This window comes from Psychromonas saccharinae (genome assembly GCF_051201515.1).
Classification (GTDB): Bacteria; Pseudomonadota; Gammaproteobacteria; order Enterobacterales; family Psychromonadaceae; genus Psychromonas.
In genome coordinates, this window is record NZ_CP195153.1 from 1672471 (window position 1) to 1903156 (window position 230686).

Genomic DNA, 230686 nt, shown 5'->3' on the forward strand with positions numbered 1-230686 from the left:
TATGCCGCAATTGATGCACGAATGGGCGAAGTTTATTTTGCTCATTATTGTTTGGTTGACGACTTAATGACGGTTGTCGATCAAGAAGTGGTTATCAAACCTGACGATTTATTGGCGTTAGGTTTACATGTGGAGCCTGACTCTGTTTTAGTGGGGACTGGGTGGAAGGCCTATCCCGCATTGGTTGAGTATTTCAATGCCGCCAAGCAATTAGATATTGAGTTTCCAAATGCAAAATACATGCTTGTTCAGGCTATGCATAGCGTTGTTAATAAGGAAACCGTCGCACCAGAATTAGCGACACCCGTTTATTTACGTGATAAAGTAACATGGAAAAAATTACCTGGAAGAGAGTAAGTGACGTTGATTTTTGATCCGCTGGAGTATTAATGGCAATACAAAATAATACTAATGTAATGACGGCTCCGATTAATACCGGCAAAGTGGCGATTCTGAAAAAAACGCCACAGGCCAGTGTTAGCGAAATTGTGCCCGTTACAAAAAAAGCCAAAGCCGCTGATTTCTCGATGGTATTATCCGAAAAGCAAAAGGATGCGTTGGATAACGGTTTGGGATACGATCAACCAAATTTCAAGCAACGTGGTGCGTTGGAAGCCTATCAAAAAGTATCTGTGCAGGAAAAACGTGATGCAATTATAGAGAGCATGAGTTTTCATTTTGTTGTTTAAATACCGTTGGCTATCTATGTTTCGTGTTGTGTTATTTTTTACATTTCTGTTCACCAGTTTATTCGTAAACAGTCTCCCTTATAAAATCGATCTTACCGATCAACAATTATCTGAACTAGGTTTGTTGATTTGGAAAAATGAAGGTCAAAATAAATTAGACCACTTAACCGTTTGGAATCGAGGGGAAGACTTTCCTTCGCTGGGGTTAGGGCATTTTATTTGGTATCCTGAAAATAAAAAGGGGCCTTTTAAAGAGCAGTTTCCAGCGTTATTGGATTTTTTTAAAGCAAATAATGTGACGTTACCCTATTGGATTGATAAAGCATCATTTGCACCTTGGCATTCCCGTGAACAATTTTATCAAGTCTTCGAACAACCACAATTAAAAGGTTTACGGATATTTTTAAGCGAACATCTTGATATCCAAGTTAAATTTATTATTTTACGCCTAGAGAATGCAATTCCTGAAATAATTGAATCGAGTGAACAATGGCAACAGCAAAAAATTAAAGCGAATATTCAACAACTAACAGCAACAACTGCGGGTCTGTTTACCCTGTTAGATTATATTAACTTTAAAGGCGAAGGTATTTCTTCAAAAGAGCGCTATCAGGGGCAAGGTTGGGGGTTAAAACAAGTGCTTTTAACCATGCCTGAGCAATATGAAAACCCATTACGTGCTTTTGGTTTGTCTGCTGATGAAGTGTTAACTCGCCGAGTCAAAAATGCGCCTCGAGATGAAACTCGTTGGCTAAAGGGCTGGCGAAATCGTGTTCATGCTTATCAAAACATGGTTGTTAATTAAAGGTTGAAGATTAATGAAAGGATCCGTTCTCATTAAATAATACCTCCTCTTTTTAGTTCAATTTCCTCCTATAAACAGATATAATCGCCGCAATTTATATTCACGTTACTAATAGGGATTTTATTATGTTTTATCGCATTATGCGTAGTTGTCTTTTCAAGTTACATCCAGAAAAAGCACATGATTTAACCATTAAAATGCTGAAGTTAACCTCGGGTACTTTTCTAGAATTATTCTATCGACAAAAAGTACAACACAGACCAATTAAGGTAATGGGATTGACCTTTCCAAATGCCATTGGTTTAGCAGCCGGATTAGATAAAAATGGTGAATGTATTGATGGCTTTGGTGCGATGGGATTTGGCCATATTGAAATTGGTACCGTTACCCCTGTCGCACAGCCTGGTAATCCAGAGCCTCGTTTGTTTCGTGTTTTAGAGTCGGAAGGCATTATTAACCGAATGGGGTTTAATAATAACGGTGTTGATGAATTAATCGCGAATGTAAGAGATAGCCATTATAAAGGCGTTATTGGGATTAATATTGGTAAAAACTTTTCTACTCCTGTTGAAGAGGGGAAAAATGATTATCTTAAATGCATGAATAAAGTCTATCAACATGCAGGATATATTGCGGTTAATATTTCTTCGCCAAACACGCCTGGACTAAGAACGTTGCAATATGGTGAGGCGCTCGAAGAGTTGCTTGCAGCATTAAAAGAACGCCAAGGTGAGCTAAAAATAAAATACAACAAATATGTTCCCCTTGCGTTGAAAGTGGCCCCCGATTTGAGCGATGAAGAAATTGAATCTATTGCGAATGCATTATTAAAATATAAAATTGATGGTTTAATCGCAACGAATACCACATTAGACAGAGAAATAATTAAAGGCATGTCTCATGCCTCTGAAGCTGGCGGTTTAAGTGGTCGTCCTGTTCAAAGCAAAAGTACAGTGGTTATTGGTAAATTCGCAGCACATTTAAAAGGTGAAATTCCAATTATTGGTGTGGGTGGTATTGATAGTGTGATTGCAGCAAAAGAGAAAATTGATGCTGGTGCAAGTCTAGTCCAAATTTATTCTGGCTTTATTTATAATGGACCTGAATTGGTTAAAAAAATTGCAAATTATATTTAATATCTAATATAAAATTAAAAGGCAGCTTATTTAGCTGCCTTTGTCGTTTTACTGGATCACATTTAGTATTCTTTTACAGCACGTAAAATAACAAACTTTTTATTTTCAGTGACTAATTCGCAGTTTCCAAAAATACGTTCTAGCTTATCTTTGTAATCTAAATGACGATTACCTACAATCACCAACTCCCCACCTTCAACTAAGCAGAAGCGAGCGTCATTAAACATACTCCAAGCAATTTGGTCTGTAATAGCTTGTTGTTGGTGAAAAGGCGGGTTACATAAAATTAGATCATAACAGCCAGCTTTAAAGCCAACTAACCCATTGTTCACCACAAAGCGTGCATGTTCTGTTTGTTCTTCAGGTAAGTTTTTTAACATATTGATGCGTGCGGAATCGATTGCCATATAGGATTCATCGATAAAGGTAATTTGTGCCTTTGGGTAAGCTTCAGATGCCGCCATGCCGACAACACCGTTACCGCACCCAAGGTCAACAACTTTTGAAAAGTCACCCTCTGGTAAATTATCCATTAAAAAACGACCACCGATATCAAGGTGATTACGCGAAAATACATTTGCATGGTTATGAATTTTCCAACCCTGCTTTTCAATTTCCCAAGTTAATGGAATTTCTTTTTCCGGAATATCGACTTGATCAACGAGACTAAAAATTAATCGAGATTTTTTCTTTGCAAGTGATGTTTTAGTCGAGCCAATATAGGTTTCAAATAATTGCAGCGTCGAAGAATGGATCATATTGACCTTGCCCGCTGCAACAATAATGGTTTCCTTGGAAATAACTTTACTAAGTTGTTGTAATGTATATTCTAAATGAGAAAGTGTTTTGGGGACCTTAATCAATACAACTTGCACATTTCTTGGGAATTCTTGCAGACTATCCTGTAGTAGAATATTATCTTCAGGGCAATTATTACGCTGCATATTGAGTTTGATTGAGTTGAGCGATAAATATGAATCAGAAATAACGGTACGATTAAATGTTTGAAAATAACAACTTAATGCACCGAAACCATCATTAATTAACAATAATTGCCCATCGTCATTAAGATGTTTGGCAAGTTGGTTTTCGTTGAAGTAGTTGATTAGATATTCATCCGCAGAATCCCATGCTTGTAGTGTCTCATTTTTAATTCTCGGATGACGATGCAAAACCAGCGTTTCTTCTGCAATCGTAAGTATTTCATTCATAAATTATACCTAATGGGTGAGTGAGTGTTTAAGTCGGTATCTTAACGTGCTTAGAGACTTATGGTAAGTGATATTATTAATAAGGATGAAGGGTTTGCTTAATATAAAAAATACTTTCCTAGGAAAGATAAGAATAGTCGTTGGCTTGCTCTTGATTTTTAGTCTGTCGGCCTGTGATGGCATTTTTTCAGATGACTATTGGGATACGGATTCAAGTTGTGATGAAGATACAACCGATGTTGATTTTAAGCAAGTTGCGTATTGGATTGAATCAGATATTAATGATTTAGAAGATATTGCAGATAGCGATAACGACATAGATTACATACAAATGACACATCTTATTTTTGGTTATATCTACGTTAATTCAGATGGCTCTTTTGATGTTAATTCTAATGGTACGCTTTCGGATGTTGATGATAGTGACGATTTAAAAGATATTATTGGTGATCTGCAAGATGATGGTGTTGAGGTTTTCTTTTCAATCGGTGGCACAAGCAATAGTAGTAATTTAGAAACCATTGCGGGGGATGACGACCTTACCGATGATTTTATCGATAATATTATTGATCTTGCTGAAGAATATGATTTAGACGGTATCGATTTAAGTTGGCAATATCCAGAAGATGACGATGAAGGTGAACTCTTTGAAGATTTAGTTGAAGCGTTATCGGATGAATTAGACGATGAAGGGCTTACTTTTACTATCGAAGTGTTATCTGGGCTCAACGAAGAAGAAGATTACGCCGATGTGATTGATAGCGATGTATTTGACTATGTTGATTTTGTTAATGTCAAAGGTTTCAATACTAATAATGACGATGGTGAAGACGATGACGATGGCCTCTATCTGACAACGGATGACTTTTTAGATGTCATTGATTATTGGACTGATCGTTGTTTAATTCAGAATAAACTGGTGGTGAGTATTCCTGTTTTCGGTACAAGTGAAGATGCTGATACTGAAGATTATTTCGATATTGTTGATGAAAAAAGTGATAAATCAACCTTTGCTTGCGATGATGATGACAAAGCATCAATTGACGGTATTACCTATTATTTTAATGCGATTCCAACCGTTGTTGAAAAAACGGCCTATGCGGAAACCTATGCTGGGGGAGTCATGCTGAAATCTTTGGATCAAGATTACAATGACGATTCAGATTACTCATTGTTAAATGCGATTTATCTCGAAACTGAGGGAGAAGATAGTATTTGTGATTAAGCACAATGCGTAATAACCACGCTCCTTAAGCACTGGGATTCCCCGGTGCTTTTTTTTATTATAAAAAAAGTGCATAATAGCGCGGATTTTTATCCCCCAATTTTTAAGGTGTTAATACATGCCAATCAAAAAAGCGTTATTAGAAAGAAGCAATTCATCCTGTGAATTATGTGGTGCAACTGACAATTTATCTGTATTCGAGGTGCCACCTGTCAAAGAGCCTAATTCAGATAAGTCTGTTTTGGTATGTGAAACCTGTCTGTCTCAAATTGAAAAACAAACAGAGATGGATAATAACCACTGGCGTTGTTTAAATGACAGTATGTGGAGTCAAGTTCCCGCTGTTCAGGTAACGGCGTTTAGATTATTGACTCGTCTTGCGACTACCGAAGGCTGGGCGCAGGATCTTCTTGATATGATGTATATGGAAGATGAAACGAAAGCATGGGCTGACTATGGTGTTGCTGCTGATAATATTGAAGAAACACCTCCAACACGTGATTCAAATGGTACGATTTTAGAAGCCGGTGATAACGTAACATTAATTAAAGATCTTGATGTGAAGGGCGGTAATTTTACGGCTAAACGCGGCACACCCGTTCGTAATATTGGATTAACTGATAATCCTGAACATATTGAAGGTCGTGTTAATGGGATGCGTATCGTATTGCTAACACAATATATTAAGAAAATGCCATTATTTGAAGATTAACTTCTGCTTTAACATTTGAGGGGCGCAATGCTCCTCAATGCTTTGAGTAACAATCATGTTAATATTTTAATCTTCTATACCGTGTTAATGTGATTGCTCATTTAAATTTCGACGTTTTTGGTTCTGATGACGATCTCGGTGACTCTGATGTTTTTTCTTTGCATGAATCATATCTTCTTGATCATACCAATCCGCATCTTCTTGATGCTCAGCTGAATCACCTATTGATGAATGATATTGACCACGATGATTGTGATTATTTTTCATTTGTAAATTACCCTAATGGAATAAGCATTTTATATATCAGAATCAATTCAATATGTAAAAATCAGTTAATTGTAAGATCAGCAGATTTTAAGCATATGATAGAGATTTAATCGGTGTATGCTTTATGTATAGAAAAGCTATTCAAAAAAAGCAACCCAGATTTAACACCATTAATATACCCGTTACCATTCAAGATGCAGAAATCAGCAAGACGAGAGGTGAGCAGATTCTAGGCATAAAGGTGAAGATCTAACGGGTTAAATCGAGACTTTATAACAACGAAGATGTTTGCCTCTCGTCTTGCCCTGTGGGTCACTAGCTCGTTTCTTATAAACCATGGCAATACTGCGTTATAACATTCGATAAGGACTAGCCATTAAAGATGTAAAGTCTTGTTTTTACATCTACCGATAGAGGATTAACGCAGTTAATCGCTCGAAAGGTCATCATGTTACGCCTTGCCTTGGTATCCGAGCTAGTGACTGATAAACGCATCTTGATTGGTAACGGGTATATGACCGTTTGATGTCAATGTTTTCATTTTGAGAGAGTAAAGTGGTAAGCACATCTATTTTGTATTCAATTAACCGAATATAAGTTGCCCTAAAACATTTGATCTATTATCTAAGTGGAAGTTAATTAACCAGGTTGTTTTGTTTTTAAGCAGTTAACCACTTTTAACCGATTATTTTAATATAAGTGCTTGTGCTTCAAGTAAACTTCTATACAATACGCGGCACTTACTTAGAAAGACTTAAGTAATCCGCCCGGGTGGTGGAATCGGTAGACACAAGGGATTTAAAATCCCTCGCTTTCTGAGCGTGACGGTTCAAGTCCGTCTCCGGGCACCAATTCCAGAAAAAAGCTTCAACTTATGTTGAAGCTTTTTTTTTGCCAGAATTTCCTTAAATTAAGTTCACTGTTTTTTACCTGAGATTAATTCATGCCTATTTATAAGGAATAAAAACTAAAATGGCTAAACAAAAACCAGTTATTAAATTACAAACCTACGGCATTTATGAACATTGGGATTCAAAATCTAAAGCACTGCCGACGATTAAAACATTTACGACTGATATACCTGCTGAAATAGATATTGAATTTGGTTTGACAGTTAATATCAAGCATGCACGTGGTAATAAAATTTTTTATTGCATTGACCATCCTAATATTTCGAATAAGGAAGGGCAGTTATGCGCCGCTTTTACTGGTGAAGTACAGATTAAAAACAATGATTGGGATTTTTATTTGGGTGATACTATTTGGGCTCCTATTGATGATAAATGTGGCCCGTGGCGTATGACCATTGAATTAAATAAAAAAATTGTTGTTGATAAAACCTTTCATGTTTTTACAGAAAATAAAAATGTAGACTTTAAAAAACGGTTTTCTTATATGTAAAAATCATCCTTCTATTTTTCTTCTTTTTTCGTATATTACTCTATTTACCGTGACTTGCGCTGAAGCTCGCATTTCCAAGTGGTTTGAGTATAATACGCGCTGTTTATTCCCCTTATTATTGCTGAGAGTCTTTATGTTAAGTTACTTTATTCCAACCGCCAAAGGTTTAGCCCCACTGCTTGAAGTTGAGCTAAAAGAAATGGGTATTGAAAATACCAAACAAATGAATGGTGGCGTGACTTTTGATGGCACTTTAGAGCAGGGGTACAAAGTTTGTTTGTGGTCTCGTTTTGCATCTCGCGTATTACTAAAATTAAATGAATTCAAAGTATTAGACTCGCTCGATCTTTATATGGGCTGTAGCACAATTCCTTGGGAAGAACATTTTGATGTCGATAAAACCTTTTCGATTGATTTTTCTGGTAGTAACGATGAGATCCGAAACACACAATTCGGTGCTTTAAAAATAAAAGATGCAATTGTTGATCGTTTTCGTAAAAAATTCGACCAACGTCCGAGTGTAGAAAAACGCGATGCAGATATTCGTTTTAATGGTCGATTATGGAAAGATAAGGCGACTATTTATTTAGACCTTTCTGGTTCTCCATTACACCTTCGTGGATATCGCACTATTGCCGGCGAAGCTCCATTACGTGAAACCTTAGCGGCTGGGATTGTTAAACGTAGTGGTTGGCAGGGAGAAGCGTTACTTGATCCGATGTGTGGTTCCGGTACGTTAATTATTGAAGCGGCTATGATGGCGTTGAATATTGCGCCTGGCTCTCTACGTCAGACTTTTGGTTTTGAAAGCTGGAAAAAACACGACGATGAATGCTGGAAGACCTTAAAAACATCGGCACAGGTCTATGGTAAAAGAGCAATTAATCAATGTGATACTCGCTTTTATGCATCGGATCTTAGTCGAGAAATGATCGAAATTGCCCGTAAAAACGCACAACGAGCAGGTGTCGCAGAATTGATTGAATTTTCTGTTACCGATGCTAAAAAAGTTATGCCGCCGGAAGAGTTAGAAACTGGGATGATTATCAGTAATCCACCCTACGGTGAACGTTTAGGTGGCTTTAGTGACACGATCACGCTTTATACTGAATTAGGCCATCATTTTAAGGATGCTTTTGCTGGATGGAATTTGGCTATGTTCGCAATGGATACTGAGCTATTAAGCTGTTTAGGTATGCGTGCAGCGAAAAGTTTTAAATTCTTTAATGGCCCCATTGAATGTGTATTAAAAAATTATCGTATATCGGCAAAGCGTAATGTTGAACAGAAACCGGTACTAGAAACTCCCACTAATGAGCCACTAAATCCATGGACAATGGGGCGTGGCGATGATCAATTTGAAATGGGACAAGAAAGCGAATCGGAAATTGTCTTTAAAGAAGCGAAACAGATTAAACCTGCTATCTATTCTGAAGCTTTTGCTAACCGTTTAACTAAAAATCTGAAGCGTTTAGAAAAGTGGGCAAAACGTGAAAATGTAGAATGCTATCGCATGTACGATGCGGATTTACCCGAATATAATGTTGCCATTGATCGTTACGGTGATTACATCATTATTCAAGAATATCGTGCGCCAAAGGAAATTGATGCGGGTAAGGTACGACGTCGTTTTCTTGATGTTGTTTCCACGGTGCGTTATATGTTGGATTTAAATGATGACAAGCTTGTGATTAAAGTACGTGAGCGTCAGAAAGGGCGTAAACAGTATGAAAAATTAGACAGTAAAAAGCAGTCTTTAGTCGTTCATGAAGGACAAGCAAAATTAATTGTTAATCTTCAGGATTATTTAGATACGGGGTTATTTTTAGATCATCGTCCAACCCGTTTACGCATCGCTAAAATGGCGAAAGACAAAGATTTTCTTAATCTATTTTGTTATACAGCAACGGCTTCCGTGCATGCTGCACTAGGGGGGGCGCGTTCAACGACCAGTGTTGATATGTCTAAAACCTATTTGGCATGGGGAGAAGATAATTTTGCGGAGAATGGTATTAAGGGAAATCATGAATTTATTCAACAGGATTGTATTAAATGGTTACAACATGCCCATGAAACATTTGATCTGATTTTTATTGATCCACCGACATTTTCTAACTCAAAACGTATGAAAGATGTTTTTGATGTGCAAGATGATCATGTTGAATTATTAACGTCGGCAAGTGAGCGTTTAAATTTAGAAGGGGAAATTATTTTTTCCAATAATAAACGTGGCTTTAAACTGGACGTCGAAGCAATTAAAGCCTTAGGTTTTTACATTAAAGATATTAGCCAGGCATCGATTCCTGAAGATTTCAAACGTAACAGTAAAATTCATCAGTGCTGGATCCTAACCAAGCATAATTAATCCTAATTTAAATTCACTGAATGCCGTTACCTAATAGGATAATGGCGTCAGATTTTAACAATAAAAAGAGTATTGACGTGGCATTATTAACTTTACATAACGCAGAGCTAGCTTTCGGTGATAGCGCATTATTAGATAAGTCCAACTTGGTCATTGAAGCAAATGAACGCGTTTGTTTAGTTGGGCGAAACGGTGCGGGTAAATCTACCCTATTAAAAGTATTAGATGGCCGAATTCAGTTAGATGACGGTAGTTTACTGATAAACAACGATGTCAAAGTCGCCCGCCTTGAGCAAGATCCTCCAACTGCAAATACCATGAGTGCCTATGACTTTGTTGCTTCAGGAATGGAGAATGCCGGCGAGGTCTTGAAAAATTATAACCATCAATTAGCGGTTATTGCTGAAGACTGCAGTGAAAAAGAATTAAATAAATTACAAAAATTACAAGAACAGATCGATCAATTAGATGCATGGCAGTTAGACAGTAAAATTAATCAAATTTTGGATCGCTTGGCAATTAGCCCTGAAACGAAATTGGATTCTCTTTCTGGTGGATGGCTGCGTAAAGTGGCACTAGCAAAAGCGCTGGTTAATGATCCGGATTTATTGTTGCTCGATGAACCAACCAATCACCTTGATGTCGGTACTATTGAATGGTTAGAGCAATTTTTAATGAGTTTTCAAGGTTCGATTGTTTTTATTAGCCATGACCGTGAATTTATTCGTCGTTTATCCACCCGTATTATTGATATTGATCGTGGTAATTTAAGTTCCTGGCCTGGTGGCTATGATGATTATTTAATTGCGAAAGAAGAAGCGTTGCGTGTTGAAGATGAACAAAATGCTGAATTCGATCGTAAGTTAGCGATTGAAGAAAAATGGATCCGTCAAGGGATTAAAGCGCGTCGCACCCGTAATGAAGGGCGTGTGCGTGCGTTAAAAGCATTACGTAATGAACGCTCCGAGCGTCTTAATGTGCAAGGTAAAGCAAAAATCAATATTGATGTTGCCAGTCGAAGCGGGAAAATCATTTTCGAAGCAGAAAATGTTGCTTACAGTTATGACGATTTATGTATTGTTAGAGACTTTTCTACCACGATTATGCGTGGTGATAAAATTGCGTTAGTTGGACGAAATGGTTGTGGTAAAAGTACAGTCTTAAAACTGTTTTTAGATCAATTACAACCAGATAAAGGCACTGTTAAATGTGGAACAAAATTGGAAGTGGCTTACTTCGATCAATACCGTGATACCTTAGATCCTGAAAAGTCGGTGATGGATAACCTTGCTGAAGGTAAGCAAGAAGTTGAGGTAAATGGCCTTAAACGTCATGTGTTAGGCTATTTGCAGGACTTCTTATTTCATCCTGTTCGTGCGCGAACTCCGGTTAAAGCACTTTCGGGTGGCGAAAAGAACCGATTGTTATTAGCCAAAATCTTCTTAAAACCCAATAATTTATTAATCCTCGATGAACCAACCAATGATCTTGATGTCGAAACCTTGGAATTATTAGAAGAGTTACTTGCTAACTATCAAGGCACGTTATTACTGGTGAGTCACGACCGTAGTTTTGTTGATAATACGGTAACCCATACTTGGTTTTTTGATGGTAATGGCAACATTGATCAATTTGTTGGTGGCTATAGTGATGCTGTTCGCCATAAAGCGCAGAGCGAAGAAGCAAGACAACCAGTTATTAGTGATGCTAAGGCGCAAGTAAAAAAAGATAAAACGCCGGCTAAAGCAACAGCTAAGAAAAAACTATCTTATAAATTACAACTTGAACTTGATGGTTTACCTCGATTATTAGAAGAATTAGAAACCAAGGTGGCTTCACTTCAAGAAACAATTAATACTGCTGAGTTTTTTAATAAATCTAAAAATGATGCAGATAAATTCTTAGCTGAGTTAGCTGATACAGAACAACAACTTGAAGATGCGTTTCTGCGTTGGGAAGAGTTGGAAGAGTTTAAAAACGGAGAAAGTGCTTAAATGAGATTTAGAATAGCTATTACAAGTCTTAGCTTAGTTATGGCAACAAGTAGTTGGGCCTCAACAGATCCTTATTTTAGTGTTGAAGAAATTAATGTTGAGGCGACCGATGCTAACTATGGTCCATATCCTTCAGCAATTTCCGATGATGGGTCATTAATCGGTACTTATTCAATGAAATCTCTGCTGTCTCGAGATATTGATATGGGATTGCCTTTTACTTTCAACCGTGGCTGTCAATATGCCGATGTGTTTTGTGATCTAGAGTTTTATGGTTCTGAAGACACCGATGCGTTGAGTTATGAAAATGCATATCAAGCGTGGCGAAATGCGCTTGCAGATGCCCCCGATGACGATTACAGCAGTTACATGATGGCGAATGTCATTAATACATCAGATACAGGTGACGTTGATAGTACAACAACTGATTCAGATACGGGTATTGATACAACAACCTACGATAATGATAATACGTCGATTTTACCCTATGACGAAGGTGATTATGATACCGACGTTAAAGTCACTGATGTGATGGGAGATAATGGCGATGATCAATTTGTAGTCGGTTTTTCTACAGATGCTTATTCATATTCTTCCGATGATAGTGAATATCAACGTGATTTCGTGCGTCGAGCATTTATTAAATATAGCGATAGTGATTATGTGACGTCTTTGTTGCCCGATTTTTATGAAGATACGGACGATGACGATGCAGATGATGCAAATGGTGGTTTGAGTAGTGCTTATAAAGTAAAGGAAGTCACTATTGATGATTACACAACAACGCTTGTTGTTGGTGCAAGTAGCATCTCCTATCCAGAAGATGACGATGATGACGATGTGCAAGATTATTATAATTATTGTTACGGTTTCGATGATTATGATGATGACGAAGAAGGTACATTGAATAATTTAGTTTATTGTTCGGGATTTGATACACAGGCTTGGGCTTGGGAAATTATTGATAGTTCATCAAACGTCAATGTTAGTTCAACAGCCGATGTTGAATTAACAGGATTTGAATTAGCTAGCGAATGGCTAGATGACAATGAAGATAACGATGATTCAAATATTACCTATAGTGCGAGTGCATTAGATATTAACGCATCGGGTATTGCAGTTGGTGTTTCGACATTTGAAAAAAGTTCCAGTGCAACGGGAGGACGTCAACGTGCAATTATTATGACGCCTTACTTTGATGATAACGGCGATGATTCCTACGATACGAGTGACAATGTTTATGCTGATGAAAGCGGAACTGTCTATAGTGGCGGTGATATTTACTACGGAGTACCCGTTGAATTAACCGATGCCGTTGATGATGTCGATGATGATGATGGCGATACTATTTATAATAGTTGGGCACTTGCTATAACTGATGGTGACGATGATGATGTAATGGTGATCGGTAATCGAGAATACAGTGCTGCTAAATCGGTGAATAAACCAACAGAATTTTTTGTTTATGATCTTGATACTGAAGAGATTGATTTTCCATTAAAAAATAAAAAAGTATTAACAACAGAACAAAAAAATGATGGTGACAGCAGTTCTAAAACCGGTGCCAATAGTCGCGCCTATGATATCAATGAAAGCGGATTTATTGTGGGTAAGGCTGATGATTATGATCAGACCCATCCGGTAACAGGTGGTATGCCTAGAACGCAATCTGCTTTCTTATATGATAATGGAACTGACAGTAGTGATAACGATGAAAGCTGGTTTATTAATGATTTGATTTGTACTGAAGACGATGATGGCGTAGTTACTTCGCCGTTATATAAAATTCGTAGTGCACGAGTCATCAGTGATGCTGATGCTGATGGTCAATATTATGTGCTTGCTGAAGGGTGGAAATATGATACGGATGATGATTATCAAGATGAAGTTAATGCAACTGAAGTCATGTTAAAATTAACTCGTAATACGTCTGTATCTTCTCCCGATGATAGTCCAAATTGTTGGGATTCAGATTTATTAAATACTGATGATGATGACGACAGTTATGAACGTTCTGGAGGAGCAAGTTTTTGGTTATGGATTTTTGCTTTACCTCTGTTACTGGTGAGACGTTTTAATAAGTAATTAAAATTATTATTTGTAAAAAGGCTTATTATGAAATTTCATAATAAGCCTTTTTTTATTTCAGTCTGTCATTAAAGTGTCATATAAATGGTGCATATTAGCTGCAGTCGCCAAGGAGGCGTAACTAAAATTTTATTAATACACTAATAAAATATACAAATTTAATTAATGATTATTATGGAGTTTTGAATGAAACTTAAAACGTTAGCTACAGCAGTTACACTAGGCGCAGCCACTTTATTTACTGTTGGTGCATCTGCAGCCGATACAACAATGCCAACTTACGAGAAAGTAAGTGGTATTTCAGGAAATTTATCTTCTGTTGGTTCAGATACTTTAGCAAACTTAATGACATTCTGGGCAGAGGATTTTAAAGATTTCTACCCTAACATTAACATCCAAATTCAAGCTGCAGGTTCTTCTACTGCTCCTCCAGCATTAACTGAAGGTACTTCTCAGTTCGGTCCGATGAGCCGTAAAATGAAGTCAAAAGAAATTGAAGCTTTTGAAAAACATTATGGTTACAAACCAACTCCAATTCGCGTTGCAATCGATGCACTTGCTGTATTTGTAAACAAAGATAACCCAATTGAAGGGTTAACAATTAGCCAAGTTGATGCGATTTTCTCTGCAACTCAAAAATGTGGTGCAGACAAAAATGCGACGCGTTGGGCGGATGTTGGTCTAACGGGAAGCTGGGCAAATAAAGATATTCAATTATTTGGTCGTAACTCAGTATCGGGTACATACGGTTACTTTAAAGACCATGCATTATGTAAAGGTGATTACAAAAATTCTGTTAATGAACAACCAGGTTCGGCTTCTGTTGTACAATCAGTTGCATCATCTTTGAATTCAATCGGTTATTCTGGTATTGGTTATAAAGTCGCTGGTGTTCGTGCAGTTCCTTTATCTAAGAAAGGTCCATTTGTTGAAGCGACTTTAGAAAATGCCGTAAGCGGTAAATACCCACTTTCTCGTTTCCTATGGGTTTACGTTAACAAAGCGCCAAATAAACCATTGACTCCATTACAAGGCGAGTTTGTTAAAATGATTCTTTCTACACAAGGACAAGCAATTGTTGAGAAAGATGGTTACATTCCTCTTCCTCCACAAGTTGTTGCAAAAGAGCTAGAGAAACTAGGTTTAAACTAATAAAAGAAAGAGAATACTTTTAATAAAAACAGCACTTCGGTGCTGTTTTTTTATACGTCATTAAAATGATGAGTTCCGTTAAGTAGGGGAAGTTTCTAATTGATACATTAAATTACGATAACATACCGACGATTATGTAGAAGGTATGTTAATTTGTATTCGTTTAATGTTCACTAATGCCAATTTTATTACGACCTGTATCTTTGGCTATATAGAGCCCTAAATCGGCCATTTTAATCCATGCTTTATAATCAGGAATATTACTCGTGATTTCTGCTATGCCTAAACTTACCGTCACCTTCACACGTTTATTTTGATATACAAAAGGGTGCTCTTCAATGGCAATTCGAAGTCGTTCTGCAACTAATTTTGCATTTTCCAAATTAGTATCGACTAGCAGAAGAGTGAATTCTTCTCCACCATAGCGACCAGCTAGGTCCGTTTCTCGCATATTATGACGTAAGCAGTCTGCCACACCAATAATAACTTCATCGCCGAAGGGGTGGCCATAGTTATCATTTACTTTTTTAAAGTGGTCAATATCAAACATAATAAGTGAAGCGGGTTGTTTGGTTCGAGTTTGGCGTTTAAATTCTTTGGCACAACATCCGCGCCAATGTTCATGATTATATAAATTAGTCAGCCTATCCATCTGGCTTAGTTTTTCCAACTTCCCATTTACTTCTTGAAAGGCTTGTTTGTTGAGCGCGACATCGGTGACGTCGTAAATTATCATACAGACTTGTGTCACTTTGCCTGCTATATCAGTTAACGGCAGGAATGTGACATTCTGATACATGAATTCAGCACTACTGGTGATTTGGCGATAACTTTTAAATTTGAATACAAATGGGCGCTGTTCCCAGGTGGTAAATGCTTTATTTTTTAATAAACAAACGCTATTAATTTTCTGTTTTAACCACGTGATGGGAAGTTCTTCAAATAAATCAGTTAAGTCTTTATCGACAACATGGGCTGCAATTAAGCCGGAATGATTTTCCATAAAACCATTCCATACTTTGACCTTGAGGTCGAGTTCGAGTACCACAAGGCCAACATCGATGTTTTGCACCATATCCACTAGCCAATGAATATCTTTCAGTTCAATACTATTACTCATTAGTCTAAGAGGTATCCTATTTTATTGGTTAGAGTTTCGATTGAGTCTTCTGTAAATAAGAGTAACAAATCACATTTTATATTGTAATTTTCAATGCGATAATTTACTTCAATCGTTAATGTTTTTCGCCAGTGGCTTTGTCTTTCTTTAATTAAATCATCAACCTGACAATGCTGTCCTAAAATATTTGGTTGCCCTTGGCTAAAGTGAATATCCAGCTGTTCAGCTAATCCATTTAAAAAAGCACCGATAAGGATATTTGAAACATCATTCATGACCTCTATTTGGATATGGTCATTGACTGCTTCTTGATAATTAAGCAATTTAGCCATATCGGTGAAGTTCGAATCGTGGAAGATAATAATCGCTTCACCACCGATACCAGAGGTTATAAATCCTTGCGATACCGCAGAAACACTCGAGTCATGAGCAATAGATTTTAATGCCATGTATAACTCGCTTGGTTCAAGTGTGTTTACATTGGGAATCGGTAATGAAACAAAAACATTTAATAATCGAGCGAGTAAATCGCCTGCTTTACCCATTGCGATATTAGCCACTTCCTGAAGTGCTTCACGCAGAGAAATAATGGATTGTTGGTTGTTATTATTGTTTAGTGAGCCATTAACATCAGCTTTGTAAATACCATAAGAGGCAAGTAGGTTAATTAAAACATCAGGTATAATGGGTTTCTGAATGAAATCAAGCGCACCCATTTCGCGTACTTTTTTATGTGCTTCGGGTTGGATATCTCCCGATACAACGATAACAAGTGCGGGGAGATCTTCCTTTAAAATAGCTTCTAGTACGCCATATCCATCCATTACTGGCATGTTGAGATCTAAAAAAACAACATCGCCTTTGCCTGCGCGAATGGCTTCTAAACCTAATTCACCATTCTCTGCAAAACTTACTGTGATATCCCAATCTTTGGGAAGAGAACGAGCCATCGATTTTCTGGCAAGTGCTGAATCGTCACAAATTAAAACGGGTAATGACATAAATTTCCTAAAAAATTATATATATAATAAATTTTAGCGGAAAATATAAAACAAGATACTATTTATTGTAATTTCTTTGCTAATGATGAGAGTTACACCCAATTAGTACTTTAATTGTTCAGCCTTGATAGCATTTAACATATCCGATGTTGTTTTGATTTTACGGACATGTTGTAAGAAAACACTCGCGTTAGGTTGCTGTATCTGCATAAATGTCAGCCATTGTTTTATGCGGTTAGGTAAGTATTTTTCTTTATCACCTTGGGTTTGAATATCGAGATATTGCAACATAAGCATTAATATTTGCGACCAATTATGAGGTTCTTCTGTACCTTTAATAACATTCGCTAAGTTAGGCGTTGCAAGTGCGCCTCGACCGATCATTAAACGATCACAACCGGATATTTCCATACAGCGTTGTGCATCTTGTAAATTAAAAATATCGCCATTAGCGGTCACTGGAATATTAATTTCATCTTTTATTTTCGCAATCCAATGCCAATGCGCAGGGGGCTTATAACCTTCTTCCTTAGTACGTGCATGCACTGCGAGTTCATCGGCACCAGCTTCGCAAATGGCAATGGCATTTTCGATGGCCAAAGATTTATCTTCATATCCAAGGCGTATTTTGACACTCAGAGTTTGATGATGAGGGACTGCTTGTCGTACGGCTTTCACAATGTCAGATAATTGTTCAGGCGACTTTAGTAAAATAGCACCACCTCGGCTTTTATTGACGGCCTTGGCTGGACAGCCAAAATTAAGATCAATACCATCGGATCCAACATGTAATGCCTTGTCTGCATTCTGAGCTAAGCATGTCGGATTTTGGCCTAGCAATTGCACTCTTACTGGCGTGCCTGATGGCGTACGACTGCCGTTATGTAATTCTGGGCTGAGGCGACGATATACCTTAGCGGGAAGACGTAAATCAACCACCCGTATAAATTCAGTAACACAGAGATCAATCCCGCCAATTGAGGTTAATAAATGGCGCATATGGTGATCCATTACCCCTTCCATAGGAGCAAGCGTTATTTTCATGTGGTCTACTTCTTGATTTCAAAAGGTGGTATTATACTGATTCTATTTTAAGATGCTAACGCATGTTTATTAATAGATTTTTAGTGTTTGTTATCATTGCCGAGTCGAGTAAAAATCCGATATTTTTATTTTTCTCTTTTAAGTTCTCATTAATGAGATAAGCACTTGCACATAGACTGGCAAATAATTACCCTTTATTGCTAAATTGGCTTCTGACATAGACTGACCAATATTCATTGAAATTTACAAAGAGCAAAAATAATGACATCAATAACACTGCAATTAATTAAAGACAGTATCAAAAGCATTCCTGATTATCCGCTCCCTGGCATTATATTTCGAGATATTACTAGCTTGATCGAAAATGGAGAGGCATTTTCAGCGACAATTGCATTATTTGTTGAGCGTTATAAAGATCAAAAAATTGATAAAGTGGTTGGTACTGAAGCACGTGGCTTTATTTTTGGAGCACCGTTAGCTGCAGCAATTGGCGCAGGATTTGTGCCGGTGCGCAAACCAGGTAAATTGCCACGTAATACCATTCAAGAAGGTTACTCACTTGAGTACGGGACGGACACATTACAAATTCATAAAGATGCTATCCACGAAGGTGAAAATATTTTATTGGTTGATGATCTTTTAGCGACTGGAGGCACCGCAGAAGCATCGGTTAAATTAATTCAACGTTCTGGTGGGAAAGTGATTGAATCGGTATTCGTGATAGAGTTACCTGCTTTAAAAGGCGCTGAAAAACTAGCGGCGTTAGGTGTTCCTCATTTCTCTCTAGTTGAATTTGAAGGCGAGTAGTTTTAGTGAGTTATCAAGTTCTAGCACGAAAATGGCGACCTCGTAACTTTCAAGAAGTGGTTGGTCAACAACATGTATTAACCGCTTTATCGAATGGTTTAGCGCAAAATAGGGTGCATCATGCCTATCTTTTTAGTGGTACTCGTGGGGTGGGTAAAACGACCATTGCACGTATATTGGCGAAAAGTTTAAATTGTGAACAAGGCGTAACAGCAACACCTTGTGGTAAGTGTATTCATTGTAAAGCTATCGACGAAGGGCGTTTTGTTGATCTACTCGAAATTGATGCCGCATCTCGAACCAAGGTCGATGATACCCGTGAATTACTTGATAACGTGCAATATAAGCCAGCACAGGGCCGATATAAAGTTTACCTTATCGATGAAGTGCATATGCTTTCTAAGCATAGTTTTAATGCGCTATTAAAAACCCTTGAAGAACCACCTGAATACGTTAAGTTTCTGTTGGCTACGACGGATCCTCAAAAATTACCAATTACGGTATTATCACGCTGTCTTCAGTTTCATTTAAAGGCGATATTACCGGAACAAATCGAGCAACAGCTTAATTTAATTCTTCAACACGAGAAAGCAACCTTTGAAAAAGCTGCACTAACGGTTATATCAAAGGCTGCTAATGGTAGTATGCGAGATGCATTAAGCTTAACGGATCAAGCTTTAGCGTTTGGCTCGGGTAATATTGAATACCAAGCCGTATTAAAAATGCTTGGAACAATCGATAATAGCCATCTTTATTATTTACTGCATTTTATTGCGTCAGGTAATGTTGAAAAGGTTTTTCAGAAAGTCGAAGAGTTCGTTCAACTCGGCGCTGATTTTGCTAAGCTCCACCAAGAACTTGCCGCGCTTTGCCATAAAATCGCTTTATTACAAATGCGTAATAAAATCAGTCATGCAGATAAAAGTCCTACGCAGTTATTGGGTGAACGTTTAACACCCGAAGAGGTGCAGCTTTACTATGAAATTGCTGTTCAGGGATATAAAGATTATGCCTTTGCACCCAATGGTAAAATTGCCTTTGAAATGACCGTTATGCGTTTGTTAGCTTTTAAACCCGCAAACTATATTGCACTAGAAGAAAAAGAATTAGGACCAACTCCGGTTGTTGAGCAAACACCTATTGTCGAACATTCTCTTTCACCTGTAGAACATGAACCATTAGCACCACGACCAACACCGGAGATGGAACCTAAAGTAGAGATGGAGCCTAAAGTAGAGATGCTACCTTCTGAATATCGAGAACCGATTCCAGAAGCATCTACTGCAGCTATAGCAACTAGCGCTCCTACTCAACCAGAAGATCTCACCGAGCCAAATGAACCTGAAGCTTATTCAGCTGAGCCTAGCAAGATTGTCAGTGAGCCTGTACAAGTTCCTTCTGAGCCAATGGAGCCCGAAGTGCAAGTTCAGTCAGTGACCAATTCACGCAATATGTTACGCAGTCATCGTTTGAAAATCGAACAAGCAAAAAAGTCCCAGGCGACAACGACTCAACAACCGACTGAAACGGTTGTCGCTGATTCACATATTAAACCGGTATCCGCCTTAATTAAAAAAGAAGCTGAGCAAGTCGTTTCTGCTTCGTCTTTATCACCATCATCAGAACCAGATGTTTTATCTAAAGCAACTAAGGTTGATGCTTATTCGCTCCCGTCTGATCCCGTTGAAGAACCCATTTCGTCGGAACAACATTATCTTGAAAATGAGTCTCATGATTCAGTGCCGCCGGATGATTTTTTACCGCCTATTGACAGTTACTTACAAGATGATTTTGGTGAGCAAAATATTGCGCAAGATGACGAACCAGACTTTCCAGCTCATCTTGAACAGCAAGTTGTTGTGACAACCACTGATAAAGAAGTGCAACCGGAACCAGCACCAGAGGTTTTATCAACCATACCGAGTGGGGAAAAACCGGCTTTTTTCAGTGATGAGGAACTGGATGTTCCAGCGGTTGATATTGCAGAATATGTGGCAGATAAATTAACCGATCCTTGGTCTTTAATTATCCAAAAAATGGATATTAAAGGGTTAGTTAAATTATTAGCAAAAAATTGTGTCATGCAACACACTGAAGATAATATTATTTTGACGTTGAAAGTAGAACAGCAGCATTTACTGAATAATGGGCAAATCTGCGAGCAACTGCAACAGAAACTGAAACAGCACTTTGGTGAACAAGTAAATATGTATATTGAAGTCGGAGAAGTTGAAGGGCAGTTAACCCCCGTGGAGTCAGAGCATGCTATTTATCAACAATATTTAAATAATGCTAAAGCGAATATTGAGAAAGATCCAAATATTAAATCCTGGGTTGAGGATTATGGTGCAAAAATCTATGAAAATACGATTATACCGTTATAATCAAACTAATATGTTAAGCAATACAATTCAAAAAGAGAGTAAATATGTTCAATAAAGCTGGAATGGGCGATTTAATGAAAAAAGCCCAAGAAATGCAAGAAAATATGCAAAAAGCACAGGCTGAAATTGCAAATACGGAAGTAACCGGTGAATCGGGTGCCGGCCTTGTTAAAATCACTTTATTGGGTAATCACAATGTCCGTAAAGTTGAAATTGATGACGGCTTAATGGAAGACGACAAAGAAATGTTAGAAGATCTTATTGCTGCTGCAATGAATGATGCAGTTCGTCGTGTTGAAGAAGTAAATAAAAGTAAAATGAGTGGTTTAACAGGCGGTATGGATTTACCACCTGGTTTCAAAATGCCTTTTTAGACACCCATTAAGACTAGATTACTATACTCACTTAATGGCAAACATTAAGTGAGTATAAACGTGCTTAGAGTGGCTATCCAGTGTAGGTTTATACATGACTATCCTAAGCTCTTTTCTTGTAAGATCATCTTCCTTAATTTCCTCTTATTTATACACTTTACTTATTATTCGATATTTACGTCCATTAAAAGGGTACTTTAATTATGTTATCGCCAATTTTAATCATACCGATTGCCGCTATTATTTATGTTTATTATAAATACACTGATTTTTATAAAAAACGGCTAGTACCTAATTTATCATGGGGCTGTGCATTGGTGCTTTCTACGGCTAAAGCGTGGGAGTTAGCTATTCAAATTATGATGCAAGGTGTGACTGAAGCAGCGCTTGTGGAAAAGTCTACAACATTGTTAGTCAATGTTGAGCCGATTATTAATGGGTGTATTGCGATAGCGGCAGTATTAATTGCTCTGATGTTTGTGCCAAAGCAATTTAAAAAAAATAAATAGCGTTATCTCTGTTATACCAATTGTAGTAATTAGCTGATCTATTTTACTGGTTGATATAAAAAATCCGCGATGTTAGTACAGCGCGGATTTTAATTTTTTATTTACTGTATGTATAAATAAACTACTGTTTAGGCCATGCCTTAGGGTCTATATCCAAATCTGAGAATTTAGCGGAATCAAAGATTGGATGTTCCTTTCCTTCTTTCAATTGATCACGATAATCTTTTAATAAGCGTGTTGCCGTTGGAAACATCATTAATAGTGCTAATAAGTTAACTAACGCTAATACGCCCATTAATGGATCCGAGAAAAAGAAAACCGACGTTGCCGCAGGTGCCGTTGCGCCGATAAATACAATTGCAATGACAGCAATACGTAAAATGTGAATAGCGGCTTTACTTTTTGACATAAAGGTTAATGCATTTTCACCTAGATAGTAGTTATAGATAACTGAGCTAAATGAGAACAGTAATATTGCGCCGGTTAAAAAATATTGTGACCAGATGCCAAAGTGTGAAACTAATGACTGTTGAGTTAAGACCACGCCATCAATATCCTGTGCGCCAGGAACATAAACATCACCCAATAGAATAATGAATGCAGTACAACTACACACAATAATAGTATCAATGAAAACAGATAGAGATTGTGTGATCCCTTGACTGATTGGATGAGTCACATCGGCAGTTGCAGCTACATTGGGCGCAGAACCTAATCCCGCTTCATTTGAGAAAAGCCCACGACGTAAACCCTGTGCTAACGCAGCACCCATACCACCACCAACAGCTTGTTCAAAACCAAATGCATTGGCAAAAATAGTATGAAGCACGGCTGGGATTTCAGTAATGTTGATTAAAATAACGAGTAAAGCCATACCGATATAACCTACGGCCATAATTGGAACAACGACATCGGCTGTTTTAGCAATACGTTTTATACCACCATAAATGATAAAGCCAACGACAATCGCAAGAAAAATACCTGTCCATAGACGATCAATACCGAGACTATCTTGAACAGCACCGGCAACAGTATTACCTTGGAATGCATTAAAACCAAACGCGAAAGAAGCAATTAAACAAAACGCATAAAGATATGCAAGCCATTTGTAATTTTCACCAAGACCATAAATCATGGCGCGTGCAGGACCACCACGGAAACCGTCTTTTTCTTTACGCTTAAAAAGCTGAGCAAGTGAACATTCAACTAAACTCGTTGCCATGCCAACAAGAGCAACCGCCCACATCCAGAAAACAGCACCCGGACCACCAAGTGTAATTGCTACGGCAACGCCGGCAATATTACCACCGCCCACACGACCGCCAATCGAAAGTAATAATGCTTCACGACCTGAAATTGCATTCTTTTCAGCGGTTTGATTTTTACGTAATAAAACGTGGAACATACGTCCAAAAAATCTAAATTGAACAAACCCCGTTGCTATTGTAAAAAATAAACCCAAAATAACGAGGAAGGGAATGAGTGCCCACCCCCAAGTGAGATCGCCGATCAGGCCAAAAAATGATTCTATTAATGACATTAACTTTCCTTAAGTTGTAATTTTTTAAATGGTATGGTGTCTCAATGTTTAGTATTACTGTCTGAATTGTAATTGATAAATAGCAGATTGTACTGTTTACTAGAAGGAGCTGTATGTTATAGATTTTTTTGAAGTTTGTCGATGATTAAGCGTTCGTATTATTGCTAATACGGTTGATAAAGTGTATTAAACGCATGTTTAATTTATCAACCTAAAAATTATTTCTGAAAAGGTGAAATGACTAATGCATCCTGCTGGATGCTAACACAACTTGGGCCATAGCTCTGTATGGTATTCAGTGTTTTATCTGCAATAGCAATGGATGTTTGACTGTATAACTTACTCGCGGCAATGACCTTGATGTTATTAAAATACTCTTCAAGTGCAACTTTGTTTTCTTCCTGTTGCTTTTCTAAGGTGAGTAAGGTTGTTTCTGTTTCTTTTTGCATTAAGGTAAGACGTTGATCAATTGCTTTTCTTTTTTTAGTTAAAGGTGCGGCTTCTATCATTTGACGTGTTTCAAAGACACTGTGCAGTTTTTCTTGCTGTGTTGGTATATCAAGTTCAATTTGTTTTTTTGTTTCGGTTAATTGCGAGTAAAGTCCGGTTAAATCAAGCTGTGTTTTAGTGCCTGCTGAAGAACCAATAATAATCGTATTAATTCCCTGTTGGGCAAATAATCGTCCACCTAAAATAACGCCCTTAGTCGCACTCTCATTCTGAACACAAATATTACCCTTGCTATGTACTAAACAATGTAATAATTGCGTTTTAATCAGCAGGTTTTTACCAATATGCATATGGGAATACTGACTAAAGGTTGCCGTCACTGAACCTTTACAATTTATTTGACAGGAATAAAGTGCATCCGAATCGGTTAATTTACGTCCCAAAATACCATGGCCAACAAACAAATCGCCATCACACTCGATATTTGCCGATTCAACAAAGCCTGCCACGGTAATATTCCCTGTTGCTTTGACTTTCATTCCATCGCTAATATTCCCTGCAACGATTACGTCGCCTTTATAATTAATATTACCTGAAGCAACATCAACATTATTAATAATTAAAGCATCATCTACCCGAATACCGTGATCCATTTTTTGGGGGATCCCAGCAGCAGTTGCTATTAAAAGGTTTTCATCATTGGGATCAATTTCGGTATTTGTGCCAACATTCAAAGTTATATCTTTACCGATAAACTGTTTAATTGGTTTACCCGTAATAGTTATACCCGGTGTGCCTTCTTGATGTGGCGTTTTTCGCATTAATGGCGTGTGAGGTTGAACGGTAACTAGCTCACCAAGCTCTCGCATATCAACTTGCCCATTTTCTTTTTCTTGCGGGCGCATAATCCGTTCACTTGGCGTTTCAACTAAACGTTCAAAACTAGCATTGACACCATCAATAGGTGGCTTTCCCTTGGCTACAACTGCTTGATAAACGGTACCTGGTGGTGATTTCTTAGATTTTTGGATTAAAAGATGAAGCATTTTTTTAGATATTCCATAACTAATTTTTAATGCTTTCATTTCTTCTGCAAGTAAATCCAAGGTGATAGGTTGTCCACCGTATGCACTGATTATTTCTGCTTTTGCTTCAAGCTTTAAATCATCGACGGTAAGGGTTAACTGTGCATCGAGACGATTCGCAATCACAATAACTTTTGGTTCCGATGATTTATTGGCGGGAATGTTGAGTGCTTCATAGGCTTTGACTGCTTGTTTAATACCTACAGCGTTAAGTTTAAAAGAAGCGTATTTCGATTGATTAATGGATTTTGTTAATCTGCTCTCAGAAACGATTTCATCGGTCGGCGAAACAGTGATCGCAAGTTCTTGTCCATTATTTAATAATAGAAATTGTTGGCTTAAATCTAGTACGTTACCTATCACATTAAAACCTTCTTAGAATTCACAATAATTGCATATTTCAATTACATGCATTTTTTTACCATTTCTTTTTATAATAATTATTTTCTGGCAGTAATATAACTCTATGTATTTAAATAAATATATACTGTAGTTTAGACAAAAAGCAATGAATAAATAAGTGGTAAAGTATGACTAAGTGTAATACCTATTGGTGGTATGACAATAACAGGTCTTTCAGAATGAGAGCTACTTTCTATTTTTATTATTTCAAAAGGGTATTATAGACAAATATTTTAAAAGTAATAAAATTTTATGCTTTCCGGTAAATAAATAATATCCATATCTACATCAATAATTTTGTTATTGATAATAAAACGGCTCTGACACCAAACGGTTGTTAGTCCGTAATTTCCAAGTGCGTATTACTACTGTAGCCGTGCTTATTACGTGATGGTGATTATTTATACGGAATGTTTTGTTTTATAGTTGTGTTGAATACTGCCCTGATATTAAGTTATGTAATAATTTTTACTAAAACATGTTGAATTAATTGAACAATTTTTAAATTTTATGGTCAAAGGCTCAATAACAGAAAAATACAATCATCCCTATAAAATCGTGAAATACTTGACTCATTTGGTTAAGTCACAGAATTAAGAGAATGTAAAATGTCAAACTCAATTTTAATTGTCGAAGATGAAATAAAACTAGCTAACTTGCTAATGGATTATTTTAAGTTGACCGAGTACGAACCCTTTCAGATTAACAATGGTAATGAAGTCGTTGATTGGGTAAAGGCTCATCAACCTAAAGCTATTTTGTTAGATATTATGTTGCCTGGAAAAGATGGTATCGAACTGTGCAAAGAGATCCGCCAGTTTTCAAATGTGCCTATCTTAATGGTAACAGCAAAGGCAGATGAAATTGATCGTCTATTGGGGCTAGAATTAGGTGCTGATGATTATATTTGTAAGCCATTTAGTCCAAGAGAAGTTGTTGCGCGTGTTAAAGCCGTATTGAGACGAACAACCACAAAAGTTGATAGCAGTACCTCATTAGTGCTTGATGAAGACCAATATATCGCAAGCTATTGTGGTAAAGATGTGTCATTAACATCAGTTGAATGCCAGTTATTAAAACCGTTAGTCGACAAACCTGGTCGTATTTTTACTCGCGAGCAGTTAATGGGCAATATGTACTCCGATCATCGTATTGTTAGTCATCGCACCATTGATAGTCATATTAAAAAGTTGCGTAAAAAATTAACCGCATTAAGCAGTGATGAAGATTTTATCCAGTCAGTATATGGGGCAGGGTATCGTCTTGTCCTGCAATAAATAAATGGCTAGTCCGCTTAATCAAGCGGACTAGCTGTTATACCAATCGTAATAATTAGCTGCTCTATTTTGCTGGTTAAAATAGTTTATTTCTTTGTTGAAAGTTTCGTTAAGGGAACAACCATTTACATCAACTTTCGCCTCAAACTAAACCATTTTTCCAGCGCAAAATTTAGATCACATATTTAATACAATTGGTATTATCTACTGTTATTTTCATTATTATTGTTTATTTTCTTCTCTCTGATAGTCCATAAAAGCGCATATTTAGTTCCTTCATTCTTACACAATATTTGCCACATGAATTGCTATTATTCTGTTGTAACTATCTATAATAACAGGAAATATATATGACTATCCGTTCTAATCTAATAATTGCAATGACACTTGGTTTCACTGTTTCTGGTCAAGCTTTTGCATCTAATGATCAACAACAAGGTGGCGAAGGTAATATGCCGCCACCACCACCAGAGTTTTCATCTGTCGATACAAATTCTGATAGTGAAATTAGCCTTGCTGAATTGTCTACGCAAAGATTGCCACCTAACCTTGATGCTGAAACTATTTTTGATGAAATGGATAGCAATGGTGACGGTAGTGTCAGTAAAGACGAATATCAAAACTTTAAGCCAGCTCCTCCACAAGGTAAATAATTTCTGCTTGTGACGTGAAAGCCTTTTAGTCATCGATGCAAAATTCGATGACTTATTATTCTATCTCTCTGCATTTATCTTTCTTATTATTAAATTTCTTATGTTTCATTGGAAAGATATTCTATTTAAAAACAATTGGTTATGTTTTTACCTTGTTAATCTGAAAATACCTCTGACTTTAAATATTATTGATTAATATCACATTTCAATTAACGCTATCTGTAACCGGTTGCAGAAACCGGTTACATCATTTATATTATTATCTAATAGTTAAAACAAAATAAAAATATCCGTTGGGCTATTACATGATTTTATTTTTTAGAAGGGTGATGATATGAAGTTTGCAAAGGATTTTCTGTTCGGGGCTGCTACAGCGTCTTATCAAGTCGAAGGTGCTTGGGATCAAGACGGTAAAGGAAAAACCAATTGGGATGAATTTACTAAAATACCAGGAAAAACATTTGAAGGGACAAATGGTGATGTTGCAATTGACCATTATAACCGTTACCAAGAGGACATCGCTTTAATGGCTGAAATGGGATTAGAATCGTATCGTTTCTCAATTTCATGGGCACGAATTTTCCCCGATGGAAGTGGCCGGATTAATCAAAAGGGGATCGACTTTTATAATAATTTAATAGATGAATGTATAAAGTATGGCATTGTTCCTTTCGTGACGCTTTATCATTGGGATTTACCACTACCACTGGAACAACAGGGGAGTTGGCTAAATAAAAACACTGTTGATGCTTATCTTGAATACGCTTTACTTTGTTTTAATGCGTTTGGTGATCGCGTTAAACATTTTATTACTTTTAATGAAACCGTGGTATTTGCTAATTTAGGGTATCTTGCTGGGGCTCATCCACCGGGTATTGAAAATGATCCAAAGAAATATTTTCAAGTTATTCATAATGTATTTTATGCTCATGCACAGGCGGTTATTGCCTATAAAAAATTAAATCAATTTGGTGAAATAGGATTGAGTAATGTATTTAGTCCTGCTTTTCCCGTTGATGAGAGTGCCGATAATATATTCGCTGCAATGCATGCGAATCAATTTCAAATGAATTGGTTTTTTGATCCGATTCTACTCGGTCATTATCCACAATATGTTATTGATAAATTATCCGAAAATAATTTATTACCCGATTGGACTGAGCAAGAACTTGCAACAATCAAGAAAGCTGCGCCTTTAAACGATTTTATGGGATTAAATTATTATCAGCCGATGCGTGTTGAGAAAATTAAAGGTGAGGTTGGTGCGCATATCAATACATTAGAAAATTCCACGGGTTCTCCAGGTAATCCAAGTTTTGACCACGTCTATAAAACCGTAAAAATGGATAATAAACGCTATACAAAATGGAATTGGGAAATCTCACCAACAGCTTTTATTGATGGACTGGAGATGCTTAAGTCACAATATGGGCAAATTAAGTTGTATATTACTGAAAATGGATTAGGTGATGAAGATCCTATCATTGAAGGTGAAGTTTGCGATATTTCTCGTATTCATTTTATAAATGATCATTTGCTGGCGGTGAAAGAGGCGATTGATCGGGGTGTACATATCAAAGGGTACTATGCATGGTCTGCCATTGATTTACTAAGCTGGTTAAACGGCTATAAGAAACAATATGGTTTTATTTATGTTGACCATAACGATAATCTTAAACGTAAGAAAAAAGCATCTTTTTATTGGTATAAAGATGTTATCGCATCACGCGGCGCTACGTTGAAATAGTGAAGGTTTATTCTCAATCATAAATATACCCGTTACCAATCAAGATGCTGATTTCTGCATCTTGAATGGTAACGGGGATATAGTTAACAGCTGCTTATGCAAAGTGCATTGAGCAGACTTGTTTTATTTAATTTCTGTTTTCTTGAGATGGCGGTTAAACTTTATTAAACATTGATGTTAGGTTCTTTGTATTTTGAAGTATCATAGACTTATTAATGTTAAATCAGACTTTATGCGTCAGCTCACTCGATATTTTCCCTTCGATAAAAACTCCCGATGAAGTCAAATGTGTATTATTGGTAAGGAACAATAGGATTTATGGCGACAATTAATGATGTTTGTAAATTAGCAGGCGTTTCTAAAGCGACCGTTTCTCGCGTGATGAATGGTACAGGACAAGTTAAAGAATCAACTGCAAAAGTAGTTCTTCAGGCAATGGCGCAACTTAACTTTAAACCTAACCGTCTTGCACAAGCATTAGCGAATAATAGTGCGAACAGCATTGGCTTAATACTTTCGGATTTCTCCGGTGATTATTTTGGTACGATTTTAAAACGTGCAGCTAAAAGTGCAGAAGCCGCTGGTAAGCAATTGATTGTGACCGATGGTCATGATGATCATTTGCGGGAAATTGAAGCCATTGATTCCTTAGTTGAGCATTGTTGCGATGCAATTGTGTTATATAGCCGTAGCTTATCACAACAAGATTTAAGTGAAATTAAAGCGCGAATTAATATTCCCTTGGTGATTATTAATCGTCAACTGGAAGATAAATCCATTGATGCTGTGTATTTTGACCAGCAATCCATTGCACAATTAGCGGTTAATCAATTACTCGATTTCAATCATCGTGATATTGCTTATATCACGTCACCATTAAATGCCAGCACAGGGCAATTGCGCTTGAAAGCCTATAAAGAGGCACTAATCGCACGTAATATTGTACCGAATGACGCATTAATTGCCGAAGGTGAGCACACGATGGAAAGTGGTTATAAAGCATGTCAGAAAATATTAGCTACGGGGCTCCCGTTTACGGCGTTATTTGCATCAAATGACGAAATGGCAATTGGTGCAATGAAAGCGTTGACTGAAGCGGGTAAAAGTATCCCTAATGATATTTCTATTATTGCTATTGATAATTCACCACTTGCGCAGTTTGTTATGCCGGCTTTATCATCCGTAGAATTACCAATTAAAGCGTTGACTGATACGGCAATGAAAATTGCTTTAGATCTTGCTGCTGGTAAAGAAGTACAGCAAGGAGTTCCAGGGTTTCAGGGTAAAGTGGTGTTACGAGATTCAACGGCTAAATACCTTGGCTAACGTTATTGGTTTTATTTTTCACTTGCTGATTAGCATATCTTCAGGTAGCTTGCTTGATAAATTGAAACTAATGACAAGAAGTTAACTATGAGCTCTAATTCCTTACTTGAAGATTTAATGCAAGCACTGCAATACCTACCGAGTGTGGGGCCGAAATCCGCACAACGAATGGTTTATCATTTACTCGATAAAAACCGTCAGGGCGCATTAAAGTTAAGTCATTTATTAGAACGTGCAGTGAATGAAATTGGTCATTGTCAGCAATGTAGAACCTTCACCGAAGATGACTTATGCTCAATTTGTCGTAATGAAAAGCGTAATGAAAATGGCATGATTTGTATTGTTGAAATGCCCGTCGATGTACTTGCCGTTGAACAAACCGCTTTATTTTCTGGAACCTATTTTGTGTTAATGGGGCACCTGTCGCCACTTGATGGCATTGGCCCAGATCAACTCGGGCTTAATTTACTCGAAAAACAACTTTCATCAGGTAAGATTACCGAAATAATATTAGCGACTAATCCGACCGTTGAAGGTGAAGCTACTGCTTATTATATTGCTGAAATGGCGAAAAGACAGGGTGTTAAAGTGAGTCGTATCGCACATGGCGTACCCGTGGGAGGAGAGTTGGAGTTTGTTGATAGTACGACTTTATCGCATTCCTTCGCCGGGCGTTCTGAGTTTTAATTGAGTATTTATCTACCTTGCTTTACAGGTTAAAGCAAGGTAGATTTTAATTGACTAATTTGAACGTATTAACCCAGTTTTATTTTACGGGTTGAGCCGACTTTATCTTTCGTCACTAAACGTTTTTTGGCCGTCGATTTCCCTTTCTTATGTGATTTAAACTGATCTAAACCAGTATGACGACTGAGTGCCGGTTTACCTGGTTTATTTGTTCCCTGTTTTGCTGCTGCTTTTAATTCATCTCGCGATTCTGCAGGTACTAAACAATTTGCAGAACGACCAATTAAATGCTCAAGTTTCAATTTCTTAAGTACTTCACGAATTTGTGGCCAATTTTCAGGGACATGGTACCGTAAAATAGCTTTATGCAAGCGTCGTTGACGTGCACCTTTGGTAATCAAAACCTTTTCACTGTTAGTGCCGACCTTATGTAATGGGTTTTTACCGGTATGATACATAGTCGTTGCATTGGCCATCGGAGAAGGATAAAAGTTTTGTACTTGATCAAGTTTAAAGTTATTTTCCTTCAACCAGCGTGCAAGGTTGATCATATCTTGATCCGTTGTACCAGGATGCGCAGAGATAAAATAAGGAATTAAAAATTGCTTTTTATTCGCCGCTTTTGAATACTTCTCAAACATCTGTTTGAATGCTTCATAGCTGGTCATAGTCGGCTTCATCATCTTATCAAGCGGACCTTTCTCCGTATGTTCAGGTGCAATTTTTAAATAACCACCGACATGATGTTCAACTAATTCTTTAACGTAACGAGGATCTTCCACTGCGATGTCATAGCGAACACCCGAAGCTATTAAAATCTTTTTAATGCCTGTTAGTTTGCGTGCGCGGCGGTATAAGCCAATTGTGTGCTGGTGATCTGTGCTCATATGGTGACAAATATCAGGATAAACACAACTTAATCGACGACAGGTTTGTTCTGCTTTCGGGCTCTTACATTTCAAACGATACATATTTGCCGTTGGCCCGCCAAGGTCCGAGATTACACCGGTAAACCCTGGTACTTTATCGCGAATGGTTTCAATTTCTTTAACGATAGAGTCTTCAGAGCGACTTTGAATCACACGACCTTCATGCTCGGTAATTGAACAGAACGTACAACCACCAAAACAACCACGCATAATATTGACCGAAAAACGGATCATATCGTAGGCTGGAATTTTTGCATCACCGTAACTTGGGTGAGGAACTCGTTGGTATTCAAAACCAAATACCGCGTCAATTTCTTCCGTTGTAAGGGGATAAGCAGGGGGATTAACCCATAGCAAACGTTGACCATGATATTGTGCTAATGCGCGTGCACAACCGGGATTCGTTTCTTGATGCAAAATACGCGATGTGTGCGCATAGAGCATTTTATCATCTCTTACTTTTTCAAAACTTGGCATTTGAATATAGGTATTTTCCCAAGGTTTCTTTTTATGGGACTTTGCCATTGGCGGTAAGACCGTAATCGGTTGACTTGTATCTTGTGATTGAGAACTTTGATCCGCAATTTTTTGTGTCGCACAGGCAACATTGATATCTGCATAGGGATTAATAATTGGATCTATTTTTCCTATTTGATCAACCTGTTGAGAATCTAAGCCATCCCAACCCGGTAAGGCTTGTTTGGTTAGCACAGCGGTGCCGCGAATGTCTAGCATCTCCTTGACCGGTTCGCCAAGCGATATACGGTGGGCAACTTCAAGTAAAGGGCGTTCAGCATTGCCGTATAATAAAATATCGGCTTTAGAATCTAATAGAACCGAGTGGCGTACTTTATCTGACCAATAATCATAATGAGCAATACGACGTAAGCTTGCTTCAATACCACCAATTACGACGGGGACATCTTTATAAGCTTCTTTACAACGTTGGGTATAGGCTAACACTGCACGATCAGGACGTTTACCACCTTCATTATTCGGTGTATAAGCATCATCGTGGCGCATACGACGTTCCGCTGTATAACGGTTAATCATCGAATCCATATTGCCGGCGGATACACCAAAAAACAAATTAGGTTTACCGAGTTTCATAAAGGCATCTTTAGAGTGCCAATCGGGTTGTGCAATAATACCTACGCGATAACCTTGCGCTTCTAAAGTTCGACCAATCACGGCCATCCCGAAGCTTGGGTGGTCGACATAGGCATCACCAACCACGATAATGACATCGCAACTATCCCAACCAAGTTGTTTCATTTCTTTTCGTGACATGGGTAAAAATGGCGCCGGTTTTTCAGCCCTTTGCTTAAATGTAGGATAAGAAAAAAGTGGCCTATCAGCCTGTAGTAGATCAACGCTCATGATAATATTTTGCCTAACTTGATGGGGACATAAAAAGTAAGCGCGCATGCTAACACACTTACTTAGTTTTCTTAACTGCGAAGTTTTTGTGGGTTTATTGTACAGTTTTTATTAAATTAATGCTGATAATTAACGGAGTTATTTAATGGATGGGAAAATGAAAGTAAGGTGTTGATTGGTTTAGCTAATCAGTCTATTTGCAAATCAATAACGAGACTAAAATATTGTTGGTCTCGTTATTGTGTATTTGAATTGATTATTCTGGGATCGATAATGGCTCTGCTAATTTACCAATTAATTGGTTTGTTTCCGGTTTGATATTATTTAGCATGACATCAATCACGTCACCAAGTTGCAGTTCTGTGTTCTCTCCCAGCAGTACTTTACCTAGGTCACGATTGCATTCAAACTTTTTCACATCGTCACTATTTTTGAACAGTAGACTACTTGGGATAAAGAATGTTGCACCATTTTCTTGTACACGAACGCGAATTCCTGCTTTGATAATATCAAAAATTTCCGCTTTATAGCGCCATTGCGATTGCTCTTGATCCTTCATAAATTGACTGTACAAGTAGTTATTGACGTCTCTTTCTGCAAGGCGTTGAGATTTACGCGCTTCATTTAATTGGATACCAATATCTGCATCAATATCATTGGTTGCTTTATCCAATAAAATCGCTTTGATTAAACGATGATTAATTAAATCTCCGTATTTACGAATAGGGGATGTCCAAGTTGCATAATGATCAACCCCTAAAGTAAAGTGCGCATCGGGTGTGCTTTTCGTATCCGCATAGGTTAACAATTTACGCAAACGATGCTCAAGGTAAGTATTATTGAGCGCTGCACTTTGATGACGAGCTTTAATATATCCAGGCAATGTTGCAAGTGATTCTACATCGGCTTCAATACCATATTCAGCTAACAACGTGACTGCTTTTTGAAGTCGGTCTGTCGCAAAGCCGGAATGGGTATTAAAGATACCTTGTTGCTTATGCTCCGCTAAATAATCCCCTGCACAAATATTTGCGGCAATCATTGACTCTTCAACTAAGCGATTAGCGCTACGTCTTGGTTCACAGAGAATTTCATAGACTTCACCTTTATTATTTAATTTTAATGTGTAGTCAGGCTGATTCTTAAATACAATATTATGATCTTGACGCCATTGTAAACGTTGTGTCGTTGCATCATTTAACGTGTGTAATTGTGTGGCTAAGGTTTGATCTGGTTGCCATGCATTTTCATTATTTTCAAGGTAATCAGATACATCTGCATAATTAAGACGATAATGAGAGGTAATCCACGCCGTGAAGAACTCGGCTGACCCCATTAACTCACCATCGGGGCTAATGTTTATAGTACAGCAGACCGTTGCTCTTTTTTCATTCTCTTTTAAAGAACAAAGGTTATCACTTAAATCGCGTGGCAACATCGGAACATTAAAATTAGGTAAATAAAGCGTAAAACCACGACGTTTTGCTTCATTATCGATATCGCTACCTTCAACAACATAGGCAGACGGGTCAGAAATCGCAATGGTGAGTTGCCAACCCTGCGAGCTCTTTTCAATATATAATGCATCATCCATATCCTGAGTATTAACGCCATCAATAGTAAAGAATGGCAGATCGGTTAAATCGCGACGTGCTAATTCAGGAGAAATAATGTCAGTTTCATGTTCGAATTCAGGTGCTTTATTTGGCAGGTTATAGGTTGCGACGGTCACTAGTCGGTAGGCGAAGGGATCGTTAGCATCGGTTATTTTTTCAATGACTTCAGTTAGAAAACCATTTGCTTCAAGGGCATGGTTTATTAATTTAACTTTTACCCAATCGCCATCTTGATAGCCCTGTTTTACAAGTGTTTGAGAACCTTTAATTTTAAAGAACCCTTTAAGCAGGGGATTATTAGGTTGAATCGACACGCGTTGTTGCTTGATAGATAAGCGCGCAACAAAAATATCGGTGTCTGTTTTTTTTAATTCATTTGGCTCAGCCGTTGCTTTATCGCCATTTTCACGGATCAACGCATTAATTCGATCGCCATGTAATACTTTTTTCATTTCATTGGGTGGAATAAAAAAACGTTTACCTTTATCTGTTTCTAAAAAACCATAACCACGGTCCGTTGCTTTCACTGTTCCTTGACGTTTGGGAATATTTTCTTGGATTTGTGCTTTTAATTGGCTAAGCAGAGGATTGTCTTGAAACATAAAATAAAACCTTTAATAAATGCCCGTACAAAGAAGGCCCGATGGCAAACTAACGAATATAAAGAGGTTTAACGGAGAATAAAAGCGATAAATACGATAATTCATTAAATTTACGATAAATATAAAAAAACACTTGGCTTTTTCGTTAAACATGTTTAATATGCGCGTCGTTCGGAGGGGTGGCAGAGCGGCTGAATGCACTGGTCTTGAAAACCAGCGAGGGTTAATAGCTCTCCGTCGGTTCAAATCCGACCTCCTCCGCCAAACAAGAAAAAAGGCTTCTCATTGAGAAGCCTTTTTTCGTTTCTAACTTCCGTAAAGTAAACCATTCTGATTAACTTCCTTATCGATAACATTTCTTCTTATTCTTTATTTTTGCCGTCAATATATTCGCTCGTAGTCTTTGTTTTTCATCATGTTACTTTTGCTTTTTGATATAAATAGGACGTATAGCAAAATAATGATATGTGGTTGTTTTGTTATATTAATTTTATTTTGTTTTTATGCGTAAAGATTGCCTGATGAACTATGTTTTATATCAATTGTATTAAATAGTCAGCAATAAGGTAATCACTTCGTTGAGTTAGAATGAGGGGAGGTTATTAAACAGCCAGCAATCAGAAAAGGAAACGCATAATGTTCAGTTCTATTCGGGCCAAGGCCTATTTAATTTTGGTTATTCTTTTTACTACTTTGACGGTTCAGTCCATTCTTCAGTTTATGCAATCTGGTGATATAAGGAAACAAATGGTTTTCCTTGCCAATACACAAACAAACATTATAACAGAGCTGCATTCACTGCAAATTGCAACTATCCAAATTCAACAATGGTTAACTGATATTAGTGCAACGAGAGGGATGGATGGTTTAAATGATGGTTTTGATGAAGCAGAGAAATCCGTGACTCAATTTCGTCAAGCTGTATCTCAGTTACAAGCGCTAGATAAACATTCTGGTATTAATTATGCTGAGCTTATTCCCACGATGGAGGTTTATCACCAAACGGGTGTTAAAATGGCCAATGCGTATATTAAAGGTGGTGCTTCCGCTGGTAATCAAATTATGGCGGAATTTGATGCAGCTGCTTCAACGATGTATGGCAATATTGATATTATTGCCAAACGTGTTGAATCCGGCCAAACTGATGCTTTTGCGGAAGAGGTGCATAAAACACAAATGGCGGAGATAAGTGTGATTATTTTCGGTGGAATATACCTTATTTTATTAATATTTGTCCTTGTTGGAATTCAACGATTTATTTTGAAACCGGTTAATAATATATTAAATATGACTGCAAACTTGAATCAAGGTGATGGTGACCTGACGCAACGTTTAACCATTAAAGGAAAGCATGAAATATCAGCATTAGCGCAAGGGTTTAATACGTTTATCGCGTCTACGGATGATATGGTTTCTCAAGTGACTAAGTCAGTATCTAGATTGATTCCGATGTCTCAAGAATTACTTTCAAGTAACACTGAAATTGAATCTGCATCGTTGAAACAAAGTGAACATAGTCGAGCCGTTGGGGAATCGATTGTGCAAACAAGAGAATCTGCGAATGAAGTATTAATTTTTATTCAGCAAATAATTAACTCCGTTAAAAACAATATTGCAGAGTTAGATGACGGCCAACAAGTCGCACGTGAAACGATTAAAGGTATGGATCAATTAGCTGGTGAGATAACGTTGGTCTCGGAAGCTGTAATGCGACTCAGTGAAGACAGTACTAAAATTGAATCAATTATTGATGTTATTAACGCTATTTCGGAGCAAACGAATCTACTTGCGTTAAATGCCGCCATTGAAGCTGCTCGGGCGGGGGAGGCGGGCCGAGGTTTTGCCGTTGTTGCAGATGAAGTTAGAACATTAGCAACAAGAACCAAGGATGCGACAAAAGAAGTTCAAGAGATGATTTCTTCTATTCAAAATGGTACTGTTAATGTGAGTGAAATCATGGAAAAAGGCATGAAATCAAGTCACTACAGTGTTACTCAGGTAAATCAAACTGCCGAGGCGATGCATAAACTAGCAGCCTCAATGGCTGAGATTGATACCCAAGCAGAAAAAATTGAAGACGAAACTAAGGTTCAAAATAATTATTTTCTTTCTGTCGCTAAAAATATTAATGAAATGGAATCTCAATTTAGTCAAACCTTGGAGCATCTTGAGAACAACACTTCTTTTGGTGAAGACTTAAATAAACTCAGTGCAAAACTACAAAGTTTAATCGGCAAGTTTAGCGTGACAGATTCCGATTTCAGTTATGCAATGCGTAGTAAAAAACGTAATCATGATTATGATAAAAAGTGAAAAATTTAATCGCTAATTTTTGAGGAAAGCATTAAATTTTTACTGAATCGTTATTGTGTTTGATATTTAAAGGATGATAAGTGGAAATAACACAAGAAAATAAACTTGAAGAACTACTTCGATTAGCGACAAACGAACCTGCTCATCGCCCACAATTTTGTGATGTTTTGATGGACTCAACTATTTTTCTTCTTGGGAGAACAGAGGAGTCAGGTACTGATGAAACCATTAATTTAAAGGCGGGAAGTCAAGTTCAAATTCAGCATTGGGAAAAGGCGGACGGTTCTCCTGCGATTCCCTTTTTCTCTTCGCTTGAGGTGTTGCAGAAATCCATCGACAATGAACAATCCTATCTATCGCTTCCATTACGTTCTTTATTTGAAATTACCCAGGGAGCGACATTGGTGCTTAATCCTAAATCTAATTATAGTAAGGAATTTGTTCCCGAAGAAGTCGTACAACTTTTATCTATTGGCGTAAGTAGAGCGCCATTAGAGAGAGTGATTGAAAAAAAGACTAATGTTCTACTTTCTCAACCAGCTAATTACCCGACAAAAATGGTTGATTCATTAACACAATTGTTTGCTAAACACCCTCATGTTAAAAAAGCTTATTTAGCTATGATGCTGGATGCTTCAGCAGGAGAAAAGCCACATCTAATCGTCGGTGTCGATATTGAAGGCGAGATGGATAAGGTAGTGCGTGATGCGATTAATGTTGCTGCTGATACATCAAAGGGAGAGGCGGTAGATTTTTATCGTGTTAAGGAAGATGAATCTGGCGTGAGTGCCTATTTTATTAATGATACTGAACCATTCTATGAACGTAAGTGGGGTACAAAAATTCGTTCTTGGTTTGGAGTAGGGCATGCTTAAAAATAAGGCTCTTTAGTTAAAGAGCCTTTTAAACTTACCTATGGATTTTAGCGCGCTTTAATTATTATTAAAACGACGCATTTTAGAGAGTACATCAATCAGTAGTGTCACATCGACATTATCTTCGTCTAATGAATCACCCTGCCAGTTAATACTATTAATCTCACCTCGATTCGAGAATTGTGTGATTTTATCATTCTGATAAATAATATAATTATCTAGGTCGCCCGACAATAAATACTGACGTTCATTCGGGTTAAATAAATCTTGCCCGATACTGTACTGATCTGCCGTTGTTGTGGTGCCAAGGACATTTTGCATTAGTGTTGGAACAATATCCACATGGCTGGTCATTCGGTTAATCACAGCAGGTTGTTTACCCGGCCAAAGCATGACTAATGGCACATGTGCATCGCTAATAGCACTCTCGATATTCGATGTTTTCTTGAACGAGGCGGCATGGGTGCCAGTAATAATAACGATGGTATTTGCAAGTTGCCCATTCTGTTGCAACGTCGCAATGACTTCTTTGATTTGTTGATCAACAGCCAATACCTGTTGTTGGTAGTGGGTCATATTATCACTTCTATCGGCTAAGGTTTGTCTGTCACTCTCTTTATAGATAGATTGTTCAAGTTGCCCATAGTATAAAAAGCTAAATAAATGGTGATCCTTCGACTGTTTTGATAGCCATGCTTGCCATTTCTGCGTGGTTAATTGGTCATTATTTTTAGCCGAAAAATGTTGCAGTTCTTCCGTTTCAATTTGACTAAAGCTACTTTGCAAAAACTCGGGATGTAGAAATCCAATACTAGAAAATAATCCGAATTGATATTGTTCTTGCACTAAACGATTTACTAAAACCGGAGGAATAAAGTTCAATGTCATATCAAACCAGTAGCGATTTGGTAAGCCATAAAATAAGCTAAATATTCCTTGTTCACGTGTACTTGCACCACTGAAATGGTTTTTAAAAGTAATACCTTGTTGGCTAAGTTGCGATAAAAATGGCATGTTATCAGTATTTAGCATATCAGCACGTAACGCATCAACGGTCAGTAATAGTATATTTTTATCCGTTGTAGATGAGTGAATCGTATTAAATGTTAATGGTTCTTTCGGATAATTAATGCCAGATACTTTATTGGGATTTTGTTTATTAATATGTTCAAAAAGTTGTACGTCATTTAGCCAACCTTGCTCTTTTAAGAAGGTGCGAGCTGTCATTGGGTAGGACAGTGGATATATCGATTTTTCTTGTGTAATCGGTCGATATTCCGTTGCATCGGCCCAAATAAAAACAAGATGAGTGAGTAAAAATGTACTTAATAAAAAAGTAACAATTGGCTTGCCAACTGATTTTGCTTGTAAAAATCGTTGTTTCTTCCATATATAAGCGGATATAAATAATTCGATAATAAATAGAATAGGAATCGAAATATAATGTAAACGAATTGAATAAATCTCTTCGACTTGTTCAGGCTGTTGTAAAAACTGCCAAAGTAAGGGATTAAGGTGAAAATTATAGAGTTTGAATATTTGCGTATCGAGAATCAAGAAAGAGATCAGTAACGCACTGATCAGGGAAACGGTTATTCTATATATACGTTGAGAGGGAATAGCAAAGGCGAGCGGGAACAGAATAATCCCGAAGAAAACCGCACTCACAAAGCTGAAATGTCCGATTAAACTGATAAATTGATAAGCGATGCCAAGCCCAGAATCGGAAAGACCAGAATATTTAATGTAACGAAGACTAATAAGGGAGACAATAATTAGGTTAAACAAAGTAAACCAGTGCCCCCAACCAATTAGGCGGGAGACTTTATCGTGGAATTTATTTCCGGTTTCAACCATGGGATTATTTTTCTGTTGTTTTAATTGAAGAAGTCAGTGCTTTAGTGAATTTTTCACTAATTTCAGCGCGTTTATTGAGAGGGACTTGGCTATTCATAATATGCGTAATGCTGTTGCCTAAAATCATTAAACTTAAATCGACTGATACATCATTTTTATGTAGTACATCCATCACGTCGTTAAGTATAGCTTCAATTTGTTGGCTCGAATATTTTGAAATAATAGGCATAGTAGGTTTATCAACTCTAATTAAAAAATAAAAGCATAATAACATACCAACCTCGGTCGGTTTAGTTTTTATTTTTATTACGCTAAAGGGGAGATATTCTCATTTCTAAGGGCTACCCTCACGCTATTCAATGTGTATAATCTCATGTCTGCTTTTATCGATATTTGGTAAAAATATTTAACTAATATAATAGCTTAAATTTTACCATAAGCAGTATTTCTCTCTTTTTATAACACGGTGCAACATATTATGAATATTTCTGCTAGTAATATTATTTTACATTCCCTCGATTACAACAGTGAAGGCGTATTACAGTGTAAAATGCGAGAGGGGGAATTACCAATTTCTCCTTCAATTGAACAATTTTTGTCAGATTTGCACCGCAATTATCAAAGTAAAACCAATAAAGCATTTGCCTACTTTACCAAAGAAGGTGAGAAATCGCCGATTTTCAAAAACGCGCTTAAGGAAGAAATGGCTGGTGATCTCGATTTTGTGAGCTTCTCGCAACAGGCTGCTAAATGCTTAGTCGATGAGTTGCAGAAACATGATTTTGCCGAGCAGGGCGTGTTGCTTGTCAGTAAATATACTTGGACAGCGAGTGACTACCTATTAATTGCTTTATTACAGAATAATCAATCACTAAGTGTCAACGATAACCTTGAGCTACAGGTGAGCCAGCATATTGAAACGAGTAAAATTCAATTAGTCGCACGTATTGATTTGTCTCGTTTTGACCGTGAACCAGAATCTAACCGTTACATCTCTTTTATTAAAGGCCGAGTTGGTCGTAAAGTTGCTGATTTCTTCCTTGACTTTATGGGGGCAGAAGAGGGGTTTGATGCGAAGGTCCAAAACCAAGTATTAATGAAAGCCGTTGATGAATTTTGTGAAGATCAGGCTTTACCGGTGGCTAAAAAACAAGAGGTCCGTGAAGTAGCCTTTGAGTATTGTAAAGACCAATTAAAACAAGGTGATGATATTGATCTTTCTACGTTGTCGGAGCAATTGCAAGATGCGCCAAAATTAGAAGGAAGCTTTTATGATTTTGTCAGCGAAGATTATCAATTAGAAAACAATTTTCCTGCGGATCGTAGTGTCGTCAGAAAATTAACCAAATATGTAGGTTCTGGTGGTGGTGTCAGTATCAGTTTTGACCAAAAACATCTCGGTGAGCGTATTCAATACGATCCCGATAGCGATACATTAACGATTCAAGGTATTCCACCGAATCTTCGCGAGCAATTAAAGCGTGATGAGAATATTGCATCGGTTGAGGTTGGGTCAGAGTCCGATAATGATGATTCACAGGCTGCACCATTTTAACGAACCTTATTTTTAACACTTACTCCTTAACAATCATAGATTGTTTAATAATGAGATTAGAATGAAATTATTTGTCCGAGACTTAACCGTTATTGATGCTTCTTTCCTTGATCCAAAACGCGGTTTTGTGGGTGAAAGTTATCAAGTCGATATTACCCTTGAGGGTACACTTAATGAGCAATCGATGATCCTTGATTTTTCAGCGGTAAAGAAAAAGATTAAAGCTATTATTGATATGGAAGTCGATCATAAATTATTAGTCCCCCATGCGGCTGAAAATTGTACCGTTAAGCTCGAAGAGGAACGTACTCAAATAAATTATAAATTGAATGATAACGCTGTGATTCAATTAAAATGTCCACATCAGGCTTTTTGTTTATTTGAAAGTGAATCTATTACAACAGCGTTATTAGAAACGTATTTAGAGCAGGTTATTTTATTACAATTACCGGATAATATTACGGGCTTAGAATTGACATTGCGTAATGAATCATTGGATACGCCTTATTACCACTATACTCATGGTCTGAAAAAGCATGATGGTAACTGTCAGCGTATTGCGCATGGGCATCGCTCTAAAATCGATATTTATATTAATAATATTTATAATAAAGAGTTAATTGCAGACTGGGCAGATCGTTGGCGAGATATTTATTTATTAAGCCGTGAAGATATTATTGAGCCATCGGCATTATCTTTTACAGCGGTGAAAAGTGACTATGATAAATATTGTAGTGCATATCAGGCCGCACAGGGGTATTTTGAAATGTCAGTACCTGCTCATTTAGTGGAGGTGTTACCAAAAGACACCACGGTGGAAGAGTTGGCTGATTATATTTGTGAGCAAATTAAAAAACGTTATGCAGATGATACGGTTACCGTGTATGCCTATGAAGGCATCGGTAAAGGCGCCATTGCTGAGTTATAAATGAGGAGAGAAATAATGGCTGAAGAAACCATTTTTAGAAAAATAATTAATAAAGAAATTCCTTCAGATATGCTTTATCAGGATGAATTTGTTACCGCTTTTCGCGACATTTCGCCACAGGCTCCTGTTCATATTTTAATTATTCCGAATAAGTTAATCGCAACGGCAAATGATATTGAAGTCGAAGATGAAGTCTTAATTGGTAAGCTTTATACGGTGGCTAAAAAACTCGCAAAGGAAGAAGGTATTGCAGAGTCGGGTTATCGATTAATTATGAATTGTAACCAAGATGGTGGCCAAGAGGTTTTTCATATTCATTTGCATTTAGTGGGTGGTCAGCCACTTGGAAAATTGATTTCTGTCGCTTAGGCGTTAGACTGATGATAAATCATGTACTTTGGAGCAAAAAATGAATAAAGCAAAGAATGTTTGGCTAATTATTGCAGCCGCGCTTGTGATTGGTGGTTGTACTTCGAGTGTTCAACGCATCGACGCGAGTGAACAAGTTGATTTAAGTGGTCAATGGAATGATACCGATTCACAATTAGTGGCGCAAAAAATGGTTACTGATTCATTAGCTCGCCCTTGGTTTTCAAAGTTTTTAAAGGAAAATGGGAGAGAGCCTGTTGTTATTGTTGGACAAATTAAAAATTTAAGCCATGAACATATCAACACGAATACATTTATTGCTGATATTGAACGTGAGCTCATTAATTCAGGTAATGTACAGTTTGTCGCATCGGCCGATGCTCGTGATGAAATTCGTTTAGAGCGTAATGATCAAGCTGCAAATTCAACCTTGGATACGATTAATGAAATGGGCCAAGAAATTGGTGCTGATTTCATGATGCAAGGACAAATTAATACCATTATTGATACTGAAAACGTAACTCAGGTACGTTTTTATCAGGTGAATTTAGAACTGATTAGTATTAAAGATAATCGTAAAGTTTGGATTGGCGAGCAGAAAATTAAAAAACTCGTTAAGAATGCTAACCTACGTAAATAGTAATAAGTAGATACAACCACAATACGTTGTGGTTGTATCTACTTTGAGAAACATCATACCGAATTTGTATCTTGTATTTTTAGCAGATGGAATAGTTAATGTATAAATTGTTCGCAGCTCTTGTTGTCATTTTACTTTCAGGCTGTGCTGCACAGCAATATGACAATAATCGTTTAGCGGAATCTCTACAATTTCAACCCCCAACCATTGTTCTTGAGCAACTACAGAAAACTAAACCCGCTTCTCGTGATAAAGTGCAATTTCAACTAAATATGGGGTACTTGCAGTTTATTACCGGTGATTTTGCTAGTGCTATTATTACATTAAATGATGCTAAGCAAGGCATGAAGGCGCTATCTGCTACTTCTATTTCAGAGAATATCGGTGCGGGTGCGGTCAGTGAAACATTACGACAATATAGTGGTTATCCAACCGATAGAGTGATGGTGCATAATATTTTGGCGCTGAGCTATTTATTTTCTGGTCAAATTTATGATGCCCGGGTAGAAATACTTCAATCTGAAGTTGCCATAAAAGCACTAATGGATAATGATCAAAATGGTCAACTTGCTAGCGCTCATTTGTTAGGCGGGATAATTTATGAATTGTTAGGTGAATATTCTAATGCCTTAATAAGTTATAAAGATGCCGCCGATACGATAAAAAAACGCAGCATGAATTTGCCCGTTGGACTAAAACAAGCGTTAGTACGTGTTACTTATCAACTGGGTGCTACTGAGCAATATCGCCAATATCAACAGCAATTTCCTGAAATAGGATCATCCAATACTAATGCTAACAACCAGGTCTTTGTGCTTTATTTTGATGGTGTTGTTAGCCATAAAGTGGAATCATCGGTGATTGTGCCCAGTACCAATGCACAGCAGATTATTCGTATTTCTATGCCAGCTTACCCGAACAATAATAAGCCCTTTAAATACATTCAAGTGAGTGATACGACACAGAGTTCGACTAGCCAGGTGATTGAAGACGTTGATCTACTCGTTAGGGAAGATTTAGCAAAGGATTATCCTTCTATTTTATTGCTAACGAGCACGCGAGCGATTGCTAAATACCAGCTTGTGCGAAATGCACAAAAGCAAGATCCACTGATCGGTTTATTAGCCAATTTGGTAACAGTTGTTTCTGAAAATGCTGATTTACGCAGTTGGAATATGTTACCTGCAACAATTCAATTTGCTTATTTAACCCCAAAAGAAAATAGCATCATGGTCAATAAAGGCCATGGTATACAAGAGAGCATTGATACTTCAGGTGGAAGGAAGCATGTGCTTCTTATTAATGGATTATCTAACGCTGTTTTTCATTATCAGCAATAGTGTTTTCACGTTCTTTAATTTGTTGATAAAGCGCTGCTATAGTCGGCGTATTAATATTATAGTCGCGCGCTTTTTCTAATAAATAACCATTTATATATTCATTTTCTGTGTTTCGTTGGTAAAAAATATCACGATTCATTGATGAAAAATTCTCAGCCGTTGCGTTAATTACGTCATTAATTAATTTAAATAATGTCTGTTGTTCAAACTTAATCCCTTCTGCTTGTGCAACCTTTATCGCTTCTTCACACATCTTTATTATTTGCTGCTGATATTGAGGCGCTTGTAACTTTCCATTGTTAATTTGATAAATTGCTGTTAGCGGATTAATGCAAATATTAATAATCAGTTTTAACCAGAGTTTCTGTTCTATATTCTCAACCCAGTAGGTATTGTCTAAGGCGTTATTTAGTCTTGAAGTAAGTGAATTTGCTATTGCTATGGGGCGATTATATGCGCCCAAATAGGTCATTCCCAATCCCGTTTGCTGAATATTTAAAGGCGCATTAACTAAACTAGCATTTGCTGTTGCAGTACAAATAATCGGATTATAAGGTAATAGTGCTTGTACTTGTTCTGCGCACCCCATGCCGTTGTGCATTAAAATAATCATTTGGTTTTCGCCAATGTAGGGGAGTTGGTTTAATATTGCTTGTTTTACCTGTGTAGCTTTTACGCACACTAAAATAGGATCTTTATTATTAAGTAATTGTTGCCCGCTCGAAATGTTAAAACGGTATTTATTTTGTTGTAAATCTTGATAATGTAAAACAGGATTAGCGATTGCTTTACGGGTAATTAAATGGACGTTTTGACCACTGCGTTTTAAATTTGCTGCCCATAAACAGCCAATTGCACCTGCACCTATAATTTGCCACATATTTTACTATTACCTTCTGATTTCATTGCAATGATAATACCCATTATTAATCAATATGTATTTATACTAATCGAAATAATTAGCGGGTCTATTTTTTTGTTGAAGCTTTAATAAAGGAAATAACTATTTGCATCAACGTTCACCTTGCACTAAAGCCAAGTAAAAGCATGATAAGTTAATGATCAAACCATAATGCATGTCACAATGCAGCCTAGGTATCATATCCTTGAAATTCAGATTAAGTTGAATAATACATTTCATGGAAGCCACTGAGTTGGTCTAGAAGAAACCCCTTAATTCTGATAAATTAATAGGTAGCTTGCCTGTTTTTTATTGAGATGGGCTTATTAGATAATCTACTATTTTGGAAAAAAGATGCCTTCATTTGATATAGTTTCAGAAGTCGATATGGTTGAAGTTAAAAATGCAGTACAAAATGCAAACCGAGAATTAGACACTAGATTTGATTTTCGTGGTGTTGAAGCTAGTTTTGAAATGACGAAAGACGCCGCAAAAATGCATGCTGAACATGAATTTCAACTACAGCAGTTATTAGATATATTGCGTAAAAATTTGGTAAAACGTGGTGTTGATACGGCATCAATGGAAGCGGAAGCTTGCGCACACAGTGGGAAAACTGTCTCTCAAATTGTAAAATTTCAAGAGGGCGTTGATCAACCTACTGCGAAAAAAGTAGTAAAACTTATTAAAGACAATAAATTGAAAGTGCAAGTTGCTATTCAAGGTGAGCAATTACGTGTAACAGGTAAAAAGCGTGATGATCTTCAAGCGGCAATGCAATTGATTAAAAATGCTGAATTAGGACTTCCTTTTCAGTTTAATAACTTTCGAGATTAACCTTAGATATATTATGCACGGTTAGGAATATAGGCGCTATATATGATAGCGCCTATACAAGAACGAATTAACTAGCTAGCCAATAATGATTGTAGTTCCGTTAAAGAGCGAACTTGGTAATTTGGCGTAATATTTTCTGGATTATCGAGACCGGCTATATTTAACCAACATGTATCGATACCAGCATTAAGTCCACCGAGTATATCGGAATGTGGATTATCACCTACCATCAGTATTTCGTGCTTTTCCGGTTGCCCCATTGTTGTAAAGGCATAGTTAAAAATTTCAGGATCTGGTTTTGCAACACCAACCTGTTCAGAAATTGTGAGCGACGAGAAGTAACCAGAAAATCCCGTACGCTGTAAACGAATTTCCTGCAAGGCAGTAAAACCATTGGTAACAATGCCCATTTTTACTTTTCCATGCAGCGAATCTAATAATTCCTTTGCACCCGGCAATGGGGTACAAATTTCTGCCATTGCACCAATAAATTCGCTGTTTAACGTCTGTGCGCTAACTTGTAGTTTTTCTGCCCACGCTTGGAAACGATTGTGCTGCAGTTGTTTAGCGGTGATTGAACCATTTTGATAGTCAACCCACAGCGGTGCGTTTACACTTTGATAGTGCGCAAAATCTTCCTGTGTAAAGTCAACATCATAGCGAGAGAACATCAATTGTAAGCCGCTAAATGCATCAAAATGAAACAAGGTGTCGTCGGCGTCAAATAGAATCCATTTATATTTCATTTATTACCTTTTCGTGTTTGTTCAATTGTATGTGATTACCACATAAGATCATCGGGAATAGCAAATTCAGCATACGGGTCTTCTTCTTCAATGTCAGATATTTCGACTTTGTCATGAAGAGAAACAAGAACAGAATCATCAATCTCACGTAATTTGCTGGCAGCTTCTTTATTAATAAGATAGAACTCTTCATTAAGTGCACATATAGCCAATCCGCCATTGATTAAACTTTGTTGGGTTTTTTCATTAATTGCAATACGTTTTACTTTATTTGCAAAGGTAAAGTGATAATCCACGTCACCATGATAATCTTTCTCGCAATGCTGAGCGATCATTTGTATAAGTTTACCGTGTTCTGCACGTGCTGCTAGTTGTGCTTGAATTTCTTTATTTTTTTCTAAATCTTGTTTTCTTTGTTGTTCTTTTTGTTCGTTAATTGCAAGTTGGGCTGCTGAAATTTCAACGGTTCCCTTTTTCTTTTTTTGTTTTGCATTACGACGTTTATCTGTTTGAACTTGTTTTGCTTTTTGTTTGTTAATAAGTCCAGACTTTAACAGTTGATCCTGTAAAGAGGCCATAGCACCACCTTTTATAAAATTAAATAATTCGAATATATTTTATAGTAAATCGAGTAATTATCTATTGATTTGTAAAGACACCAGATAATACGGTAATAAAAGATTATTGTTAATGATAACAAATGCTTAATCAGTTTGATAGGTAAAAGCATTTGGTTTTTATTTTGTGATAGGTGTAATATTTATTTAAGTTTGGTCGCTAGCGTTGATTTTAGCGATAAATTTATCTTTTTATATCATATTTAATCTACTATAAAGAGATTGATATAGTTTGATTATTTCAAATTAAGTTAAAGCATCAAGGAGCACAGATGGATAATTTACAAGTTTCACACTTTATGGCTGGAAAGTCGTTATTTTTTAAAAAAGACATGCCGGTAGCGAATGCTGTTAACAAATTATTAACCCATAAGTTTTTAGGTGGTCCAGTAGTTGATGATAGTGGTAAGGTCATCGGTTGGTTATCAGAGCAAGATTGCTTAAGTCGTGTATTAAATGCAAGTTACCACTGTGAGTTAATTGCGCTCGTTGAAGACATTATGTCTACGCCGGCGGTGACGATTAAAGCTGACTGTAGTATTGTCGATTTAGCACAGCTAATGCTTAAAACAAAACCTAAAATTTATCCTGTGGTTGACGATGATAATGTGTTTATTGGCCTTATTACCCGTAAAGAAGTATTAAAGGGAATTAGTAAACAGCTAGAGAGTTGTTAATACTATATTTTGAGGTGTCCAACAGTGTTCAGTTAATGATTGCTCTTTGGCTGTGTGTAAATACTGAATAAATTTTTCTCTTGTTATTTCTTTAACGCCTAGGCTGCTTAAATGTGATGTTTGCATTTGGCAGTCAATATAAGTATTTTCAAACTGGCTTAAATGCTGGTTTAATGCAATAAAAGCGATTTTGGAACTATTGTTCTCTATACTAAACATCGATTCGCCACAGAAAAATTTCCCAATGCTCATTCCATACAGTCCTCCTACTAATTGTTTTTCTTTCCATACCTCGATTGAGTGTGCATATCCGAGTTGATGGAGTTTATTATAGGCGGTTATCATTGCCGTGCAGATCCACGTTTCTGCTTGTGATTTTCGTGGTTGTGCGCAAGCATCAATAACGTCTGAAAATGCGTGATTGACGGTAACTATAAAAGTGTTTTTTCGAATTAGTCTTTTCATACTTTTACTGATGTGACAATCAGTAGGTTGGATAATGGCACGTTTGCTAGGACTCCACCACAGAATGGGATCACCATCGCTAAACCAAGGGAAAATTCCTTGTCTATAGGCACTAATAATACGTTCTGGGCTTAAATCTCCGCCTATTGCAAGCAATCCATCTGGATCCTTTAATGCAGAGTCTAGACTTGGAAAATACGATTTATCATTGGTCAATTCTGTTAGGTAGATAGTCATTTTTATTGTTCACAAAAAAAGCCAGTATAATACTGGCTTAGTTAATAAAAAAATAGTCTATTTTGCGTGGTTGTTATACCAATTAGCTACAGCGATCGTCTACTGGGTCAAAATGAAGATCAACTTCACCTGTGTATAATTGACGCGGACGCCCAATACGTTGTCCAGGTTGATCAAGCATCTCTTTCCAGTGCGAAATCCAACCTGCAGTACGAGAAACGGCAAAGATAACCGTAAACATTGATTTAGGAATACCCATCGCTTTAAGAATAATACCTGAGTAAAAATCGACATTCGGGTATAGTTTTTTCTCAATAAAGTAGGGGTCTTCTAGTGCGATACGTTCAAGTTCTCTAGCAACATCAAGTAGTGGATCATCAATTTTAAGATCATTTAACACTTCATGACAGGCATTGCGCATAACGGTGGCACGCGGATCATGGTTTTTATAAACACGGTGACCAAAGCCCATCAAACGGAAAGGGTCATTTTTATCTTTCGCTTTTCTGATGAATTCAGGAATATTCTCGACCGTTTCAATTTGCTCTAACATATTTAAACAAGCTTCATTTGCACCACCATGTGCAGGTCCCCATAAAGAGGCGATACCTGCTGCGATACAAGCAAATGGATTTGCTCCCGATGAACCGGCTAAACGAACCGTTGAGGTGGATGCGTTTTGTTCATGGTCAGCATGGAGAATGAATATTTTATCCATTGCTCTTTCTAATACTGGGTTAACTACATAATCTTCACAGGGCACAGCAAACATCATTTTTAAGAAATTGCCGGCGTAGGAAAGTTTATTATCAGGATAGATAAAAGGTTGCCCATTTGAATATTTGTAACTCATCGCAGCCAATGTTGGCATTTTAGAGATAAGACGATAAGCTGCAATTTCACGATGTTGTTCATTGGTGATATCAAGTGAATCATGGTAGAAGGCAGATAAGGCACCGACAACACCACACATAATAGCCATTGGATGAGAGTCTCGACGGAAACCTTGATATAATTTTGCTAATTGTTCATGGATCATGGTGTGATGTAAAACAACATGATGAAATTTATTAAAATCATCTTTATCGGGTAGATGACCATTTAATAATAAGAAACAAACCTCGAGGTAATCGGATTTTTCTGCTAATTGATCAATGGGATAACCACGATGTTGAAGGATACCTTTATCGCCGTCTATATAAGTAATTGCTGACTCACATGAAGCGGTCGCTAAGAATCCGGGGTCGTATGTAAAATAACCTGCTGCACCCAATTTACTAATATCAATCACATCATTACCTGCACTGCCTTTTATTATTGGTAGTTCAATGGCTTCTTGGCCGGGTAATTGAAGTGTTGCTGTTTGCTTCGTCATTTTATGCCCCTATATTTGTAAGACTAGAACTAAAATTGCACTATATATTTACAGGCTTACTTTGTTATTGTCAATTTTGACATCTCAACTTTGCTATTTTTAACTCAACAATAATAATTTTTTCATTTATAATCAGAAGGTTATTATTGTGTTTCTTGCGGCGATAGCAGTTTGTAAATACATATTTTAGAGTAAAAATAGATTTATCAACTATAATTTAGTGCTTAGTCTGTTTAAAATGTAAAAAGAGTAAGTATGACAATTAAGATTCAATAATTGTCGACCTACTTGCCTATTTATTGTCACAATTAGTTTAATATTTAATAAAAATAACAGAAAATTTATAGGACTATTGTTAATCAACGTGACTTAGTTATCAGTATGGTACAAATTGTTATCTATTTTTAAAAAATGAAGCCATATTTCGTTACAAATATGTAAAATAATAATTCATCAACACCGCAAGAAAACAGTAGAGCTATAAAGAATATCTAATTTCTCTATAAAATTTGAAAGAATCATAAGGAATTTTAATGGCTAATAATGCTATGGAAATATGGTTAGCTTCATCTCATTTATCTGGGGCAAATTCGACTTACATTGAAGCACTTTATGAGTCTTATTTGCAGGACCCACTAACAGTAGACACAAAATGGCGAACTCTATTTTCTCACTTACCTAAAGTAAATGAATCTCCCGAAGAAATACATTCAGTGATTCGAGAACAGATTAAAATATCAGCTAGAAAGTCAAAACATATTAGTAGTGCCCAATTTTCTATCCCTAACGATGCCAAGCAAGTAAAGGTTTTGCATTTAATTGAAGCGTATCGTATTCGTGGCCATGAAGCAGCCAAGCTTGATCCATTGCATTTGCAAACTGACGACGTTATTGAAGAATTAACACTTGCTTATCATGGTCTTGATAATGCTGACCTCGATGAAAAATTTAGTTTTGGTTCTTATGGTGAAAGCATTAATGTTATGCCGCTTCGAGATATCATTACAGCATTAGATAAATCCTACTGTGGTTCAATTGCGACGGAATATATGCACATCGGTAATGCGGAAGAGCGTAACTGGTTACAAAAGCGTATAGAGTTATGTCAAAGCACCCCATCTTTTACTGACGAAGACAAAAAAGTATTCCTAGAAGAGCTCACTGCTGCCGAAGGTCTTGAACGTTATTTAGGAGCTAAATTTCCTGGCGCTAAACGTTTTTCCCTTGAAGGGGGCGATTCGTTTATTCCAATGCTAAAAGAACTGGTGCGAAATGCTGGCGATAGTGGTGTTGAAGAAGTCGTACTTGGTATGGCGCATCGTGGACGATTAAATGTGCTTGTTAATGTACTTGGGAAAAAACCTAATGCATTATTTGATGAATTTGCAGGTAAATATGGTGAAATTCAAGGATCCAGTGATGTAAAATATCACCAAGGTTTCAGTAGCGATTTCAAAACGGCAAAAAGAAATGTCCATCTTTCCTTAGCTTTTAATCCATCACATCTAGAGATCGTAAATCCGGTTGTATTAGGATCGGTTCGAGCACGTCAAGAACGTTTAAATAGTCTTGGGCAAAGCGTCTTACCAATAACGGTTCATGGTGATTCCGCAATTGCTGGGCAAGGTATCGTCCAAGAAACCTTTAATATGTCACAAACACGTGCATTTAAAGTGGGCGGCACGGTGCGTATCGTTATCAATAACCAAATCGGTTTTACAACCTCTAATTTGGAAGATACTCGCTCAACGCGTTATTGTACTGATATTGCTAAAATGGTCGAAGCACCTATTTTTCATGTGAATGGTGATGATCCTGAAGCGGTTATTTTAGTTTCGCAAATTGCGCTTGATTTCCGCAATACCTTTAAGCGTGATGTTGTTATTGAACTCGTTTGTTATCGCCGTCATGGTCATAATGAAGCCGATGAGCCAAAAGCAACACAACCTCGAATGTACAAAAAAATTAAAACCCATCCGACCACGCGTGAAATTTATGCTAATCAGCTTGAAAAAGAAGCGGTTATAAAAGTCGGTGAAGGTAAACAATATGTGACTGATTATCGTGATGCATTAGATAGAGGTGAGTGCGTTGTAAAAGAAAGGCAGACGGTACAACGTGTGTCGGTTGATTGGACGCCATACTTAAAACACGATTGGGATACCCCCTATGAACCTCAGTTTTCGATTACGCGACTAGGTGAATTAGGGAAAGTCATTGGTCGTTATCCCGAAGATCATCAAGCTCATTCTCGGGTGCAAAAAATATATAAAGACAGAATGCTCATGGCACAGGGGGAAAAACTGTGTGATTGGGGATTTGCAGAAAATTTAGCTTATGCGACTTTGTTGGATCAAAAATATAATATTCGTTTAGTTGGTCAAGATTCAGGTCGAGGTACTTTCTTCCATCGTCATGCTGTTGTTTACGAGCAAGGTGAAGGTAAAGCATATGTTCCTCTTCAGAATATATCGGCGAATCAAGGACATTTCGATATTCATGATTCCGTTTTATCTGAAGCCGCTGTACTTGCATTCGAATATGGTTATTCAACCGCCGCACCGAAAGGTTTGTGCATTTGGGAAGCGCAGTTTGGTGACTTTGCCAATGGTGCACAGGTCGTTATCGATCAATTTTTATCATCTGGTGAACAAAAATGGGGACGCATGTGTGGTTTAACACTCTTGTTACCACATGGGTATGAAGGGCAGGGAGCTGAACATTCCTCAGCACGACTTGAACGTTATTTACAACTTTGTGCTGAACATAACATGCAAGTCTGTATTCCTTCGACACCTGCACAGGTTTATCACATGTTACGTCGACAAGTCGTTCGTTCCATGCGTAGACCGTTGATTGTGATGTCGCCTAAATCCTTATTACGTCATCCGCTTGCAGTTTCTCATTTGGAAGAGTTTTCTTCAGGTACATTCCTTAATGCGATTGCCGAAATAGATCCGCTAGATCTAAAAGCTGTTGACCGTGTCGTGATGTGTAGTGGCAAGGTGTTTTATGATCTGCTAGAAAAAAGACGTGATAATGAATTGAATAATGTGGCAATTATTCGTATTGAGCAGCTATATCCCTTCCCCGTTGAGGAAGTGAAAAAAATATTTGCTGATTATGCACATGTTAAAGATTTTATTTGGTGTCAAGAAGAGCCACAAAATCAAGGGGCTTGGTATTGTAGTCAGCATCATTTCAGGTCAGTTATTCCTGAAGGTGCAGGATTACAATATGCAGGTCGAGCAGCCTCTGCTTCCACAGCGGTTGGTTATATGTCCTTGCATTTAAAGCAACAGAAAGCGTTAGTAAATGAAGCACTTGGATTCAAAGAAACTGAATAATAAATACTAGGGAGTATTAATGATGATTGAAATATTAGTTCCGGAACTTCCCGAGTCAGTAGCAGATGCGACTGTTGCACAGTGGCACAAACAAGCGGGAGATTTTGTTGAACGTGATGAAGTACTTGTTGAGATAGAAACCGATAAAGTTATTTTAGAGGTATTAGCAACAGCTTCAGGAGTGCTAGAAACAATTATTGAAGAACAAGGTGCAACGGTACTGTCTAAGCAATTATTGGCCAAGTTGGAAGAAGGTGATATACCCGCGCCTGAAGTGCCAAAGGAAGAGCCAGCACAGGTCGCTGATGCCAGTCCTTCATTACGACGATTGATGAATGAACATGATATCGATTCAAGCCAAATTCAGGGATCTGGGAAAGGCGGTAGAATAACACGCGCTGACGTAGACAAAGTGCAGAATCCACCCGCTGAAATTGATAACGCAGAGCGTGAAAAACGTGTACCGATGACGCGTATCCGTAAGCGTGTCGCTGAACGATTATTAGAAGCACAAAGTTCAATGGCCATGTTGACGACTTTTAATGAAATCAATATGCAGCCGATTAAAGATTTGCGTAAAAAATATCAAAAACAATTTGAAGAGAAACATGGCATCCGTTTAGGCTTTATGTCGTTTTACATCAAAGCGGTTACTGAAGCACTGCAGCGTTACCCATTATTAAATTCTTCGATTGATGGCGATGATATTGTTTATCATAACTTCTTTGATGTCAGTATTGCCGTTGCGACACCACGAGGATTAGTAACACCGGTTATACATGATACCGATACATTAAGTTTTGCTGAAATTGAGCAAACAATTAAAGCGTTGGCAATCAAAGGTCAAGATGGAAAACTGACGACGGATGATCTTTCTGGTGGTAACTTTACTATCACTAATGGGGGGGTATTCGGATCACTATTATCAACGCCAATTATTAATCCGCCTCAAGCTGCTATTTTAGGCATGCATACCATTAAAGAAAGACCGATGGCAGTTGATGGTGAAGTGGTTATTTTACCAATGATGTACCTGGCGCTTTCATATGACCATCGTTTGATTGATGGCCAAGAAGCCGTTGGATTTTTAGTGACAATAAAAGAGTTACTAGAAGATCCTGCTCGTTTATTATTGAATGTATAAAACAGTATTTTTTAAATACGAGCAATGAGTTTTTAAAATATAGCGTCGAATCAATGAGTTTGGTAACTATGTTCTCTTGCTAAGACAATATCGACTATATAATATAGTCAGTAGTTAAAACTAAAAATGGAAATGAATCATGAATTTGCATGAATATCAGGCGAAGCAGTTATTTAAAGAGTATGGACTTCCCGTTCCACAGGGAATCGCATGTGATACAGCTGAAGATGCTGTAAACGCAGCATCTGAGTTAGGTGGTGAACGATGGGTTATTAAATGTCAAGTTCATGCGGGGGGCCGTGGTAAAGCTGGCGGTGTGCAATTAGTTGATTCTCATGAATCAATTCGTGCATTTGCAGATAAATGGTTAGGAAAGAACCTCGTTACTTACCAAACAGATGCAAATGGTCAGCCCGTTAATAAATTATTATTAGAAAGCTGCAGTGATATTGCAAATGAACTTTATTTAGGTGCGGTTATTGATCGCGCATCTCAACGCGTCACATTTATGGCATCAACAGAAGGTGGCGTTGAAATTGAAAAGGTAGCAGAAGAAACACCTGAACTTATTCATACGGTTACAATTGACCCATTGGTAGGTGCTCAAGCTTACCAAGGGCGTGAACTCGCATTTAAATTAGGCTTATCAGGCAAGCAAATAGGTCAATTTACTAAAATTTTCTTAGGCCTTGCGATTATTTTTGAGCAAAAAGATTTAGCACTATTAGAAATTAATCCATTAGTGGTTACCGGTGCTGATGACCTTATTTGTTTAGATGGAAAAATCTCTATTGATTCGAATGCGATGTATCGTCAAAAAGAGTTACACGCAATTAATGATACAACTCAAGATGATGCACGAGAAATTCATGCAGCACAGTGGGAGCTAAACTACGTTGCCCTTGATGGTAATATTGGCTGTATGGTTAATGGTGCGGGTTTGGCGATGGGGACAATGGATATTGTTCACTTGCACGGCGGTAACCCTGCAAACTTCTTGGATGTTGGTGGTGGTGCAACGAAAGAGCGTGTAACCGAAGCATTTAAAATTATCCTTTCAGACGATAAAGTTGAAGCGGTACTAGTCAATATTTTTGGTGGCATTGTACGTTGTGATTTAATTGCTGAAGGTGTTATTGGCGCAGTAGAAGAAGTTGGCGTTTCGGTACCTGTTATTGTTCGTTTAGAAGGAAACAATGCTGATTTAGGTCGTAAGATCTTAGCTGAGTCTGGTCTTAATATTATTGCAGCAACATCATTATCCGATGCAGCTGAGCAATCTGTGAAAGCGGTAGGTGGCAAATAATGAGTATTTTAATTAATAAAGACACAAAAGTAATTTGCCAGGGCTTTACTGGTGGTCAAGGAACATTTCATTCAGAACAAGCGATTGAATACGGTACAAAAATGGTTGGTGGGGTTTCTCCTGGTAAAGGTGGACAAGTACATTTAGGCTTACCTGTATATAATACCGTGCGTGATGCTGTTGAAGCTACGGGGGCTACTGCCTCTGTTATTTATGTGCCGGCACCATTTTGTAAAGATGCAATATTAGAAGCGATTGATGCAGGCATTAAATTAATTGTGACAATCACGGAAGGTATCCCAACACTTGACCTTGTATCCGTTAAAATTAAACTGGATCAAGCTGGTGTTGTGATGGTTGGTCCTAACTGTCCTGGCGTTATTACTCCCGATGAATGTAAAATTGGTATTATGCCAGGACATATTCACAAAAAAGGGAAAGTGGGTATTGTTTCACGTTCAGGTACATTAACTTATGAAGCTGTGAAACAAACAACCGACGAAGGTTTTGGTCAATCAACTTGTGTTGGTATTGGTGGCGATCCTATTCCAGGATCTAGTTTTATTGATATTTTAACTCTATTCCAAGCCGATCCTGAAACTGAAGCCATTGTTATGATTGGTGAAATTGGTGGTACTGCGGAAGAAGAAGCGGCTGCTTTTATTAAAGCAAATGTGACTAAACCTGTTGTTTCTTATATTGCTGGTGTGACTGCACCTGCTGGCAAACGTATGGGACATGCTGGTGCGATTATCGCTGGTGGTAAAGGTACGGCTGAAGATAAATTTAAAGCATTAGAAGATGCGGGCGTAAAAACGACTAAATCTCTTGCTGAAATCGGCAAAGCATTACGTGAAGTGACTGGTTGGTAAACTGACTTAAATAAGCGTTATTATGTAAGTTAAAATAAAAAGCCTCGTTCAATTTAACGAGGCTTTTTTTATGGGATTTTAATCTTCTTCTGATTCTTCAAGTTGTTTCTTTGCAAATGAAGCAACTTCAGCTGCGTGCTCTGCTGCTGCTTTAGCTGCTAGTTCATTTCGAAGTGCACGCTTTTCTGCTTTACGTTTATTACTTTCTTTTTGATGTGCAACGTAATCGATTAATTGCTCTTTCGCCCATTCTTCGGCCAATGCTTCTGTTTCAAAGCCTTTTTCACGTTTTGATACACTCGTTTTACGCGCTGTAATTCGACGTGTGATTTCCGCAATCCATGAGTCGCCTTCTTGTTTTATGCGGTAATCAAATTTGTTGTGGTGTGCCATTATTGTCTTTTCCTAATGCTAAATTAATTGTTATTCAAATTATTTCTTTGAAAAACAGTACAGTAATATTTTATCACGAAAACAAAATATCCTTTATTGTTATTATTTCGTTTAATGCTTAATTTTAGGCCAGCTAAAGCTTTCTGGCTGGTCATTTTTAATTGTTGGATTGTTTTGTTTTTGAGCCAGAATAGCACGAATTAATTTGCCAGTTTCCTTATGTTTACTACAAAACGTTTTGAGATACAAAATTTCAACTTTACTGCGTGCCCAAGGAGTTTGTCTGAGAAACTTTAAACTAGATTTAAGACGTGGATTATTAATAAAACAGCGGATATTTAATAGCGTCCCCATTTTTTCCCAGCCTAGCTCTTTTTCTAGCGCAATTAATATTTGTTCGAGCTTAACGCCATGGAGGGGATCGTTATTCATTTTATATCCAATTATTAAAAAAACGAGATTGTAACAGGAACGATCAGTAAACTGGAGTGTTGTTATAAATTAAAGCATGATATCGGTGTTTTCAGGTTGAACTTCTTCTGCTTCATTTTCTAGTAGATTGCCCATTTTATCACTACCTTTTTTTAATAGTGTTTGACCTTTTTCAACGACGGTGGCACTTTTTTCCTTCACATCATCCCAAACTTGCTCACTCATTTCTTTACTATCGGACCATATTTCTTGAGAGCTTTCTTTACTGGCTTCCCAAATAGCTGAACCGGCTTCTTTACTTTGTTGTAATGCTTTTTGGGTTGAATTCTTAGCATTATCCCATTTAGTCGATATATTGCTCTGAGATTCCGCAGCAAAAATAGGAAACCCAGTGACGAGTAAGGCAGTTGATAATAATATGCTAGCTATGATCCGCATTGTTATTCTCCAAGTGAAAAGATCCTATAACAATAATTATACCCTACAAAAACACAATTTAAATCATCGAATAGATTAATGCTTTTTAGTTTAGGATAGTTTTACCGCTCGAGTACCTTGACGATGCACTAACATGTTTATTTCGCCATTGTTCAGCTCTATCCTCGTGATTGTTCGGACTCGATAGGATAGTGTGTTTTTGAGGAGACAATGTTTTTATTTTTTCGGCAAAATGATTGTCTTGAAAAAATTCGGGTTTAGCTTGCGAGAATAAATAACCTTGAACAAGATCTGCTCCTGAATCCACTGCAATTTTATACTGTTCGATAGTTTCAATACCTTCGAAAATGAGTTCACTGTGTGTTTTTTTAGCAAAGCTGGCAATCACTTTAATTAGGTCTAACGTGTAATTACTGATAAGTGAACGTTGGAATAAACTCATATCTAATTTAATAATATCGGGTTCAATTTCGATTAATCTATCGATTTGAGAAAATCCCGTGCCAAAATCATCAATCGCAATCTTAGCGCCCATTTTTCGGTAAGCGTTGACAAAATGTTGGATTAGGGCTTTATCACCCGCATATTCAGTTAACTCAATAACAATTCGCTGGGGATCGATGCCACAGTCATTCAGCATGCTTAATGTTGGAATTTCATGTTCTGCTAATTTAAGAAAAGGCGCATGTTCATTAAACCAGTTCGGCGATATGTTGATGGATAGATGAGCGTCACCATCATAGGTTTTATATTTTTCAAATGCTTTAAATCTTACTTGTTTATCAAATCGTAAAATTTGATTCAATGATAGTGCAGGGGAAGAAAAAATAGCACCTGCAGAAACATATCGACCAGTATCTTGTCTTTTTTTCCGAGCAAGCACTTCATTATAAGCAATCAACCCATTATTAACATCAATAATTGGCTGGAAAAAAGGTTCTAACTCAACGGCCATTATGTATCCTTACATTTTTTATTTTAGTTATAAGTGGGTCGTATATGATAAATAGTTAATTCAATAGAAAGCCTATTTATCAAAATAATCGTGTTAATAAACTATTGTAATAACACCTTGATTTAGATGAGTTACATTTATTCTGTAATAGTATTATCGCCTTATTTGAAAATATATTGAGTGAAACTTTTGTTTTTTTTATATCTAATCCTTCTGTGGCAATTAGCAATTTTAGGTAAACAAAGAAGCATTGGAGCAGACTTTTTAGTGATTAACTTGAATTTGATTAAAAACTCAATATACTGTTTATAAAAACAGTTGGTGTTTATGAAACTTTATATTGCTGAAAAGCCAAGCCTTGCGCGTGCCGTTGTCGATGCATTACCTAAACCACATCGTAAAGCAGAAGGGTGTATCTATGTTGGTAATGGGGATGTGGTAAGTTGGTGTATCGGGCATTTACTTACTCAAGTTGATCCTGAAGCTTATGATCCAGCTTATAAAAAATGGCAGTTTGAACACCTTCCCATTATTCCTCAAGAATGGAAATTAAAATCCAATCCAAAAACCAGTAAACAATTAACCATTCTTAAGAAATTAATTAAACAAGCAGACCATCTTGTTCATGTAGGTGATCCAGATCGCGAAGGGCAATTATTAGTCGATGAGGTGATCCATTTTAGTGGCGTTAAAGGAGCGAAATTAAAACAAGTTGAACGTTGTTTAATTAGTGATTTAACGACCAATGCGGTAAAACGTTCATTGCAAGCATTACGGTCGAATCAAGAATTTATTGCACTATCAACATCGGCTTTGGCGAGAACACGAGCTGATTGGCTTTACGGCTTAAATCTTACTCGCGTATATACATTACAAGCACAAAAGTCCGGTTATCGCGGAGTTATTTCCGTCGGTAGAGTGCAAACTCCGTTATTAGGACTAGTCGCAAGGCGTGATCTTCAGATTGAAGAATTTGTAAGTAAGCCTTTTTATGAAGTGTTGGCGCATCTACAAACGAATAACTCGCCTAATAATGAATTATTTACTGCAAAGTGGAAACCCAGCGAAGCGTGTGAAAAATATCAAGATGAAGAGGGGCGTGTTGTCGTTAAAGGCTTAGCCGAAAATGTTGCGACGCGAATAACAAATCAACCTGCTTTAGTGACGGCGTATACGGCTAAAAATAAAAAGCAAATTGCACCATTACCTTATAATTTATCTGCATTACAGATTGCGGCGGCAAAACGTTATCACTATAGCGCACAACAGGTATTGGATATTTGTCAAAATTTATATGAAAAAGAGAAGTTAATAACTTATCCTCGTTCAGATTCTCGATATTTACCGCGCAATCATCATAGTCAGGCTAGCTCTGTGTTCAAGGCTATTCACAATAACCAAAAGTCACTACAACAAGTTGTGGATAACGCAAATTTATCCATTAAAGGACGGGCTTGGAACGATAGTAAAGTTGATGCCCATCACGCGATTATTCCAACGGATAAACATAAGTCATTGAGTAATCTAGATAAAACTGCACAAAATATATACGATTTAATTGCTAAACAATATTTGTGTCAATTTTACCCAGATTATGAGTATGCAGAATGCATTGCAGAGATTGAAATAAATAAAGGCGTTTTTATTGCGAAAGCGAAGTCGAAATTACGAGATGGTTGGAAGGTCATTTTTGATCTAAATGAAAAAGATACTTTTTTACCTGTGTTGAAAGTAGGGCAAGCATTATTTTGTAATCAAGGCGAAGTCATCGAAAAAAATACACAACCTCCTGCTTATTTTACCGATGCGACCTTACTTGCGGCGATGAGTAATATTGCCCGCTATGTCAAAGATAGTGAGTTAAAATCCATTCTAAAAGAGACCGATGGGCTGGGGACTGAAGCAACACGTGCCGGTATTATTGAGTTATTATTTAAACGTAGTTTTCTGCAGCGTGAGGGGAAAGTGATCAAGGCAACTGAAACCGGCCGAAAATTGATTGCGAGTCTCCCTGAGATGCTAACGTTACCTGATATGACTGCACAATGGGAAATGCAATTAAATGGTATCTGTGAAAAAACACAAAGTTACCAACATTTCATGCAGCCATTACAAACACAATTGCAGGGTATTATTGATAAAGCGATTGCCGATGGCCCGCAAGCGTTAACAAATTTACCGAGCAGTGCTAATCCCTTTAAAAAAACTAGACGTAAACGCACAACCGCAAAGCGTGCCTATAAGAAAAAAGCCAGTTAGATCATTTTAGTAAACTTGCCGAGAGAATTTAATTCTCTTTAGTTAAGATTAACGACGTTTATTGTATTTACGTTTTCTGGCTTTCTTTTTCTCAACTTTATTTTCAGCTTGTATTGCCATTAATTCCGCAACTTCAACCTTTTCGACAACTGCCATTGCAGGGGTTTCAATGCTGATTGGGCCAAGTGCACCTGAGCGCAATTCATTTAGCAAAATAGTTGATACTTTATAGATATCGAAATGTCCTCCAGCCCGTAAGGCGCCGCGACGTTTAGCAATCAGTTCCATTAATTCATGGTCAGACTGTGGTGTTTCTTCAAACTCGTAGCGTTTTTGTAAGCGCGGTAGATAATGTTCGATTAAGTATTCTGCTGCATAATACGCAATATCTTCATACTCAATAGCAGTATCTTTAATTGCGCCTGTTACCGCTAAACGATAACCCGAATTCGCATTTTCAATTTTTGGCCATAAAAACCCAGGTGTGTCCGATAACATAATGCCGCTTGGTAAACGTATGCGTTGTTGATTTTTTGTGACGGCGGGTTCATTACCTGTTTTAGCAATAATTCTATCGGCAAGAATATTGATAATGGTCGATTTACCTACGTTTGGGATCCCCATGATCATTGCTCTGATTTGTTTATCTTGCCCAAGACGATTTGGCAACATTTGCTCACAAAGCTTTGTAATTTGATGTACCTGTTCAGGTTTGCTGGTGGTAATCGCAATTGCTTTAATATCTTGGTCTTGTTCTAAATATTCAATCCATTGCTGTGTGATTTCAGGATCCGCAAGATCAGATTTGTTTAATACTTTAATGCATGGCGTTTTTTCACGAATAGCGCCAATTAATGGATTTTCACTACTATAGGGGATACGGGCATCAACGACTTCGATAATAATATCAACCTGAGGCAAGACTTCTTTAATTTGTTTGTGTGCTTTATGCATGTGCCCTGGGAACCACTGGATATTTGCTTTACTCATTTGATTTTTATGCCTTTTTTATTCTAACTTTGTCTCATGGGGTACTATATTGGGTACTAAATGAGTTTGCTTAAATTATTTTATTGGCAATAGTGTAACTGATGGCTAATGAGATAGACATTTAATTACGGATACTTATACAGATTTTAAAACATAGTAAATCTAATTTTATTGTTTTACTCGGTGTTTTTAGAGTCGATTATGCATTAAAGCTAGCAATTTGTTATTGATAAATATAATGGACGTTATGCACTTTTAATGTGACTGATTGTTAATGGCATGTTATTTTTATAATTAAATTTTATGGATGTTCAACTATTAGTTAAATCTATTAATAACGCTTGAATCGGGAATAAAGTTAGCTAATCATTTCCACTTAACGGGTACGATGCTAGAAGTATATAACTCTCTAATAGAACGGAGGGGATACAAAGTTTTAACATATATCCTAACAAAAACCTTGGTATAAATAATGATGACAAATCAACAATCGAAGAAAACTTCCAGCAGTCAATCGACGCCTGTTATATCCACATTAGGTGAACTTGCTAAGTTGGCAAATTATTCCCTTATGGATACACTCAATTGTGATCCGGATGCGACAGTAAATGGTGCTGACCATGCACCACGACAAGTTTTTTCTGGTCATTATGTGCCTGTCAATCCAACCCCTATTAAAGATCCAGAATATGTTGTGCATAGTCACTCTTTTTTTTCTGAGCTAGGTTTCGACGACAAGATGGCTGAATCCGTTGAGTTTATGCGAGTGTTCTCTGGCGATATATCTCAAGTTCCAGTGCCAATGCGTAAAGTGGGGTGGGCGACTGGGTATGCACTGTCTATTTATGGTGTTGAATTTACGCATCAATGCCTCTTTCAAACAGATAATGGGTATGGAGATGGCCGTGCAATTTCGATACTTGAGGCGGTTATCAATGGTCAACGTTGGGAGATGCAGTTAAAAGGAGGAGGACGCACACCCTATTGTCGAGGTGCCGATGGTCGTGCCGTATTACGTTCGAGTGTTCGCGAGTTTTTGGCTCAAGAGCACATGCATGCGCTTGGTATTGCTTCATCTCGGTCGTTAAGTTTGTACGTTTCAAAAAGCGAAACGGTAAAGCGTGGGTGGTATGCGGAAGGCTCGCGGTCGGAAAATCCTGATATGTATATCTCTGAAGCTGCTGCCATTTCGACACGTGTAGCGCCATCATTTATTCGTGTCGGCCAACTTGAACTGTTCGCTCGCCGTATGCGTGAAGATGACAACTTAAACGCGATAGAAGAACTTGAAAAAATAGTGCTGCACTTGATTGAACGAGAGTACGCTGATGTTATCGATAGCCAACTTAGCATGCCTGAAAAAATTCTGTTATTGGCGAGCGAGTTTCGTGGTCGTCTCGCATCATTGATAGCGAATTGGATCCGCGTTGGTTTCTGTCAGGGAAACTTTAATAGTGATAACTGTGCTGCTGGTGGTTTTACACTCGATTATGGTCCCTTCGGCTTTTGCGATCTGTTTAATCCACAATATCAACCTTGGACTGGAGGCGGCAATCACTTTTCATTTATGAATCAACCTAAGGCAGCACAAAGCAATTTCGATATGTTTTGTTCAGCGTTACGACCTTTACTGGCAGGAGAGCAGGAGCATTTACATGCTCTCGATGAGATTCAAAGTGAATTTCCGAGTATTATAAACACAGAAATGGACGCGATGTGGGCTGCTAAACTGGGTCTTAGCACGTTGAAGGTTGCTTCTCATAGAGCTCTACTTAATGAGTTACAAACACTGATGATACAAACTCATGTCGACTATACTATTTTCTTCCGAGAGCTATCGTCGATACCTAGCGATATTCGCCCACTCAAAAAAAGCTTTTATAACCCAGTCAATACGGCTTTAAATAATAATGTTGCACATGACCCAGACACCAATCAAATAGATACACGTTGGATGGAGTGGTTTGTAAAATGGAAAGCGCTTCTTAATACCGATTGTGATGCAAATGGTATGACGCCCAGAACGATGGAAGCTGTTTCTAAGCAAATGAAGTGTGTTAATCCAAAATACATTTTACGGGAATGGTTAGTCGTGCCAGCTTATCAGCAAGCCGCAGTTGGGAATTATGCGTTAATCCGAGAGTTGCAGGATGTGATGACACAACCCTATGCAGAGCAGTCACAGGATATAGAAGATAAATATTATCGGTTGAAGCCACTGGAGTTCTTTAATATTGGTGGCGTATCTCACCTTAGTTGTTCATCATGATTTAAAGCGGGTATGTGTTTATAACACAAGTCATAACAGTGGTAATGTGATTCGCAATATAAGAGTGAGATATATTGCAGCGCAATACCGTTAAAAAATATGCTGGTTTTTTATTTTAAATAAGGGACTAATGTAACAATCATTTATATTCAAATTATTACCTTAAATATCTATCGATAAGCTTGAAGATAATATTTAAGTTGCTATATTAGCCCTATGAAAATTTCTATATCAGTACGTTACATTATTAATTTTTTTAGGAATTTTGTCCTTAAATTCCCCTCTTAAACGGGCATTTTTTTTGCCCGCCTGTATTTACAGATAACTTTTTAATTATCAGTATTTGTTGTATTCAAACAGACCCATTGATTAAGTTATTATTTTTTATCGCATTATTTCATACTATTTTTAAAAGGATTATTTCATTATGTGGATTGTCTATGCCTTACTGGCGACATTGTTTTTTGGTGTAAGAGGGATATTGTATCAATGGACATCACAAAAAAGATTAGATCGTAATTTATTACTATTTGGCGTCTTTTTTGTCGGTTTTCTGATTAGTCTATCCAGTGTCCTACTGTTCAATCAGCAATGGTATGGATGGGCAGATATTAGTGTTGGACTCGCATTAGGTTTTGGCTCTTTTGCGGCAAATGCATTTTTACATAAAGGTTTCTCTGTTGGTAAAGCTTCTCTGATTAGTATTTTATCCGGGCTGACTCCTTTATTTGTGCTTATTTTTGCTTTTTTATTATGGCAAGAAACCTTGACCACACTTCAACTTATCGGATTTTTTATTATTTTTTCTGGTCTTTATATTATCCGTTATTCTAATGATATATCGATAAGTAATTTACAAGGAGCACAATGGGGACTGTTGGCGGCATTATTCTTTTCGTTTAATGATTTATTAGGGAAACAGTCGACGCTTCTGGCCGCAGATACCTTTGCAACTTTAACCTCAATGTTTGGGTTTGGTAGTTTTCTTTTTGCTATGAGTTGGATAAGCAAGCGTAAAAATATTATTCATGATAACAATGATCATCGACCTAGTTGGTCAGTTATCAAGACCTTTTGTTGTGGGCTATTGATTGGATTAACCAATGTTGCCGGCATGGCTGCAATAATATCTGCCTTTGCAATTGGTAATACAGGCCTAGTCTCTGCTATTTCTGGAATGAATATTTTAATTATTCTGTTGTACTCTCGGATTATTTTAAAAGATTCTTTTACCCGCCAAGAACTTATTGGGTTAGCGACTGCTTTTATAGGCGTTATTGTATTAAGGCTGAGCTTTTAATTTTTTCATTGATAGTCGTAAATAAAAACAAGGCTTACCTTCGTGTGAAATGGCTAGGGTATATATCCTATCTTAGGCTAATGTTTTACTTAAAATATCGGGGTCATGTATTTGCTTAATTTTACTATGAAGTGATGAGTAGAAAAATTGATTATAATTCCGAAGTGAATTGTTTAATAAATGACGTAAAGATGAGTGTGGAAGGGGATAGTGGTTTACATCTAACGCTAGATGCAAACCATGTTGTAATGTTGACTGATCGCGCTATTTTAAGTATTCAGTTTTAGCGACCGATAAGTCTTCGTTAAGGTGATAAACCAAAGGCACACCCGTTGGAATATTTAACTCAAGAATATCTTTTTCAGAAATCCCTTCAAGATACATCGCGAGTGCACGTAGGGTATTACCGTGTGCTGCAATAATAATACTTTCACCTGACATTATTTTAGGTTTTATTTCGCTTTCGAAATAGGGAATAACCCGTGCAATGGTGTCTTTTAAACTTTCAGACAAAGGTAAGTCACTCGGATCGACTTTTTGGTACATTTTTAATTTAGTTGCATTTCTTTCATCATCTGCCGTTAATGCCGGTGGACGAATATCAAAGGAACGACGCCAAATTTTTACTTGATCATCACCGAATTTTTCAGCGACTTCTGCTTTATTCTTGCCTTGAAGATCACCGTAATGACGCTCATTTAATTTCCACGTTTTAATGACGGGTAACCAGCTTTGATCCATTTCTTCTAATGCTAAGTCTAAGGTACGAATCGCTCTTTTTAAGTAAGAGGTGTAACACATATCAAATTCGAAGCCGGCTTCAGCAAGTAATTGACCTGCCTTTTTTGCTTCCGATTTACCTTGTTCAGTGAGACCAACATCGGTCCAACCTGTAAATAAATTCTGTTCGTTCCAAACACTTTGGCCATGACGTAATAACACTAATTTAAAGCCCATTGATACCTCCCAGTATACAGTGAGAATGTACCGTATTTATTTACAAGTACATTATATTGTCAATTGATTGGGTCGTTATATAGCCCAAATTTGTTGAGGATTATTTACTAAAATAGCTAGATAATCAGTGAATAAAATTGATAGCGACATGTTTTAATCGCTCATCAAGCGGGTATTATTTACTTGATGAGCATGACGACGTTATATCAAACCAGACACATTAAAGTCTATTTGGGTTTATTTGCTTGTAGCACGTAACATCCAAGCAGTTTTCTCATGTACTAACATACGGTCAGAGACAACCGAGGCAGTCGATTCATCATCGGCTTCTTGCGCTAATTTCAACACATCACGACAAGTTCGGATCACTTGCTCATGTGCTTTAATTAGGATCTCAACCATTTGTTTACCTTCCGTTATTCCTGCGACTTCTTCAATCGAGCTGAGACTATTAAACTCTTTATATGTACCTGGTGCCGCGACATCTAATGCACGAATTCTTTCTGCAATATCATCAACCGCGACTGCAAGTTCAGTGTAATGTTCTTCAAACATTAAATGTAATTCACGAAATTGTGGGCCTGTGACATTCCAGTGAAAATTATGTGTTTGTAAATATAATGTATAAGAGTCAGCAAGTAATTTTTTTAAACCTTCAGCAATTTGAATTCTATTTGTTTCATTAATTCCGATATCCATAATCATATCCTCTATTTGTTAAGTTAGGCTTGAGACTTTCTAATGAACTTATCAATTAGTAGGTTGTGTCTTTAAGCCGAGATAACCTCTTTGTGAGGTTCAAATTTATGTCATAATCTTGAATAAAAAGAGTGGTAATTAACTGCGTATCTACACTCTTTATTCATTCTCATATTCTATGTAAGTTATTATACATCTAGTAATGCGAATTGATATCATGATTTCAATCGTTTATTCCTATCATGTTAATTGTGCCTTCATATCAGTCTGTTATTGTTATTAAAGGTCTTTTTTATCTGCTTGAATTATCACTATTCTCTAATATAGACAGGTCGAGTCTCGTTACGTTCAGATGCACTAACAGAATTTTATTGTGCACATTGCACCTAGCGTTATCATGGGTATAATTATGGCCATATTTTAACGTAGCAAAGTAAATTTAAATGGCTTATTCTTCAAAATACATCGATACAGTTTGGGTAAATGGTGCATACCAAGCCGATTATCGAGAAAATGCTGAAAGACGACAGTCACCTAACATGAAATATAATAAATTCTATGACCGTCGTATTGCTGGACATCGTCGTCAATCATCAAGAATCGATGTACAAGTATAACGTTTCGTTATTTTTCTTTAGTTGGACATCTTTTCTCAGGAATCTGATAGTTTAGTTAATAATACAGAAGGGCTTTATGGCTTATATACCAAGTAATTATAAGAGTTTAGAAAATGATTATCGCGATAAAGCGTTAAAATTATTTCCTTGGGTGTGTGGTAAATGCGCAAGAGAATTTGTGTATTCAAATCTTCGTGAGTTAACGGTGCATCATATTGATCATGACCACAGTAATAATCCCGCCGATGGCAGTAATTGGGAATTATTATGTATTTATTGTCATGATCATGAGCATGATAAATACACGCAAGCAGACTTATATGGCAGTACCGTTCAGGCGGGTGATGATGAGATTGAAGGGGCTACCTATAATCCCTTTGCTGATTTGATGAGTAAAATGAAAAAATAATGTATTAACGGCATGACTTTTGGCCTAAGTTTTTATGTTAAAAGTCATACCAATCGTAATAATTTCATTTGTTTAAATTTCTTCTCGTTCAATTGAAATAACAACACGTCGGTTTTGCATTCGACCAAGAATATCTCGGTTATCTGCGACATGATGTTTTTCACCATAGGCCGCGACTTGAATTTTATCATCGGTTAACCCTATTTCTTCCAGGTATTTTTTTACCGAGACCGCACGTTCCTCTGATAAGGTTTGGTTATGGCTACGTCCACCATAACTATCCGAATAACCAGCAATTAATACCACGCTTACATTTTCATCGTATTTAATATAATCGCCAATCATTTTTAATCGTTTCTTAGAAAAGTTACTGAGTTGAATACCATTTTTATTATATTTAAGAATACTATAGGAAATATCGTCAAAGTTGTATGGGAGCAATTGCGAGATACAATCGTTAAATTCATCGTAACTTTTTGCAAAATTAATTGAAGATAGACCCACGCTGGTGGTCTGATCATTGTTATACCAGTCTTTGAAATAAAAAGTTGGGTATTGTCCCGCTTCTAATTCATTTAACATTCTCCATGCGCCTTGATGAGCGACATAGCCATCAAATTGTTGGTAAAATTTTACCTTTTCAATTTCTTCGGGCACTTTACCTGGTAACCATGATGGCGGCACCGATTTTAATGTGGCAACACTGGTTTTAGGCATGGACTGTTTACTTTGTAATACGAAGTCTAAATTAATTTGTTTGCTCGCTTTAACTTCAAAGTGTGCTTGTCCATAACGTGGTATCTTATGAGCAAGGGTGCATTGAATCGGGCTTGCATTCGACACGAACCAGAGAGAATTATCCATATTTGCATGGTAGCTTTTACTCATCGCAAAAGTATTGCTGTTGCAAAGTAAGCATGTAATCAAAATTATTTTTTTCATAATTCATCTCGTTAAATTAGTCAGACAACCTTTATATCGGCATGACAAATTATTTCTTTAGTTAAATTTGTGCTGTTTATCCTGCTTTCTGGCATAATCCCTTATTTTAAAATTTGAGTCGCTTATGGAAAATTTATTGGCCGCACGTTTTCGTGGTTACTATCCGGTTATTATTGATATTGAAACATCAGGTTTAAACTCTCAAACCGATGCTATTTTAGAAATTGCGGCTATTTTGCCAACAATGGATGAACAGGGATATTTGTTGAGTGCAGAGACTGTACACTTTCATGTCGCTCCCTTTGAAGGGGCAAATTTAGATCCCAAAGCCTTAGAGTTCACCGGTATTGACCCATTTAATCCATTACGTGGTGCGGTCGATGAAAGAGAAGCGTTAACTGAGATTTTTAAACTAGTGCGTAAACATCAGAAAAATAATCAATGTAACCGATCAATTATAGTGGCACATAACGCTGCCTTTGATCAGGGATTTATTAATCAAGCCGTATTACGTTGTAACCTAAAGCGCGTTCCATTTCATCCTTTTGCAAGTTTCGATACGGCAAGTATGGCGGGCTTAACTCTCGGGCAAACGGTATTAGCAAAAGCGTGTCGACAAGCAAATATTACCTATAATAATGACGAAGCCCATTCTGCACTTTATGATACCCAAGTCACTGCCGAATTGTTTTTCTATATGATTAATAAGTGGAAAGCATTAGGAGGATGGCCTCTCGGAGAGTAATTCCATTTATTATTTTAATTGTGGGGCTTTGGTCTTAAATTTGCCTTTTCGTAGTTGTGAATAATAAGTATCTGCAATTTTTTGCAACTCATCTTCATTGTTAATCAGTTTCTTGGATCCTCGATGGCCTTTTTGCAAAATAAGGTCGTAGTTAATCGGCAAGGGATCGTCGTGATTAATTTTATTGGCCATTAACGCCCAGATATAAGCTTGTTCGAAATCTTTATTACGATAATAAATAGTCATCATAAATGTAAACGTCGTTAATGGAATTTCATCTAAAGACTTAGTGAGTTGCAGTGCTTTATAGAATGTATCTAATGCATATTGTGGGTATTCACCGGAGTAGGCACTGGCTAATTTTAACAACATCTTAATGTCTTTATTATTCTTTTTCATGGCAGCTTTCAAGAAAACATTTTTGGCATGTTTGTCTTGAAAGTGTGTCCATAAATAATAGGCAATATGCGGATCCGTGGAATTTTGTATGCCTTCAAGTTTTTCACTTAATAATTTTTGAATGGTTAAATAATTCTCAACACTTTTTTGTTTTTGGGTTTGTTTTTGAGAATATTCCATTAACAAAGTTAATTCTAGGCAAACATCGTAGTCGTCTAATTCATCCAATAGTTTAAGCGTATTCTCTTCACTCGGGGCGACTTTGTCATAATATCTTGCGCGAATAAGGCTACTGCGTTTATAACGGCAATCTATGCCCTTGTGGATATCCGCACACAGTTCTGGGTTGGATTCACAAATATTAGCGACAGTATCTTGGCTACCGCTTGAATCACAAGCAGTAAGGCTGAGCAATAAGCCGGAAAGAAAGGTATATTTAACTAGATTATTATTTATCGGGTAAATCATGTTTTATAGAATGCTCAATTATCATTTTTTGAATAAAGGTAGTTCGACTTTAATATAAAATCTAGCCGATAGGAGCATAATAATAAGGATTAAATATGCAACGCTTCATATTAAAGAGGCGTTGCATTCTCGTTATAACTAACAGTAAATGTCAGTTATTTAAGTTTATACACGTAAAATTTTACAGGTATTGGTCGAGCCTTCATTATTATCATCGCCGTGTGTTAACAGGATTAAATCACCTGTTTCTAAATAACCGGCTGTTTTTAACGTTTCCAATGCATTGCCGATAAATTCAGAGCTATCAAGGGTAATGGAACGGAATTTTACCGGTGTCACACCACGGTACAATGCACAGTAACTTAAGGTTTGTGAATTGCTTGAAAGTGCATAAATAGGTAAACCAGAGCTTAAACGAGACATTAATAATGGTGTTGTACCCGATTCAGTTAATGCAACAATCGCTTTAACGCCAACGGTATGATTTGCCGCAAACATTGTTGTCATTGCAAGTGCTTCACCGGGATCATCAAAGCGATAACCCATACGGTTATTCGATACATTAATACTTGGGTGTTTTTCAGCACCGATACATACATCACTCATTGCTTTAACGGTTTCAACGGGATAATCACCTGCAGCCGTTTCACCGGATAGCATCACCGCATCGGTACCATCTAATACAGCATTGGCAACGTCCATAACTTCTGCACGAGTGGGCATTGGCGCGCTAATCATCGACTCCATCATTTGGGTCGCAGTAATAACAACGCGGTTTAAACGACGTGTTGTGCGGATCATGTTTTTTTGCACACCCACAAGGCGTGCATCACCAATTTCAACACCTAAATCACCACGAGCAACCATTACAACGTCGGAAGCGAGGATAATATCTTCTAGCGCTTCTTGTGTTTCAACGGCCTCTGCACGTTCAACCTTAGCGACAATTTTTGCATTACAGCCTGCTTCATTCGCAAGTTTACGTGCATAGTGAAGGTCGTCACCACAACGAGGGAAGGATACCGCAAGGTAATCACATCCAATTTGAGCGGCAGTAAGAATGTCTCTTTTATCTTTTTCTGTTAATGCTGGTGCAGATAAACCACCGCCTTGTTTATTAATGCCTTTATTATTTGATAACGGACCACCAATAGTGACAACGGTAATGACTTTATTGCCCGACACTTCTTTAACTTGTAATTGTACTCGACCATCGTCAAGTAATAACACATCACCTTGTTCAACTTCCTGTGGTAATGTTTTGTAATCTAGACCTACTGCTTGTTGCGTACCTTGTCCTTTTTCAATGTCACTATCGAGGATAAACGTATCACCAACAGCCAATATAATTTTCTTATCTTTAAAGGTAGATACTCGAATTTTAGGACCTTGTAAGTCACCCATAATAGCGACTTCTTTACCCAATCTTGTCGCAATCTCGCGTACTTGATCTGCACGTCTAACGTGATCAATGGCTTCCCCATGGGAGAAGTTCATTCGCACCATATTGGCACCAGCAGCAATAATTTTCTCTAAATTATTATCTCTATCAGTTGCTGGACCTAATGTAGTTACGATTTTAGTACGTCGTGTCATTCTATACTCCTGTATATGTAGATAAATATATTGATCAAACCGTCCGTGTTAGTCGGCTTTCAATATTCAAGCAAACTCAAGACAAATCCATTCTACTTCAAGTAGTCAGATCATCAAGTTGATATGAATCATAGTTGGTGGTGATTGATATTTATGCAAAAGCAGAGTGAATGTCGATTGATATTCAAGATGTAATAAGAAGTAAGTTAAAAAGCGAACAGATCCTAAGCCGAGCGTTAAAGGCTTAAGGAATTTATTAATCGTTTTTTAATACCTAAGATGTTTGTTTCACTGGGCTAAGTTAATCATATTATCAACGGAGAAATGAAAGGGCATAATGAAAAAGGAAGATAGAAGGGGATATTAAGACAAAAAAGCGGATCAATAATAGACATTATTAATCCGCATTGTGTTTTAAGCTGTGTAGATGAAGCTCAGTCAATCACTATTGAACAAACTTATCAAAGCGAGAATAACGCAGTCCCTCTTTAACATGTTTCAAATTATCGCGAAACTTAGGCCCGCGACGTAAAGTAAACCCCGTTGCCAACACATCAATCAATACCAATTGTGCAATACGCGAAGCCATTGGCATATAAATATCCGTATCTTCTGGAACACTAGTTGAAAGGACTAAATTACTTTGCTCTGCAAGCGGCGAGTCTGCAGCCGTTAATGCAATTATAAACGCATCATTTTCTCTGCCTAATTTTGCTACTTCAACCAAAGCTTTTGTACGTCCAGTGTGCGAAATAAGCACAATGACATCGCCTTCTGAACTGTTAATACAATTCATCTCCTGCATCACAATATCATCAAAGCAAGTGACCGGAATATTGAAGCGGAAAAATTTATTTAAAGCATCGTGCGCAATCGATGAAGATGCGCCTAAACCAAAGAATGAAATTTTATTTGCGGCGGTTAATACATCCACTGCGCGATTAATTAACGAAGTATCCAAAGAATTTTTTGCTACATTTAAACACGCCATAGCAGATTCAAAAATCTTACTAGTATAGGCACCTGGGCCATCATCTTCGTTAACATTGCGGTTAACGTAGGGCGTACCATTGGCTAAACTCTGGGCAAGTTGTAGTTTGAAATCGGGAAAGCCCTTGGTATCTAACCGACGACAAAATCGATTAACCGTTGGTTCACTGACCTTGGCCATTTTAGCAAGTGTTGCAATACTCGAATGGATAGCTGTCTGTGGCGAATCTAAAATAACCTCTGCTACTTTGCGTTCCGATTTGCTAAAGGTGTCTAAATTACGTTGTACTAATTCCAAGGTTTTCATAACTATCCATTTTGTTTAATTAATATAGCGCCTACAGATTATGTCAGTCAGTTTTGATCTGTGTTGTGCTTTATTTGTTATTAAAATTCTTTTCTGTTGTAATTATTTTACGATAACCCGATTTAAATACAAATTTACGACAGATAATCAGTCATTTTACGTTATTTTGTTACAAGAGTAATCTGCACTAGATCAAATATTCTGTATTTTTATTACATTAAATAGCAAAAACAACGTATTTAGCGTCTATTAATAAATTCATATAGAATGCTTAAATCTTAATCTATTCGGTTTGCCTGCGTAAAAAAATACGATTAGTTGTTGATTTTAGAAGGGGAGTTATCTATCATGCGCCTCGCTTCAACAAACTAATGAAGTAATTGGTGACGTGTCCGAGTGGCTGAAGGAGCACGCCTGGAAAGTGTGTAAAGGGCAACCTTTCGAGAGTTCGAATCTCTCCGTCACCGCCACTTCTTAGATCGCATACGCATGTATAAGTACAAAAAACACCGTATAACAAGGTGTTAAAGCAAAAACCTTGTCTATATCAGTCCAATCCAAACCGTGACATACAAACGTTTAAGTGGTATGTTTTGTGGTTCAAAATTACAAGTCAGGAATTTGGACCACATGGCGAAAACAATCCCTCTTACTGCTACTGAAATTAAACAAGCTAAACCTACTTTGCGAAATGGAAAACTTGTAATGCGCAAGTTATCCGATGGAGATGGTTTACAACTTCGTGTTCAACCAAGCGGCAAAAAGACTTGGTTCTTAGATTTTATTAATCCCTACAATAAAAAACGCACAAGTATGAGTTTTGGCGCTTACCCTGCTGTTTCTTTAGCTGATGCGCGAAAGTTAAGAATGGAAGCGCGTGAACTATTAGCAAAAGGGTTGAACCCCAAGGAAGAGCGAGATACAGCTCGTCGATTGGTAACAGAAGAGCATAATAACTCTTTTGAAAAGATTGCGACGCAGTGGTTTAAAATGAAAGAAAATCATATTACGGTGGGGTATGGTAAAGATATTTGGGGATCACTGACAAGACATATTTTTCCCAAACTTGGTGGTTATCCTATTTCACACCTTACCGCCCCGAAAGTTATTGAAGTTATTCGACCTCTTGAAGCAGATGGTAAACTTGATACTATCAAACGGATTTGCCAACGAGTTAATGAGATCATGACATATGCTGTTAATGCTGGATTGATTACTCATAATCCGCTTAGTGGTATCGGTAAAGTATTTAGTCCTGTGCAAACCACTAATAATCCTGCGCTCGAAGTACATCAATTACCAGAATTAATGAGTGCGATTAGTGTTGCAAATATTCGCCTAACAACACGGTGCCTTATCGAATGGCAGTTGCATACTATGACAAGACCAAATGAAGCAGCTAGTGCTAAGTGGTCTGATATTGATTTAGAAAATAAACTTTGGATTATTCCTGCAAGCGTAATGAAAACAAAGGTGATTCATAAAGTCCCTTTGACTGAACAGACTCTTAACCTTCTTGAAATATTAAAGCCTGAAAATGGTCATCGAGAATTTCTTTTCCCTTCATCACACAAACCCAGATGTCATGCTAATGCATCAACTGTCAATATGGCACTTAAACGAATGGGGTTTGGGGGACGTCAAACTGCACATGGTTTTCGCCGACTTGCTAGAACAACGTTGGCGGAAGAAGGGTTTAGCTTTGAAGCATTAGAGGCATGTTTATCTCATAAGGTTGGATCAAGTGTTAGCCAAGCATATAATCATGCAACCTACATGAATCAACGAATGACTATCATGGCGTGGTGGAGTGAACATATTGAAAAAGCAGCGACGGGGAATCACAGTTTAGCAGGGCGAAAAGGACTAAAAGTCGCTAATGTGTAACGATCTATTATTATGACTATTCTGTAATAGTCATATATTCTCCACTTAGTCCTTCGCCATTAATTTTTAAACAATGCTCAACTTTTTCTGCATCATGTTTACTCAAGTGTTGATCAATAATTCGACCACCAATTTTTAATACGTTTGAGCAGGTCGTTGGTATTGTTTGATTGTTAGGGATCCATACTACCGCATAATACAGCACTAAATTGCCACTCGAAGTGATTGTAGGTTAGACACTAATTGCTTGATATCATTTTCACTCTCACCTCTTATCATTGCTTTCATCACAGCATTAAGTTCACTTAATATCCAGCCAACGGCAGTGCCACCAAGACTAATACTTGGTGGAATTAAACCACTATTTACTCGGTTATAAAAAGTAGATTTAGGCATCCCAAACATGTTTTGAGCTTCTTTTGCTCTAATTATCCTAAGTTCTTCCATTTGATTCTCCTTGTAACAATTTTTGTAGATTTGCGCTGCTTGTATTTTTATATCGCGTTCCATTTTTATCCTGCCTTTTTAATCGCATAACATTCTAAGCTGATGTTCTTAACCCATTTGGTCGGTTGTTTATTTAAACTATTTATTACATTTACTTCTTGGGTGATGAGGTTTTGCTTGATCATGAAATCTATCGTTGCATTAACCAATTTTGGAGTATGGTCGAATGCTAATCGGTGTTTCATCTCTTCTACGGTTTTACCCGTAGTGCAAAATATCAATAGCGTGGTGACGATTTGAAAGTTAAGTTTCATGATGTTGCCTTATATCTTGCTTTGGTTGGTGTTGTTGTTTTTGGTACCCCATTGATAAGGGCACCATGGTTTAATGCCTAATCGATTGAACCGATGAAGGTATCAATGTCATTATCCACAAAGGCATTGACCAGAAAGTCTTTAAACTCATTAACGATCTGCTCTTTCACCGTTTCTAGTTGAATAATGCGTAAACATAACTGAGGACGATCACCACCGGTTAAAATACTGACGCGAACGGTAAAGTTGTATTCACTTAAGCCAAGGTAGGGCGTGCAGATAAACTGAATTTTGCTTGGTAGCAGATCTTTACCTTTTGCTTCGATACGCTCCATGGCACTCATGCTTTCACCAAAGTCTTCCACTTTTGAAGTGACTTCACGCGCGGTCTCAATAGTTAAATCACGTAAACGTTGTGCGGCAACGGCATTCGGAATAACTTCCCCTTCACTTGAAAACACAGTGATCACATCTGTCCAGTCTTCGATAAACTCAGAAGCGGTTTTTTGGCTCAAACGTTCACCGTCAACATTCAGAACCGCTTTATATTGTGCTGTTTTTTCTAAGGTGAGGGTGCTTGCATGTTGTTGATGACCTGGTGCTAATTCCGTACCCAAATCGAAGACTGTTTTTGCACGCATTTGGTCTGCATTGATAAAGCAAGTGGCGCCGGCTTGTTCAAACTTTTGTGAATAGGTAATGAAGTCAGCTAAGCTGCTGGTATTCATGCCTAAACGATAGTTAGCGCGATTTTCCATAAAGGCTTCAAGATTGCTTACTTTGAAGTCTTGGGGGGTAACAATACAAGGTGTTTGTGTACCGATGGCTTTTAACTGCTCAATGATTGCCGGAATATGTGCCGATGTTTGAATTTGTTGAATCGCTTCTTTTTGCATTAGTTTTCTCTCTTTATAAGATTGATTAAAATGGTTATCAGAAAATAATTACTGAGTAACGGCTGTCAGATTAAACTGACCGCTAAACTCTTCTTTTGGTTGGTCAATGCTGAGCATGCCGCCTTTACCTACGTACATGGGTGTTTCAGTGGTGGTTTGTTCAGACTTCACGCCGCGTTTTGTAATGGTGATGTGGCTTAGTTTGCTAGCAATCATTACCTGATTGTTGTCACCGACCTGTGAGAATGACAATTCAATGTTTACTTTGCCTTTACGGTTTCCACCGTTGTGAATAATTTGACCTAATGCCACATCACTTAACATGTGTGCGAGTTTTTCTTTGAACATGCCTGCTTCTAATTCACTGACAAAGTTATCTACATTTGTTTTGCTCATGACGAGCTCCTTTGCTTTGGTTGATGTTGTTAATTAATGTTTTGTTTCGTGCTTTGTTTGTAATTGTTTACGAGTCCAATATTCGCGACGGTTATCGCGTACTCGAATTGTGGTGTCGAGTGTTGAAATTGGTACGGGTTTATCCCGATTCGTTAAAAGTTGTGCTAGTGTTATTTGTTGCATTTTGCTTCCCTTTGTTCGGTTGGTGTGGGATTAATATACATTTAAGTATATTTTAATGCAATACGTCTAGGTATATTTATTTTTTGTGGCTAAAAATGGAGAGGTCGAGAGCTAAGATATTTGGATGTTTTTTTAGGGGGTAGAAGATGATTTACGAGCAATAAAAAAGGGCAGAGAGTCCCTTTTTATATTTGATAAAATTTGCCGTTATTAGTTACAATTTTTTTGCCATTAATCCGCTTAAAATACCTCTTAACGTATAAGCTGCTTTTTAGTTGTTTCTTTTAACGTTGAATTTTGCTGTGTTCATGAATGCTTCCGTTCAATTAGGCCTGTTAATTGTTACAACGCTCTACCAACAAAAATTACGACTCCCACAATGGTGCAGTTACCGTTAATTGGTTGTATTTGTGTTGGCCACGAAGGGTTTGCGGCTTTTAGGTATTTGTGCCCACCTTCTATAATTAGTTGTTTGAAGGTAGCTTCATTTTCATCATCTAAACGCGCTACAACGTACTTTCCATTAATAGCCTCCACGTTGGGATCTACAAAAATAAACTCCCCCTCATTAAATGTTGGGCTCATACTCATACCCTGTACTTTTAACAGAAAAGTTTTATCGCTACATTTTACTGGGCAGGGGTAATGCTCCGCTTCGTGGCGGTTAATTTCGTGAATGGCCGTCCAATCACCTGCTTGCACCCAAGATATGACCGGATACATACCTTGCAGCTCTGGGCCAATTTCGACATTGCTAGATTCTTTTATTGGTTCATCTATACCATTAAGCAACCATTCTGGATCACAATTTAGTGCTTTTGCTAATTCAACAATCTTGGTTGTTTTTAACACTTTTCCCGAAATCATTCTATGAATGCTAACTTGGGTTGTCCCTGCCTTATCGGCAAGTTGTTTCTGTGTTAGGCCAAGAGTTTTCATTCGGCTTTTGATGTTTTTCGATAATCTATTCATAACTTATAAATATACCTTAGTGTATATATTTATGTAAAATACTATTGCGTATATACTTTTGACTAATATATACTTGTAAGTATATTATTTTTTTTAGGAGTTTATATGCTTAAGAGTGAAGTGCTCGAATATTTTGGCACCCAAGAAAAAATCGCAAAAGCTTTAAAAATATCCCAAGCATCAGTTTCCAGATGGGGAGCTGTCATTCCTCGCCTCCGTGGTTATGAGATCGAAAAGTTAACTAACGGCAAGCTTAAAGCCGAATTAACACAATCAGTTTAAGTGGCTTTTAAAGATTTGTAATTATTTAAATTTTAAGGAGTAAACAATGGATAGTCTGGATTTAGCCATTCACCAAATGGCACACGTCAATTTACCGCAATTGGCAAAAACAATGGGTATGAATGAACAAAGCTTACGTAACAAGGTAAGTCCAACCAATGAAATAGCAAAGTTGTCAGTTCAGGAGTGGCGGTCAATGATGCTGATCACACAGGATATTCAATCTTTACGTGTATTAGCTGCCGAGTTCGATTTGCAACTGGTGGGGGCAGAAGTTCAAAGCACGTCGGTTTTTAATGCGTTATTAAATTGTAGCAAAGAGCATGGCGATGTGTCGCAAAGTATTCAATTAGCGTTTGAAGATAATTTCTTTAGTGAACGTGAATATTGTGCAGTCGAAAAGGAAATTCAAGAAGCGAAGGATGCATTAGATGTCTTGCTTAAATCAGTACAACAACAAAAAGGAAAACGTTTATGAGAAGCGTAAATGAAAAAGCCCTGCGCAAACAGGGCTCAACACTATCCACAACACCAACCAAAGCATTAGAGGTAGTGGAGGGAGATTACCAACCATTTTCTGGAATTGCAATCAGTTGTTTGCAATTCATTGAACATGAACCTTACACAGCAAGTCTACGGGTGTCTGCGGCTAAACGTCATGGCACTGGGCTGCGAGTTTCTATTAATGGGCGTGACGGTCGTGCTGCTTGCTTTCTAACAAATGCTCAACAAGTCGATGAGCTGGTGATGCGGTTAGAAAAGTTAAAAGTCGATATGTTTGGTAAAAGTGTGGGGGTGGTTGAATGATTACTAAAGTGTATGCAATGGAGTTGGGTAGCTGTACGCGCAAGCTGGTGTTACTTGCACTTGCGTTTAAAGCTGATCGCAACGATGTTTGCTCCGTCAGTTATGATGAACTTGCCGTGGCTTGCTGTATCAATAAACGTACAGCAATGCGCAATGTTAAGCAGTTGGAAAAAGCTGGCTTTATAACCAAATTTAAACCAGGCGGTAATTATACCAACGTGTATCAATTAACGCTGAGCAAGGGTGATATCTCTCTTCTGGAGGCGAACGTATGAGTTTAACGTTAGTAGCGCAAGTATTAGGCATGGATTTAGAAAGCTGTCCCCGTAAGATGGTGTTAATCAAGTTAGCTGATAATGCGAATGACAAAGGTCTTTGTTGGCCGAGTTATGAGCATTTAGCTAAACATTGCAATGTAAGCCGTAGAACTGCAATGAGACATATTGATGATCTTGTTTTAACCGGTTACGTACAGCGTTTTTGGCGTAAAGATGGTGAGCACGGTAATCGCTCAAATTACTTTAAATTAACCTTGGGAAATGGCGATATTTCAACACTTACAATGCGTCGTTTGGAGGCTGAAAATAACAAGAAAAAAGATAATTCCCCCCTAGTGTCAGAAAGTCCAACCCTAGTGCCAGAAAGTCAACCCCTAGTGTCAGAGTGTCAAAATGAACGGACAGAGAGTCAAAATAATCGGTCAGAGAGTCACCCAGAACTAGTCAATGAACCTGTCAATGAACTAGTCATTAATAATATATTGTCTAATTCCACTGATTTACCTCCCAAAAAGCACACTAAAAAACCGAAGTTTATTCGTGAGATTTTTAATCTGTATCCTGCCCACCGTCGAGGGGGCACTGACCAATTGCTTTGGAAGACTTGGAAACAAGAAAAATTAACGGAGCACGATGCGTTAAATATTTTAGATTGGCTAACTCGCGCTGCGCAATCGGATCCACAATGGGGAACCAATGCTAACGGGCAATTTGTGAATGGAATAATTAAATTTATCCGTGAACGAAAATGGTTAACCTCGATCCCCGTTATTCAACAAGCAGCAAGCAATGCGTTGGATATGGACGATATGACCTGGGCTGAGGATTTAAACGAGGGGGTATTATGAAATCTATGAATCAAATTGCGCAATCGCATACGTTTCCACCTTCACATTGTGCGCCTGTGGTAAGCCTAAGTGAGCAAGCTGCGTATGATATCAACGATATTTTTAAATCACTCAAGGCTATTTTTCCGACGTTCAAATTAACGTTTCCGGATGATGAGTCACTTCGTATTGGTAAAAAAGTATGGGTTAAAACCTTGCTAGAAGGGAAGATCACCACCCATGAGCAAATCAGAATTGGCATGAAAAGAGCGCGTGCTTCGGGGGATTTTATGCCCAGTGCCGGTAAGTTTGCGGACTGGTGTCGCATTACCGCTAGCGATATGGGCTTGCCTAGTCGTGAAGATGCATTCCGTGAAGCGATTGGTAACTTAGGGGTATTTATTACCGCAAAGTGGTCTCATCCGGTGGTATTTGAAACCGTTAAACAATCTACTTGCTACGCATTAAAAAATAATACGGAAAAAGAGGCGCGTGCTTTGTTTTATCGCAATTACGCGATCATGGTTGAGCGTGTTCGTCGAGGTGAACAGTTAGATGTATCGATACCCAAAGGTATTACGGCAGAGCCTACATTTCGAGCTGCTTCCCCTGAATTTGAGCAAACCATGCTGACCAATATGAAAAAAATGGTGGGGTTGGTATGAGCAAAACGATTGCCGTTAAAATTTCGGATGCGTTGATTAAACGTTATGCGAAGGATCCAAGTGTTGGGACTTTGCGTGATACGCGTCATCCTGAATTACGGTTTCGTTTTAAATCGGGCGAACGTGGTTCATGGTTTTTAGTGTTGCATCAACAGGGAAAATCATCGTGGAAAAAATTAGGTAATTATCCTGCTGTTAAAGCGGGCAGTGTGCTGAAGTTTTTTCCAGAAGTATTGGCGGAACATCAATTAACAAATAGATCAAATATTGTGTTGCCTGAATGGGAGTCAGTGTCTGATTTATTGGTTTGGTATGAAAACAGAGTGCTATCAAATCGGTTTTTATCATTGAAGCGCAAACGTTCGATTAAGTCGGTGATCAAAGTTCATCTTCAGCCTCGCTTGGGGGAGGTGATGATTGAAGATTTAGACCATGCCTTGCTTGATGAACGATTAGTTTGGCCATTGCAAGAAAAGTATGAACTGTCAACGGTGCGTTTGATTTTATCGGTATTAAAAAAAGCCTGCAAACAAGCAAGAATGCTGAGTTTAATTGCGTTTAATCCCATTTCTGAGATTAAATTTTCTGATTTTACGGATGCACAAATTCAACCGAAAGATTGTGCTTTAAAAGCGAATGCCGTGACATTGCTAAGTGAGCAATTACGGCGTGCTGACGAAATGGAACGCACATTTGTATTAATGATTTTATTGCATGGTTCAAGAATTGGCGAAACACGTTTAGCCCAATGGAAGCATATCGATTTTGTTAAAAAAGTTTGGTTTATTCCTGCTGAAAACACAAAAACTAAAACGGCACATACCTTGCCACTTTCTGATGTGGCCCTGAACGTATTAACTGAATTTAAAAACAATGATGCCCAAGGCTTTATTTTTAAACTGGGTGCCCAAGCTGGTATTTCTGAAACAACTGCAAACGACATTATTCAGCACGTCAGCGAACGTAAATGGTGTGCGCATGATTTAAGAAAGTTTGCCCGAACGACTTGGATGGATTTGGATATTGATTATTTAGTTGGGGAGATGCTGCTTAACCATGTGTTAAATAAAATGGATAAAACCTATATCCACACTCATGCGGATAACTTGATGCGTCGTGCCCTGGTTAAATATCACCATTGGTTAACTGAACAGAGATTAATACCACAGCATGAGCCAGTAGTGGGGTGGGTGTAATGTATGCGATAAGACCGAGAGAGCATGCAAGTTTGATTGCTAATTTACCAACGTTAGAGGAACGGCAAGCCGCACTTGAATTGGTACCGGACGAGTATGTTTCGATGGTGAAAACACATCTTCGTTTAATTTTTATGTTAAGGAGAGCAGCGCGTTTAAAGGAGCAAAGTAATAGGAGTCGAAAAGCATGGGGCAAATAATTTCAAATAATACGGGGTGGTTATTGTCACAGTGGGCTAAATGGGCCAAGCAGGGGCGTTGTACTCCGAACGGTTTTGGTGAAAGCCCTATGTTTAAGGAACTCCCCGAGCAAGAGGCTAAACCAAATTTATTAATTACTGATGATGAAGCCATGTTAATTGATTCGATTATTGCTAAGTTGAAAATACGCGATCGAGAAATGGCAAAAGCCCTGGTAGTTTTTTATTTCAGTGATGGTAATGCATCCCACGTGGCACGGGTTTTATCGGCACAATCGGAGCAAAAGATTAATCGTAAACGTGCCGATGTATTGGTTAAAGCCGGTACTGCTTGGGTAGATGCGGTGTTGTTTATGGGTATAGTAGTATAAAAGAGTGATTATCATTTACTAATGAGTTCTTTTTAGATCTAGCTCATTATTTATTAGTACAGTCATAATATAAAATAAGGAAAAAATGAGTATTTTATCAACCTAACTTACAATGTAAATGGAATGAGATTATGGCATTTATCTGGGATGAATCATTTGTAACAGGCTACGTGGACATAGACGATCAACATTATCACTTAATTAATTTAATTAATGCTTTTGGTGATTTCGTTAAAAGTGGTGAACATTCAGAAGCGGTTATAAAAATCGTCTTTGATGAATTATATGAATATACTTCTTATCATTTTAAAGAAGAAGAGACTGTAATGGAATTACAAGGTATTGCTCCATACTTTTTAGAGTTACATATAAATATTCACAAAGAATTCCTATCAAAAGTAAAACAGATGCATGAGAATGTTTCTATCGATGAGCCTGCTACATTACAAAATTTATATGATTTTTTAGTTCACTGGTTAACGAACCATATTCTAGGGATTGATAAAAATACGACTGCACAAATTAATGCGATTAAGAATGGTTGCGATGCGGAAGATGCTTTTCTGGTGGTGCGTAAAGAAATAAATAAACATTTAAAGCACTCTCAATTATCCATTTAATTCGATTATTGGAATAGGTTTCTTATAAGTTGGAAAGAAGCCATTTCTTTGCATCATCTTCAGACTTAAATATTTGAGCCGCACTGCTATACACTTTTTCTGAAATACTTTGTTGAATACTATTGCAAACAACATAAGCTGTTTTCACACACCCATTTTCTATACACCATTGGTGGTAATTTTCTACGATTGCGATGGCTTCAGGTGAACCGATGGATTCATCATCCCATATCCCTAACTTGGCCCATTTAGTTACATTCTTGCTTAAAATAAATTTCTTAACTTTATTCGTTTCTGCAAGTACACCTTCTTCATTAAAGGGACCTTTAGCATGAATAATTAAGATATTTTCTTCCCAAGAAAATAAAAACTGGCCATGTCTATTCATTAGTAACCTCATTGATTTAAATCAACTCTTTCTTTAGTTATAGTCTAAATTATTTCAATTAATTAAATTTATATTAATATTTTGACTGAAAAATAAAAAAGCTTATGATTAAATTATCAAACTGTGACATTACTGATATAGAGTTGTATATGAAGACCCTAGGAGAACAGTAAATAAGTATGCTGAATCTTTTTAAAAGCATTTTAGACACAGCAATATTAAGTGAGCGTATTAACATATATAACGGGTTTTGTTTTATGATCATTGTTGTATTCAATACAAACAATTTTATACCGAAAACCGTCAATAAATATAGTATCTAATATTTGTGGAAGAAATCTCGATAGAAAGGTTATTTCACTATCATTTTGAGTTTTAGTCAGGTACTCGATTTTATATGTTGTTTCTGGCATGACTTGATCTCTTTTATACAGTTTTATGCTCTGAATTATATTTAAAATAAGTTTATTAATATTGATCTTGATTGGTAATGAGTCTTTTTAGTTAAATTAATATAAAACTTAAAATTTACATTATCCTTTTGATTATTCTATAAAAATATTCTTAATAAAGAATCAAACTGTGACATTTGCGAGATGGGATTTTTTATTAATGCGCAGAGAGTCCTTTAGATACGTAGGCCATAGTGTTTTTAAATATTTATCATAGAGGAAAATATTTAAGGGTAAATTTTGTGGGATATTGATTTGATGGATAAGCATTTTTTTTGTTTTTACATGGTTAAATATACTATTGAAAATGTATTTTTATATCAATGTTAACAAATTTATATATTCAGTATTTCTGTAGTAAATATGTGGTTTTTAGGTTTAATAAGCTATTAGGTTATTATTTAGGAGTTACACATGGAGTTCAGTGATCTTCAAATTATCATTATTTCTTTTACAATTGTTCAAACAATCGTAGCTTTATGGTTAAAGGCTAGAATTACTTATTCAATAAGATATGAATATGATAAGAAGTTAGAGAATTATAAAATAGAACAATTGCGAAAAGATAAAGCAGCTGTAATTGCTGAATTTTTAGCTGAGTGGACTCATCTAGAAGGGAGCAATACAAAAAGATTAAATCAGCTTTTATGGGAGCTTTCTTTATATTTACCATCTGAGTTAGTCAAAGATGTGCAGTCTATGGTAAGTCACGGTGAGGGGAAAACAGCCCCTGAAGTTTTAGTTGCAGTAAGAGATCACCTACTGGATGGGAAAGATAAAATTGCGCAAGAGCACATATCTCACTTTAAACACCCAGATAATCAATCAATGCAAAACGAGTTGTCTTAAACGTAACCTAATAAGTCAATTTAAACGGAATAAAAACAGTTGGCTATGTTTCGTTCCTCAACAAGTTTAGCCAATTATTTTTGTCCGCTTAATGTGGGAGTAGAGGTTTTAGAATAACTCGTTTTTTATAAAGGTATAATAATTTATGATTTTCAAGTTGTTGTTTTATCAGAATATAATATTTTATAAATGGCTGTCTTTTCTTGAAAATAGAGAAATTCTACAGCCTCGTTATGTGCCTACACTGGTTAGGAGTTAAATTTTCTCGTGAGTATTAATTTAAAGCTTGTTCAGTTTAGAAAGAAAATTCGAGTGAACCAAAAGAAAGTCATCGATACAATAATCGGTGATCATTCTACGCAAAGCTGCATTTTTTGTGGTGAAACATCGTTCCTTACTAAGGAACATGTCATACCTCAATGGGTGTATAACCGCTGTACAAAGCGAACATTTGTAACGACCACGAATGGAGTTTCACAAACGTATAATAAGACTACATTACCTGCATGTAAAGATTGTAACTCCAATATTTTAGGGGCTTTGGAAAGGCACTTGAAGCATGAATTTGAAAAGACTGACGCTAGTATTCAAGGGTTCTCTAATGAGACTTTGGAGCTAATCATTTTATGGCTTCAAACACTAGAGTATAAGTTTCAAGTATTGGATTTACGAAGAAATTTAAATAAAGTTAAAGGAGCTGATTATATTCCTTTTATAGGTAAAATGCCGATATCGATGTTCCAAGGTTCACCTGATACTAGTCCTGCTAAAGTTTTTTCAAATCTAAGAGCCTCTTTAAAGGCTTTGAGTATCAAATCAAAATCGAAGAAGTTAAATTCTCTCTGTGTTATTTACACAAAGAATCAAGACTTTCATTTTTTTCATGCGTCGAATGAGTTTATATTTATTGAGTTAGCAGAGTATGGTGTAGCATTTTTCTTTTTCTATAACAGGATTTTTGACGACAATGCAGATGCAATTATTGCGGCCCGAGAAATTGTCGAAGACCACTACTCTGATAAGGGCACATAACAAGACAATAAAAATCGGACGTATTACGGCTGTCTCAGTTTCTGCTGAAAACAAAAAGCGCGCGAAAACAGCGTCAACTTATGCGCCATTTATTGTGGCGTTAGCATTACCTTAGAAAGGTTATTAAATCTAAATTGGAGTAGTTTTGAAAAGAGTAATATCAGTTACATTGATTGATGTGACAAGTAAAAAAGTCAACTTTGACGATTTAGATACCCTATACAATTTTGCAAAAGCGCAAAGTAAATATTGGGCTAATGCTTTTGAAGAGTATAAGAACACTCAGAATAAAAACCATCCATATATTAGTAGTTATAATAAATTTAATGCTTTAATTAAATTAATTGATGGTTGGGATACCAAATTAGATACTTGGGATGATGAGCATTTAAATCAACAAATTAAGAATAATCAGCAAGGCGTTTTTAATCCGATTCGTCAAGATTGGTTATGGAGTGGTCATCCATTTACACCTGCTTTTTTAGAGTGTAATAAATCATATGGACTTCAAGGAGCAACTTCTTTCATTACATTTATTGTAAAGAATCAGATTAATAACCCTAATCAAAAAGACAGCTTTATTGGTAATCTCCTCGCGTATGAGTTTGAATTGCAAGATTCAGATCTAACGAAGAGAAGAAACAGCGAAAAAGCATCATTGGGTGAGCTACGAAATCAACTAGATGAAACTACGCAAAAATTAACTGGTGAGGTAGAAAAATTTAAAGATGACTTTTCCTCTTGGGATGAAACGACTAAATCTTCTTGGCAAGAGTGGGTAAAAAAAACATCTTTAGAATATGATACTCAGCAAGAAACACATACAACTAAACTTGCAGAGTTACAAAAAAATCAAGAAGATGAGTTTATCGTTTATATGGAAGATTGCCGAACTCGTATTGCAGATTTGGAAAATATCTATCAAGAAAAATTAAGGTTAGAAAAGCCAGCTGAATACTGGAAGAAATCAGCCAGAAAATATGGGGTGCAAGGAGGTTTGTGGGCAATTGCACTAATTGCAGCAATCTGCCTTGGACTAGTTTATTTTTATGATTTTTTCAATTTATGGTTAAAAGGTCAAGAAATAGCAATAAAACTGCATTCGCTGCAAGGAGCTGTAATTTTTGGTTCAATATTAGCTGTTTATGCATTCCTAGTTAAAACTATTTCTAAGCTTACATTTAGCTCTCTCCATCTTATGAGAGATTCGGAGGAAAGAGAGCAATTAACATACTTATATTTATCTTTAAATAACGATGGACAAATTGATCATTCATCCAGAGAATTAATTTTACAGGCATTATTTAGTCGTTCAGAAACAGGGCTTTTGGCCGGAGAGTCTAGCCCTACACTGCCAGTGCAGGATTTACTAAAAGCAATTTTGAAAAGTAAGTCATGAGTATGAAATGCTAACAAGTTTATCAATTGGACGTATTACGGTTGTCATCGTTTTTGCAAAAGAAAAAGCGCAAAAATAACACCAAACTACACGCCAGTTATTAAGGTGTGAGGTTGTAGAATAACTAGCTTTTCATAAATTCATAAAAAATCATGATTTTTAACTTGTTGTTTTATTTGATTATTAAATTTTTAAAATGGTTGTCTGTTCTTGAAAATAGATAAATTCTACAGCTTCGTTAGCCTGATTAAATCTTTGTTGACTAATTCCTGGAAACGCGCAGAAGATAAATAATTTTTTATTTATAAGAGTCTAGTTAAACTGAGACATTACCGAGATGGAATTTTTTGACGATTATTGATGCGTTCAATAATAGTAAGGATTACAGCGTTTTTAAATATTTATCATAGGGGAACATGTTTAGCGGTAAAATGGAGGAATATTGTATTGATGGTGTTTGTTAGCCCTTTCCTAATAACGAGTGGAAAAAGCTATATTTCTTTATTGTGTAAAGGGGAAGACGACCATTTAGAACGCCTTCATATTAGCACCTTCAATTACATGTAACGGGGGTTATGGTAAATGCAGATATACGCCTAAGGCGTTTGCGCTCCCAAAGCGAGCTAGAAAAATAGAAATAATAATCTAAATTAATATTAATCTGACAGGCGGCTTCAAGCTCAAAGCAGACGGTGGTGTTGTAATAACTTAAGGCCGCTGAGAGCCTTGAGCGGACATTATATAAATTGCTTTTCTGCCCTTAGCCACAACTAAACGATTAGATATTGCATATATCTCAGCTATTGAAGTGATTTAGAAGGTTAATATTGGAAAAGTAAACAAATAGGAATAGTTTATTTATAATCAAAAACACCGGTTATTCATTAGTGGCTATACGTTACAGAACGAATGTTTATACGGACATGATCGCTAAATAATTAAATATAGCCTAAAGTTATTCATGAAAAATACACGATTAAATAGATAAAAGGCTAATTTTATATGCGTTTCCTACATGTTATTACTATTTTACTTACCTACCTGCTTTGTTCATTTTCATTGGCAGATGAAATTAAAATATTTACATGGGAAGATAATTTTTCACCCAAGGTGATTAGTGACTTTGAAAAGCAAAGCGGTCATACGATAAAACAGATTTATTTTGACAGTGAAATGCTTCGTGATCAGGTTGTATATACAAATAAAGCAAACGTATATGATCTGTTTGTTGTTGATAACCTGACACTCGAAGTCTTAATTGCAAAAGGCATTGTTAGTGAGTTAGCAAACTCTTTGCTAGGTGACTCATCTAATTTTAGGGCCGACGCCAATACCGCCTGTGGAAAGTATGGTATTCCACAGGCATTTGGTTCAATGGGAATCGGTTACCGTAGCTCAAAAGTGAGTAAACCTTTGACATCATGGATGGATGTATTCGAGTATGCCAAGCAGGTACCAGGTAGTGTCATTATTCCGAATGAGAATATTGATACAACAGCTATTGCGCTTATGGCTCTGGGATATAAACCAATGAGTACAAATGAATCCGAGTTAAAAGAAGCTTATCAGTTACTTAATAGCGTTATTACGAATTTACTTGCTTTTAGAAATGGCTTTGGCTACGCAATGGATAAAGGCAAAGAGTCGAAAGCGGAAGTGATGGTATTTTATTCCGGAGAAAAAGAGAATATAGAGAAGGTAACTGAACAAGATGATTGGGTATATACAATTCCAAATGAAGGAACCCTACTATGGCATGAATGTTTGTCATCTCATCGTGATAAGCCGATGAATCAGGCGACAATAGATTTTGTTAAGTTTATAAACACACCTAATAATGCGATTAAAAACGCCCAAGAATTTTGGTTTGCAACACCAAATAAAGCAGCACTGAAGTTAGCAAGTGACGATTATAGAAATGATCAGGAGTTATTTCCTACAAACTTGTCTGTCGATCGTAGTTTTCATTATGAGCGACTTGATAAAGCTACATTAAATACCAGATCTAAAATAATAAGTGTACTTTCTAAATAAGAACTGAGTATCGCATTGCCTATGAAACTATCAGTTAAAATTAATTTTATTTTATTGCCCGTAATGATTGTTGTTTTCTCTATAGCGGGCATATTTTCCTATAATACTCAAACAAACCTCCTATTTTCATCGTTGTCTGATGAAATTAAGTATGAACTTCAACGTATTGCAGGAAGCTTAGAAGACTCAGTCCGTGAGGTCGACTTTTTAAATCAAATGGCATTAGGTAGTCAAAAAATTCAACGTTTGTTAAGTGAAAGGGAGTCTGGGGGAGATAAGGATTTATTACAAAATGAATTTCTTGAATATATTAATCAATTAGATTTACGTAATAATGAGATTAAAAGCTTTGGCTTATTGGACGCTGAAAAAAATGAAATCATATTTATTGATTATACGGATCCTTTTGCAAGTTTTCATTTCACTGATCTTTTAAATGTTCATTTAGCGTATATTGATAAAAATATAAAAGAACAGGGTATTTCATATATAGAGCCGTCCCGTATTCAATATCATACAACGGAAGAGGGGGAAAATGAAATAACCTTGATTCGTACTTTTTCACCTGAACAGCCCATTTCAAGTTTGTCATTTTCTAAGGGACATTCAATTTATACGGCAATCATTTCAGTTACCTTACGACATGAAAAGAGCTTTTTAGACTTACTGAAAAATAAATGGGGTAACCATGTACAACTTACTGTGTTATCCCGAGGAAGTAAGTCTCATATTAATGGTGATTATGAACTAAAGCCGTTACCCCAATCTGTATCGGGTTTTGGCTTTCAGTTAATTGATCAACTTTGGGATATTACTATCACTATTTCTGACTCCTACCTCGTAAATTTATATCGACCATACCAAATACTTTTTATTTTTATTGTGCTACTTGTTACTTGCGCAACATTTCTCATTATTAAGTTCTTGATAAAAATACAGATAATTGCACCCGTTATAAAATTAACAAAACAGGTGCAAAAGGCATCCTTTGGAAATGAAATTCATATACAACAGTTGCAAGGCAATGATGAAATATCTTTATTGACCAATAAATACCATGATCTGATAATGGATATTAATGATTCGACAAAACGCGATACTTTGACTGGCTTACCAAACCGAAAAAAGTTTAATCTTAATCTAAAGCGTATTGTTGATAAAAGTATCCAACATGGAGAAAAATGTGCCGTTATTTTTTTTGATTTAGATAATTTTAAAAAGGTTAATGATAAATACGGGCATCAATTCGGTGATGAGTTACTGCGGGAATTTTCTCAGCAACTAGTAGAAAGTGTTGTAGATTTCGATTGGGATAAATTGGGCGTGGCGGAATTTGAATTTGCTCGAATTTCCGGAGATGAATTCACTATTATTATTTCCGATATTAAAAGGTTGGAAGTGCTAAATGTTTTTGCTAAAAAAATCATGTCACTATTTGAAGACGGATTTAAATATAATGGACAACACTTGGATTTGGGAATAAGCATCGGAATTTCTGTTTGTCCTGATGATGCTGAAAATATATTTGATATTGTAAAAAATGCAGATACCGCTATGTATTATGCCAAACGAGATCCCAAAAATAGTTATAAATTTTATTCGTTAGAGTTAGAAAGCGAAATGAAATATTACGATATGATCTCAGCGAGTTTAAAGGAAGCTTTGCAACTCGAAGAGTTTTACCTCGTCTTCATGCCTATTTTTGATTGTCAAGATGGCTCTTTAAAAGGGGCCGAAGCGCTACTAAGATCTACATCAACCCATTTACTTTCTTGTGGGCCCGATGAATTTATTCCTGTCGCAGAATCAACCGGTCTTATCAAAGAAATTGATTATTGGGTTATTGATGCTTCTCTACAGCACCTAGCACAATGGATTAAAGATTTTGATTTTGATGGTATATTGGCGATTAACTTTTCTTCATGGCAATTAAAAAATCCTCATTTTGTTAATAAAGTAGCGTCTCTGATTAAGAAGCACCAGATACCTCCTCAGCATATTGAATTGGAAATTACCGAAACCTGTTTTGTACCTGGAGAAATCCGAAATGTTGAGATGCTATCTGCACTTCATCGTTTAGGTGTGAAGCTTTCTCTTGATGATTTTGGTACTGGCTTTACCGCATTCAGCCAGCTTATTGATTACCCTGTGGATTCACTTAAAATTGATCGGATGTTTATTGATGCAATTAGTGCAGATCATAGCCAGGATAAAACTCTTGTAGATATTATTGTAGAAATTGGCAAACTTTATGATTTGAATGTAATTGCAGAAGGTGTTGAAACAGAGTTGCAGTTAGAATGCATTCGTAAATTAGGATGTCAACAGGCTCAGGGGTTCCTTTTATCTAAACCTATTTCTGAAGATGTTTTTATTAATTTATGGAAATCGAACCATAACCTTGATTGTTTTATTCAGAGTTTCTCCAAATTCAATTAGCTTATTCCAGATGAAATGATCCCAACTGAGCGTGATAGGCGGTTCTGTTAATAAGAAACCTCCTCGCCCTAAGTATAGACTCAGGTAAGGCGGACTAGAAGTAAGACTCTATTTCATCTAAGTTATATAAAAGGTTAATGTCTGCTTTGTCGGAACAGATGACATTAATGACAGAACTTCCAATGACCGCTTTGGTGGCTTTTGAGACAGTCATATTTTTACTAAAACCTGTAAACTCAAATTGAATTTCAGCTACTACACTCAGGGGAATTAATGATTTCCCTAACTCGCGATGTGCCCCTTTGTGACTTAGAAACTTACAATACGTTGTTAGCGCAAGTAATGTAAGGAACCTAAAATAACATGCACAAAATGACTATTATGTTAAAGATTCATTTTTTCTTTCTTGTTGGGTTATGTTTTTTGGATGTTAGTATAATAGTTTAGTTAAACTGTGACATTACCGAGATGGGATTTTTTGACGATTCTTGATGCGCCCAATAATGGCAAGGGTTACAGCGTTTTCAAATATTTATCATAGTAGAACATGTTTTATCCCTAATTAGCCTTGTAAACGTATAGTTTGGCTAAGTGAGTCATGATTGGATAGAAGCTATATTGTAAAAAATTTAAATATCTACTTGATCATGTGGACCCACTGAAGTAGTCTAAATCCCATAAAGTGAGATTTTTACGCCTCGACATTGTTCGGGGCGTTTTTGTATCTGCGCTAAATTAATCTGAAAAATACAATTAACCCCTTATGGCTTCGGCTATATGGGGTTTTTTTATGCCTGGAGAAAAGTATGGAACTTATTCAAATCAATCCTGATACCCAAACGATGTCATCGTTGGATTTAGCCCAACTATGTGTTGGTGATAAAAAAGATGCGCATTCTGATTTCGTTAAGAAAATGAGGAAAGTGCTAGGTGAATCTATGCTCGGAAATTTTTCCGAGCTTATAAAATATGCAAAAGGCACTCGTACTATTTACAACCTGCCTGAACGTGAAGCTTGTTTAATGGCCATGTCTTATTCCTATGAGTTACAGGCTTATGTTTATGATGCGTGGCAAGCATCGAAAAAACCATTAAGCCCTAAAGAATTAGCTTTTATGGTTATCCAAGCGGAAGAAGCAAAAGAGCGTGCAGAATTTGAAATCACGCGACTTCAAGGTGTATGCAATACAATCACTGCACAATTTTGTCCTGGCGTGACTGTTCCCAAGTTCTGCAAACAATTAAACGGTGTCAATGTTCAACAAGTTAATAACACACTTATTGATATGGGATATTTACGCCGTACTAATACGGGCATTGTGCCGGTTGCTTATGCACGTGATCGTTATTTCAAAGAAGAACAAAATAAGTTTAATGGGAAGATGCGAGCTAAAGCGGTATTAACCTTGGTTGGTGCTAAGTGGTTATATCGTGCATACCTCAGTAATAAATTACCGATGCGCAGCGATTGGGATAATAAAATGTCTCATCTTGTTTTCTAGTTGAATTAAATACAATTCCTTTTTTGCCTCGTTCATTCTCCAGGTGGGCGGGGCTTTTTTATATCTATTTTTTGAGGTTCGTATGGTCAATAAAATTAAAAGCTTAACGAGTGGTGACAAGATTGCCATCTTAATTCCTTTCATTGTAGTTTGTTTAGTGGTCGTTGGGTTGACGTTCCCACCGGGGATAATTCAATCGATGAGTTATAAATCTGTTGTTGCTGTGATTGCCTGTCTTTGTCTCTGGTCTGTTTTGCGCATTATGGATTTGATATCAAGTATTAACTTTAAAACGTGGTGGAGTTTGGCGAATGAAAATGATCAAAGTGTTTATCTTGCTTGTCGGTTGGTTGCTTACGCCCTTGTTGTTTGCTTCATCTTTGCATTCGCTTAAATACGAAATGCAATTTAAGACTGCTTTTAGCCGGTACATGCCTGGACATGATTACCGATTACTAAAAGCACAATGTTTCCAAGAGAGCCGCTTTGAACCTCGAGCGGTTTCACCTATTGGCGCCGCTGGCTTATGTCAGTTTATGCCGTTTACGTGGAAGGAGGCACAATCCTCTCTTAGATTTAGTGCTTCCGTTTTTAGTGCTCAGCACAACATTCTCGCTGCCGCTTGGTATGACAGTCAGATGTATCGCTTTTGGTCGAGTCCACGTCCTGTCTTAGATAGATATAATTTGATGTTTGCTAGTTATAACGCGGGTGCTGGCAATATCCATAAGGCGCAAATACGTTGTAATAATGCGCTGTTATTTAATGACATCATGCCATGTTTACCACAAGTAACAGGGCGTCATGCTGATGAAACACGCACTTATGTTAGACGTATCAATGAATATTACCGGAGGCTTAAATGACTCGAGTGTTATTAATCATCATCTGCATAATAAGTTTGTTTTGTGCTTACCTTTGGTTGAGCGTTGATCATCTCACTGTTAAGAATGCAACTTTATTAGATGACATTGCACAATATCAGATAGTTGCAAAGGGTAATTCAGCCACGATTAAACAGTTGAAAGAATCAATGACTGAGCGAGATAGGTTGCTGGCCAAGCAATATAAGACGAACCAAACATTACGTGATCACTTACAGCATAAACAACGAGAGCTCATTCAGCTTGGTGAAGAAGATGAACAAGTTAAAGCCTGGGCTAATCAGCCTGTTCCTGATGCTATTACTCGGTTGCTCAACTCAACCCGAGATAGTGATAAAGACTGAGTATATTACCGCGTTACCACCTACTGCATTGATTCAAGATGTGCCTGCTCCAATATGGAACGGGGGAACCAATCAGGCACTGACTCATTACATCTTATTATTACAGTCTTCTATTGATCAATGTAATAACGACAAGCAATTACTACGGGAGTTTACTCATGAACGATTTACTGACGCGAATTAGCTATTCGTTCTCTGCCTTCCTCTCTGGATTATCGCTTGTTTCACTCAATCATATCGCACTATTACTTGGCATGTTGCTTGGTTTGATGACCTTTATTATCACTTGGGTTTATAAGCATAAGACTTACAAGCTTCAGGTGAAATATGCAAAGTTGCAAAGTGAAATTGATATTGATAAACAAAATAGCTAAGCCTTACATTCAATGAGAAATCCATATAAGTCATTATCAATCAATAGGTTGCAAAGGTACTCCTGGCGCTCTGACACACACGGGGGCGCTGAACTCCCGGTGTTCGGCTGATTTTTGGCTTCTAAGGGCAGCAGCAGCAGGTCACAAAACACCCATTAAATTCACATCGAGATTGGCATGAACAAACCATTGCATCAATACAATATTTCTCAGATTGGAGAGATGCTTGGGTTTGGGCGAAACACAGTTCGCAAAAGGCTTAAGCAGGCAAATGTCATTCCTTCAGGGCGTGAGGGAAATGCCGATTTATATTTACTTTCTGAGGCGGGACCAGCGGTTTTTGAAAGTGCGGGAACAGCTGGATCAAGTGGATCTTTAGTCGATCCTAATTTATTAAAACCTGGCGACCGATTGTCATGGTATCGGTCAGAGACAGAACGCCTCAAATTTGAACTTGAAACCGGGCAATTATGTCTTGCCGAAGAGGTGAGAAACGAGATGGCTAATTTAGCTAAACCCATGTTGGCTGAGTTAGAAATTTTACCGGATATTTTAGAGCGCGATTGTGGTTTATCACCGGATGTTGTTGTGATGATTCAGGAAAAGGTCGATGACCTGCGTAATTCCATTGCTGAAAAGGTGAGCCAATTATGAATTATGCCGATCCTGTTAGTATCCGTTTAGATATCGCACAAAGTATTGCCGCACCATTACGTATGCCCGTTGCCGAAGCGGCAGAAAAGTTTATGCGCGTTCCTAAAGGTGGTGCAAATTCAATTCCTTGGGATGCAAGTCTAGCGCCTTATGTGATTGAACCGATGAATTGCTTAGCGTCGCGTGAATATGATGCAGTTATTTTTGTCGGTCCAGCCAGAACGGGAAAAACGAACGGGTTGATAGAGGGGTGGTTAACCCATGTATTAATTTGCGATCCCTCGGATATGTTGATTGTTCAATTAACCGAAGAGAAAGCGAGAGAATTTAGTAAAAAGCGGGTTGATCGCTGTTTGCGTGTGAGTCCTGAACTTAATAAACGGTTAAGTCCATTTCGTAATGATAATAACGTACACGATAAAATATTCCGTGACGGTACCTATTTGAAAATTGGGTGGCCCTCAATCAATGTATTGAGTTCATCCGATTATCGTTATGTTGCATTAACCGATTATGACCGTTGGGATACCGATATTGATGGTGAAGGGGATGGTTTTTCATTAGCTAGTAAACGAACGACGACGTTTATGAGCTCTGGTATGACAATGGCAGAAAGCTCTCCGGGCTTTGATGTTGAAGATCCCCGTTGGCGAGCAAAGACACCGCATGAGGCACCACCTTGTGAGGGCATTATTTCTCTTTATAACCAAGGTGATCGCCGTAAATTATATTGGCAGTGCCCACACCAAGACTGCCGAGAATATTTTCAGCCTGTTTATGAAACCTTTGCGGGTTATGACAAAGCCCCCGATGCTAAAACCGCATCCGATGGTGTTTATATGGTTTGCCCCCATTGCGGTGGTCGAATTGATAGTCATCAAAAGCGCGGGCTTAATAAACAGGGAGTTTGGTTAAAAGAGGGAGAAGTCATTGATAAACACGGGGTGGTGAGTGGAGAGGCGCGTAAAAGTCGCATTGCCTCTTTTTGGATGGAAGGACCCGCAGCGGCTTTCCAAACATGGAAACAAATAGTTTATAAGTATTTAAGCGCCGAAGAAGAGTATGAGCTGACCGGCTCACAAACAAAACTCAAAGCGGTGACCAATACAGACCTCGGTAAACCCTATATTCCCCGTAATGGTGTTGATAATTGTACCGTTGAAGAATTGATGGCGCGTGCTGAATCAGGTAAAAAGCGGCTTGTTCCACGTGGCGTTCATTTTCTGGTTGCGACCATCGATGTACAAGGGGGGAGACGCTCTCGTTTTGTTGTTCAAGTTATTGGTTATGGAGTCAGTGGTGAACGTTGGCTGATTGATCGCTATAACATTAAATATTCAACAAGAAGTGACGACGATGGTGTGGTTGAACGAATCAATCCTGCAGGTTATGCAGAAGATTGGGATCTGCTCACCTCGGACGTTATCCATAAAACATATCAATTAGATGATGATTCTGGTCGTCGAATGCCCATTCAATTTACAGCCTGTGACCATGGCGGCGAAGACGGCGTTTCTGATAATGCTTATAAATATTATCGCCGATTAAAAATGACAGGGTTACATCGTCGTTTCTTTTTAGTGAAAGGGGCGAGTGCGGTAAACAGTAAAATTATTAGACAAACGTTTCCGGATAATACCAATAATTCAGCACGTAAAGCCAAAGCCTTTGGTGATGTGCCGCTGTACTTACTGCAAACCAATGAATTAAAAGACAGATTAAGCGCCGCATTAGAGCGTGACCAAGCTGGGCCGAATTATATTCATTTTCCTGATTGGATAGGGGAATGGTTTTATGAAGAGTTAACCGCTGAAGTACGCAGCAATGGTAAATGGACAAAAATATCCGCGCGGGCACGTAATGAAGCGATTGATTTGTTTTGTTATGCGAACGCGATTTTATTACTCAAAGGCTACGACAAAATAAAGTGGGACAATCCACCTGCTTGGGCAAAAGACTGGGCAACAAACCCAAATTTATTAACCAATGAAGCAGCCAATCATGTCGCCGTTAAAACGGAGCCTATTCCTAAACCGAAGAAGAAAAAAGCCAGTAGTGGGTTTTTATCGAACACCAATAAAGGAAGTAGCTGGTTATGATAACGAAAGCAAAATGTATTGAAATGATCACCAAATATGAGCAAGCAGAAATTGACGTTCTTGATGGTAAGAATGTCATGATCGGCAATCGTATGTTTCAGTCTGAAAGCCTTGATGCAATTCGCGAAGGGCGACAGGAATGGGAACGACGACTATTACGATTTAACCGCCGCAGTACATCACCTAAAACGGTTCGTTTTATTTAGGACTTCTATGAATTTATTTGAAAAAAGCATCTTGGCCATCGCGCCTGGGTGGGCGTCGTCACGTTCAGAAAATAGACATAAAGTTCGCGCTTATGAAGCTGCTACACCGAGCCGTGTGCATAAAGCTAAAAAAGAAAGTCGCAGTGCTAATCAAGCTGTTTTTGCGGCGGGTAAATCGCTCCGTGAACAGGCGCGTTGGCTTGATGAAAATCATGATATATCGATTGGAATTTTGGATAAGTTTGAAGAGCGTGTAATTGGACCAAGTGGCATTATGATTGAGCCACAACCGCGTAAATTAACCGGTGAAATTGATATTAAACTGGCTGAGCAAATCAGTGAAAAGTTTAAAAACTGGAGTTTAAAACCGGAAGTGACAGGGCGCTTCACGCGTTCGCAAATGGAACGATTGGTTTTACGCTCCTGGTTGCGAGACGGTGAAATGTTCGCTCAACAACTTAAAGGTAAAGTCGCCGGTTACCAATACTTAACCAGTACCCAATATGCGATTGAATTATTAGAAGCCGACTTTGTTCCCATTGTGAGTGATCTTAGTAAACGAATTAACCAAGGGATCCAATTAAACGCGTGGGGCCGCGCGACCGGATACCATATTTTGTATGATCACCCCGCTGAAGCCTTTAGCACCAAAAGCAAAATAGTACCTGCCGATAAAATGCTGCATTTAGCCTTGATAAAACGCATTCACCAGATACGAGGAGTTACTTTATTTCACGGCATTATTACGCGATTAAGTGACCTTAAAGAGTACGAAGAATCCGAACGTGTAGCCGCACGAATCGCGGCCGCGTTGGGTATGTACATTAAAAAGGGCTCTCCTGATTTATATGAAGTTGAGAATGCAGCCGAAGAGCCCCGTCATTTTGATTTGGCACCGGGTTCAACATTTGATGAATTAAAACCGGGCGAAGAAGTGGGGATGGTCGAATCTAATCGTCCTAGCGCTCAGGTCGTGCCTTGGCGAAGTGGGCAATTAAAGGCGGTTGTTTCTGGTGTGCGGGGCAGTTATAGCTCAGTTGCGCGTGATTATGGCGGATCTTATTCGTCACAGCGTCAGGAATTAGTTGAATCCACAATAGGCTATGAAGTCATTCAAGATGAGTTTGTTGCGCAATGGTCTCGCCCTGTTTATCGCAACTGGTTAGAGATGGAATTACTCAATGATTTAACACTGCCTGCAGATTTAGACCATGACACATTATTTGATGCACTTTATTTAGCGCCTTCGATGCCTTGGATAGATCCCAAAAAAGAAGCAGAAGCATGGGCGACCTTAAAAGAAAACCGTGTCGCAAGTGATGCTGAATGGATCCGCAGTCGCGGTAAATCACCGCGTGAAGTTAAACGTCAAGTGGATGCTGAACAAGCTGAAAATCCTACCCCAATTAATACGACAACCAAGAAGGAAGAAAACCTTGAAAAAGAATAAATCCGGTCTATTTATGCCGAAAGCCAACGCGAGTGATGTTCCTGCTAATTCTTGGTTTTCAATTAAGGCACAAAGTAATAACAGCGCAGTGATTAAGCTGTATGACGAAATTGGTGGCTGGGGCGTCACCGCAAAAAGCTTTGCCCAAGAGCTGGCAGCCTTAGGTGATATTAAAAATATTGAACTGCGCATCGACAGTCCAGGCGGCGACGTATTTGAAGGGATTACCATTTACAACTTACTAAAAGGTATTGATGCCTATGTCACTGTTTATGTTGATGGATTAGCAGCTTCAATGGGCAGTGTTATTGCCATGGCTGCTGACAAAATAATTATGCCAGCGACGGCTTTTATGATGATCCACAAGCCCTGGGGTGGACAAGTCGGTGATGCCGATGACCTACGCGCCTATGCCGATTTACTCGATAAAGTAGAGGTGACGTTATCCGAAACCTACATGAAAAAAACCGGATTAAGTGCCGACGCAATCGCCGATTTATTAAAAGAAGAAACTTGGTTCAATGGCGCCGAAGCGGTTGAAGCAGGCTTTGCGGATGAATTAAGTCCTCAATCCCAAACCACGCATTATGCAAATTCAAAACGAATGGAGAATTACAACATGCCAGAAAAACTAAAAGCCATGCTCAAACCTAAAGCATCCGTTAATCCAGCTGCTTCACATGATACGCCAGCACCTAAAAGTGAAGCTGACATACTTGCTAAAGTGCAAGCAGATGAAACAGCACGTCGCACCGGTATTAGTAATATTTTTGCTAATTTCGGGGGTAAACATAAGGCATTAGAAAATGAATGCTTATTAGATATGTCCTGCAGCATCGATGCCGCGAAAGATAAAGTATTGGCGTTCTTAGGTAAAGATACCACACCGGCAGTGCCACAGGACCAATCGCACATTCATGCAGGGAACGGGAATATTGTTGGCGATAGTGTGTCTGCAGCCATTATGGCGCGAGCCGGTCACCAAGCACGCCAAGCAGATAATATTTACAATAACTATAATCTGCGTGAATTAGCGCGTGCCTCATTAGCTGATCGTGGTATTGCCTGTGCAACACAGTCTCCACTGGCCATGATTGGCATGGCATTTACCCACACTAGCTCTGACTTTGGCCAAATCTTAATTGATGTTGCCCATAAATCATTGCTTAAAGGCTGGGAAGAATCTGAAGAAACCTTTGAAAAGTGGACCAACAAAGGCACCTTGAGCGATTTTAAAACATCAAATCGCGTGGGCTTAGATGAACTGGGTTCATTACGAAAAGTGAAAGAAGGTGCTGAATACAAATACATTACCGCCTCTGATCGCGCTGAAAAAATTGCATTGGCGACCTACGGTGAGATTTTTTCAATCACCCGTCAAGCCATTATCAATGATGATTTATCAGGATTAACCCGCATTCCAACCATGATGGGGCGCGCAGCAAAAGCGACCATTGGTGATTTGGTTTATGCCATTTTAACCAGTAACCCAAAAATGAGCGATGGTGTTGCCTTGTTCCATGCTACTCACGGCAATGATGGTGCCGGTGCTATTAATGACATCACCAGTCTTGATGCATTGCGTCAAAAAATGCGTAAACAAAAATCGGGACAGCGTAATTTAAATATCCGTCCTGCGTTTATCTTAGGTCCAACGGTTTTAGAAGCACAGGCAAATCAAACCATTCGCAGCGCGTCCATGAAAGGGGCTGATGTGAACAGTGGGGTGATCAACCCATTACAAAACTTTGCGCAGTTTATTGGTGAGCCGCGTTTAGATGATGATAGCGCGACCAAGTTCTACATGGCTGCTGCGCAAGGGCAAGACACCATTGAAGTAGCTTACCTTGATGGTATCGATACGCCGTATATTGAACAACAAGAAGGCTTCAATGTGGATGGGGTATCAACAAAAGTACGTATTGATGCCGGTGTTGCGCCATTAGATCATCGTGGTTTTGTCCGTTCAACGGGCGTTTAACTTTCCCCCCCCTCAACTAGCCTCTGATTTTCAGGGGCTTTTTATTCCCTAAATTTCAAGAAAGAGAGAATTAATTATGGCTAAAAATTATGTAGCACCGGGTAACACCATGGATGTTGTCTTAATCGCTAAAACCCAATCAGGCGATCCGATTATTGTTGGTAAAAAAGTCGTGATTGCGGCTATTGATGGTGAAATTGGCGATGCTATTACCACCAATACGTGTGGCGTTTGGCAGTTACCAAAAGCGGCTGGTGCCATTGAGCAGGGTGCGAGCGTTTACTTGACTGGCGACGGGAACATTACGACAACCGCAACGGATAATACCTTAGCCGGTTATGCCTATGCCGGCGCGGCAAGTGGCGATGATTCGGTTATGGTTAATATTGGTTAATCGATATGGGCTTTAGCGAACGGTTTGCCCTTAAAGAGCAAAAGGCATTAAAGCGTGTGGGGGATACTGTGACTTATCATGAATATGATAAGCCAAGCGTTGAGACCTTTGCCATTATCGAATTGGACGTCGAGCATCCTGGTGAATATGGCACCGATACGCTGACTGAAATCACCTTATCGCGTTTAAGCCATCCCAATATTGCGCGTAATGATGAAGTGACGTATGGGAATACGGTTTACCGCCTCACTAAAAAAATACGCGTCGAAGGCAGTCTCATTACCTACAGTGGTATCGAGGTTTGATATGTTTGAAGATGATATAAAGCGTGTTCAAACACGTATTAAACAACTTAATACTGAAGTAGATAAGGCCCAAGTAGGCGCAATTAATCGTGCAACGCGTAAAGCCTTAACTCTGGCGGTTAATGGTATTAAATCACAAGTTAACCTGAAAGCTCCCTACATACGTTCCAAACTCAAAGTGTATCAACAAGCGACAACTCAAAAACCCGAAGGGCAATTGGGCGCAGCGTCGCGAGGTGTATTACTTGATCAGTTTGATGGTCAGCAAATGGTGACTAAAGCCAAACACCCTGAACGGTCAAAGGGTGACCCTTTACGCGGTATTGCATCGGGCTATAAATCCAAAGGAGTGACGGTTAAGGTCAAAGCAAAAGGGGCTGCTAAGTTTATGCCCGGTTTTTATATTCCACTTAACAATGGTAATGGTGCAAATGGCATGGCAATCGCTGTACGTACTGGTCGTGGAAAGAAAGATTATAAAGTGTTGTATGGGCCAAGCGTGTCGCAAACATTTAACTATGTTCGTAACGATATTTCAGCGCAAACTCAGGAGATTGTGGTTTCTGAATTACTCAACGAATTGGAGTCAATATAATGAATGAACCCCTAACCATATTGCAGGTGCGAGATGAAATTAAACAGCGTCTCGATACCATTGAAAATATTGAAGTGCGCAGTGGTTATTACGCCATGTTTACTGATATTAAGGCGCGATTAGCGGTTATACAGTCCGATATTGAAAGCTTGGATATACGTAATCAACAAACCTATAAAGCCTCACGTCAGCTATACATTGTGTTATCCGTCCCGATGAAGCAGGGCGCCTTTGATGAACTCGAACAACTGCTTTTTGATGCTCGATCAGTCTTATTTACCGATCGACTTAAAAATTTAAATGGTTTAGTCGTTTCATTCAAAGCATCGGGGGATTGCGTCTTTGAGCCGGCAAGTACGGGCAATTTCATAACGGCAACGATACCCGTTACCGTGGTTTACACACAAAATCTTTAATTAATAGGATAAATTATGCCAACAATAGAAACAATTAATGAGCAGTATATCGGTTCGGGTATCGTCTATGTAGACGGACGTGATGTCGGTAACGTGAGTGCGCTAGATTTTGCACTTGAAATAGAAACAAAAACCCGTCCTTCTTACCGCCCTGGTGGCGGCAATATTGCCTCGGTAGCTCGCGTTCGTAGCGTATCTTTATCGGCAACACTTGATTCATTTAATAATTCAAATCTCGCTTTGTCGTTACGTGGTGTGGTAGATGTTAAAGCATCTAAAACGTTAACTGATGAATTGGCCATTGCGATTGTCCCTGGACTCGTTGAAACCATTGAAATGCTCGATACCACAAAAGAAGTCGTTGTGAGAAGTGGTGAAGATGACGTTGATAAAACCTACGTCAAAGGGACGGATTTTGAGATCACTGCGGCCGGTATTAAACCACTTTCTTCGGGTGAAATTACCGAAGGGCAAGCACTTAAAATTAGTTATACCACGCGCGCAGCCTCTGCATTACAAGCACTGGTTGAATCAGGTAAAGAAGTGAAGATGATCTTCGATGGTATTAACGATGATAATGGCAGACCTTCTATTGTGAAGGTGTACCGTTGGAAACCCTCGCCCATGGAAGGCTTAAGCTTGATTGGTGATGATTATGGAGAGTTCACTCTCTCTGGTGATGTTCTTGCCGACGACACCATTACCGCTACGGGTAAATCTAAGTTTTTTGTGCGAGAAGCCGCTAGTGCTTAATTAGTTTGTATTTACTCAAGTAGTTACCCATCAATAACGCCCCGTCAATGTTTACATTACGGGGCTTTTTTATGCCTATTCAACAATATCAATAATGCAATTTTAACGTCACAGGGTGCTATATGAGCCTCAAAGAAACACTGATCTCCTTAAAAATTAAAGCAGAAAACCTACTGTCTAAAGATGCCGATGATGCGTCGCAATCCTTGGAAACGTTACAAGGGAAAAGTAAAGCACTGCGGACTAATTTGAAACTATTAGAAGATCAGAAAAGCCTGATCAAACAATTTCAGTCGCAGCAGGCTGCTGTTGATAAAAATACGATTGCTTATACGCAATTGAGTGAGCGCGCTGTTGCGTTGCGTAAACGAATTGATGAAACAGGCGATCCAACGGGGCAATTTGCTGTTCAACTAGAGCGGACTGAAGCGGCTGCTAAAAAATCCGCAGCGGCATTACTGATTAAAACCACTGCGTTAAATAAAGTAAAAACAGGCTTAGACAAAGCCAATATTGATACCAACAATTTAACCAAAGAAGAAAAACAACTCGCTTCGCAGGTCACTAAAACAAAATCAGTCCTAGGCAAGTTTGCAACACAAATGCGCGGCTTAGGCAACGAAACCGAAACCACCGAGGCTAAATCTAAAAACTTTTCCTTTGTTAAAGCGGCATATTGGACAGGTGGCGTGATTGGTATCACTACACTGTTCAACAAAATTAAAACCCTTGGCGTGGAAATGCTCACCACGGGCGATAAGTTCGAAGGACTGCGTATTCAAATGGATGCGTTAATGGGGTCCGTCGAAGCGGGCGAACAGGCCACAGAATGGATCAAAACCTTCACCCAAAATACGCCGTTACAACTTGAGCAAGTTACTGAGACCTTTGCGCGCTTAAAATCCTACGGATTAGATCCCATGGATGGCACCATGCAAGCCATTGTTGACGCCTCTGAAAAGATGGGCGGCGGTATGGAACGTGTCGAAGGTATTTCATTGGCATTAGGTCAAGCCTGGGCTAAACAAAAGCTACAGGGTGAAGAAATACTTCAACTGGTTGAACGTGGCGTACCTGTTTGGGATTTATTAGAAAAAGCAACGGGCCGTAACACCCTTGAACTACAAAAATTAAGCACACAGGGCAAACTTGGCCGTGATGTGATTAAACAGTTAACCGAAGAGATTGGTAAAAGTGCGGAAGGGGCCGCCGCCGCAAACATGGGCCGGTTATCGGGTATCGTTTCTAATTTAAAAGATCAGTATCAGATATTTCTTGATACTGTTGCGAAAAGTGGCGCCTTAGATTACGCAAAAGAGCAATTAAGTTTATTGAATGCCACGGTGAAAGAAATGGCAGCCGACGGTTCATTGAAAGCATGGGCACAGCGTATTTCAGACAGCCTAGTTAGTTTTGTTGAGGGCGTAAAATCAGCGAGTCAATGGCTCTATAAGTTTAAAGATGCGATCATTGATGTGGGCGCTGCCGTGCTTAAAATCAAACTTGCGCAAATGTTTTTGGGCTTTGGTGTTGCTGCGACGAAAGCGGTGGCATCGTTGTTTGCAGTTCAGGGCGCAATGACTAAAACAGCGGCTGTGTCTGCAACATTAACCTCCGCATTAAAAGTGGGTTTAGCTGGCGCGCTAACATTTACAGCGACGCAAATTTATCGGGTCGTTGATGCTTATCAGCAAATGAATAAAGCGGAAAGTGCTGCTCAGCAATCCGCAGAGTTAGCAAAACAAAGCACTATCGAAAAAGAGGCCAAACTAAAAGCATTATCAAAACAGATTGGTATCAATATTACCAGTATGAAAGCGTTCCTCTCTTTGGAAGAGAAAGGAACCATTGTTTTTGATGATGCAACACAAAGTTATCGGTTATCTAATGAAGCATTAGCCGAGCAAGCTGAGCGCCAAAAACAAAACGCACAGGTAATGGCCGACTCAAGCATTCCCATGGTGGAACGCTTAAAGTTAAAGTTTGAAGAACTACAACGTTCGGGTACCGATGCAACCACCGCCATTAGTGAATTAGTTGATTCTATCGATGTTGATAACCCAGACAGTATTCAAGCAGTTGTCGATGCCCTTGCAACGTTAAAATCCCAAGGCCAAATCACCGCTGAGCAGATTGAAACGGGCCTACGACTACAGCTTAAAAACTTAGATGACAATGAACTCGCCGCGTTAAAAGAAAATGCGCCGAATACGTTCGATGCGCTCGGTATTAGTATCAGCTCAGTGGTTAACGAAGTGGATCCACTTCGGGCACAATTTACTGCATTAGGTTTAGATTTAAATGTGTTACGCGGTGGGCTTACCGAAACAGGACAAACCGCATTGACTGCGTTTAGTTCAATTAGCACTTCAGCAACAGCGTCATCGAATGAAATAGTGAGTGCCTTTGATGCCGTATTAACTAAGTTAAGCACAACATCAGAAGTGGAAATGTTACGCGCTAAAATTGAGAAATTAGGCGCTGACGGTAAAGTGTCAGGTCAACAGCTTAGCGATATGTTGGATAACCTTACTATTAAAAGTGCCACGGTGACGCCAGGCATTAATGCGATTGAAGAAGCCTTTGATTCATTAGGTGTGGAGTCCCAATCTTCACTAGCACTTACGGCGGAATCATTACGTAAATCTTATGAATTAATTAAAGCCAATACCACCTCTATTGATGATAAAAAAGCTGCTTTTATTGCTTATGCGAAAGCGGCAATTGCTGCAAATGATGGTGTCATTAGTTCTGAAATATCCATGCAAGCTGCGGTGCTTGGCGTATCAGAGCTGCTTAAATCATCTCGAGATAGTGTTGTGACTAATATTGTTCAAGGTGGTGCTGTTATTCGAGAAAGTACTCAAAAAACAATCGATGACTTTAATGCTGAAAGACAAGCAATGGATGAGACTGCGGAATCTTCAGGTACGTTAAAAAAACGATTCCAAGTTATGGCCGATACCACCGATGTGTCTGCTTTTTCATTATCCGAACTAGAAGCTCAACTTCAAAAAGTGGAAGCGCGGATGGAAAGCAACGGAAATGTTTTATTTGGGTGGCGTGCTCAGTTGGCCAGAACGCAAACTGAATTCGATAAACAAACCGTCTCTGTTATTGAACAAACAATTAGACTGCGTGAATTAGAAGCGGCCCTTGATGCCACTGAAACACCTAGCCAAGCATTAATTTCACGGACTGAAAGCTCGATTAAATCATTAAAAGACCTCGATGCAACTCAGTTAACTAATTTATTCAGTCAAATTGATACCGCAAAAGAAAAATTACAGGATCTAGAAGACACCGCAAAATCGACATTATCAAGTGTACGAGATGAGCTTGATACCTTAAATGGCAATGATGAAGCGGTTGAACAACGGGAGTTAGCAAGTAAGTTGGCCGATTTAGACGAACAACTTGCAGAAGCGGAAGCCTCTAACAGTAAACAAGCTATTGCTGATATTGAAAAAGCAATTCAATTAACGAAAACATTATACGCACAAAAGATAGACGCCATTCGCGCTGAGAAAGCAGAAGCGGAAACTACGTCTGATTCATCAAATGATACTGATATAGAAACCACTTCCTCTAGCACCGATGAAAGCGAAACCACTAAAAGCGTTAATCTGACTCTCAATATTGGTGGTGAAACAGTTACGGTTCCGACGACGGAAGCTGGCAGTGAAGATCTCCTTTCCCTATTAACCAAAAATGCACTGGTGACAGCATGATCACATTAAACGATATAACACTTCCTAGCGGTCTCCGTTGGGAAGCTGATTTGGATTACTGCGCGATTAAACAAGAATCAAAAACATCGATTACCGGACGTCTTATTTTAAGTCGAGGTGAAATGAAAGAGGGGCGTCCTATTGTGCTGCAAGGTAATGGCAATGCTTGGTTAACACTCGCGGAAGCAACCACCATTAGTAATTTACGTTTAACCCCTCAAGTTATGTCGTTGAATTATCACGGTACGACTTTCAATGTCCGATGGGATTATGGCGATGCAGAACACTTTGTTGCTACGCCATTATTTGACACTGAAGATGCAGAAGGTGATGACGACCAATACACGCTTGAAACCCTAAAACTAATCGAGGTCTTAGACTAAATGACAATTTATAAAGACGACATAAAGCTATTTGAATCAAAAGTAATGACCGATGAGTCAGACGGTGGCGGTGCGATGACCGACCAGGAAATTATTTCTGGTGAGCATAATTCTATCTTTCCTGATATTTCGGATTTAGACCGTGCTTATGGTGTTGTAAATATTCGTTCAGTTCATTTAAAGGTTGATGCAGACTCGGATGAAACTTACTACGGCTCAACTATAGGGCTTTCGGAAACACCTGTCGATGATATGGTTGAAGTTACATTAATGAGCGTTAATGACCCTTACATCGAGCGAGAAGAGACTGCAGATTTGATAGAACAGTATCTCACTGTCGGTGCGAAGTACGGCGGTGAACTTTTTTATGACCATATTAAAGGACAGCGAACCATTAAGCTCATGCAACGTACCTCTAGAGATGTACCGAATGCGGGGGACGTTTTGGTGGTATCCGATTTGGAAAACGATAGTGAGCAATATTGTCGTTTAATCAATGTTAGTTCAGAAATATTAGATTTTGAAATACAAGTGTACGGCGCATTTGACCTTAAAATAGTAACTTGTGAAATATCAGAACCTTTGCGATATGGGTTTAAAGGTGGAACACCAAACCCGTACATGAGTCAACTTAGTTACTCTAGGGTTTATGAGGTTTCAGTAGCAGACGCTAGTAAATATTACGGTACTAAACAACTTTCTGATAATGGAACCTTTGGCAGTAAATCAGTTCAGGTTGAGGGCATTTATAATCAATTAGTGCCTTCTGCACGTATCGACAATGCGATTGTGAATCAACCTATCGCAGAATTAGTAGATGCAATTGCAAACACTAGCGCAGATGGAACAAGCACGACCACTGTTCCGATGTTCTTAGAATCTCAATCATTACTTGTCGATATAGAAAACCAAGGGTATGTCTATGTTCAAACACTAATACCAACACCTTCGCTAGGTACGTTGATTGTAAAATATATGACGCAAGGTAATTGGTATACATTAACAGAAGATGGCACAGGAGCCTTAAGGGGGGAGGATGAATCTCACGGCGCAGGCACACTCGATGCTTTTGGTAATGTAACAATTACGACAGGAGCATTACCAGACGTTAAAAGCGAAATTATTTTTCAATGGGGCAACGTCAATGCAAATAGTGAACTTGTTGGAGATAGCGATTTTGAGTTAAATTCTAAAGTAGTTGCACAAATACCGACGGTCCCAAACAGTGCTGATATGACATTTACTTGGGATAATGGGGACAAGGTAGCTGTTTGTACCGATAGCGTTATAACTGGCGATGCGACTGGGTATGTCAAAAATAATCGAGTTAATTTCACACCAAATATATTGCCGGAACCAGGAACAATAATAACTTCTGTTTGGAGCGAGAACGTAGGTGGTGTTGATATTATCGAAGATGTTAACACATCAATGGAAGTTACAGAAAATGATACTGACTACATGTTTAATGTTGGTACAAGTAAACACCCCAATTCAATTTCAATCATTATCTCGCCATCAGATTATTCAGATGAGAATGACAGATCGAATTACACATACGAAACAAAAGCGATAACGTTATTCTTTAATGCTGATTTAGGTCGAGTATTGAAGTGGAGAGAATCGGCACTTGATGACTCATTGGCCTGGACAACGCAAGTCGGCACCTACAATAGCGCTACAGGTGATGTGACAATATCTAAGGACCTCCTTACCTCTTACTTTACGCACCGAGAATGGGGTAAAAAGCTTTCTTTCTTTGGTGGCTGGACCGTCATAAATACAGATAGAGTTAGCGTAAAATGTAATATGGTCGAGTCTATTCTAGATTTTGAAAAGGCAACGGTAACTGGGACCACAGCGCCTATAGAAAGTGGAACTTTTGACTTTACTCTAGACCAGGTTTCAATATGGATTGACCACCAAAACCGAGAGCTTGTTGATGATAACTTAGTTTTAAATTTTAACGGAGACGAAATAACAGTAAGCGAAGGATTAGCAAAAGTAAGAGGTGCGCAAGTCGGCACATTTGACCGCGATACAAATCTTTTAACATTAACACAGTGGAGTGAAGGAGACGATAGTATAAGTGTTGTTTCAGGCGTATTTAAATATCTAAACAAGTCTTACTTACAGGATGCAGTTTTTATTACAAAAGGGAACCCTGTCGCGAATAGATCGTTACAAATAAATGCAATAACTGCAGACGGTACCCACCAACTCGGTACGGCAGATGAAAATGGTGTAATTTCCGGTGGCGGTTTTTCAGGGACAATAAACCATGAGCTAGGTATTGTTAAATTGTTTAATGAAAATCTGGTTGAAGCCTTAGATATTAAATACAATTGTGTTAGCTATAATTACCTCCCGTTAGATGCAGATCAAGTTGGTATAGATCCTATTAAGTTGCCGTCAGATGGCCGTGTGGTTATCTTTGAAAAAGGCGATGTAGTTGTTGTTTATCAAGATAATAATGAAACAGTTACAGTTGAAGCGGGTGATACAGTTCAGCTTGAAGTTAGGCTTGCGACTTGTACGACAACAGCGAGTGATGCAGGTATTGATCTAGACGCTGGTACCGTATTCTTCCCTACTGATGGAACTTTTGATATTGAATATCGTTTCGAGGATATAGCTTTACTCACTTATGTTGATATTTCAGGAGCCGTTAAATTATCAAAATCATTATCTCATAACTATGACTACACCAAATCAAAAATGGCATCACTATTAATTGCAGGTGATCTTTTTGCTCGTTACACCAACTTGTTTGATCAAAAGTCTTGGTCCGGTGTTTTTAGTGACAAGCTAATAGGGAGCGAAGCCACTGTTGCTTATAACGACACGTTATACCCTATAAAAGTAACAAATGACGGTTGTATCACTGAGCGCATGGCTATCGTATTTACTTCAAGCACAGCATTTAAGTTGATTGGGGAGAACATCGGTCAAATTGCTGTTGGTGATATCAATACTGATTTTGCGCCTATCAATCCCGTTTCAGGGAAACCATATTTCACGTTAAATAAGTTGGGTTGGGGTGCTGGGTGGTCCACTAACAATGTATTACGATTTGATACATATGGTGCTGTTTATCAGCTCAATGTAATTAGAACAATCTTACAGGGCGATCGCACTAATGCATTAGAAAGCGATCAATTTGCCTTGCAGATTCGAGGCAATATCAACAAAGTAGTTATCTAAAATGATTTTATGATGCATTAATTTGAACCAACATAATTTAATATGTAAGGAATAAAATAGAAATGACTAAAACATATCCAAATAAGTTTTATCACGAAGGTATGCAAGGCGCCAGTCAAACTTATGACGCCACAGCTGGCAGTATGATTAACATTTTAAAAGATTGCCTTGTTAACGGATTCGGTGCGTTAAGTCCTTCTACGTTAGTTTACGACGCTGAAACAGGTTGGGCTAAAGCTAGTATACCTTTGGGGCACTCATATCAAGTAGATAGCATTCTTGATGTGAGTGATAGTGACGTTTCAGATTATAACGGCGAACACAGAGTAATGCAGGTTACTAACAATGACGTTTGGTTTGAGTTAGATACGGTGCCAGTGGCAGATTCAAGCGGCACAGTAGTAATTAAAATAGCACCGCTAGGTTGGGAGTTAACGCATTCTAATAATGACGGTGATGTTTGTATATTTAAACCAGCTGGGGACCTGGGGAAAGTGAGTTTACGAGTAGACAATACTGCTTTTAGTGGATGGTATGGTAGTAATTATAAAGCAGCGTTAATGAAGGTCACTATGGTTGAAAATGTTACTGATATTGATAACTACGACACTATTTACGAACATCGTTGGCCCGCTGGTAGTTACGGCAGTGACCGTAAATGGGATTTAACAGGTGATAACCGTATGATTTATTTCGCTCCTGAGTACGGAATGGGTAAAGAGCAATCATTATTCTGTGCAGGTTATATCGACTCTATTCGACCAGCCGATGAATATCATTTCGTGATGAATAGATTAAAAAGCACTGTAGCCGATTCTAATGAAAATAGATTTAACGGTGCAAGCAGCAGTTACGAATACTATACTCAATTGATTAGAAATAACGATTACACAGGACGAGTTCTGGCTCGACCATATCATCAAATAGAAGGTACGACTAATTGGTATCATTTAGGTTTATCTACTTATAGCAGTGATTCTATAGCGATGCCAAACCCTGTTGATAACGGGTTTTACATTAACAATCAACCAGCAATGGTGATGGAGTCGGGTAGTTATCTCCGTGGTTATCTACCTATTATGGTATTTCCTTTGGCTAACCACTCAACGTATAGCCGAAAGAACTTGCAGAATTTACCAGAATTTCCAGGTAAAATTTTCCGTATGTTACGTGCTACTTATGACGACCGTTCTGATTATTCAGCAGCGTTAATAGGATTCGATATTTCTACTGTTGAGGTGTAGGTTATGGCTTTTCTGAGCGATATTATATTAGGGGCTAGCGGGTTGATAGCCTACTGGCCGCTACATAAAGACAGGGCCGAAGCTAGTGGTCAGAACAATCCTATGAGCGAATGGTCAGGAAGTGTTGTTTACGATTACGATAAAAAGACATCAACCATGAATTTAGGAAGTTATAAAAGCGGTAGCTCAGCTGACGGTGATAGTGCTTTATACGTAGTTCAGCCGATGAATACGAAATGTGTAGAACTATGGGTTATGAGCGATCCTGGCTACACTAACGGGCAAGATTTCCGTGGGATTTTTGGCTTCAACTCGTTAAGTGGTGGCGCAGACGGTAACGTCGACCGAGTTATAATGACCGTTGGTGTTGCTTCTAGTTCCAGCGACAATACAAGAATGTACATTTCAGGACTTGTCGTTCCAGACTTAGAATCGAAAGACTATTTTGATACGCCTAGACACGTTGTTTTTCAATATGAGAGTGCCACCAATGAGACAGTGTTGTATTTGGATGGAGTGGTAAAATATCGTTACCCAGGTGACGCTTACGATTTGCTGATTGAAGGTCGATATTTTACACCAGGCTTGTTTCACTATTATAACAATCCTATTTACAACCTACACGGCAGGACTTATTGCTCTGATTGTGCGCTGTACGATAGACCTTTAACCATGGATGAAATTAACGCCCGTATTAACTCCGACGAGTACGAAATATCTTTACGAAGCTCACATTCACAACCAAAACCAACATGGGCACACCAGTTGACACGTGCACAAGCCAACCCTCAGTCAAATGAATTGTTAGTGTTAGAGCAAAAGCCAGAACAAAAGATAATAGGAAAGCTAGGCAATTATAATAGTCTAATAAAACAAAACGGCGAACAACGTAAAGTTGGTTATTATCAATCTACGGTTACCGTGAGTGATGTTCCAAAGCCTAACACACGTGTTTTGTGCTTCACCAATGGAGGTCAATTACTCGATGACACTTATTCAAATGAAAGTGGCGTTTATCGGTTCGACCATTTACTAATGGATAATAAATATTTATTTGTGGCTCAGTACAATAACGGTAACAAACAAGTAGCACCGGAATACTTAGCTGCTGCCGCAGATTGGCAAACACCCACACCTTATGGGAGTTAATGGTTATGCCTCTAATCCTTTCTACTGAATTAAAGAATGCCCGGCTACAAGTCCTTTGTGATGCAATAGATAATGGGAATAGCAAGTTAGTCGTTTATAATGTAGTGCAAGATGTAATTTGTGAACTTATCTTTCCAAATCCTTGTAAGGCTGATATATCCAATGCCGTTCTTACCTTTAACAATCTCACTGAATCACTGGTGTTATTAAGTTCAACGGCAACAAATGCAAAGGTTGTTAATGATTCTGATACCGTGTTGTTTGATCTTACTGTTGGTGATTCTGATAGCGCGGCTGATATTAAGCTTCCAAGTACCGCACTTTATCAAGGTTCATTACTGCGCTTAAACGGGTGGACTATTAGCGAGTCATAACTATGTATTTTAAAAAGCGATGGACAAATAGCGGAATATTGGATTTTTCTAATGACGCAACTGTTTTTGATATAACCGCAAAAAATACGATTAAAGGTCCTGTATCGGATGCGGTTTTATTTCCTATTGATAGGTGGAACCAGCAGGGGAAGTTAAATTTATCAGATGAATGGAAGGACAATGGACAGTTAGAATTTGCCGTTCCAGTTGATTTTGATACCGATATCATCATTGATATGGTGGCGACTAACAGCCTGTCTGGTACCACTTCAAATGTTCACGCTGACGCAATCATTAACGTTATACCTCCACAAATAGAAATTAGATCTAATGGTTTAAGTGACGCTGAATTTTATATGGATATAAACGTTAATCGTGGTATCAGAAATATAACAAAATCATTAGCCGGTTCTAGTAACAAATTGAGAAAAGAGTTTGACTCTAAATTTGAAAACAGCCCCCGCCTGAAAAAAGTAATGACCTCTCCTATTTTTGATAGTGATAAGTTGGGTCAACGTATTATCACTATATCAAGTGGACTTAAGCGTCAGAATAAAAAAATCGTCATCACGTTGGTAGATGGCGACTATGTATCTCAAGACATAAACACCATTAACAATAAATTAGACAATGTTAATGAGCATGTTAACTTTTCAAGTTTATCAGGCGATAACGTAAGTAATAAGGTTTATTCAGACTTTTTATACCCTGCGCGATCTGATTGTGAAAGTTCTAATAAATGGATGGGAGCAGACAGCTTAAGAAGAGAGTGGGAAACGCAATTTCAGGATGGAATTGCTTATCGATACGATAAAAAGTCCTATTTTGAAGATGGCATTCAGCCAGTTGGTTATCGACCAACAATAATAAAACCCGTTGAGCCAATCACCCCTGTAGTAGTCGCACCATTAAACTTCCTTAGTTTATGGGATCCAAGCGGCATTCTTGAATTTGTTAGAATAGAACTGGATGCATTAATTGTTATGAATGAAATAAGTATTTATCACATTGCTGATGACGGTACCAAAAGCGCGATTCATCCGGTCAGTGCTTCTCTTGAGCTTGATATTGATTCGCAGGTTTGGAGTTTTAAAGGTCAACTGCTTGGTGCTGATAGCCTAACCTGGTTAACGTATCGAGCAAACTTTGAAATCAATGTTAATGGTCATCAATTATTGTTTGTATTGCGTGAATATTCTCGAGCCAGTAGTTTTGCGAGCGATGCTTATACTTTTACAGCCGTTACCAATACCCAGTGGTTATTTTCACCCTATGCAAATTTATATAGCGGTGCTGTTGAAAATGAAACGGGTATTTGGCAAATAGTAGAAGACATACTGACACAAGAAAATTTCACCTTGAGTCGAGCGTTAACACCTGAATGGATACTGGCACCTGATTCATTTAGCTACCTCAATAAAACACCGATTGAAATGGCAATACAAGCAGCCCAAGCTAGTGGCGCAATATTACAGCCGAATAAAACAGGTAATAGTCTTGATGTTCAACCGCGTTATAAAGTCAGTCCATGGAATTGGAATACATTAACGGATGAGCAATGCGACCATGTTATTAATGCCGATTACGTAATTACTGAATCAAGTATTGATAATACAACCACTGAGATAAACCGAGTATTAATCAGCGGGGAAACACATGGTGTCATCACGGATGTGGTTAAATCAGGTACCGCAGGTGATTTACGAGGCAGTGATGTAGTGAGCAACTTATCGCAGGATCACAATGTCAATATGGAACTCGCTCGCAATATAATGGGTGATAGTGGTGATCAAGAAATACTTGGATTAAGCCTTCCGTTATTGACGCCGGATTCTGATTTTGGATTATTACTACCTGGTGAGATTGTTCGCATTGTTTATACCGATAAATCTATTACTGGTTTATGTTTAAGCAACAGCATACCCATTCAATCAATTACCGACGTATCCCAATCAGTCAAATTGGAGCTTAATAATGGCTACCGTTAATATTACCAAACAATTTAAATCTCTCCTGACTGATACCATTCGCTTTCGTGCTGAAGTATTAGTCCTAGATGAAACGCTCAACCGAGTAAAAGTTCAATGGGGGGATTACAAACTATGGGTGACAGCAACCTTATCTTTGGCTGTCGGTGATCAAGTATTAGTTGAAGATGAAAAAGTTGTCAGTAAATTGCCTGATTTACCCTATCTGCAAGTTGAAATTAGTTAACCATTAACAATTAAAGGAAAACCAAATATTAATATTTGGTTTTCCTCTTCCAGCTATAACTCTATTGCATCAATTGCTATTTTATATTTTTAAGCATCGCTTTTGATTGTGTAAAAGTCTCCTCCTCCATTTCTATTCCTATAAATTGTCTATTAAGCGCTAAGCATGCCTTTCCCGTCGAACCCGAACCCATAAAAGCATCTAAAACCACATCATTTTCTTTACTACTTGTTTTAATAACATGCTCGAGTAAAGGCGCTGGTTTTTCACAAGGGTGCTTGCCTGGGTAATACTGAACTGGCGCATAAGTCCAAACATCAGTGTATGGGACTTCATTTGTCAGCTTAAAAGGGCGCCTTAGATTGTTATACTCTTGTTTAAGATCATCATACTGACGAACCAGTGTTTGAAACTTTAACTGTAGTGTTAAATGTTCATTAGTTAGCTCAGGGTGAGATCGTAATAATTTCGCATTGTGAGCAGCAAAGAGTTGTTGCAATTGATTATATTGTTGCTCGTTGGGAAGTTTCCATTGGCTAGATGAAAACCAGTGGGAGCACATTTTAGTGCCCGTGGCTTCATTAATATCTTTTGCTGAAATATTTAATGAACGTTTAGCGTCAATAAAATAATCAATTAATGGTTTGAATACGTCTTTTTTTAATTCACTGCATTTTGTTGCATAACCATTTGCTCCTTTAGCAAAACCTTCCGAACCATAGTGACCTGCAAAAATAATACGCTCTGTTGCTGGGAAAAAAGAGCGCAGGCTTGGTTTATGGGATCTTTTCCAAACACCAGAAGGTTTTGCCCAAATAATATGATTGAGTACTTCAAATCGCGACCGTATCAGTATTTCAGTATCGGCTGCTAACTTGGAGCCACAAAAAAGGTATAAGCTTCCTGTCGGCTTTAATATTCGCCAGAATTCAACAAGCACCTCATCAAGCCAGGCTAAAAATGTTTCAACATTAGGCCATTGATTATCCCAAGGATTTTTTTTAACTTGAAAATAAGGGGGATCGGTAAGAATAAGATCAATCGCGTTGTCAGGAAGGGTTTTTAAATAATTTAAACAATCAGCGTTAATAAGGCGAAGTTGCCCGTTATGTAAAATATGTTCGTCCATTTATGCTCCTATAAAAAGAGCCTTGAATACATAAGTAAGCAAGCTACAAGGGTAGCTTGCTTGTATTTTTGTTGCTTCCTCTTCAGCTATTAACTGAGTCTCAGGTACTCAAGGCATCAAAAACATAAAAAGTATATAGAAATATAAGAGTACTGTATATAAAAACAGGTGCTGATTAAAAATTAAATTAGTTACCTTATTTGTCATTTGAATTCTAAATAAAGGTAGGTTGAAAAAAATATTATAAACTTGATTTAATAGTAATTTTAAAAGTACTCCATCTAGAAGATTAAGGCTTCGAACCGTCGGTTCTTTATGAAGAGATAGGCTATTTAGTGGGCCTTATTTGTTATAACATAAAACATGCAATTACAGCTTAATTTATGAAATATCCACAAAACCATGCGGTAATTTAAGTGGTTTTTTATGTGGTATTATTATTTTCATTACAAATTAAATGCTTTATTATCAATGCTATATTTAACTTTACAAAATCTCTCCGTCCCGCCATATTCAGTACCGACAAGGTACGAAGAAAACCCGCAAAGCTTGTAAATACAGGCTTTGCGGGTTTTTTTATGTCCGTAGATCTTCAATCGAGTCGCTTGCATTCGGTAAAAATGTAAGATTATTTGTAAGATGATTTTTATCTTCAAAAAAGGATCTTACAGTTATGGCTAAAGCATTGCTTACAAATACTCCTTAGATTCAAATAGTAAGTGCATAACTTGAATAGGTAGAAAAAGTGGTCAGCTGAATATATGCTAATCGCTTTTCTCCGGCAAGAGATGCAACAATGAAAACATATAATCAACTGACCTATGAGCTAAGATGCCAGATTTATGCATTAAAGAAAATAGGAATAAGCCAAAATAAAATTGCACAGCAATTAAAAGTGAGTCAATCAACTATCAGTCGAGAGCTTTCTCGTAATACAGGAAAGCGAGGTTATCGCATTAAGCAAGCCCAGTCCCTTGCTCAGGGGCGCCGCTTACATTCACGTAAGGCCATTAAAATGACGAGTAACCTCATTGCATTAATTGATTCAAAGATTTATATGAAATGGAGTCCTGAGCAAATATCAGGCTGGTTAAAAGAAGTACACCGCATTCTAATTAGCCATGAAACAATTTATCTACATGTTTGGGCTGATAAGAAACGTGGTGGTCAATTATTTCAACATCTGCGTAGAAAAGGCAAGGCTTACCAATCCCGTAGTAAGGATAAACAGGCAGGTCGCGGCTTTATCAAAAACCGAGTCAGCATTGATGAACGTCCAACGGTTATTGATAATAAAAGCAGAATTGGGGATTGGGAAATAGATTTAGTCATCGGTAAAGGCCACAGTGGTGCATTAGTGACTATCGTTGAACGGAAAACTAGCTTTACAGTCTCTATGCGTGTTGACGACAAATCAGCTAAATCAGTCACCGCTGCGACGATTGCTTTATTACAACCTTATAAAAAAGCCGTACATACGATCACAGCAGATAATGGTAAAGAGTTTGCTTACCATGAAATGATGAGTGAATACTTAGACTGTGGTGTTTATTTTGCAGATCCTTATTGTTCGTGGCAACGAGGTTTGAATGAAAACACGAATGGGTTATTACGGCAATACTGGCCAAAAGCAACAGACTTTAAAAAAGTATCGCAATCAGAAGTTGAAGATGTAATAGTGCAACTGAATGATAGACCAAGGAAAAAGCTAAATTACAAACTACCAGCCAAATTAATGGCTGAACACATGGCAGCTATAGCTGCTTAGTGGTTATGCACTTCAGAGTTGAATCTGCGCTCAAATAAAGAGTGCGAAAGGTGTTTATAAATAATGGTAAAGATAGGAGAACCACTTTGATTATGTTTGGATGTCCCTGATTTATTAAGTGATATGCTTAGTTGAAAAAAACGGTTAATAATAATTATCGCTCTTTAACTTTTACCGCTGTGCCTGTTGCCGTGATCATAAGCATACCTTTTCCTTGTCCTGAAATTTCTTCGGTATCAATGGATACACTAATAATTGCATTGCAATCGATTCTTACTGCTTTCTTTTTTAGTTCATTCATTGCTTGGACTTTCAAGTCTTCAAGTTTATTCATATATGTTTGTGAGTTCCCTCCTACAATGTCACGAACTCCAGCAAGCATGTCGCGGAAAATGTTCGTTCCGCTAACGATAGTTGATGTGATAATACCGTAGTTAGCTATTACTTTTGTATCTTCAGTAAGAAATGATGATGTTGACATCATCACACTGCTTGCATTGCTATTAAAGAATAATTCCATTGCCTCTTGTTCTGACGTCGCATTGATTGTCTGGATTCCTTCAAATCCTTGTTCAAGTAATTGCATAACGTCGTTGCTTGATGTTGTGATGTTAACTGCAAACACATTTGAATCATTGTTATTATCTTTCATGATTTGATAAACATTCATATTCTATAACTTTTCCTTATTTGGTAGCCTCTAAATGGTACGAATGTTCTATTGAAAGAGCTTATAAATTATTCAACTTAGTGTTCAAGTTTAGTTTGCGAAAAGTTAATTCAAGTCTGCTCATTGGTTTTAGAACATATAATTAATTACAACTATAGTTTTGATGATAAAAAATAACAAAATATTAGTGTAGTTAAACAGTGACATTACCTAGATGGGATTTTTTGTCGATTCTTGATGCGCTCAATAATCATAAGGGGTACAGCATTTTCAAATATTTACTATAGGGGAATATATTTATCAGTGATTTATTGTAGTAACTATTTTGCACATCTGAAATATAGATGTGCAAAATAGAGATGTCTATTCTTAATATTTTAACAATAGACAATACAATAGAGGTTTTTTTAACTTAATCTGAATTTACCAACAATGGCCTTTAATTGACTATTTGCATTGGTAAGTTTTTGTGTTTCACTACCTGTTGATTGGCCGTTATTGGTTAACGTTACAACCATATCTTGCAAGCTTGACATATTACGAGTTATTTCTTGTGTTACAGCACTTTGTTCTTCTGCTGCAGTTGCAATTAACGTAGTTAAGTCATTTATACTGGTAACCGATTCATCAATATTAGTTAAGTCCTCTGCAACTCTACGTGTTCCCTGAGTTGTTTTTTCACATGTCTCTTTTGTTGCCAACATTGCTGTATTGGCACTTTGAGAACTATTAAGTAATTTATTAAGAGTGCTTTCGATTTCAGTTGTGCTGTCTTTTGTACTACTCGCAAGCGATCTAACTTCATCTGCCACTACGGCAAAACCTCGACCGTGTTCACCAGCTCGCGCGGCTTCAATTGCAGCATTTAAAGCTAATAAATTAGTTTGTTCAGCAATGGAACCAATGACATTTAACACATTGGTAATTTCTTGTGTATCTGTGCTTATTCCATTGATTGTTTCAGACGCATTATCAACGTCAGTAACCAATTGTGATACTGTGTCTGTCGCTGTCATTACTTCTTCTAATGATTTGCTAACTTGGTCGTTGGTTTTTTGCGTAAATGTTGCTGCTTCGGATGCGTTATTGGCAACATCGTTTGCCGTTGCGCTCATTTCTTCTATTGCAGCTACGATTTGATTTGTTTCACTTGCATGAAAATCGAGTACTTCGTTATTTGTGTTGACCTGGTTATTGAGTTGTTCAACACTATCATCTATGTGGTTAGACGATTCGGATACTTCTAACATGAGTGATTGAATATCTGCAATAAATTGGTTCACTCCTGTCGCGATTTGTCCCAAATCATCACTAGTTGTGACATCAAGCCTGCGTGTTAGATCTCCATTACCTGTCGATAAATCGACAACCATTTCTTTTAATTTTACGATTGGGCTATAAATAATATTTAATATAATGAGAGACAACGCTATAGCAATAAACAACATGACAACAGAAGAAGTAATCGCGCTTTGTAAGGCTTTATCTACTTCTGAATATACGACCGATTTATCAACAGATAGGAATAAATGCCATTTTGAACCATCGGCTAAATTTATTGATGTTGTGAAACCGACTTTATCGACTCCATCAAGTGCATAATCTACGGTTGCTTCGTCTTCCTCTAGAATAGTGCCATATACATTCTTTACGTTTAAGTCAGGCTGTGTTGTACCGACCTTTACCGTTGATGAATTTGAAGCGATAACCTTGCCATTTTTATCTAGGATGGAAAATATTGCGGTAGGAAAATTAATCTCTTCTAATGTCTGGGTTAAAATAGCAATAGATACATCACCTAACACGACACCATCACCAAAGCTTTTAGAAATAGATACGACAGGTTTGTTTGTTATTTTATCAATATAAGGTTCCGTAATTGAAATACCGCTGGTTGATTTAGCTTGTTTGTACCATGGGCGAGTACGCGCATCAAATTTGCTTACATCAATGACACCATTTACCCAATCTTTTCCTTTTGCTGTTGAATACGTTGGGCCAGTGTCTAATGAAATGTAGACATCGCTTATATCAATGGTATCTCTTGTTAATCTAGCATCATCAACATAAGTCGACGTTGCGATTTCGTTATTATTTTTATATTTATTCGCTAATATTTGGATTGCATTAGTTTTATCTGCTAACCATGATTCAATTTTTAGAGATTCATAGTGAACAATAGATTGAGAATGAAGTGCGACTCTATCAACAGTGCTATCTCTTAAATGAGTGTAAGCAAGCCAGTTAGAGACAAGTAGACAAGCTGTCACTAACATAATAACTGATAGTATAATTTTATTTTTAAACCCGAGCGTTTGCATTTTTGTTCCTTGATAAACATTGAGTTGGCGAATTAAATTTGTTCTATAAGGATAGACTTATCGGCTATTTTAGGGGAAAGTTTAATATTATATTTATCGATTTATGCTATTACTGAATAAATAATGTCTTTTTACTGATGTTTTTGGGATTAGGTGATAAAGTTTTGCCATTATTAGGGTTTTTGTACTATTTCGGTGGTTGTTTTTCTTTACTTATAGCCAAATAAAACGAATCCACCAATTGCTAGCTTCTAAGTTGTCACGCATATTCTAGTCATTTTATTTTTGCTTTTGTGGTATTTAAAATGTAATTAAATTGTAACATTACCGAGACAGCATTTTTTCGATTATTGATGCGCTCAATAATGGCAAGAGATACTGCGTTTTTAAATATTTACCATCCTATATATCTCATACCCCAATGAATTCTATGTCTGATGCTTTTGCGCATAGTACAATGCATACGAATAACTATTATTTGAATGTGGAATACTTATTAGATCAAACAATCGCAGAAGGGTTAGGTCGTAATGGCATTATTGAAACTCTTGAAGATATCGCCGCCGACTTACAAGAAGGCGAATTTGAATTACAAACTAGCATATTGTAGAGGGGGTTATGGGAAACTGAAGTGGCCTAGATTTCATCGTTTGATATTTTACGTCTCGATATTGTTCGGGGCGTTTTTGTATCTGCGTTCGAAATCATTTCTAACGCCAATCTTACGATGATAATAATAGTTGTATCCTATTTATATAAGTGGAAGTTATTTTTAAAGCTTACACATTTCCTACACAATTGAAGGCGGATATTTAAAAGCATAATAAATACAGTTAGTTATGAATTTTAATTTCTTCATTTTTAGCCTATATTTTTTTTCTATACTAGTTCTAATTTCTTATTCTCAATAAAAATCGGAACTGGCCATGAATAAAAAAATAAAATATATAATCCTATTTATATTACTCGTTGTTCCAATCGCCTTCTCGGTGCATTTTTACCTCTCCCAGAGTCAAGATGCTAAGCCTGTGTTTACGACCGATGTTGTAAAAAAAGGAGCGATTGAAAATGTTGTCTTAACCAGTGGCGTTTTATATCCCTATAAACTGGTCGATGTGGGTTCTCAGGCTGCAGGGCAGATACAACACCTGGCAGTTAAGCTTGGTGATGTCGTGAAGCAGGGAGATCTGATTGCTGAAATTGACAGCTTAACCCAGCAAAATGCATTGAAAGAAGCACTGGCATCACTTAATAGTATTAATGCACAATACAGTGCAAAACAGGCACAAATACGCCAAGCTGAATCAGAGTTTAAGCGTCAGCAAAAAATGCATAAGGATGGTTCAAGTTCGCAATCAGACTATGAAACAGCGGAAGCGGCGTTGTTAGTTTATAACGCCGAACTTGAACAGATAAAAGCACTTAAGGAACAAGCATTAATCAGTGTTGATAATGCTAAGTTGGAGCTTGGTTATACAAAAATAGTCGCGCCGATAGATGGTACGGTTATTTATGTTTCGGTTTCAGAAGGGCAAACACTTAGTGATAATCAGGAAATTCCAACCATTGTTGAAATTGCTCAGCTTAATACGATGACGATTAAAGCAGAGGTGTCCGAGGCCGATGTTATTCATGTTTCTCCTGAGCAACAGGTTTATTTTACGATTCTTGGTGATTCATCTAAAAAATACGAAGGTGTGCTTCGTGCGATTGAACCTGGTCCAACACTCATGACGGGTGATGATAGTCAACTTGTTATCGGTGATAGTGACGCGATTTACTATAACGCTTTGTTTGATGTTGATAATCCCGATGGTTTACTTCGTTTTGGCATGACTGCGCAGGTTTCTATTATTCTTGATCATGCAGACAACGCATTATTAGTGCCTTCTCAAGTCCTTGTCAGTAATTCTCGTCATCCCGGACATTATCGAGTGCCGGTAAAAAATGGCGAGAATATGGAATATCGTGATGTTGAGGTCGGTATTAATAATAATATTTATGCGCAAATTTTATCTGGCCTTGAAGAAGGCGACGAAATTATTATCGGCGAGTCTACGGGTGTTCAACAGTCGAGAACGAGTACAGATAGACCCGCCCGTCAGCAACGGATGGGGTTTTAATATATGAGTGAAGTACTTTTAGATCTTGTCGGTGTTACTCGTACTTTTAGTGCAGGAGATCAAGCTCTTACTGTACTTAATAATGTCAGCCTGAAGGTGCATCGTGGTGAGATGATTGCCATTGTTGGTACATCTGGCTCGGGAAAGTCGACATTAATGAATATCTTAGGGTGTTTAGATAAACCCTCAACGGGCAGTTATTTCATTAATGGCCAAGATACCTCTGAGATGAATGATGATCAGTTGGCGGCATTGCGTCGTGAGTATTTTGGGTTTATTTTTCAGCGTTATCATCTCCTTGGTGATTTGACTGCGGTTGCGAATGTTGAAGTACCTGCTCTTTATGCGAGCGAAGAAAAAACATCACGTCGAGTAAAAGCTGAATCTTTACTTTCGCGCCTTGGTTTAAGTGATCGTCTTGATCATAAACCAAATCAACTTAGTGGTGGTCAACAACAGCGGGTGAGTGTGGCACGTGCGTTAGTCAATGGTGGCGATGTTATTTTAGCCGATGAGCCGACGGGGGCGCTTGATAGTAAAAGTGGTCAAGAGATGATGAATCTATTGCAGGAACTGCATAGAGATGGCCATACCATTATTTTAGTGACTCATGATCAGCAGGTTGCGGAATTTGCGGATCGTATTATTGAAATCAAAGATGGTGAGATAAAGCATGATCGAGTGACTAATCCTGATGCCAAGATAGTGTCTAGCTTGGCAAATAAAAAGGAAAAAGAGCAGAAAAAATACACTCGATTTGATTGGTCTCGTTATTTTGAAGCATTTAAGATGGCGCTTATTGCTATGTCAACCCATAGGCTACGGACCTTTTTAACCATGCTTGGGATTATTATTGGTATCGCTTCCGTTGTTTCCGTTGTCGCACTGGGAACGGGATCTCAACAATCCGTTTTAGAAAATATGGCGTCTATGGGAACCAATACTATTGAGATTAAACCCGGAACGGGCATGGGGGATCGCCGTGCTGGTCGAGTGAGAACACTCACCGCGAGTGACGCAGATGCTTTAAAATTATTACCGTTTGTTGATAGTGTTACGCCGACGGTGAGAGCCGATGTTGCGATTCGTTATGGTAATAAAGCGGTCAGCGCGGGCGTTGAAGGCGTTGGTTCTGAATTTTTCAGGGTACGTGGTTATACCTTAGCACAGGGACAATTTTTTAATGATGATAGTGTTGAACAGTTGGCTCAGTTAGCGGTTATTGATTCAAATACAGCGGAAGAATTATTTTCCGATCAAGCCGCCGTTGGTCAAGTTATTTTTCTTGGTCGATTACCGGTTAAAATCATTGGTGTGACGGAACCAAAGGAAAGCGCTTTTGGTAATAGTGATGAACTGAATGTATGGGTTCCTTATACCACGGTGTCTGGGCGTATATTCAGACAGGATGATGTCAATGATATCACGGTGCGTGTCAATGAAAGTGTATCGAGTACCGCTGCCGAAGAGGGAATTATTCGTCTTTTGAAAATGCGCCACGGTGTACAGGATTTCTTTACCGTAAATACCGATACATTGCGTGAGAATATTGAAAAAACATCGGCAACCATGACCTTACTTATTTCGGCCATTGCATTTATTTCATTGATTGTTGGGGGCATTGGTGTGATGAATATTATGTTAGTGTCGGTGACCGAGCGAACACGCGAAATAGGTATTAGAATGGCGGTCGGTGCGCGTAATAATGATATTTTACGTCAGTTCTTGATTGAGGCCGTTTTAGTTTGTATCTGTGGTGGTATTCTTGGGATCACACTGGCATTTTTGGTGGGGCTTATTTTTGCATCAAGCTCCAGTAATTTTCAGATGATTTTCTCAACAGGCTCAATTGTTGCCGCTTTTTCCTGTTCAACATTGATCGGTGTCTTGTTTGGTTATTTACCCGCAAGAAGTGCCGCAAAACTGAACCCTGTCGATGCATTGTCAAGAGACTAATATTATGAATAAGAACTGTTTTAACCTAAGTATGCTTACCATTTGTTGTTCAATTTTGGCGGGTTGTAGTGGCCTTAATCGCAGTCAATTTGAAATGCCTGCGCTGGATGTACCGAGTAATTGGCAGCAAGAAAACGCTTCACTTACCGAATTAGTACAAGAAGATGAATGGTGGAAGCAGTTTAACAATCCAGAATTAAATGGCTTAATCGAACGTGCTTTACAAACAAATAATGACTTGGCTCTGGCGACACTGAACCTGCGTAAGGCGCGCTTAAATGCAGGGTTGAGTGAAGATGATAAATTACCCGATCTATCATTTAATGCGTCTTCTTCCAATGAACAAGAGTTTGATACTGGTGATGTTGATAGTAGTTATAGCACCACGACGGAATTGAGTTATGAATTAGATTTATGGGGAAAATTCTCTGCTGCTGCAGATGCGACTCAGTGGTCTGCGCAAGCGAGTGAGGAAGATCGAGAAAGTGTGGCGCAAAGTTTAGTGGTGACGGTTGCCTCTTTATATTGGCAAATTGGTTATCTAAATCAGCACATTAATATTGTTCAGTCTAATATAAAGGGGACTGAACAAATTATTACATTAACTAAAAATCGCTATGATAACGGTTCAACGACACGACTCGCGGTACTTGAATCAACTCAAGATCTTTATAAATTGCAGGTGAGTTTAAGTGAATTACAGCAGGAACTGTTAGAAAGTAAGCATGCCTTGTCAATATTGCTTAATCAACCACCTCAAGATGTGATGATTAATATTGAAAAGTTACCTGAAGGCACATTACCAGAGATTGCATCGGGTCTCCCTGCCGATCTTCTTGTACGTCGACCCGATGTAAGATCGTCTCTTTATCAGTTGAAATCGACGCTTGCCGAGAGAGATGCAGTGGACGCAAGTTATTTCCCATCATTAACATTGACTGGCGATTTAGGCACTTCATCATCAAAGCTGCTTGAGTTATTGCAAAATCCAGTGGGAACGTTAGGCGCACAATTATCATTGCCTTTCCTTAATTGGAATCAGATGAAATTGAATAAAAACATTTCAGAAATTGATTATCAAACGGCTGTTATAAATTATCGTGTTACGCTTTATCAAGCCTTTGAAGAAGTGGCAAACTATCTGTCAGCTAAGCAACATTATCAATATCAATATGACATTCAGCAAGCGCAATATAGTAATGCGCAAGAGGTGGAAAAAATTTATGCTAGCCAGTATCGTGCAGGGGCAATTGATATGATTGATTGGATAAATGCATTAGAGGCTAAACGAGATGCACAGGCTTCATTATTGGAAAATAAATATAATCAGTTTGTAACACAGGCTAAATTATACCAAGCATTGGGCGGCAAGGATATTGCGCCGGATATGTAAAGTGATGCCATATTATAAGGAGTCAGAGTGAAGCTACTCTATAAATTTTTCTTAGCATTCTGTGTGACCAGCTTTGTTGCTGTGGGGTTAATGTTTGCCTTAATCACCTTTAACTTGTCTACTGGATTTAATGATTTTGTTAATGTTGTTGAGCATAGGCAACTTTCTCGTCTTAAAACTAGAATCATTACTTTTTACCAAGAAAATGGTAGTTGGCAACCACTTAAGGGAAATGAGCAACTCTGGAAAGAAATGTTGGGTCCGAGATTGAGACCGAGTCCGACGGAAGGCCTTGTTCAGTCATTAAAAGATGAACAGGAAGCCAATGAGAATTTGGCTTCATTAAATAATATTTTGCAGACTCAAAAACGATTGAGCCTTTATGATGCGAATAAACAGGTGGTGATTGGGAAACCATTAATTACTGATAATCCCTACACTGAAGTTATTAAACTAAATGGTGACACAATCGGTTGGCTAAGCCTTATTCCCTCAGAGTTTGTGAAAGGGACGCCTGGAAATGAGTTTTTAGCACAGCAATATAAAAGTTATTTTATTATTGCGTTGGCGGTTATTGTCTTGGCCTTTGTCACTGCTTGGTTATTTTCGAGGCATTTAGTTGCGCCTATTAGTGCATTGATTGATGGTACCTACACGTTAATTCGTGGGAATTATCGAATTCGAATTGAAAAGAAAACCAACGATGAGTTGTCGTTATTGTCTGATAATGTCAATGTATTAGCTGAAACCTTGGATAAAAATCAAAATAGTCGTTTTAAATGGATGTCAGATATTTCCCATGAGCTAAAAACACCACTCACCGTATTACGCGGTCAGTTAATCGGTATTCAAGATGGGGTTTTTGTTGCGGATGAACAACGCGTTCAGTTATTTATTGATCAAATAGATAGCCTAAGCCATATTGTGGATGATCTTTATCAGTTATCAACGACGGATGCTGGTGGACTCACTTATAAGAAAGAGTTACTTAATCCGATTCAGATATTACTGCAGGTTGCAGATAGTTTTATGGCCAGTTTTGAACAGAAAAAATTGTCCGTGGATTGTGCTCAACTTGCATTGTTGATGGAGGATGGTAAGTGTCAGGTATTAGCGGATAAAGACAGAATAAGGCAGTTATTCGTTAATCTATTTGAAAATTGTTGTCGTTATACGGATGCACATGGACAGGTTCAGATTTCTGCGCAAATGGTTGCCCAGCATGTCAATATTCAGATCCAAGATTCAGCACCTAGCGTGCCATTGAATATTCAAGATAAATTATTTGAACGTTTTTATCGGGTAGAACCTTCTCGTAATAGAGGCTCTGGCGGTTCAGGGTTAGGATTGGCGCTGTGTAAGCAAATCGTAGATGCGCATCAAGGGATAATCAGTACATCGGATTCGTCATTGGGAGGATTAAGTATCAATATAACACTACCCATTCATAGGAGTTACCCACAGTGAATAAGCAGACAATTTTAATCGTTGAAGACGAAGCGCCGATTGCAGAGGTGTTAATCGTCTATTGTCAAAACAGTGGTTACTTAGTTGAGCACCTTAGTAGTGGTAAAGATGTGAGTCGTTTTGTTAAAGAAAATCGTGTTGATTTAATACTGCTTGATTTGATGTTACCTGATATTGATGGTTTAGAAATTTGTAAGCAAATCCGCGTTTTTTCACAATTACCCATTATTATGCTCACTGCAAAAAGTGAGGAGATCGATAAACTTCTTGGCTTAGAATTTGGTGCAGATGACTATATTTGTAAACCATTTAGTCCTAGAGAGGTGATGGCGCGTATTAAAACCGTGCTTCGTCGAGTGACTAATAATGCAGCTGAAAACCATGATAGGCATTTGATTAAACAATTTGGTTTTGAGATGAACAGCGATGATTATGAAGTCACCTTTAAGGGGCAGTTTTTAGATCTAACACCCAGGGAGTTTTCTATACTCAAGCTCTTTTTAGAAAATAGCGGCCGCGTTTTTAGTCGAGATGAAATTTTAAACCGGACCTATGACGATATTTCCGATGTATCGGATCGCAATATTGATACACATATTAAAAATATACGTAAAAAGATCAGCCAAATTGCAGAGGAAGAAGATCCGATTCGTTCTGTGTATGGCATTGGTTATAAATTTAATAAGACGGAATATGAGGGACTATAAGTATTCTTATCAGGTAAAAAATACCATAAATGAATTAAAGTTCATGTAAATAACTTCTCTTCATAGTAAAAATGTTAGGTTCACGCACTTATATTCGCTAGTGCGTGGATAATCACTTTCCTCACTTTTATCATATTTTACAATAACCATTATTGTGGTTGTTATTGTGTTTTTAAGTCATTAACGATCAAAATAATGGTTATTGAGTTATTATCTTGTTTTTATATGCCACAATAACTATTATAGTTGTTGTTAGTGGATTTATTGGTTTTTAATAACCATTAAATTGGTTATTGTCGTTGTGTGTGTTATTGCATAAATCAAGGCGAAAAATATGAATATAGATGATAGTCCTCAAGTCATTGCTGAAATACTGGGAAAGCGATTAAAGCAGGCCCGATTAAATGCAAATATCTCCCGTGATGCATTAGCTGAAAAAGTGGGCGTGTCACGAAATACGATTGTGAATGTTGAGTCGGGTAAAACAAAATTAGAAACGATGATTGCGGTGATGCAAGGGTTGGGTTTGTTAGAACAATTGTCTTTATTTTTACCTGAGCAACCGGTATCTCCCTTACAGCTTGCAAAATTAAAGGGCAATGAACGCCAACGAGCATCAAAGGCCGTGGATAATACCGAAAATAGTAAGGATGATGTCACATGGTAGATGCAATAAATGTAAAATATCACGACCATGATGTCGGTGCTGTGAGCTTTAATAGTGATACCGGTATCGGTGCCTTTGAGTATGAACCGAGTTTTATTAAAAAGGGAATAGAACTTTCTCCTTTAAAAATGCCAGTATCTAAAACGATATTTACTTTTCCTGGATTAGATCACGCCACTTTTAAGGGCTTACCTGGACTGATTGCCGATTCATTGCCCGATGATTTTGGTAATGTGGTGCTGAATGCTTGGGTGGCCAGTCAAGGTCGAACACCAAGCGATATTTCACCCCTTGAACGCTTACAATATACAGGTAAACGTGGAATGGGGGCGTTGACCTATGCACCTGCAACACGGGTTAAGCAGTTCAATGCATCTAATCATATTGAAGTTGAGTCGCTGGTTGCGATTGCACAGGAGGTGTTGAATGAAAGAGGCGATTTTAATGTCGCATTAACATCCGATGGTCAGCAAGATAAACAGGCAATGTTGGCGCTAATGTCCGTAGGTATGAGTGCGGGTGGGGCAAGGCCAAAGGCTGTTCTGGCTTTTAATGAAGCATTTACACAGGTGCGTTCAGGGCAAACTAATGCGCCGGATGGATTTGAACATTATTTGATGAAGTTTGATGGGGTGAGTGAGCACAATAAAAACCAGGAAACCTTTGGCGATCCGATGGGATTTGGTGCCATGGAATATGTGTATTATCTATTGGCGCGTCAATGTGGTATTGATATGACCGATAGCCATTTATTAAATGAAGGTGATAGACGGCATTTTATTACTAAACGCTTTGACCGTGTTGGTAATCGTAAGGTACATATTCAAACATTGAATGGCATGGCACATGTTAGTTACAAGCACCCGGGGTCTTTTTCCTATGAAGAGCTTATCCAGGTTGCACGACAATTACGCCTGAGTCCGCAGGATGCGCTACAGATTTTTAAACGAATGGTGTTTAATGTTATTGCAAGAAACCATGATGATCATACCAAGAACTTTGCATTTATGCTTAATGAGCAGCATCAATGGCAGCTAACACCGGCTTACGATATTGCCTATAGCTATAAACCGGGTAATAAGTGGGTTAATAGTCATTGGATGAGCTTAGCGGGCAAACGAGACAATTTTATTCGTGATGACTTTTATGGTTTTGAACGATTGAGTCCAATTTTTACGAAATCTAAAATCAATGACATTATCGATCGTACCTTAGCGGTGGTTTCCACGTGGAAAACCGTTGCAATGGAAAATGACGTACCTAAATCCTTAATCGAAGAAGTTAATCAACATTTAAGATTAACCATTTAGATGAGTAAATAAAAGTGGTGGTTAGCCTCTTAGGGAAGGGGCTAACGTGACGAGAATATGGATATGCAAGTTAGACCGTGAAATGTTCAAGTTTGACGCCGACACTGCCAACACGGATCCAGACTTTATATATTTGAAAACTTTCACCTGTGGAATCTGAAATCGTTTCAATATGCTCTGCGAATACAACATCTTTGCTTTTAAATTCGAGTACGGCCCCCTGACTTAGTAAGGGATCAAGTCGTAAAAATATCTTATCGGGTTCCGAGTGGCTTTGTTTAGGTTGGCCGATATAGGAGAAAGCCTCGCGTAATAATCGGTTTCTATCGGTATACTTTTCAATATCAGTATTCATATTAATAATGTTTGATAACATAATCATTCTCCTGTTACTTTCAAAACTAATATGTTTATCTTAGTACAATAGAAGATTAAATTGCTATCGAAATAGTCACAGATTTGAAACGTGCGTTGTACATGGTTGTTGCTTAGGTGGGGATAATAAAATGCCCTCAGGAGTTGACCTTGAGGGCAATCAAAAGCGTTTCGTTTTTATCTTACAACGACAAACAATGAACCGCCATCTCGATTAATTTGTAATAAAATGGCCTGATCATTTAGTTTCAAGGCATTACGGAAGTCATCAAGATTCTTCGTGCGTTGTTTATTGGTTGCAACGATCACATCACCTTGACGTAAACCACTGTAAGCTGCAATTGAATTACCAACAATGCGAGTCACGATAACCCCATTTCCATTTTCTTCATTGCCAAGTTCAACACCATCAAGAAGGGAATGCATTGTTTTAGTCGTTTTTGCGGTGGTTTGTGGTTCGCCTATTGTGACGGTTAAGCTAATTTCTTTGACGTCACGTAAGACCGTTAGTTTGACTTTATCACCGATTTTTCTGATGCCAATACGGCTTCGTAGTTGACCGGTTGAAATAGTCGGTTCACCATCGACCTGTGTAATAATATCACCCGCTTTAATACCGGCTTTCTCAGCAGGCGATCCTGAAACAACTTTACTGATTAGTACACCTAATTGTCCATTTTTAAGACCAAAGGCATCGCGTAGCGCGGGGGTAATATCTTGAATGCCGACACCAATTTGGCCGCGTCGTACTTCACCGTTCTCGGTGATTTGATTCATGCTCGCTTTGACCATGTTAACGGGAATTGCAAAACCGATACCGACATTACCGCCTGAAGGAGCAATAATTGCGGTATTGATACCAATAAGTTCACCGGCTAAATTAACCAATGCGCCACCAGAGTTACCTGGGTTAATTGATGCATCGGTTTGAATGAAGTTTTCATAACCTTCAATACCTAAACCGCTTCGTCCTAATGCACTCACGATACCGGTTGTAACCGTTTGACCTAAACCAAATGGATTACCGATTGCAACCACAAAATCACCAACTTCAAGTAGATTAGAGTCTGCAATTTCGACCTCTGTTAAATTATCGGCATCAATTTGAAGGATAGCGATATCAAGTTCAGGATCCGTGCCTAACAATTTTGCGGTAAAACTACGTCCATCAATAAGCGAAACCAATATTTCTTCCGATTTATCAATCACGTGATTATTGGTTAACACAATTCCTTTTTTAGCATCAACAATGACGCCAGAGCCAGCACTTTGTTGTTGTTTTTGAGGTTTTTGTTGCTGCTGTTGTTGAGGTTGATCCGGGGTATTAAAAAAGTGTTTAAAGAATGGGTCATTTAATAATGGATTGACGGTTTGAGTTTGGGTTGAAAAAGTTGATATGTTGACGACGGCTGCATTCACTTCTTTTAGCATGGGCGCCAACGATGGAAATAACTGATTACCTTTCGCTGCGTAGCTAGGTGCTGAGAGAGTTAATAGAAGACCAAGTAATAGTGATATTGAAATATTAATTGCGCGCTTATTCATTGTTATTCCTTACGTTAATTGTAAAAAATTGAAAAGTGATGGATCGGTTGTGCATTGCTCTTAGTCCCCGTTGAATGATGTTGCAGGATCAAAAGGGGATATAAGAGAATTTAATTTAATTACTTTTTAAAAAAAAGCAAGTTAGCGATATTTTATAAAATCTTGACGCATATTAACAATGTAATGATTATAAGTTGTTTTAATACTTAACAAAAATAACGGGGGTATCATTAGTAACCGCTTTCAAAAAGTATTGCTAATATCAAATAAAAATCTTATAGTCAGGTAGTATATGTATGATAATCAGCTTAAACACGGCTGTTATTAACTTCACCTTAATGGGCAACAAGAGGTTTCGATGAAATTACTTATCATGGAAGATGAGTTTATAAAAAAAACGGTAATAGACCAGGCTATTTCGGGTTTAAAAATCACTTCTGTTTCGTTTAGCCATATTGACGAACTCTATCAATATATCTGTCAGGAAACGGAACCTTTTATTTTAATTTCAGAAATTCTTTCAGTCGCTGATATTCAAATTGAACATGTCAGTAAAGCCGTTAATTTACCTAATTTGATCGGTATTATTTTTTTAAGCCAATATGATGAAGATATTATCGAAATGACACGACATATCGGTCAAACCTTTGACTTTGATAATGTGCATGGATTGTCATTACCCAATACGCTATCCCAAATTCGAGAGAAAGTCGTTAACGTTATCGCTCAGAATGATACTGAATCACAGGTCAAATATATTCCCTTGTTATTGGATAAGAGTGTTGTCGATTACGCATGGGAACAGGACTTATTTGTGCCTTATTTTCAAGCCCAATTTTCTTCACTGGATGGCAATATTCAAGGCATCGAAATATTGAGTCGATTATGTATGGATGACTTTGTTTATATTCCCGATTGCTTTATCACAACACTGATTAAAGAAAGCCGGATCACTGAATTTACCTATCGAATATTACAAAAATCTTTATCGTTATTGAGTGAGTATCCCGAGTTTACCGGCTCTATATCTCTAAATATTGATTATCAATCCTTAAGTGATTTTGACTTTGCTAAAAAAGTATTAGGTATCATTCAACTGCACCATCTTGAACCGAGTAGATTAACCCTTGAAGTGACTGAAAATAAACCCATGCTTAATACCTCTGTGTTGAATAATTTGACTCTTTTTAGAATGGCGGGGTGTGCACTATCCGTTGATGATTTCGGCACTAAATTTTCAGGGTTTACTGAACTGTTAAAATTTCCCTTTACTGAAATTAAAATTGATCGCGAATACACTCAAAATATGACCCAGTCACCTCGGGCCTATAAAGTCGTCAAAGCCATTTGTGCCGTTGCACAGTCGTTAGATTGTCAAGTGGTTGCTGAAGGTGTTGAAACACAGCAACAAAGAGATTTATTATTAGCACTGGACATTGGCTCATTACAAGGATATTTTTACAGTAAGCCGCTGCCGATAGGTGAAGCGATGGCATTGTTAAAACATTAGCCGTCGGTATTGCTGTTATACATTTCTGGTACACATCAAGCGTTATTTCTTTGAAGGGACTCTCCATTGTTTATTAAACACAAATTTACACTCTATGGCGTAATGGCTATTTTGCTCTGGAGTTGCGTGATTGCTTTATTGAGAAATAATGCTGAATTACTCGGGCCGATTGGTGGTGCTGCGATGGTTTATAGTCTCAGTTCTGTGATGTTAATAGCGGTTTTAGGGTTTCCTAAATTGCGTGATTTTTCAATCAAATATCTAATTATCGGCGGTGGGCTGTTTGCCAGTTATGAGGTGTTATTTTCATTAGCACTAGGGTTCGCAAATGATCGTGTGCAAACGATTGAAATGGGCGTGATTAATTACCTGTGGCCATCTTTTACGGTATTGTTTGCCATTTTAGCGAAAAAGCATTTTGATAAAAAAGCAGCAGCGACACAAAAACCCACAAGTTGGTTAGTTTATCCAAGTATTGGCCTTGCTTTTTTTGGTGTCGCTTGGAGTATTCTTGGTGATCAAGGTTTTTCAATAGCGAGCTTATCAGAAAATATTAGCAGTAATCCGGTTGCCTATAGTTTTGCCTTCTCAGGTGCGATTATATGGGGATTTTATTGTAGTGTGACGAAGTATCTCTCCGATGGTAAAAACGCAATTACACTGTTTTTTATTTTTACTGCGATTGCATTATGGATTGAGTACGCGATTAGTGATGAACCTGTGATATCATTTTCTACGCAATCTGTTCTTTCATTATTTATTACCTCGGCGGTGATGGCGAGTGGTTATGCGCTTTGGAATGTTGCCATTATTGGGGGCAATATGATGTTTTTGGCGACACTTTCTTATTTTACGCCGATCTTTTCAAGTTTCACGTCAACCATTATATTAGGTGTGGCGCTGGGGCAAACCTTTTGGCAAGGCGTTATTTTTGTCACTATTGGATCGCTAATATGTTGGTGGGTGACGCGAGAAAAGTCAGAGACCTTGATAGATAGCGCTCATACCGCTAACGAAACATAGTAACAATGCACTGTAACGTATCCATTCTTTGGAAATATATTGCATCGAAAAGAGGGCAAAGCGGTAGCCTGCCCAAGTTGCAGGTAATAGAGGAATACTAATAAAGAGGTGATGCAGGGTAAAGTGGCCAATGCAAATAAGCACGATAATGGAAATAATTGCGCTAAACAAAAAGAATGCAGATAGGTTCCCCCTTAATGCATTCGCCTCTTGATGTTGCAGTAGTAGCGCCATTGGCGGCCCACCAATTCCTGAACTCGTTCCCATAAACCCTGATAACGCGCCTGCAAATGCCATTCTGTTCTGTGTAGGTTCAATGCGAAAGGGCAGTAAACTAATTGCCAGGGCGAGTAAGACTAACAAACCCAACCATAATGAAAGATGTGTTGAAGATGCATATAACAGTAATATTCCACCTAAAATTGATCCCGGAATTCGGGCTATCACCGCAATTTTTAATCCACCAATTTCAATATTTTCACGATATTTTAAGGTATTTAATATTGAGATAATTAATGACGCAATAAAAATAGGTCCGGGCACATAATTGGGATTAATTAAAAATAATAGGGGAGCGGCAATCACAGCTAGCCCAAAACCAATGGTTGTTTGTACAAAAGCACCAAGAAATATGATGGCCATGGCGAGCAGTGTGGTTGAATGAATATCCATTGATTAACGTAAACTCGAAATAGAAAAAATAGTTAAATTATACCACTCGTAGTAATTAGCTGATCTATTTTACTGGTTAAGGTATAAAAGTAGAAAAGATTTAGTCATAAAAAAGCCCAACATTATCTGAAACAGTATAGGTTGGGCTTTAATCATATAAGGTTATGATTGATGTGTCTGGAAAGTTAGCTTACCAACCTTTAACAACACCATCTTTAAATATTTTCATTGCAGCTTGGTAAACTTCTTCAGATTGATAAGCTTTAACGAAGGTTTTTACATCTTCAGAATCAACATTATCTTCACGACCAACGATTAAGTTAACGTAAGGAGAATCTTTTTCTTCAACAAAAATTCCGTCTTTTTCAGGTGAAAGATTAATGCTGCTTGCGTAGGTTGTATTGATAATTGCAAGCGTTACATCGTCTAAAGAGCGTGGTAGTTGAGGTGCTTCTAACTCCACAATTTTTAGGTTTTTAATAGTACTGTCAATATCAAGTACAGTGGCTGTTAAATCAGCACCGTCTTTTAATTTTAATAGGCCTTGTTTTTGAAGTAACATTAATGAACGAGCAAGATTTGTTGGGTCACTTGGTACTGCAATTTGATCACCGTCTTTTAGTTCATCAAGCGATTTTATTTTGCTTGAATAACCTGCAATTGGATAAACAAATGAGTTACCTGCGATCGCAAATTTATAACCACGATCTTTCATTTGTTGATCAAGGTAAGGTTTATGTTGGAATGCATTTAGGTCGATAGAACCTTCTTCTAATGCGGCATTTGGGGTGATGTAATCAGAGAAAATCACTAATTCAACATCTAAACCATATTTGTCTTTTGCAATACCAGCTGCGACTTCTGCAACTTGGGCTTCAGAACCTGCGATCACACCGACTGTAATTTTATGAGTCTCTGGTGCTTTTGTGGGTTCAACGGCGGCTTCTTTATTATTACAACCTGCTAACGCTAGCGTAGATGCTAAACCTACTACGGTAAATAGGCTCTTAAGATTAAAACGCATTTTATTTCTCCTTTTCAAGGGGATTCCCTGATTTATATTTAATTAAAAACGATTAACGATGATCGACACGTTTAACGAGGTGATCACCTAATGATTGAATAATTTGAACCAAAATAACGAGAATAACGACGGTGATCATCATCACCGTGCCATCAAAACGTTGATACCCATAACGAATACCAACATCGCCCAAGCCACCGCCACCAACGGTACCTGCCATCGCGGAGTAACCGACTAGAGTGACAAGTGTAATGGTGATTGCGTTAATAATGCCGGGAAGGGCTTCGGGTAATAATACTTTTATAATAATTTGCATTGGTTTCGCACCCATTGCCTGGGCTGCTTCGACTAATCCCGATGGAACTTCGAGCAATGCACCTTCCACTAAACGTGCAATAAACGGAATCGCCGCAATAGTTAATGGCACTATTGCTGCTGCGGTGCCAATCGAACTGCCGACGATAATACGGGTAAATGGAATAATCGCCACTAATAAAATAATAAAGGGAATTGAGCGGCCAATATTAATTACCGTACCAAGGACTTTATTAAAGGAGAGTTCTTCTAGTAACCCTGATTTCTTAGTGGTATGCAGTAAAACCCCTAATGGAATACCAAATAAAAAACCAATTAAACCCGCCGCAAAGACCATGGCTAAGGTTTGCTGTAATGCGTCGAATAACAACGCAATAAGGCGTTCATTACCTGTCCACCAACTAATTATTGAATCAAGCGACATAACCTAATACCTCTACTTCTACTTTATTTGTTTTTAGGAAATCGATAGCTTGTTGAGCTGCTTCATCTGGGCCGAACAGCTCCGCTAACATTAGGCCAAATTTAATGCCTCCGACGTAATCCATATTTGAACTAAGAATGGAAATATCAATATTAAATTTTCGTGCAACTTGGCTGATTAAAGGCGCATCGACGGAATCCCCCGTAAACTCAAGGCGTACTAAGGGAGATGAGTTGTCGATTTGCTGGGCAGATAAACGCATTTGGTAATCTTCTGGAATCGATAAATCCAGAGTAGAGCGAATAAATTGACGCGCAAGGTCTGTTTTGGGATGAGCAAAAATATCGCCAACGGGGCCTTGTTCAACGAGTTTCCCATCACCAATAATGGCTACTTCAGCACAAATCCCTTTTACAACGGCCATTTCATGGGTAATTAATAAAATAGTTAGGTTTAACTCTTTATTAATTTTGCGCAGTAATTCTAAAATCGATTGGGTTGTTGCGGGATCTAATGCACTTGTCGCTTCATCACAGAGCAAAACTTTAGGATCCGAGGCTAGCGCACGTGCGATTGCAACGCGTTGTTTTTGACCGCCACTTAAGTTTGCGGGGTAGCTGTCTTTTTTATCACTTAATCCAACCAATTTAAGCAAGCTTTCTACTTTAGTCTTGATCTCACTATTGCTAGTACCGGACAGTTCTAATGGCAGACTAACATTGTCGAACACCGTTCGTGAAGATAACAGATTAAAGTGCTGGAAAATCATCCCTATTTTACGACGTGCAAGGGTTAACTCGTGATTAGAAAGAGCGGTTAAATCAATACCATCAACGATGACATTGCCACTGCTTGGACGTTCCAATAAATTAACACAACGAATTAAGGTACTTTTACCTGCACCTGAAGAACCGATAACGCCGTAAATACAACCTTCATCGATATTAAGATTGATATCACTCAGTGCATTAATAACGCGCTCACCTTGATAAAATATCTTATTGACACTTTTTATTTCTATCATCAAATTTCCTGAATTGAACTAAAAGTAAATATAATCAGATGTTTAAAAGGACTCTGTTTAAGCAGCTGAGTATGATTCTACTCAAATGGCAAAGGGGGATATCAACGTTACCATTAAATAATTAGAGGGGATATTAGGACGTCTAGACGTCCTAGTCAATCGTAACTTAAGATCTACAAAGAATTAATTATACCGATTAATTATATTGATCGGTTTTGGCGGTAAATTACGCAACAAAAGTCAGTAAATATTGCTTTATTTCATCGCCTGTAAAGGCATGTTCAACGCTTGTTTTATAGATATTGACATAATCTTCGCGCGTTAAATTGAAGGTTTCTATTACCTTTTGAACTTCTTTTGTCATTGTTGTATCGGAAACCGTGCGATTATCGGTATTGATGGTGACAGGAACAGCATCTAAATAAAAATCTTTAATCGGATGTTCAATCAGTTTGTTAACGGCTTTGGTCTGAATATTACTACTCGGACAGGTTTCTAGTGCTGTCATTTTTTGTTTCACCAATTGGTATGCCTGTGGGTGACCTTTAATATGAATACCATGACCAATACGTTCTGCACCAAGCTGAGTAATGGCATCGTAAACATTTTGTCCTTCGCCTTGCTCACCAGCATGAATGGTAATGTGGTAACCCTTTTCCTGTGCATATTGTGCATGGGGGATAAATTCTTCGCAGAACCCAGGTGCTTCACCGCCGGCTAAGTCAAAGGCAACTACACCTTTACCAAGAAATTTTGTACCGGCGTCGATCACGGGATTAATTGTTTCCTTGGGCATATGGCGTAGTAAAGACAGAATATAATTGCCTTTAATATCGTATTGGGATTCAGCGCGCTGCATGCCTTGAATAACACTGTCGATGATTTGTTCAACGGTCAGGCCTTGTTCGGTATGAAGTAAAGGGCCAAAACGAACTTCTAAATATTTAACATTTTCAAGCGCGGCATCTTCAAATAGTTCGAAGGAAATACGTTCAAGGGCTTGGGTTGTTTGCATGACGGATAAGGGTAATGCAAAACGTTGTAAATATTCGCCGAGATCAGGACAGGTTTCTGGGGCGATCATTAATTGGCTAATATCATTAATATCAGTGCTAGGTAATTGAATGTTTTGTTGGGCTGCTAAGTCGAGCAGGGTTTGTGGCCGAACGCTACCATCTAAGTGACAATGCAGATCGATTTTTGGTAATGCTAAATAATCCATTGGTTTCTCCCTTTATTAATATTGTGCATTCATAATCAAGGATTTCAGGGCCTTGGTAGAAACTCCCAAACCATATTATCGGGATTATATGAAACATGTGACCGAACATGTTAGCAGTAAGGTTTAATCGCCGCAATTCAAAAGGGCACTAACTTAACTTGCTGGCTTTACATCTTGAGATGACATCAGTATATGCGCTTTTAATTCTTTGCCCGGTATTGAGCTTGGAGTGGACACGGCAATTGCGGCCCATCTTGCACCTTGATTAATCGCCTCAATAATCGGTTTGTCGGCAAGTAATGCATCAATGACTCCGGCTGCAAAGGTATCGCCTGCGCCAGTTGTATCAACGACACTTGATGGAATAGCGGGAACATGAATCGACACATTTTGTTCGTATACCACTGCACCTTGTTCGCTGTCGGTTACTATAAAATGGCGAAGTTGAGGGCCTGCGATACTATGCGCATATTCCCAAATGGATTCATCGCTTTTATTGGTAAACTGATGATGCTCTAGGTCGGATTTTGAGGTGATAAGAACATGGCAAGGGCGTGCTCGTTCATCCTTTGCAAGTTGTGCAACGACGAGTGTCTGTGGAAGCGCTGCATTTGCCCAGACACTGGCATTCACTGCAGACGAATTAATATATAACGCATCCCAGTGTGAAAAGTCAGGTTGGTTTTGTAATTCAAATAAAGGGCGTTCCGGACGGACAATGGTGCGTTCCTTGTCGGGCGTCATCAATAGCAATAACTCTGGCGTGACTAAATTATTTCGTTGTAGCAAACTGCAATCAAGCCCATGTAAACTGGCTTCGGCTAATAACCAATCGGCAGTATCATCATTACCAATTTGACTCACTAACGCGGCGTGGTGACCCGCTAGAATTAATCCGATACCGGTATTCGCACCTCCACCACCGAGGCGGCGGCCTAAATCTTTATAATGATGTCGGTCACCGGTAAGGAGAGGTTTATCTAATTGTAAAACCCGATCACAGTTAAGATTGGCAAGTAATAAAATATTGGACATAGCAACCCTAAGTAATTATTAATAAAAAACTAACGAGATTTAAACTCGCGTGCCATTTTAAATGCAAAAGAGGTGACATAACCTTCTAGTTGTTCGACATCTCGTTCTGCTTTGGTTAATTCATTGTCGATATCTTCTAAAATCTTTTTAGGTGTTTGACCCGCTTGCCAAGCTCGCTTTTTTATATTTTTTTTCTGATATTCACTTTGCTGCCATTCTCGTTTTTCAGGTAGTTCATCCAGAATAAAACAAGCAGCTAGGTACGCTAAAGTTGCGAAAAGTCCGGCAGAGAAGAGAAATAGGGAGACAAAAACAACGCGAATAATCCAGGCTTCAGCATTAAAATATTCTGCTATGCCTGCACACACACCTGCAATTTTTCCATTTTTAGGATCTCGGTAAAGTTGTTTTTTTGGTTTATTCATTTTTGTCTCCATTGCGGCACTTCAGCATCTAAGATCTCTTCAAGGGAAACAATTCGGTGTTGTAACTGTTCGGTACGTGTTAACAACTTATCTAATTGTTGTTGGTCTTCTTCAGTCAGCGACTTAGTAATATGTTTACGACTGCGATAATGAAGAATCAGCCAGAGCGGTGCAACAAAGAGAATAAAGATAATAAGTGGAATGGTAATATAGCTCATGGAAGCTCCATATTTATTGTGAATTAAGTTATTAATTTGATTGAATAATAAACAAGTTGCATCGACTATTATTAGTTTAGTCTCGCTATCTTATTATCAGCACGTTAAAATTATCATTATTTCCACTATTGATAAAGGATACTATCATGGCAAAAACCGCAGCAGCACTTCATATTCTAGTCAAACATAAAGAACAAGCAGAAGATATTCTTGCGCAATTAAAAAAAGGGGCAAAGTTTCAAACCCTCGCAAAGAAATTTTCTACCTGCCCAACGGGGAAAAAAGGTGGCGATTTAGGCGAGTTTAGACGAGGTCAAATGGTGCCTCAATTCGACAAAGCCGTTTTCTCTGCAGAAATCCTTACACCAGTATTAGTGAAAACTAAATTTGGTTGGCATGTTATTAAGGTGCTGTACCGTACTTAATTTTTGACAAAACTAAACTGTCGTTTCAATTTATGTATTTTTTTTATAAATAAAAATATAAAACTATAGTGATGGAATGCTCATAGGAATATAATGCGCGGATCATTTTATGCATAGGACAGGGCAGGAAAGTCGATGTTTGCAATTTGGGACGCGAAGCAAAAAGGTTTTTTACAGAAACAGTATTGGCTAAGAAATTTAATTTCGGGGGTGATTGTTGGTGTTGTTGCACTGCCGTTAGGGATGGCATTTGCAATTGCCTCTGGAGCTAAACCTGAACAGGGGCTTTATACATCAATTGTAGCCGGTGTGATGGTTGCTTTATTCGGTGGTAGCCGTTTACAAATAGCGGGGCCAACGGGCGCATTTATTGTAGTGCTCGCCGCCATAACAGCAAAATACGGGTTTGTTGGATTGCAGATTGCAACTATTATGGCTGGGGTTATTTTACTGTGTTTGGGGCTTGCCAAAATGGGCTCCGTGATTAAGTTTATTCCAGATCCGGTTATTATTGGTTTTACCTCGGGGATTGGTGTCACCATTTGGGTTGGCCAATGGAAAGACTTTTTCGGATTACCCGCTGTAACGGGTGAACACTTTCATCAGAAAGTTATTCATTTGTTACAAGTTTTACCGCAATTAAATTGGACGACAACCGGGCTGGCAATGTTATCACTCGCGTTGGTAATATTTAGCGCCAAAATACCAAAAATAGATAAGATACCTGGACCGCTGGTTGCCTTGTTGGTTGTTACTCTTATTCAGTATGTTTTTCAATTTGATGGTGTGAGTACGATTGGTTCTGCTTTTGGTGGCATTCCACAGGGACTTCCTGAGTTTTCTGTACCAGATATTACTGCTGGACAAATTATTAGTTTGATTGGTCCTGCATTTACTATCGCAATGTTAGGGGCGATTGAATCTTTATTATCAGCGGTGGTTGCCGATGGTATGGCTGGTACGCGTCACGATTCAAATCAAGAATTAATCGGCCAAGGTTTAGCGAATATTGTCACACCTTTCTTTGGTGGTTTTGCTGCGACAGGAGCCATTGCGAGAACGGCAACAAATATTCGTAATGGTGGTAATAGTCCTATTTCGGGTATTGTGCATTCAATTACACTTATCTTAATTCTCGTTGTACTTGCACCACTTGCTGTGAATATTCCATTGGCGACACTTGCTGCTATTTTGTTTGTTGTTGCTTGGAATATGAGTGAAGCGAAGCATTTTATCAAAATTGTCAAACGCGCACCGCGTGCCGATGTGGTGATATTATTAATTACCTTTGGTTTAACTGTATTTGCAGATCTTGTTGTTGCGGTAAATATTGGGGTTATCCTAGCAACCTTACATTTTCTTAGAAGAATGGCGGGCAGTGTAGAAGTCAGAAAGTCAGAAAAATCAGTTGTATCTGAAGAGCTTTCAGCACGTGGTATCGATAATTTACCCGATAATATTTTAGTTTATACTATTGAAGGTCCTTTTTTCTTTGCTGCGGTAGAAAACTTCGAACGTGCATTAGTGGGGACAAATACCTATCCCGAAACATTAATTATTGGTTTAAAATGGGTACCATTTATTGATGTTACTGGCTTACAAACATTAGAAGAAGTTATTGAAGATTTACATAAACATAATGTTCGGGTGATGTTGTCGAGTGCCAATGCGCGCGTCGCAGGTAAACTACATCGGGCCGGTCTTTATGATTTAGTGGGAATTGAAAATCATTTTACTAATTTAACTTCGGCAATCAGAGCTGCTTCATAAAAGTAATATGGTACGCACAACATACTCGTTATAAAAGTGCGAGTAGGGTGTGTTGTGCGTACCAAAAAACTATTTTATAGCGGTTATTTTTAACTTAACAATAATAACTTCGCACTCATCGCTATTGACATAGTGACCATTAATGGACGAATAAACTTAACCCCCTTAGTGACCACCATTTTAGAACCCAATGTACCGCCAATAACTTGTCCAATTAACATTGAAATCCCTAATATCCATAACACTTTACCGGCAATTGCAAAGCTAATCAGTGCCGCGATGTTACTCGAAAAGTTAAGTACTTTTGCATGCGCAGTTGCTTTAATTAAGTTATGGCCTGCAAGTGATACAAACGCGAGTGTAAGAAAACTGCCGACACCCGGCCCAAAGAACCCGTCATAAAAACCAAGGGAAAGCGCAATGATGAAGGCAAACAACGTTGGACCCACTATTTGTTTATTATCTTCTGCTGCAATTTTCTTAGAAAATAAAAAGTAAGCGCCGATGCCTAGAATTAAAAATGGAATAATGGACTTTAATATCGCAGTATCAATTTGTTGAACCGCAATAGTACCTAGGATGCTACCTGTAAATGCGCAGAATATTGCGAGTTTCATTTCTTTTAAATTAACAATCCCTTTACGAACAAAGAAATAACTAGCCGAGAAGCTACCGCCACAGGCTTGTAATTTGTTTGTACCGAGTACAACCGTTGGGGGTAAGCCAACCCACATTAAAGCAGGGATACTCAGTAGGCCACCACCACCGGCAACGGTATTGATAAATCCAGCTAAGACAGCAACAATAAAAAGGATGGTAGCGTGTTCAGTTGAAACGCCGAGAATTTCGATGATCATAGGTGAGTCACTCAGGTTTTATAATGGTAGGTATTTAATCGGATTTGCATAGCGGGTGCAAAAGAGATATCTTCCAGCTTGTGTGAGTTTTTCTCACCTATTATTTTAAATATCAACGATGGGTTTGCCTATGTATTCAAATTTACCTCCCTTAAAGTCATTGCGTATTTTCGAGTCTGCTGCACGACATGTAAGTTTTACCCTTGCTGCGAATGAGCTTCATGTGACACATGGTGCGGTGAGCAAACAGATTAAAGGATTGGAAGCGTATTTAGGCATGCCGTTATTTATTAGGCAGCATAGAAAGTTACAATTAACCGATGAAGGAAAGTTGTATTTACCGCATATTCAAGCTGCTTTACAGGGTATTAAAAATGCGACTAGCGATATGCAGTCGCAACGTTTAAATACGCAAAGTTTGTCAATAAATGTCTTACCGAGTTTAAGTCTGGGCGGGTTTATTCCGCATTTAGAAGAATTTAAACTACAGCATCCAGGACTTTATGTGGATTTATCAATTGGTAATAATGCTGAGGATTTATCCCAGTGCCATGCTGATATTGCTATCCGTACTGCTATTGAAAAACCAACGGACGTCAATGCAACTAAATTAATGGATGAAGATTTATGTTTAGTCTGTTCACCTGAACTTGCAAAGCAAATGGACTCATTAGAGGATCTCAATAATATGGTGCTATTAAGGCATACATTACGTCCTCAAATGTGGCAATTATGGTCCGATGCGATAGGGTTAACATTATCAACGGAAAGAAAGTTTGGGATGGCTCATTTTTATATGCTTCAGCAAGCTGCAGTAAGTAGTATGGGCGTTGCGCTTATTCCGCGATTTCATATTGAAGAACAATTGGCTGATGGCTCGTTGGTCATTCCTTTTTTAGTGTCATTTATTAGCCCTTACAGTTATTACTTATTAACCCCAAAATCGGCTAATTATCCTTTTAAGGTGCAGGCATTTATTGATTGGTCGTTAGACGTATTTGCTCCCTATAGAACGTCTTAACCCTTCAGAATCTTTATGATTAAAAGGTTCTGGAAGGTCGATGCCGTATAAAATAGCGTGCTATTTATGACTGAGGGTTTCAACAAATTGCGGATTGCCGATAGCGGAGCCGCAAATCGTTGTCATTGGCATGAGTGCTGCCATTTTTTCATATAATGTATCGTCAATACGGATTAAATAGCGCGCATCATCGGCGGTAATAAATATTTCGTCGGCGGTCAATAGTGCATTATCAAGCAGTATTTTCATTTTATAGGCAGTGCCCATACTTGGAATTGAATGTTGGTTATATTCTGGCGATAAATCATCAAGCAGCCATTCATTCACTAAATGAAACTCTGAACCGAGTGTTTGGTTTATTTCATTCATTAACAAAGGTGTATTTTCGGGTAATGTTGCCAAGACATATTGTCCCGTTTGGTTTTGTAAAATAACCACCTTTGCCACTTCATCGGTGGGTAAATGGAGTGAATAGATTGAGGGGGATGTTTCACTTATTGCAGTCGATGAGTGCGCAATGCCAGCCTGTATATTCTGTAGAGAGATATATTCATTTAACGTGATTGAAATAGCCATTTTAACTCCTTCTGTCACTATGATCTGTCTAATGCTGATTAAAAGTTAATCAATCATGCAAATCTTGTAGGTTATTGATTAACTATAGTTTAATTATAATTTTTAGTGAGAAAAAAATGACTGAGAGTGAAAAAATAATGTGTTTTAGTTCGCATTTTTCTTTGAAGGTTAATGACGTTAATTATTGATTTTTCTTGTGCTAACGGATCAATATATTATCAAAATGTGAACTAAGGCAAGACATTGTTCATGCTTGTGAAAAATGCAATAAAGACGTATTTTTTTATAATAAAAAGTACTAAAAAATCGTGTTTTTTTACTTTGCAAAAATTCATTTTGAAGCGATTATTCAGTTACTGGAAAGCGACTCGTTATTGCAATGCAAACAGTAGATTTCATACAGTGATAATCGTAAATTGTTTTTTTTGGAGTGTTAACATGAGAAAAAGCAACAGTTATTCTCAAGATATAGATGGTGGAAATATAGACATGGATGATTGGCAATACGAGATAGAAGATGATTGGGATGAAGAAAATTCCATTCATGCTCGTAAAGATCACCAAAACCATCGAGGACGCGGTAAAGTGCAAACTCGCCGTAGTATTGAAGACTTTAAAGAGCAAAAATTGCTTAAGGAATTGCTAGGCGACGACTTCGAGTATTAAATAACGTCTTATATTGAACATAATAAAAAGCCGCTGTTAAATTATATTTAATAGCGGCTTTTAAATTTATAATGCAACGGTCTGTTACATAATACGTTGACCTGGTTTAGCCCCATCGTCTGGGTTTAATATATGAATTTCTTTACCGCCAGGGCCTGCTGCTAATACCATACCTTCTGACAAACCAAATTTCATCTGACGTGGTGCAAGGTTAGCAACCATTACCGTCAATTTTCCTTCAAGTTCTTCTGGTGTGTATGCGGATTTAATACCAGCAAAGACAGTGCGCGTTTCCCCCCCTAAATCGAGCGTTAATTTAAGTAGTTTATTTGCTTTTGGCACGGCTTCAGCTTTAGCAATTAAAGCGACACGCAGGTCAGTTTTTGCAAAGGTATCAAAATCAATCTCAGCAGCAATGGGTTCTTTATCAAGTTCAGATTGCTCAGCTTCGGCTTTTACTGCCTTAGCGGCTTTGTCCGCTGCGATGCTTTCCTTTGAGGCTTCGACCATGGCTTCAACATGCTTCGGATCAATACGTTGGAATAACGCTTTGAATTTGTTGATTTTATGTCCAGCCAGTGGTGTTTTAATTGAGTCCCAAACTAATGTTTCATTAAGGAATGCTTCACTGCGCTCGGCTAGTTTCGGCATAACTGGTTTGAGATATGTCATCAGAACTCGGAATAAATTAATCCCCATTGAACAGATATCTTGTACTTCGACTTCTTTGCCTTCTTGTTTTGCTAATGCCCAAGGTGCTTTATCATCGATGTATTTGTTAGCATCATCAGCCAGTGCCATAATTTCACGAATTGCACGGGCAAAGTCACGTTGCTCGAACAGTGTTGCAATGTTTTCACCTGCGTCAATAAAGGATTGATAGAGTTCAGGCTCAGATACTGTATCCGATAATTGGCCGTCGTATTTTTTGGCAATAAAGCCGGCAGTACGAGAGGCTAAATTAACTAATTTATTGACCACATCGGAATTTACGCGTTGAGTGAAATCTTCTAGATTTAAATCAAGATCATCAATACGACTGGTTAGTTTAGCAGCGTAGTAATAACGTAAACATTCAGGATCTAAATTATCAAGGTAGGTGCTGGCTTTGATAAATGTCCCTTTGGATTTTGACATTTTAGCGCCGTTCACCGTGACATAACCATGCACATTCACACCGGTTGGTTTACGGTATCCGGCACCTTCTAAAACGGCTGGCCAGAATAAGCTGTGGAAGTTCACGATGTCTTTACCGATAAAGTGGTATAGCTCAGTCGTGCTGTCTTTTTTCCAGTAATCATCAAAGTTTAGGTTGTCGTTTCGATCACAAAGATATTTAAAACACCCCATATACCCAATCGGTGCATCTAGCCAAACATAGAAATATTTACCGGGTGCATCGGGAATTTCAAACCCAAAATAAGGCGCATCACGGGTGATATCCCATTGTTTTAAGCCAGATTCAAACCATTCGCCCACTTTATTAGCCATTTCAGTTTGCATTGAACCTGAATGAGTCCACTCTTTCAGCATATCTTCAAACTGTGGCAAATCGAAAAAGAAATGCTCGGTATCTTTCATAATAGGCGTTGCACCCGATACCGCAGATTTTGGATTAATCATTTCCGTTGGGCTGTAAGTTGCGCCGCAAACGTCACAGTTATCACCATATTGATCTTCTGATTTACATTTTGGGCAAGTACCTTTTACGAAACGGTCTGGTAGAAACATCTCTTTTTCAGGATCAAATAATTGCGAGATACTTTTACTAGTGATGTAGCCATTGTCACGTAACGCAACATAAATGCTCGATGAGATTGCTTTGTTTTCTTCACTATGTGTACTGTGGTAATGGTCAAAACTAATGTTGAAACCGTTAAAGTCACTTTCATGAGACGCTTTAATCTGTGCAATCATCTCTTCTGGTTTAATTCCCATTTCCTGCGCTTTAAGCATAATAGGTGTGCCATGTGCATCATCAGCACAAATAAAATGGATATTATTCCCACGTAAGCGTTGGAAACGAACCCAAATGTCAGCTTGGACATGTTCAAGCATGTGCCCAAGATGGATGGGGCCATTAGCATAGGGAAGGGCGCATGTTACAAGGATGTCTCGATCTTGATTTGCCATTTTATTTATTATTCCTATTATTTTTAGCAGATTTTTGAGAAGAGAATAATTCTAACAAAATATGGAAAAAATCCCACCCTTATCTGACACAGGAAACAGGTATTTATTACCATCCTAGGGGGTTATTGCTATTTATCGTCCTTTATAAATAAATAAAATGACAGAAAAGGGGGCTATAAATACCTATTAACTGATAATGATAATTACTTTGCCTAGTGTTTTTACTCGTCGCATCAATGAGTAACGATATATTGAACGTATAATTTTTCTTGCTGACAGCGCATCTTGACGTATTATGGTGCTACATTAGATAAAACTGGAGAATATTGTGTTCGATAATAATAGACAGATGGAATTGGTGGTTGCTTGTTTAACGGATAATGATAAAACCCAGGTAATCAAAAAAGTAGCTCAAAACAATGGTATTGCGATTGATTCAGAAAATGCATTAGTAACACTTACGCTGCCATTTCATGCGCCTAATTGGTTAGCTGAGTTACAAGCACTAAGCGAAGCGCAATTATCAGCAATATTTGATAAACCGGTTAAATGGCAAGTTTCTTATCAAGTTGCGGCAATGCAAAGTGATGCTAGTAAAGTGACCATGGCGAAGATAAAAAATATTATTGTTGTTGCGTCGGGTAAAGGTGGTGTTGGTAAATCAACGGTAAGTGTCAATCTCGCACTAGCGCTCTCGGAAAATGGTGCCAAGGTTGGCATGTTAGATGCTGATATGTACGGGCCTTCTATTCCAACAATGCTCGGTGTAAAAAATACGACGCCCTCAAGCAAAGACGGCAAACTTATGGCGCCAATAGAATCCCATGGAATTGTGTGTAACAGTATTGGTTTTTTAGTTAAAGAAGAAGATGCCATGATTTGGCGTGGTCCAATGGCAAGTAAAGCCTTAGGACAAGTATTAAACGAAACAGATTGGCCTGAACTTGATTATCTTGTTGTCGATATGCCTCCAGGTACAGGTGATATCCAATTAACCATGTCGCAAAGTGTGCCAGTGAGCAGCGCCGTGATTGTCACTACCCCACAGGATATTGCATTGATTGATGCGAAAAAAGGGGTAACCATGTTTAATAAAGTCGGCATTAATGTTGCCGGTGTTATTGAGAACATGAGTTATTACCAATGCAGTCAATGTGGACATGAAGAGGCTATTTTTGGTACTGGCGGTGGTAAAAAATTGGCGGCACAATTTGACTTACCTTTCCTAGGCGCGTTACCACTCCATATAACTTATCGTGAGGATACCGATCAAGGCCAACCGACAGTGATTAAAAGTGAACATCCTCAATTAGTCACCCCTTATTTATCCTTAGCTGAAAACGTTGCTATTAATCTATATCGCGATCTCAACCAAGTTGTCGAACAAATTAGTTTTACAGAGGTTAAATAATAACCTAAATATCCTATGAATAAGACGTTTGTGCTTAATCATAGGAATTTATTGATGTTAACCTGATTTATCGATTCAATTGTGTGACATTAAGCTTGTAGATATGCCTGAAAATGATGGTAAACTCATCATTTATCGTATGACATAAGCTATGTCATTATTTTATATAAACTATTTCAATGTGTTGATTATCAACCTTGAGTATATTTTTTATCTAGTAACAATTTTACGAGCTAAAAAATACTGATGTGGTGAGTGCGAACTATTTTATGAATGAACCTTTACAAGAACCTACAAATTATAACCTTACCTTAATGACCTTATTTGGTGTTTTGTCTGGTGTAGGATTAACGTTTTTATTTCAGGATGTTTTTACAGTTAGCCTGACTAAAGCATTATTGATTGCAGTTGCATCTAGTCTTATTTGGTTGTTATTTTATCTTATCAAGAACTATCAAGAGTCAGTGATTCAAGCAAAGGAAGTTTTTGCTTTGTTGGCTGTTTTTGTTATTTCAGGTGCTTCAATTTGGTATAAAATGCCGCCACTGGTTGATTTTACCATTCCATGGCAACTATTTTTGATTTGGCCTATTTCCTTTGGACTCGTTTACAAAATAGAAGCTGCATTGATGGCGCCTGAAGGAGATGTTGATGTATTCCATAAGGGAACGATTCAACATGGTACCGATCAACGTATTGCCTTTCACGATTTACCTAAAAAACAAATATTGAATGAAGAAGTGGCTTTTCATATTGAGAATGATGGATTGGATCTGCAAATCATTTTTAATATCGAGAAAACCGGTGCCCCTGTTTTGATTAAAGTTGATCAAATCAGTGATGATGCACGATTTAAAGATTATTTATTAAAGCAGGGGATTACTGTTAACGAACTCGGGCGAGTCATTGATGGTGCGATGTTAATTGAAATCGAGCTCGATGAATCGGTTGCATATTATCAAGTTGTTGAAAATTTCTCCTATGGAGAACCTGAACTTTTACCTGCTATTAATATTGCTTTATTAGAAGACGCAGACGTGTTGAATAAAGCAATAGAAACCGCGTTACATGAAATGCTGTTAGATTACCCCGCAGAAACCGTCAAAAAATTTAATACTAAGAATTATCAAGCTGTATTCAAATTTTATGATTACGTCAAAAAATTAAACAAAAAAGAAAACCGCTGCATTGATTATATTTCTTTTTACCATGGTCGATTCGAAATAAGCAATTCTGAATATGTTGAATTATATAATTGTAATTTACATAGCACGCTTATTTCATGGGTAAATAAAGATGGGTTGATCCGCACGGATTATGTTGATGAAGAAGAAGAGTTATTAACACCAAGCGAAAAAGAAGCTTTGCAAACAATTGTTGGTTTGCCGTTTATGCAATGTCGACTTATTGATATTAAGTTACTTAAACAGTCAAAAAGTAGTGCAACCGTGAAGTTATACATGACCTTCGCAGAGTTGTTTAATTATGAACCCACCGGAAAGCAAGAGTCATTAACACTTTCTGCGAAGGGAAAAGATATTTTAATTTCCAGTGAAATACAGGAAGAACAGAATTTAATTACGATTGATGAATATTTCGATGCTAAAACACTAATTGGATTTGATGTCGAAGATGAAGAAAGCATCGGTCAAGATCTTGAGGCTAATCAACTTGACGTTAATAAAGCCGTGGCAATTGCTGCGACAGAAATAGCATCGCAGGTTACGGATATTGAAACAGGTGGCGTTGATGATATTGCGCCGATTACGTTGGAGTCTGAAGAAGATTTAGCAGCAAGCGAAGAAACTGACGTTTTACTGACTGATTTGGCAATTAATGATCCGGTTACAGATGTTGAAGCAAACGTTGATGAAGTCATAACAGCGAACACGTTAGAAATTGAAGAGGCTGATGCAGAAGTTGAGGAAATCAAAAATAGCGATGTTATGGCTGTTGTTGAAACCGATGAAGCAGTGACGGATCTTGAAGATTTTTCTTCGGTAGATTTTGGGCTTGATGATCCTGACACTGAGACAGAAGAGCTTGATAGTGATGAATCTGTACCATTAGTTTTAGAATTTGAAGAAGATGATGTTGAGATTGACGCGCTCGATAGTGCTGAATTTGCACCGTTAGCGTTGGAGTTAGAAGAAGATATAGAAGTTGGCGACAATGAAGTTGTAGGGGCCGCCATTGGAATCGAAGATTCGATGATGGATATTGATGCTTTCTCTCCAATCGTTTTAGATATTGATGAACTTGAATCAGAGAATGAAGAATCGGCTAAGGATAAATTTACATCGCTAACGTTAGGTTTAGAAGAGCCTGTAATGGAAATAGGTGAAGTCAACGATAGTGAACTTCCATCGTTGGATTTAGAACTTGAAGAGCCAGTTTTAGAACTTGAAGAGGTGGCTTTAGGTATTGAAGCTGAAGATGATAGTGAACTTCCATCGCTAGATTTAGAACTTGAAGAGATGGCTTTAGATATTGAAACAGAAGATGATAGTGAACTTCCATCGTTGGATTTAGAGCTTGAAGAGCCCGTTTTAGATATTGAAGCAGTAGATGATAGTGAACTTCCATCGCTAGATTTAGAACTTGAAGAGATGGCTTTAGATACTGAAGCAATAGATGATAGTGAATTGCCATCGCTAGATTTAGAGCTTGAAGAGCCGGTGTTAGACATTGAAACAATAAATGATGATCTTCCATCGTTGGATTTAGAGCTTGAAGAGCCAGTTTTGGATATTGAAGCAGAAGATGATAGTGAACTTCCATCGCTAGATTTAGAGCTTGAAGAGCCCGTTTTAGATATTGAAGCAGAAGATGATGAATTTTCATCGCTAACCTTAGATTTAGAAGGCTTATCTAAGGAAATTAATGAATTAGATGATGATGCTATTATTTCTGCAGAGAAAGGCTTAGCAGGTTTGGCAACGGAAATCGGTGACGTTGATGGTAATGAATTTGCTTCGTTAACATTCGATTTAGAAGAGTCGAGTAAAGATGTTGAAGCAGTAGATGATGAACTTTCTTCATTAACGTTAGAACTAGAAGATTTATCTATGGATATTAATGAATTAGATGGCGATGATATTATTTCTGCAGATAAAGAGTTAAAAGATCTCACTACCGAAATTGATGAAACAGATGATGAGGATTTTTCATCGTTAGCTTTAGATCTAGAAGAGATGGTTACGAAAAATGATCAGCTTGATAGAGAAGATGAAAAAAAATAAGTGGTGGAGCTATGCGGGATCGAACCGCAGACCTCTTCGCTGCCAGCGAAGCGCTCTCCCAGCTGAGCTATAGCCCCACTTAATTGTGGTTGGTATTCATTTAACAGAGCGTAGCGAAAATCTCGGGGGCTTGCCCCCGTGCTGGATAGTGTTGACTAGGCGAAGCCTAGTCGAGAGTATCTAGCATTAGGTTTTCAAGGCTTTGTTAGCTTTATCGTTAGCGATAAAGCTTTGGACTATCTTAAAACTCGGTCGCTTGCGGCCGATTCGTTTATAAACGAACAAGGCGCATAATAAGCGCCTTGTTTTTATTTGTCAATTCAATGAATTAAGAAAATTTCATTAAAATTGAAAATTTATTGTGCAGCTTCACGTGCTGCAATAAATTCAAGTGCACGACTAATACGAGGAATTGCACGTTCTTTACCAATTAAACGTAATGTAATATCCAGAGAAGGGGATTGGCTTGCACCGGTAATTGCAACGCGCAGTGGCATACCAACTTTACCCATACCTACTTCTAATTGATCTGCTGTATCTTGAATAACTTGATGTAGCGATTCATCTGACCAATCATCTGTTTCAGTCAGTTTTTGTTGTACTAACACTAATGCTTCTTTCGCAACGGGACGAAGGTGTTTTTTCGCTGCTGTCGGATCAAATTCTTCATACTCTTCGTAGAAATAACGACTGGATGCTGCCAAGTCGACAAGTGTCTTTGCACGTTCAGCAAGTGCTGTGATCACGTCAGATAGGGCTGGACCATTTGTAGTATCGATATTTTGATTGTTCATATGCCAAACTAAATGCTCAGCAACGTACTCAGGATCAAGTGTTTTAATATAGTGTTGGTTTAACCAAACAAGTTTTTCAGTATTAAATGCAGATGGTGCTTTATTGATTGCATCTAAAGAAAACATTTCGATCATTTCTTGTTCAGAAAAGATTTCTTGGTCGCCATGTGACCAACCTAAACGTACTAAATAGTTTTTAAGGGCCTCGGGGAGGTAACCTTCATCACGGAACTGCATTACAGACACTGCACCATGACGTTTAGATAGTTTTGCACCATCATCACCTAGAATCATTGCGACATGTGCATACTCAGGAATAGGGGCGTTTAATGCTTTTAAAATATTAATTTGACGCGGTGTATTATTGATATGATCTTCACCTCGAACAACATCCGTAATACCCATATCCCAATCATCAACGACAACACAAAAGTTGTAAGTTGGTGTACCGTCAGTACGTTGAATAATTAAATCATCAAGTTCATGATTAGAAAATGTAATGTGGCCACGTACATGGTCATCAAATTCTACATTTCCTTCTTTTGGATTTTTAAAGCGAATAACATAAGGCTCATCGGTATCGCGCGGTGCTAAATCACGACATTTACCGTCGTAGCGTGCTGCTTCACCTGCTTTTTCCTGTGCTTCGCGTAATTCATTAACACGTTCTTTAGAACAGTAACATTTGTAAGCAGTGCCTTCGGCTAGCATTTGTGCAATGATTTCTTTATAACGATCGAAGCGTTTCGTTTGGTAGTAAGGACCTTCGTCCCAAGCTAAACCCATCCAGGTCATTCCTTCTAGGATGGCGTCAACAGCTTCCTGCGTCGAACGTTCTAAATCTGTATCTTCAATACGTAATACAAATTCACCACCTTTATTCTTCGCATGTAACCAAGAATAAAGTGCAGTACGAGCACCACCTACATGTAAGAAGCCAGTTGGACTTGGGGCAAAACGCGTTTTAACTGTCATTGATAAATATCCTTTATGAATAGACTCGGAAATAATGCGCATATTTTAACGGATACCATTGTAATTACATTAACTATTTTATTTTTATAGCGATTAATTGCTTGTATATCTCTGAAGTGGCTAAGAATTTAGCAAAGATTGGTTGCCCTTTGAGCTATCGAACATAAAACTCAATTTTTATTACAAAAAGCCTTGACTGAAAAAAGGCGATCCCTATAATACACGCCACACAAACAACGCAGCTTATTGAATTGTTTGTTATGCGGAGAGTTTAACTCGAAGTGACAATTTAAAATTTAAAAACTAAAGATGGACGATTAGTGTCTGCTATGTGGAGAGCATTGCTCGAAGCTAAAATTTAGATTTTAAAAATTAAAGATGGGCGATTAGCTCAGTTGGGAGAGCACCGCCCTTACAAGGCGGGGGTCACTGGTTCAAGCCCAGTATCGCCCACCATCTTTAACTTCGTTAGGAAGTAAAACTAAAAGATTTAAAGATAGGCGATTAGTGTCTATTATGTGGAGAGCATTGCTCGAAGCTACAATTTAAGATTTTAAAAATTAAAGATGGGCGATTAGCTCAGTTGGGAGAGCACCGCCCTTACAAGGCGGGGGTCACTGGTTCAAGCCCAGTATCGCCCACCATCTTTAACTTCGTTAGGAAGTAAAACTAAAAGATTTAAAGATAGGTGGTTAGTGTCTATTATGTGGAGAGCATTGCTCGAAGCTACGATTTAAGATTTTAAAAATTAAAGATGGGCGATTAGCTCAGTTGGGAGAGCACCGCCCTTACAAGGCGGGGGTCACTGGTTCAAGCCCAGTATCGCCCACCATCTTTAACTTCGTTAGGAAGTAAAACTAAAAGATTTAAAGATAGGCGGTTAGTGTCTATTATGTGGAGAGCATTGCTCGAAGCTACAATTTAAAATTTCAAAAATTAAAGATAGGCGATTAGTGTCTATTATGTGGAGAGCATTGCTCGAAGCTACAATTTAAGATTTTAAAAATTAAAGATGGGCGATTAGCTCAGTTGGGAGAGCACCGCCCTTACAAGGCGGGGGTCACTGGTTCAAGCCCAGTATCGCCCACCATCTTTAACTTCGTTAGGAAGTAAAGCTAAGAGATTTAAAGATAGGCAGTTAGTGTCTATTAAGTGGAGAGCATTGCTCGAAGCTACAATTTAAAATTTCAAAAATTAAAGATAGGCGATTAGTGTCTATTCTGTGGAGAGCAATGCTCGAAGCGACAATTAAAGATGGGCGATTAGCTCAGTTGGGAGAGCACCGCCCTTACAAGGCGGGGGTCACTGGTTCAAGCCCAGTATCGCCCACCATCTTTAATACCTCTAGATAAATATTCAGTATTTTTTTACATACTCTCACTTTCAATTTCTAGTAAAATTCTCATTCATTCCAATTTATTTATACCATTTAAGTAAATCTTTAGCGGCTTTTGATCTAAATTAGGCATAAAAAAACCGTTAATAAAAACGGTTTTTTTGTTCAACGTTTTGCAAAGACAATAGTTGCCTCGAATTAAACCATTGCTCTTACGTTTAAATAAAACATTTAGTTAACGGAGTTGGTATTATTCACAGGATTGAAAATCCGACTTAATACATGAGTTCAACTGTTTATCGGCATGTTTTATTTGTTTATCGGTCATCTGTTTACGAATTGTATAAATTGAGCTTTTAATATCGCGTAGTCGATTACCTTGATCACTTTTATCATTTTCTACCTCGTAGATGCCATTCATTGCAGCACCCAACCACACATAAGCCTTTTCAAAATCCTGCTCAGTTTGATCGCCTTCCATGTATAAATTACCGAGGGCTTGTTGAGCGGCTGAATGGTTTTGTTTTGCTGCCTTGAGATACCAGTTGATTGCTTGATCAATATTTCGCGTGACACCATGGCCATTTTGATAAAGTAAACCTAAAGCATATTGTGCATCTGAAAGTCCTTGTACTGCTGCTTTTTTAAACCAGATAGCTGCCTCAGGGTAATTATCAATATGCCTTTTATCTTGATAATAAAGCTCGCCTAGTCCGTATTGTGCATTAGCATCACCTTGCTCTGCTGCTTTGTTATACCATTTGATTGCTTGCTGAAGATCGGTACGAATACCTTGACCCTTTGCATAAATATAACCCAATTGAGATTGCGCATAGACATCACCTTGTTCAGCTATCTTTTGTATTGAAACAACAGCGCCAGAATTACCATATGCAATCGATTTTTTGTACCAGAATATAGCTTTCTGATTATCCTGTTCAACACCTTCACCTTTTTCATATTGTGCCGCTAGACTAAACTGTGCACGGAAATTGCCTTGTTCGGCCGCTTGGGCGAATAATTCAGCAGCATGTTTATGATCTTGATTAACACCGTTTCCTTTTTGATATAACAGCGCTAATAGATATTGTGACTTATCATTTCCTTGCTCAGCGCCTTTATTGAACCAATATGCAGCTTGTTTAAAGTCTTGAGTTACTCCGTTACCTTCTTGATATAAATAGCCTAAATAGTATTGAGATTCGAGATCATTTTGTTCAGCTGCTTTTTTAAACCAAGTGACCGCCTTTGAGATATCCTGGTTTACTAATTTTCCCTGAAGATACAGTTTTCCTAAATAATTTTGAGCTTCTATCAGGCCTTGGCTTGCCGCTTCTTGAATAAGTGCTGTTGCTTGTTTTTTATCTTGCGGAACTTTAGGGTTCCCAGTTTGATAAATTTTACCTAGGTACAGTTGCGCTAACATATCTCCTTGAGTCGCTGCTTTTTTAAACCATAAGGCAGCTTGATAACGACCACTAGTACTCGGCATTTCGTTATACATCAAGCCTATCTTCGTTTGTGCATGTGGGTTACCTTGCATTGCCGCTTTTAAATACCATTCTTTCGCTAGTGCTGCATTTTTAGTGATGCCAATCCCTTGATCGTATAAATCCGCTAGGTGAGATTGGGCGATTGGATCACCTTGTAGGGCAAGCCCTTCGGTTTTTTTAAAATCATTTATTTGTTCTGTCACGGATTTTAATAATGTAGCGGCTTGAACGTGACCTTGTTTCGCTGATTTAGCTAACCATTTCTCACTTAAATTGTATATTTGATAATTTAAATAATATTCACCGACAATAAATTGTGCTTCAGAGTTACCTTGCGTTGCTTTTTTTAAATTAGCAATTGTGTGTTGGCTTTCTTTATTTTGGATTTTATTGGCATCATATAATTTAATTAATTGAGAGGGCGCATCGGGGTGTCCATTACGCATAGCTTCTAGTAACCAGATCACTGCGATATTGTTATCTTCGAGCACACCCGATTGACCAGTATAGAGTTTGCCTAATATAAATTGTGCTTCTACATCATGCTGTGCAATACTGCGTAAGCCTTTTAATGAAGTGGTATTTCCTTGTTTGATTGCTTTTAGGAACCAGTCCATTGCTTTTTTGTCATCAGGCTTAACACCACGTCCTAGACTATATAAAGTGCCCACTAAATCCTGTGCATCGACATCTCCCTGTTCAGCCTCTGCTAGTTTTGTTTTAAAGGTGGTCGTCTCTCTGATTAGTTTTTTTAGTAATGCCTTTGGAGCGCCATTATTTTTTGTTTGTGCATCGGCTTTCTTTAACCACTCTTCACTTAAAGCATAATCATGTTGTTGGTAGTATAACTTACCTAATTCAAGCTGTGCAGCAAAGTAGCCTTGGTTCGCTGATTTGCTATACCATTCAAAAGACAATTCATCATTTTGCATAATGCCAGCACCGGTATCGTAGACATGCCCTAAAAAGAACTGACCGGCAGGGTTTCCCTGTTGTGCTGACTTTATAAATAATGCACTTGCTTGTTCTTCATCACGTTTGACACCACGGGCATTTAAGTACATTTCACCTAGCTCAGCTTGCGCTTGGGCATCGCCTTGTTGTGCTTTTTGTTGTGTTGTTTTTAAGTCAGCGGCATGGAGAGACATAACGCCAAACATGAAGCATATAAAGATGATTAATCCCGATAGTCTTTTCATTTTAATTCCTAAAAGTGTGGTTAAACGGTGAACAAATTAATATCTAATAATTTTAACAGCTATTGGTATTTTAAACATCAAAATTAAAACTTAAGCTATTGTTATTTGGTTGGTAAATCGAAGTCATTTATTGAATTGATTGGTTACTAGGTTATACCTGCTTTGGTGGTGATTTTTATTGTTTATTGAATCATGTTTTTAGCTATTTAAGTTTATTTACAGTGATATGGGTAGGTAATAAATTGAAAATTAATATGGGTGATTGTTGAGAACGTAAACTCAATTAAGCCCTGATTATTAAGGAATTTTAGTTAAAAAAAACGCGACTAAAAAGTCGCGTCACGAAATCGTGCTAAAGGAATAATGAAAAAAGAACACCACTACTAACAAACACTCAGCATAGTGATGATTTGTCATCGAAGGTAATAGTAATGCGCTATTGAATTTCTTTCAGTGATCCAATTCACAGGCGAAAAGGTCACGTAAATTTTAAGGCTATTTAGTCAAATAAATGTGGTGTAGAGCACATTTATAGGCACCAAGTTGATGCCTATAAATTACACTTTTATAGCCATAACCTCGATAAACCGGTATTTAATTGAATCCTTTAGTTGAACGTGCAACAAATTCTTTAGTCCGTTGATTTTGTGGGTTCTCAAAAATTTGTGAAGGAGGACCTTGTTCAACAATATTGCCACCTTCCATAAAGATAACGCGATCTGCAACTTCACGTGCAAATTGCATTTCATGAGTCACAATTATCATGGTTTGTTTTTGTTCAGCTAATTGTTTAATTACAGCGAGTACTTCATCAACCCATTCCGGATCCAATGCCGATGTTGGTTCATCAAATAAGATAACTTCACCTTTGCAGGCCATTGCTCTGGCAATGCCTACGCGTTGCTGTTGACCGCCAGAAAGTTGAGAAGGGTATTGATCTCTTTTATCTGCTAGCCCAACTTGAGCAAGGATATCGTCAGCTTTTTTGATTGAGGCTAATTTAGGTTCTTTCCAGACGGTGATTAAACTTTCGGTTACATTTTCTAATGCGGTTTTATTGGCAAAGAGTGAATAGTTTTGGAAAACAAAACTACTTTGCTTACGTAAGTTGGTGATTTCTTTACCCGTTGCTTTTTCTGCTTCAACCGCAACACTACCAATTTGAATTGTGCCTGATGTTGGTGTTTCAAGGTAATTTAAGCAACGTAATAGTGTTGATTTACCTGTACCAGAAGGGCCAATAATGGCAACAATTTCACTGGGCTGAAGTTCAAAGGAAATTGATTTTAAAACAGTTAGGTCACCAAAGGTTTTTGTTAAATTCTGTACTTTTATCATTAGTAAGCCCTGTTAAGACGGTTTTCTAAAATTGCTTGGATACGGGTAAAAAAGATAACAACCACCCAGTAAATAACGGCAACGGCTAAAAAGCTTTCAAAAAACTTAAAGGTAGATGCTGCTTCCATTTGTGCTTTCGCCATGATTTCTGCCACACCAAAGGTAAACGCCAGTGAAGTACTTTTAATCATATCGATAAAATAGTTCATTAAAGAAGGGGTCGCGACACGTGATGCTTGTGGCAGAATAATACGATACATTGCTTGTAGGCGGGTCATGCCGACACTATAACAAGCTTCCATTTGGCTTTTATCAATACCTAAAATAGCAGCACGAATACTTTCCGCCATGTAAGCCGCAAAATGTAGTGACAAACCACAGACTGCTGCGGTAAATGCGTCGAAACTTGCGAGAATGGGGAATATTTGTGGTAGGCCGTAATAGAATAAAAATAGTTGAACAAGTAGCGGTGTCCCACGGAAAAAGGAGATAAATAATCCCGCTAATTGATGTAACACTGGCAATTGAAATACACGTATAACAGCGATAACAACTGAAATAATTAATGCAAAGAAAAACCCTAACAGCGCCATTTCCATGGTAACGCCTAAATATTTAAATAAAATAGGGAAAAGGTTTAAAATATAGTCGAAATCGAGTGATGCTTGCATAGAAACTGCTCTTGTTAATTTAAAAAATTCCTCAAGCAATGCATGTCATTGCCTGAGGAGATAACAATATTAATTATTTAGTTACGTCAGAGCCTAACCATTTGATAGAGATGTTCGCTAATGTGCCATCTTCTTTCATGCTTGTTAGCGCTACATTTACTTTATCTCGTAATGCGATTTGTGAAGGTGTTTTAAGGAACGGTAACGCATTCTCAAGTTTTTCAATCGGCTCACCAGTTAGTTTTAATGGTAAGTTCGATTTTTTGATTAATGCAGAAGATCCTGTACGGTCCATTAGAAATGCATCGATACGACCTAGCATTACATCGTGTACAAATCCTGTTTCGTAAGTAATGATGTTGATGTCATTATTTGTATCTAGTTTACGTAAAATTTGTTCAAAATTACTGCCTAGGTTTACCGCTACTTTTTTACCTTTTAAATCTTCAACTGTGTGGATGTCATTACGATCTTTTTTAACCACTAGTTGTGCACCATCGATAACATAAGGAATAGAGAATGCGTATTTCTCTAAACGTGCAGGTGTAATGGTGATTTGGTTTGAAATCGTGTCGATATGACCCGCTTCTAACATACCAAATAAACCAGAAAAACTTGAGATTACAAATTCAACGTCAAAATCAGCACGTTTACCGATTTCGTTCCAAACATCAACATCAAAACCTTGTAACACATCATTTTCAGAAAAAGTGAAAGGAATATAACGGCCTGACATGCCTACTTTTACTTGTTCTTTAGCAGAAACAGGCAATGTGATGAAGGTTGTTACTGCAAGTAAAGCAGCCACGAATAAATTTTTGTAAAGTTTCATAAAAATCCTAATATTAATAAAATAGACTAGCGGAGCATATTAAAGGAAAACATATACTTAGAACAGGCCTAAAATAGCCGAGGAGTATAACAAAATAGAATGAATTAGAATAATTTAGCATGAAGGATAAAAATTGACCTTTAATCAGATAAAAAATCACTTCTTATCAGCCAAGGGATTGATTTGATTTTATTATTGATGCGTTTCACCCTACAATAAGCGCATTAATCGGTTTGAGGTAGCTTTTCAGTTAATTTTTAACCAACAGTAATTAAATGTTTGAATCATTATTAGGAATTAAAATGAACATAAATTTAAATGAATTTCCAGTGACTATCGATATGTTGCATTTAGGGTTAGCGATATTAACCGTGTTATTCTTCATCTTATATATCACCAAATCGAAATCACCCGTCAATGACGAGACTGCGAATCCCATTATTGATGAGATAAAAGAGGCCGGAGAACAACCTGAAATTGTTGAAACATTAATAAAAGAAGCGTCCGTTAAAGAAGCACCGGTTCAGTTAAAAGAAGCGACTGCCGATGCGGCGTTACAGTTACTTTCTTTGTTACAGCAAGATGCACGTTTTATCGATTTTGTTCAGGAAGATTTATCTGAATATTCAGACGCAGATATTGGTGCCGCAGCACGTGTTGTGCACGAAGGTAGCAAAAAAACATTGAATAACTATTTTACGCTTGAATCTGTTCGCACCGAAGAAGAAGAAAGCCGAGTCACCTTAGCTGAAGGTTTCAATGCGTCAGAGGTTCGTCTAACGGGTAACGTTGTTGGGAATGCGCCTTTTACTGGTACGTTAGTGCATAAAGGCTGGAAAGTGACTGACGTTAAATTACCTAAATTAGCGGAAGGGCATGATACATCTATCGTTGCAGCAGCAGAGGTTGAACTATGAACGAAACAGTAAATAACACTGCACGTTACTCCATTGGTATTGATCTAGGTACAACGCACTGTGTGCTTTCTTATTTAGATCTTAGTCAGGTATCGGAGGATCCGAGTGTGCAACCTGAATTAATCACAATGGGGATTCCACAGTTAACTCAGCCTGGCGTAATAGAAGAAAAATCACAACTGCCTTCATTTATTTATATGCCACACGAATCGGAATTAAATACAACTGATATTGCCTTACCTTGGAATACGAATCCAAGTGTGATTGCCGGTAGTATTGCGCGAGAACTAGGCAGTAAAACACCGATTCGTTTAGTAAGTAGTGCAAAAAGTTGGTTATGTCATAGCGGCATCGATCGCCATGCAGCTTTTTTACCTGCGGGTAGTCCGGAAGAAGTAACAAAAATATCTCCCGTGACAGCTACCTTTGAATACCTTAATTACTTGCGTGAAGCATGGGAACATCAATTTCCTGAATCACCTCTTGCGGAGCAAGACGTCACAATAACGATTCCGGCTTCCTTTGACCCTGCAGCACGAGAATTAACTGCCGAAGCTGCAAAACGTTTAAATATAAATAAATTAACCTTGCTCGAAGAACCCCAAGCTGCTGTTTACAACTGGATCCATGCCTGTGGTGAAGCATGGCGTGATCAAGTCAATGTCGGTGATATCATTTTAGTGGTCGATGTGGGCGGTGGTACAACGGATTTATCATTAGTGGCGGTTACGGAAGAAGACGGTAATTTAACCTTGAATCGTGTAGCGGTTGGTGAGCATATATTACTCGGTGGTGATAATATGGATTTAGCCATGGCCTATCGGGTTAAAGCAAAATTAGCAGAGCAGGGCAAAGATTTACAACCTTGGCAAATTCAAGCGATTACTCAAGCGTGTCGCGATGCGAAGGAAAAATTATTGCTCGATAATGATGTTCACAGTGTTCCAATTACTGTTCCAAGCCGAGGATCTAAATTATTTGGAAATACATTACGTACAGAATTAACTCGTGAAGAAGTTCGTCAAACCCTCGTTGAAGGCTTCTTTCCAAAAGTGGCTATTGATGAACATCCTCGTGCAGCGCGACGTGGTGCATTAACGCAACAAGGTTTGCCGTACGCACAGGACCCTGCTGTTTCTCGTCATCTTGCAGCATTTCTTAGCCGTCAAGTTGATGCGGCGGATGATTTGTTGGGTAATACTTCTTCAGATGAGCAGCATTTTTCTGCGGATCCCTTGGCGGGCAATTTTGGTCAAAATATACCTGAGTTTATTAAACCCTCTGCGATCTTATTTAACGGTGGTGTATTAAAAGCCCCGGCGTTAGCTGAACGAACACTTTCAATTATAAATCAGTGGTTAACTGATTCCGGTGCAGAAAAAGCACGGCTCTTAGCTGATTCGGATCTCGATCTTGCAGTAGCAAGTGGCGCGAGTTATTACGGCTTTGTTAAAAAAGGCAAAGGCGTTCGTATTCGTGGAGGTTTAGCCACAACCTATTATGTTGGTATCGAAAGTGCGATGCCTGCTATTCCTGGAATGGAGCCGCCGTTGGAAGCATTATGTATTGCGCCATTTGGCATGGAAGAAGGCTCTCAAACGCAAGCTGGTTCTGCTGAATTTGGTTTAGTGGTTGGGGAACCGGTTAATTTCCGTTTCTTTGGCTCAACAACTCGCCGTCATGATGAAGCGGGTACACAGCTTGATTATTGGCAAGAGGGCGAATTAGAAGAGCTGCCAGAATTACAAGCAACATTGCCCGTTGAAGGTCGTCGCGCTGGTGAAGTAGTGCCTGTTCGCTTGATGGCAACGGTTACTGAAGTGGGAACCTTAAAACTTGAAGCCATTTCAGTAAACAGTAAAGATGCAAATGGCCAAGCTGAGCGTTGGCAGATTGAGTTGGATGTACGCGACTGACGTTTCGGGGCCTAAATCAATCATAACAGGGGCAGCGACTTTAGTCGCTCAGATTGGAAAATAACATTATGTTTTGCATGAAAGGTCGACTGAAGTCGACGCCCCAAAATAGGTGGTGAGTTTGGTGACGCCAAGACAACTAGCGGGACTGAAATTCCTGTCGTGATTTGCTTATAGAGTGTGTCGTGCGCACCATGTTTTACATTTAGCTATATCTTAAAATAACAAATACGATAAATTACTTGGGGCAGCGACTTTAGTCGCTCAGATTGGAAAATAACATCATGCTTTGCATGAAAGGTCGACTGAAGTCGACGTCCCAAAATAGGTGGTGAGTTTGGTGACGCCAAAACAACTAGCGAGACTGAAATTCCTGTCGTGATTTTCGTGTAGGGTGTGTCGTGCGCATCATGTTTTACATTTAGCTATATCCTAAAATAACAAATACGATAAATTACTTGGGGCAGCGACTTTAGTCGCTCAGATTGGAAAATAACATCATGTTTTGCATGAAAGGTCGACTGAAGTCGACGCCTCAAAATATGTGGTGAGTTTGGTGACGCCAAAACAACTAGCGGGACTGAAATTCCTGTGATGATTTGCGTGTAGGGTGTGCCGTGCGCACCATGTTTTACATTTAGCTATATCCTAAAATAACAAATACGATAAATTACTTGGGTACATTAATCACCTTACTTGCCTTCAATCAAAATAAGTAAAAATATGACTTCAAAAACACCTAAATACTTAATTGGTATCGACCTCGGTACAACCAATACCGTTGTCGCTTTTGCTGAGATGAACAAGCCACTAACACCTGATAATTGTGCAATTTTCGATATCGAGCAATTAGTCGCCCCTGGTGAAGTTGCTAAACGCCCACAATTACCTTCGTTCCGTTATCATCCAACCAATGGTGAGGTTAATCCTGACGATCTGTTATTGCCGTGGGATCGCGATCCAAGTTATTCATCTCCTCGTTTGGAAGGAGAATTGGCACAGGTGGTTATTGGTGAATGGGCACGTGAATTAGGGGCGAAGGTTGACGGCCGTCAAGTGGTCAGCGCTAAAAGCTGGCTTTCTCATCAACAAGTTGATCGAAGCGCTGATATTTTACCTTGGTCTGGCGCGGAAGGCGTAGAAAAAGTATCGCCGGTATTAGCTTCTGCCAGTTATTTATTCCATGTACGAAATGCCTGGAATATTGAACATCCCGATGCATTGATGGAAGATCAAGATGTCGTCATTACTATTCCTGCTTCTTTTGACGAAGGTGCACGTGCCTTAACAGCTGAAGCAGCTGAGCGTGCAGGATTTAAAAAGATACGTTTACTCGAAGAACCGCAGGCGGTTTGTTATGACTGGTATGCGCGTCAAGGGGATGATGTTCAGTCCCAATTAAGTAAAATTAAATTGCTGATGGTATGCGATATTGGCGGTGGGACAACGGATCTTAGTTTAATTAAAGTCACACAGGCAAAGGATAAACGACTTGAATTAACCCGTGTTGGTGTCGGTAATCACCTGATGCTAGGGGGAGATAATGTTGATCTCGCATTAGCGCATATTGCAGAAAAAAACATTAATGGTGACCGTTCATCTAAGAAGTTAAGTGCTGCGAGCTTATCGCAACTAATTCAACAAACGCGTATTGCTAAAGAATTACTGCTTAGTGAAAATGCGCCAGACAGTGCCAAAGTCACCGTGTTAGGAAGTGGCGCTAGATTGATTGGTGGTGCTAAAAGTTGTGAATTGTCGCAACAGGAAGTTAGAGATATCGCCTTAGATGGCTTCTTTCCAATTATCGATTTTAATGAACGTCCATTAGCGCGTCGCAGTGGCGTGGTTGAATTTGGACTTCCCTATGCGTCGGATCCTGCTGTTAGTAAGTACCTCGCAGAATTTATTGCGGATCATCACAGTGCATGTGTCTCAGCCTTAGAAAACGATCCCACGATACTTAATCCTGTCCCAGATGCCGTGTTATTTAATGGTGGAGTGTTTAACAGTACGATATTAAGTGAACGCTCTCTGTCTGTTTTAGGGAAATGGCGTGGGCAATCTGTAACGCGCCTTGAAAATAATACCCCTAATTTAGCCGTTGCACAGGGCGCAGTTGCCTACGCAAAAGCGCTGCGTGGTGCACAACTTAAAATCGGTGGTGGTTCTGCACGTACATTTTTCCTGTTACTGGACCAACAGGGCGACGATAAACAAGCAATCTGTATTATGCCGAAGGGAACCGAAGAAGCGCATGAACTTATCCTAGTGCAACAAAAGTTCTCCTTAAGATTAGGAGAACCAGTTCAATTTCATTTGTACTCTAGTAATGCCGATCACGATTATCAAGCCGGCGAAATCATTACGATTGATGAGCAAATGTTAAATGAACAACATTTTATTTCACTACCGCCATTGGTTGCCGTGCTAGACAAAACTGAAAGTGATTCCGTTGCGGTGTCATTAGCAACAACCTTAACCGAAGTGGGCACATTAAATATCGAATGTGTGGGTGATAACAATCAGCGTTGGTTAGTTGAATTTCAAATACGTAAACAACTTTCATCACAACGAAACAATCATGAAATAGCCGAGCTTCCTGCTAATTTTGAACAAGCCATTGAAAAAATTGACGACGTATTTGGCGACAGTAAAAAACAAGTTAATCCAAAGGCAGTTAAAACATTACGTATTGATCTTGAAAAACTACTTGGTAAACGCGATACCTGGGAAGTGCCAGTGTTACGTGCGATGTTTGATAAATTACTCAGTGATGAAAATCATCGTCGTCGTTCCGATGTACACGAACGTTTATGGTTTAATTTAGCGGGATTTGGATTACGTCCGGGGTTTGGTTATCCGATCGATGAATGGCGAATTGAACAGGTTTGGGCATTGTATCAGCAGGGCATTCAATTTAACCAAAAAACCCAAGTATGGATTGATTGGTGGACATTCTGGCGTCGAGCTGCAGGTGGATTGAATGAAGCACAGCAACTACAGCTATTTGACGATATTAGCCCGTATTTAAATCCTGCTGCATTAACGAGTCGGAAATTACAAGCAGAAGCTAAACAAAAAGCCTATGAGGATATGGTGAAATTAGCCGCCTCACTCGAATATTTGCCGAGTGAACAAAAAATACAAATTTGTGAATGGTTTTTAAAACGACTTGAAAAAGCATCGGAAACTATCACCAGTTGGTGGGCGGTCGGTCGTATCGCATCACGTATTCCATTTAATGGTAGTTTGCATAATGTGATTGATAAGGAATTGGTTCAACATTGGTTGCCGACGATATTAAAGCACGATTGGAAGAAAAACAGACAAGCCGCTTTTGCAGCCGTATTAATGACGCGTATGTGTGGTGATCGTAGCCGCGATATAGATGATCAATGGCGTACCAAGGTTGTGAAAAAATTAGTGCAAATTAAAGCGCCAGAGAGTTGGATTGAAATGATTGAAACGGTTAAAGAGCTAGATGAAGCCGAAACTAAAAAAGTATACGGTGAAGGGCTACCGGCGGGCTTAAAACTGATTCGTTAATAGTATATCCATTTATATTTTGGTGCGCGCAGCACACCCTACATCTATTTCTTCACATTATCACTTTGAGTGGTTTTTGTGGAGAGGTCACGCGTACCAATAATAAAAAGGAATAGGTCATATTATAAAGTCTATACTTAGCGTAAAGTGAAAGATCGCCAAATCGTAGCGAGCTGAACATTCACCAACGCTATAAAAATGGAGAGTTGGTTGGTTTTTAATGTGTTATTAACCTTGCGTTAACTTTAATTTGCTATTGTTAACAAGTATCAATACGATTTACCAAATTATACCAATTGTATTAAATATGTGATCTAAATTTTGCGCTGGAAAAATGGTTTAGTTTGAGGCGAAAGTTGATGTAAATGGTTGTTTCCTTAACGAAACTTTCAACAAAGAAATAAACTATTTTAACCAGCAAAATAGATCAGCTAATTATTACGATTGGTATTAGTATATTCAAGGCTAAATAAAGGATGAATGACCCTATGAGTAACTCTACACTGAATGACACGATATTATCGATTGCATTATTAGCGATATCTGCAGCTGCTATTATGGTTTTTGGTTCATCCTTAGGATTTTGGGAACCGATTGTGGGATTTGCAGCAAGTCGCCAATATAACGACTACATTGGCTGGGGCGTTGTTGCTATTTCAATATTCGGAATTCTTTATAACATTATAAAAAACAATGAAGAAAGCCATGTTATTAAACCACTGTTTGCATTAGTGCTCGGTTTAGTTATTCTCAGCACGACCATTATGAATTTTTTCGTTACACCGGTTCGTTATCCTCCCATCCACGATATCACGACCAATGTCTCTAATCCGCCAGAATTTATTTTCCTCAATGAATCGCGTCCAGGGGCAAAAAATTCATTAGTTTATGGCGGGCAAGAAGTTGCAGATCAGCAACTGACTGCTTTTCCTTCAATCAAACCGATTATAACAACTCTTTCACCCGATAAAGCCTATGAAAAAGCGTTGAATATCGCATCATCAATGGGATGGGAAATGGTGAGCACCGATCCAACCCTTTACCATTTTGAAAGCACAGCTCGTACCCGTTTCTTTAATTTTGCCGACGATGTCGTGGTGCAAGTAGTTAAAATCGATAATGGCAGTCGCGTTGATATTCGCAGTGTATCGCGTATTGGGCGAGGCGATCGCGGAATGAATGCACAACGAATTATTGCGTTTACAGAACAGTTTGAAAAATAACGCTGTTTAGCCCAAGTGTCTAATCGCTTGGGCAATACCTTCTTGTTTATCACTTTTCCTACACTATTTCATTTATTTTATTATTGATATTGGTATTAAAAACAAAAAATACTTTGCATATTGAATCAGTACAGATATGATGTCTCGGACGTTTAGATGTCCAAACGTCTGTTTTGACTTGAATATGGAGAAAGTAATGAAACAAATTAAAAAAGTAAGCCAATGGATACTTGGTACTTTACTGGTTGTTGGCTTAACTGCTTGTGGCCAAGAAGAAAGTAAAGTGTTAAAAGTCGGAGCAACTGTTGGACCACACGCACAGGTTGTTGAAGAAGTTGCAAGAGTTGCTGCAGAGCAGGGCATAAAAGTAGAGCTTGTTGAATTTTCCGATTATATCACGCCTGATTCAGCATTAGCCGATGGCAGCATTGATATCAACAGCTACCAACATCAACCATTTTTAACGAACTACAACAATAATAACGATACAAACCTTGTTTCTATCGGTAAATCAATTTTAATGCGCATGGGAATTTACTCAAATAAATATGGCGCACTTAGTGATCTACCTGAGGGAGCTGAAATTGCTATTCCAAATGACCCAACTAATGGTGGTAGAGGATTACTATTGTTAGCGGATGCAAAACTAATCACACTAAAAGAAGGTGTGGGTTATAAAGCGACCATTGGCGATATTGTAGAAAATCCAAAAAACCTAAAATTTATCGAAATTGAAGCTGCACAATTACCAAGAAGCCTTGATGATGTTGATGCTGCTGCGATTACAATGAACTATGTGATGTCTGCGGGCTTAGATCCTAATAAACAAGGGATTTACCTTGAGCCAAAAGATGCACCGCTTGCCGTTATGGTTATCGCGACACGTGAAAAAGATAAAGATAATGCGGATTATAAAAAATTCGTAGAAATCTACCAATCTGAGCCTATCCAAATGTTTTTACAAAAAACATTTCACGGTACCATCGAAGCCGCATTTTAATTGTCCTACAAACTTTGGTGTACACCTCGTACACCAAAGCTTGTCATTAATACTTTAAACTATACATTGCCACTCCCAAATTATATTAGTTAACTTATCATGCAAGCAGGCTGCTTTTCTAAAATGAGCGACTGAAGTCGCTGCCCCAAATGACGATATTGATTTGTTTTGTTACTAACGCATCGTTTTACAAGTCATATACTTGGGGCGTCGACTTTAGTCGATATATCATGCAAGGCATGACGTGTTTCTTTGAAATCATCATGTAGGGTGTGCTGCGCGCACCAAGTTCGACTAATCCCGAAAGCTGTTCAATGCTCAAATAAAATTTAGTCAACTTACCTTGCAAGCTGTTTCCTCATAATGAGCGACTGAAGTCGCTGCCCCAAATATTATAATAATTTGTTTTGTTGCTAACGCATCGTTTTGTAAACCATATTCTTGGGGCGTCGACTTTAGTCGACATATCATGCAATGCATGACGTGTTTCTTTGAAATCATCATGTAGGGTGTGCTGCGCGCACCAAGTTCGACTAATCCCGAAAGCTGTTCAATGCTCAAATAAAATTTAGTCAACTTACCTTGCAAGCTGTTTCCTCAAAATGAGCGACTGAAGTCGCTGCCCCAGTTGTTTTGTTACTAGCGCACCGTTTTGTAAACCATATCCTTGGGGCGTCGACTTTAGTCGACATATCATGCAATGCATGACGTGTTTCTTTGAAATCATCATGTAGGGTGTGCTGCGCGGCCCAAGTTTGCCAATCCCTAAAGCTTTCTATCGCTCAAATTATATAGTCAACTTACTATACAAGCAGGCTGCTTTCCCAAAACGAGCGACTGAAGTCGCTGCCCCAGTTGTTTTGTTACTAGCGCACCGTTTTGTAAACCGTGTCCTTGGGGCGTCGACTTTAGTCGATATATTATGCGAAGCATGAGGTGTTTTTAATTAGTAGCATGTAGGGTGTGCTGTGCGCACCAAGTTTGCCGGTCCGAAAAGCATTCAGCGCTTAAAGCAATATTTAGCGCATCGATTTCAGTGCTGTGGTTTTGGTTGCGTGTATACATTGCTATTTTCGACATATTGACAGCGAAAATAATAAGAAAAAACCACTGTAAATATATCTTGCTTACGACATCAAAAAATAAATTTATCGGTAAGTGGTTAAATAATAAAATAAATTTAAAAAATATAAAAATAAGTTGAACTTTTCCAAGCAAACCTTATGCATATTTATTATACTAATTCTCCGATTTTAAAAGTGCCTTTCTCTCATTTCTACAAAAAACATAAAGAAAAGCACTAAAATTCTTCAATGTAGTAGCACGAACTTTTACGAAAGCTAAGTAAACTACTCAATAATATCTAACAAAAAAGGACAAATTGCATGGAAAATGTCGCAACGGCGGGACCCGTTCCACGAACCGCCAAGGTGAAGGATCTAATAAATAGCTTTGGCCCCGGAATTATGATGGCAACGGCTTCGGTCGGTGGCTCACATCTTGTCGCATCAACAAAAGCAGGTGCAATTTATGGCTGGCAACTGGCGGCAATTATTCTGCTGGTAAATTTATTTAAATATCCATTTTTCCGCGCGGCAGTGCAATACACGATGGGCACAGGTAAAAGCCTGATCGAAGGTTACAGCGATATGGGACGCGGATACCTCTGGGTGTATGCGATTCTGATGACGATCGCAACAATTGTAAGTATTGCGGCACTATTAATGTTCAGCGCAAGTTTACTCAGTTACTTTTCCCCCTTTGAACTGTCGATGACAGCCAATGCTGGTATCATATTGGTTATTTGTTTAGCTATTTTATTTGCAGGGCAGTATAAAGCGCTCGATACCATCTCAAAAGTAATTATGTTGATCTTAGTGGTTGCGACAGTGACTGCTGCGATTGTAGCCTTTGGCAACGGAGCCGTTGCACCCGCTGAATTCGAACCACCAACGATTTGGGATATGTCTGCCATTGGTTTTATCGTAATAATGATGGGGTGGATGCCCGGTCCGATAGAAGTGTCGACCTTAACGTCAATGTGGCTTAAAAATCAACGTAAAGAACAAACTGTGACCGATAAAAGTGCAATGTTTGATTTTAATGTTGGTTATATTGGTACTGCATTACTTGCTGTTGTTTTTCTTGCATTGGGCGCATTGGTGTTAAATGGTAATGGTGAAACACTTAGTAATTCAGGGATTGGTTTCTCACATCAACTGGTTAGCATGTATGCAATCACCATTGGTGAATGGTCGCGTTACCTGATTGCCGTTGTTGCTTTTTTATGTATTTTTGGAAGTACCATTACGGTTATCGATGGTTACTGTCGTTCATTATCAGAAGCACATCTATTAATTGTCAGAAAAGAACTAGGTCAAACAAAATATCATAATGGTTGTATGGCCGTTTGTAGTGCAATTGCGATGGTTATTTTATTGTTCTTTACTGCGCAGCTTATGACCATGTTGAACTTCGCAATGATCCTTGCATTTATCACTACACCAGCCTTTGCATACTTAAATTATCGCCTCATTATTAAAGCGAATTTAACTGGTGCATTAGCACTAGGCCCTCGTATGAAAGCGCTCAGTTGGCTTGGTCTTATTTACCTATTCGGATTTCTTGCCGTCTTTATCTGGTGGAAATGGTTAATTTAGTTAACTGAAACAATGAAATTGCGCATCATAATTACTATGAGTCGATATGCGCAATTTCAATTCAATTAACCCGCTTTATTCGTTCTAACTGCTAACCTTTATAACGAAACAAAATAATTGTTTAATTGTTTGAACTAGTTAAACAATTAAATACCGCAATATGTTACTCTTTTGTTACATTTCAAACCGATAATCAATCGCATAATAATGATAATAAACCCGTGATTAATACATATAAAACACGACTATTAACGACTAGCAACAAGGACATTACATGGAAAACGTAGCGACGAGTCCCATTAAAAACAGTAATCGCATAAAAGATCTTATCAATAGCTTTGGCCCTGGCATCATGATGGCAACAGCCGCTGTCGGTGGTTCACATCTCGTTTCATCAACAAAAGCCGGCGCTATATATGGTTGGCAACTTGCCGTTGTCATTCTGTTAGTTAACTTATTTAAATATCCATTTTTTCGTGCTGGTATTCAATACACCATGGGAACGGGCAAAAGCCTAGTCGAAGGGTATAGCCTAATGGGCCGTGGTTATCTCTGGGTTTATACTGGATTGACCATCGTCGCCTCGATTGTTAGTACCGCAGCTTTACTGATGTTTAGTGCGAGCTTATTGAGTTATTTTTCACCCTTTGAAGTCTCAATTACCGTCAATGCCGGCATTATATTAGCGATTTGTTTAGCGATTCTGTTTGCAGGACAATATCGTGCGCTAGATACTATCTCTAAAGTTATTATGATCACGCTAGTTATTGCAACGGTTTGTGCTGTTATTGTTGCATTTGGTAATGGCGCCGTTGCACCTGCTGATTATCAATCTCCTACCATTTGGGATATCGCATCGATTGGTTTTATCGTCATCATGATGGGGTGGATGCCTGGGCCAATTGAAGTGTCATCGATTACTTCAATGTGGTTAAAAAACCAAAGAACACAAAAAAATGTAACCGAACAAGAAGCATTATTTGACTTCAACGTTGGTTATATCGGCACTGCGTTACTGGCTGTTGTATTTCTAGCATTAGGTGCGTTAGTGCTTAATGGTAGCGGCCAAGAACTGGCGAAATCGGGTATCGGTTTCTCACATCAACTGGTTAGCTTATATGCTTCAACCATTGGTGAATGGTCACGTTACCTGATTGCAGTGATTGCCTTCTTTTGTATTTTCGGTAGTACTATTACAGTGATAGATGGCTATGCACGCGTACTTTCAGAAGCACAATTATTACTGCAAAAGAAATCGCTTGATCAACCCAAATACCATAACAACTGGATGGGCGTGATTGGGGTAGCGGGCATGGTGGTGTTATTGTTCTTCACGGCACAACTCATCACCATGTTAAACTTTGCGATGATCCTTGCTTTCATCACGACACCTATCTTTGCCGTGCTGAATTATCGATTAATTGTAAGTGCAAACCTCAAGGGAAGACTTGCGCTGACACCAAGAATGAAAGCACTGAGTTGGATTGGACTTGTCTACCTATTCGGATTTTTAGCTGTGTTTATTTGGTGGAAATGGATCATGTAATCACGATTCAATCACGATTCAATCATGATTTTCAACGCTTGAAATTGCACATTTAAGCTAAATAGTTTAATTTTAATAGTGCAATTTCAAACGCATTGGCATGATGCAATACCGATAACAATACAGAAAAGGACAATATGAAATATAACTTTGAACTTATACGCTGTATCAATTCTGGAAAATATCGTCCTCGATTCTATTGTGAGCATTGTAATAAAACCAACCTCTACTTAAGCGCCTGCTTTCATTCTGCGCATCTACATAACGATTACCGTTATAATCTGCAAGAAGCCTGTAAAGAGTTTGTCGCTAATATTAACAATCATAAATACAATATGTTTGATAATAAAAAGTCAGGCAAATTACTTAAAGCTTCGCTGTGTCATTGTTCAATTAACGTTGTTTGCATAAAAGCACATAAAGCCAAGGTAAAAGCCAAAGCCCTCGTTAACGCTGGCATGCACAAATTACATATCAAATAACGTTATAACCCCATGTTATTTTGAGCCAAATGACCTGACTAAAAAGACCGAGACTTCAATCTCGTTGGCTGTGCTCAGTCACGTACAACCCAAGTGATATAAATAACGACATCAAATCATAAAATGACAACCTAAATTCCCGCTCAAACGTCAGCCAAATTACCGAATCAAAGGAACTAGGACTTCAGTATCGTGAGTAATATTTCATTACGCTAAAGTCACTTTTTATAGTCGGTTTATTTCAAACTTAAAAAAATATCGAAAACAGCAAATAACATTTAACCAATATTTAACAACTTAGTTTGTTTTTTAATCGGGTTATTGTTTGTTATAAAATTTTGATATCAAAGTCGCTAAAACTCAGTTTTATAACCTTTATTTTTATAAATATGTTGCTAATATGAATTTTAACTAATATTAATTCATTTTATTTACACATTTAAGTTAGGGATTTCTTATTTTGATAGATCTTCGAACCGCGCTTAGAGTGATGTCTAATTCTTCATCATATGCAGTATCAACAGAAAGACTAGATCCTGCAGATTCATTACAGGATGAAATTAAATCTTATCTTTATATCCAAATGCCAATTGAAACAGCAGTAAATAAAATCATTAGTTCGTTTGAAAATAGTAATAAAAAAGTTCTTTTTCTGTGTGGTAGTAGTGGTGATGGTAAGTCAGAACTATTAACTAAAGCTAAAGAGCATTTTGGCTTTCAAATTAAATTTCATTTAGATGCTACGCATAGTTTCGATCCCCATGGCACCGCTATCCAAACACTCGATAAAGTATTTAACGAGTTTGAAACAACAAATACGCCTTTAGTCGTAGGTATCAATGCTGGGATGCTTGGTAATTATGCAGAAGAAGGTCAAAATCATTTTATTCGTAATAAAATTAGAGCATATATTGAAAATAAGGATGTGCAGGACGACACTGCTATATTTATAAATTTTGAAGATTATCCCAAATTCATAATAGATGACGATGGTTATAATTGTGATTTTGCAAAAAAATTATTGGAGCGAATTACACGGAAAGAAAATAACATCTTTCGTCGAATTCTTGATCATGAAAAGATTAAAAAAAATGATCAAACAACCTTACGTTTAATCACTAACTTTGAATTGCTAAGCTTACCCTCTGTCCAAAAAGTTATAATAGATTTGTTATTTCAAGCTCGTTTAATGAGAGAACAGTTTTTAACAGCTCGCTCGTTACTCGATTTTATTCATGAACTTTTATCAGGTGATGGATATTTATTCGACAATTTATTTGCGGGGGGAGGGAATGAACTTGCGAATAAAATTGAAAATTTTGACCCATCCCATCTCCGCACTAAGGAATTAGATCGTTTTATTCTTGCCTACGACTTAGGTTTGCCTGACATCGATTTTGAAGCTTTCAAAAGTGGTTTAAATAAACTAGGTACTATATATTTCGAAAATGCTGCACAGTATTTACGTTTATTTTTTCTACTTAGATATGATGATTTTGCGAATAATTATCATAAAAAGTTTTCAGTTGATTTTAACGATCCACTAATCGAAAATTACATATCAGTTCACCAATTACATAAGTCTCATAATGGTGAAAGTAATCAAAAAAATAATTTAAAATTATTTTATAGGGATACCCTGATTGCAGCTATTCGCCGCTATATAAATCGCAATGCACCAAAACTAGGTAAAAAATTCTTTTTACTGTCAGATTTTGGTGATTACCAAATCGCAGCACCTGCTGATTTAACAATGGATTATAAATCTATTTCAACTTCAACGACCTCCAGTAGCGCATTTTTTATTGCACATTTAAAACTTAAAGATAAAAAATTTAAACTGCCAATAAATATTAATCTTTTATCTCTACTCATCAATATAAACAATGGATATCGCCCTAATAAGCACGATAAAAATTCAGTGGTCCTTTTAGAAGAATTAACTTCGGAGATAATTCATCAAGCTAAGGCCGCTACAGAAATAGTAATTACAGGTATTGATGGTAAATATAATCTAGAGCTTGAGGAAGACGACATTATGGTTAGTAAGGATTAATAAATGCCATTATCAGAAGAGTTAACACCTAAAAATAATAGTGCTGCTAGCTATTTTCCTGTTTCAGCTAATAGTGCTAATAATAAGTATGATTGGGAAGTTGTAGTTGGTTTTTTCATTAAATCATTACATGATCTAGAGCTTGAAAAGAGCCTTAAGTCACTTGATGATTTTAAAGCGTTATGTAAAAACCACTTTATAGATAAATTAGATGGTGAACCATTTTGGTCTGTTATTGAGAAGATGTATTTTGATAGCAGACAAGTATTAAACATAACCCCTGAAATGCAAGCCTTAAAAGTATTAAATATTGATAAAAGCAGTTCAGGTGATCAACGTTTAACGTTATTATTTAATAGCTTAATGGGCGATATTGAAGTCTCTAGTGCACCAAAAGCTCAGCTTAATTTTTTAGAACGAGAAGTGAAAAAGGTCTTTGATTCACCATTAGTTACAAATGAAAGCCAAAGAGTCCGTAAACAGCACATCGCTTATCTTCCATTTTTATCAGAACAATTCCAAAAGGACTTGAAGTTCTTAGTTAGTTATCCAGATCATTTTTTACAAAACGTTAAAGCTTTTTTGAAGTTATACGGATTTTTGTATACAGCACAACTGTCTCTAAATATAAAAAGTTGGGCATATAAACCGGAAGTAAAACCTTGCTATTTTATTTTAGATAGTGAAAAAGCGAGCAAAGAACGGACTAAATTGCAGCTTCACGGCCACAAACAAGTTATTGAGTCTAGTAATTCGTTATTTCCTTATTTAGCATTAAATGAAAGTTTACAAGACACCAAAAAATTAATCAGTCCCCTGTGGAAATTATTTGAAGAGTTAAGCGAGAAGGATCTAAGCGCATTAAATAATTACGCATCTATTTTTCACGAAGATAGAAAACTAACTACTGAACAGAAGTTAGCAGATACAACTATTGATGCAATTGGAAATTTAACACAATTATTTACAGAACAATTTAAAAAAGGATCAACTCGCGAAACGGCTTTTAATAATTTTGTAAAAGCCACTAGAGAAACCTTAATTCATCCATTTGAACAAAATCGACGACGAGCAGGATCGTTTTTAATTTTAAACCAAGATTACCTTTTATTACTCACTAATTTAAGTATTGGTAAAAGTGATAAATTAAGACTTCATGAATTATTAATTGAATTTCAAAAGCGTGGTGTGTTTTTTGATAAAAGTAGTGAAGAGTGCTTAATAGATTTTTTTGAAAGAATGGGAAACGTAGAACGAATGAGTGACAGTGGAGATGCCGTTTATGTCAAAAAAACTATATGAAGACTTTTTAGTTGAACACTTTTGTCAATGGGCTTCTAAAGGAATTGAAGGCGAAAGCCGTTTCCAGTTTCGTTCCCCAGATAGTGAAAATAGCTTAAAGCTTTATGAAGCGATGCTACGTATATCTGATATTAGTGTTGTCTTAAAAACGAATGATATTGATCAAAAATTTTCAGCTATTACTCTAGGATCTACTAGGTTAATACCCGTCGTACACAGTGAAAGTGAAAAAGGGCTTAGTGAAAATTTTATTTCACATTTACGGGATATAATCTCAGCACAAGATGGTATTTTAAAAGGTACTGCTTTACTGGTAATTCACAATTCATACTTAGACACATTGATTAACTCAGCACGTGATCTAGGTAAAGTTGGAGAAGTCTGGCACCCTTCGATAATAAAAAAATCACTAAGTAATCTTATTTCATCAATAAACGATACTGACAAAATATCGCAATGCTTGCTTGATCATCGCTTTAAATTAATCATTGAAGATGGCGCAACTATGTTTGGTTTTAGTGAGCTTTATGATGCGTTAAAAAATGGGGTTATTCGGTTTAGTGAGTTAGGATTATTTAATGATAACACCATTGTAAGTTGGGACGATACAGATCAAATAGATAAGCGTTTATCACAAAATCACCAGTTATACGGCAATATAAGTGAGATTGTCGATAAATATCCACAAGAGCTTGTAGAAAAATTGGGTGACCTAGATTTAGGTGAAAAATTTGTTAATACAAATTTTTCAGAAGGTCAAAATTGGGAAGAGCTTGATTATGGCGCACTTATAAAAGAGCGCCGAGATAATAAAGAAAACTTGTTGTCGTTTGAAAATGAATCAATTGCTGATATAGATTTCGTAGCAAGAGAAAATAAAAAAGAACGTCATTTAATTATTCAAATGCCAGTTGCAACAACTGACTTTAAAATTGAAGCAAGTTTTGTCGGCGGAAAAATTTTAAAAAATGAATTAAAACTACAGCACACTAAAGAGCCAATATTGCTTGATGTAAATAATCGCTCTCAAAAACGCAGTATTGTTGAAATATTAGGTGTCTTTAATAATCAGCCACTCTATTTTAGTGTTGATTTCAAACGTGAAAAACCACAAGAACGTTTTAAATACAGAATATTAATTATACCAGAAGGGGCTTTTTATCTTGATGATTTAGCTGATAGCTTTTTACTAGTACCACGTAAACAGCTTATAACATTACAAACAAATGCCGGAAGTTTAAAAATAGCAGAGCAAGGGGAGCTTACAACTGTAACGCAGTCGAATCAAACATTTCTAGTGCAAGATATACAAACTGTCGATTTTGAAAAATTTGCTAATGAAACTGATAGTTTAACTTTTGCTGTTCAAAGTGGTTCGCACATACTTAATTTTGAAGTAGATGGTGCAGTTTCATCAGATACATTAAGTTTACCATTGGTGTTAGATACCAATCTATTTAACCGTTTATATAATGATAATTTCAATGGGTTATATAACAGAGCCAAAGAAAAGGTTGTAATAGACGGTAAAGATCTAAACCTAACAAATATGCGAAAAAGTATATTAAATTGGGAAGCCAAATTACAAGATGAACGAATACTTGCAACACAAGTAGTAAGCAGACCTCAAGTTTTATTAGATGATATTAAAAGTACATTCCCAGATCTATTTGATGCTTACGAAGCATTATTTAATTATCTAGATGAGCGAAAGGCACTTATCAGCACTTGCTCTTGGGGAGCTGAGTTTCAGGACATCGCCAATAATATTGTTGAGTGCTATTTGGCACAAGTTGAAAAGTTAACAACCAAATCAATGTTATCACCACAAGCTAACATGCTGGTAAATATAGGTATTGCTGAATTTGAAGCTGAAGAATACATAACGCCGCTGCACCCGCTGACACTCGCTTATTTTGCACAGCTAGTAACTCGTGCTAGTGATGATAATGACTGCAGCTTTAACACGTTACCTAAAGCGACAATTAAACGTTTAAATGCAGAAGGTTTATTACCCTTTGTATGGCATGCAAAAGATGATTTTACATACAATCAAGCAGTTGCTGAGAATCGAATGTGGTCCAAACTAGTATCGAATAAAAAAGCGACTTTAGAATTTGTTCGCCCATTAGTACGGCAGAAAACAAGTGAGTTTACTAAGGCGTTTGATGTTCTTTTTGATAAAGGCTGCAAAGAAACCATTTTTATCAACTCAATAAATAACGGCAGTAATAAAGCGCTATTTTTAGGTTTAGTCGATTACTTAAAAAAGAAAGATCTCGATGAAGCAAATCGTATACATGTAAATCTTTATGACAAAGAATTAAAGCGTACTTATTTTGATGACTTTGCCGATGCACCAAGTTATGAAGAATTGAAAGATATTGCAGAGTTAGGAAGTGAGAAAGATAAAGCTGATGCGATTGCCGATATGCTTAAAAGTCGTATCACCTATAGTAAGTTTAAGCTAAGTATACAAGAACCTACATTTAATTATGCGCATATCAGCTTTGTACGCAACGATACAAGGGTTGAGGCTGTGCCTGTTGATGTTTCAACCGAAAAAACAGGTGTTGCATGTCATGGTTTATTGGCTGGTGAAACGGCTTATCAAGAGCAAAGTACTTATTTTACCACCTACGGCCTTAATAAATTAAATATTGAAGATACTAATACCTTAAAACTGAGCAGTCTATATAACAGTTTAGCTAAAGCCGCATGGTGCGGACAAAAATATGAAACTAACAACGGTTTAGGCTTAAAAGTAGCAGGGCATCTTTCAGAGTTACTTGAAGGTGTTTACGACAACTCAGTATGGACGGTGATTATTGACCCTAAAGTAACACTTGAGTTTTTCAAAGGTCAAAAAGATGCAGTGTTAATACATTATTCAGATAATTTCACAAACTCGGCTAATTACGATGCAATAACGGTTACCAAGCGTAGAGATTTGTACGACCAAGTGCTTTCTCAAGGCGTTAAAGGCTTAATAGATGAATTTAATGCGTTTAATGGTGAGTGGTTACTTAAAATGATTACTAGTAATGATAATGACCGTAAAGAGAAAAAAAGCATAATAGGCGCTTATAAATACGTAAATTGTTTATTACACCAAAGTGATATTACATGGGTGCCCATGAGTGTCGCTGAAATGTTGCGTGTGGCAGGTAATATCGGCTTAAGAATGAGTGATAGTGATTTCTCGCGTTGCTCACAAAATATTAAAAGTGGCGCGATTTCTGATGATGTACTGTTTGTTGGTTTTAAAGGCAATAATATGTACTTGTTGCCACTTGAAGTTAAGATTGGTAAAAAACGTACGCATGGTAAAGGTATACAACAAGCCAAAGAACTTAAACGCTACTTAGTTGAAAACTTATTCGGCCGTGACGACCTTGCAGGTCATTTATACCGGGGCTTATTTATTCGACAAGTTTTAATGCAGGTAGACAAGTTTGAATTATATAAAGTATATGAAAATGACTACTTCAATGAGTTACAAAGCAATCGAGAGTGGTGGTTGCAAGGTGATTACCAAATTGCAGATTTAGCTGATTACCCGCAAGGGTTTATGATGGCCTTTTTTGAAAATGCCGATTTTGCTAAAGAAGAATACACTCTTGAAGATGATATTCTGCAGATCATACTACCAAGCGCTAACTTAAATCGTTTTATCAGTACGCCGTTACAAACGCTTCTTGCAAACATTCAAAGTAGTGAGCTTTGTTATATACCTGAGCAATATATTCTGGAAGGCGAAGTTGCAAATAAAGACTACGTTACGCCAATAAAATCAGTTATAGAAATAGAGTCTGATAAATCAAAACTGGTAGATGGTTTATCACCTAAACTTCCTGAAGAAATAGAGCCGAATTTGGTTGCGAAGCCAACTTCAACAGACTCTTTAAAGGTGTTAGTTGGGCATATCATGCAAAACAACGAGCCTGTTTACTGGGAGCCAACAAACACAGCTAAATTCATGAATACCAACTCCGGTATTATCGGTACTATGGGGACAGGTAAAACCCAGTGTACAAAAGCGGTAGTGACACAGCTTTACCGCGACCAGCATAAAAATATCGACGGAAAATCAATCGGTATTCTGATCTTTGACTACAAATCAGATTATGTGGATGACAAGTTTATTTATGCCACTCAGGGTAAAAAATTCAACCTCCATAAATTACCTTATAACCCATTAAGTTTGTTTGGTGATACACCCATGTTACCCGTGCATACGGCACGTGGTTTTTCAGAAACCATGGGTAAAGCTTTTGGTTTAGGTCAAAAACAGACGTTGCGCTTACGAAAACTTATTAATGAAGCTTATGACTTGGCGGGCATTAAAAAGGGCGATGCAAGTACTTGGAATAAACCTGCACCAACCATTGCAGATATTTGGGCTTTGTTTGAAGAGAGCGAACCTACGGAAGACTCACTCTATGCTGCATTAGAAAGTTTAAATGAACTGGAAATATTTGAGGACGATGTTAGCAAATGCACCAGTTTATATGATTTAGTTGATGGTATAACAGTTGTTGAATTAGCTGGATATCCTTCAGAAGTACAAAACTTAGTAGTGGCGTTAACCTTAGATCTGTTTTATTCGCAAATGCAGAAGAAGGGCAAACCTGAAGTACGAGGTGATTTCCGCCAAGTGACTAAATTGGTGCTGGTGGATGAAGCGGATAACTTTATGTCGCAGAACTTCCCAAGTTTACGCAAAATTTTAAAAGAGGGGCGTGAATATGGGGTCGGCGTTATTTTATCAACGCAAGATATCACCCATTTTAAAACCAGTGAAAATGATTATTCGGCTTATGTATTAAGCTGGATCGTGCATCGTGTTTCACAGATTAAAAACCAAGATATTAAATCGATTTTTAATATAGATGACAAGCACGAACAAGAAAACCTAATGAAATCGATCCGCGAATTAGAGAAGCATTACAGCTTATATGTGGATGGCGATAAGAATATAACCAAGATTAAAGATAAGGCGTTTTGGGAGTTGTTGAATGACGCCTAATGAACTTAAAGATGCAGTATTAGGTGTTAAGCGTTGGTCACGTAGTGATCAACGTGCTCCGAATAAACCTATTATGATGGCTTATGTGCTATCTCGGTATTTACAAGACCATGATCAGTTTTTTCTATATGAAGATAGTTTGCATCAAGAAGTGCAAGCTCTACTAAAACGTTTTGGCCCTAGTCGTTCTATTTATCACCCAGAGTATCCATTTTGGCGTTTGAAAAATGACGGTTTCTGGACTGTTAATAATGATGAAGAGTGCAAGTCACGTAAAAGTAATACTGACCCATCAAAAGCTGAGTTAATAAAGCATGGAGTTACTGCTGGTTTTAACGACCAAGCTTATGCGGTTTTAAAAGGTGATTCGCAATTAACGTTAGAGCTGATTGAACTGATTTTAAGTGAAAGCTTTCCTGATAGCATCGTTCTAGATGTTTCTGCTCAACTAGGTATTGAGTTAACTACTCGTAATATAAAAAAGCGTGATCCTAACTTTAGAAAAGAAGTGCTACGTGCTTATAACTTTCAGTGTGCAGTATGTGGCTACGACTTAAGAATGGATGATGTTTCAGTAGGATTAGAAGCCGCGCATATAAAGTGGAAGCAGTTTCATGGACCGTGTGATGTGAGTAATGGTTTAACGCTGTGTGCAGTACACCATAAAGCCTTTGACAAAGGTGCATTTTCAATCACAGCAGACTTCAAAGTTAAGTTATCAGATAGCCTCAATGGTGGTGAGCAAGCTCAGCGTTTGTTCTTTGATTTTGAAGATAAGTTAATACGTTTACCAAAGAAAGATAGCTGGATGCCAAATGTTGGACATTTGAATTGGCATCAGAAAGAAGTATTTAAATAATAAGCCCTTAGAGTTAATATTTTGGAGAAAGATGTGGCAGAAAACAAAGAAAACTACTGGTTATGTTTGCGAAAGGAATGTTTAAAGGTACCATTTAAAGCAGTTAAAAATCCAAAGTTTGTTTTTTCATTTCTAATCATTATGATCATTTCAAGTGGTGGTATATGGGCCCCATGGGCCTTTAGTCTTGATTTATCTTCAGCATGTAATTCCGAAGTAAATGTAGTAAACAATAATGTTCAGGTACAATCAGAAAATATAGAACTAGCTGGTTATTATTTTAATTGGGGGGCAACCGTGACCTCTACAGCTACTTCCACATACAACATTTCAACTTTAAAAGAGTCATTAGAGAATTCATGTGAATTCATTAGTTCATTACCAGTAGTATTGTTTCAAGGGTTTGCAATTTTTATGTTTAACCTTGGTATACTTGGCGGTATTGCTTTTGAGTTTTTTGTGAAATTAGGACCTGACAAATATGATGAATTAGAGACTGATCATTGTATAAACAAAAATAGAACAAATGAGTTTGCGGGATATTTCGCATGGTTAATTGCATTTGTTTTGTCATTCTACGGCTTAAAAGAACCGACAACTACGAGTTATCTTGCAATGATTGGAAGCTTTATTGCTATTAGTTTGTGGATTATTACTAACTATGACAAAGCTGACTTTAAAGATAGGCCTGTTTCTCCTGGTAACATTGAGGCTGCTGGTTCGAGAAGTTCGTCTAAAAGTAGTAAAGAAAAACTACCTGGGGAAGGTTTAAAATGAGTGATTATTATAAGTTTAAGGCAATTAAAATTTGCCAGCCTTTTTCTGACTATTATATTTGTAAAATACCATCAGATACATTGCGAGAGATAAGTTTTTCATTGAAGGCTGTGAATAGTGATGGTGTTGTACAAGGTGTACAGCGGACTTTAAATCCCAAAAGACTAAGGGATATCGGGCAGTTTATCGATAGTGATTCAGGATCTTTTCCCAATCCAATAATATTAGGTGCTAATTTTAAAGAAACAGGACGTTATGCAAGCGAAGATGAAAAAATAGAGTTTATTGATTTAAAAGATGGGTTATACGAGATTAAAGTTCCTAAAAGTTCAAAAGTATTATCAATTATTGATGGGCAACATAGATTGTATGGTTTTGAACATGCAGAAACTGAGATGGATCTATCTTGTTCCATATATGAAGATTTAGCTATGCCTTACCAAGCATTTCTTTTTTCAACGATTAACTACACACAAGGTAAAGTTGATAAAAGTTTAGCATATCAACTTTTTGGTTATGAAATTGAAAGTAGTGAGCCAATAGAGTGGCCTCCAGAAACGCTTGCGGTGTACTTTGTTCGAGAGTTAAACAAAAAAAAACCATTACTTAATCGTATAAAATACAGGACAGCAGATGAAAGCATGTTGTCTAAAAAAGATAGAGATGCCTTGCCGCCATGGAGGTTCTCAACGTCATCAATAGTCGAGGCAATACTATCTTTGATAAGTCATAATCCGAAACAGGATCGTTATCTGATGAATACTAAGCAACTCAATGATGAAATTGTTGGGCGCACGGTGTTAGAGGGAGATGACCGTTACCCATTGAGACAACTATATATAAATGCAAACGACCAGGCCATTTCTGATGTTTTAACGTTAGCCCTAGAGGCTACTGATAGGATATTTTGGGGGGAGGTCGATAATAATAACTTTATTAAAAAAACTGTAGGGATTGCGTGCGTTTTTAAGTTTTTAAAATCAGTTTTAATAAAAGACGGTGCAACATTGGACACGATGGAGAATAAATTCCCAAAATATTTAAGTGAAATAAAAAAAGTAGAGGATTTCAGTGATTCTGAAGAATTTCCATCATCTACAAAGGGATTAAGCAATGCTTATAAAAGGATGATGGAAATATCTCAATTAACGTGATGATTTTATAAAGCTACGGTTAATCCTATTAGACTTTTATGGTTTCTCAATGACGAAATCCCATCCTCAACATGTGCCGCCCAAGCGGCCATTTTTTCTTTTTCATCTAATTCAGGGTAGGTGAGTTTTAAGGTTAGTTCTGTTACTAGCTGAGTTTCACCTAACCAAGTCACTTTATCTAACACTAAGCTCCCATCAAGTTTTTTAGCCGTTTCGTTTGAGTATCTAAAATTAGATTCAATAGAGCGGAAAAATGCAATACGTGAAGATACATTAGGCGAAATACCCGTATAACTTTTAAGTTTTTTTAACTGTTCTTCAGTTGTTTTTGTTAGGTTCATTCGATTGGGTAGCATCTTAATTTACCTCTTGTGCATTATTTTCTTGTTGATCCCAGAAATATCCTGCTTCCAATGTTGATGATTTTGTTGTGCTATCAAATTGAATGTTGAATGAATGGGATATCGCGTTATTAAAGGTAGGATTATTAAAATAACCTTTATCAATTTCTGTGTCAGTTGATAGTATGATCACTTGATGGCTAGCCTCAGGAAAGTAATGCTCGATCAGTTTATCTCGGTGTTTTGAATCTAAACGACCAAGAGGCGTATCTATGATAATCGGTAGTTTTTTACCTGAGGTTTTGCCGAGAGCTTCAAGAATCGCAATTGCATAAATCTGTTTTTCGCCAGCGGAAAGTGCTTTACGACTGATTGCACGTTGGGTTTCATCAATTAACTCAACGTCAAAGCTGGTTGTATTAATACGTGCTGATAGTTTTAAATCTTCTTTACGCGCTAATTTTTTATAACTTTTAATAAATTCAGCTTCAAGTTGTTGAACGCGTACTTGCGTTAGCTTTTTACTAAATTCTCCTAACAATTTATGTGCATTTTGAGCATTGCTTAATGAAGCTTCAGCATTGTATGCGACTTTATGTTTATCGTGTAATCTTTGAATTTTTCTTGCGTAATTAATTGCTTCCCGATATTTATGTTTAGCCGCTTCTACTTTCTCTTTATGATCTAAAATAGCTTGGGTGCGCTTAGCCATTAATTGTTTAACATTTGTTAGTTGTGCTTCTAATTGCTCTTGTTCCGGTGCACGTGCAATATTAATAGAAAGGTCTGCAATGAGAGCTTCTACGGCAGTTAAACGTGTTCTTGCTGCGTCAAAGCGTCTGAAGGAAGCTGGTGATTGCGTATTAATTTGAGAAGTTATGTGATTAAATTCACGGTCAGAGATATCTAATAATACAGGTGTATTTTTTTGATTCGCTATCCGTTCATCTAATTGATTTTTGATAGTTACAATAACAGTTTCAGGTTCATCAATTTCATCTGTCAGTTTCCAACTTAATTCAGTCATAAAACTGGTTAATTCTTTATTAAAACTCGCTGTTTGTTTTGTGGCTTTTTCATTTTCGAGTTGAGCTAATAAATTTTGTAGCGTTTTGGGTGCGAATGAAAAAGGTAGGCTTCCTTCTATTTCGCTACGTAATATTTTTTCAAGTTCTTTGCGTTCAGCTTCTAATGCTAGTTGCTTATTTTTTTCTTGATCACGGCTACTTGCCCAAGCACCTCCACGCAACGAAAGTTCTACTTCGGCAGCATCTATTTCTTTCTTGGTTAAATTAATAACTCCATTGCATTGAGAAGCTTGATGCGCTAATTCGTTAGCTTCTAATTCAGCCTGTTTTCGTGCCTTATCGAGCTTTTCAATTTGGGCTTGAATATTAGCTGGCATTGCTGCTTCGTTATTCCGCTTTAGATAAAGTGATAAGTCGTTACGTAAACGGTCGATAATATCAATCCCCAATAGACGTTTAACTGCTGTCTGTAGTACTTTACCCGATTCGTCTTCAGCTAATTCAGCAATTTTTTCACCATCAAAAAAGAATAAGTCTGCAATGCCTGTTGGAATGATTTCAGTTAAGAAGCTTTGGCATTGGTCATAACTCATTTGTGAAAGCACGGTATTATCTTGTTTAAGTGTGAGTTTATCTTTTTTGCCTAACTCCCATGATCGAGTAACGTTGTATTCTCGTTCTGTACCATTTTGGCTATGATTAAATATTAATTCTATTGATGATTTGTTATCACTTATTCCTACACTTTGATGAATCAATGCATCAAGTTGTTTTTGGTATTCAGGAGTAGATAAACCATGGCCAAAGGCCATACGACCATATAAAGCGACACGCACTGCACTTAATATAGATGTTTTACCGGCACCATTTAAACCACCAAATAGAATGATGGGGGGTTCTGACGTATTATTTTTTGATCGTGGGATTAAATCGATTTCGTGAACACCACGGAATACGCGAAAGTTATTTACAATAAGGCTTTTGATGATCATCTTACAGTTCCACTTTACTTTGAAGTTCTAATGCCGCAATTTCTTGTTCATAATTGCTAATTTGTTCATGATGAATATCAAAGTCGGCTTTACTTTGTAATTGTTGATGCCTTTCTTTAATTTCGTCTAACGAGCCCCAGTCTTGCTTCAGTAAGGAGCCTATTTTATCGAAAACACCAGTACGACGACTCAATCCTTCGAGAGAGATTTCAAGGTCGAGTAATTTTTGAACCATTTCAGCTGACACATTATTTTTCTCACCTAACTCGGATAGAATCTGAGCTTCGATTTGACCAAAATTATTATTATCATTAATAACCCAGTTTAAATCATGACCGTAAACTTCTCGATATATCGTCGGGAGGCTATCTGCCCAGTCAGGCTCATTAGGATCGTTTAACCATTCTTGCCGAATCGCATGCAGTTCAGGTTGAGTGATTAACGTAATTTTATAGCCATCTTCGTTAAATTTTTTCTCTTGAACTAATAATTCTTTTAACCATTCCTGGCGATATTTCATCATGTAGGGGCCTGGAATATGTGCGCGATCATCCTTAATGCTTTGACCTTCTTTCACACGTTGATAGCTTACTTTACCTGTTCTCCGTTTATAGTTTCGGTAGGTCGGTTTATTTTCAGGTATACTTGTACTAGCCAGTTTATCTCTAAAGGAGAGAAGTGGTTGCATCCATTCTTCACCATTTTTAATCAAGCTTTCCATTGCTCGATCTTTATTTACAACGGTGCATGTCCAGCAACCAAAACGGGAGTTTCCACAGGAAGGGGTACTGTCATCGATGACCATCGGGCATTCACCTTGATCAGATGAATCTTTATATAAATTCCATAATGTTATGTTTTTAGAGCCCCATGGGTTTTCCCATTCTAAATCATATTTATTAGCCCATTTTTTGCCAATACCCATCGGTGAAATGGTCACTTCTAAACTACAGGCGCGTAATATTTTCCATACATCATCCATACTCCAAGTATCGATTGGCGTATAAATAAATGCATTAGCTAACGTTGTATGACGAGCAAGACGGGTATCTTTTATTTTATGCTTGGCAATAACTTGCGCACGAGAAGCGCTTTCTTGACTACGCGATCCTAATACGACAATAACTTCGTCATATTTTGAAACTTTGTCTTGAATGAAGTCACTAACTGGATCAATTTTCATACGCTCGGTACACCAGCGGAAACTTTGCGTTGGTGCTGGGTAACCTTTACCAAGTAAACATGCCCAAAACGTTTTATCGGGTTTAGGTAATACTTTATGCGTTGTGATCGGTAGGTTATCTTGCTTTGCTTGATTACCTATTCGCTCTAAAGATTTATTAACATGATCGATTACGAGTGGTGTTTCTACTAATGTATCTGAAGCAACCACGTAAACTTTTTTAGTACGTTTTTCTTCATCTAATGCTAGTAATGCTAAGTAGATTAACGTGACAACTGCTGAAGAGTCTTTACCGCCACTATAGCCAATTACCCAAGGGCGATTATCTGCACAATAGACGTTTTGGACATCATCTATAAAATGTTTTAAAAGAAATCCTTCATGATTTTGATGCTCACGCAATAAATCCCGACATAGGCCTGCACTGTTAACATTTTTTAGTTTGTCATCAAGGTTATTATAAATATCTAATTGTGGTGGTAATGCTTTGCTATTACTGTAGCGTTTGAATCCTGCGAAAAACTCATTTTCTATATATTCAATTTGTTCTTCGTCTAGGCCTTCGGCTCTAAATAATTCAGCCATGTTATGCCTCTGTATTTGTTATATATTTGTTTTCTAATATGCGGTCTTCAGGTGTTAATGGAAGCCCTAAAATTTGTTTTAATGCATTGGTTGTCAATGTAATGTTGGTTGATGCTTTGCTTAGTCGACCATGCTGCATACTACGTTGTGCCCATTCAGGATTCGACTTAAGCCAATTAACATTTTTTAGTTTTTTAATAATATTTTGCCAGTCCTTTGGGTGTTCAGTTAATAATCCACAACCTAATAACCCTAGTGCATGTAAACCAACGCCATGAGCATGAATATATTCCTGACGAAATAGTGAGGGAGAAAGTTCTTTTTTAAGCACCATTTGCCATTCAGGTGTAGCTTCAAAAATGGCTTCCCAGTACTGATTTGCTAACTCTTTTTCTTCTTCAGTGAATCCCTCTTTAACACCTTTACTTAGTAATGCGCGATTTGCTTGTTTTAAGCTACTCAAAGTGAATAGTTTATTACTTTTAGAGCTAATACTAGATTTCTCCATTTCAGTAAAACCAGCAAAGGGTTTAATATGTTTGGCTTGGTATCTTGCTAGCTCAGAACTCACATCGCGATGATCATATAAAGCGCCTAGAGAAGGGCTTGGTTTGACAGCATATTTGTTTAAATCTGCAAACATTTGTTGACTGCGTTTTAAGCCTTCATCGACAAAAAATAATACTGCAATATTATCATGTGCAATATCAGGATTTTCTTTTAATGCGGCTTCAATGGCTGCCCGTCGATGTTGGCCATCGTTAATTAAAATTTGCGCATCCATTGGAATACTCAATGTGCCTAAGTTAGACATCGCTGATTCTTTAAAATTTACTTTAGAAGCAACGGAAGCGGTCAATGCTGAAAATACGTAATCTTTTGGGTTTTCTACTAGATAACGGACCATGTCAGGAATTCGAGATTTATTTAATTGTCTTTGTGCTCTAAGCTCCGGAGGCACTTCTTCTTCATTAAATATAAAGATCTTGGGTATTGTACTTAAGGGGCATGTTGCAATATAAAAAGGCTTCCCAGCTTGGATCCCTCTAACAGCAGGAAAAGAATAACAGTAGCTATCTTGTGAATCATTCATAATAAACCCTTACGTTATATTTGACGTTATATCTAAATGTTACGTTATATTTAACGTTTTATCAATTGGGTTTTTAATATTTTACACCTAATAACCGATATTGTTAATGTACTGATATGTTAATTTTAACGTGGTGGTTATTTACACAGTTATTTGGCTAGCTGAGTAGATTATGATGGGTGTGTGAATTATAGATAAATCGATAGTATGGAAGAGTTGTGTAATTAATTTTTTATTGATGATTTGATTGTAAACCCAACCACTTTTTTGTTTTCTGAATTCAATTTCGAATCAAATTCACCTCGCGATAACAATACGTCTTCATTTAAATTAGTGTTTAGCAATTTTGCTAATCGCTTATCAAAACTAATCTGTTTTTTGTAGTTCACGAATGTTTCGTCAATCAATGCGCCTTTATTCAATAATGGTGGTCTTCTACTTTCGTTGATGTAATCGAAGAAATCGATATCTTGATCAGCCATTTTGATTTTTATCCGTTCAACAAGAAAAGGGACCGCTTTATTTTCAAAATCATCGTAATTGGTCAATGTTACTTTTCCTGATGTGATGTGTATTTTAATTAAATCAATCGCTTCGTCTATTTCTCCATACATTTGTAATGCAGCATCAACATAGACTCGTAATAGAAGGGGAAGTTGGTCGATGAAGTTTTTATGCAGAATGAGTGAATGGCCTTTGTTAGTAATGCTTGCGGGGAGGCTGGCGTTTGCTTTGTTACATTGCTCTTCAATTAGGTCAATATCTGAGATTGCGTAGAGTAATTCAGTGGCAAGGTTTAAAGCCGTTTTGTACTCTCCGAAGTGCGTTTTTATATCTCGTTTTAGGTTGTCAGGTTGTTGAGTATAGGGCTTTCGTTTTTCAAATAGGCTCATTGCGAAATACAGGAGTAAATCTTCTTTGCGTTTTTGCTGTGCTTGTGCAAATTCCGACGTGTTATATAGTTCTTCAAGCAGTGTGAATGTTTTTTTAAATGAGCCAGTGAGTGATTTAATTTCTTCAGCTTGTTGGAATTCGTTATTGGCCGGAATTCGACCTAATGCTAAACAACGTTGCCAAAAGGCGTTAAATAATGCTTCATGTTGCGTGATTAATAGTTTCGCTTTGTCTTTTTGAGCAATAGGCTCTGGAGAGGTCAGTTGTTGCCAATTATTGTGTCGTTTATATTTGTTTTGTAAGTAGTTTTGTTCTGCCAGTTTATCCTTGAAAATATAGAAAATACCGGGGGCGACGGTGACGGTTATTTCATCTAAATGCCTTTCGATATAGGCTTTTATTTCACTTTGTGCGAAGTATTTTTGAAATGTGTTTCGTGAAGTAATCACGCCATCTTTATAAGGTGTGAATTGGTTGATATAACTCTCATTGGCCAACATCACAGATACAACTAATAGTTTATCGGCAAGTTCCCATGCTTTTATAAGTGCTTCAAGTCTTTCATCTTGGTCTTCTATTACATTAAGAACAAAACCTATATTTACAATGTCAGAGGCTACTTTGTCATTATCCGGTTGGAAATTAGGATCCCACCCGATGACATCAAGGCCATGCGCTTCGAGTTCGCGTAAATCATCTCCTCGTCCGCATCCATAATCAAAAATTGTATAATCACCTTCGAGAAATCCATTTTTAGCAAGGGTTTTCATTGGTGCGGAAAGTTCATGTCGCACAATAGCTGTTCGGTGCCTGTCAATTTCATTCTCATCCGAAGGGGGAACGATTGCTGAGTTTCTGAACAGTCTGCCGTCGACTAATTCATATCCATGTCGATGAATTAAGTTTATCCAAGTTTGTTTAAAACCAATTATGCGGGTATTTTCATATAATCCGGCATTTTCACCCTCTGCTGTGATTTGGGAGAAGTGTTCAAAATGAGGATTGCTTGCTAGGACCATCGTTTCTTTACGATGCAAAATAGGTGGGTTTTCAGAATTTGAATAGTCAGTTATGCGATGCGACAGTTTAGTTAAATCTACGTTAATGCTTTTTAATAATGCAGGATAGGAGTCGGTGTAAAAATCGGGGTAACTAAGTAATGAAAGGCGAAATTCTTTTTTAAAAAGTTTAACGAGGTGCCAAGTTTCTTCTTCAACTTTTAGCGCCTTTGCCACCGCAGGTATAAAACCTTTCAACGTATCGGGGATTGCCGTGAATGCATCTTTATGTATATATATGGCATCAGGTAATTTTTTCCCTACTGTAATTTGTTTAACTAGCTTTGCGAATAGTTGTGCATCCATTGCCTGTTACCTCAATAGTTCTTAATTTATCAAATAGCTTACCAAACGATATCTTATTGATAATATGTTTTGCAATGTTATGACTCTGGTTATTGTAAGCAGTAGTGAAATAAGTTTCATCTATTCCGGTATTAAGCTTCCTGTTCTAAGCGCTCGAGAATGACTTGATCTTTTTATTCTGCGTTTCTACATCTTATCTCTCGATAGAACTCTTCTGCTATGACTATATATATTCAATTTTAATTGCTAAAAAGCCCCGCGTGATTCATTTTAGCGCATGTCATGCACTTAATTGTAACATTCTGATAACATTTTATATTTATTCCTTTATTTTACAATGTGTTGAATTTTGGAATAGAAATTGTATCACCTATTATTCAATCTAATTAATAGGTGAGGTGCAATGAACACGTTAATCGCTTTTCCAATCAAGAAGATCATTGACTATGTCGGGCTACAGGTCGTGATTATCATTTATATTATGCTTATTTTATTGGCAAATATTATCCAATTTTTGGAATCGGCGGCGTTAATTTTTGTACCGAATATTGCGTTATCAGGGGTATTAGTGTTGTTACTGTATTGCTCGATTGGATTATTTTTTGTTTTTAGGCAAGAGACGGCATTGTTTAATCAGTTGTTTACGACTGTCAATCCTGAAACCTTTGATTATCGCGAACTTAATACAAGCTCTTTGGTCAGTTCGAATGCGTTGGGGAAATTTTAATAAAAGTTAATCTTTTAATGTTATAGAAGAAATAGCTGTGTTAGTGGGCTATTGTGTTACAGAAAATATTTGGTATCAGCTGATTACGAATAACTTTGACTATAAAATAAAATACGTGGTTGAAAGTGTATGATGTTTTGCAAGGTTAAGATGAGTGATTAGTTAACCTTTTGTATTTAATAAGTGAGTTAAGCACCATGGATTATAGCGTAATGTTAAATGGGGTTGTTGAAGGCCTTATGAGAATTGCTTTTCAGTTGTGGTATTTATTTCCAATATTACTATTTGGCATCATCATCAAAACACCTTGGTTTAAGGGGAAGGCTGGTGAATTTTTAGTTAACTTTTTACTTAGTAAGCGTTTGGATAAAAACAAATATTGCTTAATTAAAAACGTTACTTTACCAACTGAGAATGGCACCACACAAATTGATCATATTGTTGTTTCACAATTTGGTGTTTTTGTTATAGAAACGAAGAATATGAAGGGCTGGATATTTGGTTCCGCAAAGCAAAAGCAGTGGACACAAAAGATATTTAAATATACTGGGAAATTTCAGAATCCATTGCATCAAAATTATAAACATACACAAACATTAGCTGCTTGTTTAGAGATCCCTTCTGAGTTTATCTATTCGGTTGTTGTGTTTGTTGGTGATAGTACGTTCAAAACGGATATGCCGGATAATGTCACCTATGCGCGAGGTTGCGTTAAATATATTAAATCCAAATGCAATATCGTTTTTTCTGATAGCCAGGTAAATGGAATAATTGTAGAAATTGAAGCAGGTAGGTTAAGTCGTAATTTTAAAACTAACTTTCAACATAATAAACACGTAAAACAGATTGTGGCTAGCAAACAATCAATAGATAAAACTCGAGTAGTTAATACTATTAAAGGTAATGAAACAAAAGCGCCTGTTTGCAATAAGTGCGGTTCAATAATGGTTTTAAGGGAAGTTAAAAAAGGACATAATTTGGGAAATAAATTCTGGGGCTGTAGGGCCTTTCCTAAATGTAGGTCTATGATTAAAATCGAACAATAATTCATGTTAGCTGAGGAAAATAATGGATCCAGTCACAGCATTTATAGCTGCCTATTTAACTGCAACAACAAATCAAATCCATAATCAAGTAGGTGATATATTAGGAACTGAAATTCAAACTGAAACGATTGAGTATCAAGGGATGCCTATTTCTTTTCAATATCAAATCTGGAAGATTAGAGATAAATCTGTTTGTTCTGATAATAAAGGTAATGCTAACTACTCAATGTGTACTATCAAAGCTAAATCATTATTTAGTGAAATGTGTGAAGGTTTAACCAAGAGTACTAGTTCAAATTGGAAGGTTAAAAAAGCACGATCCATGTATTGTAATGCCGCTATTAATTATAAACCTTTTATCGCGCAAATATCTGATGCAAAAGAGAAAACAGAAGCACGTAAAAAAGAGAAAAAGTGTAATTTATTAATATTGAAAACGATGGATAATCATCACCCTGAGCTAATTGATGAAAGGGATTTAGCTTGCGGTAAAACAAAATAAAAAATATTGTTTAGTATTACAGTTTTGATATATGAAGTAGTAATAAGCTTTCCTTTTTGACTAATTTTGGTACTTTTATTACTGTTTTTGGGACAATGCTCTTTCATGGAAGTATTTGTTCCACACACAGATCAGAAATTTCATACGATAACCAAGCTTGCCTTTAAATATTTTTTGTAGAATACCAAATGAAATTTAAGCATTAATTGTTCTATATTGTCGGGTAATAATTACGCAGTAGTTTTTCTTGAAGTGAAGCTTATTTAATAGGCGAGCGTATATCAGACCGTTAATGCTTCAAACTTATCATTCATTCTTTGTTGTTATTAACCCTAATTTCATCGGTAATGTTTATGCATCGAAAATAATTAGAAGTTATCACCACACCTATTTAATTTTTCTAAAAAGCCTCTGCGTGATTCATTTTAGCGCATTTCATGCACTTAATTGTAACATTCTGATAACATTTTATATTTATTCCTTTATTTTACAATGTGTTGAATTTTGGAATAGAAATTGTATTACCTATTATTCAATCTAATTAATAAGTGAGGTGCAATGAACACGTTAATCGCTTTTCCAATCAAGAAGATCATTGACTATGTCGGGCTACAGGTCGTGATTATCATTTATATTATGCTTATTTTATTGGCAAATATTATCCAATTTTTGGAATCGGCTGCGTTAATTTTTGTACCGAACGTTGTGTTATCTGGGTTATTGGTGTTGTTACTGTATTGCTCGATTGGATTATTTTTCGTTTTCAGGCAAGAGGCGACATTGTTTAATCAGTTGTTTACGACTGTTAATCCTGAAACCTTTGATTATCGTGAACTTAATACAAGCTCTTTGGTCAGTTCGAATGCGTTGGGGGAGTTGCTTTTTTCTTATCGAGAAATTGGCCGAATTAATACCGAAAATAAAAATAAACTTGAGGAGGTGGCTTTTTCTGCTGTGCAGGTCATTGATACGGCTCATGCGGTCACTGAAAATGTGCATAAGCAATCCGATGCGACTACTTCAACGGCTGCTGCGATTAATGAAATGACGACGTCGTTGCAGGAGGTCAGTACGCGAATTGGTGATGTACACGGCGCATCTCGTACGGCCTTTGAAACGGCTGAACAAGGTCGACAAGCGGTGACTACGTTAAAAGTCGCGTTAAAAGATGTTTCCTTTGAAGCACATGAAACGGCTCGAGATATTGAGCAGTTAATGACATTGGCGAATGCGGTTGCTGCTACCTCTGAATCTATACAAGGTATTGCAGACCAAACAAATTTATTAGCACTGAATGCGTCTATTGAAGCGGCTAGAGCGGGGGAGTTTGGGCGTGGATTTGCGGTCGTCGCCGATGAAGTGAGGACGCTGGCTAATCGTTCTCATCTGGCTGCCAATGATATTGTGATGAATGTTAATTTGGTTATTCAACAGGGCAATAAAATTAATGCCAGTATGGCGAAGGTGGTGAGTCAATCGTCACAATCGAATCAGGAAGCAGACCATGTCGATCAAGCATTACAGGAGATTGAAAATGCAACCTTTGAGGTGCAAGAAAAAATGGAGGTGGTGGCGACTAACGCGGAACAACAAACAATAGCGACGAATGAAATAGCCCATCATATTGAATCGGTGGTGCAAGGAGCAAGAGATAATGCGGGTATTGCAAAACAAGCCGAAACCGTTGCGACGCATTTGAAATTACTGACTCAAGATTGTTAAGGAGATAGCGTATGGGAATAACTATTGTTTTAATCGTTTTGATACTGGCCTGTGTCATATTTAGTCATTATTACCAACTAAAACGTAAGGTGCGTTTGCAAAAGGAGGGGTTAACGATTATTTTGCATGTTAAAGCTTTACTCGGGTTAATACAGGCCCATCGAGGGGTAAGTTCTGCGTGGTTAAATGGCGATAAGAGTAAGCATGCTTCTTTAGTTGTCCTTGAACAACAAATAAACGAGGAGCTTGATTATTTGCATCAACAGAAAACAATTATTGAAAATAGCCGTTGGGATTCTTTTATCGACCATTGGGGGCGTTTGATTAAGTATGATGCGGGGTGTGATATAGACAATAATTTTCATCAACATACACAATTAATCGTTGGCTTATTGTACTTGCTGGAAGATTGCGCTGAGTTTCATTGTTTGAATGCGATTGCTTTACCCAAACTTCCCGCTATTGGCCTTGTGTGGAGAGAGCTCGTGGGGGCAACTGAATCGATTGGTCAGTCAAGAGGAATCGGCGCTGGAGTTGCTACGCGCAAACGTTGTTCGAGTGTGAATAAAATACGACTTTCTTTTTTACAGCAAAATATTCAAAAAACGACTAATCAAACCTTAACCAAACTCTCTTCTCTAGATGAATTTACTGCTAAACATGTTGATTTGTTGAACGTGGCGCAATTAAAAATGATGGCGTTGAGTGACACCATTGATAAGGAGTTAATTGAGACTGACAATATCACGATTAACCAAGATGTGTATTTTGCATTAGCAACGGATTGCATTAAGGCGATTGATAATATATTCGAGCTTCAAGTGCAACAGATTGAGCATATTATTTAGTTGAGGAGTGTAATCGGCGCTGTGTTTTGTTGTTTTTGTTATTTCCGACAGGGGGTAAATAGGAGAGTTAGAATGCTATCAAATAAGGGCTGTGTGGTTAAGCCGCTATTTGGTAACACTCTTTCCCTGAGTGTTTTGCTTTACGCTTAAACGCGCCTTTTCCTTTTTTCGGTTTTACTACGCGCATTGCAAATACTTTGCTGGTCACTAATGCCGCCATTGCAGAATGGTTGATAGTGCCTCGTGCAATATCGGTTTGTTTTTGTGCAGTATCAAGCGTTATTGCTTTGACCACTTTTTTGTTTTTAGCCATGTTGTACCTCTTTTTAATGATTAATATTCATACTAACATCTTATTGGGGCGCGCACTATATCCCTTTGCTGGCAAGAGTAAATAGTTATTTTGATTTATTTTTAGAGTTGAAAAGTAAGGGATATTGTTTGTCGTTAATGAAGGACAGATGGTGCATACAGCACACCCTACATTTTTAGCGCTGCTTGCTGGGTTGTGAGGACAAGACTTACACAACCAAGCAATTTAGCTATTAATTAATTCTTACAGTAACCATAATGCACTGAATTTATTAGTTATTTGGTTCTAATATCTATGACGTTGGGGCAGCGACTTTAGTCGCTCGGTTTAAAAAAGAACACCATGCTTTGCATGATAGGTCGACTGAAGTCGACGCCCCAAAATAAGTGGTTTGGTGTGTTTTTCGATGTTAGGACTTAGGTTATCTGTTTGAGGTTTTCGGATTCAGGAATTTGTCCTGCTTTGTTGTTGTTTTAGTGGCAATAAATGAATAGTTTGGGTATTAAAAACAACGTGCGGGACTGAAGTCCCATGTCCGGGGCTTGGTGTGATTTTCGGATTCAGGACTTTAGTCCTGTGGCTTTGGTTTTGGTTTTTTGTGGTGATAAATGGGTAGTTTTGATGTGTATGACCTTGGGGCAGCGACTTTAGTCGCTCGATTTATAAACAACACCATGCTTTGCATGATAGTCGACTGAAGTCGACGCCCAAAATAAGTGGTTTTGTCGTGTTTGATTGGTTGCTGAGATAGTGCGGTAAATATCTCCTCGGTTATTTGCTGTGTTTTTAAATCACAGCTTTATATTTGTACTACAATATTATTTCACATGCACATTCCGTGCTTTTTTATTGCAATTGAAGCCATTTATTAAGAAGGATTTACAATGAAGTTGTCTAAACAATTAGCCATATTAGTTGCGTTATGCGCGATTGGGTTACTGGTTTTAAGTATGCAATCTCTGAATATTATTAAGTCGAATTTAACCGATGCGAGAAAGCATGAGATTCATAATATTTTAATGTTGGCGAAAGCACAGGTGTCTGAATATGTTGAATTAGAGCAAAAGGGGATGATGTCGCGCGATGAAGCTGAAAGCAAAGTTATCGATATGTTGTCGAAAATGCGCTCGGGAGATTCCTATATTTGGGCAAATGGGCATGATGCGAAATCGAAAGTTCACCCTAATGCCGCACAACTTGGTCAAGTGCAAGATAGTTATCAGTCTTCTGTGCGGGCTTTACAAGGTGTTGATGTGGTGTTTAGTGAAGGGCAATACCCAAAATCAGGTGCTCAAGGATTGTTTCAGAAAATTAATGGCATGATGATGATACCCGAATGGAAATGGGTGTTTGGGTATGGAATTTATGTTGATGATTTAGAAGCTGATTTTAAAAATACGGCGATTGATTTTTCAATCGTAGGATTCATTATTCTAAGTGTTATTATTTTAGCGACGATTATATTAGCGCGGGCTATTTTAAAGAATATATTAAGAAATATCGGTGGTGAGCCAACCTACGTAACGCTGGTTACAAATCATATTGCAAATGGGAATTTAAATGAACCGATTGAAGGCCAATTTGAAGATGATAGTTTATTGGCATCGGTTGCTCGAATGCAGAAATCATTAAAAGGCATGGTTGAAAAAATTCAGCAAAGTTCGGTTCAGCTGACCCATGCATCACAAGCATTGAATGATCAAATGACGAATATTTCAATCGCATCGCATCAAACTGCAGACAGTTCTCAAGCAACGACGGTGGCAATTCAACAGATGTCGGCTTCGATTGAGGAGATTGCTGAAAGTATTAATCAAACGGAACAAAATTCAGCGGTTTCCTTTGAATTATCTTCAAATGCAGAGGAGTCTGTACAGCAATCTGCAAATAGTATTAATGAAATTTCGAGTGAGATTTTGTCTTCATCGGATGAGATTGCCAGTTTGCAAAAACGGTCATTAGAAATTGGTCATGTTATTAATGTTATTCGCGATATTGCTGAGCAAACCAATTTACTTGCTTTAAATGCCGCGATTGAAGCCGCTCGTGCTGGTGAAACAGGTCGTGGCTTTGCGGTGGTTGCCGATGAGGTTAGAACACTCGCTTCACGCACGGTGCGTATTAACATGAAGAAGATCACTGATTACCATCCATGGAGATCGCTAACTCTCTAATCAACAGGACCTCGTTTAATCTACTTTTTTTGATCTCCATGAGTCAATGGTTTTATCATTTTTCTCATCGATTCTCCTTCTAATTCTATTTTAATTGACCGGTGTACTAATCGATCGAGTATTGCATCGGCATGTGTCGATTCACCTATCATTTCATACCAATTCGATATCGGTAATTGACTGATTATTAATGTGGCGTGATGGTCGTAGCGACCATCAATAAGCTCAAGTAAGTCACTACGTTGATTCGCATTTAATGGCTCTAGACCCCAGTCATCAATGATCAGTAAATCTGCTTTAATAAGTTTACCGATAAGCTTTCGGTAACTGCCTTCTGCCTGCCCAAGGTACATCTGCTCGAGCAACTCTTTTAGCCGGAAGTAGAATACTGTTTTACCTTGCCTACAGTGCTCGACTCCAAGTGCGCAGGCAATATAGGTTTTACCGCATCCCGTTGCACCAGTGATGACTAAGTTATGCGCATGATTCAACCATTCACTTTGGCTTAACGTCCTTATCTGGGCTTTATCTAGGTTACGGCTAGCTTTGTATTGGATATCACCAAGCGCAGCTCTTTGCCTGAACTTAGCTTGCCGGGTAAGCCTCTCAATACGTCGTTGTTGACGTTGTGTAAGCTCTTGAGCCAGAAGTACCTGCAAACGCTCAGTAAAGCTTAATTCAGCATAGGTATTTGCTTGCATAAGTTGTTGTTCAAGAGCATCACGCATGCCTGTCAGTTTTAATTGATTAAGTTGTTGTGTAATTTCTTGCATAGTCTTTCCCTAGTGATAGTAATCATTGCCACGTATATTTTGATGTTCGATCTCGGATAATAAATCAGGCTGTTGCTCTAATATTGGTGTTTTATCCAATCCTTTTTGCAGTATATTAATTATATTTCTAAGCCGATTAGCCCCCGTAATAAGACCGCGTTCACAAGCCTTTTCTAACCGAGTTTTGCTGTATTTCGACGATAAATTAAGTAGCCCTAAACATGAACGATAAGCTTGCTCTGGGTGCTTTCGGCTTGCTAGATGCGTTTGTACTAGCGCGAGTGTATTTGGGCCAATACTCTTAGCCCAGCTTTCAAACCGTGCTGGTGACCATTGCTGTTTTTGATGAGCTTGAGGCATATGCACATCTTGTGTGGTATGCCTTCCGGCTTGATACGAGCGAGGATGAGTTGCAACCGTATTCCCCTCAAACTTTAAGGTGATAAGCTGGCCTGTTACCAGGGCTTCAAGCTGCTTTTTAACAAGGTTATAAGGTACTGAGTAATAGTGTTTTTCGATTTCAACGTGGTAATCGATATTAACGCGAACATTTTTAACATAGGTGAACTGATAAACTGAGTCCGGTAAAGGCTTTAGCGCGGGTTTATCGATACGTTGAAACAACGATATACGGGATTCATTATATTGCTTCATCACTTTATTGTTCATCCAACTGAGCAACTCGGCTATGCGCTGATTGAGTTGCTTTAGACTGAAGAAGGTCTCTTTACGAACCCTGGCCATTATCCAACGCTCAACAATCAGTACGCCTACTTCAGCCTTTGATTTATCCTTCGGTTTATAAGGTCTTGCGGGGATGATAGCCGTATCATAATGTGCGGATAGCTGATGGTAAGTAGGGTTCAAATCTGGTTCATAGCGACAGCTTTTATGAACACCACTTTTAAGGTTATCAGGGATAACCATTTCAGGGACGCCACCAAGAAATTCAAAGCAACGTACGTGACTCATTATCCAGTCTTCCAACTTTTGAGACCAAGTTGCTTCTGCATAGGTATAGTTGCTCGCCCCCATAACCGCGACAAAGACTTGGGCATTTCGATACTCACCTGTATCAGGGTTAACGATAGCAATCGTAGGACCGCAGTAATCGACAAACAGCTTTTCACCCGCATGATGCGTTTGTCGCATTGATAAGCGTAGCGTTGAGCACCACTGTCGGTACATGCGACAGTAATGGTTATAACTGTAATAGCCAGCCGGATTGCTATCAGCATATTCCTCCCACAAAAGTTGCAAGGTCATATACTTACGTGTTTTAAGCTCATCTTGCACGACTTGCCAGTTTGGTAAGCTGTGTTTTTTCAGTGGCGCTTTGGTTTTTAGAAAGGTGTTTTTGAGAGTAACGTCATCCCAGGTATCGTCTAGCGGCCAATCCATGATCCCCATTTTTGCGGCTCGAGCGCAATAGCGAGAGACAACGGAGGGGGAAATAGATAGGCTCTTCGCTATTTGCCTATGGCTTAGTTTTTGTCCGTATTTGAGGCGGAGTATATCTTTTAATTTTTTCATCGTTATAGGTACTGTTGACATGGTTACTCTCATCACATTAAAAAATGACAGAGTAACGGTTAAACACACCTATTGACTAGAAAGTGAGCAAATCAATAACATCGATGAAGATCGCTAAATAACATTTTGGCTCAAAACTGATCTCCATGAATGTTATTTGCTGATCTAAGTTGATGTTATTAGGTGATCTCGATGGATGTTATTAGCTGATCTCCATGGATGAAAATATGCACACGGCGACGGCTACCGCTGAAATTACGAAAACAATTGGTTTAGTGCAGTCCGATACCGATAGCGTGACAAAAACCATGAATGCGGTGTTACCAAAAGTTGAAGCGAGTGTGGCAAGTTCAAATCAAGTTATTGATATGTTATCGAATATTCGTACTGCTTCAGATGAAACCTTAACGATGATCCGTGGTGTTTCGAGTGCATCGGAAGAGCAAAGTAAAACAACGCAAAGTCTTGCTGTTAATGCAGAGGAAATTTCAGGAACGATTCAGGCAACTGCAGAAGCTATTGTGAATTCGAAACACAGTACCGACGAGTTGAAAGCTTTGGCGTTGGAATTACATAATAGTGTGAGTTATTTTAAAGTGTAATGGTATTAGATATTTGAACTCCATTTTGTCGAGGAAATTGCTTTATTCTAATATCGATGACCTTGGAGCAGCGACTTTAATCGCTCGGTTTAGAAAAGAACACCCTGCTTTGCATTATAGGTCGACTGAAGTCGACGCCCCAAAATAAGTGGTTTTGGTGTGTTTTTCGATGTTAGGACTTAGGTTACCTGTTTGATGTTTTCGGATTTAGAAGTTTGTCCTTTTTTGTTGTTGTAGTGGCAATAGATGAATAGTTATGGTGTGTATGACGTTGGGGCAGCGACTTTAGTCGCTCATTTTTGGCGAAAACGTCGTGCGAATTTCTCTGAGGGTATTAATCCGTAAAATAGGTTAAATGATTATTGTGATGGGGAATATATAGATTATCTTTCTAGATGAATTAACGGGCTAAACTGAGTTAGCCCGTTATTTTTTACTGTACTATTTCACCGCTGTCGATGATTGTTTTTCTGACAACATCGGTGAATTTTAGCGCTTCTTCACGTATTTTGTCTTCGTCTACTGTGAGTACTTTTTTATCTTCCATCAGTATTTTCCCATCTACAATAGCATGGCGAACATTGGTCGGATAAGCAGAATAAACCAATGCTGAGTATGGGTTATAAACTGGTACCATATTCGCAGCTTTAGTATCAATAACGATGATATCTGCGAGTTTGCCCACTTCTAATGAACCAATTTTATCTTCCATATGTAAGGCACGTGCAGCGCCCATGGTTGCCATATCGATTACTTTAACGGGTGGCATTGCTGCGCGGTCATGATTAATGAGTTTGTGTACTTTTGCGACTTGGCCAAACTCTGCAATAGTACTTAAGTTGTTGCCTGACATTGGACCGTCGGTGCCAAGGCCAATACGCACACCTTCGTCATACATTTTAAGTGCAGGTGAAACACCTTTCGCAGACTTGATATTTGCACTCATATTATGCGCGACGCCCATATCACTTTCTTTGACTAACTCAATGTCTTTATCGTCGACTAAAATCATGTGTGCACCGACTAGGTGGCTGTTTAGCGCGCCAATATCATGCATGTATTGCACTGGGCTTTTGCCATCACTGCGCTCTGCTATTTTTTCAGCTTCACGACTTGATTCTGCTAAGTGAATCAACACGGGAACGTCTTTTTCTTTCGACAGTTGTGCAACCTGTTGTAGGACTTCGGTAGTGTTGGTGTAGGGTGCATGTGGTGCAAATGCAGGGGTGATACGCGGATGATCTTTATATTCTTCAATGAAGTTAAGTGCGTAGTTAATGCCTTCCTGTGCATTTTTAGCATCGGCAACGGGGAATTTAATAACGGTTTCGCCTAGGATTGCGCGCATACCAATTTTATCGACGGTTTTTGCAACTTCATCTTCAAAGTAGTACATGTCTGCGTAGGTTGTTACGCCGCCTTTAAGCATTTCAACATTACCGAGGTTGGCACCAATTCGGACCATATCACGTGATACTAATTTTGATTCAAGTGGGAAGATATAGCGATGTAGGCGATCGGGTACATCATCTGCTAATGAGCGAAATACGGTCATTGAAACGTGTGTGTGGGTATTAATTAAACCTGGCATGACAATATCACCATCAACGTCGAGGGTTGTATCTGCTTGGTATTTATCAGCGAGGGATTTGTCGCCAACCGCAATGATTTTGTTGCCATTAATAGCGACGGTACCTGATTCATAAACGGTTTTATCGGCGTTCATGGTGAGAATGGTGGCATCGGTGATAAGTAGGTCAATATTGTCGGCTGCAAAAGATGAAGCGGTAAACAATGGTGTCGTCGATATTGCGGCTGCGATTAAGGTTTTTTTTAAGTTCATAGGTCATCCATTTTGTGAACAGGTAAGGGAAGGTGTTATTAAATTTAGGGCTAATCTTTTGAAAATTAAATAAAATTAGCAGTCGGGTTTAAATATTAGCAATAAAACCGGTGTGTAGCGATTGATTTTACATGTCGATGTTGGTTGATGAATAAACTCGTTTGAATTTTGGTGTCTCGTGTCGAGATTTGTATATTACTTATCGGAGTTAGGTTTAAGGTTTTTTATGTGAAAATTATAACCAACTGAATTTATTTACTTTTTTAATTACATGATATTTATGTTGTTGGGGCAGAGACTTCAGTCGCTCGGTTTAGAAAATAACACCATGCTTTGCATGATAGGTCAACTGAAGTCGACGCCCCAAAATAAGTGGTTTTGGTGTGATTTTCGGATTCAGGAGTTTGTCCTGTTTTGTTGTTGTTTTAGTGGCAATAAATGGATAGTTTGGGTATTAAAAACAACGTGCGGGACTGAAGTCCCATGTCCGGGGCTTGATGTGATTTTCGGATTCAGGACTTTAGTCCTGTGGCTTTGGTTTTGTTTTCTGTGGTGATAAATGAATAGTTTTGGTGTGTATGACGTTGGGGCAGCGACTTCAGTCGCTCGGTTTAGAAAAGAACTCCATGCTTTGCATGATAGGTCAACTGAAGTCGACGCCCCAAAATAAGTGGTTTTGGTGTGATTTTCGGATTCAGGAGTTTGTCTTGTTTTGTTGTTGTTTTAGTGGCAATAAATGGATAGTTTGGGTATTAAAAACAACGTGCGGGACTGAAGTCCCATGTCCGGGGCTTGATGTGATTTTCGGATTCAGGACTTTAGTCCTGTGGCTTTGGTTTTGTTTTCTGTGGTGATAAATGAATAGTTTTGGTGTGTTTTTCGATGTCATGAATTAGGTTTAACTCCCTCTATACTCAGTCATCTTATTTTGACAAATAATTATTCCATTGATTAATTGTGGTTAAAAAACAAACGAACATAAGGTTGCCAAACAATGTTTATTCATAAAAAGTGAATAGTTGTTCGATGTTGAAGCGGCAGGGGCTATGTCTTGATTTGGTTTTTTGTTGTGGTTAAAAAATAAACAACTTAGTTTTACAAACGTTTTTATATATGCTTAAACTATTAAAAGCAATAGCAGCCTAATCCTCAGACAATTAGGAATATATGCTATGTTTATACCGTGCAATTTTGCATAAGGGGAGAGGTATGATCCCCAAAAAAATTAAACTATTTAACTCATGGAGGAAGTATGAAGTTAGTTAAGAAAATTTCCATCGCAGTTGCTTCAATTGCAGCATTAAGCGCTTTTTCAGCCGCGAATGCAGACCAGCTAGATAAAGTCATTGATCGAGGCACCCTGAACTGTGGTGTTGTTCTTGACTTTCCACCAATGGGGTACACAGATAAAAACAATGAACCAGCTGGTTTCGATGTTGATTACTGTGATGATTTAGCAAAGGTATTAGGTGTTAAATCCAATGTGATTAATTTAACTTGGGCTGATCGTATCCCTTCTTTAATCTCTTCTAAAACAGACGTGGTTATTGGTTCTACCTCTGATACCTTAGAACGCGCGAAATCGGTTGGTTTCACTTACCCGTATTTTGTATTTAAATTTCAAGTTTTATCTAAGAAAGGTGTGAAAATGACATCTTTTGACGATCTTAAAGATGTTAAAGTGGGTGCCGCAATTGGTACTACCTATGAAACTGAATATTTTAAATATGCAGATAGTAAAGGATGGGGACGTGCAAACTATACGTCGTTTAAATCTGAAAACGATGCCTTCCTCGGTTTATACCAAGGTAAAATCGATGCGCTTGTTTCAACCAATACTAATATCGCAACTAAATTGGCATCGGGTCAGTTTGATAATTTCGTAGCAGGTCCTTATGTGCCTAACTATGATGATGTGGTTGGTATTATTGCTAAACGTGATGAACTTGCTTGGATTAATTATTTAAATCTATTTTTAGTTCATCAAATTCGTGATGGTCGTTTAAACGAACTGCATGTTAAACATTTTGGCTCACCTGTTTCACCGGATATGGTGAAAGCATTAGTTGAAAATAAATAAGTTTTAGAATAGATAAGTCTCTCCTTGGATGAGAGGCTTATTTTACTTAAGGGGCTTTTTGTTATGTGTTGCGATAACACATTGTAAAGTCACCTAAGTATCGTTGTTCAATTCCAATCCCTCCTGGCATTATTTCATTTGCTGGATGTATATTGTTATCAATACTCCACAACGAGTTGGTTTGAAAATTAATTGATTGATTTGTTTTAATTTAGGCAAGCGACTTTGCTCTTTTGAAGCAATATTGGATTACAACATTAATAGTGAAATAGCGTTCGGTATATTGGAGAAGGTCGCTGTTTTAATTATTTAAAGAGGAAATATGGAAAGTTATGACTTTCATTGGAATGTGGTGTTTAATGCATTCCCACAATTATTAAGCGGGGCTTTTACGACTTTGCATGTATCGGTTTTATCGATGCTGGTTGGTATTGTCGCTGCTGTCTTTTTGGCATTAGGTAAAATGTCTAATAACAAGGTGTTATCTTTTATTTCAAATGTTTGGATTGAAATTTCTCGGAACACACCTGCACTCTTCATTATTTATATGGCCTATTTTGGGTTAGGTGCTTACGGCATCCATCTTAGCCCTTATCTTTCTGTATTCGCTGCGCTTGTCTTCGTGAATGGTGGCTACTTAGCGGAAACATTCCGTGGTGGTTTTCAATCGATTCCATCAACGCAATACAATGCGGCCAAGTCATTAGGGATGAATAGTGTACAAGCCTATAAACATATTATTTTACCGCAAATGTTCAGACGTATTTATCACCCGATGACTAATCAGTTTATCTGGTCAATTTTAATGAGTTCATTGGGGATTTTGGTGGGCATGAACGATCTATCCGGTGAAACGCAACGATTGCAATCAAGTTCATTCCGAACATTGGAATTCTTTATTGTTGCTGCAGGTATGTATTATGTTATCGCAAAGGCGGTATTATTAATTGCGCATTTAGTGTCTAAGCGTATTTTTAAAGGGGAGCTTTCATAATGAATTTATTTACTCCTTTGTCCTGGAACGATACCGGTTTTATCCTGACTGGTGTGCTAAACACCGTTTATATTTCAATTATTGCCATTGTTTTTGGGACATTACTTGGATTGATTTTTGGGTTTGTAAGAGCCGAATCTAATAAAACAATTAACTTTGCATTGGGGGCTATCTTAGATGTTTTAAAATCTGTGCCGCTGATTATTCAGTTGATTTTGTTTAGTACTTTTATTGGTGCAATGGGATACCCACTTCCTCCCTTTGTGTCTGGTGCGATTATTTTAACCTTATATACGATGGCCTTTATGGTCGAAGTATTTCGAAGTGGATTTGATAATGTCCCTGATTCAATGAAGAAAGCGGCGCGCTCTTTGGGAATGAGTTATTGGCAAACCGTACGACATATTAGTATTCCGATTGGGATGCGATCCGTTTTTCCATCCTGGATCGGGGTTGGTTTGAGCGTGATTAAAGATTCAGCGCTTGTGTCTGTTATTGGCTATATGGAATTATTAAGAACTGCTGAGCAGTTGATTTCAAGGACACAGCAACCGGTGATGATATTAGTAGGTGTTGGATTATTTTATTTCCTCATCTCTTATCCATTGTCGCTGTATGGTAAACACATAGAAAGGAAAATGACAACATGATAGAAATCAAAGGTGTTCATAAATCTTTTGGTGATTTAGAAGTATTAAAAGGTATCGATTTAGAGGTTAAAAAAGGCGAAGTGGTTAGTATTATTGGTGCCAGTGGGAGTGGTAAATCTACACTGTTATATTGCATCAATGCGATTGAGTCTATTAACGGCGGTAATATCATTGTTGATGGTACCGATGTACATGCGAAAGATACTGATATTAATCTGCTTCGACAAAATTTAGGCATGGTGTTTCAACAATGGAATTCTTTTCCGCATTTAACGGTATTAGAGAATGCGGCGCTAGCGCCTCAAGTGGTGAAAGGTTTTAGTAAAGAAAAAGCTGAAGAAATCGCAACGAAAGAACTTAAGCACGTTGGACTTGGTGATAAGTTAGATGAATATCCGACTAAAATGTCCGGAGGTCAGCAGCAACGTTTGGCGATTGCGCGCGCTTTGGCAATGGAACCTGATTATATGTTATTTGATGAGGTGACCTCGGCACTTGATCCGGAATTAGTTGGGGAGGTGTTAGATACATTAAGGTTATTGCGTGATGATGGTATGACCATGATTTGTGTGACCCATGAGATTGCTTTTGCGAAGGAAGTATCCGATAAAGTGGCCTTTTTCCATAAAGGGCTAATCGAAGAAATTGGCACGCCTGAGCAAGTTCTAGAAAACCCGCAACAGGAAAGAACAAAGCAGTTTTTAAGTAAAGTGCTTTAGTGTTTTATTGATGTTGATTAAATGAAAGATAACGGCGCCTAGAGCGCCGTTTTTATTGGGGTAAATTTGGTGCGTACAGCACACCTTACATGATTATCAACGGAAGGGGACTGCGCACACTGAATTATCTAATTTGTTGAATCCACTAAACTTCGTTTCCATTTTCCACCTAACATTCTGATATGGAAGGGAACGCTTTTAATTGCTTCTTCTAATAATGTTAAAGCAAAGACCCACACGGCACTGAGTTCCCAATATAATACAAATAATGCAGACAAAGGTACGATCACGAGCCATTGTGTGTATGCATGAATTTTAAATACATGTTTAGCATCGCCGCCTGCACGTAGTACGTTTCCGCAGAATGTATTCGATGTTCTGATAAATGCGACGATGAATAAAATAGGGACAAATTGCCAAAGTGTGTTCACGGTTTCTGTTTGTAATTCGGGATAAATTAACTTAAATAAGTAGAACATGCTGACATAGGATAACGCGATCACTACGCCAATATAGAATGAAATCCGCCATGCTTTACTAATAAAGCTATCCAGTAATCCCCAGGATTTATTTCCTAGTAATTGCCCAACGAAGATACTCGTTGCTTGTGCCCATGCGGTTGACATCTGCCCACATACTTTCACCCAAGGGGCAATAAGCGTCAGTGCCGCAAATTGGTTTACACCGAGTTTTGCGTAGATCAGCATACAAATACTTGTTGCAATAACTGAGCTGATAAAGGTACCTGCAATCGGGGTTGCGTAAGTGAGGTGGTATTTAACATCGGCAGCGGTCAGTTTGCTTGGTTTATTGCTGTTTGTGATACCTGATTTTCGTTGTTTTTTTGTATAACAGGTGATTAAAAAGATTGCACGACAGGTTACGGCAATGGCTGAACCAATGGCTGCACCGGTTAATCCCATCGCTGGAAAACCTATATAACCATAAATAAGGATAAGACTAACCCCGACATTAACGGGCATTTCGATAATATTGGCATAAAAGGGAAGGCGGCTGTTTCCGGTCGCATTGAAATAAACGGTAATATTTTGGGAAATAGCGACACCAATCGTTACCAATGAGAAGGCTTGTAAATAATGGTAAGCCATTGTCGCCATTGGATCTGATTCTGCGATAAAATGTATTAACGGCTCTGCACCCGTGAAAATAAAGAGAATACCAATAAAACAAATAACACCATTAACAAATCGCCCAGAACGGAAGCCTTTACTCACGGCTAATTGATTATTGGCACCAAAGGCTTGTGCAATTATAAGTTGTGTTCCGTTTGAAAAAGCAAATAGCAGACCTAATATTATTCCACCAATACTCGCAGCAAGTCCCATTGCGGCAAGCGCTTCCTCTCCCAGCGGTGTGACGAGTACAGTATCGATTACCAATATCAACTGGAGAAGTATTGCATTCATTGCGATTGGCCAAGCGAGGGTAAATATTTGCGTTCTTCCTAGGGCTGCTTTATTCATGTTGCCGTTGTGTTCCTCTGGGTTAGTCTATCTAATATATAGTGCGCGTTAATGAAAAAAAGAGAAGGTGGTTATTGTATACTGAAAGTGCATGATTTGTCTTATTATAGGATGACGTTGGTTTAGTTTAATTTGTTTGAATTGAAATCACGTGACAGTGATCAGGTTTATTCGGGCAATTAGGGCGATAGTACGTTGCTGTCAGGTTATATTGCAGTTGGTTCGCTTGGAGGATGGGGATTTACTTTAAAAGAGCGACTGAAGTCGCTGCCCCAGTGACATCTCGTCTTTGGGGCGTCGACTTTAGTCGATTTATCACGTAAAGCATGATGTTTTACTCAAACTAAGCAACTGAAATCGTTGCCCCAGTAACATCTCGTTTTTGGGGCGTCGACTTTAGTCGATTTATCACGTAAAGCATGATTTTTTACTTAAACAGAGCGACTGAAGTCGCTGGCCCAGTGACATCTCGTTTTTGGGGCGTCGACTTTAGTCGATTTATCAAGCAAAGCATAATGTGCTATTTAGTCTATCAAACCAGTAATAAGGCTGATTTACAGTTAATGTTCAAATTTAATCTACCGTGATCTAATTTATAGTCAGCTTTAGTTAATAGGTCCTGCATGCTTTTATGCCATGGAATTTCAACAAATACAGGGGTTTTAGCTTTGTTAATGGCGACAATCCCTTTGTATCCACGTGAAAATATTAATATATCTTGATTGGCATAAAGTGAGTTCATTGTTTCGCCGTGCGTATAGTTATGAAATTGAATCATTTTCGCCATACGTTGATCTCGCCAACCATTCATCCAGCGTGGTTGCCCCTGTTTGTTAACAATCTTGCTTGGGTTTAAGTCTGCGTAAATTAAAGGTACACCTCCGTCACGGCCTAAAATATAACTGTAGGCAAGCCATTCGTTTTGCTCATCCATTAACATGCCACGAAAGTCTTCGTTATTGGGGATGTCATGGGTAATTGCAAAGGTTGTTGAGCGAAAACTATATAACGCTTGTCCGACGCAGTAGGGATTAACTAGAGATTCCATGCTGCCATCATTTTGTAATGCCTGGAATAAGGTATTAAATAATGGGAAGTCGTAGGCGCCTAGCTCGGTTTTTTCCATATAGGGTTTGAGAAACAGTTCGTATTCTTCTTTTGTTGCGCCGCCATCGGTGATTATTTCGCCGAATATATGCATATTTTCGGTGATATCTTTTGTCCAAATACGCTGTATGTGTTCCAAACTCATATGTTTAGCGGCATCGATTCGAAATCCTTTGACGCCTAGTTTTTTCAAAGCCTTCAGATAATTTCGTTGTTGCTCAATAACATAGTCACACACTTTCAGTTTAGGCAAGCCAGGATCATTTTCACCATCGGTAATACGTCCGTTTTGAACTTCCCAGGTGTTTTTCCAATCATTTATGCCAAAGGCATCGGCAAAGTGAGATTCATTGAATAAGGGTTGGCTTAAATCACCGAATAACGCTTCTGCCTGATAATATTGTTTATTCTCTTTGTAATGTTGAAGTTCAGTTGCCGAAGGGTATTGTAAATCGCTGCGTTTGTTAGCTTCATTTGCCATATGATTAAACACAACATCGGCGTATACACGAACACCCTGCGATGCTAGCTGGTTGATCATGTCTGTGAAATCTTGCGTATTGCCCAGTTGATTATCAATCACTCGGTAATCTTGTGGTTGATAACGTTGCCACCACGCAGTGCCGTTTGTATCGACAAAGGATTTCATTGCGGGCGAGACGAGTACCGAACGATAGCCAAGTTGACTTATTATTTCAGCATTGCGTGCTATATCCGCATAGGGCCAATCGAAGGCATGCAGAATAACGTCTGTTTTTTCTATGTTGTTTGGGTTAAATACAAGTGCTTGATTGACGTTCGCTTGTTCTTTTATTTCGACCTTTTGGTCGTTTAACATAGTGCTTTTTAACGTTTCAATTTCAGCAGTATGTGTATTGTATTGGTATTCCATGCAGTTTCTCCTTCAAGATAGGATGCGTATGGATCGTTAATTTACGCAAGCTAACTGAGTAAACGGTGAGGATCACATTCCATAAAGGCAGATCACTCGAACCTAAAACTTTTACAGATGGTCACATTATAACCAATAAAGTGTGATATTGATCAATATTTATTTGTAACAAAAGTTAAAGTGAAAAAAAGAACCAAATAAGCTTTAACTAATATCACATAAACTTTATATTGATCATGGTCTTACTCTATATCTATGCTATGGTTTGAAGCACGTAAACTATTCTATTTAGCGTGAAGGATTGATTTTCTTGTTACGCTAATGCTCTAATTTTAAACACTTTTAAATTAACTTACTAATTATGCGCAAATATGAGTTGCGCAGTTTATGGAGATTACTTATGGACACTGGATCGTTATCCGATGACAAATCAAATGCCGCTTCTAAAGAGAATGTAATGCAAAATATGGCTTCGGTGAACAAAATTGCAATAGCTTGTCCTGCTGGAGTTGGTTCAAGTGCAGTGGGTGCAAACCTATTACGTAAAAAAATTAAAGAAGAAGGACTTGATGTTAGTGTTAAAAATATCGCCATTAAAAATCTTTCTGACGATATTGATTTGGTTATCACTCAAGAAAAATTAACTGAAGAAGCGAAACAATATGCACCTAGTGCCATTCATATTTCTTTGGGGCATTTTCTAGACAATAAATTATATGCGACATTAGTGACTAGTTTAAAAGAAGCACAGTAATCATTTTTTTATTTAAATGTAGTAGTATGAAACAACAGTGCTAGATTTAAGTAGTCATGTAGAAACAGTAAAAAACCGCAACTCAATGAGCTGCGGTTTTTTTTAGTCTTCGGCGGGGAGAAAATCTTTTATAATTTCATATAAACGTGGGCGTTGCTGCGCGATTTCATCGGCTGATAAACCTTCAAGTGAATGCGGATATTTCAACCATTGATCTGTTTCATGAATAAAATAATCGGGAGCACGATCGGTTTGGTTACGCGAAGGTTTATAAAATGGTACCGCGACTCTTACATCCTGAGGCATATTTAAACGAGTTTGTTTTTTTAGCTCATTAATAATGGCTTCAATTGATCGACCTGTATCAAAAACATCATCCACTAATAATAGTTTGTCGTCACGTTGCAAATTGTCGACTAAATATTTAATACTGTGCACGCGAACTTCTCGGTTTTGTTGATCGATTGCAGCTTCGTAGGAAGACGTTCGAATTGCGATATGATCGGAATGAATACCATGCACGGCAAGGAATTCCTGTACCGCGATACCAATTGGTGCACCGCCACGCCAGATAGCGACAATAAAAGTGGGATTGAATTCACTATCAAGTACTTTCCGTGCAAGTGCATAGGAATCTTCTAGTAAGGATTGTGCGGTAAGGTAACGTTTTTCTGCCATTTTTATTCCAGGTTCAATATTGAATGAAAAGTGAATTTATGTTCTAATTCAAGCCTTAAAAATCCTGCAAATATAACATATAAAGTTGGTGATTTCTTGGCTAAATATCCTGAAAAAGTCTTTTTAGATGAAGATTCCTTAATTGAAGAATCTTTTCAATTAGCAACCCAAATAATGGCAAGTGGCTTTAAACCTACTTTTATCGTTGGTCTCTGGCGTGGCGGTAGTTCAGTGGGAATTTATGTTCAAGAGTGTTTACAAACATTAGGCGTGAAAACCGATCACATTTCTATTCGAACGTCCTATACTGGTTCTAAAAATTATCAAACAAGTTCGCATAATGAACAACCCATTCGTGTTCATGGACTGACTTATTTGGTTAAGAAGCTCAATGTCGACGATAAATTACTGATTGTTGATGATATGTATCGTTCGGGCAAAAACGTTAATGCGACGATTAGTGAACTTAAACGTCGTTTGCGAAAAAATATGCCAACCGATGTACGCGTTGCAACGGTATGGAAAGATGCATCGTTATCTGATGATGAGGGGCCCGATTATAGTGTTCATCAAACCAAAGATTGGGTTGTGTTTCCCTATGAATTACAGGGACTGACATTAGAAGAGATTCAAAAACATAAATCTTTTGCATACAAATTCGTTGATCCGGCGTTATTTATTGAAAGCTGACCTCTAACTTAGCTAATTTATTTCGCAATATGATGTGCAACGGATTGTCTTCAATATATAAACATACAAAGGGACTGTCTTGACTAAAATAAAGCGCTTAGAACTGCGAGGTATCACGAAACGATATCCGGGTTGTGTTGCGAATGATAATATCGACCTTATTATCGAACCCGGTGAAATTCATGCGTTATTAGGTGAAAATGGCGCGGGTAAAAGTACCCTAATGAAGATCATCTATGGCGTTACTCAGCCAAATCAAGGCGAAGTTTTCTTCAATGAACATCCTGTAAATATTAAAGATCCTGCCCAAGCCCGTGATATGGGTATTGGTATGGTTTTCCAGCATTTTTCGCTATTTGAATCTCTTACGATTGTAGAAAATATTGCTCTCGCCCTAGGTGAGCAAGCGGGTGATATTAAATCTTTGTCTGAACGTATTCGTATTGTTTCTAATCGATATGGTATGCCATTGCAGCCCGATAGATTGGTGGCGACATTGTCAACCGGTGAACGCCAGCGAGTGGAAATTGTTCGTTGTTTAGTACAGGACATTGAATTACTTATTTTAGATGAACCAACCTCAGTATTGACCCCTCAAGAAGTTGACTCTTTATTTACTACTTTGCGCCATTTATCCAGTGAAGGTTGTTCAATTTTATTTATCAGTCATAAGTTACATGAAGTGACCGCTTTATGTGACCATGCGACGATTCTTCGCCATGGCAAAGTCAGTGGTACTTGTATTCCTAAGCAAGAAACCTCGAAATCGATTGCGACTATGATGGTCGGAAATGAAACCCCCATATCGACAACTTATACTAAGGTCGTTGCGGAGGAAGATTTTCTCCGCATTGATAATTTATCAACGAGTGCGAAACATGATTTCGAAGTGGCATTAAAAAATATCGACCTCAGCGTTAAAAAGGGTGAAATTCTTGGTATTGCTGGCGTTGCTGGTAATGGCCAAGAGGAATTGCTAATGGCGTTATCCGGTGAGATAAAACAAAAGAAAAGTAAACAACCAAGGGTTTATTTTGATGGTCAACCCGTGGATACATTGAGCCCATTAAAACGTCGCCGTTTAGGAATGGGCTTTGTACCTGAAGATCGTTTAGGGCGAGGCGCTGTTCCTAGTATGACCTTGAGTCAAAATACGCTGTTAACGAGTTTTGATTTTGGATTAGTGTCAAAGGGCATGATTCAAATGAAGAAGATGGTTGATCGTGCTAAATATATTATTGATAAATATAAAGTTAAAGCAGTTGGTGAATTTTCTCATGCGGAAAGTCTATCGGGTGGTAATTTACAGAAATTTATTATTGGTCGCGAGATGGAACAAAAACCCAAATTATTACTCGCTGCTCACCCGACTTGGGGAGTTGATATTGGTGCTCAAGTTGCGATTCACGAAGCGTTGATTAAATTACGTGATCAAGGTGGGGCGATACTTGTTGTGTCGGAAGATTTGGACGAGTTATATCAAATTTCAGATCGTCTTTGTGCGATTTGTGATGGACAATTATCTCCGATTAAAGCAACCAAGGATGTAAGTTTAGAAACGGTAGGGTGTTGGATGGCAGGGGATTTTGCAGCCGACAGTGCTATTGAAAAGGAAACCAACCATGTTGCGTCTTGAAGCGAGACCTGAAGTATCGACGTTTTGGTCTTATATGTCACCCATATTGGCGGGCGTATTAACGTTAATCACTGGGTTTATTTTGTTTTCGATGCTAACCGATGACCCCGTCTATGCATTAACAACCTTTTTTATTAGCCCGATTTCCGATGCCTATGGTGTTTCAGAATTGCTATTAAAAGCGTGTCCTATTTTGTTGTGTGCCTATGGTTTAGCGATTTGTTATCGAGCCTCTGTTTGGAATATTGGTGCGGAAGGGCAATTATTAATGGGGGCGTTGATTGGTTCTACCGTTGCCTTATTATTCGTTGACTCGACTAACACCATGGCAATTCCATTAACCTTATTGGCTGGTGTTGCTGGTGGGGTTGCATGGTCAGGTTTTGCCGCATTATTGAAAGTGCAATTTAATACGAATGAAATTTTAACCACGATCATGATGAATTACATCGCCTTGAATTTGCTCGTCTGGTCTGTGCATGGGCCGCTTAAGGATCCGAATGGGTATAACTTCCCGGAATCAGCCTTATTTGGAGATTCAACATTATTACCTATTATTTGGCCTGATACCCGTTTGCACATTGGTATTATTTTCGTCGCGATTGTAATGGGTTTAACTTGGGTATTTTTAAGTCGAAGTTTTATTGGTTTTCAAGTACAAGTGTTGGGACTTAATCCGCCAGCAGCAAGAATGGCCGGTTTTAAGGGAAAAAAATTAACCTATTTAGTGTTAATGATTTCAGGGGGATTAGCAGGACTAGCAGGCGCAATGGAAGTTGCAGGCCCTATTGGACAGTTAGTCCCGGCCGTTTCTCCTGGCTATGGTTATTCCGCCATTATTGTTGCATTTTTAGGTCGCCTTCATCCCGTCGGTATTACTTTATCTGGATTATTAATGGCACTTATTTTTATGGGCGGTGAGTTAGCACAAATCGATTTAGGGTTGCCAAGTGCAATTACAGGGGTATTCCAAGGGTTACTGTTATTTTTCCTTTTAGCCTGTGATGTGTTTATTCGTTATCGTATTGTTAACGTACCCGCGTTACCAACATCTTCTGCTTCTTAACGGCGAGTTAATTATGGACTATGATTTATTTGTAAATATCTTACATGCAACGATTCGTACCGGTACGCCATTGTTACTTGTGGCATTGGGCGAGATGGTATGTGAGAAAAGCGGTGTGTTAAACCTTGGCCAAGAAGGCATGATGCTAATGGGCGCAGTGGTTGGTTTTATCGCTGTTTTCCATTTCGATATGATTGCGGTGGGCTTTGTAAGTGCCGCTATTGTCGGTATGCTAATGTCGATGTTGTTTGCCTCTATTGTGCTATTTTTAAATGCAAATCAAGTGGCAACTGGATTGGCCTTAACTATTTTTGGAAGCGGGTTATCTTCTTTTATCGGTGTCGATTATGAAGGGAAGATTATTAATAGCCTAGGTAAATTATCTATCCCATATCTGTCGGATATTCCTCTGATTGGTGAGGTTTTTTTCAATCAAGATTGGGTCGTTTATTTTAGTTTTGCTATGTTTATTAGCATCTATTTCTTTTTCAAGAAAAGTCGTGGTGGATTGATTATTCGCTCTGTCGGTGAAAACCCAGATGCAGCCAATGTGATTGGTTTATCAGTTATTAAAGTACGATTTTTAGCAATCTGTTTTGGTGGAGCGATGGCGGGTATTGCTGGTGCATACTTATCGTTAGCTTATACACCGTTATGGACTGAGAATATGACGTCGGGTCGTGGGTGGATAGCCCTTGCCTTAGTTGTATTTGCAAGTTGGCGTGCTGAACGAATTATTCTAGGAGCTTATCTATTCGGCTTTGCGAGTATTATTCATTTAGTCGCACAGGGGTTAGGATTTGCTATTTCATCTAACCTATTGGCAATATTGCCATATGCAGCAACGATTATTATTTTAATTATGTTGTCTGCAAATAAAAGCAAACTAAAACTATATGAGCCTGTATCATTGGGTAAACCATGGTTTAAAAAGCATTAACAATGTAAAAACAGTTAATTAACGGAATTATTTCGCTATTAAAATGGAGATTTCATCAATGAGTTTATTTAAAAATATTGTTAAGTGTTTCGCAATTGCGCTAGCACTGACAACGACCTTTGTACATGCAGAGGATAAAAAACCACTTAAAGTCGGCTTTGTTTATGTTAGCCCAATCGGTGAAGCGGGTTGGACGTACACACATGATGTCGCACGTAAGTATATTGAAGCACAATTTGGCGATAAGATTGAAACAACTTACGTTGAAAACGTCGCAGAGGGTGCGGATGCTGAACGTGTTATTACACAATTAGCAAAAAACGGTAATGACCTTATCTTTACCACTTCTTTTGGTTACATGAATCCAACCATTAAAGTGGCAAAACGTTTCCCTAAGGTTAAATTTGAACATGCAACAGGTTACAAACGCGCTAAAAATGTGGGTACCTACTTCGATCGTATCTATCAAGCTCGATACTTAACGGGTGTACTAGCCGGGTATATGACTAAAACCGATACTATTGGTTATGTAGCGGCTTTCCCGATTCCAGAAGTTATGCGTGGTATTAATGCATTTACATTGGGATTACGTTCAGTTAAACCAAATGCAACGGTTAAAGTTGTTTGGGTAAATAGCTGGTACGATCCAGGTAAAGAACACGAAGCTGCAAGTAGCTTAATTCAACAGGGCGCAGATGTACTTACGCAACATACTGATTCTCCAGCACCCGTACAAGCTGCTGAAGCTGCTGGTATCTATGCCATCGGTTATCATTCTGATATGAGTGTTTTTGGTCCTAAAGCTTTCTTAACGTCACCTGTACATAACTTTAATGAGTTTTATGCAAAACGTGTTCAGCAAGTGCTTGATGGTACATGGAAATCTGAAGATGTGTGGGGTGGTATCGATACGGGTATGACAACATTAGCACCACTGAATAAATCAGTACCTGCAGATGTTGCTCAAAAAATCCAAGCTATTTCCGATGATATCGCATCCGGTAAATTGCATCCTTTCGCTGGTCCAATCATGAATCAAGCGGGACAAATTATTGTCAAAGAAGGTGAACAAATTGCTGATAAAGAATTATTGGGTATGAGTTACTACGTTAAAGGTGTTGAAGGTAAATTACCTAACTAACCGCATTATTTTTATGATGCTCCTATTACTCGATAGGAGCATTTTTCTGCTTTATTTTTCTATTATATCTCCTCGTTTCTTTTCTTTTTAGTTATTTTAAATCGTTAAATGAATTTATTGTGATTGACAATAGCAATCAACTTAGTTAGGGTGCTAACTAAGTTGATTTGATAGGTATTATCATTTATGAATGAAGTAGCAGAACAATACGATATTAATGAATCCTTCCCTATGCTGATGTCTAATTGTGTCAAGTTGATGCGAGAATCGCTCAATGCTCGATTGATAAAAAATGGATTTATGCTCAGCTCTGAGCAGTGGATATTACTGGTGTTTTTGGCTAAGCAAGATGGTATTACGCAACAGGTATTAGCTGGACATTGTGGAATTACAAAGGTGTCAGTGCTGAATTTAATTAAAAAATTAGAAAAGACTGGCTTGATTGTGCGTCATCCGGATCCTGTAGACGGTCGTTCTAATCGAGTTTATTTAACCCTTGAAGGACGAGAGCTTCAACAAGCATTGATACCTATTGTGAATGAAAACACGCAACGAATTATGCAGGGGATTGATGACAATGATATTGAACATCTGAAACAAACCGTACGTCGAATCATCACCAATTTAAATAAATAATCATTTATATGTTCAAAGAGAAATAAATATGGCACATACCGATAAAAGAAAACTTATCCTCCTAATTGCATTATTATCTGCATTCCCACCTTTATCAACGGACATGTATTTACCTGCTATTCCATTGCTAAAAGAGATGTGGGGAGTGCCCCTTGCAACCATCAATTTAACCCTTGTGGCTTTCTTTTTGGGCTATTGTGTTAGTTTGTTGATATATGGTCCCTTATCGGATAAATACGGACGTCGTCCATTGCTGTTGGCTGGCATTGGTATCTATATTGTTGCCAGTCTGTTTTGTGGTTTTACAGATAATGCATATAGTTTAATTGTGTTACGTGCATTACAGGGAATAGGCGCGGCTTCTGGCTCCGCATTGGCACTTGCGATGACTAAAGATTTGTTTGAAGGCGATGAGCGTCAAAAAATATTAGCAACCGTTGCCGTTATTATGCCATTAGCCCCAATGGTTGCGCCGATTCTAGGTGGATGGATAATGGCTTATGTATCATGGCCATGGATCTTTGTTGCGCAGGCATTGATTGGTTGTGTTGCTTGGTATGGTGTCTTCCGTATGGAGGAATCGGTTAAAATACTGTCGGATAATAAACTGATTGAAACCGGTAAAGTGTACTTATCTTTATTTAAAAATCATCATTATATTATTCTGGTTCTTCTCTTTTCTTTTTCAACGCTGGTTCATTATTCTTTTATTGGTAGTGCTGCTGATATCTACATTAGTCGTTTTGGACTATCTGAACAGACATTTGGGTACTTTTTCGCTTTTAATGCTCTGTGTATTATGTCCGGTGCCTTTACCAGTAAAAAAGTTAAAAACATGTTGAGTATTAAAAGTGTCTTAACGATTTCTTTTATCGGTATTCTACTTGGTAGTGTGGTCATGGTTAGTCAATTATTAACCGGTCCATGGGGACTTGCCTTGCCGATGATGCTAGCGTCGTTCTGTTTTGGTTTAAGCCGTCCTTCAAGTAATCATTTAATGCTTGAGCAGGTTAATACACATGTCGGCTCTGCTTCTTCGTTATTAGTCTTTTTTAATTTTGTGGTTGGCGCGTTAGCAATGTGGATGATTGCGCTAAATTGGAGTGATAAAATATTTACAATAGGCATGTTTGGTATTGTCAGTACAGGGATTATCTTAGCGATTTGGATGGTAATTAGTGAGCAATTTTTTGATCAAGAAAAGAGCTAGCAGTGGAAGAGGCACATCTTAAATCAAGATGTGCCTTTATTCGTTAACCTTTGTAGAGTTTTGGATTAAATACGTCACGTAACCAGTCACCAAGCATATTGATAACCAATACAAGTACAACCAATACGAGGCCTGGGAATAAGCTTATCCACCATGAGCCTGAACTAATGTAATCAAATCCATTACTAATTAAAGAGCCTAATGAGGGTTTCTCCGCTGGCATCCCTAAACCAAGGAATGATAGTGCCGCTTCACTCATAATTGCATTTGCAATTTGCACGGTTGATATCACCAAGATAGGCGATAAACAGTTTGGTAGAATGTGTTTAAACATAATACGACCTGATTTAAAGCCCATTACTTTTGCTGCTTCAACATACTCTTTCTGTTTTTCCGCAAGGGCAGAGGAGCGAATTGTTCGTGCATATTGCGGCCATTCTGCAATACCAATAATTAACATCAACAATATAATGGCATATTCACTGTAAAGCTGCGGGCCAAACATTGTCTTGAAAATAGCGGAAATAATAATCGCAACCATTAATGTAGAAAAAGACAGTTGTACGTCTGCAATACGCATTAACAGATTATCAATCCAACCACCGTAATATGCAGCAGTTAAACCAATCACAATGCCCATCACCATTTGCAAAATCACGGCAAATAAACCGATCATTAACGAGGTTCTTAAGCCATAAAAAATGGTAGAGAGAATACCGCGACCTTGTTCATCTGTGCCTAATAAAAACGACAGCAGGTGACCATCTTCATCGGTTACATAGGCCATATCATCGGGGTTTTGCATCCAGAATGGTGGTAATTCTGAATTCATAATATCGATAGTAGCGAGATCATAAGGATTATGAGGCGATAACATCGGTGCAAAAATAGCGATTAATATGAACATCACAAAAATGATAAAGGATGCAATGGCAACTTTATCGCGACTAAAATAGTAGAAAAAATCTGATTTGAAAAAAGGATGGTTTTTCATTAGTTTTTTCCTCCTGTCACATTAACGCGTGGGTCAATAAAACCATAAATAATATCAATAATGGTGTTAGTTAATACAAATATAAAACCAACAAAAATGATATAGGTGGTAATCAATGGAATATCGGCACGATTAATGGCTTCGAGGAACATAAACCCAACACCAGGCCACTGGAATACGGTTTCCGTTAATAGCGTATAGGCAACCATAATACCGAGCTGCACGCCGCCAACGGTAATAACCGGTAACATGGTGTTTTTAAGTGCATGCTTGTACCAAATAACACGATTGGTTAATCCTTTGGCTTTGGTAAAGCGGATATATTCGGAGCCTAATGCTTCAAGCATTTCACTTCGCACGAGGCGAATAAATAACGGGAGCATGATTGAAGACAAGGCAATTGAAGGTAAAATTAAGTGCTTAATACCATCAATAGTAAATAATCCAGATTCCCAGCCTAATAAGTTCACCGTATCTCCCCGTCCATAGGAAGGTAACCAACCTAGGTGCTGGGAAAATAGGAAAAGTAATAAAATAGCGGTCAAAAATACTGGCACGGAAATACCAATAATACTGATCCCCATAATACTTTTGGTGATCCAATTACGCGGATGAATCGCTGCATAAACACCAAGTGGAATTGAGAATCCAATAATAAAGATGCTCGCAATAACCACTAGCTCGAGTGTTGCGGGTAATTTCTCAAGAATAATGTCAGCGGTAGGGCGTTTGTAGAAATAACTCGTACCAAAGTCACCCTGTAATACATTGGTTATAAACCGACCGTATTGTACTAAAAAGGCATCATTAAGGCCTAGCTCTTCTCGTACTGCTGCTTTTTCTTGAGCCGATGCCGTAATGGAAACCATTTCAGCAACCGGATCACCAAGTTTACTTTGCACGGCAAAAGCAATCAACGAGATGGCTAGCATCACGATGACTACTTGAGACAGGCGTTTTAATAAAAAACTTATCATATATAGCTGTCTACTTTCCTATTTTTCTTTAACGATTAAATCGCCAAAATGAGGGAAGTTTTTAAGGTTCACAATTTCAGGGAAGTTTTGAAGTTTGTTTGAATAACCCCAAGCGTGGTTTTGCCAATGAAGCGGAATAAATGCGGCTTCTTTGTATTCAATATCACTGATTTTTTGTAAAAATTCAGCACGTTTTGCACTATCAACACTCTTATTGGCTTCACCAATTAAACTATCGACTTCCGTGTTGCTGTAGAAACCACAGTTATATTGGCCAGCACCTGTGTCACTGTTACGTGTCATGGTTAAGAACTCTGAGTAGTTAGCAGAATCACCTGTGTCTGAAGACCAACCGATCAGTTGTAAGCCTGAAGCACATTTATCAAACTCAGGCCAGTATTGTGCTTTTGGCATGGTTGTTAAATTAACTTTGATATTAATTTTTGCTAGCATTGAAGCAACCGTTTGAGCGATTTTTTCATCGTTAACATAACGGTTATTTGGCGAAATCATATCGATAGTAAAGCCATTTTCGTAACCCGCTTCTTTCATTAATTCACGTGCTTTTTTAAGATCGAAACGAGGCACTAGTTTTGGATCGTGACCAAGGTATACGTCTGGAGAGGCTTGACCTGCAGGTGTTGCAAAACCACGCATGATCTTTTGTGCAATCCCTTCATTATTAATGGCATGCACAACCGCTTGACGAACACGCACATCTTTAAATTGTGGGACAACTTTTTCGTTCATTTGAACCATAATAATACGGTCAGAAGGAATTGTGTAAAGTAGGTTGTTTTTGTTTTCATCAACACGTTGTAGATCCGTTGGTGGAACTGGATTGATTAAATCTACATCGCCAGAAAGTAGTGCAGAAACACGTGTCGCATCTTCTTTAATTGGTACTAATGTAATGCGATCAACGTTACCACGACTTGCCCAGTAATCATCAAATTTTTCGAATACGTTTTTAACACCCTGTTGACGGTATGCATAAGTAAATGGACCTGTACCAGACTCATGGGTTGCAGCAAAGGTGTTTTTAGCTTTTTCGATACGATCTTTTGGTAAGCCTTGATCATCTAAACCGGTGTAGAATTTTTGATCTAGGATGAATAGGTAAGACATATTTGCTAAAGCAAGTGGGTAGATTTCTTTAGAGATTAAATCAACCGTGTAATCATCAACTTTCACCATTTTTTCATAGGGTGCGAAAATAGCTTTAAAATCAACTGAATTACTAATGCGGTTATAACTGAAAATAACATCGTCGGCAGTCATTGTGTTGCCAGAATGGAATTTAACCCCTTCACGCAAATGGAAACGCATGGTTTTATCGTCAAGTTGCTCCCAACTTTTTGCTAGTCGCGCTTCTGGGTTTAGTTTGTTATCGAAACGCACAAGGCTATCAAAAACCAGGTGTGACATTTGTAAAACACCCGTAGAAATTTGCTCATTAGGATCCATCGTAACTGGGTCTGCTGCATAAGCAATCGTGATATCTGCTGCTTGTACGCTTCCCATGCCTAATGTGGCACCTAGTGCGATTGCTAACATACTTTTATTAAATTTCATATTATTTCCTTTTATGATTAAGCAGTGTGTTGTAAATTTTCAAAACGCGGCATTAAATTAATTAAATGACGCGTGTACTCTTGATCTGCATGTTCAAACAATGCATCTGTTTCTTGGCATTCCACTAATTTACCGTGTTGCATCACTGCAATGCGGTCACACATTTGTCGAATTACCGGTAAATCGTGACTAATAAAGAGCATTGATAAGCCAAGCTCCTGTTGAAGATCTTTTAAAAGATTTAATATTTGTGCTTGTACTGATACATCAAGTGCTGATGTTGGTTCATCACAAATTAATAAACGTGGTCGTGTTGCTAAGGCACGTGCAATTGAGATTCGTTGGCGCTGCCCGCCTGAGAATTCATGGGGAAATTTATCACCTGCATTCTTAGCAAGGCCGACATGGTCAATTAAATCACGCACAATCGATTGAATTTCTTGTTCGCTCGATGCGAGCTTATGAAAGCGAATAGGTTCAGCAATAATATTTTTAACGCGCATTCTCGGATTTAATGAAGAGTAGGGGTTTTGAAATACCATCTGCATTTGACGACGGAAGGGTAAGCGTTGATGTTCACTGGTTAAGGTAGTTAATTCTTGTCCTTCGAAAATGATATTACCTGTATCGGGTAGAT

General features: G+C 38.0%; 200 protein-coding genes, 9 tRNA genes and 1 riboswitch (2 of these 210 running past the window's edge). Of the genes, 136 read left to right on the forward strand and 73 right to left on the reverse strand.

Translation table 11 applies throughout. The annotated features are described in order from the left end of the window. From tsaB to pyrD, 4 genes are all read left to right on the forward strand, one after another. A protein-coding gene (gene tsaB, locus ACR30L_RS07390; RefSeq protein WP_435237384.1) for a tRNA (adenosine(37)-N6)-threonylcarbamoyltransferase complex dimerization subunit type 1 TsaB crosses the window boundary here: on the forward strand, nt 1-357 show its 3' portion. It extends 357 nt beyond the left edge of the window; the window shows 357 of its 714 coding nt (coding positions 358-714); its start codon lies off the left edge, out of view; the stop codon is at nt 355-357. Nucleotides 358-389: 32 nt separating this feature from the next. Then, nucleotides 390-689 (forward strand): hypothetical protein, encoded by a 300-nt coding sequence (locus tag ACR30L_RS07395; RefSeq protein WP_435237385.1) that lies wholly within the window; start codon nt 390-392, stop codon nt 687-689. Then, the gene (locus tag ACR30L_RS07400) at nt 679-1494 is read left to right on the forward strand and encodes a hypothetical protein (RefSeq protein WP_435237386.1); all 816 of its coding nucleotides are present in this window, start codon (nt 679-681) and stop codon (nt 1492-1494) included. The genes ACR30L_RS07395 and ACR30L_RS07400 overlap by 11 nt, the downstream gene beginning before the upstream one ends. Before the next feature lie 125 nt (nt 1495-1619). Beyond that, on the forward strand, nt 1620-2630 hold the full coding sequence (gene pyrD / locus ACR30L_RS07405) for a quinone-dependent dihydroorotate dehydrogenase (protein ID WP_435237387.1): 1011 nt from the start codon (nt 1620-1622) through the stop codon (nt 2628-2630). A gap of 62 nt (nt 2631-2692) precedes the next feature. Here pyrD and ACR30L_RS07410 read toward each other — a convergent pair whose 3' ends face one another. After that, nucleotides 2693-3841, reverse strand: coding sequence for a methyltransferase (locus ACR30L_RS07410; RefSeq protein WP_435237388.1), 1149 nt, complete (start codon nt 3839-3841; stop codon nt 2693-2695). Between the two features lie 94 nt (nt 3842-3935). Here ACR30L_RS07410 and ACR30L_RS07415 point away from each other — a divergent pair, with 94 nt between their 5' ends. Then, a complete protein-coding gene (locus ACR30L_RS07415; protein ID WP_435237389.1) occupies nt 3936-5066 on the forward strand; it encodes a glycoside hydrolase family 18 protein in 1131 nt (376 codons plus the stop codon). 118 nt (nt 5067-5184) lie between these two features. Then, nucleotides 5185-5778: a PhnA domain-containing protein gene (locus ACR30L_RS07420; RefSeq protein ID WP_435237390.1), complete on the forward strand. Its 594-nt coding sequence runs from the start codon at nt 5185-5187 to the stop codon at nt 5776-5778. Nucleotides 5779-5862: 84 nt separating this feature from the next. On the opposite strand, the gene ACR30L_RS07425 is transcribed toward ACR30L_RS07420, so the two are convergent. After that, complete coding sequence (locus ACR30L_RS07425) at nt 5863-6045, reverse strand: hypothetical protein (protein ID WP_435237391.1); 183 nt, start codon at nt 6043-6045, stop codon at nt 5863-5865. Between the two features lie 765 nt (nt 6046-6810). Between ACR30L_RS07425 and ACR30L_RS07430 the strand changes: the two genes are divergently transcribed. The 6 genes from ACR30L_RS07430 to ACR30L_RS07455 all read left to right on the forward strand — a co-directional run bounded on the left by ACR30L_RS07430 (nt 6811) and on the right by ACR30L_RS07455 (nt 15045). Continuing rightward, nucleotides 6811-6896, forward strand: a tRNA-Leu gene (locus ACR30L_RS07430). 121 nt (nt 6897-7017) lie between these two features. Next, a complete protein-coding gene (locus ACR30L_RS07435) occupies nt 7018-7446 on the forward strand; it encodes a DUF3859 domain-containing protein (RefSeq protein ID WP_435237392.1) in 429 nt (142 codons plus the stop codon). 133 nt (nt 7447-7579) lie between these two features. Further along, complete coding sequence (rlmKL, locus tag ACR30L_RS07440; protein ID WP_435237393.1) at nt 7580-9811, forward strand: bifunctional 23S rRNA (guanine(2069)-N(7))-methyltransferase RlmK/23S rRNA (guanine(2445)-N(2))-methyltransferase RlmL; 2232 nt, start codon at nt 7580-7582, stop codon at nt 9809-9811. A 77-nt stretch (nt 9812-9888) separates the two neighbouring features. Continuing rightward, the gene (gene uup, locus ACR30L_RS07445; protein WP_435237394.1) at nt 9889-11805 is read left to right on the forward strand and encodes an ATP-binding cassette ATPase Uup; all 1917 of its coding nucleotides are present in this window, start codon (nt 9889-9891) and stop codon (nt 11803-11805) included. Then, nucleotides 11806-13890: a DUF3466 family protein gene (locus tag ACR30L_RS07450; protein ID WP_435237395.1), complete on the forward strand. Its 2085-nt coding sequence runs from the start codon at nt 11806-11808 to the stop codon at nt 13888-13890. Nucleotides 13891-14079: 189 nt separating this feature from the next. Further along, nucleotides 14080-15045 (forward strand): PstS family phosphate ABC transporter substrate-binding protein, encoded by a 966-nt coding sequence (locus tag ACR30L_RS07455; protein WP_435237396.1) that lies wholly within the window; start codon nt 14080-14082, stop codon nt 15043-15045. A gap of 163 nt (nt 15046-15208) precedes the next feature. Here ACR30L_RS07455 and ACR30L_RS07460 read toward each other — a convergent pair whose 3' ends face one another. The 3 genes from ACR30L_RS07460 to ACR30L_RS07470 form a co-directional block, all read right to left on the reverse strand. Next, nucleotides 15209-16165 (reverse strand): diguanylate cyclase, encoded by a 957-nt coding sequence (locus ACR30L_RS07460; RefSeq protein WP_435237397.1) that lies wholly within the window; start codon nt 16163-16165, stop codon nt 15209-15211. Then, nucleotides 16165-17166, reverse strand: coding sequence for a response regulator (locus ACR30L_RS07465; protein ID WP_435237398.1), 1002 nt, complete (start codon nt 17164-17166; stop codon nt 16165-16167). The genes ACR30L_RS07460 and ACR30L_RS07465 overlap by 1 nt, the downstream gene beginning before the upstream one ends. Nucleotides 17167-17268: 102 nt before the next feature. Further along, entirely contained in the window at nt 17269-18210 is a 942-nt protein-coding gene (locus ACR30L_RS07470; protein WP_435237399.1) for a tRNA-dihydrouridine synthase, read from the reverse strand. 261 nt (nt 18211-18471) lie between these two features. Between ACR30L_RS07470 and apt the strand changes: the two genes are divergently transcribed. The 4 genes from apt to ACR30L_RS07490 all read left to right on the forward strand — a co-directional run bounded on the left by apt (nt 18472) and on the right by ACR30L_RS07490 (nt 22284). Continuing rightward, nucleotides 18472-19017 carry an adenine phosphoribosyltransferase gene (gene apt / locus ACR30L_RS07475; protein ID WP_435237400.1) on the forward strand — a complete coding sequence of 182 codons (546 nt, stop codon included), beginning with the start codon at nt 18472-18474 and terminating at the stop codon, nt 19015-19017. 5 nt (nt 19018-19022) lie between these two features. After that, on the forward strand, nt 19023-21401 hold the full coding sequence (gene dnaX / locus ACR30L_RS07480) for a DNA polymerase III subunit gamma/tau (protein ID WP_435237401.1): 2379 nt from the start codon (nt 19023-19025) through the stop codon (nt 21399-21401). A gap of 44 nt (nt 21402-21445) precedes the next feature. Further along, entirely contained in the window at nt 21446-21775 is a 330-nt protein-coding gene (locus ACR30L_RS07485; RefSeq protein ID WP_435237402.1) for a YbaB/EbfC family nucleoid-associated protein, read from the forward strand. A 203-nt stretch (nt 21776-21978) separates the two neighbouring features. Next, nucleotides 21979-22284 carry a hypothetical protein gene (locus tag ACR30L_RS07490; protein WP_435237403.1) on the forward strand — a complete coding sequence of 102 codons (306 nt, stop codon included), beginning with the start codon at nt 21979-21981 and terminating at the stop codon, nt 22282-22284. 121 nt (nt 22285-22405) lie between these two features. Here ACR30L_RS07490 and ACR30L_RS07495 read toward each other — a convergent pair whose 3' ends face one another. Together ACR30L_RS07495 and ACR30L_RS07500 are read right to left on the reverse strand one after the other, a co-directional pair. Further along, complete coding sequence (locus ACR30L_RS07495) at nt 22406-23824, reverse strand: alanine/glycine:cation symporter family protein (protein ID WP_435237404.1); 1419 nt, start codon at nt 23822-23824, stop codon at nt 22406-22408. Nucleotides 23825-24042: 218 nt separating this feature from the next. Next, nucleotides 24043-25722 (reverse strand): DUF342 domain-containing protein, encoded by a 1680-nt coding sequence (locus ACR30L_RS07500; RefSeq protein ID WP_435237405.1) that lies wholly within the window; start codon nt 25720-25722, stop codon nt 24043-24045. 647 nt (nt 25723-26369) lie between these two features. Here ACR30L_RS07500 and ACR30L_RS07505 point away from each other — a divergent pair. The 5 genes from ACR30L_RS07505 to recR all read left to right on the forward strand — a co-directional run bounded on the left by ACR30L_RS07505 (nt 26370) and on the right by recR (nt 31451). Then, on the forward strand, nt 26370-27038 hold the full coding sequence (locus tag ACR30L_RS07505; RefSeq protein WP_435237406.1) for a response regulator: 669 nt from the start codon (nt 26370-26372) through the stop codon (nt 27036-27038). Between the two features lie 350 nt (nt 27039-27388). Beyond that, on the forward strand, nt 27389-27691 hold the full coding sequence (locus ACR30L_RS07510) for an EF-hand domain-containing protein (RefSeq protein ID WP_435237407.1): 303 nt from the start codon (nt 27389-27391) through the stop codon (nt 27689-27691). Nucleotides 27692-28025: 334 nt separating this feature from the next. After that, entirely contained in the window at nt 28026-29438 is a 1413-nt protein-coding gene (locus tag ACR30L_RS07515; protein ID WP_435237408.1) for a glycoside hydrolase family 1 protein, read from the forward strand. 318 nt (nt 29439-29756) lie between these two features. After that, a complete protein-coding gene (locus ACR30L_RS07520; RefSeq protein ID WP_435237409.1) occupies nt 29757-30764 on the forward strand; it encodes a LacI family DNA-binding transcriptional regulator in 1008 nt (335 codons plus the stop codon). 87 nt (nt 30765-30851) lie between these two features. Continuing rightward, nucleotides 30852-31451 carry a recombination mediator RecR gene (gene recR, locus ACR30L_RS07525; protein WP_435237410.1) on the forward strand — a complete coding sequence of 200 codons (600 nt, stop codon included), beginning with the start codon at nt 30852-30854 and terminating at the stop codon, nt 31449-31451. A 68-nt stretch (nt 31452-31519) separates the two neighbouring features. On the opposite strand, the gene ACR30L_RS07530 is transcribed toward recR, so the two are convergent. After that, nucleotides 31520-33760: a YgiQ family radical SAM protein gene (locus ACR30L_RS07530; protein WP_435237411.1), complete on the reverse strand. Its 2241-nt coding sequence runs from the start codon at nt 33758-33760 to the stop codon at nt 31520-31522. A 256-nt stretch (nt 33761-34016) separates the two neighbouring features. Then, nucleotides 34017-35978 (reverse strand): exoribonuclease II, encoded by a 1962-nt coding sequence (locus ACR30L_RS07535; protein ID WP_435237412.1) that lies wholly within the window; start codon nt 35976-35978, stop codon nt 34017-34019. Between the two features lie 173 nt (nt 35979-36151). Between ACR30L_RS07535 and ACR30L_RS07540 the strand changes: the two genes are divergently transcribed. The 3 genes from ACR30L_RS07540 to ACR30L_RS07550 all read left to right on the forward strand — a co-directional run bounded on the left by ACR30L_RS07540 (nt 36152) and on the right by ACR30L_RS07550 (nt 39166). Continuing rightward, nucleotides 36152-36242 (forward strand) — tRNA-Ser (locus tag ACR30L_RS07540). Nucleotides 36243-36614: 372 nt separating this feature from the next. Then, complete coding sequence (locus ACR30L_RS07545; RefSeq protein WP_435237413.1) at nt 36615-38291, forward strand: methyl-accepting chemotaxis protein; 1677 nt, start codon at nt 36615-36617, stop codon at nt 38289-38291. Between the two features lie 80 nt (nt 38292-38371). Beyond that, a complete protein-coding gene (locus tag ACR30L_RS07550) occupies nt 38372-39166 on the forward strand; it encodes an enhanced serine sensitivity protein SseB C-terminal domain-containing protein (RefSeq protein WP_435237414.1) in 795 nt (264 codons plus the stop codon). A gap of 57 nt (nt 39167-39223) precedes the next feature. Here ACR30L_RS07550 and ACR30L_RS07555 read toward each other — a convergent pair whose 3' ends face one another. Continuing rightward, nucleotides 39224-41023: a DUF3413 domain-containing protein gene (locus tag ACR30L_RS07555; RefSeq protein ID WP_435237415.1), complete on the reverse strand. Its 1800-nt coding sequence runs from the start codon at nt 41021-41023 to the stop codon at nt 39224-39226. Nucleotides 41024-41027: 4 nt separating this feature from the next. Then, nucleotides 41028-41252, reverse strand: a complete 225-nt coding sequence (locus tag ACR30L_RS07560; RefSeq protein ID WP_435237416.1) for a DUF1414 domain-containing protein — start codon at nt 41250-41252, stop codon at nt 41028-41030. Between the two features lie 249 nt (nt 41253-41501). Here ACR30L_RS07560 and yejK point away from each other — a divergent pair, with 249 nt between their 5' ends. The 5 genes from yejK (at nt 41502) to ACR30L_RS07585 (ending at nt 45855) form a co-directional block, all read left to right on the forward strand. Further along, entirely contained in the window at nt 41502-42578 is a 1077-nt protein-coding gene (gene yejK, locus ACR30L_RS07565; protein ID WP_435237417.1) for a nucleoid-associated protein YejK, read from the forward strand. Between the two features lie 61 nt (nt 42579-42639). Continuing rightward, the gene (locus tag ACR30L_RS07570) at nt 42640-43506 is read left to right on the forward strand and encodes a 6-pyruvoyl trahydropterin synthase family protein (RefSeq protein WP_435237418.1); all 867 of its coding nucleotides are present in this window, start codon (nt 42640-42642) and stop codon (nt 43504-43506) included. Between the two features lie 15 nt (nt 43507-43521). Beyond that, the gene (locus tag ACR30L_RS07575; RefSeq protein WP_435237419.1) at nt 43522-43875 is read left to right on the forward strand and encodes an HIT domain-containing protein; all 354 of its coding nucleotides are present in this window, start codon (nt 43522-43524) and stop codon (nt 43873-43875) included. A gap of 40 nt (nt 43876-43915) precedes the next feature. Next, nucleotides 43916-44515, forward strand: a complete 600-nt coding sequence (locus ACR30L_RS07580; protein WP_435237420.1) for a penicillin-binding protein activator LpoB — start codon at nt 43916-43918, stop codon at nt 44513-44515. Nucleotides 44516-44613: 98 nt separating this feature from the next. Beyond that, nucleotides 44614-45855, forward strand: a complete 1242-nt coding sequence (locus ACR30L_RS07585) for a COG3014 family protein (protein ID WP_435237421.1) — start codon at nt 44614-44616, stop codon at nt 45853-45855. Here ACR30L_RS07585 and ACR30L_RS07590 read toward each other — a convergent pair. After that, a complete protein-coding gene (locus ACR30L_RS07590; protein WP_435237422.1) occupies nt 45827-46735 on the reverse strand; it encodes a ketopantoate reductase family protein in 909 nt (302 codons plus the stop codon). The two genes, ACR30L_RS07585 and ACR30L_RS07590, sit on opposite strands and share 29 nt — an antisense overlap. 375 nt (nt 46736-47110) lie before the next feature. Between ACR30L_RS07590 and ACR30L_RS07595 the strand changes: the two genes are divergently transcribed. Continuing rightward, nucleotides 47111-47593, forward strand: a complete 483-nt coding sequence (locus ACR30L_RS07595; protein ID WP_435237423.1) for a YajQ family cyclic di-GMP-binding protein — start codon at nt 47111-47113, stop codon at nt 47591-47593. A gap of 71 nt (nt 47594-47664) precedes the next feature. Here ACR30L_RS07595 and yjjG read toward each other — a convergent pair whose 3' ends face one another. Together yjjG and ACR30L_RS07605 are read right to left on the reverse strand one after the other, a co-directional pair. Then, complete coding sequence (gene yjjG, locus ACR30L_RS07600; RefSeq protein WP_435237424.1) at nt 47665-48339, reverse strand: pyrimidine 5'-nucleotidase; 675 nt, start codon at nt 48337-48339, stop codon at nt 47665-47667. 35 nt (nt 48340-48374) lie between these two features. Continuing rightward, nucleotides 48375-48917, reverse strand: coding sequence for a DUF2058 domain-containing protein (locus ACR30L_RS07605; RefSeq protein WP_435237425.1), 543 nt, complete (start codon nt 48915-48917; stop codon nt 48375-48377). Nucleotides 48918-49228: 311 nt separating this feature from the next. Here ACR30L_RS07605 and ACR30L_RS07610 point away from each other — a divergent pair, with 311 nt between their 5' ends. After that, a complete protein-coding gene (locus ACR30L_RS07610; RefSeq protein WP_435237426.1) occupies nt 49229-49633 on the forward strand; it encodes a CBS domain-containing protein in 405 nt (134 codons plus the stop codon). On the opposite strand, the gene aat is transcribed toward ACR30L_RS07610, so the two are convergent. Together aat and ACR30L_RS07620 are read right to left on the reverse strand one after the other, a co-directional pair. Next, nucleotides 49619-50335, reverse strand: a complete 717-nt coding sequence (gene aat, locus ACR30L_RS07615; RefSeq protein WP_435237427.1) for a leucyl/phenylalanyl-tRNA--protein transferase — start codon at nt 50333-50335, stop codon at nt 49619-49621. The genes ACR30L_RS07610 and aat overlap by 15 nt on opposite strands. An 82-nt stretch (nt 50336-50417) precedes the next feature. After that, a complete protein-coding gene (locus ACR30L_RS07620) occupies nt 50418-51710 on the reverse strand; it encodes a citrate synthase (protein WP_435237428.1) in 1293 nt (430 codons plus the stop codon). Between the two features lie 533 nt (nt 51711-52243). Between ACR30L_RS07620 and ACR30L_RS07625 the strand changes: the two genes are divergently transcribed. From ACR30L_RS07625 to sucD, 4 genes are all read left to right on the forward strand, one after another. Continuing rightward, nucleotides 52244-55057 carry a 2-oxoglutarate dehydrogenase E1 component gene (locus tag ACR30L_RS07625; protein WP_435237429.1) on the forward strand — a complete coding sequence of 938 codons (2814 nt, stop codon included), beginning with the start codon at nt 52244-52246 and terminating at the stop codon, nt 55055-55057. 19 nt (nt 55058-55076) lie between these two features. Further along, nucleotides 55077-56201, forward strand: coding sequence for a 2-oxoglutarate dehydrogenase complex dihydrolipoyllysine-residue succinyltransferase (odhB, locus tag ACR30L_RS07630; RefSeq protein ID WP_435237430.1), 1125 nt, complete (start codon nt 55077-55079; stop codon nt 56199-56201). Nucleotides 56202-56340: 139 nt separating this feature from the next. Then, nucleotides 56341-57507: an ADP-forming succinate--CoA ligase subunit beta gene (gene sucC / locus ACR30L_RS07635; protein ID WP_435237431.1), complete on the forward strand. Its 1167-nt coding sequence runs from the start codon at nt 56341-56343 to the stop codon at nt 57505-57507. Further along, complete coding sequence (gene sucD / locus ACR30L_RS07640; RefSeq protein WP_435237432.1) at nt 57507-58379, forward strand: succinate--CoA ligase subunit alpha; 873 nt, start codon at nt 57507-57509, stop codon at nt 58377-58379. The genes sucC and sucD overlap by 1 nt, the downstream gene beginning before the upstream one ends. Nucleotides 58380-58457: 78 nt before the next feature. On the opposite strand, the gene ACR30L_RS07645 is transcribed toward sucD, so the two are convergent. The 4 genes from ACR30L_RS07645 to ACR30L_RS07660 form a co-directional block, all read right to left on the reverse strand. Continuing rightward, complete coding sequence (locus tag ACR30L_RS07645; RefSeq protein ID WP_435237433.1) at nt 58458-58772, reverse strand: DUF3622 domain-containing protein; 315 nt, start codon at nt 58770-58772, stop codon at nt 58458-58460. A gap of 111 nt (nt 58773-58883) precedes the next feature. Further along, nucleotides 58884-59204 (reverse strand): VF530 family DNA-binding protein, encoded by a 321-nt coding sequence (locus tag ACR30L_RS07650; protein ID WP_435237434.1) that lies wholly within the window; start codon nt 59202-59204, stop codon nt 58884-58886. A 69-nt stretch (nt 59205-59273) separates the two neighbouring features. Beyond that, nucleotides 59274-59642, reverse strand: coding sequence for a hypothetical protein (locus ACR30L_RS07655; protein ID WP_435237435.1), 369 nt, complete (start codon nt 59640-59642; stop codon nt 59274-59276). Between the two features lie 85 nt (nt 59643-59727). Further along, nucleotides 59728-60597 (reverse strand): EAL domain-containing protein, encoded by an 870-nt coding sequence (locus ACR30L_RS07660; RefSeq protein ID WP_435237436.1) that lies wholly within the window; start codon nt 60595-60597, stop codon nt 59728-59730. 327 nt (nt 60598-60924) lie between these two features. Here ACR30L_RS07660 and ACR30L_RS07665 point away from each other — a divergent pair, with 327 nt between their 5' ends. Continuing rightward, entirely contained in the window at nt 60925-62856 is a 1932-nt protein-coding gene (locus ACR30L_RS07665) for a DNA topoisomerase III (protein WP_435237437.1), read from the forward strand. Between the two features lie 48 nt (nt 62857-62904). Here the strand turns inward: ACR30L_RS07665 and ylqF are convergent, their stop codons facing one another. Then, on the reverse strand, nt 62905-63846 hold the full coding sequence (ylqF, locus tag ACR30L_RS07670) for a ribosome biogenesis GTPase YlqF (RefSeq protein WP_435237438.1): 942 nt from the start codon (nt 63844-63846) through the stop codon (nt 62905-62907). A gap of 475 nt (nt 63847-64321) precedes the next feature. On the opposite strand from ylqF, the gene ACR30L_RS07675 reads away from it, so the two are divergent. Further along, the gene (locus ACR30L_RS07675; protein ID WP_435237888.1) at nt 64322-66115 is read left to right on the forward strand and encodes a protein adenylyltransferase SelO; all 1794 of its coding nucleotides are present in this window, start codon (nt 64322-64324) and stop codon (nt 66113-66115) included. A gap of 427 nt (nt 66116-66542) precedes the next feature. Continuing rightward, nucleotides 66543-67415 (forward strand): EamA family transporter, encoded by an 873-nt coding sequence (locus tag ACR30L_RS07680; protein ID WP_435237439.1) that lies wholly within the window; start codon nt 66543-66545, stop codon nt 67413-67415. A gap of 264 nt (nt 67416-67679) precedes the next feature. On the opposite strand, the gene gpmA is transcribed toward ACR30L_RS07680, so the two are convergent. Both gpmA and ACR30L_RS07690 read right to left on the reverse strand, forming a co-directional pair. Further along, nucleotides 67680-68372, reverse strand: coding sequence for a 2,3-diphosphoglycerate-dependent phosphoglycerate mutase (gpmA, locus tag ACR30L_RS07685; RefSeq protein ID WP_435237440.1), 693 nt, complete (start codon nt 68370-68372; stop codon nt 67680-67682). 237 nt (nt 68373-68609) lie between these two features. Continuing rightward, on the reverse strand, nt 68610-69077 hold the full coding sequence (locus ACR30L_RS07690) for a Dps family protein (protein WP_435237441.1): 468 nt from the start codon (nt 69075-69077) through the stop codon (nt 68610-68612). 437 nt (nt 69078-69514) lie between these two features. Here ACR30L_RS07690 and ACR30L_RS07695 point away from each other — a divergent pair, with 437 nt between their 5' ends. Further along, nucleotides 69515-69688: a hypothetical protein gene (locus tag ACR30L_RS07695; RefSeq protein WP_435237442.1), complete on the forward strand. Its 174-nt coding sequence runs from the start codon at nt 69515-69517 to the stop codon at nt 69686-69688. A gap of 76 nt (nt 69689-69764) precedes the next feature. Next, complete coding sequence (locus ACR30L_RS07700; RefSeq protein WP_435237443.1) at nt 69765-70097, forward strand: YajD family HNH nuclease; 333 nt, start codon at nt 69765-69767, stop codon at nt 70095-70097. A gap of 72 nt (nt 70098-70169) precedes the next feature. Here the strand turns inward: ACR30L_RS07700 and ACR30L_RS07705 are convergent, their stop codons facing one another. Beyond that, entirely contained in the window at nt 70170-71039 is an 870-nt protein-coding gene (locus ACR30L_RS07705; RefSeq protein ID WP_435237444.1) for a flagellar protein MotY, read from the reverse strand. Between the two features lie 124 nt (nt 71040-71163). On the opposite strand from ACR30L_RS07705, the gene rnt reads away from it, so the two are divergent. Next, entirely contained in the window at nt 71164-71784 is a 621-nt protein-coding gene (gene rnt, locus ACR30L_RS07710; RefSeq protein ID WP_435237445.1) for a ribonuclease T, read from the forward strand. A gap of 9 nt (nt 71785-71793) precedes the next feature. Here the strand turns inward: rnt and ACR30L_RS07715 are convergent, their stop codons facing one another. The 3 genes from ACR30L_RS07715 to ACR30L_RS07725 form a co-directional block, all read right to left on the reverse strand. Then, nucleotides 71794-72651 (reverse strand): DUF2989 domain-containing protein, encoded by an 858-nt coding sequence (locus tag ACR30L_RS07715; protein WP_435237446.1) that lies wholly within the window; start codon nt 72649-72651, stop codon nt 71794-71796. A 165-nt stretch (nt 72652-72816) separates the two neighbouring features. After that, entirely contained in the window at nt 72817-74247 is a 1431-nt protein-coding gene (pyk, locus tag ACR30L_RS07720) for a pyruvate kinase (protein WP_435237447.1), read from the reverse strand. 445 nt (nt 74248-74692) lie between these two features. Then, nucleotides 74693-75544, reverse strand: a complete 852-nt coding sequence (locus ACR30L_RS07725; protein ID WP_435237448.1) for a MurR/RpiR family transcriptional regulator — start codon at nt 75542-75544, stop codon at nt 74693-74695. Between the two features lie 382 nt (nt 75545-75926). On the opposite strand from ACR30L_RS07725, the gene ACR30L_RS07730 reads away from it, so the two are divergent. Both ACR30L_RS07730 and ACR30L_RS07735 read left to right on the forward strand, forming a co-directional pair. Beyond that, nucleotides 75927-76014, forward strand: a tRNA-Ser gene (locus tag ACR30L_RS07730). Between the two features lie 160 nt (nt 76015-76174). Beyond that, nucleotides 76175-77431 (forward strand): tyrosine-type recombinase/integrase, encoded by a 1257-nt coding sequence (locus ACR30L_RS07735; protein ID WP_435237449.1) that lies wholly within the window; start codon nt 76175-76177, stop codon nt 77429-77431. A 16-nt stretch (nt 77432-77447) separates the two neighbouring features. On the opposite strand, the gene ACR30L_RS07740 is transcribed toward ACR30L_RS07735, so the two are convergent. The 7 genes from ACR30L_RS07740 to ACR30L_RS07770 form a co-directional block, all read right to left on the reverse strand. Next, complete coding sequence (locus ACR30L_RS07740; RefSeq protein WP_435237450.1) at nt 77448-77636, reverse strand: hypothetical protein; 189 nt, start codon at nt 77634-77636, stop codon at nt 77448-77450. Then, entirely contained in the window at nt 77636-77878 is a 243-nt protein-coding gene (locus ACR30L_RS07745) for a helix-turn-helix transcriptional regulator (RefSeq protein WP_435237451.1), read from the reverse strand. The genes ACR30L_RS07740 and ACR30L_RS07745 overlap by 1 nt, the downstream gene beginning before the upstream one ends. A 65-nt stretch (nt 77879-77943) precedes the next feature. Further along, nucleotides 77944-78192 carry a hypothetical protein gene (locus tag ACR30L_RS07750; protein ID WP_435237452.1) on the reverse strand — a complete coding sequence of 83 codons (249 nt, stop codon included), beginning with the start codon at nt 78190-78192 and terminating at the stop codon, nt 77944-77946. Nucleotides 78193-78269: 77 nt separating this feature from the next. Then, nucleotides 78270-79088, reverse strand: a complete 819-nt coding sequence (locus ACR30L_RS07755; protein WP_435237453.1) for a DUF2303 family protein — start codon at nt 79086-79088, stop codon at nt 78270-78272. 48 nt (nt 79089-79136) lie between these two features. Next, on the reverse strand, nt 79137-79484 hold the full coding sequence (locus ACR30L_RS07760; protein ID WP_435237454.1) for a hypothetical protein: 348 nt from the start codon (nt 79482-79484) through the stop codon (nt 79137-79139). A 33-nt stretch (nt 79485-79517) separates the two neighbouring features. Further along, nucleotides 79518-79667, reverse strand: coding sequence for a hypothetical protein (locus ACR30L_RS07765; RefSeq protein ID WP_435237455.1), 150 nt, complete (start codon nt 79665-79667; stop codon nt 79518-79520). Between the two features lie 342 nt (nt 79668-80009). Further along, the gene (locus tag ACR30L_RS07770) at nt 80010-80639 is read right to left on the reverse strand and encodes a LexA family protein (RefSeq protein ID WP_435237456.1); all 630 of its coding nucleotides are present in this window, start codon (nt 80637-80639) and stop codon (nt 80010-80012) included. 105 nt (nt 80640-80744) lie between these two features. On the opposite strand from ACR30L_RS07770, the gene ACR30L_RS07775 reads away from it, so the two are divergent. The 10 genes from ACR30L_RS07775 to ACR30L_RS07820 all read left to right on the forward strand — a co-directional run bounded on the left by ACR30L_RS07775 (nt 80745) and on the right by ACR30L_RS07820 (nt 85885). Continuing rightward, nucleotides 80745-80921 carry a Cro/CI family transcriptional regulator gene (locus tag ACR30L_RS07775; RefSeq protein ID WP_435237457.1) on the forward strand — a complete coding sequence of 59 codons (177 nt, stop codon included), beginning with the start codon at nt 80745-80747 and terminating at the stop codon, nt 80919-80921. A gap of 46 nt (nt 80922-80967) precedes the next feature. Beyond that, nucleotides 80968-81399 carry a phage regulatory CII family protein gene (locus ACR30L_RS07780; RefSeq protein ID WP_435234511.1) on the forward strand — a complete coding sequence of 144 codons (432 nt, stop codon included), beginning with the start codon at nt 80968-80970 and terminating at the stop codon, nt 81397-81399. Next, the gene (locus tag ACR30L_RS07785) at nt 81396-81728 is read left to right on the forward strand and encodes a hypothetical protein (protein ID WP_435237458.1); all 333 of its coding nucleotides are present in this window, start codon (nt 81396-81398) and stop codon (nt 81726-81728) included. The genes ACR30L_RS07780 and ACR30L_RS07785 overlap by 4 nt, the downstream gene beginning before the upstream one ends. Then, the gene (locus tag ACR30L_RS07790) at nt 81725-82003 is read left to right on the forward strand and encodes a helix-turn-helix domain-containing protein (RefSeq protein WP_435234509.1); all 279 of its coding nucleotides are present in this window, start codon (nt 81725-81727) and stop codon (nt 82001-82003) included. The genes ACR30L_RS07785 and ACR30L_RS07790 overlap by 4 nt, the downstream gene beginning before the upstream one ends. Beyond that, nucleotides 82000-82854: a helix-turn-helix domain-containing protein gene (locus ACR30L_RS07795; protein ID WP_435237459.1), complete on the forward strand. Its 855-nt coding sequence runs from the start codon at nt 82000-82002 to the stop codon at nt 82852-82854. Before ACR30L_RS07790 ends, ACR30L_RS07795 begins: the two co-directional genes overlap by 4 nt. Next, nucleotides 82851-83498, forward strand: a complete 648-nt coding sequence (locus ACR30L_RS07800) for a replication protein P (RefSeq protein WP_435237460.1) — start codon at nt 82851-82853, stop codon at nt 83496-83498. The genes ACR30L_RS07795 and ACR30L_RS07800 overlap by 4 nt, the downstream gene beginning before the upstream one ends. Then, the gene (locus tag ACR30L_RS07805; RefSeq protein WP_435237461.1) at nt 83495-84694 is read left to right on the forward strand and encodes a tyrosine-type recombinase/integrase; all 1200 of its coding nucleotides are present in this window, start codon (nt 83495-83497) and stop codon (nt 84692-84694) included. The genes ACR30L_RS07800 and ACR30L_RS07805 overlap by 4 nt, the downstream gene beginning before the upstream one ends. Continuing rightward, nucleotides 84694-84894, forward strand: a complete 201-nt coding sequence (locus ACR30L_RS07810) for a hypothetical protein (RefSeq protein WP_435234505.1) — start codon at nt 84694-84696, stop codon at nt 84892-84894. Before ACR30L_RS07805 ends, ACR30L_RS07810 begins: the two co-directional genes overlap by 1 nt. Further along, nucleotides 84882-85265 (forward strand): antiterminator Q family protein, encoded by a 384-nt coding sequence (locus ACR30L_RS07815; protein ID WP_435237462.1) that lies wholly within the window; start codon nt 84882-84884, stop codon nt 85263-85265. Before ACR30L_RS07810 ends, ACR30L_RS07815 begins: the two co-directional genes overlap by 13 nt. 131 nt (nt 85266-85396) lie before the next feature. After that, complete coding sequence (locus ACR30L_RS07820; RefSeq protein WP_435237463.1) at nt 85397-85885, forward strand: bacteriohemerythrin; 489 nt, start codon at nt 85397-85399, stop codon at nt 85883-85885. Between the two features lie 22 nt (nt 85886-85907). Here ACR30L_RS07820 and ACR30L_RS07825 read toward each other — a convergent pair whose 3' ends face one another. Further along, nucleotides 85908-86273 (reverse strand): hypothetical protein, encoded by a 366-nt coding sequence (locus ACR30L_RS07825; RefSeq protein ID WP_435237464.1) that lies wholly within the window; start codon nt 86271-86273, stop codon nt 85908-85910. An 866-nt stretch (nt 86274-87139) separates the two neighbouring features. Here ACR30L_RS07825 and ACR30L_RS07830 point away from each other — a divergent pair. From ACR30L_RS07830 to ACR30L_RS07965, 28 genes are all read left to right on the forward strand, one after another. Continuing rightward, nucleotides 87140-87574, forward strand: coding sequence for a hypothetical protein (locus ACR30L_RS07830; protein WP_435237465.1), 435 nt, complete (start codon nt 87140-87142; stop codon nt 87572-87574). Between the two features lie 267 nt (nt 87575-87841). After that, nucleotides 87842-88606, forward strand: coding sequence for a hypothetical protein (locus ACR30L_RS07835; protein WP_435237466.1), 765 nt, complete (start codon nt 87842-87844; stop codon nt 88604-88606). Between the two features lie 145 nt (nt 88607-88751). Then, the gene (locus tag ACR30L_RS07840) at nt 88752-90005 is read left to right on the forward strand and encodes a DUF6161 domain-containing protein (protein WP_435237467.1); all 1254 of its coding nucleotides are present in this window, start codon (nt 88752-88754) and stop codon (nt 90003-90005) included. A 1002-nt stretch (nt 90006-91007) separates the two neighbouring features. Continuing rightward, nucleotides 91008-92039 carry an ABC transporter substrate-binding protein gene (locus tag ACR30L_RS07845; protein WP_435237468.1) on the forward strand — a complete coding sequence of 344 codons (1032 nt, stop codon included), beginning with the start codon at nt 91008-91010 and terminating at the stop codon, nt 92037-92039. A 21-nt stretch (nt 92040-92060) separates the two neighbouring features. Beyond that, nucleotides 92061-94478, forward strand: coding sequence for a putative bifunctional diguanylate cyclase/phosphodiesterase (locus ACR30L_RS07850; RefSeq protein ID WP_435237469.1), 2418 nt, complete (start codon nt 92061-92063; stop codon nt 94476-94478). An 806-nt stretch (nt 94479-95284) separates the two neighbouring features. Further along, on the forward strand, nt 95285-95980 hold the full coding sequence (locus ACR30L_RS07855; protein ID WP_435234493.1) for a hypothetical protein: 696 nt from the start codon (nt 95285-95287) through the stop codon (nt 95978-95980). A gap of 311 nt (nt 95981-96291) precedes the next feature. After that, nucleotides 96292-96846 (forward strand): transglycosylase SLT domain-containing protein, encoded by a 555-nt coding sequence (locus tag ACR30L_RS07860; protein WP_435234491.1) that lies wholly within the window; start codon nt 96292-96294, stop codon nt 96844-96846. Continuing rightward, nucleotides 96843-97208 carry a hypothetical protein gene (locus tag ACR30L_RS07865; RefSeq protein WP_435237470.1) on the forward strand — a complete coding sequence of 122 codons (366 nt, stop codon included), beginning with the start codon at nt 96843-96845 and terminating at the stop codon, nt 97206-97208. The genes ACR30L_RS07860 and ACR30L_RS07865 overlap by 4 nt, the downstream gene beginning before the upstream one ends. Continuing rightward, nucleotides 97159-97392: an Rz1-like lysis system protein LysC gene (gene lysC / locus ACR30L_RS07870; RefSeq protein WP_435237471.1), complete on the forward strand. Its 234-nt coding sequence runs from the start codon at nt 97159-97161 to the stop codon at nt 97390-97392. Before ACR30L_RS07865 ends, lysC begins: the two co-directional genes overlap by 50 nt. Further along, complete coding sequence (locus ACR30L_RS07875) at nt 97367-97582, forward strand: HP1 family phage holin (protein WP_435234489.1); 216 nt, start codon at nt 97367-97369, stop codon at nt 97580-97582. Before lysC ends, ACR30L_RS07875 begins: the two co-directional genes overlap by 26 nt. Nucleotides 97583-97759: 177 nt before the next feature. After that, nucleotides 97760-98236, forward strand: a complete 477-nt coding sequence (locus tag ACR30L_RS07880; RefSeq protein WP_435237472.1) for a DUF1441 family protein — start codon at nt 97760-97762, stop codon at nt 98234-98236. Further along, a complete protein-coding gene (locus tag ACR30L_RS07885) occupies nt 98233-100335 on the forward strand; it encodes a phage terminase large subunit family protein (protein WP_435237473.1) in 2103 nt (700 codons plus the stop codon). The genes ACR30L_RS07880 and ACR30L_RS07885 overlap by 4 nt, the downstream gene beginning before the upstream one ends. Then, entirely contained in the window at nt 100332-100541 is a 210-nt protein-coding gene (locus ACR30L_RS07890; RefSeq protein WP_435234486.1) for a hypothetical protein, read from the forward strand. Before ACR30L_RS07885 ends, ACR30L_RS07890 begins: the two co-directional genes overlap by 4 nt. A gap of 7 nt (nt 100542-100548) precedes the next feature. Continuing rightward, entirely contained in the window at nt 100549-101991 is a 1443-nt protein-coding gene (locus ACR30L_RS07895; RefSeq protein WP_435237474.1) for a phage portal protein, read from the forward strand. Further along, nucleotides 101978-103972 carry a ClpP-like prohead protease/major capsid protein fusion protein gene (locus ACR30L_RS07900; protein ID WP_435237475.1) on the forward strand — a complete coding sequence of 665 codons (1995 nt, stop codon included), beginning with the start codon at nt 101978-101980 and terminating at the stop codon, nt 103970-103972. The genes ACR30L_RS07895 and ACR30L_RS07900 overlap by 14 nt, the downstream gene beginning before the upstream one ends. A 76-nt stretch (nt 103973-104048) precedes the next feature. Beyond that, nucleotides 104049-104366, forward strand: coding sequence for a DUF2190 family protein (locus ACR30L_RS07905; RefSeq protein ID WP_435237476.1), 318 nt, complete (start codon nt 104049-104051; stop codon nt 104364-104366). Nucleotides 104367-104371: 5 nt separating this feature from the next. Beyond that, nucleotides 104372-104671, forward strand: coding sequence for a hypothetical protein (locus ACR30L_RS07910; protein WP_435237477.1), 300 nt, complete (start codon nt 104372-104374; stop codon nt 104669-104671). Nucleotide 104672: 1 nt separating this feature from the next. Next, nucleotides 104673-105266, forward strand: coding sequence for a phage tail protein (locus ACR30L_RS07915; RefSeq protein WP_435237478.1), 594 nt, complete (start codon nt 104673-104675; stop codon nt 105264-105266). Continuing rightward, on the forward strand, nt 105266-105682 hold the full coding sequence (locus tag ACR30L_RS07920; protein ID WP_435237479.1) for a hypothetical protein: 417 nt from the start codon (nt 105266-105268) through the stop codon (nt 105680-105682). Before ACR30L_RS07915 ends, ACR30L_RS07920 begins: the two co-directional genes overlap by 1 nt. A 15-nt stretch (nt 105683-105697) precedes the next feature. Continuing rightward, nucleotides 105698-106435 carry a hypothetical protein gene (locus tag ACR30L_RS07925; RefSeq protein WP_435237480.1) on the forward strand — a complete coding sequence of 246 codons (738 nt, stop codon included), beginning with the start codon at nt 105698-105700 and terminating at the stop codon, nt 106433-106435. 122 nt (nt 106436-106557) lie between these two features. Further along, entirely contained in the window at nt 106558-110166 is a 3609-nt protein-coding gene (locus ACR30L_RS07930; RefSeq protein ID WP_435237481.1) for a tape measure protein, read from the forward strand. Continuing rightward, nucleotides 110163-110549, forward strand: a complete 387-nt coding sequence (locus ACR30L_RS07935; protein ID WP_435237482.1) for a hypothetical protein — start codon at nt 110163-110165, stop codon at nt 110547-110549. Before ACR30L_RS07930 ends, ACR30L_RS07935 begins: the two co-directional genes overlap by 4 nt. Next, the gene (locus ACR30L_RS07940; protein WP_435234476.1) at nt 110550-113753 is read left to right on the forward strand and encodes a hypothetical protein; all 3204 of its coding nucleotides are present in this window, start codon (nt 110550-110552) and stop codon (nt 113751-113753) included. Nucleotides 113754-113815: 62 nt separating this feature from the next. Next, entirely contained in the window at nt 113816-114997 is a 1182-nt protein-coding gene (locus tag ACR30L_RS07945) for a hypothetical protein (protein WP_435234475.1), read from the forward strand. A gap of 102 nt (nt 114998-115099) precedes the next feature. Then, a complete protein-coding gene (locus tag ACR30L_RS07950; protein ID WP_435237483.1) occupies nt 115100-116146 on the forward strand; it encodes a hypothetical protein in 1047 nt (348 codons plus the stop codon). Between the two features lie 5 nt (nt 116147-116151). Further along, nucleotides 116152-116520 (forward strand): hypothetical protein, encoded by a 369-nt coding sequence (locus tag ACR30L_RS07955; RefSeq protein ID WP_435237484.1) that lies wholly within the window; start codon nt 116152-116154, stop codon nt 116518-116520. Nucleotides 116521-116522: 2 nt separating this feature from the next. Beyond that, nucleotides 116523-118508, forward strand: a complete 1986-nt coding sequence (locus tag ACR30L_RS07960) for a hypothetical protein (RefSeq protein ID WP_435237485.1) — start codon at nt 116523-116525, stop codon at nt 118506-118508. Then, nucleotides 118495-118734, forward strand: a complete 240-nt coding sequence (locus ACR30L_RS07965; RefSeq protein WP_435237486.1) for a hypothetical protein — start codon at nt 118495-118497, stop codon at nt 118732-118734. The genes ACR30L_RS07960 and ACR30L_RS07965 overlap by 14 nt, the downstream gene beginning before the upstream one ends. 76 nt (nt 118735-118810) lie before the next feature. On the opposite strand, the gene ACR30L_RS07970 is transcribed toward ACR30L_RS07965, so the two are convergent. Continuing rightward, the gene (locus tag ACR30L_RS07970) at nt 118811-119863 is read right to left on the reverse strand and encodes a DNA-methyltransferase (protein ID WP_435237487.1); all 1053 of its coding nucleotides are present in this window, start codon (nt 119861-119863) and stop codon (nt 118811-118813) included. A 796-nt stretch (nt 119864-120659) separates the two neighbouring features. On the opposite strand from ACR30L_RS07970, the gene ACR30L_RS07975 reads away from it, so the two are divergent. Continuing rightward, a complete protein-coding gene (locus ACR30L_RS07975) occupies nt 120660-121631 on the forward strand; it encodes an IS30 family transposase (RefSeq protein ID WP_435237488.1) in 972 nt (323 codons plus the stop codon). A 154-nt stretch (nt 121632-121785) separates the two neighbouring features. Here ACR30L_RS07975 and ACR30L_RS07980 read toward each other — a convergent pair whose 3' ends face one another. Together ACR30L_RS07980 and ACR30L_RS07985 are read right to left on the reverse strand one after the other, a co-directional pair. Continuing rightward, on the reverse strand, nt 121786-122301 hold the full coding sequence (locus tag ACR30L_RS07980) for a YbjQ family protein (RefSeq protein WP_435237489.1): 516 nt from the start codon (nt 122299-122301) through the stop codon (nt 121786-121788). 407 nt (nt 122302-122708) lie between these two features. Continuing rightward, a complete protein-coding gene (locus ACR30L_RS07985) occupies nt 122709-124622 on the reverse strand; it encodes a methyl-accepting chemotaxis protein (protein WP_435237490.1) in 1914 nt (637 codons plus the stop codon). A 430-nt stretch (nt 124623-125052) separates the two neighbouring features. Between ACR30L_RS07985 and ACR30L_RS07990 the strand changes: the two genes are divergently transcribed. From ACR30L_RS07990 to ACR30L_RS08025, 8 genes are all read left to right on the forward strand, one after another. Continuing rightward, nucleotides 125053-125232: a hypothetical protein gene (locus ACR30L_RS07990; protein WP_435237491.1), complete on the forward strand. Its 180-nt coding sequence runs from the start codon at nt 125053-125055 to the stop codon at nt 125230-125232. A gap of 316 nt (nt 125233-125548) precedes the next feature. Further along, nucleotides 125549-126745, forward strand: a complete 1197-nt coding sequence (locus tag ACR30L_RS07995; RefSeq protein WP_435237492.1) for an efflux RND transporter periplasmic adaptor subunit — start codon at nt 125549-125551, stop codon at nt 126743-126745. 3 nt (nt 126746-126748) lie between these two features. Further along, complete coding sequence (locus ACR30L_RS08000; protein ID WP_435237493.1) at nt 126749-128701, forward strand: MacB family efflux pump subunit; 1953 nt, start codon at nt 126749-126751, stop codon at nt 128699-128701. A gap of 4 nt (nt 128702-128705) precedes the next feature. Next, a complete protein-coding gene (locus tag ACR30L_RS08005) occupies nt 128706-130094 on the forward strand; it encodes an efflux transporter outer membrane subunit (RefSeq protein WP_435237494.1) in 1389 nt (462 codons plus the stop codon). Nucleotides 130095-130121: 27 nt separating this feature from the next. Next, entirely contained in the window at nt 130122-131561 is a 1440-nt protein-coding gene (locus ACR30L_RS08010; RefSeq protein ID WP_435237495.1) for an ATP-binding protein, read from the forward strand. Next, entirely contained in the window at nt 131558-132268 is a 711-nt protein-coding gene (locus tag ACR30L_RS08015; RefSeq protein WP_435237496.1) for a response regulator, read from the forward strand. The genes ACR30L_RS08010 and ACR30L_RS08015 overlap by 4 nt, the downstream gene beginning before the upstream one ends. 334 nt (nt 132269-132602) lie before the next feature. After that, nucleotides 132603-132935, forward strand: coding sequence for a helix-turn-helix transcriptional regulator (locus ACR30L_RS08020; protein ID WP_435237497.1), 333 nt, complete (start codon nt 132603-132605; stop codon nt 132933-132935). Next, nucleotides 132929-134245 (forward strand): type II toxin-antitoxin system HipA family toxin, encoded by a 1317-nt coding sequence (locus tag ACR30L_RS08025; protein ID WP_435237498.1) that lies wholly within the window; start codon nt 132929-132931, stop codon nt 134243-134245. The genes ACR30L_RS08020 and ACR30L_RS08025 overlap by 7 nt, the downstream gene beginning before the upstream one ends. 70 nt (nt 134246-134315) lie before the next feature. On the opposite strand, the gene ACR30L_RS08030 is transcribed toward ACR30L_RS08025, so the two are convergent. Both ACR30L_RS08030 and ACR30L_RS08035 read right to left on the reverse strand, forming a co-directional pair. Then, nucleotides 134316-134621: a hypothetical protein gene (locus tag ACR30L_RS08030; RefSeq protein ID WP_435237499.1), complete on the reverse strand. Its 306-nt coding sequence runs from the start codon at nt 134619-134621 to the stop codon at nt 134316-134318. Between the two features lie 176 nt (nt 134622-134797). Next, nucleotides 134798-136165, reverse strand: coding sequence for a Do family serine endopeptidase (locus ACR30L_RS08035; RefSeq protein ID WP_435237500.1), 1368 nt, complete (start codon nt 136163-136165; stop codon nt 134798-134800). Nucleotides 136166-136523: 358 nt separating this feature from the next. Between ACR30L_RS08035 and ACR30L_RS08040 the strand changes: the two genes are divergently transcribed. Next, nucleotides 136524-137675, forward strand: a complete 1152-nt coding sequence (locus ACR30L_RS08040) for an EAL domain-containing protein (protein WP_435237501.1) — start codon at nt 136524-136526, stop codon at nt 137673-137675. 66 nt (nt 137676-137741) lie between these two features. Further along, nucleotides 137742-138698, forward strand: a complete 957-nt coding sequence (gene yddG / locus ACR30L_RS08045) for an aromatic amino acid DMT transporter YddG (protein WP_435237502.1) — start codon at nt 137742-137744, stop codon at nt 138696-138698. Here the strand turns inward: yddG and ACR30L_RS08050 are convergent. From ACR30L_RS08050 to pspB, 8 genes are all read right to left on the reverse strand, one after another. After that, a complete protein-coding gene (locus tag ACR30L_RS08050; RefSeq protein WP_435237503.1) occupies nt 138654-139370 on the reverse strand; it encodes a sulfite exporter TauE/SafE family protein in 717 nt (238 codons plus the stop codon). The two genes, yddG and ACR30L_RS08050, sit on opposite strands and share 45 nt — an antisense overlap. A 190-nt stretch (nt 139371-139560) precedes the next feature. After that, nucleotides 139561-140394 (reverse strand): MetQ/NlpA family lipoprotein, encoded by an 834-nt coding sequence (locus ACR30L_RS08055; protein WP_435237504.1) that lies wholly within the window; start codon nt 140392-140394, stop codon nt 139561-139563. Between the two features lie 52 nt (nt 140395-140446). Further along, complete coding sequence (locus ACR30L_RS08060) at nt 140447-141133, reverse strand: methionine ABC transporter permease (RefSeq protein ID WP_435237505.1); 687 nt, start codon at nt 141131-141133, stop codon at nt 140447-140449. Next, nucleotides 141123-142157 (reverse strand): methionine ABC transporter ATP-binding protein MetN, encoded by a 1035-nt coding sequence (gene metN, locus ACR30L_RS08065; protein ID WP_435237506.1) that lies wholly within the window; start codon nt 142155-142157, stop codon nt 141123-141125. Before metN ends, ACR30L_RS08060 begins: the two co-directional genes overlap by 11 nt. 226 nt (nt 142158-142383) lie before the next feature. Then, on the reverse strand, nt 142384-143379 hold the full coding sequence (add, locus tag ACR30L_RS08070) for an adenosine deaminase (protein ID WP_435237507.1): 996 nt from the start codon (nt 143377-143379) through the stop codon (nt 142384-142386). Between the two features lie 12 nt (nt 143380-143391). Beyond that, a riboswitch (purine riboswitch) is annotated at nt 143392-143491 on the reverse strand. 41 nt (nt 143492-143532) lie between these two features. Continuing rightward, complete coding sequence (locus ACR30L_RS08075) at nt 143533-144414, reverse strand: PfkB family carbohydrate kinase (RefSeq protein ID WP_435237508.1); 882 nt, start codon at nt 144412-144414, stop codon at nt 143533-143535. A gap of 29 nt (nt 144415-144443) precedes the next feature. Further along, on the reverse strand, nt 144444-144839 hold the full coding sequence (gene pspC / locus ACR30L_RS08080; RefSeq protein ID WP_435237509.1) for an envelope stress response membrane protein PspC: 396 nt from the start codon (nt 144837-144839) through the stop codon (nt 144444-144446). Beyond that, nucleotides 144836-145057, reverse strand: coding sequence for an envelope stress response membrane protein PspB (pspB, locus tag ACR30L_RS08085; protein WP_435237510.1), 222 nt, complete (start codon nt 145055-145057; stop codon nt 144836-144838). The genes pspC and pspB overlap by 4 nt, the downstream gene beginning before the upstream one ends. Before the next feature lie 146 nt (nt 145058-145203). Here pspB and ppiC point away from each other — a divergent pair, with 146 nt between their 5' ends. Both ppiC and ACR30L_RS08095 read left to right on the forward strand, forming a co-directional pair. Beyond that, nucleotides 145204-145482 carry a peptidylprolyl isomerase PpiC gene (gene ppiC / locus ACR30L_RS08090; protein ID WP_435237511.1) on the forward strand — a complete coding sequence of 93 codons (279 nt, stop codon included), beginning with the start codon at nt 145204-145206 and terminating at the stop codon, nt 145480-145482. 135 nt (nt 145483-145617) lie between these two features. Then, nucleotides 145618-147252 (forward strand): SulP family inorganic anion transporter, encoded by a 1635-nt coding sequence (locus ACR30L_RS08095; RefSeq protein WP_435237512.1) that lies wholly within the window; start codon nt 145618-145620, stop codon nt 147250-147252. An 89-nt stretch (nt 147253-147341) separates the two neighbouring features. Here the strand turns inward: ACR30L_RS08095 and ACR30L_RS08100 are convergent, their stop codons facing one another. After that, complete coding sequence (locus tag ACR30L_RS08100; protein WP_435237513.1) at nt 147342-148109, reverse strand: TSUP family transporter; 768 nt, start codon at nt 148107-148109, stop codon at nt 147342-147344. Between the two features lie 130 nt (nt 148110-148239). On the opposite strand from ACR30L_RS08100, the gene ACR30L_RS08105 reads away from it, so the two are divergent. Next, a complete protein-coding gene (locus ACR30L_RS08105; protein WP_435237514.1) occupies nt 148240-149130 on the forward strand; it encodes a LysR substrate-binding domain-containing protein in 891 nt (296 codons plus the stop codon). A gap of 60 nt (nt 149131-149190) precedes the next feature. Here ACR30L_RS08105 and ACR30L_RS08110 read toward each other — a convergent pair whose 3' ends face one another. Continuing rightward, nucleotides 149191-149706, reverse strand: a complete 516-nt coding sequence (locus ACR30L_RS08110; RefSeq protein ID WP_435237515.1) for a YbaK/EbsC family protein — start codon at nt 149704-149706, stop codon at nt 149191-149193. Nucleotides 149707-150144: 438 nt separating this feature from the next. Between ACR30L_RS08110 and ACR30L_RS08115 the strand changes: the two genes are divergently transcribed. After that, on the forward strand, nt 150145-150372 hold the full coding sequence (locus ACR30L_RS08115; RefSeq protein ID WP_435237516.1) for a PA3496 family putative envelope integrity protein: 228 nt from the start codon (nt 150145-150147) through the stop codon (nt 150370-150372). A gap of 84 nt (nt 150373-150456) precedes the next feature. Here the strand turns inward: ACR30L_RS08115 and metG are convergent, their stop codons facing one another. Beyond that, nucleotides 150457-152505: a methionine--tRNA ligase gene (gene metG, locus ACR30L_RS08120; protein ID WP_435237517.1), complete on the reverse strand. Its 2049-nt coding sequence runs from the start codon at nt 152503-152505 to the stop codon at nt 150457-150459. A gap of 325 nt (nt 152506-152830) precedes the next feature. Between metG and apbC the strand changes: the two genes are divergently transcribed. Next, a complete protein-coding gene (gene apbC, locus ACR30L_RS08125) occupies nt 152831-153916 on the forward strand; it encodes an iron-sulfur cluster carrier protein ApbC (protein WP_435237889.1) in 1086 nt (361 codons plus the stop codon). Between the two features lie 269 nt (nt 153917-154185). After that, entirely contained in the window at nt 154186-157158 is a 2973-nt protein-coding gene (locus ACR30L_RS08130; protein ID WP_435237518.1) for a hypothetical protein, read from the forward strand. Nucleotide 157159: 1 nt separating this feature from the next. On the opposite strand, the gene ACR30L_RS08135 is transcribed toward ACR30L_RS08130, so the two are convergent. Together ACR30L_RS08135 and gltX are read right to left on the reverse strand one after the other, a co-directional pair. After that, nucleotides 157160-157235 (reverse strand) — tRNA-Ala (locus tag ACR30L_RS08135). A gap of 279 nt (nt 157236-157514) precedes the next feature. Further along, nucleotides 157515-158927, reverse strand: coding sequence for a glutamate--tRNA ligase (gltX, locus tag ACR30L_RS08140; protein ID WP_435237519.1), 1413 nt, complete (start codon nt 158925-158927; stop codon nt 157515-157517). A gap of 380 nt (nt 158928-159307) precedes the next feature. Here gltX and ACR30L_RS08145 point away from each other — a divergent pair. The 5 genes from ACR30L_RS08145 to ACR30L_RS08165 all read left to right on the forward strand — a co-directional run bounded on the left by ACR30L_RS08145 (nt 159308) and on the right by ACR30L_RS08165 (nt 160259). Further along, a tRNA-Val gene (locus tag ACR30L_RS08145) sits at nt 159308-159383 on the forward strand. A 112-nt stretch (nt 159384-159495) separates the two neighbouring features. Next, nucleotides 159496-159571, forward strand: a tRNA-Val gene (locus tag ACR30L_RS08150). Between the two features lie 112 nt (nt 159572-159683). Then, nucleotides 159684-159759, forward strand: a tRNA-Val gene (locus ACR30L_RS08155). A gap of 182 nt (nt 159760-159941) precedes the next feature. Continuing rightward, a tRNA-Val gene (locus tag ACR30L_RS08160) sits at nt 159942-160017 on the forward strand. Nucleotides 160018-160183: 166 nt separating this feature from the next. Continuing rightward, a tRNA-Val gene (locus ACR30L_RS08165) sits at nt 160184-160259 on the forward strand. Between the two features lie 254 nt (nt 160260-160513). Here ACR30L_RS08165 and ACR30L_RS08170 read toward each other — a convergent pair. The 4 genes from ACR30L_RS08170 to ACR30L_RS08185 form a co-directional block, all read right to left on the reverse strand. Next, complete coding sequence (locus tag ACR30L_RS08170; RefSeq protein WP_435237520.1) at nt 160514-162955, reverse strand: SEL1-like repeat protein; 2442 nt, start codon at nt 162953-162955, stop codon at nt 160514-160516. Nucleotides 162956-163549: 594 nt separating this feature from the next. After that, entirely contained in the window at nt 163550-164293 is a 744-nt protein-coding gene (locus ACR30L_RS08175; protein WP_435237521.1) for an amino acid ABC transporter ATP-binding protein, read from the reverse strand. Then, nucleotides 164293-164964, reverse strand: coding sequence for an amino acid ABC transporter permease (locus tag ACR30L_RS08180; RefSeq protein ID WP_435237522.1), 672 nt, complete (start codon nt 164962-164964; stop codon nt 164293-164295). Before ACR30L_RS08180 ends, ACR30L_RS08175 begins: the two co-directional genes overlap by 1 nt. Before the next feature lie 73 nt (nt 164965-165037). Continuing rightward, nucleotides 165038-165796, reverse strand: coding sequence for an amino acid ABC transporter substrate-binding protein (locus ACR30L_RS08185; protein ID WP_435237523.1), 759 nt, complete (start codon nt 165794-165796; stop codon nt 165038-165040). Nucleotides 165797-166098: 302 nt separating this feature from the next. On the opposite strand from ACR30L_RS08185, the gene ACR30L_RS08190 reads away from it, so the two are divergent. The 14 genes from ACR30L_RS08190 (at nt 166099) to ACR30L_RS08255 (ending at nt 190263) form a co-directional block, all read left to right on the forward strand. Then, complete coding sequence (locus ACR30L_RS08190; RefSeq protein ID WP_435237524.1) at nt 166099-166713, forward strand: DUF2760 domain-containing protein; 615 nt, start codon at nt 166099-166101, stop codon at nt 166711-166713. After that, nucleotides 166710-168629: an Hsp70 family protein gene (locus ACR30L_RS08195; protein WP_435237525.1), complete on the forward strand. Its 1920-nt coding sequence runs from the start codon at nt 166710-166712 to the stop codon at nt 168627-168629. The genes ACR30L_RS08190 and ACR30L_RS08195 overlap by 4 nt, the downstream gene beginning before the upstream one ends. Before the next feature lie 723 nt (nt 168630-169352). Continuing rightward, nucleotides 169353-172175, forward strand: a complete 2823-nt coding sequence (locus tag ACR30L_RS08200) for an Hsp70 family protein (RefSeq protein ID WP_435237526.1) — start codon at nt 169353-169355, stop codon at nt 172173-172175. Nucleotides 172176-172663: 488 nt separating this feature from the next. After that, nucleotides 172664-173398 carry a DUF1499 domain-containing protein gene (locus ACR30L_RS08205; protein WP_435237527.1) on the forward strand — a complete coding sequence of 245 codons (735 nt, stop codon included), beginning with the start codon at nt 172664-172666 and terminating at the stop codon, nt 173396-173398. Between the two features lie 196 nt (nt 173399-173594). After that, complete coding sequence (locus tag ACR30L_RS08210; protein WP_435237528.1) at nt 173595-174398, forward strand: MetQ/NlpA family ABC transporter substrate-binding protein; 804 nt, start codon at nt 173595-173597, stop codon at nt 174396-174398. A 1385-nt stretch (nt 174399-175783) separates the two neighbouring features. Further along, nucleotides 175784-177058, forward strand: coding sequence for an NRAMP family divalent metal transporter (locus ACR30L_RS08215; protein WP_435237529.1), 1275 nt, complete (start codon nt 175784-175786; stop codon nt 177056-177058). A gap of 274 nt (nt 177059-177332) precedes the next feature. Further along, nucleotides 177333-178604: an NRAMP family divalent metal transporter gene (locus tag ACR30L_RS08220; RefSeq protein ID WP_435237530.1), complete on the forward strand. Its 1272-nt coding sequence runs from the start codon at nt 177333-177335 to the stop codon at nt 178602-178604. A gap of 137 nt (nt 178605-178741) precedes the next feature. Continuing rightward, nucleotides 178742-179086, forward strand: a complete 345-nt coding sequence (locus tag ACR30L_RS08225; protein WP_435237531.1) for a hypothetical protein — start codon at nt 178742-178744, stop codon at nt 179084-179086. A 460-nt stretch (nt 179087-179546) separates the two neighbouring features. Further along, complete coding sequence (gene dptF / locus ACR30L_RS08230; RefSeq protein WP_435237532.1) at nt 179547-181142, forward strand: DNA phosphorothioation-dependent restriction protein DptF; 1596 nt, start codon at nt 179547-179549, stop codon at nt 181140-181142. A 3-nt stretch (nt 181143-181145) separates the two neighbouring features. Next, entirely contained in the window at nt 181146-182444 is a 1299-nt protein-coding gene (gene dptG, locus ACR30L_RS08235; protein ID WP_435237533.1) for a DNA phosphorothioation-dependent restriction protein DptG, read from the forward strand. Beyond that, entirely contained in the window at nt 182425-187473 is a 5049-nt protein-coding gene (dptH, locus tag ACR30L_RS08240) for a DNA phosphorothioation-dependent restriction protein DptH (RefSeq protein WP_435237534.1), read from the forward strand. The genes dptG and dptH overlap by 20 nt, the downstream gene beginning before the upstream one ends. Then, nucleotides 187463-188332 (forward strand): phosphorothioated DNA-binding restriction endonuclease, encoded by an 870-nt coding sequence (locus ACR30L_RS08245; protein ID WP_435237535.1) that lies wholly within the window; start codon nt 187463-187465, stop codon nt 188330-188332. Before dptH ends, ACR30L_RS08245 begins: the two co-directional genes overlap by 11 nt. 33 nt (nt 188333-188365) lie before the next feature. Then, nucleotides 188366-189109: a hypothetical protein gene (locus ACR30L_RS08250; RefSeq protein ID WP_435237536.1), complete on the forward strand. Its 744-nt coding sequence runs from the start codon at nt 188366-188368 to the stop codon at nt 189107-189109. Next, nucleotides 189106-190263 carry a DGQHR domain-containing protein gene (locus tag ACR30L_RS08255; RefSeq protein WP_435237537.1) on the forward strand — a complete coding sequence of 386 codons (1158 nt, stop codon included), beginning with the start codon at nt 189106-189108 and terminating at the stop codon, nt 190261-190263. The genes ACR30L_RS08250 and ACR30L_RS08255 overlap by 4 nt, the downstream gene beginning before the upstream one ends. A gap of 5 nt (nt 190264-190268) precedes the next feature. Here ACR30L_RS08255 and dndE read toward each other — a convergent pair whose 3' ends face one another. The 5 genes from dndE to ACR30L_RS08280 all read right to left on the reverse strand — a co-directional run bounded on the left by dndE (nt 190269) and on the right by ACR30L_RS08280 (nt 197743). Then, entirely contained in the window at nt 190269-190619 is a 351-nt protein-coding gene (gene dndE / locus ACR30L_RS08260; RefSeq protein WP_435237538.1) for a DNA sulfur modification protein DndE, read from the reverse strand. Between the two features lies 1 nt (nt 190620). Beyond that, nucleotides 190621-192624, reverse strand: a complete 2004-nt coding sequence (gene dndD / locus ACR30L_RS08265) for a DNA sulfur modification protein DndD (RefSeq protein WP_435237539.1) — start codon at nt 192622-192624, stop codon at nt 190621-190623. A 1-nt stretch (nt 192625) separates the two neighbouring features. Then, nucleotides 192626-194392 carry a DNA phosphorothioation system sulfurtransferase DndC gene (gene dndC, locus ACR30L_RS08270; protein WP_435237540.1) on the reverse strand — a complete coding sequence of 589 codons (1767 nt, stop codon included), beginning with the start codon at nt 194390-194392 and terminating at the stop codon, nt 192626-192628. Nucleotide 194393: 1 nt separating this feature from the next. Next, entirely contained in the window at nt 194394-195485 is a 1092-nt protein-coding gene (gene dndB / locus ACR30L_RS08275) for a DNA sulfur modification protein DndB (RefSeq protein WP_435237541.1), read from the reverse strand. 224 nt (nt 195486-195709) lie between these two features. Then, nucleotides 195710-197743: a DNA phosphorothioation-associated putative methyltransferase gene (locus ACR30L_RS08280; protein ID WP_435237542.1), complete on the reverse strand. Its 2034-nt coding sequence runs from the start codon at nt 197741-197743 to the stop codon at nt 195710-195712. Nucleotides 197744-198146: 403 nt separating this feature from the next. Between ACR30L_RS08280 and ACR30L_RS08285 the strand changes: the two genes are divergently transcribed. The 5 genes from ACR30L_RS08285 to ACR30L_RS08305 all read left to right on the forward strand — a co-directional run bounded on the left by ACR30L_RS08285 (nt 198147) and on the right by ACR30L_RS08305 (nt 202588). Next, nucleotides 198147-198470: a hypothetical protein gene (locus ACR30L_RS08285; RefSeq protein WP_435237543.1), complete on the forward strand. Its 324-nt coding sequence runs from the start codon at nt 198147-198149 to the stop codon at nt 198468-198470. Nucleotides 198471-198682: 212 nt separating this feature from the next. Then, nucleotides 198683-199516: an NERD domain-containing protein gene (locus ACR30L_RS08290; protein WP_435237544.1), complete on the forward strand. Its 834-nt coding sequence runs from the start codon at nt 198683-198685 to the stop codon at nt 199514-199516. 22 nt (nt 199517-199538) lie between these two features. After that, the gene (locus ACR30L_RS08295; RefSeq protein WP_435237545.1) at nt 199539-200018 is read left to right on the forward strand and encodes a hypothetical protein; all 480 of its coding nucleotides are present in this window, start codon (nt 199539-199541) and stop codon (nt 200016-200018) included. Between the two features lie 558 nt (nt 200019-200576). After that, nucleotides 200577-201740, forward strand: coding sequence for a methyl-accepting chemotaxis protein (locus ACR30L_RS08300; protein ID WP_435237546.1), 1164 nt, complete (start codon nt 200577-200579; stop codon nt 201738-201740). An 11-nt stretch (nt 201741-201751) separates the two neighbouring features. Continuing rightward, nucleotides 201752-202588, forward strand: a complete 837-nt coding sequence (locus ACR30L_RS08305) for a hypothetical protein (protein WP_435237547.1) — start codon at nt 201752-201754, stop codon at nt 202586-202588. A gap of 97 nt (nt 202589-202685) precedes the next feature. Here the strand turns inward: ACR30L_RS08305 and arfA are convergent, their stop codons facing one another. Further along, nucleotides 202686-202901: an alternative ribosome rescue factor ArfA gene (gene arfA / locus ACR30L_RS08310; protein WP_435237548.1), complete on the reverse strand. Its 216-nt coding sequence runs from the start codon at nt 202899-202901 to the stop codon at nt 202686-202688. An 884-nt stretch (nt 202902-203785) separates the two neighbouring features. On the opposite strand from arfA, the gene ACR30L_RS08315 reads away from it, so the two are divergent. After that, nucleotides 203786-205075, forward strand: a complete 1290-nt coding sequence (locus tag ACR30L_RS08315) for a methyl-accepting chemotaxis protein (protein ID WP_435237549.1) — start codon at nt 203786-203788, stop codon at nt 205073-205075. A 20-nt stretch (nt 205076-205095) separates the two neighbouring features. On the opposite strand, the gene istB is transcribed toward ACR30L_RS08315, so the two are convergent. Beyond that, the gene (gene istB / locus ACR30L_RS08320) at nt 205096-205848 is read right to left on the reverse strand and encodes an IS21-like element helper ATPase IstB (protein WP_435234394.1); all 753 of its coding nucleotides are present in this window, start codon (nt 205846-205848) and stop codon (nt 205096-205098) included. 9 nt (nt 205849-205857) lie between these two features. Next, complete coding sequence (gene istA / locus ACR30L_RS08325; RefSeq protein ID WP_435234393.1) at nt 205858-207402, reverse strand: IS21 family transposase; 1545 nt, start codon at nt 207400-207402, stop codon at nt 205858-205860. Between the two features lie 194 nt (nt 207403-207596). Between istA and ACR30L_RS08330 the strand changes: the two genes are divergently transcribed. Continuing rightward, a complete protein-coding gene (locus ACR30L_RS08330) occupies nt 207597-207983 on the forward strand; it encodes a hypothetical protein (protein ID WP_435237550.1) in 387 nt (128 codons plus the stop codon). A gap of 433 nt (nt 207984-208416) precedes the next feature. On the opposite strand, the gene ACR30L_RS08335 is transcribed toward ACR30L_RS08330, so the two are convergent. Next, nucleotides 208417-209826, reverse strand: a complete 1410-nt coding sequence (locus ACR30L_RS08335) for an amidohydrolase (RefSeq protein WP_435237551.1) — start codon at nt 209824-209826, stop codon at nt 208417-208419. Nucleotides 209827-211078: 1252 nt separating this feature from the next. Here ACR30L_RS08335 and ACR30L_RS08340 point away from each other — a divergent pair. From ACR30L_RS08340 to ACR30L_RS08355, 4 genes are all read left to right on the forward strand, one after another. After that, a complete protein-coding gene (locus tag ACR30L_RS08340) occupies nt 211079-211906 on the forward strand; it encodes a transporter substrate-binding domain-containing protein (RefSeq protein ID WP_435237552.1) in 828 nt (275 codons plus the stop codon). A 322-nt stretch (nt 211907-212228) separates the two neighbouring features. Beyond that, nucleotides 212229-212900 carry an amino acid ABC transporter permease gene (locus ACR30L_RS08345; RefSeq protein WP_435237553.1) on the forward strand — a complete coding sequence of 224 codons (672 nt, stop codon included), beginning with the start codon at nt 212229-212231 and terminating at the stop codon, nt 212898-212900. Then, nucleotides 212900-213550, forward strand: coding sequence for an amino acid ABC transporter permease (locus tag ACR30L_RS08350; RefSeq protein WP_435237554.1), 651 nt, complete (start codon nt 212900-212902; stop codon nt 213548-213550). The genes ACR30L_RS08345 and ACR30L_RS08350 overlap by 1 nt, the downstream gene beginning before the upstream one ends. Continuing rightward, nucleotides 213547-214269 carry an amino acid ABC transporter ATP-binding protein gene (locus ACR30L_RS08355; RefSeq protein WP_435237555.1) on the forward strand — a complete coding sequence of 241 codons (723 nt, stop codon included), beginning with the start codon at nt 213547-213549 and terminating at the stop codon, nt 214267-214269. Before ACR30L_RS08350 ends, ACR30L_RS08355 begins: the two co-directional genes overlap by 4 nt. A gap of 128 nt (nt 214270-214397) precedes the next feature. On the opposite strand, the gene ACR30L_RS08360 is transcribed toward ACR30L_RS08355, so the two are convergent. Both ACR30L_RS08360 and ACR30L_RS08365 read right to left on the reverse strand, forming a co-directional pair. Beyond that, on the reverse strand, nt 214398-215753 hold the full coding sequence (locus ACR30L_RS08360) for an MATE family efflux transporter (protein ID WP_435237556.1): 1356 nt from the start codon (nt 215751-215753) through the stop codon (nt 214398-214400). 532 nt (nt 215754-216285) lie between these two features. After that, a complete protein-coding gene (locus ACR30L_RS08365; protein WP_435237557.1) occupies nt 216286-217752 on the reverse strand; it encodes an alpha-amylase family protein in 1467 nt (488 codons plus the stop codon). Nucleotides 217753-218152: 400 nt separating this feature from the next. Here ACR30L_RS08365 and ACR30L_RS08370 point away from each other — a divergent pair, with 400 nt between their 5' ends. Continuing rightward, the gene (locus tag ACR30L_RS08370) at nt 218153-218506 is read left to right on the forward strand and encodes a hypothetical protein (RefSeq protein ID WP_435237558.1); all 354 of its coding nucleotides are present in this window, start codon (nt 218153-218155) and stop codon (nt 218504-218506) included. A gap of 102 nt (nt 218507-218608) precedes the next feature. Here the strand turns inward: ACR30L_RS08370 and ACR30L_RS08375 are convergent, their stop codons facing one another. Then, nucleotides 218609-219184 carry a phosphoribosyltransferase gene (locus ACR30L_RS08375; protein WP_435237559.1) on the reverse strand — a complete coding sequence of 192 codons (576 nt, stop codon included), beginning with the start codon at nt 219182-219184 and terminating at the stop codon, nt 218609-218611. 96 nt (nt 219185-219280) lie between these two features. On the opposite strand from ACR30L_RS08375, the gene ACR30L_RS08380 reads away from it, so the two are divergent. The 7 genes from ACR30L_RS08380 (at nt 219281) to ACR30L_RS08410 (ending at nt 226503) form a co-directional block, all read left to right on the forward strand. Next, nucleotides 219281-219874: a phosphoribosyltransferase gene (locus tag ACR30L_RS08380; protein WP_435237560.1), complete on the forward strand. Its 594-nt coding sequence runs from the start codon at nt 219281-219283 to the stop codon at nt 219872-219874. Between the two features lie 79 nt (nt 219875-219953). Next, complete coding sequence (locus tag ACR30L_RS08385) at nt 219954-221510, forward strand: ABC transporter ATP-binding protein (RefSeq protein ID WP_435237561.1); 1557 nt, start codon at nt 219954-219956, stop codon at nt 221508-221510. After that, the gene (locus ACR30L_RS08390; RefSeq protein ID WP_435237562.1) at nt 221497-222576 is read left to right on the forward strand and encodes an ABC transporter permease; all 1080 of its coding nucleotides are present in this window, start codon (nt 221497-221499) and stop codon (nt 222574-222576) included. Before ACR30L_RS08385 ends, ACR30L_RS08390 begins: the two co-directional genes overlap by 14 nt. Before the next feature lie 13 nt (nt 222577-222589). After that, a complete protein-coding gene (locus ACR30L_RS08395; protein WP_435237563.1) occupies nt 222590-223516 on the forward strand; it encodes an ABC transporter permease in 927 nt (308 codons plus the stop codon). A 58-nt stretch (nt 223517-223574) separates the two neighbouring features. Beyond that, nucleotides 223575-224657, forward strand: a complete 1083-nt coding sequence (locus ACR30L_RS08400) for a BMP family ABC transporter substrate-binding protein (protein ID WP_435237564.1) — start codon at nt 223575-223577, stop codon at nt 224655-224657. 186 nt (nt 224658-224843) lie between these two features. Next, nucleotides 224844-225293 (forward strand): MarR family winged helix-turn-helix transcriptional regulator, encoded by a 450-nt coding sequence (locus tag ACR30L_RS08405; RefSeq protein ID WP_435237565.1) that lies wholly within the window; start codon nt 224844-224846, stop codon nt 225291-225293. A 28-nt stretch (nt 225294-225321) separates the two neighbouring features. Then, on the forward strand, nt 225322-226503 hold the full coding sequence (locus tag ACR30L_RS08410; RefSeq protein ID WP_435237566.1) for a multidrug effflux MFS transporter: 1182 nt from the start codon (nt 225322-225324) through the stop codon (nt 226501-226503). 43 nt (nt 226504-226546) lie between these two features. Here ACR30L_RS08410 and ACR30L_RS08415 read toward each other — a convergent pair whose 3' ends face one another. The 4 genes in view from ACR30L_RS08415 to ACR30L_RS08430 are tightly spaced (at most 18 nt apart) and all read right to left on the reverse strand, a layout consistent with a single transcriptional unit that may run on beyond the window. Then, a complete protein-coding gene (locus ACR30L_RS08415) occupies nt 226547-227497 on the reverse strand; it encodes an ABC transporter permease (protein ID WP_435237567.1) in 951 nt (316 codons plus the stop codon). Continuing rightward, nucleotides 227497-228474 (reverse strand): ABC transporter permease, encoded by a 978-nt coding sequence (locus tag ACR30L_RS08420; protein ID WP_435237568.1) that lies wholly within the window; start codon nt 228472-228474, stop codon nt 227497-227499. Before ACR30L_RS08420 ends, ACR30L_RS08415 begins: the two co-directional genes overlap by 1 nt. An 18-nt stretch (nt 228475-228492) precedes the next feature. Then, nucleotides 228493-230049 carry an ABC transporter substrate-binding protein gene (locus ACR30L_RS08425; RefSeq protein ID WP_435237569.1) on the reverse strand — a complete coding sequence of 519 codons (1557 nt, stop codon included), beginning with the start codon at nt 230047-230049 and terminating at the stop codon, nt 228493-228495. Nucleotides 230050-230066: 17 nt separating this feature from the next. Next, nucleotides 230067-230686, reverse strand: the end of a protein-coding gene (locus ACR30L_RS08430; RefSeq protein ID WP_435237570.1) for a dipeptide ABC transporter ATP-binding protein. 1111 nt of this gene lie beyond the right edge of the window; only the last 620 of its 1731 coding nucleotides appear in the window; its start codon lies off the right edge, out of view; the stop codon is at nt 230067-230069.

Excerpts from the sequence above, each read along its gene's own strand:
- ACR30L_RS07395 (WP_435237385.1), top strand. The coding sequence starts at position 390 with ATGGCAATACAAAATAATACTAATGTAATGACGGCTCCGATTAATACC.
- pyrD (WP_435237387.1), top strand. The coding sequence starts at position 1,620 with ATGTTTTATCGCATTATGCGTAGTTGTCTTTTCAAGTTACATCCAGAA.
- ACR30L_RS07410 (WP_435237388.1), bottom strand. The coding sequence starts at position 3,841 with ATGAATGAAATACTTACGATTGCAGAAGAAACGCTGGTTTTGCATCGT.
- ACR30L_RS07420 (WP_435237390.1), top strand. The coding sequence starts at position 5,185 with ATGCCAATCAAAAAAGCGTTATTAGAAAGAAGCAATTCATCCTGTGAA.
- ACR30L_RS07425 (WP_435237391.1), bottom strand. The coding sequence starts at position 6,045 with ATGAAAAATAATCACAATCATCGTGGTCAATATCATTCATCAATAGGT.
- ACR30L_RS07435 (WP_435237392.1), top strand. The coding sequence starts at position 7,018 with ATGGCTAAACAAAAACCAGTTATTAAATTACAAACCTACGGCATTTAT.
- rlmKL (WP_435237393.1), top strand. The coding sequence starts at position 7,580 with ATGTTAAGTTACTTTATTCCAACCGCCAAAGGTTTAGCCCCACTGCTT.
- ACR30L_RS07450 (WP_435237395.1), top strand. The coding sequence starts at position 11,806 with ATGAGATTTAGAATAGCTATTACAAGTCTTAGCTTAGTTATGGCAACA.
- ACR30L_RS07455 (WP_435237396.1), top strand. The coding sequence starts at position 14,080 with ATGAAACTTAAAACGTTAGCTACAGCAGTTACACTAGGCGCAGCCACT.
- ACR30L_RS07460 (WP_435237397.1), bottom strand. The coding sequence starts at position 16,165 with ATGAGTAATAGTATTGAACTGAAAGATATTCATTGGCTAGTGGATATG.
- ACR30L_RS07465 (WP_435237398.1), bottom strand. The coding sequence starts at position 17,166 with ATGTCATTACCCGTTTTAATTTGTGACGATTCAGCACTTGCCAGAAAA.
- ACR30L_RS07470 (WP_435237399.1), bottom strand. The coding sequence starts at position 18,210 with ATGAAAATAACGCTTGCTCCTATGGAAGGGGTAATGGATCACCATATG.
- apt (WP_435237400.1), top strand. The coding sequence starts at position 18,472 with ATGACATCAATAACACTGCAATTAATTAAAGACAGTATCAAAAGCATT.
- ACR30L_RS07485 (WP_435237402.1), top strand. The coding sequence starts at position 21,446 with ATGTTCAATAAAGCTGGAATGGGCGATTTAATGAAAAAAGCCCAAGAA.
- ACR30L_RS07490 (WP_435237403.1), top strand. The coding sequence starts at position 21,979 with ATGTTATCGCCAATTTTAATCATACCGATTGCCGCTATTATTTATGTT.
- ACR30L_RS07495 (WP_435237404.1), bottom strand. The coding sequence starts at position 23,824 with ATGTCATTAATAGAATCATTTTTTGGCCTGATCGGCGATCTCACTTGG.
- ACR30L_RS07505 (WP_435237406.1), top strand. The coding sequence starts at position 26,370 with ATGTCAAACTCAATTTTAATTGTCGAAGATGAAATAAAACTAGCTAAC.
- ACR30L_RS07510 (WP_435237407.1), top strand. The coding sequence starts at position 27,389 with ATGACTATCCGTTCTAATCTAATAATTGCAATGACACTTGGTTTCACT.
- ACR30L_RS07515 (WP_435237408.1), top strand. The coding sequence starts at position 28,026 with ATGAAGTTTGCAAAGGATTTTCTGTTCGGGGCTGCTACAGCGTCTTAT.
- ACR30L_RS07520 (WP_435237409.1), top strand. The coding sequence starts at position 29,757 with ATGGCGACAATTAATGATGTTTGTAAATTAGCAGGCGTTTCTAAAGCG.
- recR (WP_435237410.1), top strand. The coding sequence starts at position 30,852 with ATGAGCTCTAATTCCTTACTTGAAGATTTAATGCAAGCACTGCAATAC.
- ACR30L_RS07530 (WP_435237411.1), bottom strand. The coding sequence starts at position 33,760 with ATGAGCGTTGATCTACTACAGGCTGATAGGCCACTTTTTTCTTATCCT.
- ACR30L_RS07535 (WP_435237412.1), bottom strand. The coding sequence starts at position 35,978 with ATGTTTCAAGACAATCCTCTGCTTAGCCAATTAAAAGCACAAATCCAA.
- ACR30L_RS07545 (WP_435237413.1), top strand. The coding sequence starts at position 36,615 with ATGTTCAGTTCTATTCGGGCCAAGGCCTATTTAATTTTGGTTATTCTT.
- ACR30L_RS07555 (WP_435237415.1), bottom strand. The coding sequence starts at position 41,023 with ATGGTTGAAACCGGAAATAAATTCCACGATAAAGTCTCCCGCCTAATT.
- ACR30L_RS07560 (WP_435237416.1), bottom strand. The coding sequence starts at position 41,252 with ATGCCTATTATTTCAAAATATTCGAGCCAACAAATTGAAGCTATACTT.
- yejK (WP_435237417.1), top strand. The coding sequence starts at position 41,502 with ATGAATATTTCTGCTAGTAATATTATTTTACATTCCCTCGATTACAAC.
- ACR30L_RS07570 (WP_435237418.1), top strand. The coding sequence starts at position 42,640 with ATGAAATTATTTGTCCGAGACTTAACCGTTATTGATGCTTCTTTCCTT.
- ACR30L_RS07575 (WP_435237419.1), top strand. The coding sequence starts at position 43,522 with ATGGCTGAAGAAACCATTTTTAGAAAAATAATTAATAAAGAAATTCCT.
- ACR30L_RS07580 (WP_435237420.1), top strand. The coding sequence starts at position 43,916 with ATGAATAAAGCAAAGAATGTTTGGCTAATTATTGCAGCCGCGCTTGTG.
- ACR30L_RS07585 (WP_435237421.1), top strand. The coding sequence starts at position 44,614 with ATGTATAAATTGTTCGCAGCTCTTGTTGTCATTTTACTTTCAGGCTGT.
- ACR30L_RS07590 (WP_435237422.1), bottom strand. The coding sequence starts at position 46,735 with ATGTGGCAAATTATAGGTGCAGGTGCAATTGGCTGTTTATGGGCAGCA.
- ACR30L_RS07595 (WP_435237423.1), top strand. The coding sequence starts at position 47,111 with ATGCCTTCATTTGATATAGTTTCAGAAGTCGATATGGTTGAAGTTAAA.
- yjjG (WP_435237424.1), bottom strand. The coding sequence starts at position 48,339 with ATGAAATATAAATGGATTCTATTTGACGCCGACGACACCTTGTTTCAT.
- ACR30L_RS07605 (WP_435237425.1), bottom strand. The coding sequence starts at position 48,917 with ATGGCCTCTTTACAGGATCAACTGTTAAAGTCTGGACTTATTAACAAA.
- ACR30L_RS07610 (WP_435237426.1), top strand. The coding sequence starts at position 49,229 with ATGGATAATTTACAAGTTTCACACTTTATGGCTGGAAAGTCGTTATTT.
- aat (WP_435237427.1), bottom strand. The coding sequence starts at position 50,335 with ATGACTATCTACCTAACAGAATTGACCAATGATAAATCGTATTTTCCA.
- ACR30L_RS07620 (WP_435237428.1), bottom strand. The coding sequence starts at position 51,710 with ATGACGAAGCAAACAGCAACACTTCAATTACCCGGCCAAGAAGCCATT.
- ACR30L_RS07625 (WP_435237429.1), top strand. The coding sequence starts at position 52,244 with ATGGCTAATAATGCTATGGAAATATGGTTAGCTTCATCTCATTTATCT.
- odhB (WP_435237430.1), top strand. The coding sequence starts at position 55,077 with ATGATGATTGAAATATTAGTTCCGGAACTTCCCGAGTCAGTAGCAGAT.
- sucC (WP_435237431.1), top strand. The coding sequence starts at position 56,341 with ATGAATTTGCATGAATATCAGGCGAAGCAGTTATTTAAAGAGTATGGA.
- sucD (WP_435237432.1), top strand. The coding sequence starts at position 57,507 with ATGAGTATTTTAATTAATAAAGACACAAAAGTAATTTGCCAGGGCTTT.
- ACR30L_RS07645 (WP_435237433.1), bottom strand. The coding sequence starts at position 58,772 with ATGGCACACCACAACAAATTTGATTACCGCATAAAACAAGAAGGCGAC.
- ACR30L_RS07650 (WP_435237434.1), bottom strand. The coding sequence starts at position 59,204 with ATGAATAACGATCCCCTCCATGGCGTTAAGCTCGAACAAATATTAATT.
- ACR30L_RS07655 (WP_435237435.1), bottom strand. The coding sequence starts at position 59,642 with ATGCGGATCATAGCTAGCATATTATTATCAACTGCCTTACTCGTCACT.
- ACR30L_RS07660 (WP_435237436.1), bottom strand. The coding sequence starts at position 60,597 with ATGGCCGTTGAGTTAGAACCTTTTTTCCAGCCAATTATTGATGTTAAT.
- ACR30L_RS07665 (WP_435237437.1), top strand. The coding sequence starts at position 60,925 with ATGAAACTTTATATTGCTGAAAAGCCAAGCCTTGCGCGTGCCGTTGTC.
- ylqF (WP_435237438.1), bottom strand. The coding sequence starts at position 63,846 with ATGAGTAAAGCAAATATCCAGTGGTTCCCAGGGCACATGCATAAAGCA.
- ACR30L_RS07675 (WP_435237888.1), top strand. The coding sequence starts at position 64,322 with ATGACAAATCAACAATCGAAGAAAACTTCCAGCAGTCAATCGACGCCT.
- ACR30L_RS07680 (WP_435237439.1), top strand. The coding sequence starts at position 66,543 with ATGTGGATTGTCTATGCCTTACTGGCGACATTGTTTTTTGGTGTAAGA.
- gpmA (WP_435237440.1), bottom strand. The coding sequence starts at position 68,372 with ATGGGCTTTAAATTAGTGTTATTACGTCATGGCCAAAGTGTTTGGAAC.
- ACR30L_RS07690 (WP_435237441.1), bottom strand. The coding sequence starts at position 69,077 with ATGATTATGGATATCGGAATTAATGAAACAAATAGAATTCAAATTGCT.
- ACR30L_RS07695 (WP_435237442.1), top strand. The coding sequence starts at position 69,515 with ATGGCTTATTCTTCAAAATACATCGATACAGTTTGGGTAAATGGTGCA.
- ACR30L_RS07700 (WP_435237443.1), top strand. The coding sequence starts at position 69,765 with ATGGCTTATATACCAAGTAATTATAAGAGTTTAGAAAATGATTATCGC.
- ACR30L_RS07705 (WP_435237444.1), bottom strand. The coding sequence starts at position 71,039 with ATGAAAAAAATAATTTTGATTACATGCTTACTTTGCAACAGCAATACT.
- rnt (WP_435237445.1), top strand. The coding sequence starts at position 71,164 with ATGGAAAATTTATTGGCCGCACGTTTTCGTGGTTACTATCCGGTTATT.
- ACR30L_RS07715 (WP_435237446.1), bottom strand. The coding sequence starts at position 72,651 with ATGATTTACCCGATAAATAATAATCTAGTTAAATATACCTTTCTTTCC.
- pyk (WP_435237447.1), bottom strand. The coding sequence starts at position 74,247 with ATGACACGACGTACTAAAATCGTAACTACATTAGGTCCAGCAACTGAT.
- ACR30L_RS07725 (WP_435237448.1), bottom strand. The coding sequence starts at position 75,544 with ATGAAAACCTTGGAATTAGTACAACGTAATTTAGACACCTTTAGCAAA.
- ACR30L_RS07735 (WP_435237449.1), top strand. The coding sequence starts at position 76,175 with ATGGCGAAAACAATCCCTCTTACTGCTACTGAAATTAAACAAGCTAAA.
- ACR30L_RS07745 (WP_435237451.1), bottom strand. The coding sequence starts at position 77,878 with ATGGAAGAACTTAGGATAATTAGAGCAAAAGAAGCTCAAAACATGTTT.
- ACR30L_RS07750 (WP_435237452.1), bottom strand. The coding sequence starts at position 78,192 with ATGAAACTTAACTTTCAAATCGTCACCACGCTATTGATATTTTGCACT.
- ACR30L_RS07755 (WP_435237453.1), bottom strand. The coding sequence starts at position 79,088 with ATGCAAAAAGAAGCGATTCAACAAATTCAAACATCGGCACATATTCCG.
- ACR30L_RS07760 (WP_435237454.1), bottom strand. The coding sequence starts at position 79,484 with ATGAGCAAAACAAATGTAGATAACTTTGTCAGTGAATTAGAAGCAGGC.
- ACR30L_RS07765 (WP_435237455.1), bottom strand. The coding sequence starts at position 79,667 with ATGCAACAAATAACACTAGCACAACTTTTAACGAATCGGGATAAACCC.
- ACR30L_RS07770 (WP_435237456.1), bottom strand. The coding sequence starts at position 80,639 with ATGAATAGATTATCGAAAAACATCAAAAGCCGAATGAAAACTCTTGGC.
- ACR30L_RS07775 (WP_435237457.1), top strand. The coding sequence starts at position 80,745 with ATGCTTAAGAGTGAAGTGCTCGAATATTTTGGCACCCAAGAAAAAATC.
- ACR30L_RS07780 (WP_435234511.1), top strand. The coding sequence starts at position 80,968 with ATGGATAGTCTGGATTTAGCCATTCACCAAATGGCACACGTCAATTTA.
- ACR30L_RS07785 (WP_435237458.1), top strand. The coding sequence starts at position 81,396 with ATGAGAAGCGTAAATGAAAAAGCCCTGCGCAAACAGGGCTCAACACTA.
- ACR30L_RS07790 (WP_435234509.1), top strand. The coding sequence starts at position 81,725 with ATGATTACTAAAGTGTATGCAATGGAGTTGGGTAGCTGTACGCGCAAG.
- ACR30L_RS07795 (WP_435237459.1), top strand. The coding sequence starts at position 82,000 with ATGAGTTTAACGTTAGTAGCGCAAGTATTAGGCATGGATTTAGAAAGC.
- ACR30L_RS07800 (WP_435237460.1), top strand. The coding sequence starts at position 82,851 with ATGAAATCTATGAATCAAATTGCGCAATCGCATACGTTTCCACCTTCA.
- ACR30L_RS07805 (WP_435237461.1), top strand. The coding sequence starts at position 83,495 with ATGAGCAAAACGATTGCCGTTAAAATTTCGGATGCGTTGATTAAACGT.
- ACR30L_RS07810 (WP_435234505.1), top strand. The coding sequence starts at position 84,694 with ATGTATGCGATAAGACCGAGAGAGCATGCAAGTTTGATTGCTAATTTA.
- ACR30L_RS07815 (WP_435237462.1), top strand. The coding sequence starts at position 84,882 with ATGGGGCAAATAATTTCAAATAATACGGGGTGGTTATTGTCACAGTGG.
- ACR30L_RS07820 (WP_435237463.1), top strand. The coding sequence starts at position 85,397 with ATGGCATTTATCTGGGATGAATCATTTGTAACAGGCTACGTGGACATA.
- ACR30L_RS07825 (WP_435237464.1), bottom strand. The coding sequence starts at position 86,273 with ATGAATAGACATGGCCAGTTTTTATTTTCTTGGGAAGAAAATATCTTA.
- ACR30L_RS07830 (WP_435237465.1), top strand. The coding sequence starts at position 87,140 with ATGGAGTTCAGTGATCTTCAAATTATCATTATTTCTTTTACAATTGTT.
- ACR30L_RS07845 (WP_435237468.1), top strand. The coding sequence starts at position 91,008 with ATGCGTTTCCTACATGTTATTACTATTTTACTTACCTACCTGCTTTGT.
- ACR30L_RS07850 (WP_435237469.1), top strand. The coding sequence starts at position 92,061 with ATGAAACTATCAGTTAAAATTAATTTTATTTTATTGCCCGTAATGATT.
- ACR30L_RS07855 (WP_435234493.1), top strand. The coding sequence starts at position 95,285 with ATGGAACTTATTCAAATCAATCCTGATACCCAAACGATGTCATCGTTG.
- ACR30L_RS07860 (WP_435234491.1), top strand. The coding sequence starts at position 96,292 with ATGAAAATGATCAAAGTGTTTATCTTGCTTGTCGGTTGGTTGCTTACG.
- ACR30L_RS07865 (WP_435237470.1), top strand. The coding sequence starts at position 96,843 with ATGACTCGAGTGTTATTAATCATCATCTGCATAATAAGTTTGTTTTGT.
- lysC (WP_435237471.1), top strand. The coding sequence starts at position 97,159 with ATGCTATTACTCGGTTGCTCAACTCAACCCGAGATAGTGATAAAGACT.
- ACR30L_RS07875 (WP_435234489.1), top strand. The coding sequence starts at position 97,367 with ATGAACGATTTACTGACGCGAATTAGCTATTCGTTCTCTGCCTTCCTC.
- ACR30L_RS07880 (WP_435237472.1), top strand. The coding sequence starts at position 97,760 with ATGAACAAACCATTGCATCAATACAATATTTCTCAGATTGGAGAGATG.
- ACR30L_RS07885 (WP_435237473.1), top strand. The coding sequence starts at position 98,233 with ATGAATTATGCCGATCCTGTTAGTATCCGTTTAGATATCGCACAAAGT.
- ACR30L_RS07890 (WP_435234486.1), top strand. The coding sequence starts at position 100,332 with ATGATAACGAAAGCAAAATGTATTGAAATGATCACCAAATATGAGCAA.
- ACR30L_RS07895 (WP_435237474.1), top strand. The coding sequence starts at position 100,549 with ATGAATTTATTTGAAAAAAGCATCTTGGCCATCGCGCCTGGGTGGGCG.
- ACR30L_RS07905 (WP_435237476.1), top strand. The coding sequence starts at position 104,049 with ATGGCTAAAAATTATGTAGCACCGGGTAACACCATGGATGTTGTCTTA.
- ACR30L_RS07910 (WP_435237477.1), top strand. The coding sequence starts at position 104,372 with ATGGGCTTTAGCGAACGGTTTGCCCTTAAAGAGCAAAAGGCATTAAAG.
- ACR30L_RS07915 (WP_435237478.1), top strand. The coding sequence starts at position 104,673 with ATGTTTGAAGATGATATAAAGCGTGTTCAAACACGTATTAAACAACTT.
- ACR30L_RS07920 (WP_435237479.1), top strand. The coding sequence starts at position 105,266 with ATGAATGAACCCCTAACCATATTGCAGGTGCGAGATGAAATTAAACAG.
- ACR30L_RS07925 (WP_435237480.1), top strand. The coding sequence starts at position 105,698 with ATGCCAACAATAGAAACAATTAATGAGCAGTATATCGGTTCGGGTATC.
- ACR30L_RS07930 (WP_435237481.1), top strand. The coding sequence starts at position 106,558 with ATGAGCCTCAAAGAAACACTGATCTCCTTAAAAATTAAAGCAGAAAAC.
- ACR30L_RS07935 (WP_435237482.1), top strand. The coding sequence starts at position 110,163 with ATGATCACATTAAACGATATAACACTTCCTAGCGGTCTCCGTTGGGAA.
- ACR30L_RS07940 (WP_435234476.1), top strand. The coding sequence starts at position 110,550 with ATGACAATTTATAAAGACGACATAAAGCTATTTGAATCAAAAGTAATG.
- ACR30L_RS07945 (WP_435234475.1), top strand. The coding sequence starts at position 113,816 with ATGACTAAAACATATCCAAATAAGTTTTATCACGAAGGTATGCAAGGC.
- ACR30L_RS07950 (WP_435237483.1), top strand. The coding sequence starts at position 115,100 with ATGAGCGAATGGTCAGGAAGTGTTGTTTACGATTACGATAAAAAGACA.
- ACR30L_RS07955 (WP_435237484.1), top strand. The coding sequence starts at position 116,152 with ATGCCTCTAATCCTTTCTACTGAATTAAAGAATGCCCGGCTACAAGTC.
- ACR30L_RS07960 (WP_435237485.1), top strand. The coding sequence starts at position 116,523 with ATGTATTTTAAAAAGCGATGGACAAATAGCGGAATATTGGATTTTTCT.
- ACR30L_RS07965 (WP_435237486.1), top strand. The coding sequence starts at position 118,495 with ATGGCTACCGTTAATATTACCAAACAATTTAAATCTCTCCTGACTGAT.
- ACR30L_RS07970 (WP_435237487.1), bottom strand. The coding sequence starts at position 119,863 with ATGGACGAACATATTTTACATAACGGGCAACTTCGCCTTATTAACGCT.
- ACR30L_RS07975 (WP_435237488.1), top strand. The coding sequence starts at position 120,660 with ATGAAAACATATAATCAACTGACCTATGAGCTAAGATGCCAGATTTAT.
- ACR30L_RS07980 (WP_435237489.1), bottom strand. The coding sequence starts at position 122,301 with ATGAATGTTTATCAAATCATGAAAGATAATAACAATGATTCAAATGTG.
- ACR30L_RS07985 (WP_435237490.1), bottom strand. The coding sequence starts at position 124,622 with ATGCAAACGCTCGGGTTTAAAAATAAAATTATACTATCAGTTATTATG.
- ACR30L_RS07990 (WP_435237491.1), top strand. The coding sequence starts at position 125,053 with ATGTCTGATGCTTTTGCGCATAGTACAATGCATACGAATAACTATTAT.
- ACR30L_RS07995 (WP_435237492.1), top strand. The coding sequence starts at position 125,549 with ATGAATAAAAAAATAAAATATATAATCCTATTTATATTACTCGTTGTT.
- ACR30L_RS08000 (WP_435237493.1), top strand. The coding sequence starts at position 126,749 with ATGAGTGAAGTACTTTTAGATCTTGTCGGTGTTACTCGTACTTTTAGT.
- ACR30L_RS08005 (WP_435237494.1), top strand. The coding sequence starts at position 128,706 with ATGAATAAGAACTGTTTTAACCTAAGTATGCTTACCATTTGTTGTTCA.
- ACR30L_RS08020 (WP_435237497.1), top strand. The coding sequence starts at position 132,603 with ATGAATATAGATGATAGTCCTCAAGTCATTGCTGAAATACTGGGAAAG.
- ACR30L_RS08025 (WP_435237498.1), top strand. The coding sequence starts at position 132,929 with ATGGTAGATGCAATAAATGTAAAATATCACGACCATGATGTCGGTGCT.
- ACR30L_RS08030 (WP_435237499.1), bottom strand. The coding sequence starts at position 134,621 with ATGTTATCAAACATTATTAATATGAATACTGATATTGAAAAGTATACC.
- ACR30L_RS08035 (WP_435237500.1), bottom strand. The coding sequence starts at position 136,165 with ATGAATAAGCGCGCAATTAATATTTCAATATCACTATTACTTGGTCTT.
- ACR30L_RS08040 (WP_435237501.1), top strand. The coding sequence starts at position 136,524 with ATGAAATTACTTATCATGGAAGATGAGTTTATAAAAAAAACGGTAATA.
- ACR30L_RS08050 (WP_435237503.1), bottom strand. The coding sequence starts at position 139,370 with ATGGATATTCATTCAACCACACTGCTCGCCATGGCCATCATATTTCTT.
- ACR30L_RS08055 (WP_435237504.1), bottom strand. The coding sequence starts at position 140,394 with ATGCGTTTTAATCTTAAGAGCCTATTTACCGTAGTAGGTTTAGCATCT.
- ACR30L_RS08060 (WP_435237505.1), bottom strand. The coding sequence starts at position 141,133 with ATGTCGCTTGATTCAATAATTAGTTGGTGGACAGGTAATGAACGCCTT.
- metN (WP_435237506.1), bottom strand. The coding sequence starts at position 142,157 with ATGATAGAAATAAAAAGTGTCAATAAGATATTTTATCAAGGTGAGCGC.
- add (WP_435237507.1), bottom strand. The coding sequence starts at position 143,379 with ATGGATTATTTAGCATTACCAAAAATCGATCTGCATTGTCACTTAGAT.
- ACR30L_RS08075 (WP_435237508.1), bottom strand. The coding sequence starts at position 144,414 with ATGTCCAATATTTTATTACTTGCCAATCTTAACTGTGATCGGGTTTTA.
- pspC (WP_435237509.1), bottom strand. The coding sequence starts at position 144,839 with ATGAATAAACCAAAAAAACAACTTTACCGAGATCCTAAAAATGGAAAA.
- pspB (WP_435237510.1), bottom strand. The coding sequence starts at position 145,057 with ATGAGCTATATTACCATTCCACTTATTATCTTTATTCTCTTTGTTGCA.
- ppiC (WP_435237511.1), top strand. The coding sequence starts at position 145,204 with ATGGCAAAAACCGCAGCAGCACTTCATATTCTAGTCAAACATAAAGAA.
- ACR30L_RS08095 (WP_435237512.1), top strand. The coding sequence starts at position 145,618 with ATGTTTGCAATTTGGGACGCGAAGCAAAAAGGTTTTTTACAGAAACAG.
- ACR30L_RS08100 (WP_435237513.1), bottom strand. The coding sequence starts at position 148,109 with ATGATCATCGAAATTCTCGGCGTTTCAACTGAACACGCTACCATCCTT.
- ACR30L_RS08105 (WP_435237514.1), top strand. The coding sequence starts at position 148,240 with ATGTATTCAAATTTACCTCCCTTAAAGTCATTGCGTATTTTCGAGTCT.
- ACR30L_RS08110 (WP_435237515.1), bottom strand. The coding sequence starts at position 149,706 with ATGGCTATTTCAATCACGTTAAATGAATATATCTCTCTACAGAATATA.
- ACR30L_RS08115 (WP_435237516.1), top strand. The coding sequence starts at position 150,145 with ATGAGAAAAAGCAACAGTTATTCTCAAGATATAGATGGTGGAAATATA.
- metG (WP_435237517.1), bottom strand. The coding sequence starts at position 152,505 with ATGGCAAATCAAGATCGAGACATCCTTGTAACATGCGCCCTTCCCTAT.
- ACR30L_RS08130 (WP_435237518.1), top strand. The coding sequence starts at position 154,186 with ATGAATGAACCTTTACAAGAACCTACAAATTATAACCTTACCTTAATG.
- gltX (WP_435237519.1), bottom strand. The coding sequence starts at position 158,927 with ATGACAGTTAAAACGCGTTTTGCCCCAAGTCCAACTGGCTTCTTACAT.
- ACR30L_RS08170 (WP_435237520.1), bottom strand. The coding sequence starts at position 162,955 with ATGAAAAGACTATCGGGATTAATCATCTTTATATGCTTCATGTTTGGC.
- ACR30L_RS08175 (WP_435237521.1), bottom strand. The coding sequence starts at position 164,293 with ATGATAAAAGTACAGAATTTAACAAAAACCTTTGGTGACCTAACTGTT.
- ACR30L_RS08180 (WP_435237522.1), bottom strand. The coding sequence starts at position 164,964 with ATGCAAGCATCACTCGATTTCGACTATATTTTAAACCTTTTCCCTATT.
- ACR30L_RS08185 (WP_435237523.1), bottom strand. The coding sequence starts at position 165,796 with ATGAAACTTTACAAAAATTTATTCGTGGCTGCTTTACTTGCAGTAACA.
- ACR30L_RS08190 (WP_435237524.1), top strand. The coding sequence starts at position 166,099 with ATGAACATAAATTTAAATGAATTTCCAGTGACTATCGATATGTTGCAT.
- ACR30L_RS08195 (WP_435237525.1), top strand. The coding sequence starts at position 166,710 with ATGAACGAAACAGTAAATAACACTGCACGTTACTCCATTGGTATTGAT.
- ACR30L_RS08200 (WP_435237526.1), top strand. The coding sequence starts at position 169,353 with ATGACTTCAAAAACACCTAAATACTTAATTGGTATCGACCTCGGTACA.
- ACR30L_RS08205 (WP_435237527.1), top strand. The coding sequence starts at position 172,664 with ATGAGTAACTCTACACTGAATGACACGATATTATCGATTGCATTATTA.
- ACR30L_RS08210 (WP_435237528.1), top strand. The coding sequence starts at position 173,595 with ATGAAACAAATTAAAAAAGTAAGCCAATGGATACTTGGTACTTTACTG.
- ACR30L_RS08215 (WP_435237529.1), top strand. The coding sequence starts at position 175,784 with ATGGAAAATGTCGCAACGGCGGGACCCGTTCCACGAACCGCCAAGGTG.
- ACR30L_RS08220 (WP_435237530.1), top strand. The coding sequence starts at position 177,333 with ATGGAAAACGTAGCGACGAGTCCCATTAAAAACAGTAATCGCATAAAA.
- ACR30L_RS08225 (WP_435237531.1), top strand. The coding sequence starts at position 178,742 with ATGAAATATAACTTTGAACTTATACGCTGTATCAATTCTGGAAAATAT.
- dptG (WP_435237533.1), top strand. The coding sequence starts at position 181,146 with ATGCCATTATCAGAAGAGTTAACACCTAAAAATAATAGTGCTGCTAGC.
- dptH (WP_435237534.1), top strand. The coding sequence starts at position 182,425 with ATGTCAAAAAAACTATATGAAGACTTTTTAGTTGAACACTTTTGTCAA.
- ACR30L_RS08245 (WP_435237535.1), top strand. The coding sequence starts at position 187,463 with ATGACGCCTAATGAACTTAAAGATGCAGTATTAGGTGTTAAGCGTTGG.
- ACR30L_RS08255 (WP_435237537.1), top strand. The coding sequence starts at position 189,106 with ATGAGTGATTATTATAAGTTTAAGGCAATTAAAATTTGCCAGCCTTTT.
- dndE (WP_435237538.1), bottom strand. The coding sequence starts at position 190,619 with ATGCTACCCAATCGAATGAACCTAACAAAAACAACTGAAGAACAGTTA.
- dndD (WP_435237539.1), bottom strand. The coding sequence starts at position 192,624 with ATGATCATCAAAAGCCTTATTGTAAATAACTTTCGCGTATTCCGTGGT.
- dndC (WP_435237540.1), bottom strand. The coding sequence starts at position 194,392 with ATGGCTGAATTATTTAGAGCCGAAGGCCTAGACGAAGAACAAATTGAA.
- dndB (WP_435237541.1), bottom strand. The coding sequence starts at position 195,485 with ATGAATGATTCACAAGATAGCTACTGTTATTCTTTTCCTGCTGTTAGA.
- ACR30L_RS08280 (WP_435237542.1), bottom strand. The coding sequence starts at position 197,743 with ATGGATGCACAACTATTCGCAAAGCTAGTTAAACAAATTACAGTAGGG.
- ACR30L_RS08285 (WP_435237543.1), top strand. The coding sequence starts at position 198,147 with ATGAACACGTTAATCGCTTTTCCAATCAAGAAGATCATTGACTATGTC.
- ACR30L_RS08290 (WP_435237544.1), top strand. The coding sequence starts at position 198,683 with ATGTTAAATGGGGTTGTTGAAGGCCTTATGAGAATTGCTTTTCAGTTG.
- ACR30L_RS08295 (WP_435237545.1), top strand. The coding sequence starts at position 199,539 with ATGGATCCAGTCACAGCATTTATAGCTGCCTATTTAACTGCAACAACA.
- ACR30L_RS08300 (WP_435237546.1), top strand. The coding sequence starts at position 200,577 with ATGAACACGTTAATCGCTTTTCCAATCAAGAAGATCATTGACTATGTC.
- ACR30L_RS08305 (WP_435237547.1), top strand. The coding sequence starts at position 201,752 with ATGGGAATAACTATTGTTTTAATCGTTTTGATACTGGCCTGTGTCATA.
- arfA (WP_435237548.1), bottom strand. The coding sequence starts at position 202,901 with ATGGCTAAAAACAAAAAAGTGGTCAAAGCAATAACGCTTGATACTGCA.
- ACR30L_RS08315 (WP_435237549.1), top strand. The coding sequence starts at position 203,786 with ATGAAGTTGTCTAAACAATTAGCCATATTAGTTGCGTTATGCGCGATT.
- istB (WP_435234394.1), bottom strand. The coding sequence starts at position 205,848 with ATGCAAGAAATTACACAACAACTTAATCAATTAAAACTGACAGGCATG.
- istA (WP_435234393.1), bottom strand. The coding sequence starts at position 207,402 with ATGTCAACAGTACCTATAACGATGAAAAAATTAAAAGATATACTCCGC.
- ACR30L_RS08330 (WP_435237550.1), top strand. The coding sequence starts at position 207,597 with ATGGATGAAAATATGCACACGGCGACGGCTACCGCTGAAATTACGAAA.
- ACR30L_RS08335 (WP_435237551.1), bottom strand. The coding sequence starts at position 209,826 with ATGAACTTAAAAAAAACCTTAATCGCAGCCGCAATATCGACGACACCA.
- ACR30L_RS08340 (WP_435237552.1), top strand. The coding sequence starts at position 211,079 with ATGAAGTTAGTTAAGAAAATTTCCATCGCAGTTGCTTCAATTGCAGCA.
- ACR30L_RS08345 (WP_435237553.1), top strand. The coding sequence starts at position 212,229 with ATGGAAAGTTATGACTTTCATTGGAATGTGGTGTTTAATGCATTCCCA.
- ACR30L_RS08350 (WP_435237554.1), top strand. The coding sequence starts at position 212,900 with ATGAATTTATTTACTCCTTTGTCCTGGAACGATACCGGTTTTATCCTG.
- ACR30L_RS08355 (WP_435237555.1), top strand. The coding sequence starts at position 213,547 with ATGATAGAAATCAAAGGTGTTCATAAATCTTTTGGTGATTTAGAAGTA.
- ACR30L_RS08360 (WP_435237556.1), bottom strand. The coding sequence starts at position 215,753 with ATGAATAAAGCAGCCCTAGGAAGAACGCAAATATTTACCCTCGCTTGG.
- ACR30L_RS08365 (WP_435237557.1), bottom strand. The coding sequence starts at position 217,752 with ATGGAATACCAATACAATACACATACTGCTGAAATTGAAACGTTAAAA.
- ACR30L_RS08370 (WP_435237558.1), top strand. The coding sequence starts at position 218,153 with ATGGACACTGGATCGTTATCCGATGACAAATCAAATGCCGCTTCTAAA.
- ACR30L_RS08375 (WP_435237559.1), bottom strand. The coding sequence starts at position 219,184 with ATGGCAGAAAAACGTTACCTTACCGCACAATCCTTACTAGAAGATTCC.
- ACR30L_RS08390 (WP_435237562.1), top strand. The coding sequence starts at position 221,497 with ATGTTGCGTCTTGAAGCGAGACCTGAAGTATCGACGTTTTGGTCTTAT.
- ACR30L_RS08395 (WP_435237563.1), top strand. The coding sequence starts at position 222,590 with ATGGACTATGATTTATTTGTAAATATCTTACATGCAACGATTCGTACC.
- ACR30L_RS08400 (WP_435237564.1), top strand. The coding sequence starts at position 223,575 with ATGAGTTTATTTAAAAATATTGTTAAGTGTTTCGCAATTGCGCTAGCA.
- ACR30L_RS08405 (WP_435237565.1), top strand. The coding sequence starts at position 224,844 with ATGAATGAAGTAGCAGAACAATACGATATTAATGAATCCTTCCCTATG.
- ACR30L_RS08410 (WP_435237566.1), top strand. The coding sequence starts at position 225,322 with ATGGCACATACCGATAAAAGAAAACTTATCCTCCTAATTGCATTATTA.
- ACR30L_RS08415 (WP_435237567.1), bottom strand. The coding sequence starts at position 227,497 with ATGAAAAACCATCCTTTTTTCAAATCAGATTTTTTCTACTATTTTAGT.
- ACR30L_RS08420 (WP_435237568.1), bottom strand. The coding sequence starts at position 228,474 with ATGATAAGTTTTTTATTAAAACGCCTGTCTCAAGTAGTCATCGTGATG.
- ACR30L_RS08425 (WP_435237569.1), bottom strand. The coding sequence starts at position 230,049 with ATGAAATTTAATAAAAGTATGTTAGCAATCGCACTAGGTGCCACATTA.